The sequence below is a fragment of the Sphingobium sp. BS19 genome (assembly GCF_027925545.1).
Classification (GTDB): Bacteria; Pseudomonadota; Alphaproteobacteria; order Sphingomonadales; family Sphingomonadaceae; genus Sphingobium.
Window position 1 is genome coordinate 1 of sequence record NZ_BSEF01000009.1, and the last position, 188,211, is coordinate 188,211.

At 59.0% G+C, this 188,211-nt stretch carries 171 protein-coding genes, 2 tRNA genes and 1 pseudogene; 105 read left to right on the plus strand and 69 right to left on the minus strand.

The genetic code is table 11. From position 1 onward, the window contains the following. Window positions 1-82 precede the first annotated feature (82 nt). Window positions 83-1,291: a TonB-dependent receptor gene (locus QMG56_RS11650; RefSeq protein ID WP_281822684.1), complete on the minus strand. Its 1,209-nt coding sequence runs from the start codon at window positions 1,289-1,291 to the stop codon at window positions 83-85. Window positions 1,292-1,491: 200 nt separating this feature from the next. Here QMG56_RS11650 and QMG56_RS11655 point away from each other — a divergent pair, with 200 nt between their 5' ends. Further along, window positions 1,492-2,118, plus strand: a complete 627-nt coding sequence (locus QMG56_RS11655; RefSeq protein ID WP_281822685.1) for a TetR/AcrR family transcriptional regulator — start codon at window positions 1,492-1,494, stop codon at window positions 2,116-2,118. Between the two features lie 168 nt (window positions 2,119-2,286). On the opposite strand, the gene QMG56_RS11660 is transcribed toward QMG56_RS11655, so the two are convergent. Both QMG56_RS11660 and QMG56_RS11665 read right to left on the minus strand, forming a co-directional pair. Then, window positions 2,287-3,795 carry an aldehyde dehydrogenase gene (locus QMG56_RS11660; protein ID WP_281822686.1) on the minus strand — a complete coding sequence of 503 codons (1,509 nt, stop codon included), beginning with the start codon at window positions 3,793-3,795 and terminating at the stop codon, window positions 2,287-2,289. 26 nt (window positions 3,796-3,821) lie between these two features. Continuing rightward, window positions 3,822-5,333 carry an APC family permease gene (locus QMG56_RS11665; RefSeq protein ID WP_281822687.1) on the minus strand — a complete coding sequence of 504 codons (1,512 nt, stop codon included), beginning with the start codon at window positions 5,331-5,333 and terminating at the stop codon, window positions 3,822-3,824. Window positions 5,334-5,482: 149 nt separating this feature from the next. On the opposite strand from QMG56_RS11665, the gene QMG56_RS11670 reads away from it, so the two are divergent. From QMG56_RS11670 to QMG56_RS11695, 6 genes are all read left to right on the plus strand, one after another. After that, entirely contained in the window at window positions 5,483-5,890 is a 408-nt protein-coding gene (locus QMG56_RS11670; protein ID WP_281822688.1) for a nuclear transport factor 2 family protein, read from the plus strand. A gap of 34 nt (window positions 5,891-5,924) precedes the next feature. Next, a complete protein-coding gene (locus QMG56_RS11675) occupies window positions 5,925-6,392 on the plus strand; it encodes a hypothetical protein (RefSeq protein ID WP_281822689.1) in 468 nt (155 codons plus the stop codon). After that, window positions 6,392-7,351 carry a LysR family transcriptional regulator gene (locus QMG56_RS11680; protein WP_281822690.1) on the plus strand — a complete coding sequence of 320 codons (960 nt, stop codon included), beginning with the start codon at window positions 6,392-6,394 and terminating at the stop codon, window positions 7,349-7,351. Before QMG56_RS11675 ends, QMG56_RS11680 begins: the two co-directional genes overlap by 1 nt. Window positions 7,352-7,530: 179 nt before the next feature. Then, window positions 7,531-9,858, plus strand: coding sequence for a TonB-dependent receptor (locus QMG56_RS11685; protein ID WP_281822691.1), 2,328 nt, complete (start codon window positions 7,531-7,533; stop codon window positions 9,856-9,858). Window positions 9,859-9,882: 24 nt separating this feature from the next. After that, entirely contained in the window at window positions 9,883-11,472 is a 1,590-nt protein-coding gene (locus QMG56_RS11690) for an amidohydrolase (protein ID WP_281822692.1), read from the plus strand. Continuing rightward, window positions 11,462-12,463: a GTP-binding protein gene (locus tag QMG56_RS11695; RefSeq protein ID WP_281822693.1), complete on the plus strand. Its 1,002-nt coding sequence runs from the start codon at window positions 11,462-11,464 to the stop codon at window positions 12,461-12,463. The genes QMG56_RS11690 and QMG56_RS11695 overlap by 11 nt, the downstream gene beginning before the upstream one ends. A gap of 6 nt (window positions 12,464-12,469) precedes the next feature. Here QMG56_RS11695 and QMG56_RS11700 read toward each other — a convergent pair whose 3' ends face one another. The 7 genes from QMG56_RS11700 to QMG56_RS11730 all read right to left on the minus strand — a co-directional run bounded on the left by QMG56_RS11700 (window position 12,470) and on the right by QMG56_RS11730 (window position 21,416). Beyond that, window positions 12,470-13,765, minus strand: coding sequence for an FAD-binding oxidoreductase (locus QMG56_RS11700; protein ID WP_281822694.1), 1,296 nt, complete (start codon window positions 13,763-13,765; stop codon window positions 12,470-12,472). 30 nt (window positions 13,766-13,795) lie between these two features. Beyond that, window positions 13,796-14,218, minus strand: coding sequence for a Rid family hydrolase (locus QMG56_RS11705; protein ID WP_281822695.1), 423 nt, complete (start codon window positions 14,216-14,218; stop codon window positions 13,796-13,798). A gap of 40 nt (window positions 14,219-14,258) precedes the next feature. Next, window positions 14,259-15,410 carry a tyramine oxidase subunit B gene (locus QMG56_RS11710; protein ID WP_281822696.1) on the minus strand — a complete coding sequence of 384 codons (1,152 nt, stop codon included), beginning with the start codon at window positions 15,408-15,410 and terminating at the stop codon, window positions 14,259-14,261. Between the two features lie 93 nt (window positions 15,411-15,503). Beyond that, a complete protein-coding gene (locus QMG56_RS11715) occupies window positions 15,504-16,616 on the minus strand; it encodes a nuclear transport factor 2 family protein (protein ID WP_281822697.1) in 1,113 nt (370 codons plus the stop codon). 46 nt (window positions 16,617-16,662) lie between these two features. Beyond that, window positions 16,663-18,150: an FAD-binding oxidoreductase gene (locus QMG56_RS11720; RefSeq protein WP_281822698.1), complete on the minus strand. Its 1,488-nt coding sequence runs from the start codon at window positions 18,148-18,150 to the stop codon at window positions 16,663-16,665. Window positions 18,151-18,623: 473 nt separating this feature from the next. Next, window positions 18,624-20,036, minus strand: coding sequence for an aldehyde dehydrogenase family protein (locus QMG56_RS11725; RefSeq protein WP_281822699.1), 1,413 nt, complete (start codon window positions 20,034-20,036; stop codon window positions 18,624-18,626). A 54-nt stretch (window positions 20,037-20,090) separates the two neighbouring features. After that, the gene (locus QMG56_RS11730; protein WP_281822700.1) at window positions 20,091-21,416 is read right to left on the minus strand and encodes an amino acid permease; all 1,326 of its coding nucleotides are present in this window, start codon (window positions 21,414-21,416) and stop codon (window positions 20,091-20,093) included. A 486-nt stretch (window positions 21,417-21,902) separates the two neighbouring features. Between QMG56_RS11730 and QMG56_RS11735 the strand changes: the two genes are divergently transcribed. Next, the gene (locus tag QMG56_RS11735) at window positions 21,903-22,874 is read left to right on the plus strand and encodes an AraC family transcriptional regulator (protein WP_230188384.1); all 972 of its coding nucleotides are present in this window, start codon (window positions 21,903-21,905) and stop codon (window positions 22,872-22,874) included. Between the two features lie 13 nt (window positions 22,875-22,887). Here QMG56_RS11735 and QMG56_RS11740 read toward each other — a convergent pair whose 3' ends face one another. The 3 genes from QMG56_RS11740 to QMG56_RS11750 all read right to left on the minus strand — a co-directional run bounded on the left by QMG56_RS11740 (window position 22,888) and on the right by QMG56_RS11750 (window position 25,860). Continuing rightward, window positions 22,888-24,186, minus strand: a complete 1,299-nt coding sequence (locus QMG56_RS11740) for an FAD-binding oxidoreductase (RefSeq protein WP_281822701.1) — start codon at window positions 24,184-24,186, stop codon at window positions 22,888-22,890. Window positions 24,187-24,232: 46 nt separating this feature from the next. Beyond that, window positions 24,233-24,655 carry a RidA family protein gene (locus QMG56_RS11745; RefSeq protein ID WP_230188382.1) on the minus strand — a complete coding sequence of 141 codons (423 nt, stop codon included), beginning with the start codon at window positions 24,653-24,655 and terminating at the stop codon, window positions 24,233-24,235. Window positions 24,656-24,720: 65 nt separating this feature from the next. Continuing rightward, window positions 24,721-25,860 (minus strand): tyramine oxidase subunit B, encoded by a 1,140-nt coding sequence (locus QMG56_RS11750; RefSeq protein WP_281822702.1) that lies wholly within the window; start codon window positions 25,858-25,860, stop codon window positions 24,721-24,723. 456 nt (window positions 25,861-26,316) lie between these two features. Between QMG56_RS11750 and QMG56_RS11755 the strand changes: the two genes are divergently transcribed. From QMG56_RS11755 to QMG56_RS11775, 5 genes are all read left to right on the plus strand, one after another. After that, entirely contained in the window at window positions 26,317-27,426 is a 1,110-nt protein-coding gene (locus QMG56_RS11755; protein WP_230188381.1) for a class II histone deacetylase, read from the plus strand. Window positions 27,427-27,837: 411 nt separating this feature from the next. Beyond that, a complete protein-coding gene (locus QMG56_RS11760) occupies window positions 27,838-29,025 on the plus strand; it encodes an acyl-CoA dehydrogenase family protein (protein ID WP_281822703.1) in 1,188 nt (395 codons plus the stop codon). A gap of 23 nt (window positions 29,026-29,048) precedes the next feature. Further along, window positions 29,049-29,405, plus strand: a complete 357-nt coding sequence (locus tag QMG56_RS11765; protein ID WP_281822704.1) for a hypothetical protein — start codon at window positions 29,049-29,051, stop codon at window positions 29,403-29,405. Next, window positions 29,402-30,145 (plus strand): SDR family NAD(P)-dependent oxidoreductase, encoded by a 744-nt coding sequence (locus QMG56_RS11770; RefSeq protein ID WP_230188378.1) that lies wholly within the window; start codon window positions 29,402-29,404, stop codon window positions 30,143-30,145. Before QMG56_RS11765 ends, QMG56_RS11770 begins: the two co-directional genes overlap by 4 nt. A 61-nt stretch (window positions 30,146-30,206) precedes the next feature. Continuing rightward, window positions 30,207-32,429: a TonB-dependent receptor gene (locus QMG56_RS11775; protein WP_281822705.1), complete on the plus strand. Its 2,223-nt coding sequence runs from the start codon at window positions 30,207-30,209 to the stop codon at window positions 32,427-32,429. Window positions 32,430-32,494: 65 nt separating this feature from the next. Here the strand turns inward: QMG56_RS11775 and QMG56_RS11780 are convergent, their stop codons facing one another. Next, entirely contained in the window at window positions 32,495-33,301 is an 807-nt protein-coding gene (locus tag QMG56_RS11780) for an SDR family NAD(P)-dependent oxidoreductase (protein WP_281822706.1), read from the minus strand. A gap of 368 nt (window positions 33,302-33,669) precedes the next feature. Between QMG56_RS11780 and QMG56_RS11785 the strand changes: the two genes are divergently transcribed. The 3 genes from QMG56_RS11785 to QMG56_RS11795 are packed head-to-tail and all read left to right on the plus strand — an operon-like array spanning window position 33,670 to window position 36,640. Next, complete coding sequence (locus tag QMG56_RS11785; RefSeq protein ID WP_281822707.1) at window positions 33,670-34,953, plus strand: aspartate aminotransferase family protein; 1,284 nt, start codon at window positions 33,670-33,672, stop codon at window positions 34,951-34,953. A gap of 11 nt (window positions 34,954-34,964) precedes the next feature. Further along, the gene (locus tag QMG56_RS11790; protein WP_281822708.1) at window positions 34,965-36,008 is read left to right on the plus strand and encodes a phosphotransferase enzyme family protein; all 1,044 of its coding nucleotides are present in this window, start codon (window positions 34,965-34,967) and stop codon (window positions 36,006-36,008) included. Next, complete coding sequence (locus tag QMG56_RS11795) at window positions 36,008-36,640, plus strand: TetR/AcrR family transcriptional regulator (RefSeq protein WP_281822709.1); 633 nt, start codon at window positions 36,008-36,010, stop codon at window positions 36,638-36,640. The genes QMG56_RS11790 and QMG56_RS11795 overlap by 1 nt, the downstream gene beginning before the upstream one ends. Before the next feature lie 32 nt (window positions 36,641-36,672). On the opposite strand, the gene QMG56_RS11800 is transcribed toward QMG56_RS11795, so the two are convergent. Continuing rightward, window positions 36,673-37,593: a helix-turn-helix domain-containing protein gene (locus QMG56_RS11800; RefSeq protein ID WP_281822710.1), complete on the minus strand. Its 921-nt coding sequence runs from the start codon at window positions 37,591-37,593 to the stop codon at window positions 36,673-36,675. Window positions 37,594-37,897: 304 nt separating this feature from the next. Here QMG56_RS11800 and QMG56_RS11805 point away from each other — a divergent pair, with 304 nt between their 5' ends. Both QMG56_RS11805 and QMG56_RS11810 read left to right on the plus strand, forming a co-directional pair. Then, the gene (locus QMG56_RS11805; RefSeq protein WP_281822711.1) at window positions 37,898-40,159 is read left to right on the plus strand and encodes a TonB-dependent receptor; all 2,262 of its coding nucleotides are present in this window, start codon (window positions 37,898-37,900) and stop codon (window positions 40,157-40,159) included. A gap of 132 nt (window positions 40,160-40,291) precedes the next feature. After that, window positions 40,292-40,729 carry a MarR family winged helix-turn-helix transcriptional regulator gene (locus QMG56_RS11810; RefSeq protein ID WP_281822712.1) on the plus strand — a complete coding sequence of 146 codons (438 nt, stop codon included), beginning with the start codon at window positions 40,292-40,294 and terminating at the stop codon, window positions 40,727-40,729. Window positions 40,730-40,834: 105 nt separating this feature from the next. On the opposite strand, the gene QMG56_RS11815 is transcribed toward QMG56_RS11810, so the two are convergent. Continuing rightward, window positions 40,835-41,737 (minus strand): LysR family transcriptional regulator, encoded by a 903-nt coding sequence (locus tag QMG56_RS11815; RefSeq protein WP_281822713.1) that lies wholly within the window; start codon window positions 41,735-41,737, stop codon window positions 40,835-40,837. A gap of 111 nt (window positions 41,738-41,848) precedes the next feature. On the opposite strand from QMG56_RS11815, the gene QMG56_RS11820 reads away from it, so the two are divergent. Genes QMG56_RS11820 through QMG56_RS11855 form a run of 8 tightly spaced genes read left to right on the plus strand, consistent with a single transcriptional unit; the run spans window position 41,849 to window position 48,875 of the window. After that, window positions 41,849-43,009, plus strand: a complete 1,161-nt coding sequence (locus tag QMG56_RS11820; protein ID WP_281822714.1) for a muconate/chloromuconate family cycloisomerase — start codon at window positions 41,849-41,851, stop codon at window positions 43,007-43,009. 4 nt (window positions 43,010-43,013) lie between these two features. Next, window positions 43,014-43,304 (plus strand): muconolactone Delta-isomerase, encoded by a 291-nt coding sequence (gene catC, locus QMG56_RS11825; RefSeq protein ID WP_230188368.1) that lies wholly within the window; start codon window positions 43,014-43,016, stop codon window positions 43,302-43,304. A gap of 29 nt (window positions 43,305-43,333) precedes the next feature. Continuing rightward, complete coding sequence (locus tag QMG56_RS11830; RefSeq protein WP_230188422.1) at window positions 43,334-44,224, plus strand: dioxygenase; 891 nt, start codon at window positions 43,334-43,336, stop codon at window positions 44,222-44,224. 13 nt (window positions 44,225-44,237) lie between these two features. Next, entirely contained in the window at window positions 44,238-44,942 is a 705-nt protein-coding gene (locus QMG56_RS11835; RefSeq protein WP_281822715.1) for a CoA transferase subunit A, read from the plus strand. A gap of 1 nt (window position 44,943) precedes the next feature. After that, window positions 44,944-45,597: a 3-oxoacid CoA-transferase subunit B gene (locus QMG56_RS11840; RefSeq protein WP_281822716.1), complete on the plus strand. Its 654-nt coding sequence runs from the start codon at window positions 44,944-44,946 to the stop codon at window positions 45,595-45,597. After that, entirely contained in the window at window positions 45,590-46,792 is a 1,203-nt protein-coding gene (gene pcaF / locus QMG56_RS11845) for a 3-oxoadipyl-CoA thiolase (protein ID WP_281822717.1), read from the plus strand. Before QMG56_RS11840 ends, pcaF begins: the two co-directional genes overlap by 8 nt. Next, window positions 46,789-47,589, plus strand: a complete 801-nt coding sequence (gene pcaD, locus QMG56_RS11850; protein WP_281822718.1) for a 3-oxoadipate enol-lactonase — start codon at window positions 46,789-46,791, stop codon at window positions 47,587-47,589. Before pcaF ends, pcaD begins: the two co-directional genes overlap by 4 nt. 50 nt (window positions 47,590-47,639) lie before the next feature. Then, entirely contained in the window at window positions 47,640-48,875 is a 1,236-nt protein-coding gene (locus tag QMG56_RS11855) for an MFS transporter (RefSeq protein WP_281822719.1), read from the plus strand. On the opposite strand, the gene QMG56_RS11860 is transcribed toward QMG56_RS11855, so the two are convergent. Next, window positions 48,814-49,224, minus strand: a complete 411-nt coding sequence (locus tag QMG56_RS11860) for a MarR family winged helix-turn-helix transcriptional regulator (protein ID WP_281822720.1) — start codon at window positions 49,222-49,224, stop codon at window positions 48,814-48,816. The genes QMG56_RS11855 and QMG56_RS11860 overlap by 62 nt on opposite strands. A 185-nt stretch (window positions 49,225-49,409) precedes the next feature. Between QMG56_RS11860 and QMG56_RS11865 the strand changes: the two genes are divergently transcribed. The 6 genes from QMG56_RS11865 to QMG56_RS11890 all read left to right on the plus strand — a co-directional run bounded on the left by QMG56_RS11865 (window position 49,410) and on the right by QMG56_RS11890 (window position 53,881). Beyond that, complete coding sequence (locus QMG56_RS11865; RefSeq protein WP_281822721.1) at window positions 49,410-50,528, plus strand: amidase; 1,119 nt, start codon at window positions 49,410-49,412, stop codon at window positions 50,526-50,528. Then, the gene (locus QMG56_RS11870; protein WP_281822722.1) at window positions 50,525-51,043 is read left to right on the plus strand and encodes a nuclear transport factor 2 family protein; all 519 of its coding nucleotides are present in this window, start codon (window positions 50,525-50,527) and stop codon (window positions 51,041-51,043) included. Before QMG56_RS11865 ends, QMG56_RS11870 begins: the two co-directional genes overlap by 4 nt. 14 nt (window positions 51,044-51,057) lie before the next feature. Next, complete coding sequence (locus QMG56_RS11875) at window positions 51,058-52,314, plus strand: Rieske 2Fe-2S domain-containing protein (protein ID WP_281822723.1); 1,257 nt, start codon at window positions 51,058-51,060, stop codon at window positions 52,312-52,314. Beyond that, window positions 52,311-52,817, plus strand: a complete 507-nt coding sequence (locus QMG56_RS11880; protein WP_281822724.1) for an aromatic-ring-hydroxylating dioxygenase subunit beta — start codon at window positions 52,311-52,313, stop codon at window positions 52,815-52,817. The genes QMG56_RS11875 and QMG56_RS11880 overlap by 4 nt, the downstream gene beginning before the upstream one ends. Before the next feature lie 9 nt (window positions 52,818-52,826). Beyond that, a complete protein-coding gene (locus QMG56_RS11885) occupies window positions 52,827-53,645 on the plus strand; it encodes a 2-keto-4-pentenoate hydratase (protein ID WP_281822725.1) in 819 nt (272 codons plus the stop codon). Window positions 53,646-53,746: 101 nt separating this feature from the next. After that, window positions 53,747-53,881 carry a DUF3363 domain-containing protein gene (locus QMG56_RS11890; protein ID WP_281822803.1) on the plus strand — a complete coding sequence of 45 codons (135 nt, stop codon included), beginning with the start codon at window positions 53,747-53,749 and terminating at the stop codon, window positions 53,879-53,881. Between the two features lie 316 nt (window positions 53,882-54,197). Here QMG56_RS11890 and QMG56_RS11895 read toward each other — a convergent pair whose 3' ends face one another. Both QMG56_RS11895 and QMG56_RS11900 read right to left on the minus strand, forming a co-directional pair. Beyond that, window positions 54,198-54,572: a cytochrome c family protein gene (locus QMG56_RS11895; protein ID WP_281822726.1), complete on the minus strand. Its 375-nt coding sequence runs from the start codon at window positions 54,570-54,572 to the stop codon at window positions 54,198-54,200. A gap of 43 nt (window positions 54,573-54,615) precedes the next feature. Continuing rightward, entirely contained in the window at window positions 54,616-55,110 is a 495-nt protein-coding gene (locus tag QMG56_RS11900) for a nuclear transport factor 2 family protein (protein WP_281822727.1), read from the minus strand. Window positions 55,111-55,355: 245 nt separating this feature from the next. On the opposite strand from QMG56_RS11900, the gene QMG56_RS11905 reads away from it, so the two are divergent. Then, window positions 55,356-57,332, plus strand: coding sequence for an NAD(P)-binding protein (locus QMG56_RS11905; protein ID WP_281822728.1), 1,977 nt, complete (start codon window positions 55,356-55,358; stop codon window positions 57,330-57,332). 124 nt (window positions 57,333-57,456) lie between these two features. Here QMG56_RS11905 and QMG56_RS11910 read toward each other — a convergent pair whose 3' ends face one another. Beyond that, complete coding sequence (locus QMG56_RS11910) at window positions 57,457-58,065, minus strand: TetR/AcrR family transcriptional regulator (protein ID WP_281822729.1); 609 nt, start codon at window positions 58,063-58,065, stop codon at window positions 57,457-57,459. Window positions 58,066-58,448: 383 nt separating this feature from the next. Continuing rightward, window positions 58,449-58,988 (minus strand): DUF4102 domain-containing protein, encoded by a 540-nt coding sequence (locus QMG56_RS11915; RefSeq protein WP_281822730.1) that lies wholly within the window; start codon window positions 58,986-58,988, stop codon window positions 58,449-58,451. Between the two features lie 218 nt (window positions 58,989-59,206). On the opposite strand from QMG56_RS11915, the gene QMG56_RS11920 reads away from it, so the two are divergent. After that, complete coding sequence (locus tag QMG56_RS11920) at window positions 59,207-60,100, plus strand: hypothetical protein (protein WP_281822731.1); 894 nt, start codon at window positions 59,207-59,209, stop codon at window positions 60,098-60,100. On the opposite strand, the gene QMG56_RS11925 is transcribed toward QMG56_RS11920, so the two are convergent. Beyond that, on the minus strand, window positions 60,058-61,764 hold the full coding sequence (locus tag QMG56_RS11925) for a hypothetical protein (RefSeq protein ID WP_281822732.1): 1,707 nt from the start codon (window positions 61,762-61,764) through the stop codon (window positions 60,058-60,060). The two genes, QMG56_RS11920 and QMG56_RS11925, sit on opposite strands and share 43 nt — an antisense overlap. A 106-nt stretch (window positions 61,765-61,870) precedes the next feature. Next, complete coding sequence (locus tag QMG56_RS11930; protein ID WP_281822733.1) at window positions 61,871-64,618, minus strand: Eco57I restriction-modification methylase domain-containing protein; 2,748 nt, start codon at window positions 64,616-64,618, stop codon at window positions 61,871-61,873. Between the two features lie 468 nt (window positions 64,619-65,086). On the opposite strand from QMG56_RS11930, the gene QMG56_RS11935 reads away from it, so the two are divergent. Together QMG56_RS11935 and QMG56_RS11940 are read left to right on the plus strand one after the other, a co-directional pair. Next, window positions 65,087-65,395: a hypothetical protein gene (locus tag QMG56_RS11935; RefSeq protein WP_281822734.1), complete on the plus strand. Its 309-nt coding sequence runs from the start codon at window positions 65,087-65,089 to the stop codon at window positions 65,393-65,395. Beyond that, a complete protein-coding gene (locus QMG56_RS11940) occupies window positions 65,392-65,655 on the plus strand; it encodes a helix-turn-helix domain-containing protein (protein ID WP_309298557.1) in 264 nt (87 codons plus the stop codon). Before QMG56_RS11935 ends, QMG56_RS11940 begins: the two co-directional genes overlap by 4 nt. Here QMG56_RS11940 and QMG56_RS11945 read toward each other — a convergent pair. Together QMG56_RS11945 and QMG56_RS11950 are read right to left on the minus strand one after the other, a co-directional pair. Then, window positions 65,650-66,900, minus strand: a complete 1,251-nt coding sequence (locus tag QMG56_RS11945) for an integrase arm-type DNA-binding domain-containing protein (RefSeq protein WP_281822735.1) — start codon at window positions 66,898-66,900, stop codon at window positions 65,650-65,652. The genes QMG56_RS11940 and QMG56_RS11945 overlap by 6 nt on opposite strands. Before the next feature lie 164 nt (window positions 66,901-67,064). After that, window positions 67,065-67,138 (minus strand) — tRNA-Cys (locus tag QMG56_RS11950). Between the two features lie 226 nt (window positions 67,139-67,364). Here QMG56_RS11950 and QMG56_RS11955 point away from each other — a divergent pair. From QMG56_RS11955 to QMG56_RS11975, 5 genes are all read left to right on the plus strand, one after another. Next, window positions 67,365-68,003, plus strand: a complete 639-nt coding sequence (locus QMG56_RS11955; protein WP_281822736.1) for a protein-L-isoaspartate O-methyltransferase — start codon at window positions 67,365-67,367, stop codon at window positions 68,001-68,003. 49 nt (window positions 68,004-68,052) lie between these two features. Further along, window positions 68,053-69,483 carry a TolC family outer membrane protein gene (locus QMG56_RS11960; RefSeq protein ID WP_230188420.1) on the plus strand — a complete coding sequence of 477 codons (1,431 nt, stop codon included), beginning with the start codon at window positions 68,053-68,055 and terminating at the stop codon, window positions 69,481-69,483. 57 nt (window positions 69,484-69,540) lie between these two features. Next, window positions 69,541-70,101 (plus strand): DUF2497 domain-containing protein, encoded by a 561-nt coding sequence (locus tag QMG56_RS11965; RefSeq protein WP_281822737.1) that lies wholly within the window; start codon window positions 69,541-69,543, stop codon window positions 70,099-70,101. A 75-nt stretch (window positions 70,102-70,176) separates the two neighbouring features. Then, the gene (locus QMG56_RS11970; RefSeq protein ID WP_281822738.1) at window positions 70,177-72,801 is read left to right on the plus strand and encodes a valine--tRNA ligase; all 2,625 of its coding nucleotides are present in this window, start codon (window positions 70,177-70,179) and stop codon (window positions 72,799-72,801) included. A gap of 78 nt (window positions 72,802-72,879) precedes the next feature. Continuing rightward, the gene (locus tag QMG56_RS11975) at window positions 72,880-74,274 is read left to right on the plus strand and encodes an MATE family efflux transporter (RefSeq protein ID WP_281822739.1); all 1,395 of its coding nucleotides are present in this window, start codon (window positions 72,880-72,882) and stop codon (window positions 74,272-74,274) included. 5 nt (window positions 74,275-74,279) lie between these two features. Here QMG56_RS11975 and QMG56_RS11980 read toward each other — a convergent pair whose 3' ends face one another. From QMG56_RS11980 to QMG56_RS12000, 5 genes are all read right to left on the minus strand, one after another. Continuing rightward, on the minus strand, window positions 74,280-75,866 hold the full coding sequence (locus tag QMG56_RS11980) for a helicase HerA domain-containing protein (protein ID WP_309298558.1): 1,587 nt from the start codon (window positions 75,864-75,866) through the stop codon (window positions 74,280-74,282). Between the two features lie 162 nt (window positions 75,867-76,028). Next, window positions 76,029-76,793 carry a TIGR02186 family protein gene (locus QMG56_RS11985; protein WP_281822740.1) on the minus strand — a complete coding sequence of 255 codons (765 nt, stop codon included), beginning with the start codon at window positions 76,791-76,793 and terminating at the stop codon, window positions 76,029-76,031. After that, window positions 76,790-77,704 carry a sulfite exporter TauE/SafE family protein gene (locus QMG56_RS11990; RefSeq protein ID WP_230188346.1) on the minus strand — a complete coding sequence of 305 codons (915 nt, stop codon included), beginning with the start codon at window positions 77,702-77,704 and terminating at the stop codon, window positions 76,790-76,792. The genes QMG56_RS11985 and QMG56_RS11990 overlap by 4 nt, the downstream gene beginning before the upstream one ends. Window positions 77,705-77,763: 59 nt before the next feature. Beyond that, window positions 77,764-78,504, minus strand: a complete 741-nt coding sequence (locus QMG56_RS11995) for a hypothetical protein (protein WP_281822741.1) — start codon at window positions 78,502-78,504, stop codon at window positions 77,764-77,766. A gap of 278 nt (window positions 78,505-78,782) precedes the next feature. Beyond that, the gene (locus QMG56_RS12000) at window positions 78,783-80,447 is read right to left on the minus strand and encodes a glycosyl transferase family protein (protein WP_281822742.1); all 1,665 of its coding nucleotides are present in this window, start codon (window positions 80,445-80,447) and stop codon (window positions 78,783-78,785) included. Here QMG56_RS12000 and nhaA point away from each other — a divergent pair. Further along, window positions 80,413-81,603, plus strand: a complete 1,191-nt coding sequence (nhaA, locus tag QMG56_RS12005; protein WP_375713687.1) for a Na+/H+ antiporter NhaA — start codon at window positions 80,413-80,415, stop codon at window positions 81,601-81,603. The two genes, QMG56_RS12000 and nhaA, sit on opposite strands and share 35 nt — an antisense overlap. A gap of 80 nt (window positions 81,604-81,683) precedes the next feature. On the opposite strand, the gene QMG56_RS12010 is transcribed toward nhaA, so the two are convergent. From QMG56_RS12010 to QMG56_RS12025, 4 genes are all read right to left on the minus strand, one after another. Then, on the minus strand, window positions 81,684-82,613 hold the full coding sequence (locus QMG56_RS12010) for an electron transfer flavoprotein subunit alpha/FixB family protein (protein WP_230188342.1): 930 nt from the start codon (window positions 82,611-82,613) through the stop codon (window positions 81,684-81,686). Then, on the minus strand, window positions 82,610-83,359 hold the full coding sequence (locus QMG56_RS12015) for an electron transfer flavoprotein subunit beta/FixA family protein (protein WP_230188341.1): 750 nt from the start codon (window positions 83,357-83,359) through the stop codon (window positions 82,610-82,612). Before QMG56_RS12015 ends, QMG56_RS12010 begins: the two co-directional genes overlap by 4 nt. Window positions 83,360-83,488: 129 nt before the next feature. Continuing rightward, the gene (gene sucC, locus QMG56_RS12020; protein WP_230188340.1) at window positions 83,489-84,688 is read right to left on the minus strand and encodes an ADP-forming succinate--CoA ligase subunit beta; all 1,200 of its coding nucleotides are present in this window, start codon (window positions 84,686-84,688) and stop codon (window positions 83,489-83,491) included. 144 nt (window positions 84,689-84,832) lie between these two features. Next, entirely contained in the window at window positions 84,833-85,147 is a 315-nt protein-coding gene (locus QMG56_RS12025; protein WP_281822743.1) for a hypothetical protein, read from the minus strand. A gap of 96 nt (window positions 85,148-85,243) precedes the next feature. Between QMG56_RS12025 and QMG56_RS12030 the strand changes: the two genes are divergently transcribed. Beyond that, a complete protein-coding gene (locus QMG56_RS12030) occupies window positions 85,244-85,642 on the plus strand; it encodes a low affinity iron permease family protein (protein ID WP_230188338.1) in 399 nt (132 codons plus the stop codon). Between the two features lie 14 nt (window positions 85,643-85,656). On the opposite strand, the gene QMG56_RS12035 is transcribed toward QMG56_RS12030, so the two are convergent. The 4 genes from QMG56_RS12035 to QMG56_RS12050 form a co-directional block, all read right to left on the minus strand. Then, a complete protein-coding gene (locus tag QMG56_RS12035) occupies window positions 85,657-85,824 on the minus strand; it encodes a hypothetical protein (protein WP_230188425.1) in 168 nt (55 codons plus the stop codon). Between the two features lie 149 nt (window positions 85,825-85,973). After that, on the minus strand, window positions 85,974-86,168 hold the full coding sequence (locus QMG56_RS12040) for a hypothetical protein (RefSeq protein WP_230188337.1): 195 nt from the start codon (window positions 86,166-86,168) through the stop codon (window positions 85,974-85,976). 132 nt (window positions 86,169-86,300) lie between these two features. Further along, a complete protein-coding gene (locus QMG56_RS12045) occupies window positions 86,301-86,507 on the minus strand; it encodes a cold-shock protein (protein ID WP_104953994.1) in 207 nt (68 codons plus the stop codon). A gap of 512 nt (window positions 86,508-87,019) precedes the next feature. Beyond that, window positions 87,020-87,259: a hypothetical protein gene (locus tag QMG56_RS12050; protein WP_230188336.1), complete on the minus strand. Its 240-nt coding sequence runs from the start codon at window positions 87,257-87,259 to the stop codon at window positions 87,020-87,022. A 243-nt stretch (window positions 87,260-87,502) separates the two neighbouring features. Here QMG56_RS12050 and QMG56_RS12055 point away from each other — a divergent pair, with 243 nt between their 5' ends. After that, window positions 87,503-90,754, plus strand: coding sequence for an amidohydrolase family protein (locus QMG56_RS12055; protein WP_281822744.1), 3,252 nt, complete (start codon window positions 87,503-87,505; stop codon window positions 90,752-90,754). A 67-nt stretch (window positions 90,755-90,821) separates the two neighbouring features. Here QMG56_RS12055 and QMG56_RS12060 read toward each other — a convergent pair whose 3' ends face one another. Then, window positions 90,822-93,479, minus strand: a complete 2,658-nt coding sequence (locus QMG56_RS12060) for a M1 family metallopeptidase (RefSeq protein WP_281822745.1) — start codon at window positions 93,477-93,479, stop codon at window positions 90,822-90,824. Between the two features lie 154 nt (window positions 93,480-93,633). Next, window positions 93,634-93,870, minus strand: a complete 237-nt coding sequence (locus QMG56_RS12065; protein WP_230188333.1) for a hypothetical protein — start codon at window positions 93,868-93,870, stop codon at window positions 93,634-93,636. A gap of 156 nt (window positions 93,871-94,026) precedes the next feature. Here QMG56_RS12065 and QMG56_RS12070 point away from each other — a divergent pair, with 156 nt between their 5' ends. The 5 genes from QMG56_RS12070 (at window position 94,027) to QMG56_RS12090 (ending at window position 98,785) form a co-directional block, all read left to right on the plus strand. Next, complete coding sequence (locus QMG56_RS12070; protein WP_281822746.1) at window positions 94,027-95,247, plus strand: 2OG-Fe(II) oxygenase; 1,221 nt, start codon at window positions 94,027-94,029, stop codon at window positions 95,245-95,247. A 114-nt stretch (window positions 95,248-95,361) separates the two neighbouring features. Next, window positions 95,362-96,924, plus strand: a complete 1,563-nt coding sequence (locus tag QMG56_RS12075) for an alkaline phosphatase (protein ID WP_281822747.1) — start codon at window positions 95,362-95,364, stop codon at window positions 96,922-96,924. 56 nt (window positions 96,925-96,980) lie between these two features. Further along, window positions 96,981-97,181: a hypothetical protein gene (locus tag QMG56_RS12080; protein WP_230188330.1), complete on the plus strand. Its 201-nt coding sequence runs from the start codon at window positions 96,981-96,983 to the stop codon at window positions 97,179-97,181. Beyond that, on the plus strand, window positions 97,181-97,960 hold the full coding sequence (locus QMG56_RS12085) for an SDR family oxidoreductase (protein ID WP_281822748.1): 780 nt from the start codon (window positions 97,181-97,183) through the stop codon (window positions 97,958-97,960). Before QMG56_RS12080 ends, QMG56_RS12085 begins: the two co-directional genes overlap by 1 nt. Window positions 97,961-97,999: 39 nt before the next feature. Then, window positions 98,000-98,785 (plus strand): polyphosphate kinase 2 family protein, encoded by a 786-nt coding sequence (locus tag QMG56_RS12090; RefSeq protein ID WP_281822749.1) that lies wholly within the window; start codon window positions 98,000-98,002, stop codon window positions 98,783-98,785. A gap of 20 nt (window positions 98,786-98,805) precedes the next feature. On the opposite strand, the gene greB is transcribed toward QMG56_RS12090, so the two are convergent. Both greB and QMG56_RS12100 read right to left on the minus strand, forming a co-directional pair. Then, complete coding sequence (greB, locus tag QMG56_RS12095) at window positions 98,806-99,294, minus strand: transcription elongation factor GreB (RefSeq protein WP_230188327.1); 489 nt, start codon at window positions 99,292-99,294, stop codon at window positions 98,806-98,808. Between the two features lie 47 nt (window positions 99,295-99,341). Then, window positions 99,342-101,444, minus strand: a complete 2,103-nt coding sequence (locus tag QMG56_RS12100; protein WP_281822750.1) for a lytic transglycosylase domain-containing protein — start codon at window positions 101,442-101,444, stop codon at window positions 99,342-99,344. 98 nt (window positions 101,445-101,542) lie between these two features. Here QMG56_RS12100 and dapA point away from each other — a divergent pair, with 98 nt between their 5' ends. The 10 genes from dapA to QMG56_RS12150 all read left to right on the plus strand — a co-directional run bounded on the left by dapA (window position 101,543) and on the right by QMG56_RS12150 (window position 113,041). Beyond that, window positions 101,543-102,421 carry a 4-hydroxy-tetrahydrodipicolinate synthase gene (dapA, locus tag QMG56_RS12105; RefSeq protein WP_281822751.1) on the plus strand — a complete coding sequence of 293 codons (879 nt, stop codon included), beginning with the start codon at window positions 101,543-101,545 and terminating at the stop codon, window positions 102,419-102,421. Between the two features lie 56 nt (window positions 102,422-102,477). Further along, window positions 102,478-102,960, plus strand: a complete 483-nt coding sequence (gene smpB, locus QMG56_RS12110; RefSeq protein WP_230188324.1) for an SsrA-binding protein SmpB — start codon at window positions 102,478-102,480, stop codon at window positions 102,958-102,960. 1 nt (window position 102,961) lies between these two features. Beyond that, entirely contained in the window at window positions 102,962-103,552 is a 591-nt protein-coding gene (locus QMG56_RS12115; protein WP_230188323.1) for a DUF2062 domain-containing protein, read from the plus strand. A 91-nt stretch (window positions 103,553-103,643) separates the two neighbouring features. Further along, window positions 103,644-106,052: an ATP-binding protein gene (locus QMG56_RS12120; protein WP_281822805.1), complete on the plus strand. Its 2,409-nt coding sequence runs from the start codon at window positions 103,644-103,646 to the stop codon at window positions 106,050-106,052. 113 nt (window positions 106,053-106,165) lie between these two features. Next, complete coding sequence (locus tag QMG56_RS12125; RefSeq protein WP_281822752.1) at window positions 106,166-106,549, plus strand: response regulator; 384 nt, start codon at window positions 106,166-106,168, stop codon at window positions 106,547-106,549. A gap of 133 nt (window positions 106,550-106,682) precedes the next feature. After that, complete coding sequence (gene recA, locus QMG56_RS12130; RefSeq protein ID WP_281822753.1) at window positions 106,683-107,783, plus strand: recombinase RecA; 1,101 nt, start codon at window positions 106,683-106,685, stop codon at window positions 107,781-107,783. A 209-nt stretch (window positions 107,784-107,992) separates the two neighbouring features. Next, entirely contained in the window at window positions 107,993-108,619 is a 627-nt protein-coding gene (locus QMG56_RS12135) for a glutathione S-transferase family protein (protein WP_281822754.1), read from the plus strand. Next, the gene (locus QMG56_RS12140) at window positions 108,606-109,874 is read left to right on the plus strand and encodes a Xaa-Pro peptidase family protein (RefSeq protein ID WP_281822755.1); all 1,269 of its coding nucleotides are present in this window, start codon (window positions 108,606-108,608) and stop codon (window positions 109,872-109,874) included. The genes QMG56_RS12135 and QMG56_RS12140 overlap by 14 nt, the downstream gene beginning before the upstream one ends. A gap of 87 nt (window positions 109,875-109,961) precedes the next feature. Then, window positions 109,962-112,619 carry an alanine--tRNA ligase gene (gene alaS, locus QMG56_RS12145; RefSeq protein ID WP_281822756.1) on the plus strand — a complete coding sequence of 886 codons (2,658 nt, stop codon included), beginning with the start codon at window positions 109,962-109,964 and terminating at the stop codon, window positions 112,617-112,619. Window positions 112,620-112,630: 11 nt separating this feature from the next. After that, window positions 112,631-113,041: a VOC family protein gene (locus QMG56_RS12150; protein ID WP_230188318.1), complete on the plus strand. Its 411-nt coding sequence runs from the start codon at window positions 112,631-112,633 to the stop codon at window positions 113,039-113,041. A gap of 12 nt (window positions 113,042-113,053) precedes the next feature. Here QMG56_RS12150 and QMG56_RS12155 read toward each other — a convergent pair whose 3' ends face one another. The 3 genes from QMG56_RS12155 to QMG56_RS12165 form a co-directional block, all read right to left on the minus strand. Further along, the gene (locus tag QMG56_RS12155) at window positions 113,054-114,826 is read right to left on the minus strand and encodes a cation:proton antiporter (RefSeq protein WP_230188317.1); all 1,773 of its coding nucleotides are present in this window, start codon (window positions 114,824-114,826) and stop codon (window positions 113,054-113,056) included. A gap of 64 nt (window positions 114,827-114,890) precedes the next feature. Beyond that, window positions 114,891-116,504 carry a carbon-nitrogen hydrolase family protein gene (locus QMG56_RS12160; protein WP_230188316.1) on the minus strand — a complete coding sequence of 538 codons (1,614 nt, stop codon included), beginning with the start codon at window positions 116,502-116,504 and terminating at the stop codon, window positions 114,891-114,893. A gap of 86 nt (window positions 116,505-116,590) precedes the next feature. Beyond that, the gene (locus QMG56_RS12165; protein ID WP_281822757.1) at window positions 116,591-117,811 is read right to left on the minus strand and encodes an NADP-dependent isocitrate dehydrogenase; all 1,221 of its coding nucleotides are present in this window, start codon (window positions 117,809-117,811) and stop codon (window positions 116,591-116,593) included. Window positions 117,812-117,982: 171 nt separating this feature from the next. Between QMG56_RS12165 and QMG56_RS12170 the strand changes: the two genes are divergently transcribed. Both QMG56_RS12170 and QMG56_RS12175 read left to right on the plus strand, forming a co-directional pair. Beyond that, window positions 117,983-118,717 (plus strand): phosphatidylserine decarboxylase, encoded by a 735-nt coding sequence (locus QMG56_RS12170; protein ID WP_281822758.1) that lies wholly within the window; start codon window positions 117,983-117,985, stop codon window positions 118,715-118,717. 53 nt (window positions 118,718-118,770) lie between these two features. After that, window positions 118,771-119,499, plus strand: a complete 729-nt coding sequence (locus QMG56_RS12175; protein WP_230188313.1) for a phosphatidylcholine/phosphatidylserine synthase — start codon at window positions 118,771-118,773, stop codon at window positions 119,497-119,499. A gap of 67 nt (window positions 119,500-119,566) precedes the next feature. On the opposite strand, the gene QMG56_RS12180 is transcribed toward QMG56_RS12175, so the two are convergent. After that, on the minus strand, window positions 119,567-119,791 hold the full coding sequence (locus tag QMG56_RS12180) for a hypothetical protein (RefSeq protein ID WP_230188312.1): 225 nt from the start codon (window positions 119,789-119,791) through the stop codon (window positions 119,567-119,569). Window positions 119,792-120,051: 260 nt separating this feature from the next. Between QMG56_RS12180 and rpsB the strand changes: the two genes are divergently transcribed. The 12 genes from rpsB (at window position 120,052) to rpmE (ending at window position 131,794) form a co-directional block, all read left to right on the plus strand. After that, a complete protein-coding gene (gene rpsB / locus QMG56_RS12185) occupies window positions 120,052-120,840 on the plus strand; it encodes a 30S ribosomal protein S2 (RefSeq protein ID WP_281822759.1) in 789 nt (262 codons plus the stop codon). Window positions 120,841-121,044: 204 nt separating this feature from the next. Further along, the gene (gene tsf / locus QMG56_RS12190; RefSeq protein ID WP_281822760.1) at window positions 121,045-121,971 is read left to right on the plus strand and encodes a translation elongation factor Ts; all 927 of its coding nucleotides are present in this window, start codon (window positions 121,045-121,047) and stop codon (window positions 121,969-121,971) included. A 215-nt stretch (window positions 121,972-122,186) separates the two neighbouring features. Next, window positions 122,187-122,912 carry a UMP kinase gene (gene pyrH / locus QMG56_RS12195; RefSeq protein WP_230188309.1) on the plus strand — a complete coding sequence of 242 codons (726 nt, stop codon included), beginning with the start codon at window positions 122,187-122,189 and terminating at the stop codon, window positions 122,910-122,912. A 99-nt stretch (window positions 122,913-123,011) separates the two neighbouring features. After that, complete coding sequence (gene frr, locus QMG56_RS12200; RefSeq protein ID WP_230188308.1) at window positions 123,012-123,569, plus strand: ribosome recycling factor; 558 nt, start codon at window positions 123,012-123,014, stop codon at window positions 123,567-123,569. 26 nt (window positions 123,570-123,595) lie between these two features. Beyond that, a complete protein-coding gene (gene uppS / locus QMG56_RS12205) occupies window positions 123,596-124,351 on the plus strand; it encodes a polyprenyl diphosphate synthase (protein ID WP_281822761.1) in 756 nt (251 codons plus the stop codon). Window positions 124,352-124,375: 24 nt separating this feature from the next. Beyond that, the gene (locus tag QMG56_RS12210) at window positions 124,376-125,158 is read left to right on the plus strand and encodes a phosphatidate cytidylyltransferase (protein WP_281822762.1); all 783 of its coding nucleotides are present in this window, start codon (window positions 124,376-124,378) and stop codon (window positions 125,156-125,158) included. Beyond that, on the plus strand, window positions 125,155-126,315 hold the full coding sequence (locus QMG56_RS12215) for a 1-deoxy-D-xylulose-5-phosphate reductoisomerase (protein WP_281822763.1): 1,161 nt from the start codon (window positions 125,155-125,157) through the stop codon (window positions 126,313-126,315). Before QMG56_RS12210 ends, QMG56_RS12215 begins: the two co-directional genes overlap by 4 nt. After that, on the plus strand, window positions 126,312-127,445 hold the full coding sequence (gene rseP, locus QMG56_RS12220; RefSeq protein ID WP_281822764.1) for an RIP metalloprotease RseP: 1,134 nt from the start codon (window positions 126,312-126,314) through the stop codon (window positions 127,443-127,445). The genes QMG56_RS12215 and rseP overlap by 4 nt, the downstream gene beginning before the upstream one ends. 106 nt (window positions 127,446-127,551) lie before the next feature. Next, the gene (bamA, locus tag QMG56_RS12225) at window positions 127,552-130,251 is read left to right on the plus strand and encodes an outer membrane protein assembly factor BamA (protein ID WP_230188304.1); all 2,700 of its coding nucleotides are present in this window, start codon (window positions 127,552-127,554) and stop codon (window positions 130,249-130,251) included. Beyond that, the gene (locus QMG56_RS12230) at window positions 130,251-130,913 is read left to right on the plus strand and encodes an OmpH family outer membrane protein (protein ID WP_281822765.1); all 663 of its coding nucleotides are present in this window, start codon (window positions 130,251-130,253) and stop codon (window positions 130,911-130,913) included. The genes bamA and QMG56_RS12230 overlap by 1 nt, the downstream gene beginning before the upstream one ends. Window positions 130,914-130,926: 13 nt before the next feature. After that, window positions 130,927-131,412, plus strand: a complete 486-nt coding sequence (gene fabZ, locus QMG56_RS12235) for a 3-hydroxyacyl-ACP dehydratase FabZ (RefSeq protein WP_230188302.1) — start codon at window positions 130,927-130,929, stop codon at window positions 131,410-131,412. Between the two features lie 157 nt (window positions 131,413-131,569). After that, complete coding sequence (gene rpmE, locus QMG56_RS12240) at window positions 131,570-131,794, plus strand: 50S ribosomal protein L31 (protein WP_104953960.1); 225 nt, start codon at window positions 131,570-131,572, stop codon at window positions 131,792-131,794. Between the two features lie 220 nt (window positions 131,795-132,014). On the opposite strand, the gene QMG56_RS12245 is transcribed toward rpmE, so the two are convergent. Further along, on the minus strand, window positions 132,015-134,045 hold the full coding sequence (locus tag QMG56_RS12245; RefSeq protein WP_281822766.1) for a transglycosylase domain-containing protein: 2,031 nt from the start codon (window positions 134,043-134,045) through the stop codon (window positions 132,015-132,017). Window positions 134,046-134,230: 185 nt separating this feature from the next. On the opposite strand from QMG56_RS12245, the gene QMG56_RS12250 reads away from it, so the two are divergent. The 3 genes from QMG56_RS12250 to QMG56_RS12260 are packed head-to-tail and all read left to right on the plus strand — an operon-like array spanning window position 134,231 to window position 136,775. After that, window positions 134,231-134,953: a phosphatase PAP2 family protein gene (locus tag QMG56_RS12250; RefSeq protein ID WP_281822767.1), complete on the plus strand. Its 723-nt coding sequence runs from the start codon at window positions 134,231-134,233 to the stop codon at window positions 134,951-134,953. Further along, on the plus strand, window positions 134,950-135,411 hold the full coding sequence (locus QMG56_RS12255) for a vgr related protein (RefSeq protein ID WP_281822768.1): 462 nt from the start codon (window positions 134,950-134,952) through the stop codon (window positions 135,409-135,411). The genes QMG56_RS12250 and QMG56_RS12255 overlap by 4 nt, the downstream gene beginning before the upstream one ends. A gap of 56 nt (window positions 135,412-135,467) precedes the next feature. Beyond that, window positions 135,468-136,775, plus strand: a complete 1,308-nt coding sequence (locus QMG56_RS12260; RefSeq protein ID WP_281822806.1) for an MFS transporter — start codon at window positions 135,468-135,470, stop codon at window positions 136,773-136,775. On the opposite strand, the gene QMG56_RS12265 is transcribed toward QMG56_RS12260, so the two are convergent. Beyond that, window positions 136,772-137,473 (minus strand): NAD-dependent deacylase, encoded by a 702-nt coding sequence (locus QMG56_RS12265; RefSeq protein ID WP_281822807.1) that lies wholly within the window; start codon window positions 137,471-137,473, stop codon window positions 136,772-136,774. The genes QMG56_RS12260 and QMG56_RS12265 overlap by 4 nt on opposite strands. Before the next feature lie 40 nt (window positions 137,474-137,513). On the opposite strand from QMG56_RS12265, the gene dapB reads away from it, so the two are divergent. The 3 genes from dapB to QMG56_RS12280 all read left to right on the plus strand — a co-directional run bounded on the left by dapB (window position 137,514) and on the right by QMG56_RS12280 (window position 139,091). Then, window positions 137,514-138,281: a 4-hydroxy-tetrahydrodipicolinate reductase gene (dapB, locus tag QMG56_RS12270; RefSeq protein WP_230188297.1), complete on the plus strand. Its 768-nt coding sequence runs from the start codon at window positions 137,514-137,516 to the stop codon at window positions 138,279-138,281. A gap of 7 nt (window positions 138,282-138,288) precedes the next feature. Beyond that, the gene (gene nth / locus QMG56_RS12275) at window positions 138,289-138,948 is read left to right on the plus strand and encodes an endonuclease III (protein ID WP_281822769.1); all 660 of its coding nucleotides are present in this window, start codon (window positions 138,289-138,291) and stop codon (window positions 138,946-138,948) included. Window positions 138,949-139,014: 66 nt separating this feature from the next. Further along, window positions 139,015-139,091, plus strand: a tRNA-Arg gene (locus tag QMG56_RS12280). 51 nt (window positions 139,092-139,142) lie between these two features. On the opposite strand, the gene QMG56_RS12285 is transcribed toward QMG56_RS12280, so the two are convergent. Next, entirely contained in the window at window positions 139,143-140,294 is a 1,152-nt protein-coding gene (locus QMG56_RS12285; protein ID WP_281822770.1) for a hypothetical protein, read from the minus strand. 203 nt (window positions 140,295-140,497) lie between these two features. On the opposite strand from QMG56_RS12285, the gene QMG56_RS12290 reads away from it, so the two are divergent. After that, window positions 140,498-141,163 (plus strand): MBL fold metallo-hydrolase, encoded by a 666-nt coding sequence (locus QMG56_RS12290; RefSeq protein WP_281822771.1) that lies wholly within the window; start codon window positions 140,498-140,500, stop codon window positions 141,161-141,163. Between the two features lie 38 nt (window positions 141,164-141,201). Here QMG56_RS12290 and QMG56_RS12295 read toward each other — a convergent pair whose 3' ends face one another. After that, on the minus strand, window positions 141,202-141,633 hold the full coding sequence (locus QMG56_RS12295; protein WP_281822772.1) for an MAPEG family protein: 432 nt from the start codon (window positions 141,631-141,633) through the stop codon (window positions 141,202-141,204). Between the two features lie 233 nt (window positions 141,634-141,866). Here QMG56_RS12295 and rpmF point away from each other — a divergent pair, with 233 nt between their 5' ends. The 5 genes from rpmF (at window position 141,867) to QMG56_RS12320 (ending at window position 145,041) form a co-directional block, all read left to right on the plus strand. Beyond that, entirely contained in the window at window positions 141,867-142,046 is a 180-nt protein-coding gene (gene rpmF / locus QMG56_RS12300) for a 50S ribosomal protein L32 (protein ID WP_230188292.1), read from the plus strand. A gap of 33 nt (window positions 142,047-142,079) precedes the next feature. Beyond that, window positions 142,080-143,168, plus strand: coding sequence for a phosphate acyltransferase (gene plsX, locus QMG56_RS12305; RefSeq protein ID WP_375713688.1), 1,089 nt, complete (start codon window positions 142,080-142,082; stop codon window positions 143,166-143,168). Next, a complete protein-coding gene (locus tag QMG56_RS12310) occupies window positions 143,165-144,133 on the plus strand; it encodes a beta-ketoacyl-ACP synthase III (RefSeq protein WP_230188291.1) in 969 nt (322 codons plus the stop codon). The genes plsX and QMG56_RS12310 overlap by 4 nt, the downstream gene beginning before the upstream one ends. Window positions 144,134-144,302: 169 nt before the next feature. Then, window positions 144,303-144,599: an integration host factor subunit alpha gene (locus QMG56_RS12315; RefSeq protein ID WP_281822773.1), complete on the plus strand. Its 297-nt coding sequence runs from the start codon at window positions 144,303-144,305 to the stop codon at window positions 144,597-144,599. A gap of 46 nt (window positions 144,600-144,645) precedes the next feature. After that, on the plus strand, window positions 144,646-145,041 hold the full coding sequence (locus QMG56_RS12320; protein WP_230188289.1) for a MerR family transcriptional regulator: 396 nt from the start codon (window positions 144,646-144,648) through the stop codon (window positions 145,039-145,041). A 5-nt stretch (window positions 145,042-145,046) separates the two neighbouring features. Here the strand turns inward: QMG56_RS12320 and QMG56_RS12325 are convergent, their stop codons facing one another. Together QMG56_RS12325 and QMG56_RS12330 are read right to left on the minus strand one after the other, a co-directional pair. Then, window positions 145,047-145,589: a histidine phosphatase family protein gene (locus tag QMG56_RS12325; RefSeq protein ID WP_281822774.1), complete on the minus strand. Its 543-nt coding sequence runs from the start codon at window positions 145,587-145,589 to the stop codon at window positions 145,047-145,049. A gap of 17 nt (window positions 145,590-145,606) precedes the next feature. Further along, a complete protein-coding gene (locus tag QMG56_RS12330) occupies window positions 145,607-148,357 on the minus strand; it encodes an ATP-dependent DNA helicase (RefSeq protein WP_375713689.1) in 2,751 nt (916 codons plus the stop codon). A gap of 122 nt (window positions 148,358-148,479) precedes the next feature. On the opposite strand from QMG56_RS12330, the gene QMG56_RS12335 reads away from it, so the two are divergent. Next, window positions 148,480-149,907, plus strand: coding sequence for a polysaccharide lyase 6 family protein (locus QMG56_RS12335; RefSeq protein WP_281822775.1), 1,428 nt, complete (start codon window positions 148,480-148,482; stop codon window positions 149,905-149,907). On the opposite strand, the gene QMG56_RS12340 is transcribed toward QMG56_RS12335, so the two are convergent. Next, on the minus strand, window positions 149,904-150,269 hold the full coding sequence (locus QMG56_RS12340) for a PilZ domain-containing protein (RefSeq protein ID WP_230188286.1): 366 nt from the start codon (window positions 150,267-150,269) through the stop codon (window positions 149,904-149,906). The two genes, QMG56_RS12335 and QMG56_RS12340, sit on opposite strands and share 4 nt — an antisense overlap. A gap of 73 nt (window positions 150,270-150,342) precedes the next feature. Further along, on the minus strand, window positions 150,343-150,936 hold the full coding sequence (locus QMG56_RS12345) for a hypothetical protein (RefSeq protein ID WP_281822776.1): 594 nt from the start codon (window positions 150,934-150,936) through the stop codon (window positions 150,343-150,345). 96 nt (window positions 150,937-151,032) lie between these two features. Here QMG56_RS12345 and QMG56_RS12350 point away from each other — a divergent pair, with 96 nt between their 5' ends. Beyond that, window positions 151,033-152,613 carry a lysine--tRNA ligase gene (locus QMG56_RS12350; protein ID WP_281822777.1) on the plus strand — a complete coding sequence of 527 codons (1,581 nt, stop codon included), beginning with the start codon at window positions 151,033-151,035 and terminating at the stop codon, window positions 152,611-152,613. A 210-nt stretch (window positions 152,614-152,823) separates the two neighbouring features. Here the strand turns inward: QMG56_RS12350 and QMG56_RS12355 are convergent, their stop codons facing one another. The 5 genes from QMG56_RS12355 to QMG56_RS12375 all read right to left on the minus strand — a co-directional run bounded on the left by QMG56_RS12355 (window position 152,824) and on the right by QMG56_RS12375 (window position 156,716). Next, window positions 152,824-153,294 carry an RcnB family protein gene (locus QMG56_RS12355; protein ID WP_230188283.1) on the minus strand — a complete coding sequence of 157 codons (471 nt, stop codon included), beginning with the start codon at window positions 153,292-153,294 and terminating at the stop codon, window positions 152,824-152,826. A gap of 173 nt (window positions 153,295-153,467) precedes the next feature. Continuing rightward, window positions 153,468-154,160 (minus strand): 2OG-Fe(II) oxygenase, encoded by a 693-nt coding sequence (locus tag QMG56_RS12360; RefSeq protein WP_281822778.1) that lies wholly within the window; start codon window positions 154,158-154,160, stop codon window positions 153,468-153,470. Between the two features lie 119 nt (window positions 154,161-154,279). Next, window positions 154,280-155,230, minus strand: coding sequence for an RcnB family protein (locus QMG56_RS12365; RefSeq protein WP_281822779.1), 951 nt, complete (start codon window positions 155,228-155,230; stop codon window positions 154,280-154,282). 134 nt (window positions 155,231-155,364) lie between these two features. After that, on the minus strand, window positions 155,365-155,901 hold the full coding sequence (locus QMG56_RS12370; RefSeq protein ID WP_281822780.1) for a (2Fe-2S)-binding protein: 537 nt from the start codon (window positions 155,899-155,901) through the stop codon (window positions 155,365-155,367). Between the two features lie 50 nt (window positions 155,902-155,951). After that, window positions 155,952-156,716 (minus strand): class II aldolase/adducin family protein, encoded by a 765-nt coding sequence (locus tag QMG56_RS12375; RefSeq protein ID WP_281822781.1) that lies wholly within the window; start codon window positions 156,714-156,716, stop codon window positions 155,952-155,954. Window positions 156,717-156,988: 272 nt separating this feature from the next. Here QMG56_RS12375 and rpsU point away from each other — a divergent pair, with 272 nt between their 5' ends. Then, window positions 156,989-157,195: a 30S ribosomal protein S21 gene (gene rpsU, locus QMG56_RS12380; protein WP_104954164.1), complete on the plus strand. Its 207-nt coding sequence runs from the start codon at window positions 156,989-156,991 to the stop codon at window positions 157,193-157,195. An 87-nt stretch (window positions 157,196-157,282) separates the two neighbouring features. Next, window positions 157,283-157,828 (plus strand): FKBP-type peptidyl-prolyl cis-trans isomerase, encoded by a 546-nt coding sequence (locus tag QMG56_RS12385; protein WP_281822782.1) that lies wholly within the window; start codon window positions 157,283-157,285, stop codon window positions 157,826-157,828. 399 nt (window positions 157,829-158,227) lie between these two features. Here QMG56_RS12385 and QMG56_RS12395 read toward each other — a convergent pair whose 3' ends face one another. Further along, a complete protein-coding gene (locus QMG56_RS12395) occupies window positions 158,228-158,692 on the minus strand; it encodes a GNAT family N-acetyltransferase (RefSeq protein WP_281822784.1) in 465 nt (154 codons plus the stop codon). Between the two features lie 219 nt (window positions 158,693-158,911). Beyond that, entirely contained in the window at window positions 158,912-159,139 is a 228-nt protein-coding gene (locus QMG56_RS12400) for an AbrB/MazE/SpoVT family DNA-binding domain-containing protein (RefSeq protein ID WP_281822785.1), read from the minus strand. A gap of 226 nt (window positions 159,140-159,365) precedes the next feature. Between QMG56_RS12400 and rpsM the strand changes: the two genes are divergently transcribed. The 8 genes from rpsM to guaA all read left to right on the plus strand — a co-directional run bounded on the left by rpsM (window position 159,366) and on the right by guaA (window position 167,931). Next, window positions 159,366-159,734 (plus strand): 30S ribosomal protein S13, encoded by a 369-nt coding sequence (rpsM, locus tag QMG56_RS12405; protein ID WP_230188274.1) that lies wholly within the window; start codon window positions 159,366-159,368, stop codon window positions 159,732-159,734. A gap of 63 nt (window positions 159,735-159,797) precedes the next feature. After that, on the plus strand, window positions 159,798-160,187 hold the full coding sequence (gene rpsK / locus QMG56_RS12410; RefSeq protein ID WP_104953188.1) for a 30S ribosomal protein S11: 390 nt from the start codon (window positions 159,798-159,800) through the stop codon (window positions 160,185-160,187). A 113-nt stretch (window positions 160,188-160,300) separates the two neighbouring features. After that, window positions 160,301-161,365 (plus strand): DNA-directed RNA polymerase subunit alpha, encoded by a 1,065-nt coding sequence (locus QMG56_RS12415; protein WP_281822786.1) that lies wholly within the window; start codon window positions 160,301-160,303, stop codon window positions 161,363-161,365. Between the two features lie 178 nt (window positions 161,366-161,543). Then, a complete protein-coding gene (gene rplQ, locus QMG56_RS12420; protein ID WP_281822787.1) occupies window positions 161,544-161,969 on the plus strand; it encodes a 50S ribosomal protein L17 in 426 nt (141 codons plus the stop codon). A gap of 100 nt (window positions 161,970-162,069) precedes the next feature. After that, window positions 162,070-164,286: a prolyl oligopeptidase family protein gene (locus QMG56_RS12425; RefSeq protein ID WP_281822788.1), complete on the plus strand. Its 2,217-nt coding sequence runs from the start codon at window positions 162,070-162,072 to the stop codon at window positions 164,284-164,286. Window positions 164,287-164,341: 55 nt separating this feature from the next. Then, window positions 164,342-164,992 carry a hypothetical protein gene (locus QMG56_RS12430; protein WP_281822789.1) on the plus strand — a complete coding sequence of 217 codons (651 nt, stop codon included), beginning with the start codon at window positions 164,342-164,344 and terminating at the stop codon, window positions 164,990-164,992. A 68-nt stretch (window positions 164,993-165,060) separates the two neighbouring features. Further along, window positions 165,061-166,323 (plus strand): TCR/Tet family MFS transporter, encoded by a 1,263-nt coding sequence (locus QMG56_RS12435; RefSeq protein WP_281822790.1) that lies wholly within the window; start codon window positions 165,061-165,063, stop codon window positions 166,321-166,323. Between the two features lie 48 nt (window positions 166,324-166,371). Further along, the gene (gene guaA, locus QMG56_RS12440; RefSeq protein ID WP_281822791.1) at window positions 166,372-167,931 is read left to right on the plus strand and encodes a glutamine-hydrolyzing GMP synthase; all 1,560 of its coding nucleotides are present in this window, start codon (window positions 166,372-166,374) and stop codon (window positions 167,929-167,931) included. A 130-nt stretch (window positions 167,932-168,061) separates the two neighbouring features. Here guaA and QMG56_RS12445 read toward each other — a convergent pair whose 3' ends face one another. The 5 genes and pseudogenes from QMG56_RS12445 to QMG56_RS12465 form a co-directional block, all read right to left on the minus strand. Next, on the minus strand, window positions 168,062-168,382 hold the full coding sequence (locus tag QMG56_RS12445) for a hypothetical protein (protein ID WP_281822792.1): 321 nt from the start codon (window positions 168,380-168,382) through the stop codon (window positions 168,062-168,064). A gap of 229 nt (window positions 168,383-168,611) precedes the next feature. After that, window positions 168,612-169,442, minus strand: coding sequence for a 23S rRNA (adenine(2030)-N(6))-methyltransferase RlmJ (locus tag QMG56_RS12450; RefSeq protein WP_230188266.1), 831 nt, complete (start codon window positions 169,440-169,442; stop codon window positions 168,612-168,614). Between the two features lie 33 nt (window positions 169,443-169,475). Beyond that, a pseudogene (locus tag QMG56_RS12455) lies at window positions 169,476-169,708 on the minus strand (IS110 family transposase); the annotation flags it as partial. Between the two features lie 539 nt (window positions 169,709-170,247). Next, window positions 170,248-171,339 carry an ATP-binding protein gene (locus tag QMG56_RS12460; protein WP_281822793.1) on the minus strand — a complete coding sequence of 364 codons (1,092 nt, stop codon included), beginning with the start codon at window positions 171,337-171,339 and terminating at the stop codon, window positions 170,248-170,250. After that, entirely contained in the window at window positions 171,336-172,034 is a 699-nt protein-coding gene (locus QMG56_RS12465; protein ID WP_281822794.1) for a response regulator, read from the minus strand. Before QMG56_RS12465 ends, QMG56_RS12460 begins: the two co-directional genes overlap by 4 nt. A gap of 220 nt (window positions 172,035-172,254) precedes the next feature. Between QMG56_RS12465 and QMG56_RS12470 the strand changes: the two genes are divergently transcribed. From QMG56_RS12470 to QMG56_RS12505, 8 genes are all read left to right on the plus strand, one after another. Next, complete coding sequence (locus QMG56_RS12470; protein ID WP_281822795.1) at window positions 172,255-173,361, plus strand: efflux RND transporter periplasmic adaptor subunit; 1,107 nt, start codon at window positions 172,255-172,257, stop codon at window positions 173,359-173,361. An 18-nt stretch (window positions 173,362-173,379) separates the two neighbouring features. Next, a complete protein-coding gene (locus tag QMG56_RS12475) occupies window positions 173,380-176,520 on the plus strand; it encodes a multidrug efflux RND transporter permease subunit (protein ID WP_281822796.1) in 3,141 nt (1,046 codons plus the stop codon). Further along, a complete protein-coding gene (locus tag QMG56_RS12480) occupies window positions 176,517-177,938 on the plus strand; it encodes an efflux transporter outer membrane subunit (protein WP_281822797.1) in 1,422 nt (473 codons plus the stop codon). The genes QMG56_RS12475 and QMG56_RS12480 overlap by 4 nt, the downstream gene beginning before the upstream one ends. Before the next feature lie 557 nt (window positions 177,939-178,495). Next, window positions 178,496-180,778 (plus strand): hypothetical protein, encoded by a 2,283-nt coding sequence (locus QMG56_RS12485; RefSeq protein WP_281822798.1) that lies wholly within the window; start codon window positions 178,496-178,498, stop codon window positions 180,776-180,778. 84 nt (window positions 180,779-180,862) lie between these two features. Further along, entirely contained in the window at window positions 180,863-181,564 is a 702-nt protein-coding gene (locus QMG56_RS12490) for a hypothetical protein (protein ID WP_281822799.1), read from the plus strand. A gap of 24 nt (window positions 181,565-181,588) precedes the next feature. Then, window positions 181,589-182,392, plus strand: coding sequence for a hypothetical protein (locus QMG56_RS12495; RefSeq protein WP_281822800.1), 804 nt, complete (start codon window positions 181,589-181,591; stop codon window positions 182,390-182,392). 18 nt (window positions 182,393-182,410) lie between these two features. After that, a complete protein-coding gene (locus QMG56_RS12500; RefSeq protein WP_230188257.1) occupies window positions 182,411-183,061 on the plus strand; it encodes a hypothetical protein in 651 nt (216 codons plus the stop codon). A 206-nt stretch (window positions 183,062-183,267) separates the two neighbouring features. After that, a complete protein-coding gene (locus tag QMG56_RS12505) occupies window positions 183,268-183,966 on the plus strand; it encodes a Crp/Fnr family transcriptional regulator (RefSeq protein ID WP_230188256.1) in 699 nt (232 codons plus the stop codon). On the opposite strand, the gene QMG56_RS12510 is transcribed toward QMG56_RS12505, so the two are convergent. From QMG56_RS12510 to QMG56_RS12520, 3 genes are all read right to left on the minus strand, one after another. After that, window positions 183,961-185,565 (minus strand): TRAFs-binding domain-containing protein, encoded by a 1,605-nt coding sequence (locus QMG56_RS12510; protein ID WP_230188255.1) that lies wholly within the window; start codon window positions 185,563-185,565, stop codon window positions 183,961-183,963. The two genes, QMG56_RS12505 and QMG56_RS12510, sit on opposite strands and share 6 nt — an antisense overlap. A 52-nt stretch (window positions 185,566-185,617) precedes the next feature. Then, the gene (locus QMG56_RS12515; RefSeq protein ID WP_281822801.1) at window positions 185,618-186,034 is read right to left on the minus strand and encodes a hypothetical protein; all 417 of its coding nucleotides are present in this window, start codon (window positions 186,032-186,034) and stop codon (window positions 185,618-185,620) included. A gap of 106 nt (window positions 186,035-186,140) precedes the next feature. Continuing rightward, complete coding sequence (locus QMG56_RS12520; protein WP_281822802.1) at window positions 186,141-187,964, minus strand: toll/interleukin-1 receptor domain-containing protein; 1,824 nt, start codon at window positions 187,962-187,964, stop codon at window positions 186,141-186,143. Window positions 187,965-188,211 lie beyond the last annotated feature (247 nt).

Below are 188,211 nucleotides of genomic sequence, written 5' to 3' on the forward strand. Positions count from 1 at the left end.
TACGGCTCGATCCGGCGCATCTGCGCCTCACTCAGCAGAAACGGAACATCCATCGGCAGCGCCTCCTAACGCTGCTATTGAATCAACCCATCACCCAATGCGCAAGCAATTTAACAGGTCCTGACCCTAGGTCGCGATAACCGCGGAAAAAGTCGTAGCGGTTGTGGATCTTGGTGTCTTCGTGCGAGTAAAAGAGACCCAGCATCCAGCGCAAGCTATCGTCGCCTGTCGACGACAGGCGCAGCTCTTGCGAGAATTGCCGGTTATCGTCGAAGAACTGCGTGTTGAGCATGTTCTGCGGTGCGCCATCGGCATCTTCGCGATGGTGGCGGATCGTTTTTTCGTAGGCGGTGATGGATGTCAGCGCGACGGCGCCGAAATCCGCATCGACATGCATGGACCCACCGATATTCCACAGCTTTGTACGTCCCTCATTGTCCAGATCATGGCTATAAGGATCGTTGTCGCCATCACGGTAGCCGAACAGATTGACGCATGAGCTGGTGCGATAGTCGCAGCCACCCGCCCCCGAAACAGGATCGAGCGTCCCTGCCACTTCAAACGGCGTGCTGCTATTTTTGACGCGACCGCCGTGGACGTTGAAGAGAATGCTCAGGGTTGAGGAGGGGTCGATCTTCAGCAGGCCGCGCAGAGCGAAGCGGCCGACGTTGCCCAGATGATTGCCAGTGACGCGATTGTAGTGGAATCCGTTTGCGTCCTCACCCACGCCGGACAGGCGCATGGAAACTCCGTCGGCCAGGGGAGCGGTCACCGCCGCTTCTATCTGTTTCTCATTGAACCGTCCGTAATGGACTGTGGCATAGCCTTCGGCTTTGTCACCGGGCTTGCGGGAAATGAAGTTGATCGCGCCGCCAGTGGTGTTGCGACCATAGAGCGTGCCCTGAGGCCCGCGTAATACCTCTACGCGGTCCGTGTCGAACAGCGAGAAGGTTAGCGCCGAAGGTGAGACGAGATTGACATCGTCCACATAGATGCCGACTGCACCGTTCGCATTTGCATTGGGGTCGTTTACGCCGACGCCGCGCAGGAATATCTGCGGCACGCTGTTGGCAAAGGATTGCTTGATGGTCAGGTTAGGTACTTGTGCGGCAATTTCGGCGCTTGTCTTATAGCCCAGTTTCTGGACTGCATCGCCGGACAGTGCGGTGATGGCGATCGGAACATCCTGAAGAGCTTCGTTGCGTCTCTGAGCGGTGACGACAATGTCCTTATCAATGCCGGCCGCCTGCTCATTTTGTGCGAGGGCGGGTTGAACAAGACAGGGTGACATCAGGATTATTGCTGCGAATTTAGCGTGCATAGGTGCTCTCCCCCTAGGAGCCAGAGGTCAATAATATTCACTGTTCGACCTGCGTATTGACCGGGCTGCAATCTGTGATCGTCAGCACCGACCAACAAAGACTAGGTCGGTTGACCGACCTAGTCAATATCAATAGCGAAGATCATATTATCTCTTATGGATGAAGTATTGTGGACGAGAAGATGCGGAAACCGACGGTAGCGCAGAAGGCGGATAACAGGGCTTTGGCTCTGGAGGCGGCACGGCGTTTATTCATTGAAGATGGCTATGCGGCCTTCAGTATGCGTAAGGTCGCGCGGGCAATTGGGATCAGCCAAGGCCATCTCCAGCATTTCTTCCCCACGCGCGAAGATCTGGTAAGCGCCATGCTCGAACAGACTGCCTACCATTATAGTGAGATCTACGAGACCTTGCTGGTCGGGATGGAAGGTCAGGGGCTTGCACGTTTTGAAGGTGTCGTGCATTTCCTCGTTCAAGACATAACCAACCGCGAAATGACGAACTTCTTCATCGAGCTTTGGCCAATGATTGCGCATAATGAGACGGCCAGTACGATGTTACGCGACATTTATCAGCGCAATTGCGAAGGCTTTGCACAGGTTGTCCGGGAGGTCTGGCCCGATGCGCCAGAAGAGGACGTGCAAGACATGTCTCTCCAGATACTCGCACTCATCGACGGCTTGATCGTATATTATCATAGCGCACGACCGGACGACGCCATGCTCGCGCGCGTGCAGCGTCGGACGATGGGAACCATCAGGCAAATTGCTGGCCTCCCCCCACAGCAGAGCCGATAGGCATCTCCTGTATTGCTGTGCGGGGGCGCCATGCGCCCGCTCGCTTCAGCCCCTCGCGTGTAACGAAGGGACGCCCCGTATATGGGAGCCGCGTAAATTCGGTTCTGGTTCTGTCGGCGGTTCAGAAGTCGTTTCAGTTCTTAGTTTCCGATAGTCCGCTATTCCAAATTAGTCGTCCGACCGCATCACGCCAGCGCGCAGCACCGTGTGTGAGAGGATGCCCTCGCGCCCCAGTTCGAAGCCCACGCCCGACTGCTTGACCCCGCCAAATGGTAGAGAAAGGTCCAGAATATTGTGGGTGTTGATCCAGACTGTCCCAGCCTTCAGTCGCTCGAAATAACGATTGGCAGTCGTAAGGCCTTCTGTCCAAATGCTCGCGCCAAGACCAAAGACCGTGCCATTGGCCAAGCGCAATGCCTCCTCGTCATCCTTGAATGGGAAGGCGCATAGGACGGGACCGAAGATTTCCTGCTGTACCGTCGGATGTCCGTGATCAAGGCCGGTAATGATTGCGGGGGTGAAATAGCTGCCATCGCCCTCGACAATCTCGCCGCCGATGACCTGCGCCCCTGCGCTCCTCGCACGGTCGACATGATCGGCGACCCGCGTCCGGTGCGTCATGCTTACTAGCGGTCCCATCATGGATGCCTTGTCCAGACCGGGGCCGAGGCGGATCGACGCAGCAATCTCTGCCACGCCTGCCACGACCTTTTCGAAATGCTTTTCGTGGATCAATGCACGTGAACCGGCGCAGCAGTTTTGTCCTGAATTGCCGTAGATCGCCCAAGCCGCGCCGGGAATCGCCTTCTCCAGATCGGCATCCTCGGCGATGATCAGCGGGGATTTTCCACCCAATTCGAGATTATAATGCTTGAAGTTGCGAGCTGCGTGCTCCGCTATAGTCTGCCCAACGCGGGTGGACCCGGTGAAATTGATCTTGTCGATACCAGGATGCTCGACCAGCGCCTTGCCTGTCACTTCGCCGGTACCAGTAATAACGTTGACGACGCCCGGTGGAACGCCCGCTTCGTCGCACAACTCAGCAAGCCGCAATGCGGTGAGCGAGGTCAGTTCGGAGGGCTTGAGGACAATGGTGCAGCCGGTCGCGAGCACCGGTGCCAGCTTCCACACAGCCTGGCACAGCGGTACGTTCCACGGCATGATCGCGGCGACCACACCAACCGGAAACCGCCGGGTGAAGCCGTTAAAGCGCATGTCCGGCAGATAGGGAACGGCAAGATCCATTGTCTCGCCATGGAGCTTGGTCGCCCAGCCCGCCATGTAGCGCAAGGTATGGACGGACAGATCGACATCGAACAGGCGCGTGTTGGCGATCAGCTTGCCGCTGTTCACCGTCTCGATCTGCGCCAGCGATGGCCCCTCGGCGCGGATCAACTCGGCCAGGCGAAGCATGATCTCCTCGCGCTGATGCGCTCGCATCCGCGCCCAGGCCGGATTTTCCAGTGCGCGACGCGCCGCTACAACGGCCGCATCGACATCAGCCGCGCTTGCCTGCGCGATGCGGCCAACCTCGCGTCCACTGCTGGGATCGATGACCGGCAGCGTCTCATCCCCCTCCGCGGCCCGCCACTCTCCGCCGATGAACAGGCCCTTCTTGCCAGCGATGAAGGCGGCAGCCTTGGTTGTCAGCTGCGAAAGATCGTTGCCGGTCGTCATGGGAACATCTCCTGAAAAATCTGAAATTAGCCTGCGACCTGGCTCAATCCGATGCGCGCGAAGATCGCGGGATGGCGGCGACGCAGGATAAGCGCTTGCACCATTCCCGCAGCCGCGATCGCAACGAGCAGGGCGGGTAGTTGATTGATGACGGGGGAATCTGTGCCGGTCAGCAGGGGGTAGTTGGCTACCGACAGGATTGTCCCTGCCAGCAGCATTGCTCCACCCGCGAACGGAAAGATCGACACCAGTCCAAAGCTGCCTGTGCGCTTTTTCAAAAACACCGGGATCGCAAAGGCAGTGATTGTCAGCAACGCCATGAGGCCGACCGAGCCGAAGCCGGTGAGCGCGGTGGTCAGCGACAATAGCGGATCGAGACCCATCAGCGCGAAGAGCGAGATCACCACGGCGAGCACGACAATGACCGGAAAGCCGGCATTGAAAGGCGCGCCGTTCACGCTGCGTGTGCGGGCAAGCCCGGCTGGCAGCGCGCCATCCCGGGCAAGCGCGAAGACATAGCGGGCGCTATTGTTGAACAGCCCCAGCACTGCGGCGAAAGCGCTGCTGATAACCAGTATCGACAAAATTGCCTCGCCCTGAGGCCCTATATAGCGGCGTGCCAGCCCGAAGACGAAGTGTCCCGGATCCTGGGCGGCAGCGGCCCGCACATCGGGAGCGCTTGCGACGATGAAGGCATAAGCGGTGAAGACGTAGAACACGCAAATCACGGCGATCGCTGCATAAGTCGCACGCGGTATGCTGACTTTGGGGTTGCGCGCCTCTTCCTGATATATCGCCGTCGCCTCAAATCCGATCACCGAATTGAAGGCATAGATCGCGCTAATGCCGAGGCCCGGCCCCAGCACGACCGATGGCGCGAAAATCTTTCCCGGCGCGCCGAAACCATCGGCCATGAGGATAGCGACATCGAGCACCAGAATGGCGATGACCTCCGCGCCCAGCGCGATTGCTAGTAGCTTGGCCGTAAAGTCGATGCGGAAATAGGATAGCAGCCCCAGGATCGCGATCACTGCTAGCGCACTCACACCCCAATGCACGAAGTCCAACCCCAGCGATTGAAGCAGGTTAGTGATGAAATAGGACAAGGCGCCAAGCGTCGCGCAACACAGCGCCACATAGGAAACCAACGCGACGTAGGATCCGGCGAGGCCCGCCACTCTGCCGAACGTTTGCGAAATGATCGCGTAAAAGGCTCCGGCATTGCGGATGAACGGCAGCAGGCGGACATAACCGATAGCGAAAAAAGTGATCGCCAACCCGGAAAGCACATATGTGCCAGCAACGCCTGTCGCATTGCCTAACGCAAAGGCGATCGGCATTGTGGCAACGACGATCGCCATGGGCGCCGCGACGGCCAGAACCATGAATGTGATGTCTACGCTGCCCAAAACACCCTGCGAAAGCTTATCAGCGGCGGGATTGGGCGAAGCGTTGATTTGGTCGTTCAAATTGCGATGCTCCAGCACGCGGATCAAGATGAGAAAGCCCGTCAGGCGAACCGGGCGGGGTCCCTGCATCGCGGTTTGTCACAACAAGCTCAATCCCGATCTGCTGTGAATATGTTGCTGGCGACGCAACATCAGTCCAACGCCTCGGCATTGACGCCGTGACAGGTCGGGCATCATATCAAGCGATGATGCGCCCACCGCGAGGAGTGAATGCCCAAATGAGCAATGGCCAGGACAGCGCCGACGTCGTCAGATGCTTCTTCGACGCCTTCAACGCCGGAGACATTGATGCAGCCTTCGCGACACTGTCGCCTGACATCGAATGGACCTATTATGGCCCCGAGGAGAAGATCCCCTTTGCCGGCACATTTATTGGCCATGCTGGCGTGAAGGACTTTTTTGACCGGGCCGAAAGAAGTATTCAGATTAAGGAAATGGCGCCGTTGTCACTAATCGGTATTGGCGATCAGGTGTATGGGCGAGGCATTGAGCACAGTATGTCGCTTGCCACTGGTCGGGAGTATCGGTTGCAGTGGACCCATGTCTATCAGGTACAGGGTGGATTGATGACGCGCTTCGAAGAATTCATCGATACCGCCACCGTAGCAGACTGCCTGAACGGATGAATAAAATGTATCCTTTTGCGCAAAGCCGCGGCTCATGACGGAAGCGGAAAATGTGGAACAGCGGCTTATCGAAAAATGCCAGCAGTTTGAAACCCGCTTCCGCGCGCGCCAGATCGCAACGATGGTTCGCGAGTTCTACCTTCCCGACGCGGTCATGGAAGGCCGCGACATGCCTGCCCAGGTCGGCCATGAAGCGATAACTCAGATCTTCTTAGACGCGCGTGAGGCATGCAGCTCGATCTCAATCGAAGCAGAGCCCGTCACTATTATTGGCAAGGTGGCCTTTGGCAACATAACCAACCACAATGTCCTGCTAGCAGGCTCTATCGAAATCCACCGGGTGCTGATGATCTGGGAAGAACGGGATGGCGACTGGTTCGTATCCCGCGATTTCTTCTTCGCCGAGCCAGACCTGATGCTGAGCGAACTTGACGTGCTCCCCAGAGCCGACCGGCGGCGGCTGGCCAAAGGCCGCAAGCCCCAAGGAGTGGTGGGACAGTAATGCCAGGTATCAGCCGCCGCAGCTACGAAATCAGCGTTCAGGATCACCGGCTCCAATATCTGTCTCTTTCTGCGCGCCACGGATCTATGCGTGCAGCGGCCGACTATCTGGGCGTGGCGGCCTCGTCCATCAGCCGACAGATTAAGCTGCTCGAGCGTGCACTCAGCATAGATTTGGTCGAGAAGGCTTCATACAAGGTTCAACTGACCGAGGCGGGTCAAATGCTGATCGAGTATTACGAACGCCGCGTCATCGAGCATCAGGAACTGCTGGCCCGGCTTGCCGAACTGCGGAGCACGCGGACCTCGACAATTCGCATCGTCATCGGGCACGGCCTGCTGGCGGTACGTTTCTTAAAGGCCTTCGCAGCGATTTCCTCCAAATATCCCGATATTAGCATCGAGATGAAGGCTGCTGACGGAGAGGATGCCGAGCGGCTATTGCTAAACGATGGAGCGCAACTAGGGTTGTTGTTCGACACGGGGGAGGACGTTCGGCTCAAACTGCTCGGGACCAGTCGACAGCCCTTCTCACTGTTCATGTCTGAAAAGCACCCGCTAGCCCGCGAGAAGGCGATCTGGCCCGTGCAAATTTCTGGCGAGCGGCTGGTGCTCCCCGATGCTGGCTCCCGCCTCCTGGAAATTATCCACTCGGTGTTCACCAACGGCGGGCTGCCGCTAAATATCGTTCTCCAATCTCCATCGATCCAAGTTATCCTCGACAGCGTTGCCCAGGGAATGGGTGTTACCATGCTGCCGCGCATCCTGGGGCAATCTATGGCCGCCATTCCAGGGATCGTCGAAAGGCCGATCCTTAGCGATGAGCTGTCAGATGTTCGCCTTCATCTCGTGAGCCGGATAGGAAGACGCATGACGCCCGCGGGCCTTGCGCTGCAAAATGCCCTTGTGCGTGAAATGAATCGGCTGGATGAGGAACTGCTCGCCTCGACCGCCGACTGATATAATCCACATCTTCGCTCGCTCCCGGCTGCCTGCGTAAGTCTGCATTTTATCAACGTTGCGGATCGCGCAACATGAGCGAGCGGCGGGGCCATTGTGATCCCGGGCTGCTTAAGCAAAATTTCAAGAAAATAAGACGCAGCGTCGAACTATCCGACATTAAAAAAGGGGAAATACCTATGCCACACGCCCAACGTTTGAAGAGCAGCCTTCTAACCGGCGCCTCGATCCTGCTGGCCTCCCTGGCGAGCCAGGCTTACGCGCAGGCCACGCCGGAGAGTTCTTCCGATGTCGCCGTAGCCAATGAGAGCGCTGGCGGCCTGCAAGAGATCGTAGTTACTGCGCAAAAGCGTAATCAAAGCATCCAGCGGGTTGGCATTGCGATCACAGCCGTGACGCCTGAGCAGATCGCCAACCGCAATATTGCGAGCAGCGCGGATCTTGCTGGTAAGGTCGTTGGCTTGGAAAGCTATTCCCCCTACGGTCCGGGCACCTCGTCCAACGTCGTCATCCGCGGTATCGGCCTGAATGATTTCGGTGAAGGCCATGAAGCGCCCGTCACTTCCTATGTCGACGAGTTCTACATCGTTGCCGTCCCCGCAGTCGACTTCGCGTTGTTCGATCTTGATCGCGTGGAAGTTTTGCGCGGGCCTCAGGGCACGCTCTTTGGCCGCAACTCGACCGGCGGCCTGATCAATTACATCACCAAAAAGCCCAGCCAGACGCCCGAAGGCTATTTGTCGGCAAGCTTTGGCCGCTTCAATGATCTGAAGCTGGAGGCCGCGGCGACTGCCCCGCTTACCGATACCCTGTCGATGCGGGTGTCGGGTACGTCGCGTCACAGTGATGGCTTCCAGAGAAGCCTGAACCCCGCTCTCGATCGCGGCGGCCAGGCTGGATCGGACGCCGCCCGTCTGCAGCTTCGCTACGAAGGCAACGATGGCTGGGATATCCTACTCAAGGGCGAGTATGGCCGGACCAAGACCACGCACGCTTATTACGAAAGCAAGACCGGCTTCGTCGATAACAACGGATTGGTCGTCGCCGACGCCTCGATCGTTGACGCTGTTGGCTATGCGGAGCGTAACACCGGCGCCGCAAAGAAGAATGTTGTCGACGTCAACGATGCCGCATTCCTGCGTTCCACCGGTTATTCAGGCCTGCTGCGGGCAGAGAAAAAATTCGGCAACACCACCTTCACCAGCATCACCGGCTATCAGTCCTACAAGCGCACCATGCAAGAGGACAGCGATGGCACGCCAAATCCGCTCGTCGTCGCCAACTTCCCCTATCAGGGCGAGCAGGTGACGCAGGAACTGCGGCTCTATCATGACGGTGGCGCGACCCGCTGGACTGCCGGTCTTTATGGCCTGCATGCCGTCGGCAAGGATCAACCGACCGCCACCTTCAACTTCCCGCTCGATGGACCGACAGCCGTTGACCCGGCGACCGGTCTCTACAACGGCACATATTTCCCGATCAGCCTTAATGCCGACTGGCGCCTGCGCACGAATTCCGGCGCCGTGTTCGGCCAGCTTGAGCAGGACTTTGGCCAGTTCACTGCCATCGGCGGCATCCGCGTGACGCGTGACAACAAAACCTTCGCCGATGCCGACAACGCGGCTTTGCGCGACTGCGGCGGTGGCGCGGTTGGCGATTGTTTCCTCATCGAAGATGGCGGCACGGGCACGCCAGTGCCATTTCGCTTGAAGTATAAGGCCACGCTATGGTCGGGAAAGATCGAGCTCGACTATAAACCGGACAATAACAACCTGTTCTACGCCAGCATTTCGCGCGGCACAAAAGCAGGTGGCTTTAACAACGGCTTCTATCCGACCGGCCTTTCGCTTACCCAGATCCCTTATGGGGACGAAACGTTGATCTCCTATGAGATCGGTCAGAAGTCGACCTTGTTCGACCGCAAGCTGCGCATCAATACATCCGCCTTCTACTATGACTACAAGGACTTTCAGGCCTTCAACTATGTCGGCCTGGCCGGGCTGATTAACAATCAGGACGCCAATGCCTATGGCGTGGAAACCGACATCGAAGCCGCTGTGACGCCGGAGCTGCGCCTCTATGTCGCGGCTGCCTATCTACACACTAACATCAAGGATGTAGCGAAGATCACGCCAACCGGCACCAACGTCGTTGCGGATCGTCCGATGGCATTCGCTCCCAAGTGGAGCGGCAGCGGCGGAGCGACCTACACGATCGAGCTGCCGAACGATCGAAGCTTGGCATTTGACTGGAATTTCGAGGCCCGCTCGTCACGTTTCTCCGGTAACTTCGGAGATACGGGCACGCAGTTGGAGGGCTTTTTCAAGCACAACGCATCTGTGACCTTCGAAGCCTCCGACCATTGGCAGTTGCGCGGCTTTGTCGATAATATCGGCAACCGACTGAACACCACTTATGGAGGCCCATCCTTCGCGTCGCTCGGCATCATCCAGGTCCGTTATGCAATGCCGCGCACCTATGGCGCCGCCTTGCGCTATCGCTGGTAATATCCGTCGACGAGGACAGCAGTCATGAACCAGCCCGCTCGCCCCACCGCCTATGTCAACGGCCGCATCTACACTGTTGATGCGAGCCGCCCGTGGGTGGACGCGATCTTCGTACAGGATGGGAAGATCGCGGATATCGGTACCTCGGTCGATATCCTGGCGGCGGCGGGCAGTGACTGCGCTGTCGTGGATTTGGCAGGTCGAATGATCATGCCCGGCATCCATGACGCGCACGGCCACATTCTGCTGGCCGGGTTGAAGCATCGTTATGAATGCCGCCTGCCTGCCGATGCGCTCGGGCGGGATTATGGCGAAAGGCTTTGTGATTGCATCGCGTGCTCGCGTGGCAAGCTCAGCGGGTGGGTGATCGGGGGCGACTTCAACCCCACCCTATCGGCCCCGGGCGAGGTCGATCGAAAATATCTCGACGAGAAATTCCCTGATACCCCCGTCTATTTGCACGATTATTCCCTGCACCATGGCCTCGCCAATTCCAAGGCACTCGAACTCGCCGGGATCACGGCCGACACGCCCGATCCGTTCGGCGGTCGCATCGTGCGCCGCGCTGGTTCGAATGAACCGACCGGCGAGTTGGTCGAACGCGCAACATGGCAATTGTTCAATGCAATGCCCAGCCCCGAGCCGGACGTTCATCAGGCCGCTCTGCGCTGGGCGCTGGAAACTGCCAGCCGTTTCGGCGTCACTGGCATTCAGGAAGCGTCCGCGAGCCGCCCTGAGCTGGAAATGCTCCAGAAGATCGATCAGGAGCAAGGCCTAACCCTGCGCGTCTACGCGCATATCCCCTGGCGCGAGGAGCATTTCGGCCACGCCACGTCCGAAGCGCTGGAGCGGCTGATAGAGGAACGTCGGCGCTTCGCCAGCGAGCGGTTGAGCACTGACTTCGTGAAAGTCTTCATGGATGGCTCACCGCTTGGGCCGCACTTCACCGATGCCCAGCTCGATCCGCTGACCGGGCAGCCACAGCCCGGCAAGCTGCTCCATTCGCGCGAAGACCTCGCAGCCGCGCTTATCGCTTGGGACAAGGCGGGGATCACCGCGAAGATTCATTGCACCGGCGATGCCGCCGTCCAGCTCGTCCTTCAGGCGATGGGCGACATGCGCGCCGCAAGCCATGAAGGAACGATCCAGGAAATCAGCCATTGCTGTTTCGTCCAGCCAGATGACCTCGCTTCGTTTGCCGAGCTGAACGTAACCGCAGAAATGTCGCCGCCGATCTGGTTCGGCGACATGCCCGAACTCGCCCCCTTCCGGGAGCGCGGTTATCCGTTCGGCACACTCGCCAGAATGGGCGCACGCGTCACAGTAGGCACAGACTGGACCTTCCTGCCCGAGCCGAATCTGTTCCCGGCATTGCAGGGATTGCTCCAGCATGGTGCGGAGTCCGTTGACCTGGCCACAGGCATTGAGATGCTCACTCTGTCCGGCGCGCGCGCGGTTGGCGCTGAGGACAAGGCTGGATCGATCTCCCCCGGCAAGTCTGCAGACTTCATCATTCTCGACCGCGACCTTTTCGCTATTCCGGTAGACGAGATTAGTGAAACCCGCGTGTTGACCACTATCTTCGAAGGACGCATCCTGCACGATGTCCGCTGATGGTGCGCCCATCCCGATCATGCTGGTTACAGGCTTCCTGGGAGCCGGAAAGACCACGTTGATCGGCCAAATGCTCGACAACCCGTCCTATGCAGGCAGCGCGCTTTTGGTCAATGAGGTGGGCGAGATCGGTATCGATCAGGATCTGCTCATGCGCGCAGGATCGCCACCACCGCAATTGCTGGCCAATGGTTGCGTCTGCTGCGTGATGAATGACGATCTTGGCCTTGCGCTGCGTGACCTCGATCTCCGCCGGCGGGAGGGCTCTATTCCGCCTTTCACGCGCGTGATCGTCGAGACCACCGGCGTCGCCGATCCGGCCCCGATCCTCACCCGCCTGATCGCGGATGGCTGGATCCAGCAGAACTTCGTGCTGAGCGCTGTCATTACGCTGGTCGATGGCGTGCTGGGCGCGAAAACGCTGGAGACCTACTCCGAAGCCGTCAGCCAAGTGGCGCATGCCGATGTCCTGCTCGTCAGCAAGGCCGATCTGGCGACGCCCGATGGTCTGGACCAGCTATGCGCGCTGCTGTCTGCCAGCGCACCGCACGCAAAACTCTTGGTTGCAAATAGCGAGGCCGCAACAGTCGAGACCTTGCTCACGCCCTTCCGCCTGCACGGGCTGCCGCCGATGTCAGGCAGCGCGTCGCTCGGGCATGACCATCATCATCACCAAGGTCTTGTCCAAACGGCGTCCTGGCGGTTCGACGAGCGACTTGCATGGCCGGTGATCGCCCAGGCCTTCGACGAACTCGTTCCCCGGTATCGCGGCCGCCTGATGCGGATCAAGGGACTGTTGGCGGTCAGCGATACCAATCGTCCCGTGGTCGTCGATGCCGTTCAGGATATCTTCCACCCGCCCCGCCTTCTTGACGGCTGGTCAAGCGAGGACCAGTCGAGCCGCATCGTGATGATAAGCCGCGATGCCGCCAGCGCAGAGGCCATGGCGGATATACAGCGCCTGTTGGACATGGTCCCCGCCGCGCACTGAGCTCGATCAGTCGAAGCGATCCAGACGATAGGGCGTGGGGTCGACGAGTGGCACCTCTCCCGTCGCGATATCTGCCGCCAATTGCCCTGCGCCGGGCGCGGTGCCAAATCCATGCCCCGAGAAGCCTGTGGCAAGTGTCAGGCCAGCCAGTTTGGCGACCGGCGAAATGATCGGCAGCGAATCCGGCGTGACGTCGATCATCCCCGCCCAACTCTCCGCTACCACTGCGTCGCGGAATACCGGCCACGCCGCAGCGAGATTGCGCATCGCCTCGGCATTGAGCCCTTCGTTGACTGGCGGGTCGATCGTGCGGACATGCTCGAACGGCGATGGACCGTCAGCCGCCCAGCGGCGCGGCATCGCAAGATCGTCAACAAGGTCACGGCCCAACGACAGCCGCACATTCTTCCATTGCGCGCGCAACATAGGGAGATAGCGTCGTCCGAGCAGCAGGCTGTCGAGCACCAGGGGCGCCACAAAAGCGCCTCGCTGCGTGATCGTGTAGCCGCCATCAATCCGCTTGCGGAAGGAGAAGTCGGGCGCGCCCACTGCGATATCGGTCGGCCCCTCCATCGGTGCGGTGCGCACGACTGAAGCCACCAGCGGCAGCGTCGGCAACGAGACACCGAGATTGGCAAGGAAGCGCCGTGACCACATGCCGCCCGCCAGGACGACATGCTCGCAGCGGATTGCGCCACGCTCAGTGACCACGCCGGTCACCCGACCCGCCGTGATCGAGAGGCTGCGCACCGCACATTGCCCGACGATGACTGCACCCTTCGCCATCGCGGAAGTTGCAATCGCACTGGACGCCAGCAATGGCTCAGCGCGTCCATCGGAAGGCGTGTAGATGCCTCCCGCCCAACCGCCTGTTCCGCCGGGCACCAGCCGGTCGATGTCCGCTGGCCCCAGCAGCCGGGAATCAAGACTGGCGCCACTGATCGCATCCAGCCAGGCGCGATGGCCCGCCATCTCGGCATCGGATCGGCACAGATACATGATGCCCGCCTGCCGATAGCCCACATCCGCTCCGACCCGTTCCGGCATCGCAGCCCATAAGCGCTCTGATGCCATGGCGAGCGGCAGATCATGCTCCTCGCGTCCCATTTTGCGGATCCAGCCAAGATTGCGCGACGACTGCTCGCCCGCGATCCCGCCCTTCTCCAGGACCACCACCGGAATGCCACGCTCCGCAAGAGTCAGCGCAGTCATCAGGCCGACGATGCCACCGCCGATTACCACCACCGTCGTCGCCTCGGGATGGCGGCCTGAAGTCTTTACCGGAGTGATCGCTGGAGCCACCGCAACTACCTTTGTTCGTTATGTTTACCGTCAGAGGGTGATCGTGATCTCTTTGACATTGGCTTGGGTGGCGCCCCGATAGGCCGTCACTTCAATCTCCACTTTGAATTCGGCCATGCCAAGTGGAGGGCTCGTCAGCGTCAGGGTGGGATTGATCCCCCGCATCTTGCCGGCATAGGCCTCCATCACCGCGTCGATATCCTGCGGAAACTGGACGAACACGCGGGCCGCGATGACATCTTCAATCGACGATCCGACCGCAGCCAAGGCCGCATCGATATTGGAGAGAACCTGCAACGTCTGTTCGGCAGGATCCTCGGGGATGAGCTTGGTGCGCGGATTGCGACCCGCCGTGTTCGACACGAAGATGAGATTATCGACGGCGATCAGCCGCGAATAGGCGCCGCGCTCCTCTGCGGGAGAACCGGTTTTGACTTTGACGATATCGGTCATGGTTGATTTCCTAAAAAAAGGGCAGGGGGGGGGCGACGAACTACCGCAGAACGGGCTGATCCCAGAGATTGAGGCTGACGCCGATCCCATTCTCTATGGCATTGCGATACACCACCGTGCCCCACGCCACGTCCTCGACCGGCATGCCACCGACCGACATGATGATGATTTCATCGTCATTCCGGCGTCCGGGCGCTTCGCCAGCGACGATCTTGCCCAGATCCTCGATCTGGTCGCGCGTCATACGACCTTCATCGATCAGATCCAGGAAACGGATGCCGACGACAGGCACATTGCGATGCACCGGCTTGGGGTTCTCTTCATGCCACGCCTCGTAGAGACCGGGATTATCGAGCACCTTGCGGATTTCGGGTGCTTCCATCCCCTCGTCGATATTGGTGAGCGATGGCATTGACAGGAAGGTGCCAGGGCTTACCCATTCGCGCTTCACGACCGGATAGATCGAGGGATCTCCGATCGCTCCCGATTGGCAGAAGGTGACGATATCGGCGTTGCGGACAACTTCCTCCAGCGTATCGACGACCTGAATCGTGGTGATCTGCGGATAGGTTTCGGCGATCCAAGTTTGGAACGCTGCGAGGCTCTCAACGCCGCGCCCCTTCACCTTCACCGTGTCGATCAGCGGGCACACCGCCATGAACGCCGCCAGCGAAGTGCGCGCCATAACGCCCGGTCCCAGAATACCGACCACCTTGGAATCTTTGCGGGCAAGGTGGCGCGCACCCACGCCTGGCACCGCGCCGGTCCGATAGGCCGAGAGAAGATTAGCCGACATGAAAGCCAGCGGCGCGCCCGTATCGGCATCGTTGAGCACGAAGGTCAGGATCGAGCGGGGCAGGCCCTTCTCCCGATTGGCGATGTTTGAGCCGTACCACTTCATGCCTGCGGTCTTGAAACGGCCGCCAAGATAGGCGGGCATCGCCATGAACCGGCGGTCTGGGGTCGGCTTTGGCATGTCGGGAAAAGGCGAATCCTCGGGAAAAACGACGACTGAGCCATGCGAATTATTGCTCGGTCCGGCCATCCGATAATCGCCGTGATAGAGGAGCGCGAACATTTCCTCCATCGTGTCCACGCAGGCGGCCATGTCAGTCACGCCGGCTCGGATCATGTCTTCCTCGGACAAATAGAGAAAATCGATCCGCGTTGAAGTTGTCTTGGTGCCCGTCATTGTTTCATTCCAGAATCAGTGCCGCGATAACGCGGCTGGTTTGTCGTTATTCGCGGTGTTCTAGGAGCGCAGTCAGCACCCGCCCCAATTTGCTCAGTCGCGGCCATAGTGTTTTGCGAGAGCAGCGATGGCGTCCGATCCCAAACTTTCCGGCACGGAAGCAGCCATCAGCGCGCCTTGGGGGTCATCAGCATGGTAGCCGCGCTTACCGGTCCGGAAGTTGACCAGTTGTTGCGCGATATAAGTGCGGTCCAGCCGATTGAGTGCTGGCGCCTGCATCTCGAAATTTCCCTCACCAGCCGCGCCATGGCATGTGGCGCAAGTCGGTACGATATCAACAATCGAAGCGGGTACCGCGCGGCTTGCAACAGGGGCTGCAGCAAGCTTGGGTAGGCCAGCAACATAGGCGACCACCGCTTTTACGCCATCGGCACCGGGAATGGCGGTCGCTCGGCCAACCATCGGGAACCCATGCGCATCGTCCATCTTGCCACGCTTGCCATCGCGGAAGTTGGTCAGCTGGCGTGCGAGATAGTCGGAATGCTGTCCCGTAAGGTTTGGGGCATACATGTAATTGAGCCCCTTGGCGTCATTGCCATGGCACCCTGCACATGTGGTGAATATCGCCTTGCCCACGCTTTTGTCGACCAGACGTCGTGAGCCCGGAGTAGCGGTCGCCATCGCATCGCCACCTGCCGAGACATCGACGCTCTTGTCGCCTTGAAAGGCCAGCAGCACCTTGCCGCTATCGATAAACTCCTCAAAGCTGACAATCTTGCCATTACGAACCTTGAAGACATGGACCAAGTCCGCCTTGTAGCGAATGCCGGTCGCACGGACGGTGCTTTCTTCGGTGCCTGGCACCGCCACGGTATCGCCTGTCACGACATACTCGAGTTGGGTCGCCACCGGGTTATCGAGAGTTTCGGCTACCTTCGCAAAGAAATCGGCGACGCCCGCAGGCCCGTGCCGCGTGCCGCCGAAAGGTAGCTGGCTGGCGGGGCCGTAATAGGTCCAGCTCGCATCCTTTGCGATCAGCCGCTCCAGCGCCGCCATGTCGCCATGTTCGAACGCTTCGTACAACTGATGCACTACGCTTGCCGGATCGTCGGCGGGCTTCTCTGGGGTCAGCGCTTTTGCGCCGGCGACACCAGAAAAAAGCAACAGAGCTGCGAGCAGGCCGACTTTGGGCGAGGGCATTTTCATATGGTTTCCAAATGCAAGATAGGTGTGCCGGCGATGACGGCTTTAGTCATGACTGGCCGTAAAAGCCGTGGAACTGACCTTGGGGATCCCATTGCCTGCGCAGTTTCTCAAGTCGCGCCCAAGCCTTGGGAGAATAGCAGTCCCGGATATCCTCAGGCCGCCCTTCCTGATCCATCTCATTTATGTAGCTGCCCTTGGCAACAGCCTTGAGCTCCTTGAAAACCTTCAGGCAATAGGCACGGCTGGGCGCTTCCTGCGCAGGCTCGTCCCATTCCAGATAATAAGCCACATAGAAGCGGCCGATCCGCGAACAGGCCGCGTCGGGCATGCTGTTAGTGCCCATATAGAGCACCACCGGCGTGCCACGGGGGGCGGGGCAATCAGGAATATGCCGCTTGAGGACCGCGATCGCTTCCATCGGCCGATCAGTCCAGATGTTATCGCCCATCCAATAGGCCTGCGGGAATGCGGCTTCGTTATCGCTATAATAGCGATCGAAGCTACCGGCGCGGTCCTCGACCTTGTCGAGAGCACGAGCGATGAGCGGATCGCGCTGGAGCAGTGCCAGCTTGCGCCGTCCTTCCGCCTCGCTTGCGGCAAATGCGTTGACATCCAGATAGATGCGCTGTCGCTGATCGACTGGCGCATCTTCAGCGACGCCCGGCAAGGCCGCGACCGAATACAGCACCTCGACATCCTTATCGAGTTGCGGGACGAGCTTATCCATTAATCGCGTGACTGCATCGAGTTCCGCGAAGGCGAACGTGTAAGTTGCGCCCCAGATGACCTTGGGCGCATCAAAGCACTGCAGGTGGAAGCGAACGACAACACCGAACAGGCCGGGACCGCCCCCGCGGACTGCCCAGAAAAGATCGGCATTCTCGCTCTCGCTGGCGCGTAGAAGGCGGCCGTCCGCCATCACGATGTCGACCGCCTTGACGGCAAACACGCTCATACCCTGCGACCAGGCATTAGTGTTCATGCCAACACCGCCACCTAGCAGGAAGCCGCTGATTGGAACCGTACCGCAATGCGCGCCGGGAAAAGCGAGATCATCCTGGGCAAGCCGCTCGGCCAGGCCCCGGCAAAAAACGCCCGGGCCGACGACAGCGAGCTTCGCCGCCTTGTCCACCGCGATCCCGTCCAGGCGACTGATGTCGATGAGCATTCCCCGATCGCGCAGGAAGCACGCCGCCATGCTATGGCCACCGCAGCGTGTCGTGACTTTCATCCCCGCCGTCGCAGCGAACCGCACAGCCTCCTGCACATCCTCGATACGCTCAGCCTGCACGATCATGTCGGGGCGGCGATCTGCCTTGGCGCGCTGCCAAATCATCGACTGGCGCCAAACCTCGTAATTTTCGTCATCCTTGACGACGACAGTTCCGGCGATCCGATTCTGCAGATCGGCCGCTGCGCTTCCTGCCAAGGGCGCTGCAAATCCGGCCGCACCGGCGAGACCCGCTATCACCGGAACCGCCAATGTACTGGCTTTCACGAAACGACGCCGCGACCAAAGCTCTAATTGGGACATGGAAGCTCCAGATGTTCTGTCCGAAGCTTATAAGATTAGTGCATTCCGCAAAACAACGGCGACTCCACGGTCACTTGTTGCGTAAGCGGCAACATCCGCGATCAGCCCGCCTGTCTGCCAATTCACCGACCGTGATGGTCGGCCCCCGCGGTATGGTGACTTTTGCCCCGCTTCACCCCATCTAACCACCTGTAATCCTTGAAGGGGGTGGTCCGTCACTAGGTGAAGATACGGATCAGGCTTGTTTTCAACTTTTCCAGAATTTCATCATGTGGATTTTTAAGTTTCAGCTATGACTTCATTCCGCGCTTGCGGGGCTGGCATCGTCGCAACGATTACATTGAAGCCAGACGATCTTTATCAATATGGCCTGCTTTGTCGCGCAGCCTATTCAATATGAATTCAGGCCGAAAGATGTTGGACACCTCATTCTAAGGTGCCCAACAGAAGGATGTGACGGGTTGGTGCTTACTTTATTGGTGGATTACTTGCACCGTCGTAAACTCGGCTAGACCCAGAGTGCCGAACTCAACGCCGATGCCTGATTGCTTTACGCCACCAAATGGTGCGTCAGGACGGACCATTGCGTGGCTATTAATCCAGACGGTGCCGCATTCAAGCTGGCTCGCGATGGCAACCGCCTTGTCGGGACTGCTTGACCAGACGGAACCGCCAAGACCATTGGGGTTGTCATTGGCCCGGCCTATCGCCTCATCGATATCGGTGTAACGGATTATCGGCAGGGCAGGGCCAAATTGCTCTTCGTCGACAATCGCCATACCTTCCTGAACATCCGCCAGCAAAGTGATGGGATAGAAGAGGCCATCACCTTCAATTGGCGCACCGCCACACAGGATGCGCGCTCCGCTGTTCCGGGCGGTCTCCACCAAGCTTTTTACGCGTTCGAACTGCATTTTGTTCTGGATGGTGCCAAGCTGACTATCGGCCGACATGCCATCTCCAATCTTTACGCCTGCAGCATAAGCAACGAGTTTGTCGCATAGCTCGTCATAAATGGAATCATGGACATAGAGGCGTTTGATGGCAGCGCACACCTGTCCGTTGTTGAGGAAGGCACCCCAAAAGATTTTCTCGATCGTAGCCTCATCCAATGTGACATCGGGTAGAAGGATGGCTGCATCGTTGCCGCCCAGCTCAAGAGTCAGCCGCTTAAGCGAGTTGGCGGCGCTTGCCATGACATGCTTCCCGGTCCGCGTCGAACCGGTGAACACGATCTTGTCGATGCCGGGGTGCGCCGATATCGCCTGACCAATTTCATCAGGACCTGCCACTGCATTGAGCACGCCAGGGGGAAGTGCTTCCTGCATTAGCTCAACCATGCGCAGCGTTGCGATGGGCGTGTAGGGGGAAGGCTTGAGCACAACGGTGTTTCCAGCGCGCAGTGCAGGCATTATGTGCCAAATGGCGATCATCACCGGGAAATTCCACGGTGTAATGGACGCAACGACTCCAATCGGCTTGCGATGCATTGCGACCCGACCCTTATCGTCGTCCTGAATATACTCGACCGGTAGATCAAGCCCAGCGGTAAAGCGGGTCCAGGCAGCGGCTCCGCCGACTTCCCATTGTGACCCTAACCCGCCCATCGGCTTGCCTTGCTCGCGCGTGATGAGCTCGGCAAGCTCGCTTATGTTGGCTTCGAGGATGTCGGCAAGCGTATTGACCGCTGCTTTACGCTCAGCATCGGGCTTGCCCGCCCAAAGGGGGAAAGCCAGCCGCGCGGCATCGACAGCGCGATCAAGATCGGCCGACGTCGCGGCCGGGCACAGCGCGAACACTTGTCCGTTGGCTGGGTTGATAACATCGATATGAGCGGCGGTGGTTTCGGACTTACCGTCGATGATGATGGGATAGGCTTGGGTCATAGTTTTAAACTCCTTGCTTTCCATGCCGCGCAGTTTCGGCGGCATTCGGCGCATTCATGTGTTTTGCGTGGCGTCGAGCGCTTTGCCCTCAGGCTCGTTCACCGGCATTATTCTTCTCCGCGCAATGTACCAGCCTGTCGCGATCAGCAGCACCGCTCCCATCGGGATTAAAGCGTCTGGATTGGCTGAAAGGCAGGCGACAAATACAAGTGCAGACAACAGAAGTGCTATCAAAGCGGTAACCACACCGCCAGGTGCCCTGAAGGGGCGATGTAGTTCCGGCCTATTGAGACGCAGCCGAATGAATCCAGCGAGCACGACGCAATAGGATGCAGTCAGAAGCGTCACCATCGTCACGATGATCTTGTCCGGCGAAATGAACGACAGCGGGAAACCGATAAGTCCGATGGTGCCAAGCGAGACTATCGGTGTGCCCGACTTGTTTTGGTATGATAGCAACGCCGGGAGAAAGCCGTCGCGAGCTAGCGCAAATAACTGCCGGGATGCACTGAAAACTAAAGAAAAAAGCGTGGCGATCAGCCCAAAGAGCGCGCCAGCTCCGACAATTTGGGCGAGCCATATTGCTACGCCGCCTGCCGGTGCCCTCATTGCTTCGAGCAATGGGTCTGCCGCTGCCCCGATCCTGCTCGCGCCACCGGCGCCAGGCGCAAGTACCAAAACACACATAGCTGTCAAAAGTAGAACGCCAATTGCACTGAACATGCCGAGGGGTATGTCCCGTTCGACATTGGTTGCTTCCTCGGCCGATGTTGCGGTTTGCTCGACTGCGATGAACATCATTATCGCAAACGGAATACACGCAAATATGCCTCCGGCATCGATCTGCCATTTGCCATCGGGCAGGACATTTTGAAGCTCGAAATGAGGCAGCATCACAAGTCCGAAGGTCAGCAGCGATAAGACCGCGATGAGTCCGGCGACAAGCAGCACCAAGAGTGCTTCACCCACACCTTTCATGTGGATGGCGATTATGATCGCGAACAATATAAGCTTGAAAACAGGCCCGCCGAAGCCCGTGACGAATTGGCTGTAGGCTGAGATAAACTCAGCAGCAGCGCCGGTGCTCACGGCAAGTGCAACAAATATTGCCACGCCGACACCGTAACCGGCTGCCGGTCCGAAACTTTCCTCACAATATGTATACAGCCCACCGGCATTCGGAATCGCGGTAGCTAGTTCAGCGACACACAAAGACAGGGCAAAACATAGGGTCGCCATCAAAAAAGTAGCGACTATCATATCGGGCCAACTGGCCCGCGATAAGCCATAGTTCCAGCCGGCAAACTGTCCTGCCACTACCAAACCGACCCCGAGGCCCGCGATTTTTTTCCAGCCGATAGTCTTGCGTCTCAGGTCCATGCAATTGTCCTAGCAGGCTGTGAAGCGCATATTTGTCCATCGTTTCCGGGGATCTTACGAGGAGTTTTTGCGCCGCCTTGTTATCAAAAAAGAGCAAGTTTACAGTTAGAGGACGTTAGGGTTTCGCCAGAGGTGGAACCCAGACATCCGAAGAATATCTCTATCCAAGGCGGTGAAGCTTGTAGAGTCGGTGCCATGCACGCTGCCCCGCAGAGGCGCATTTCTAGCAAGGCCGCGCTGATGACATGCGCAGAAAATGCTCGCACCTCAGCGATACCCGCCCCCCATTTAATGCGCTCTAAAATTGAGCACTTGAAACCTTCCGTCACTATCATCGAGTCAAAACAGAAAAACCATTGCAAAAGGTGTCATAGATTCGATAGTTTACGCCATTGATGCAACGGCATTACTTATGCGCCGATCGCACGGGCAGGGGGGCTTATCGTTATTGTGGGTGCAGGACTTCGAGGTTCAGTGGTTGTCGCTGTGGCAAGCGAGTTTTCGCTTCGCGGCGGTGATTCCGCGGCTGTTCTGCGACAACATGGTCTCGAGCCGGACGCTCTTTCCAATCCTGGGGTCAAGGTACCGCTCGCGCGATATGTCGCGATGTTCGAGGAAATGGCCAATGAACTTGCTGATCCATCGTTAGGCGCTCGACTTGGCTTGGCCATGCGTCCCGTTGCACTCGGGCCCGCTGGAATGGTGATGTCCAAATCTCGCTCGATTATAACTGCGCTGGAGCGCCTGACGCGCTTTTTCACTACCTTTCAGCCTGATACTCAGTCTGCCCTTCTGGTGGGGGACGGTGAGGTGACCTGGACCTACCGATTGAGCGATCCGGCGATCTGGCCGCGGCGCCAGGATTCGGAATTCACCATGTCCTCCCTGATCCAGTTCATAAGGTCGGCATTTCTGCGTCACTGGCGGCCGCAGATGGTTCAGTTCGAGCATGGGCCAATATCCGAGGACGATACTCTAATACTTGAAGGACTTCTTGGCTGCCCGATACGATTTGACGCAGCGAGCAATGGGATCACGTTCGCCCTTAGCGACGCGCGTACTGACCTTCGCGAAGAAGACGCTGATCTCATGGCGACGCTGGAAGGCTATTTGGCCGACATCATGCCTTCCGAAATAGGGGTGAGCTGGACAAGCCGGGTGTTGGCATTGATCGCGACCCGGCTCGGTCATCGGTCTGTTACTTTAGAAGAAATTGCATTTGATCTTGCGATAGCCCCCCGCAGCCTGCAGCGTCGGCTTGCCGAGGAAGGGACATCCTTGCGTCAACTGTTATGCGATCACCGCAAACAGGTGGCAGACCTGCACCTACGTGCTGGTGTGCCGCATCTTGGGAATCTTGCCGCTGCTTTGGGCTATGCTGATGGCACTACATTTTGGCGGGCGCATCGCGGATGGCAAGGCGTTCCACCCAGTGCCGTTCGCGCAAAACGCCGCTGAGGGTCTGCCGCAATCAGCCCTCAAAGCGTTCCAGCCGATAGGGATACGGATCTATTATGGGGCTGTCGCCCGTCAACAGATCGGCTGCGAGTTGCCCTGCTGCAGGAGCGGTGCCAAAGCCGTGTCCAGAAAAGCCCGTAGCGAGCATGAGGCCGGGAACTTGCGACACCGGTCCGACGACGGGCAAGGAATCGGGGGTAACATCCATCATGCCTGCCCAAGTCTCGATTATCTCTGCCTGCTCGAATATTGGCCAGGCTGCGCTGATGTTTCGCATTGCTTCTGCGTTTATTCCTGCATCCACCGGCGGGTCCATCGTCCGCACACGCTCAAAGGGGGATGTCTGGCTGCCCGACCATCCCCGGCGCAACAGCAGGTCGGAGAAGAATTCCCGACCAAGCGATATGCGGAGCAAATGGCGCTGATGCTTAAGGGCTGGCAAAAACCGGGTGCCGAGTAAAAGGTGGTCGAGAGTGAGGGGCGCTTTGACTGCGCCACGCTGAGAAATCGTAAAGCCGCCGTCCAGGCGCTTGCGGAAAGAGAAATCGGGACCGCCGGTCGCGATCTCTGTTGGGCCGTCCATCGGCGCCGTGCGCATCACAGATAATACGAGCGGCAATGTCGGCAGGTTCACCTTGTGCTTGCTCAAGAAACGGCGCGACCACATCCCTCCTGCCAGCAGGACTTGATCGCACCGGATCTCTCCAAACTCTGTGACGACGCCGCTTACTTTTCCGCCAGACAGCGAAAGTGTGCGAACCGCGCAGTTCTCGACGATAATTGCGCCATTGCGTATCGCGCCTGCCGCTATGGCACTGGCGGCAAGAGACGGTTCTGCTCGCCCGTCAGACGGAGTGTAAATAGCGCCCGCCCAATTGCCTCGACCGCCTGGCGCAAGACTGTCAATTTCGCGATTGCTCAACAGCTGCGTATCGAGCGCGAGATGGTCGACCGATTTCTTCCATGCCGCATGGGCGGCCATTTCGTTCTCGGACGCCGCCAGAAACATTATCCCGGTCTGGCTATAGCCAAGGTCAGCGCCGAGGCGCTGGGAAAGGTTCGCCCAAAGCCGATCTGAAGCCGTCGCCATCGGAACATCGGCTGCCGCACGACTTGTCTTGCGCACCCACCCCAGATTTCGAGAGGATTGCTCGCCCGCAAGCTTTCCTTTTTCGAGCAGTACAACAGGGATGCCCCGCTCGCTTAGGCTGAGAGCGGCCATCAGCCCGACGATCCCACCGCCAATGATCACCACGGTCGTACTTTTGGGATGCTGCTGGCTTGTCTGGACGGGTGCGATGTTTGGAGCCACGACGGTGTTCCTAAATTGGCGGGAAAGGGCGATCCGATTGAGTTAATTAGAGAGCCTGGGTACGCCGCTCCGTTTCTGCCTGTCCGGCTCCGCGGAAGGCCGTCATCTCGATTTCCACTTTGTAGATGGTAGAGCCGAGCGGAGGGCAGGTCACCGTACTTGCCGGATCGATGCCGCGAAACTTCTCACCCACGACTGTCATAACGGCCACGGTGTCGGACGGCTCCTGTATAAATACACGTGAGACCACGACATCCGCCAGAGTAGCGCCAACGGCCGCAAGGGCGCGTTCGACATTAGCAAACACCTGGTGGGTTTGCTCAGTCACATCCTCAGCGATTTCCTGAGTTTCCGGATTGCGGCCCGCTGTATTCGATACGAAAATCCAATCGCCGACCGCAACAAGCCGTGAATAGCTTCCCATTTCCTCGAACTTGTTGCCGGTTTTGATCTTGATGAGCTTAGTCATACGTTCTCCGCAAAGGCGTGATGGATCAAACCGGTCTCGAAGAGTGAGGCCGATTTGTCATGAGGTCAGCGCAGGACCGGGACGTCCCACAGGTTCAGGGGCACACCGATCCCCCGCTCGATCGCATTTCGGTAGATGACCGTACCCCATGCAACATCTTCGACCGGCATGCCGCCGACCGACATGATGATGATTTCATCATCGTTCTTTCGACCAGGCGCTTCGCCAGCGACAATTTTTCCGAGATCCTCAAGCTGCTCCTTGGTCATTTTACCTTCGGCGATCATATCTAGGAAGCGTACGCCAATTAGCGGGACGTGGACGTGCGCAGGCTTGGGCAGTTCCTCGAACCAGCATTCGTATAGACCGGTGTTGTCCACGACCTTTCTAATGTCGCCATGTTCCATAGCTTCGTCCATCTGGCAGCTCGCGGGCATGACCAGGAAGGCGCCGGGCTTCACCCACTCGCGCTTTACTATTGGATATTTGGATGGATCACCGGTCTCGCCCGAGTTGCAATAGGTGACAATGTCTGCGCCGCGAACGACGGCCTCCACCGTATCCACTACTTCGACATTTACGATCTGAGGAAAGGTTTCGCCTAGCCAGGACAGAAAACTATCGAGGCTTGCTTTGCCGCGAGCCTTGATTTTGATCGTATCTATTTGGGGGCAGACGGCCATGAGTGCCATCAGCGTTGTCTTTCCCATGACGCCGGGTCCCACAAGTCCGACGACTTTTGAATCCTTGCGAGCAAGATGGCGTGCCCCGACCCCAGGTATGGCACCCGTACGGTATGCCGACAGCAGGTTCGCGGACATGAAGGCCAAAGGTGCCGAGGTGTCTGCGTCGTTGAGGATGAATGTAAGAATCGACCGCGGCAGCCCCTTTTCACGGTTCGCGATATTGGAACCATACCATTTCATTCCCGCGGTGCGGAAGCGGCCGCCAAGATAGGCGGGCATCGCCATGAACCGGCGATCGGCTGTGGGTTTCGGCATGTCTGGAAAGGGCGAACTTTCCGGGAAGGTCACCATCGCGCCATGGGAGTCGCTGTTCGCTCCGGCCATGCGATAGTCGCCGTGGTAAAGGAGGCCAAACATCTCTTCCATGGTATCAACGCAAGCAGGCATGTCCGTGACGCCAGCCTTGATCATGTCGGGCTCGGACAAATAAATGAAATCGATTTTGGTCGAAGCGCTCATGGATTTTCCTTCTGCTATTGCCGACGCGTCGCAGTGGACCGCGCCCCCTTCACACTGCGGCCCGAACAGGCAGAGCGTCGATTTCCGACATCAACTACCGTGACAGAACCGTTGCCAGTCGGTGCATTACCATTATCGGGGGTGACTCTTACAATTGCGTCTCGCGTCAAAGATTCGATAATTTGCGCCACCAGCCTGAGCCCCGGTCAAGGATCTCACCGAACCCGCTGCTGATTACAGATATATGTAGTGGATTGCCTTCTTGGCACATGACAACCAACAGCGACCTGAATTTCGCATTTCGCATTTCGCCTATTCGGCAGGAAAGGAAATAGTCCCGGCGCTGCTTGCACAGTATCATGGCACGGGGAGCGGCAAATTAGGCACTCTGTGTCGCGACACGGCATGCCGGGATCGAAAGAATGCTGAAAAACGCATGACTTAGGAATTATCGTGATGACGAAAACCGGCTTCTATACCGATGAGTGGACCTTCTGGCACTCAGTGGGTCTGCAAGCCTTGTTTTTGCCCGTTGGGGGCTATGTGCAGCCACCAAGCGGTGTCGCTGGCGCTGACACGCCTGACGCCAAGCGGCGGCTACTATCTCTCTTGAAAACTTCAGGGGTTCTGGATCGTCTCTCAGTCGATAAGGGGAGCCCCGTCGATAACTCCGATCTCGTCCGCGTTCATACCCAGCGCTATATTGATGAGTTCAAGAAGGTCAGCGCTGAGGGCGGGGGCGATATAGGCGATTTCGCGCCGTTCAGCGCTGGGGGATTTGATATTGCTTGCATTTCCGCAGGTCTTGCTAAGGCGGCCGTGGCAGATGTGATGAGTGGGAAGGTCTCCCGCGCCTATGCGCTTTGTCGTCCCGCCGGTCATCATTGCCTCGCGGACCGCTCCATGGGATTTTGCGTGCTGGCTAATATTCCGATCGCGGTTGAAGCGGCTCGGGCCGATTTTGATTTGGGGCGTGTCGCCATAGTTGATTGGGACGTTCATCATGGCAATGGCACCCAGTCGATTTACTATGATCGCGATGATACGCTTACCATTTCTATCCATCAGGAGAACTGCTTCCCACCGGGCTACAGCGGCATTGCTGATCGTGGTGAAGGTGCGGGCGAGGGCGCGAACATCAATATTTCGCTTCCCCCTGGCGCGGGTGATGCCGCTTATATCGCTTCAATCGATCGCATCGTGCTACCCGCCTTGGAGCGCTTTCAACCTGACCTGATCGTCATTGCAAGCGGGCTAGATGCGGGTGCTGCAGATCCTATGGCGAGGATGTTGGTTCACAGCGAAACATTCCGCGTAATGACACAGCGAATGGTGGACGCCGCGGATCAGCTATGCGGCGGGCGGCTCGTTGTTGTGCATGAAGGCGGTTATTCAGAAGCAAGCGTGCCATTTCTTGGTTTGGCCATTGTTGAAGCTCTCAGCGGAGAAACGAGTGACGTCGTCGACCCTACCTTGGCAATCTTCCAGGCGCAGCAGCCTGGGCCGCAAACGACCGCTTTTCAGATCGAATGGGTTGAAGGTCTGGCGCGAACGTTCGCTGCATAGGACGTTAGCCTTCCTGGACCGGCGAAGACATGGCGGGCCATCAGTTTTAGGGAATTCTCGTCGACGTACTTCCGCTTGGGGGAGCGGCTCTGGCGGTCGGGCGGCATGTCGGCCTCAGGCAAATGGCGCTTGCGTCTAAAGCAGCGGCATTGCGAACAGAGCTGCCTGGAAATGGCGCCCGGGAGAATGTCAGCCGAAGGCCAAGTCTGATGGTCGATGGATCGATGGCTGCCATTTAGCGCAGGCTACGGCCGCGATTGCAGGCGAGGTTTGTATATCGCGCTTGGTGCGCAGTGACCCAATAGTGTCGTTAAAGCAGCCGTGTACATATGCTCGTGTCGAAAATAATAGTTGACTATTCAAGTTATGGGGATGAATGTGGGCGGGGAAGAGCGGCATTAGAGCCGAGGCATGCAAATGCGCTTTCGGGAGACTAAAATGATAATTACATCTCAGGCAGAGATGTCGGCAGAGGCAGTAAAAGCCCAGTCGTTCGAACGGCTCTTGGATGCCGTTCGCAAGAACCGCACTCAATTTTCGCGTGACCAACAAATTAGCGCTGAAGTCGTCCAGTTGATGCGTGAGGCAGGTTTTTACCGCGCCTTGGTGACCAAGCGATTGGGCGGTGACGAATTGTCGCCCATGGCCTTCCTGCGCATGGTGGAACGTTTGTCTGAAGTCGATGGCTCGGCTGGCTGGGTCGCCAGCTTCGGCTTTTCCGCCGTCTATCTGTCGGCGCTTCCAGTTGCGACACTCCAGCAAATCTATGCTGACGGACCTGATGTCGTCTTTGCAGGCGGCATTTTTCCGCCGCAAAAGGCGGCCGTCGTTGAAGGTGGTTTAGAGGTTTCCGGTCGCTGGTCTTGGGGCAGCGGTTCCACCGGTGCCGACATTATAGGCGTCGGCATTAAGGTTGAAGGCGATGCCAGTGGCGGCCTGCCTCTGATTGCGGTCATGCCTGCTTCGAAAGTGCAGATCGAACCAAATTGGGATGTGATCGGGATGAAAGGAACCGGCAGCCACGACATGGTGGTCGATCGCGTGGTCGTGTCCAGGGATTGGACCTTCATTCGCGGTGGTAAATCCAGCCTCGACGAACCCCTTTGTCAATATCCGACGATGGCTCTTGCGGCGCAAGTGCTGGCCGTGGTGGCGCTCGGCACCGCTCGCGGTGCGATCGACGTGCTAAGCGATATGGCGGGCGCGCGGGGATCTATAACGGGTGCTGCGAACTTTGCTGAGCGCCCCTATTTTCAGACCGATATTGCCAAGGCAGAGGCGCTTCTTCGTTCAGCCCGTGCTTTCTTTTACGAAATCACAGAAGAAGCTTATACCACTTTACTGGCGGGGGACGAACTCACTGCGCGGCAGCGTGCGTTGCTGCGCCTGGCGTCGACTAACGCCGCGCGCACCGGAGCTGATGTCGCACTTGCGGTATACCGCCTGAGCGGCACCACTGGTATTGTCCATGACCATATGATTGCACGCCACATGCAGGATGCGATGGTCGTGCCGCAGCATGCTTTCCTGGCGGACGGTACCTGGCAGAACGCTGGGCGCGTCCTGCTCGGTATGGAATCGCCTCCAGGTTTCCCCTGATTACATAAGAGGATTTTCAAGCTATGTCGCAAAAGCCAAAGCTACGCGTATTGTTCTGCGGTGCGGTCCTTCAGAATTTCTTTGATTTGCCGAGTGGCGAGATCGGAAAAGTCTGGGCCGCCACAGGAGAGATGCTCAAAGGTATTCGCGATCTGCCTGGTGTCGAGATTCTCGGCACCATTGATGACGATCAGACGATGGTCGGTACCTCGCCTAATGGCTGGCCCTGGACTTTCTACATTCTCGCCGACGTACCTGATCGTGATACCGTCGTTGCCGCCTGCAATCTGTTCCGCACGATAGAGATCGGCGAGCACCGCTTGTGGCGCTACATTCGCGTGGAGGCCCGCATTGGGCGTGAGTTGGTGATTCCCGAATGAGTGCCGACGTCGCACTGGTAACGGGCGGCGCGAGCGGGGTGGGGCTTGCCATCGCGCATGCGCTTCACGCGGCCGGCTTTCGTGTGGCGATCGGCGATATCGACGAGGCTGGTGCGAGAAGAGCGGCCGAGGCAATTGACCCAAGTGGCGATTCGGCCATTGGTTTGCCTCTCGATGTAAGGCAGGAATCGGCCTTCGCCGCTGCGCGCGACGCCTTGCTTGCGCGTTGGGGTTCGGTCGAAGCCCTCGTCAATAATGCGGCAGCCACGGCGGCAAAACCGGTGTTGGACATTACCCCCGAAGAGTTCGACGCAGTAATCGCAGTCAATCTTCGGGGAACGTTCATTGGCAGCCAAGTCTTTGGCCGCCTCTTCAAAGCGCGGGGCTATGGCCGCATGGTCAATCTCGCTTCTCTGGCCGGGCAAAATGGTGGAACGGCAACGGGCGCACACTATGCCGCTTCGAAAGGCGGTATCATTACGCTAACCAAAGTGTTCGCTCGCGATCTGGCGCCATTTGGCGTCACGGCCAACGCCATCGCGCCGGGGCCGCTCGACACACCAATGGTCCATGAGACCATCTCGCCTGACAGAATGGAGCAGTTCAAGGCGAACGTACCTGTTGGCACCCTCGGCGACCCTGCTTTCGTAGGATCGATGGTGACGCGGCTCTGTGCAAGAGATGCAGGCTTCATCACAGGTGCGACCATCGACATCAATGGCGGTCTCTACATGCGTTGACAATTGCCCCATCGAAGAAACTGCTTCGAGGGATCACGTTAAAAATAAGGGGGAAATGGATATGGTTCAGGTTAAGGGAATTATCCGCAGCGTGCTTTTCGGGGCGACAATGCTTGCCGGAATGCCGACGATTGCAGCCGCGCAGGACGCCGTTTCGCAGGGGGGCGCCGCAACAAATGCCTCGTCAGATGGCTTGGGCGATCTGGTCGTGACCGCGCAGAAACGCGAGCAGAACATCCAAAAAGTCAGCCTTGCGATCAGTGCATTGGGTCGCGATGGCTTGGCCGACCTCGGTCGTCAGGACATATCTGCGATTGCTGCAAAGCTGCCGAGCCTGCAGATCCTCGCCTACAGCCCAACGCTCACAGTGTTCAACATCCGTGGCGTCTCGCAAAATGATTTTGCCGATACTCAGGAGGCACCGATCGCCTTCTATAACGACGAAGTCTATGTCAGTGCGCTTGGCGCTATTGCCGGGCAGACATTCGATCTTGAGCGTGTTGAAATGTTGCGCGGTCCACAAGGTACATTGTTCGGTCGCAACGCTACGGGCGGACTTGTTCAGATCGTCTCGGCAAAGCCAACCCGTGCGCTTTCAGGCTTCCTGACGGTCACCGGCGGCAGCTATGGGCAGATCGCAACGGAGGGCGCGATCAGTGGTCCTATCAGCGATGGCTTGCGCGCTCGCTTGTCTTTCACGACGGAGCATCGCGACGGCTATATCAAGAATAGCACAGGCAAGGACATCGGAAATTCCCGCTTCTACGCCGGTCGTTTCCAGCTTGCCGGTGATGTCGGAGAGACAGGGTCGTTCAACCTGAAGATTCAGGGCATGCGTAACGACAAGGAACGAAATGGCGGTCTGTACAGCCACCGTAGCGCCGTCGCGAATGCCGACGGTCTTGGCGAATATGTCGGCCCGAACGATAATCCGTTTGGTACTTGCAACGGTTGCGACATGTTCGGATACGCTCAGGCAGGATCGGACCCCTATCGGGTCGCGTTCGACGGCCCCAACAGCTTCAGTCGTACGTTTTGGAGCGGGACGCTTCGCTATGAGCAGGATTTGGGAGGCGTCACGCTCACGTCGATCAGCGACTATCAATATTTGAAAAAGCTCTACGGAGAAGATGGGGACATGTCGCCGCAGTCCATTTTCCGTTACTTTACCGCACAGAACCTTGATCAATATTCGCAGGAGCTTCGGCTCTCCGGGAATAGCGACAGATTGAACTGGGTGGTCGGTGGCTATGCGATCAAAATCATCAGTGACAACGACTACAATACTGACCTTTCCGCGATCGGGTTGGACGAGGTCTATGGTGGCCGACTCAAGACGACTTCACTTGCGGCATTCGGTCAGCTTGAATATTCGGTCAGTGACCAGTTCACCCTCGTCGGCGGGCTGCGCTATTCAGCCGACCGCAAGACACTCGATTTTACCCACATGGAAAATGGCGTCGTCGATTTCACCTTCAATCGCGCAAGCGTTGGCAAGATGGCACGGCAGAGCTTCAATGACTATTCGGGCAAGGTCGGTATCAACTTTACCCCGAATGACGACACGCTGATCTACGCAAGCGTTAATCGCGGTATCAAGGGCGGTGGCTTTGGTACCCCGGCCTTCAACCCGGTCGATCTTAGCACTATTCCTTTCAAGGAAGAGGTGCTGACCGATTATGAAGGCGGTGTGAAGCTGACCTTGGGGCGCACAACGCACCTTAATCTTGCAGCGTTCTATTATGACTATCAGGATTACCAGGCTTTTGAATTGATTGGGATTGCCTTGGCCGTTCGGAACAAGGATGCCACGATCAAGGGGCTGGAGCTTGAGTTCAACACGCGTCCAGTTGACGGTCTGTACCTGTCCGCCTTCGCTACTTATCTCGACAGCAAGGTGAAGGGCGTGTCGCTACCGTCGGGCCGCGTCGCCGACACTCGCATGCCGCAGGCACCCAAGCTTAGCGTCGGCGGACTGATCCGTTACGAGGCATCCGTAGGCGATGGCACCTTAGCGCTTCAGACGGACTGGAAATATGATAGCGCGCAATATTTCTCGACCTTCAACGCGCCCGTCGATCGCCAACCAGGCCGCGTCGTCGGCAATGCGCGGGTGAGCTATGCCTTTGACGATCGCAAGTGGGAACTGGCAGGCTTTGTGTCGAACCTGACCAACAAAGAGTATAGGCTGTATAATCTCGACCTGTCGGGTCCGTTCGGTTTCACGCAGCAGACCTACGCTCGACCACGCTGGTTCGGCGCAAGCATCACGCGGCGTCTTTAAAAGGCGGACTAGGAAAAAAAGGGGCGGCCATTGGCCGCCCCTTTTTCGTTTGCAAGATCCGGCTCTCAGCCGTCGTTCTCCACGAGCTTGTCAAAATAGGTCATGCCAACGTTCGCAATGAGCGATCCGCCATCTACGGCCAGCACCGCACCATTAACGAAAGACGAGGCGGGGGAGAGTAGCCAGGCAATGGCCTCGGCAGCCTCGGCGGAACTGCCGGCACGTCGCGCCGGTACATGCTCGCTGACCTTTGCATAGGCGCCTTCAAGATCGTCGGCGATATGCATCGTCTCCATCTCCTCATCACCCATTTCGGTGCGGATCCAGCCCGGTGCAACAATGTTTGCTCGAAGGCCGTCGCGGGCATGCTCATATGCGAGTGCCTGCGTCATCAGCTGAAGCCCAGCCTTAGAGGCCGAATAGGCCGCAAGACCAGGCCCGGTCTGGACGCTACCAACCGAAGTAATCGCAACGACTGCACCCTTGCTTGCGAGAAGATGAGGCAACGCCGCTTGCGTCATGACGAAGGGGCCGGTGAGGTTAATCCCTATTTGCTGGTTCCAGGAGTCCAGGCTCATTTCGCTGAAGGTCGCATTGATGAGGATGCCCGCGTTAAGCACAAGGCCATCCAGTCGACCGAACCGCTCAATGACTTGTTTGACCAATAGAATCGACGCTGTGGGATCGCCAACATCGGTCGTAAAGACGGCTGCGCCCGTTTCGGCTGCCACGATATCCAGCGGCTCTCGGCGACGTCCGCAAATCACGACCTGCCAATCGCGAGACAGCCTGCGCGCCGCTGCTGCTCCGATACCGCTACCGCCACCGGTCACTATGACTACTGGCTTTTCAGATACAACGGCCTCGCTCATTTGCGTCTCCTTGCAGTGGAATTGGGTTTGCTAAAAAATATCCATCGACGGCAAAATATTGCAATTTAGTTGAATATGCCAGTTTTAATTGGACTGGAGTACAAATTGTTATATGGTTGTGCGTGACGATAGCTCGGGAGGCCGGTGTGCATTGGAGCGATAATATCCCGCTTACGGGCGGCACGTCTTCGACGCTGCTGCTAAGGCGTATTTGCGGTTGCCCTGAGCGGGGCCGCTATACTTTTTTGGAGCGCTGCTGGTCACACGCTAGGGCGGTTTCGCCATTGCGTCGCAATACAGTGGCCTTGCTGGATTTGCATTACCCGCCCGCCGCCATCGTGTTTCGGCGTCCAGTGAAAGGATCGTAAATGTCTTCCGATGAAGCGCTGCTCGAGCGCCGCTACCATGTGCTAGGCCGCAATGCCCCGTTGTTCTACGAACGACCTGTCCATCTTGTGAGCGGAAAAGGCGTGTGGGTTACCGATGCCGATGGTCGCGAATATCTCGATGTCTATAACAATGTTCCCCATGTGGGACATTGCCACCCACACGTGGTCGAGGCCATCGCGAAACAGGCAGCGACGCTTAATGTCCATAGCCGATATTTGCATGAAACGGTGGTCGCTTACGCCGAGCGCCTGACGGCGACCTTTGATTCCAGCCTGTCGAGTGCCGTCTTCACGTGTTCCGGCACCGAAGCAAACGAACTCGCGTTGCGCATGGCGCGCTACCGCACCGGCGGGGAGGGCATCATCGTCAGCGATTTCAGCTATCATGGCAATTCACAGACTTTGGCAGCTGTGACGACTTGCTTTCCCGTGCCTGAAGCCTTTCCCCGGTTTGCGCGCAAGGTTGCCATTCCAGATCCTTATCGCGACCGGCACGACCGCAGCGACGAGGAACTGTCCAATCATTTTGCCGCTCAGGTGGATGCAGCGGTTAAATCGCTCCAGGCCGACGGTATCAAAATTGCCGCGCTGCTGATCGATACGGTATTTGCCAATGAAGGCCTGCACGATCCGGTTCCTGGTTATGTCGCCAAGGCTGTTGAGATTGTCCGGGCAGCCGGGGGGCTGTTCATATCCGACGAAGTGCAGGCGGGATTTGGCCGGACGGGTGACGCGATGTGGGGCCATCAACTGAGTGGCGTGGTGCCCGACATCGCTACGTTGGGAAAGCCGATGGGCAATGGCCATCCGATTGCTGGTCTGGTCGGTCCGACCGACCTCATTGATAGCTTCGGACTCGCTGCGACCTATTTCAACACGTTCGGCGGTAATCCGGTCTCGGCTGCGGCCGCGTCCGCCATGTTGGACGTGCTGGAGCGCGAGCATCTGCTGGAAAATGCCCGTAACGTCGGGGCATATGTCAAGACAGGGCTTAGAGCGCTCGCCGACAAACATTCGATCGTGGGAAATGTGCGTGGCCGCGGACTATTTTTCGGGCTTGATCTGGTTAAGGGGGATGCTGATCGGTCTCCGGCGACAGCGGAGACGAAGCGGGTCATGAACTTGATGCGGGAGAATGGTGTGCTGATCAGTCGTATTGGCCGCCATGACAATATCCTGAAGATGCGCCCACCTATGGTGTTCGCCAAGGAGCATGCCGACCGGCTACTCGCCACGCTCGACGACGCTCTCGCTTCGATTTGACGGGGACGATAATGACCGACTTCTATTCCCTTGGCGAGGACGACCAAGCTGTTCGTCTGGCAGAACTTGCCCGCATCGCGCTAGCCCGATGGCCGGGCGAATATGATAACCTTAGCCTAATCAAATATCGCGAGAATGCAGTGTTTTCGGCCCATCGCAACGATGGCGAGCGGGTCGCGGTACGTGTTCACAGGCACGCTTATCATAGTGACAGGGCGCTACGGTCCGAACTTCTATGGATGCAGTCGCTTGCCGAGGGTGGGATCGCGGTGCCGCCCATCCTACCCAGCCTGGACGGGCATGTCTTTGAAACGGTGTCTGCCCCCGGCGTACCTGAACCGCGGCAGATCGATGTGCTTGGCTGGTTGCCGGGCACACCGGCTGGCACGTCTGAGGAAGGGCTAAACCTCGACGAAGGTGGCGCTGAGCGGCTGTTCTTCGATGCGGGTGTCCTCGCGGCAATGATGCACGATCATGTCGGGATGGTAGAATTCGGTGAGGATTTCGAGCGCCATGCCTGGGATGCCGAAGGATTGATCGGCCCCGATCCCTTCTGGGGTCGTTTCATGGAGTTGGAGCTACTGAGCAGTGAGGAGCGCGCCCTGCTCGCCGAGGCGCGTGCGCAAGCCGCGCTGGACCTCGCGGCTTTCGGTCAGGGTTCGCATAATTATGGATTGATTCATGCCGATTTCGTCCCCGAAAATCTCTTGATTGAGGATGGCAGGCTGAAATTGATCGACTTCGACGATGGCGGTTTTGGCTGGCATATGTTCGATCTTGCTACGGCCCTCTATTTTAACCTAGACCATCCGGCCTACACCGTCATGGAGCGTGCACTGTTCGAGGGCTATCGCACTGTGCGAGAACTGCCTGAGGATCATGAGGCAACGCTGCCATTATTTATGTTCCTTCGTAGCACAACCTACTTGGGTTGGGTGCAGACGCGCCCCGAAACACAAACAGCGCGCGAGCTTGGGCCGTTTCTCGTTGAGCGCTGTTGCCTGGTTGCGGAGCGTTATCTTAGTCAAAAAGCAACTGCTGGCCGAACTGGATAATGAGCGCTCTCGTGATGGAAGGGGCTACTCGTGCTACGCAAGCGCGCGGTCGCGTGCGGAGGGAATCCTTGCTCGCTGCCGCCCGTGAGCTGCTGGCCGTGCATGACAGTAGCCAGATCACGCTGGCAGACATTGCTGCGCATGCTGCTGTACCAAAAAGCTCCGCGTATCATTTCTATAAGGACGCCCTGGGCCTTTATGTAGAGTTGGTTGCGTTGCTCGACGCCGAATTACAGGAGTTGATTAAGCACCCGCTGCCACATCTAGACAACTGGGAGATGGCAATGGCTGTGATTATCGATCGTGCAGCGGCGTTCTTTGATAATAATCCTGCAGCCCAACAACTGATGCTATCGTCGCAGACGCCACCGCTTATCAAACGATCTAGTCGCCAAGCCGACATGGATACCAGCAGATTGATCGAAGCGCTGATCGATACGCAGTTCATCCTCCCCGTAATTCCTGATCGCAGCCGCATATTTTTTCACGCGGTGGAGGCGGCAGACCTGATGTTCGGTCTCTCACTTTTGGAATGCGGTCGCTTGGAGGACAATATGGTTGAGGAAGCAAAGCGGATGAGTTGCGCTTATTTGGCGCTATACCTCCCCAAGTATATGCCGCACCGGACATAGCCGATGTCAGTTAGGCGACTGTCCTTGGGTTTCTAGCTGCTCCAATTCTGTGTCCGCAACTGTGCAGGTGGTGTCCCAAAGCGGCGCTTGAACAGTCGGGCAAAATGACTGCTGTCGTTGAAACCGGCAGCATAGGCGATCTGGCAGACTGATCGATGCGGGGATGTCGGGTCCATGAGCCATCGCTGGGCCAGTTCGAGACGCAGGTTGGCTAGCCAGCGGTGCGGCGTTGTGCGGCTTTCGGCGAACAGGCGATACAGGCTGCGGCGTGACAAACCGAATTTCTGGCCTAGCATTTCTACATCGAAGTCAGGGTCGCTGACCTGCGGCATGGCCCATTCGCGCATGCGCGCTATCTGTTCGCTTGCGCGTGTACGACGGCCTTCCTCGGGACCGTACCTATTGAGGGCGTTCTCTAAAAGCGACATCGTTACGGACATTGCAACGGCATCGTCGCCATAATCCTCGTCCCCATCCGAGTGTAGCGTCTGCAGGATGGCAGAGAGCATACGGGTCGAGCCGCGTTTCCCGGCGACATGATGGCCATAGAGCGTGTCTGCGTTCGGCCGCATACTCGAAAGCATCTCACGGGGCAGCGCGAGCACCATCGACTGTGTACCCGTATCACCCACCTCAATGGTACAGGCCTCCCGCGAGTCCATAAGGACTAGATCTCCAGCGCAGAGTGACACACAGCGGCCATAATGGTGGACAGAGACATCACCAGACATAGACATAAGAATGAATGCTTGGTGCGTCCATGCGCCTGACAAGGCAGGGCGGATGCTCCGTACCCCTTGGGCACGAACACGAAAGCCCCGAAAAGGCCCCGCAGCAATAGGACTCATCCCGCCCCGCGCGCGAGGCGATGTGCCTATCGGCTCTATGTCGAAGACGCCATAGGCTTCACGCAACGACTGCTCGAACCGGTTTAAAGCTCCTGATCCCGACATGCCGGTCTATTCCCGTGCAACGTGGGCGGCCGCGATTCGCATCCACCCCTCCATGTCGATGTTCCCCTCGATTGCATTCCTTTTCAAGTATATTTGAATGATGTGCGCTGACTGTCTTAGAGAGTGGCGCGCTTTGGCATCCCAAGACGCTTTTTTGGCACGCGCAAGCGGGAACCTCATGACAAAGTGGTTTAGCTTAGCGCTTGCAGGGCGTGCAGCCGCCATAGTTTCATCGGGTCCAATCCCCGTGAACGAAAAAAAGGAGGGCCAACCTGCGTCCGATATCCAAAGGGGATCCATCGCCATGAAGAAATTTTCTGCCGTCCTATTATGCAGCGTAGCATTCGGAGTTGGAGCGCCGGCCTTCGCGCAGCAAGCTAGTGAAGCTGATGCCAATACCACTACCGAAATCGTGGTCACTGCGCAGAAGCGCGCCCAGTCAGTCCGTGATGTCGGCATTGCTATTACCGTTTTCGGCGCGGACGACCTTCGCCGCTCCCAGGCAACCGATGTGGGAGCGCTTGCGAGCCAGTTGACGGGCGTTGTCGCCACCACCAGCGTCAATTTGCCCGCTTTCACTGTACGCGGCATCGGCCTTAACGAATTTGCGTCGAACTTTGACTCGCCGGTCGCGATCCACGTGGATGAGGTCTACAAAAGCAAACCGTTCATGGCGACCGTGCCCTTCTTCGACATCCAACGGGTCGAGGCGTTGAAAGGACCACAAGGTACGCTGTTCGGTCGCAACACGACCGGCGGCTCTGTCAACTACTACACGCAAGAGCCCGAGTTCGAAACGAGCGGCGGGATGAACTTCAATGCCGACAATCATGGTCGTGCTCGTGTCGACGGGTTCGTCAACGCTGCACTAAGCGATGAAGTCGCGGTTCGAGCATCTTATCTGGTCGCGCAAGGCAGCGGCGGTCCTTACCGTAATTTGCTGACGGGAGCGGATTATGGCGCGCCTAACCAGATGGTTGGCCGCCTGCAGCTCAAGTGGCAGGGCGCAAACACGTCTGTGCGGCTGATGGGCTATGCGTTTCGCGATAAAAGTGAACTTACCCCATACAAAAGTCCTGGCATCTTCAATCCGGACGGCTCGCTTTGCCCCCAAGTATTCACCGGAGAAAACCGCAAGAACCGCGGCGCATGCTTGAAATACGGACCATTCGTGCCAGGACCGAACCCGCTTGGCCTGCGCGAAACGCAAAGCATTCGCGAGCTTTCCGCCGATAACCCGCAGGGCGCCAACAATAACGCCTATGGTGGCTATGCCCGCGTCGAGCATCAGGCGGGCCCTGTCACACTCACGTCTATCACGGCATTCGATTATTTCCAGCGGGACCAGACTGACGATCCTGACAATTCGCCTTACGCCACCGCTAACCAGAATTATTACGCCCGTATCAATCAGTTCTCGCAGGAGTTGCGCCTTTTCGCCAAGCTCGGTCGCCTGAACCTTTTGGTGGGCGGCTTTTACGAGCATGACTCCATCACGGACGTGACCAGCGCCGATCTTTCCCAGAACGCATTGCTTGGCCTGCCGCCGTTTGCGCCTCGCCTGGCCGCGACGTTCAAGCAAAAGGTCCGGTCTTTGGCGGCGTTCAGCAACGCGGAATATGCGCTAACCGACACGCTCAGCCTTATTGCCGGATTGCGCTACACCAGCGATAGGACTTCCATCGACGCGCAGACCTATCTGGGTGCAAACGATCCTACAGGACGCACGCACGTCGTCACGCCGGTGATCCCGGCGGATGCACTGGTCGATCGTCGAACCGACAACACCACGTCGTTTCGTGCGGGCATCAACTGGAAGCCCACACCGGACCAACTGGTTTACGCATCGATCTCGCGTGGGTTTCGCAGCGGGGGCTATAGCATTCCCTTCGGCGGTATAATTACCAGCTTCGATCCGGAAAGGCTGACGGCGTATGAGATCGGCTCCAAATCCCGTCTGCTAAATCGGATGCTCGATCTCAACGTTTCGGCGTTCTTTTATGATTATAAGGATCTGCAGACCAACGTCGACGATCCCTCATCGCCGCTTGTTCCGATCACCCGCAATATCGGTGGATCGCGCACCTATGGCGTTGAGGCTGATGTGACGCTTCGGCCTACGCCTACCTTCCTGATCAGGCTTGGCGGCAGCTATCTGGACTCCCGCTTTCGGAACACCGACGCTGTGATCACCACCTATGCCGGACCGATTTCGCTCGACGGCAAGCGTCCTGTCAACAATCCCAAGTGGTCAGGCCAGGGCATGGTGCAAAAGAGCTTTGAGATTGGCGCCGGTCGCGAACTGATCGCTAACACCGACTTCCGTTACGTGGGGAATCGCTTTCTCGAAGCGACAGGCCAAGTTTTTGATCGCGCACCGTCCTATTGGGTTCAGAACGCGCGGTTAACGCTTGCTAGCAAGGAGGGCGGCTGGGAAGTCTCCGCTTGGGGCAAGAATATCTGGAACAAGGAATATCTTACATATCTGAACAATGTGAGCTTTTTCCGCTTGGAGATTTACGGCGAGCCGTCGTCTTATGGTATCTCGGCTGCCTTCAAGTTCTGACTTTGGGCGAGCCTCCGGCGGAGGCTCGCTTTTTTGATCTTCCAAAATAATCTGTCTGACGCCGCAGTTGAGTGATCGCCGTAAAGAGCTATGAGCCTTTCCAGAATTAGGCAAAGGCTGCAGGAGAAGTTTGTGGAAGGCGGTGATTTCAATGCGCGGGAGTGGCCGTTCTTCTGGATCACCCAGACTGCTGGACAATATGTCCGCAAGGTTGAGCCTGCTTTGCGGGATATCGGTCTGGATATCCCGCGGTGGCGTGTGCTTATGTGTGTGGTGCCAGGCCAAGCCATCGGCGTGACCGAGATTGCCGAACTCGCGATCGCCAAGTTGCCAACGATGCTTAAGATTATCCAGCGCATGGAGGCTGATGGCCTTGTTGCCTGTGCGCCTCGCGCCAGTGATGGCCGTGTAACTGACGTGTCCCTAACGGAACGCGGTCTTGAGGCACGCTCCCGCGCCTGGGCTGTTGCTAAGGCGATCTACGAACGAGCTTTTGAGGAGGTTTCCGGCAGCGAAGAAGCGCGCCTGAACAAGCTGCTGGAGCGAATATACAGCAGCTTGCGCAGCTGACGCCGATCGCACCATGTGCGAACAATCCTTGGCTGGTGCATGCCTTGGAATAACGTCAGAGCATTGCCAGCCGAGGCTTCTTTCAGAACATCTCAACGTAATTATTTACCCCGTCATCAGGGGTGCGGCCATCATACCCTGCTCCAGTTCGACACAGAGACGTTCCAATAATCGGGTCAGCTCGGATTGATCGGCAAGCCGCCAGCTTACGATGATGGGCGAGATCGCATCGCGTTCTGCTATTGGTCGATAGACGACGTCGTCGCGGCGCAGGCGCTGCACTGCGGCTGGGACGATGGCGATCCCGGCGCCCGCTGCGACAAGTCCGAGCGCGGTCTGTAGTTCGCGAACTTCACGGGTTGAGCCAGGCTGAACCCCATGGTCCTCAAGCACTGCAAGCAGTTGGTCGGCATAGCTCGGTCGAGGCTCGTTAGGATAAAGGATTAGCATCTCGCCAGACACATGCGTGAGGCTAATCGGCTGACCGCCTTCGAGGCCTCGCGGGTGATTGGCGGGCAGGGCCATCAATAGCCGCTCGCGTGCAATCAGATGTCGCTGAATTGCGGGATCTTCGAACCGCAGCCGCCCGAATCCCGCATCGATGCGACCGGCTTTGAGAGCAGCGATCTGCACCACGGTGTTCATTTCCACTAGATCAACCTCGACCTGCGGCGCAGCCTCGCGAAAGCGACGAATGAGATCGGGCACCGGGCCATAGATTGTTGACCCGACAAATCCGATCACGAAGCGCTTTCCGCCACCTAACCGGTGCTGCTCGACAGCCACTTTGAGCAGCCGTGTTGCGTTCATTACCCGCTGAGCATGCTCTAGCAATAATCGTCCTGCGTCGCTCAACACGATCGGACGGCTTTGCCGGTCGAACAACTCGACGCCCAATTCTCTCTCCAACTCGCGGATTTGCCGGCTAAGCGGCGGCTGGGCGATGCCGAGTATCTCCGCAGCCCGTGTAAAATTACCTTCCTGCGCGACAGCAAGAAAGTACCGCAAGTGTCGTAGCTCCATGACTATACCTATAGAGTATGGTGTAGGACCCATCAAGTCTTGGCTTTGGCGCATATCGCGCGGTACTGTCGAGATAACACAAGTATGGAGAGCCCGATGATAGCCATCGAACGGGTAGAAACGATTCTCGTCGATGTGCCGACGATCCGCCCTCACGTCCTTGCAATGACGACGATGTACCGGCAAACCTTATGCTTGGTACGGGTGCATTGCGCCGATGGCGTGATCGGCATCGGGGAGGCGACCACCATTGGCGGACTTGCCTATGGCGAGGAAAGCCCGGAGGGCATCAAGCTTGCCATCGACACCTATTTCGCACCAGTCCTGTGTGCAAGCGATGCAGCTCGTCCGGGAAGCGTAATGGCGGCCTTGGCAAAGGCGATTGTTGGCAATCATTTTGCGAAATGTGCAATCGAGACGGCGCTTTTCGACGCACAGGGAAAGCGTACGGGTCTTGCTATCAGTGAATTGCTGGGCGGCCGTGTGCGTGACAGTTTGCCAGTGCTCTGGACGTTGGCCAGCGGGGACACCGCTCTCGACATAGCTGAAGCTGAGGCGATGATCGACAGCCGCCGGCACAATGCTTTTAAACTCAAGATCGGCAAGAAAGCGCTTGCTGACGACGTGGCCCATGTTGGCGCCATAAAGCGGGCGCTTGGCGATCGTGCCTCCATCCGCGTCGATGTGAACATGGCCTGGGATGAGACCACGGCGCTACGGGGCATGAAGATGTTGGCCGCTGTCGGTTGCGATCTCGTAGAGCAGCCCATTTCCCGCAATAATCGAGCCGGGATGGCGCGGCTGCGGGCTGCGGGGATCATACCGATCATGGCGGACGAAGCGTTGCACGGTCCGGTGGATGCCTACGATTTCTCTATCCGGGGTGCGGCAGATGTGTTCGCAGTGAAAATCGAGCAGTCCGGTGGCCTCGTCGCTGCCAAGGCAGTACAAACGATCGCAGATGCAGCCGGTGTTGCCCTTTACGGCGGCACAATGTTGGAAGCAGGCGTCGGAACGATTGCGTCGGCCCATGTCTTTGCCACTTTCGATACGCTGGCATTCGGCACCGAGCTATTCGGACCGCTGCTGCTTACTGAAGAAATCCTCGAGACGCCTCTCGTTTACGGAGATTTTGAACTCAAGGTGCCCGACGGCCCGGGCCTTGGCATTGCGCTAGATGAGCAGCGGATTGCTTTCCTCAGGCGAGATGCCGAGCCTCGGCCAACCATTAGCATCGCCAGCGCACAGAAAGGCTGAACATATGCTCTTCAAGGTGGAAATGGACGTGAACGTCCCACACGACTACGATGCTGACCGCTTTGCGCAGCTCAAGCAGGCAGAGAAAGATCGCTTCCAGGAACTCCAGCGCGCAGGCATTTGGCGCCATATCTGGCGCGTTGTGGGCCTCTATAGCAATGTCAGCATTTTCGACGTGGAGAGCAGTTCTGCGCTGCATGATATTCTGACCGGTTTGCCGCTCTATCCCTTCATGGATATCAAAGTGACAGCGCTTTGCCGGCATCCCTCGTCCGTCCATGACGACGACCGCTGAACCGACCACATACATTTAGGAGACGGATGATGCATGTAGATTTTATTCAAACCCAGCCTGTACAAGACCTTCTCGATCGCGCGAGCGGCACGTTGGTAGCGGGCGGCAGTCCCCGGCTGAAGGCGATCCTGCGCGACTGGCTTGCGTCCACCATGGAATTGATCGTCAAGCATGACATCGATGAAAGCGAGTTTTGGCAGGCAATCGCCTTTCTGCAGAATGGTGCTGGCGAACTGGGCCTTATCGTGCCTGGTGTCGGGCTTGAGCATTTTCTGGATCTGTACATGGATGCCAAGGATCGGGAGGCCGGTCGCGACGGCGGTACGCCGCGCACAATTGAAGGGCCACTTTACGTCGAAAATGCGCCTCTAGTCGAAAACGATGCCAACCTTACAAGCGATCCGGATGATACAGGAACCCTCTACATGACGGGCCGTGTCATGGGTCCGGACGGTGAGGCCGTTACGAACGCAGTCTTGCATGTCTGGCATGCCAATTCGAAAGGCTTTTACTCGCATTTCGATCCCACCGGGGAGCAGACGCCGTTCAACAACCGTCGGCGCATCAAGCTCGGCTCAGACGGTCATTACTCGTTCAACTCGAAGATGCCGAACGGCTACAGCGTGCCTCCCGCCGGCGCGACCGATCAGCTTATGTCGGCGCTTGGCCGCCATGGTAACCGACCGGCGCACGTTCACTTCTTCGTTGAGGCGCCCGGCTATCGGACGCTGACCACGCAGATCAACTTTGGGGACGATCCGTTCGCCGCCGACGACTTCGCCTTCGGTACGCGGGAAGGTTTGCTACCTGTTCCGAACCGTCAAGGGGATAGCGCCCATATAGCCTTCGACTTCACGCTTCAGCGGTCGGAAGTGGCCGATGAGGAAGGTTTCTCGCAACGCGTGCGAACGAGCGCCTGAGGAACCTGATCCGATGAGCAAAATCTATCCGAGCCCCGCCGCCGCCCTAGAGGGTCTGTTATTTGACGGGATGACAATCATGTCCGGAGGTTTCGGGCTCTCAGGCAATCCTGAGAGCCTCATCCCGGAGATCCGCCATGCGGGCGTTAAATCTCTGACGGTGATTTCGAACAATTGCGGCGCGGATAATTTTGGTCTGTGGATGCTGTTGGAGAGCCGCCAGATCCGAAAGATGATTTCATCCTATGTCGGTGAGAACAAGCTGTTCGAGCAGCTTTACCTCAGCGGAGAGTTGGAACTGGAGTTAAATCCACAAGGTACGCTCGCGGAGCGTATCCGCGCGGGCGGGGCTGGCATTCCCGCTTTTTACACGCGCACTGGCGTCGGCACGATAGTGGCCGACGGAAAGCCGGTCGAAGAGTTTGAGGGCGAAGCTTATGTCCGGGAAACTTGGCTCCGCGCGGATCTTTCCATTGTGAAGGCATGGCGCGCCGACAGCGCAGGGAATTTGATGTTCAGAAAGACTGCCCGAAACTTCAATCCGAACATGGCGACGGCGGGTCGCATTACCGTTGCCGAGGTTGAGGAGATCGTGCCTGATGGCAGCTTCGATCCCGATCATGTCCACACGCCTGGCATTTACGTCGATCGTATCGTGAAGAGCACGATCAACGAAAAGCGCATTGAAAAACTGACCACGCGCCAGAGGGAGGCGTAAGATGCCTTGGTCGCGTGAACAAATGGCGGCGCGGGCAGCGCTGGAATTGCGGGACGGCTATTATGTCAATCTGGGTATCGGCATTCCCACGCTGGTCGCGAACTATATCCCTGACGGTGTCAGCGTAACGCTTCAATCGGAAAACGGCATGCTCGGCATGGGGCCGTTCCCTTATGAGGGGGAGGCCGATCCCGACCTGATCAACGCGGGCAAGCAGACGATTACAGCGCTTCCCACCTCCAGCTTCTTCTCTTCGGCTGACAGCTTCGCGATGATCCGCGGCGGCCATATCGATTTGACGGTATTAGGGGCTATGGAGGTCGCGGCGAACGGCGACCTTGCCAACTGGACTATCCCGGGGGAGATGGTGAAGGGCATGGGCGGTGCCATGGATCTGGTGGCGGGTGTGAAGCGCGTCGTTGTCGTAATGACGCATGTTTCCAAGAACGGTACGCCGAAAATCTTGGAACGCTGCACGCTGCCGTTGACCGGGGCAGGCGTGGTCGATCTCATCATTACGGATCTGGGTGTGTTGGAAGTCGATCGGTCGTCGTCCATGCTCAGGCTGATCGACTTGGCTCCAGGCGTTGACGAGGAGGAGCTTCGTGCGAAAACTGGCGCGCCGATCATTGGAAGGACCTCTGTTGATGCCTGACGCCTTTATCTGCGATGCCATTCGTACGCCTATCGGGCGTTTTGGCGGCGGGCTTGCGAGCGTAAGGCCCGATGATCTTGCGGCTATGACGATCGCCGCATTAATGTCGCGGAACACGTCGCTGGACGCAGCGGCTATCGATGACGTCATCCTTGGATGTGCCAACCAGGCCGGCGAAGATAATCGCAATGTCGCCCGTATGGCTGCCTTGCTCGCCGGCCTGCCGGAAAGCGTCGGCGGATCGACGATCAATCGGCTTTGCGCGTCCGGCCTCGATGCGGTCGGCAGCGCCGCGCGTGCGATACGCGCTGGTGATGCGGAGATAATTGTCGCGGGCGGCGTTGAAAGCATGTCCCGCGCCCCGTTCGTAATTCCCAAGGCAGAGAGTGCCTTTTCACGCTCTGTTTCCATCGAGGACACAACAATCGGCTGGCGGTTTATCAATCCGCTGATGAAGGCAAAATATGGTGTCGATTCGATGCCCGAAACGGCCGAGAATGTAGCATCCGACTTCAACGTTTCACGAGACGATCAGGACGCATTTGCGTTACGCAGCCAACAGCGGGCGGCGGAATCTCTAAAGTCTGGTTTTTTTGCGGATGAAATCATGCCGGTCACGATCCATGGGCGCAAAGGCGATCTGATAGTCGAGCGAGACGAGCATCCCCGGTCCGAGACTTCGCTCGATGATCTTCGTCGCCTTAAACCGATTGTACGCCCCAACGGCACAGTCACGGCTGGCAACGCTTCGGGCGTAAACGACGGTGCGGCCGCTATGATAGTCGCAACCGAGGACGCGGCGCAACGATTTGGGTTTACGCCGAGAGCGCGGATAGTGGGGATGGCCAGCGCAGGAGTTGCCCCACGGGTGATGGGCATCGGCCCCATCCCTGCGGTCAATAAGCTGCTCGCACGCCTGGGTCTTACCATCGGCGCCTTTGACGCAATTGAGCTTAACGAAGCTTTCTCCAGCCAATCGCTAGCGGTCCTGCGTGGTTTGGGACTTCCCGACGACGCTGCTCATGTCAACGCAAAGGGAGGCGCAATTGCGCTTGGCCATCCCTTGGGTATGTCGGGCGCGCGTCTGGTGCAGACCGTTGTTCATCGCCTGGAAGTAGAAGGCGGTCGTTTAGGACTGGTGACCCTTTGCGTTGGGGTAGGGCAGGGGCTTGCCCTGGCGGTAGAGCGGATATGAGCGAGGGTATTGTCTCTACCGGCGATAATTGCCGGATTGCCTATCATATAGACGGCCCTGACGGGGCTCCCTTCCTTATTTTGTCAAACTCGCTTGGTACGGCGATGGCGATGTGGGAAGCGCAGATGTCCCATTTCGCTGCGCACTTTCGCGTTGTTCGGTACGATAGCCGAGGGCATGGTCGTTCCGATGCGCCTGCGGGAAGCTATTCGATCGATCGACTTGGCCGGGACGTGATCGAGCTGGCCGACGCGCTGGGGATTGACCGTTTTCATTTCTGCGGTCTCTCGAAGGGCGGCATGGTGGGGCAATGGCTCGGCTGGCGGGCGCCAGAACGGCTAGAGCGTCTGGTGCTTGCCAATACATCCGCTTACATGGGTCCGCCTGCAGGTTGGGACGAGCGCATCCGCTTGGTGCTTGCCGCGGGCATGGGCGCGATGACCGACGCAGTGCTGGAGCGGTGGTTCACGCCTGCCTTCAATGCCGAAGCTAGCGCGGCACTGGACGCTGTACGCATGATGCTGCTGGCTACGGAGCCGCAGGGTTATGCAGGCTGCTGCGCCGCTATCCGCGATATGGACCAGCGTCCCTTGCTACCATTGATCGACGTTCCTACGCTCGTCATCGCCGGGGATGCGGATCCCGCTACGCCAATCGAGCACGCCCAACTGCTTGCCACCGGCATACGGGGCGCGACGCTCCATATATTGACGGCAGCTCATCTGTCGAATGTTGAGCAGCCCGAGGCGTTCTCCAAGGCCGTCCTGGATTTCTGCGGCGTTGGCATAGTCCTTTGACGGGGGCGGCAGCCATTCCGCAAACAGATCTCCGTCGTGTGCGCCGAGCGGTGATCGGATCGGTTGTTGGCAATGCTCTTGAGTGGTATGATTTTTTCCTTTTTAGCGCTGCGGCTGCGTTAGTTTTCAACAAACTCTTTTTTCCAACGGGCGACAGGACGGCCGCATCGCTGGCGGCCTTGTCGATATATGCCGTCGGTTTTGTTGCGCGACCGGTGGGCGGACTTGTGTTCGGTCACGTCGGTGATCGCTATGGACGCAAAGCGGCTCTTATCTGGACGCTTTCCATAATGGGGGTGGCGACTTTTGCGATGGGTCTGCTTCCGACCTACAAACAGATCGGCTGGTGGGCGCCCGCTTTACTCGTCGTCTTGCGGCTAGTTCAAGGCTTGGCAGCGGGCGGCGAGTGGGGAGGGGGTGTGCTGCTAATTACGGAGAACGCACCTGCGCATCGGCGCGGCTTCTTCGGCGCTTGGAGCCAAGCAGGCGTAAGCCTGGGCTTTGTCATCTCATCACTTGCCTTCTTTCTCGTCCGACAACTGCCCGACGCGGACTTCTATGCTTGGGGTTGGCGACTTCCTTTCCTTGCAAGCATCGTGATCTTCGCTGCTGGCATATTCATTCGTAAACGAGTCATGGAAACCGCGCCGCTGAAAGAGGGGAAGGACCCTGCGGCTCTGCCTGTGGTGGCGCTGCTGCGTCGGTATCCCCGTGCCTTGATGCTCGGCATCGGCGCGCGATTGGGCGAGAATGGCGGATCGCAACTGCTGATTACGTTTTCGCTGGTCTATGGCACTTCGGTTGGCGCTTCCACGGACGTGCTTCTAATAGGCGTCATGCTCGGTATGATATGCGACAGCGCTATGATGCCTGTGTTCGGTGCCCTTTCGGATCGGCTCGGGCGTCGCCCGGTCTATATGGCGGGCCTCCTGGCAATGGCGGCTTTCGCTTATCCCTTCCTGCATATGCTCGGGTCTGGCTCGACGCCTCTCATCATCCTTGCCTTCGTTATCGGCAACGGCTTATGTCACGCTGCGATGATTGGCGTGCAGCCCGCAATGTATAGCGAATTGTTCGAACCAGAGGTGCGTTATTCCGGTCTGGCCTTCGTTCATGAGGTGGCCGCGGTGATAGTGGGCGTGGTGCCCCTGATCTCAGCGGCGCTGCTTGCCCGGTACGGTTCGCCGGTGCCTGTGGCGATCTATATCGGAATACTTTGCTTACTCAGTCTCCTGTCGGTGTGGGCGATGAGAGAGACTCGACCGACGCGGGCACAGGCCCACTGAGATTCTCGGCCACGCGCTTAAGGAGAGCGTTCAGATGATCGATCTCTTCGGCGTTCATTCCAGCAAAGGCCTGCTCGTAAAGTTTTGCGGCAGACCGCCATGCCTCGTCGCCCGCGATTTGGCCCTGGTCGGTTAGCACCACTTCCATCACCCGTTCTTTGCCCGGGCGGGGCTGCCGAAGGACAAGGCCGTCGACTTCCATACGTTGAATGATTTTTGTCATGGTAGGAAGTTTTTCGATTGTATGCGCCGCAATTTCGCTGACGCTAGCCACGCGATCCTGATGTAGTGCCATGAGCACGCGCCAACGCGGCATGTCGAGCCCGGTCGGTCGCAGTATCTCTTCCATGCGCGCCCGGTAGCGGCCGCCTGCGCGAGCAAGCCAATAAAAGGGCCAGCTGCGATAGGTGATGCTGGGTTCCCTCGTTCTGCTCATTTCATCTCGGTCCTTTCGACAACAATAGCAAAATCCAGGTTGAATATTCAACCTAGATCATTATACCCATGTTGAATATTCAACGTAGGTATAGTTCGATGGCGAAGGACGCAATTTTCATTGAGCAATTCCGCCTCGGCGGGGACGGGCCGAGAGTGGCCATCAAGGATTGCATCGACATCGCGGGCTGGCCGACCCGAGCGGGGAGCGAAGCACTGGTCGACGCTCCTCCTGCGAGTCGTCATGCTGACGTTGTGGAGGCAATACTTGCGGCGGGCGGGTGCATTGTCGGCAAGGCCAATATGCACGAACTTGCCTATGGCGTGACAGGTGTAAACCGATGGTTGGGAACCCCACGCAACACACGTTACCCTGACCTGATACCCGGTGGATCGTCCAGTGGGTCAGCGGCGGCAATCGCTGCTGGGCTTGCGGATGTGGCGATTGGTACTGACACTGGTGGCTCGATTCGGATGCCGGCTGCCTGTTGCGGTGTGGCTGGCCTGAAGCCCAGCTTCGGAAGGGTCAGCCGCAGAGGCTGCACGCCGGCTTCCTCCAGCCTTGATTGTGTGGGCCCATTCGCGCGGAATGTTGCAGGTCTGGAGATGGGGATGTCGCTCATCGATCCGACATTTCAGGCGGCAGCGATCCCTGCCGCCGTTAGGCTCGGCTGGGTCGCAACGGAAGCGGACGAGGAGATCGTCGCCTCGGTCAGAACGGCCCTACAGCGTGCCAACGTTGAGCTGATCGAGACACCGCTCGACGGTCTGCAGGAGGCATTTCAGGCTGGCGTCACGATTATGGCTGCCGAAATGTGGGAACTGTTCGGCGCACTGGCGGAAGATCCTCGCATGGGCGCCGACGTGCAGGCACGACTTCGCGCGGCTGCCAGCGTCACCCCCGCCCAGGTCGCGGCGGCGGAGGCGGTGCGGAAACGCTTTCGCGCCATTGTCGATAATGCGCTGGCTAACGTCGACGCGCTGGTCCTGCCGGTCCTGCCATCGGTCCCACCCAGGCTGGACGATCTGGGCGATGCCGCGCGGATGCTCCGACTTACGTCGCTTATTCGTCCTTTCAACCTGACGGGACATCCGGCGCTCTGTATCCCCATTGACGGCCCCGGAGGATTTCCTGCCGCAATCCAATTGGTCGGTGCCCACATGAATGACGCGCATCTGTGTGCTGTGGCACGTCGGGTGTCGGGGGAAGCGGTATGAGCGAGCAGAACGAAATTGCGGCGCTGCGTGCCGAATTGTCGCATCTTTACGCCAAGGACGCAGTCCGCGCTGTGGTCATGCAATATTTCCGCCTTTGTGACACGCTCGGTCCTGACACATCGATGGACGATCTGCGCAATTGCTTCACCTGCGATGCGCTGTGGGAAGGAAGAGGGCGATATCGCGAGGCGTTTGGTCGTCACGAAGGAAGCGACGCCATCGTTGCGATGCTCGGCAGCTATGCCGTTCCCCAACCGCACTTTGCGATGAACGCGCATTTCCTTTCAAGCGAGACGATCACGGTGTCAGGCGATACGGCCGTCGGCCTGTGGACCATGTTGCAGACGTCCACGTATCGCGACGGACGATCGGATCTGCGCAGTGCTGCGCTTACGATCCATTGCCGCGTCGAGGATAGCCGCTGGCGGATGTCCCATTTCATTACCGAGAACATCTTTTCGCGTGATGTGGACCACTGGTCCGACACTGCACCAATTTCCGTGCCAGACAATTGAACCGAGGAGAGATCATGAGCAACGCTGACCTTGCCGAGATGGTGCGCCCTGATCGGGCGCTAACTCCGCTTTATACCGATGCCGATATTTTCACCGAGGAAATGGAGCGGATTTTCAAGAACACCTGGGTCTGGGTCGCGCACAGCAGTGACATAGCATCGCCCAATAGTTTCAAGACATCGCATGTCGGCCTCGAACAAGTCATCGTCACGCGTGACAAGGAGGGCAAGATTCATACCCTTCTTAACCGCTGTCGGCACCGCGCGGCGAGCGTCTGCGAAAAGCGGCAGGGCAAGGCGAGCGTGTTCGTCTGCCCCTATCATGGCTGGAGTTATGAACCGAACGGTCGCCTCCGCAAGGTGCCGCATAAGGCGGGCTATCCGGCTGAATTCGACAGTGTCGAATATGGCCTCGTCTCACTGCGGACCGAGGAGTATAACGGGCTTATCTTCGCTACGTTCAAGCAGGATATCCAGCCGCTGGTGGACTACCTGGGGCCAGCACGCAAATGGATCGACCTGTTCATGAAGCAGGGCGGCGGTTATCCCGTCAAGGCACTAGGCGAACATCGTTTCCGCTTTCCAGGTAACTGGAAAATTCAGCTCGAAAACACCACTGACGCTTATCATTTCCCAATCGTTCACAAGACCTTTCTCGATTCGCTCGACGCTGAATCGGAAAATGTGTTCGACGTGCTCGGCCAGGGGGGGTGGGTAGAGGATCTCGGCAATGGTCACAGCGTCATGGTTATGATTCCCGATCTGATCGACCTTGAGGAAAATCTCGATGCTCCGATCCCGCAGCGTTTCATGGATCTCGCCAAAGAGCTGGCAGAAGAAGGGTATCCGGACGATCAGGTGCGCAAAATCGTTCGCGCAGTCGGGGGCGCGGGGTTCAACCTCAACCTTTTCCCCAACGTGGCCTGTTCAATGGCTTTCTTCCGCGTATTGCGCCCGATCAAGGTCGACGAAACCGAGATCACCCATGTCGCGATCGGTATGGATGGTGGACCTGCGGCAGCCAACCGCATGCGGCTTCGCTTGCACGAACATTTTCAGGGGCCGATGGGCTTTGGCACGCCGGACGATGCCGAGGGCTGGGAGCGGGTTCAACGCGGCGCGCGTTCGGGCCAGGACCTTTGGATAATGCTCAACCGCGGCGTAGATGCCCCTGAGGGCTGCGCCGAACCTGGCCATAATGCCGGTGACGTTAGCGCCGAGACTGGCATGCGCGCTGCTTATCAGATGTGGAAAAGGATGATGACGGCATGACTATCATGATGGACCCAGGTATCGCGTCGATCGATGTGCCGACTCTGGCCGAGGCGACCGCCTTCATCTGGGCGGAAGCAGACATGCTCGACCGGCTTGATTATAAGCAATGGCTTCCGCTCTGGACCGAAAATGGCCGGTACATCATTCCGACTGAGCGTGGCATCGATGATTATGACGACAGGCTCAACATAGTAAATGACAATGCGGAGATGCGCGCTGCACGGGTGAAGCGCCTGCTGTCGGGCTTTTCCATGTCGTCTGCCCCGCCGGCGCGGACCGTACGCACCGTTTCGCGCTTCGTTCAGTTGGCCGACGATGGCGGCTTGACACTGCGCGCCGCTCAGATCGTTGCCGAATATAAGTATGAGCGAATGCGGATACTTGCGGCAGACGTGGCATATCGCATTGTGCGCGAAGACGACGGGTTGAAGATCGACCGCAAGGTTGTCACGCTCGTAAATTGCGACGATTATCAACACGGCATCGGTTATCTGCTCTAGGCGACACTCATGGACGATATAGATTATGCTGCTGCTCGCTTCGTGGAGGCGCGCAGCACTGCGCAAGGCCTTGCGGATTATCCGGGGCGGCTTCCAGAAAGCCTTGATGCGGCTTATCGCGTGCAGCAAAAGGCAATTGCTGGCTGGGGCGACCGAGTTGTCGGCTGGAAAGTTGGACGTATTCAGCCTCATCTCGTCGGATCGTTAGGCGCAGAACGCTTCATCGGCCCGGTGTTCGCGCAGACCGTGACCAAGGCGAGTGCAACGAATTATTTTCCCGCCTTCCTTGGCGGGGTCGCGGTATTCGAAGCAGAGGTTATGATCTCGGCCGCTGCCGATGCGCCTACCGACAAGCAGGATTGGACTGCTCAGGAAGCGTCCGCCTTGGTGGCCGCCATGAACGTCGGTATTGAAATCGCTGGCAGCCCGCTGGCGTCGATCAACGAACTTGGCTCGTTGGTGACGATCGCTGGCTTCGGCAACAATAATGGACTCTTCGTTGGTCCGGAAATACTGGATTGGCGGGAGCGAGACTGGCAAAACCTTATCTGCATGGTGCGCATCGGAGGAGAAGTTATCGCGGAGGCAAGTGCCGCTGCAGTACCTGGCGGACCATTGGAAGCCTTTGCTTTCGCTCTCGGCGAGGCAGCGCGCCAAGGCCGGGCCATCCGTCGTGGCGACATCGTGTCGACAGGCGCGATCACCGGTATGCATGTGGTGACGATTGGACAGCGGTGTGTAGCGACATTCGGCGGTGTAGGTGACATTGATTGTGAGGTCATACCTGCGGTCGCACAACCTCACGCGGAGCGGGGTTGTGCGCGCTGAATAGAGAAGTCACTATTTGTGCCATATAAAAATTTCACAGGGTGGGAAACAACAGGGGCTGCATGGAGCCATCGGGTTAGCGCAGCGCAGACCCTGCCCGGATCGACGGCGTGTATCGCGGTCCAGTAGGGCTTGTCAGCGGACGGTTTGCCCTGATCGAACGCGCCGGGGATTTCACGCTGTTGCCGTGGCGTCCGAAAACGCGAGCGGATTGTCGGTCGACGGCTGCCATCTAATTTGTGAGTCAGCGGGGGGGGGTAACTATCTCCGAGCGGCTCTCGACAAGAGATGTCCGCATGTTCATCAGGGTGCCTTAGGTCGGAATCTTTCATCATGCGCCCGCCAACGCAATAGACGATCGGCAACTTGCTAATCGCCTCGTCCAAGTTTTCTATACGGCTGCATAATATGATCACTATGAAATAAATGCAGCGTCGGCACGGAAGCTAATTTTAGCCTCTGCGGCCCGCCAGACATCAAACGATCGAAGCGGAGTGACGCAAGGGCTTAGCAGCCTCCGCTAAGCTGCTGGGAATAACAGTTTTGCCGGTTTTATTTCTTTAGCGTGGCCAAATAGGCTATAACGTCTTGCCGGTCTTTGGCCTTGTTCAAACCGACGAAAGCCATTTTTGTGCCCCGCACCATTGCCTGCGGAGCGCTCAGGAACTTGTCCAGACTGGCTTTGTCCCATGTAATAGTTTGCGCCATCATCGCGCGGGAATAGGCAAACTTCGGAACGCTCGCAGCCTTACGGCCGATGACGCCATTTAACGGCGGGCCGACCGAGATTTTGCCACTATTTGAGTGGCAGATTGCACATCGGGCGTAGATGGCTGCACCGGATTTTGCATCTTGCGCTGAGGCCGGCGAAGCTGCCGTGAAGGCAATCAGGCAGGAAAATGCCAGCGTTGTTATGTGATTTGGCACTCGATCAACCCTTTGCCTTGCTATTCGAAAAGGTGAGCCGAATTTACTGAACTATCGGAAACTCGCCCAACGTGTATGCATCGCCTCCGGAAATCCACTTGCCATCCTTCTTGGCAAAAACGAACAGCATGATGAAGGTGAATGGTTTTTGTGCCGTATCGCGCGGGAATGCGCGAAAATTGACCCACTCCCAAGCGGCGTCCGTTCCGATGTGATTGGAAATCGGCTCGACTTTCACATCAGCGACTTTCACTACATTCTTGTAGTCAGCGCGGAATCCTTCCCGTCCGATCACCGGCTTGCCCTCCGGGCCGAAGGTAATGGCGTCTGCTGAATAGAATTGTTCGACGATCTTGTCGGCATCCTGCGCCGCGAACGCTTTTTCCTTCATGCGATACAGAGCGTCCACCTGCTGACGGAAATCGGCCGCAATCCTCTCGCTCGGCTCCGGCAAATTACCGACCGGCGCTTCACCCGCCATTGCTGGAGTTGCGGTCGCGGCGAGGATTAATGCCAAAGAGGCCATTAGAGTTTTCATCAAAATTCCTGTTTAGAACCGATCAGCGAAAGCGAATTGTCCGTCTCGAATACGTTCGAGTATCTGTTCGAATCGGTTTATATTGTCAAGCCAGTTCGTGTTTTTCTGAAAAGCCTAACCCTTAAGCGGGAAACGCTACTTCACAGAAAATGTAGCAATACGAGTATGTTGTAGCCTATTAAGAATTCTCAGCGAGATATTCCAATTGCAGTGGAGACTGCCTATAAGTCGATTGAATACGACATATGAACGTCTTTTGGGAGTTTTTGGGTCCGATGGAAGAGAAGCGTAATAAAACGGTGACGCGTCGAGACTTCATTGGAGGCACGCTCGTGGGCTCAGGTGCCGCGCTTTTGACGGCCGCCGCCCCTAATAGCCTTACTGCATCGGCCAATGCCCAGACCATCGATCACCCTATGACCGGCCTTGGTACGGATTGGACGGGCCCCGGCGGCGTAGGCGACTATGCGGGCAAAAATGGCAATACTGCAGCCGTCGTCAACGCTGCGCATGGGCAGATCCGGAATGGTGAACTCGACAAACGGATCGCCACCGCGCCCGTTGTTGACGAACTGTATGACTTGGTCATCATCGGCGCTGGCATATCGGGCCTGACTTCAGCCTATCGATTCCGACAGACAAATCCCACGGCGAAAATCCTGATCCTCGATCAGCATGCGATCTTCGGCGGTGAAGCAAAGCAAAATGAATTCGATGTCGATGGATACCGACTTACCGCCCCCCAAGGGTCGACCGGCATCGTTGTGCCGTTCGCCAAGGCATCTGCTCTTGGTTTTGCGGCGCCGATCTTAAAGGAGCTTGGCTTTCCAGAAGAATTTACCTTTCAGACCGGCAAGAATCTCAGCAAGCCCATGGAAATCCCTCAGGATGCGTGGGGCCCTATGCACATTTCCTGGGAGCGGGGAGACACTGCGTTCTACTATGAGGGTAAGGGGATGGTTTCCAATCCCTGGCGCAATGGCTTCAAGGATGCGCCCATTTCTGAGAAGTTAAAAAAAGCGTTGGTCGATCTTGAGCTTTTTCGCACGCCGCCAAAACGGGACGACTGGGCGGAATGGCTGGATTCGATGACCTACAAGGAATTCCTGCTCAATGTGGCCGGCGTTCCGGATGACTGCATAGATGGTGTGCTCGAAATACTCAGCCCCGTGATGGCGAGTATGGGTTGCGGGCAAGGCGGTGAGATTATCTCGGCCTATTCCGCCTATAATTACCTCCAGCCTGGCGTGAATGCTTATTATCGCTACCAGTTCGATGGTCAGGACCCCACTGACGTCCTGTATCTGGCCACCTTCCCCGGCGGCAATACGATGATCGCACGGAAGCTCCTCAAGCAAGCAAAGCCCGAAGCGATCGGTGGCGCTGACACTGTATATGACGTCATGACCGGTCCTGTGCAGTGGGACCAGCTGGATCGCGTAGGGCAAAATTTGCGGGTGCGCTTGTCCAGCACGGTCTTTTCGGTAGTGCACGAGGGCAAACCCTCCAGGGCGAAGGCTGTTCGCATAACCTATGACCAGAACGGCAAGCTTATGAGCGTTCGCGCCAAGGCTGCCATTTGCGCGGGTCAGCAGCACGCCAACCGGCGTATCTGCCATGATATCAGTACGGATTATCGGGAGGCTATGAGCGCTTTTCACCATGCACCGATGTTGGTTATCAATGTTGCGCTGAGGAACTGGCGATTTCTGGACAAACTGGGCGCGTCGGGCATCCGTTGGTTTGAGGGGCTGGGCTGGTGGACCAGCTTGCGGCGTAACCTTGTGGTCGATGGACACGAGACACAGCCGCTTGACCCGAACAAGCCTGTGGTTTTGACACAATACATCCCATTTTTGCTGCCAAGCATGCCCTTTCCTGACCAGTGCACCGCAGCCCGGATGCAGCTCTTCTCGATGTCCTATGCCGATATCGAGGCGCAGGTCCGCGAGCAGTTCACCAAGATGTTCGCCCCCTATGGCTTTGACGACCAGCGCGACATTGCCGGGATTATCACCAACCGTCAGGGCCATGCTTATTTTGTCGGGCCGCCTGGATTCTTCTTTGGCAAGGATGGCAAGAAAGCGCCGAAGGACGTGCTACAGACGCCATTTCACCGCATCGCCTTTTCGCATTCGGAACTGGCTGGCGCGCAGATGTGGGAAACGGCCGTTAGTGAGGGTGAGCGGGCCGCCAAACAGATACATGACATGAATCTGTAAAGCAGCGTCATCAGCGCACTGATCAGGATGAAGGCACCATGATCGTTGCAGGGCGGCGGCGCCCGTGACGGTCATGGTTTGATCTGGCTTGCCGAAACCTGCGCGCCAATGTGATCCATCTAATTCAAGCGACCGAGACGGTCTTCCGCGTCTTGAATATGCCAGCATCGCCTGCGCCGCTCGTCCTGCGTCCAGGATGCTTGACGGGCATGCTGTTGCGCATCTCAAGGATGGGCGGCAGATAGTTGGCGAGATAAGATGTTGAACCGAGAATTGCCTGATCGAGCATCTGATCAGTGATGATGCCATCTTCAAGCACAGACAGGCTAAAGAAAGTGTCGGCTATTTGGATCGCGTAGAAGCAGGCGAGGACAGGATCTCTCATCTGAGGAACATGATAGATGGATTCAAGGAGGTTGCTTAGCACCGCACCAAATCTCAGATCATCGTGACAGGCTGCGCGCTTGATGTCATGTGCGGTCTGGGGGCCAAGCAGCAGTTGCCGGGCTGCGGTATCGGAATTGAAATAGGCGGCCGAGGTCTGGATGAAGGTGCCAACGCAATCCTGCCAGCGTTGATAGGCTATGATTTCGGGCGCGATCAGGCTCATTTCATCGGTGATCATCCGGGCGAGATCCTTGTAGAGAACGCGGACGTCGGAGAAAAAATGATAAGTGGAGCTTGCGGGTATCTCCGCACGTTCGGAGATCATGGGCAAGGTAATCTCGTCCATTGTCCGCTCGTGAAGCAATGCGCGGGCGGCCAACAACAACGCTTCCCTTCGCGCCCTGCCGCGAGCTTGCGTATATCTCTTGATATTTCCGGTTTCTGACATGCGGTTCGCTATATCGGTGCCGTTTGAATTCAACAACCGGAATAGGTTTGAGTGTATGGGGTGCTTTCACGAACGCGCTGAATGATCACCCGCGTCCTTTGCGCAGCAACCGTTCAGAAAGATGACCGGCCCCCCACTAAGTGGTCCGTGTTGATTGTTAGTGTATTCGCGCCTCCATCGCCGGACACGCCGTTCATGCTTTTGCGGTTCATGAAAAATTCCTGAGGCGTGATATCGGTGACAGGTCGCTTTCCGAACTCTGCCCCAATCAGTTTCACGAACTAGCGCATCTTCTCCAGCGTTGGTTCAGCCCACCCCTCACGCGCTTTCTTCTCTAATAATTCCTCGGCCACGCTCGCGAAGCTGTTGCTGGCCTGAATACTCGGCTCGATGCGGGCTTGTCGTTTGGCTGCATTGGGATCGACTGCATGAGTCAATTGCCTACGAGCCGCATCCCGGGCAGCGCGCGCCTCGGCCAAGCTAATATCGGGATACGTCCCTAGCGACAGTTTCCGCTCCACGCCGTCGATGCGGTATTTGATTCGCCAAAGCTTGCTGCCTCTTGGATTGACAAGCAGATACAAGCCCGGGGAGTCAGCGACCTTGTACGGCTTGGCATTTCGAATAGCGGTAACGATCAGCACCATTGGGGGCCGCCAGGACCCTTGGTTAAGCCCCCACCATGCGCAATCGCAGGCAAACAGAGGCATCCGCCGACAATCAGCGAATACCACAAAACTAACGGAAATCAGGGATTTTTTCAACTGTTGGCGGACGTTGCCAGACAGAATTTTGGAGGCCCGAGCCGGAATCCAATTCATCGAACATAGCATTGATATAATTATCAATTTATAGGTCTTAACGCTAGCAATCCATCAATCGGTCCATCACCTTCAGATTCAAAATGGGTTCAATTCTCAAAGCGGGAATCGTCTGCTGAGTGTTGACCGCGAATCGGCACGGAAGCGATGCGGCGGCACATCATAATCTCGCTTTTGTCGCACTTGCCCGTCGGCCCGAGGTGTGGTCAAGGCGGATCATGAACGAGCTGCTTCTGTCTTTGGAACTAACAGACACCGCACATGGAACGGTGTTCGATCAATTTTTCGAGGGATATGAACAGGCATTCACTCTTCCGGACGAAACTGAAAATCGTGAAGGGTTCGGCGACTGTCTTGTACTGAATTATGGTAATGAACATAATCGGTTAGTAGCACAATTTGGAGAGTTCCGAGAACTGTGTGTGGTCGCAAACGACCAGCACTCGGGCGAGATGATTGGCGGAGCCAATTTCATTGCGCTCGCTCCTCCATCGGCCGAAGCCCCCGTCACTGCCAACTTGAACTATCTGTATATCTGCCCTTCTGCGCGCGGGCGAGGTGCGCTACGAATTTTCATGCAGTCGCTGTCGGATATGATCGGTTCGCTGTTCAACGCCCTATCTTCCAACAGAGTGGCGATTTTCATCGAACAGAACGATCCCTTCCGCATGACACGTGAAGCCTATGAGAAAGATTCTGCGCATAGCGGCATGGATCAGTTCGCACGGCTAGGAATATGGGCGCGGGTAGGCGCCCTCGTCGTCGATTTCCCCTATATTCAACCACCGCTTTCCCCAGATCAAAAAGCTGACGAGACGCTTGTCTATTCAGTTCTGGGGCTTCCCGGCCCTATCCTCGATCCTGCATTGTTACGCCATCATCTTGCTGGTTTTTTCGGAATATCGGTTCTGAAAGGAAAGGCGCCCGATGGCGCACCGCAAGTCGCCGCCCAGCTTGAGACACTTGATGGCATGGCGGCACGGAGCGAAAATGTAAGGCTTCTCGACCCTCGGGCATTTTTGGCCGGCTTGACCGATCCGAATAAATTGCTTGCAGATATCGAGCGGCCTCAAGACCTGAGGTCGGCATTGGCTGCATCAATCACCTTGTAGTGGGACGAAACGATCTCAGGAAAAGTACAGGATGAAAATGGGTGCTGCTGCGGGGCACCGCTGAAGTAATCCATGCGAAGCAGATTTTCGTCGCGTAAGCGTTTCACGTCGCGATCCGTCCGAGCAAGGTCTTCGAGAGCCTGGCCGATCAGGTGCCGCATTGTCACATGTCCATCCCATTCCGGGTGAGCCAGGGCGTGACCACATCCCGGCTCGTCAATCGAACTGGCAAAGGCGAAATGGAGCGGGTCTCGGTCCGTACCCCAACTTTTAAGCGCCGCCGCAAGCCCGGTGACGACCTTTACAGCGAGCTGGCGCTTGCCGAAAAGGCAGCTTTCCGGGTCGGCAAGATTACCGTGCTCGAAGAAGGGAATGAAGTCCTTCCAAGGTTCCGGTGTCAGCGTCTGCGTGTGGCTGAGCGGGGTGAGTCCATTTGGCGTCGGTAAAAGGACCACAATCGCGACCCAAAGATAGGCAGAATAATATCGGGACGGCAGCGCGTTGCCATCAACTGCAATGTGCCCACGATCCCGGTTCAGACTTTCGACGTCGCCGTCCACGGCGTTGGTGTAGTCGATTTCGGAAATAAACAAGACAGGTCGTTCATTCTGCAATCCGCCCCAGCTCTTGAGCGCTGCAATCGGCAGCGCATTGACCTGCTCGGACGAACGCCCTCCAAGGCTCCCGGATAATCGCAGCCGCCCTTTGACGTTTGCGGGTATCGCCATGCCCAGAAAAGGCATGATTTCAGGACGCTGGGCACCGACAGTGCGGGTGGCGCGTTCCTGCTCCTTTTGCGCATGCAGCAGTTCGGCCAATGCCTCCTTGATCAGCTTGGTCCTGCCGACAAGCTCGATGGAGTTGTTTTCGTCCCCGAAGCCGTATTGTATCACACTATAGCGCGCGTTCCAGTTCCTGCACTCGCAAATCGGAATGCTTGGCCCCCACAGTAACCAGCAGTTGTAGATAAACAACTGGATTTGCCTGAGGTCCCGGTCCACCGCAGCATCCGGTGTATATCCACCTGCATCCACATCCTGATCGAATGACCGGATGATTGGCCCCCAGTTCTCGTCGAATTTCGCATATAGGCCCGTCAGCAGGTGCAACGGCGCAATGAAGCCTGTTTTCACTTCGATAGGGCAAATGAATCTATCGCCTTCGCTTCCCTCATAACCCAACGAGCGAAGACACTCGAAATAGCTCTGGATTTCGTCGATTTTGGCGTTCACCAGCGATGGATTATCGACGTAGATGGTCCAGTCGCCGTGTAGTTTCAACGCCGGGCCGATGTCCCGCCACCATACTCGGCTCCTGTGCAGATAGGCGCGCCAAGTCCGGACGTAGTTGCGCATGGCCACCCACAGGCGAACCGGCAGAAATGCCTCTGACCATGCTTCGCCGCCATCGCGCCAATCCCGCAGCGGTTTCGGGGTCTCGCCAAGCAGTTCGTGCTCAATCAGAATGCGTGTCCGCCGAGACAGCGTGCGCCGGTCCAATGAAAATAGCGCGCCATCGGTTGCAGCAAGGCGCACCATTGTCCTCAGGATCTGCCAAAAGCCCCCGCGCCGCGACATGTGGTGAACCCTGCGAAGCAGCAGAAAACAGCGCACAAACTCCTGCCAGACCAGCCAGAGTGCCAGCACGAAGGCAGCAAGGCCCAACGCGGTCTTCGCCCACTCCTCCCAGTTCTTGTTCCCGGACAGGGCCGCCAGGATTTCGAGCCCATCCTTCAGCCAATCAGGCATGGTCATCGAACAGTTCCCCCCATCATCCCGCCCGGATATCCGAAGGCGCTGGAACCGACTTTCCAGTTTCGGGGTCTTTCGTTGGTTTGCCGCTGCTGAAACGCGCCATCCGGGCCGTATCCGCCGCCCGACTCTCGGCATGGGTGAAATCATCCCACAGAGGATCACCGTCGGCTTTGAGCTTTGCGATCAGCTTGGCGCGATCAGAAGCGCGCTGGGCCATCGCGATTTCCGGCTTGCGCGCCGCGAACCATTCGACCTGTTGCAGCTTGATCCGGTCCCATGGCGGATTCCCGACAACGGCGTCAAAGCCGCCGACACGTTCCGCGCTGCTCCACTTTTCCCAGACTCCGGGAAAGGCGATCTGCCAGTTAAGAAAGCGTTCCTCGGAGATCAGCGCGCGGGCCGATGCCAGGATGCGTTCGGCAGCCGCCAGCAGTTCGTTCGCATCAAAACGCTGTTTCTTCATCCGGTCAGTCATGCCTGCCTTAGCGGCTGCGGATTTCCTTGCGACAGGCTCCTGCCGCCCCAGCATGATCTCCACCGGGTTGCCAAATTGGCCATCCAGCAGCGCGCGCACAGCAGCCTTGTCGACCGGCAGCCTGAGGTTCTGCCAGTCCAGCGCGTGGAGGAACGACACGAAGCTGTCGAGCGGGCCGATCTGCGATTGCACGCCATACCAGGTCGCGGCGGACTGGTGCGCCTCGGCAATTTCGGCGTCGGTCAGCCGCTCGATGATCCCCATCGCCGCCGCCGATGCCTCTGCCTCGCGCAGCGGGCCAATGTGCAGAAGCTCGCCGCCCTGCGCGCCCGCCTTGTCGATAGCATCGCGCACCCAGAGGCCGAACAGGCTGTCGCCCGCACGCAAATGGTGGTCGATGAACGAAAGCGGCGCACCTACCGTGAAAGTGTGCAGCCACAGCGCCACCTTGGCCAGCTCCACCGCCATCGGGTTCTTGTCCACGCCATAGACGCAGCGCTTAAGCACCATGCGGCGCACGATGTGGCGGTCATCAAGCTGGGCCTGGTCGATGGTCCAGCCTGCCGCCTTGGCATTGCGCAAGATGGTGGCGCGAATGTCCTCGATCTTGCGGGCCAGTGGGGACATGTATTCCAGATGCGGCGCGGCCTCCGCCGCCAGTGCCTGCGCTTCGGCCATGGCATCCAGCACATGGTCGGCCAGCGTATCGACCAGCGAGACGAGGAAATGCCCCGATCCCATCGCCGGGTCGCACACGCGCAGTTTGAGGATTTCTTCCGCCGGGTCAGCCGCGTTCAGATCACCGATCTGGTAATCGCGCGAATCCTTCGGGTCGAGCCTGTCCAGCGCGGTACGGAAGCCATCGAGCCGTTCAGCGATCAGTGGTTCCAGCGTCTGATCGAGGATCAGGCCGACCAGTTCATCAGGCGTGTAGTAGCTGCCGCTGTTCTTGCGGGCGAACAGGTTTGGCCGGACGGAGAGTGCGCCGGTATCGGCACGGACAATTTCGAACTCCAGCAACCGTTCGTAGATCGAACCAAGCTGCTGCACCGAAAGGTCGCGGTAATTGATGTAACGCCGTTCCCCGGATGACCGTTCATAGGACAGGGCATCGAGCGCCGGAGCCATGACACTATCAGGAATGCGGATGGAATCGAGCAACGGCGTCCCGTCGCCTGCGAACAGGCCACCGTTGTAGGGCGGGATTCCGACCGAGGCGTCGCCCTTGTCGATGATCCGGGCCAGATCGGCCACGTGCGCCCAAACCTTGCCAGCGGAGGCGGAGAACACGTCGCCTTCGGAAATGCGCTTGCCGACCTCAATACGCTGATGGCGCAGCGCGTAATCGTCATACCGTTTCTCGCCTACCGGCAACAGGTCGCGATCTTCAGCGTAGAGAAGGAACAGCAGGCGATAGAGCAGGACGAGCGAGGCCTGCCGCACATCCTCCAGCGAGGCCTGCGGCGCGGCCCCGGCGATGGCGCTGGCCAGATCGGGGAAGACCTGTTCGAACACCAGCCTGGAAAGGCTGGCCGCAACCCGTTCTTCGTAGAACGCCGCCACCGCCCGCGCGCGTTCATGGAACGAGCGATTGTCCGTGCCGGTCTTGATGAAGGCATCGCGGCAGAACATGACTGCGAAGACGCGCAGCCAATGTTCGCGCGTGGCCTCGTCAGCGAACAGATCATCGCCGCTTTCCAGCGCAAGCACTCGGCTCAGATTGATTTCCAAAAACTCTTCGGAAACCGATCGCGCGCCTGCCCAATAGAGACGCCACTTGGTGCCGTTGGTCAGGATGCCCCAGCGGAGCCGGCCGCTCGTCAGGTCATCAATTCGGCGCAGATAGCGCAACATCTGGGTTGACGGCGCAGTGGCCTCGTCGCGGCCAGAAGCGCGGTCAAGCGGGCGTGCCCAGCGCTTGCTCTCAACTACAGCCAGACCGTGCGCATAGCGCTTCCACTGCTCTTGCTGCGCATTGGCAGCCGCCTTGGCGCCTGCGTCCAGAAACAGGAGGCCGTCGGGCACATCGTCACGCCCGCTGACAGTCAAATTCTGTTGTCGCAAGGACTCCGCCCAGCCCAGCGCACCAAGAACCGGCCAGATGAAGTCGTCCTCCGTCTGGCTCTCGTTGGTCTTGTGACTTTGCGGGAATGCAGCGGCGATCTTCTCCAGCGCAATACGAAGGCCGTCCACCTCTATCGCGAGATATGCTGGATCAGCCTTGATGGCTTCAGCCAGATAATCAGTCGTGAACAGAGAACCGGAAATGAAAAGCGCTGAATCAGACAAGCAGGAACCCCTTTGGAGGCACCTTACTGAGCGGGACGCGTGCCGGGAAGAGCGCCACAGCGTCTTTATCGTGGACCGTCGCCACGGAGTCCTGCCTTCAACACTCGACCTGCTCAAGCACCGCAGGCGCTGCGCATCCTTGGGGAAGTGCGACGCAGGCCGACGAGGTGGAAAGAGCGAATGATGCTGGGCCGAGACTCGCAGTTGGGTACAGTTCAATACACACCGTACGCGACAAATCGCAGGAGTTAAGCATCTGAATATGCTTAATATAATGCCATTTTTTCGACATGGCAGCTTCTCAGTCAAATTTGACTTGCCCTGATTCCAGCGACAGGTTCAAATCGAATTACGTCAAAAATAGCGAATTCCTGCGATTTCCAAACCGGTTGACGTTCATTCAGAACAAACATAGAACAGACTTGCCTTTCGCAGTGCGTGCCAGGCTCCAGATCACTGGAGTTTCCAATGACACGTAATGTTTCGATCCAGACCTACCTGCCCAAGCATGTCGCTGCCTGGGTGCAGGAAGAAGCAACCCGCGCCAAGCAGAGCCGCAGTCAGTGGATAGGCGCTATCGTCACGGACCTGTTTCAAGGGCAGGAGTTCCGGGAGGAAGGCCGGAAGAACGTCGAGCACATCAAGCGGCAGCTGACCTTCATTGCAGTTGCGCTCGATGGCCTGCTTCTCGAACACCCCGACAAGTCCCTTCGCAGCAGGGTGCACGACGCCCACCGGCGAAAGTTGACCCAGGCCGATCCGGAGCAGGGCCAATGATCCGGCGCATTGAATCACCGGCGCGCGATGGCAAGCAGCTTGCACTGCCCTTTGTCATGCCCGCCGCGACGGCAACCGCGCTTCAGCCGATTTCCGTCAGGATCGCGGATGCCATCCGGTTGACCGGCATCCGGCGATCCAAGCTTTATGAATTGATCGCTTCGGGCGACCTGGAGACGATCAAGATCGGGCGTTGCACCTTGGTCCCGGTAGCCAGCCTGCACGCCCTGATCGAGCGTGCGCGGGAAAAGCGATTATGATGCGCTGTGGCCGAATTTGGGGCGCAGGATAGTCGCGCCGTCGCGCAGTTGATCGATGTAGTCGGACCAGTGCTGCATCATGCGCACCCGTTCGTCCCAGTACTGGCCACGGGCGTAAGCGCGGCGGATTGAGTTGCCATCTGTGTGGGCCAGTTGGCGTTCGATGGCATCGGGGTTCCAGATACCCATCTCATTGAGCAAGGTGGCTGCCATGGCGCGAAAGCCATGGCCCGTCATCCGGTCCTTGCTGAAACCGAGCCGACGTAGCGCAGCATTGATCGTGTTGTCCGACATCGGGCGGTCCAGAGCGCGCAATGACGGAAACAGGAAGGCGCTGTAGCTGGCATCGTGTTCGATTTCGCCGATGATCGTCAAGGCCTGCCGTGACAGCGGCACAGCATGAGGGCGGCGCATTTTCATCTTGTGGTCGGGGATCGTCCAAACCGCCTTGTCGCAATCGAACTCGCCCCATTCCGCCCAGCGCAGTTCGCCGGGGCGGACGAACAAGTGAGGCAGCAGCCGGAGCGCAATCCGCGTCAGGTCGTTGCCCTCGTAATCCTCGATAGCGCGAAGCAGTCCGCCCGCTTCCGTTGGGGTCGTGATCGCAGCGCGGTGACTGGTGCGAGGGGTGACCAGCGCGCCGCGTAGGTCAGAGCAGATGTCCCGTTCAGCGCGGGTCGTTGCAATGGCATAGCGGAACACCTGACTGCACGTGCTGCGGATGCGGTTAGCGGTGTCGTACCGCTTCGAGGCTTCGATCTTCTTGAGGACAAGCAGTAGTTCGTGGGCCGTGATTTCGGAGATCGGTCTCCTGCCCAAGGCCGGGTAGGTTTGCGCCAGCAGCCAGCGCGCCTTCTTGAGGGTAATAGCGGCTAGCCCTTCCTTCTCGATCTTTTCCAGCCATTCTTCCGCTACGGCTTGAAACGTATTGGTGGCAGCGATGGATTTGGCGATCTTTTCCAGCTTTGCCTGTTCCAGCGGATCAAGGCCTTTGGCGAGTTGGCGACGTGCTTCGATCAGCATCTCGCGCGCATCCCCCAGCAGAATCTCAGGCCAGCGCCCGAACGACAATGTCCGTTGCTGTCCGCCGAAGCGGTAGTTCATCCGCCAGTATCGAATGCCGGTGGTTTTCACGAGCAAGTACAGGCCGTCGCGATCCGACAGCTTGTAATCCTTATCTCTGGGTCTCGCGTGCTTCACCGCGTTTGCGGTCAGGCCCGTCTTGCGTTTCGCACTGTCCGACATTGATGGACCTCCGAATCCATGTTCGGGGTCCGATCCATCATCCGTACCATCATTGTACCCGGATGCAGGTGGAACCGTCCGAACCGATGCGGGCAATAATACCAGAAAAAGTGCTGGAAAACAGCCGTTTAATGGACGTTGCCGGACGTCTTCAAACGGAGAAATGGAGGCCCGAGCCGGAATCGAACCGGCGTGCAAGGATTTGCAGTCCTCTGCGTAACCACTCCGCCATCGGGCCAAACCGTTGTCGTGGGGAGGACGCCAATGCGCAGCCTATGAAGCAAAGTCAAGTATAACGCATCAGTCGCTGCCGCTGGCGGCGGCTAAAGCGCCAAACTGGGCGGAAAAATCTCTGTTGCAATCGCGTAATGGTGCTTGGCCTCAAGCGGCATGTGAATTAGAGGTTTGCTAAGTCATTTACTGTATTGCGTTACCAATACAGTTGTGCCAATTGGAGACCTGTGGTGACTAAACCGAATTTCGCCTCGATGCGCGCCGCGATGGTGGAAAGCCAACTTCGCACCAGCGATGTCAGCGATGCGCGCGTAATCGCGGCTATGGCGCTTGTCCCGCGTGAGACTTTCGTCCCGGCGGATCGGCAGGCAATGGCTTATATCGACCGCCCTATTCCTTTGGCAAACGGGCGGAGCTTGAACCCTCCGCTGGCCACGGGGCGATTGCTGACGGAAGCGGCGATCAAGGCAGGCGACAAGGTGCTGCTGATCGGGGCGGCGACCGGCTATACGGCGGCGGTGCTTGCATCGATGGGCGCTAATGTGATGGCAGTGGATGGCGCGGATCTGTTGCCGGACGATCAAACCCTTTCTGGCGTAACCTTGGCCCCCGGATCGCTGGTGGCGGGATCGCCTGCGGGCGCGCCTTACGATGTGATCATCGTAGATGGCGCAGTTGAGGACATTCCCGACGCACTCGTTGAACAACTGGCGGATGGGGGTCGTATGACCGCAGGGCTTGCCGACCGCGGCGTTACGCGGCTTGCGACAGGGCGCAAGAGCGGCAATGCCTTTGGCCTTACGAATATTGCGGACATAGAAATGGTATCGTTGCCGGGCTTTGCCCGACCGAAAACATTCGTTTTTTAAGAGGGCACTGCATTTGAAAAGTCTGTCCATCGCCGTCCGGCGCTTTGCGTTGCTTGGAACAACGGCCGTTTTGGCTTCGGCGGCTTCGGTCTATCCAGCGGCTGCGGAAACGCTGCAGACGGCGCTGCTCAAGGCGTATCAAAGCAACCCGACGCTGACGGGCGCGCGGGCAGGTCAGCGCGCCACGGATGAAAATGTGCCGATCCAGAAGGCAGCGGGACGCCCTAATCTGCAGGCTAGCGGATCGTATACCGAGAGCATCCTGAAGCCTACGATCAGCTTCACCTCGCCCCAGCGCACGGCAAACGCCCAAGCGCAGTTGAGTGTTCCGATCTATTCGGGCGGAGCAGTCAAGAACGGTGTGCGTGGCGCCAAAACGCGTGTGGAGGCCGGTCGGGCTAACCTTCGTGCGACGGAAGCGTCGGTTTTCTCGCAAGTCGTAGCGGCTTACATGGATGTCATTCGCGACCAGGCCATTGTTTCGCTCAATCGCGCCAATGTTGGCGTTCTGGATGTCAATTTGCAGGCGACGAACGATCGCTTTGAAGTCGGCGATTTGACGCGCACTGACATTGCTCAATCGCAATCTCGCCTTGCCCTGGCGCGCAGCGATTTACAGACGGCGGAAGCCAATCTCATTCGTTCGCGGGAAAATTATATCGCGCTGGTTGGCGACGTTCCGGACAATCTGGAAACGCCACCGCCTTTGCCCAACTTGCCGCAAAGCCCCGATCTGGCAGTGCAGGTGGCCGTTGCCGACAATCCCGACATTCTGGCTGCAAAGAAAACACGAGAAGCAGCGGTGTATGACGTGAAAGTCGCTCGCGCCGCCGCGAAGCCGACCGTCTCGGTATTTACTCAGGGCGGCTATACCAATTATCTCGATACGCTTGGCGACCGGGCGTCATCGCAGATCAACGAAACGGCGTCTGCAGGCGTGCAATTAAACCTGCCTCTATATCAGGGCGGTCGTCCAGCGGCACAGGTTCGCCAAAGCCAAGCATTCGAATCGCAATCTATCGAGCGCGAGATCGAAACGGAGCGCAGTGTAATTGCCCAGGCGCGTGCTGCTTACGCAAGTTGGCAGGCGTCGCTACAGACGATCGTGTCCAGCCAATCTGCGGTCGATGCGACCTCGCTATCGCTGGAAGGCGTAAGGGCGGAAAATTCGGTCGGCAGTCGTACTATTCTCGACATTCTGAATGCGGAACAGGAAGCTTTGAATGCTCGTGTCCAGTTGGTGTCTGCGCGGCGCAATGCCTACGTTGCCGGCTTCACTTTGCTGGCGGCTATGGGCCATGCCGAAGCGGACGATTTGGGTCTTGAGGCAGGCGTTTTGTATGATCCTGTGCAAAATTATGATCGCGTGAAGAACAAGCTGCTCGACTGGGGCGGCGATCCCCGTCCGCAGCCCGTGGCGACACGCACCGTTGACACGCCTGCACAAAACGCCATGGTAGCGCCTGACGCAGCAAAATGATGGTTAACGCCTCGCGCTGCTGCCAGGTACGAACAGGGTAATTGAGGGGCGACGACAATGGGGGACATGACCAAAGAACCCTCGATGGAAGAGATACTGTCTTCCATCAAGCGCATCATTGCCGAAGAAGGCGATGAAGCCGCCCGTGCATCTGCGCCGCGCACATTGCGTCGTGGTCGCAATTCGCCCGCAGTTGAAGAAGATGCAGAGCCGACAACCGTGCTTCACAACGCACAAGTTGACGAGGTTCTGGAACTGACCGAAGCGTTCGATTCGCCTGAAAGCATTGCCCCCGTCGAGGACGCGCATGAGGGTGCCTCGAACATTCCGGAGCCACAAGAGATGGCTAAGCCTGAAGTGAAAGCGTCACCTGCGACTGAACCGTCCGATCCCGCGGCGATGCTCTCGGTCGAAAGCGAAATAGCGGCGCGTCATTCGCTGTCTACCCTGTCTGCAATGCTGGTGAAGCCGCAGGCCGGCGGAGACAACACGCTGGAAGCGCTTGTTCGGGAGCTGCTGCGCCCCATGATGAAGCAGTGGCTCGACACGAATCTTCCCGGACTTGTCGAGGCGATGGTCGCGAAAGAAATCGCGCGGATCACCGGCCGCGAAATTTAACCGGCGGCGCGCCAAGGCGGGTTGAGCGTCTACTTCGGCTTTGACGGTTGCGTTCCAAACGTTAAAGGCAGTCGCATGACCGACCTGCCGAAAAACTTCGATCCCGCCGCCATAGAATCCCGCTGGTACAGCCATTGGGAAGACAAAGGCCTGTTCCGTCCTGAGCGTCCCGACGCGCAGCCTTTCACCATCGTGAACCCTCCGCCCAATGTGACGGGCAGCCTGCATATCGGGCACGCGCTGGACAATACGTTGCAGGATATCGTGGTCCGCTATGAACGGCTCCGCGGCAAGGATGCCTTGTGGGTAGTCGGTACCGACCATGCGGGTATTGCTACGCAAATGGTCGTCGAGCGGCAGATGAACCAGCGCCAGCAGAAGCGCACCGACTTTACGCGCGAAGAGTTCATCGCGAAGGTTTGGGAGTGGAAGGAAGAAAGCGGCGGTGAAATCACGCGCCAGCTCCGCCGTCTTGGCTGTTCGATGGACTGGGCGAACGAGCGTTTCACCATGGACGAAGGCTTTTCAAAGGCCGTCATCAAGGTGTTCGTGGAGTTGTATAATCGCGGTCTGCTATATCGCGACAAGCGGCTGGTGAACTGGGATCCGGGCCTCAAGACGGCCATCTCCGACCTTGAAGTTGAGACTCGCGAGATCAACGGTAAATTCTGGCATTTCCGCTACCCCCTGGCGGATGGGTCGGGGCACATCTCCGTCGCGACTACGCGCCCGGAAACGATGCTGGCGGACATGGCCGTTGCGGTAAATCCCACGGATGAACGCTATGCTGCGCTCGTGGGTACGATGGTCAAGTTGCCGATCACGGGGCGCCTTATCCCCATTGTCGCGGATGAACATGCCGATCCCGAACTGGGCAGCGGCGCCGTGAAGATAACCCCCGGACATGATTTCAACGACTTCGAAGTCGGCAAGCGGGCCGGGTTCAAGGCGGCTGAGATGCTGAACATGCTGGATGCCGATGCCAAGGTGGTCCAAGTCGCCGATGGCCTCATCCCTGCTGAATATCTGGGTCTGGACCGGTTCGACGCGCGCAAAGCGGTGGTCGATGCCATCGATGCGCTGGGCCTTCTGGACAAGATCGAAGATCGCGTCATCCAGACGCCTTATGGCGACCGCTCCGGCGTCGTCATAGAGCCTTGGCTAACCGATCAATGGTATGTCGATGCGGAAACGCTGGCCAAGCCTGCTATCGAAGCGGTGAAGTCGGGCGCTATCGAGATCGTGCCGAAAACATGGGAAAAGACCTATTTCAACTGGATGGATAACATCCAGCCCTGGTGTGTGTCCCGCCAGTTGTGGTGGGGGCATCAGATACCTGCGTGGTTCGATGACGAAGGCAAGGCCTATGTCGCGGAAGATGAGGCCGCTGCGCAGGCATTGGCAGGAAACAAGCCGCTGACTCGCGATCCCGATGTGCTCGACACATGGTTTTCTTCCGCGCTTTGGCCATTCGGGACGCTTGGCTGGCCGGAGGAAACACAGCAGGTATCGCGTCACTATCCAAACGATCTGCTCATTTCCGGGTTCGACATTTTGTTCTTCTGGGATGCACGCATGGCGATGCAGGGCATCGAGTTCATGGGCGATGTGCCTTGGAAGAAGCTCTATTTGCACGGCCTCGTCCGCGCTGCCGATGGCAGCAAGATGTCGAAGTCGAAAGGCAACACGGTCGATCCGCTTGGCCTGATCGACCAATATGGTGCGGACGCCTTGCGCTTTTTCATGGCAGCGATGGAAAGTCAGGGCCGCGACATCAAAATGGATGAGAAGCGCGTCGAGGGCTATCGCAATTTCGCGACGAAGCTTTGGAATGCAGCGCGTTTCCTGCAATCGAACGGTATTGGAGCATCAGAGGCGCTGGGCGCGCCGGATGCGACGCTGCCGGTCAATCGCTGGATCGTTGCGGAAACCATCGCAACCGTACAGGCGCTTGACTTGGCCATGGCTGACCTACGCTTCGATGCGGCGGCCAACACGATCTATCACTTCGTATGGGATCGCTTCTGCGACTGGTATCTCGAACTGATCAAAGGCCAGATCAACGACGAGACCAAGGCCGTCGCGGGTTGGGTGTTCGACCAGATACTTGTGATGCTGCACCCCTTCATGCCGTTCATCACCGAAGAACTTTGGCACGCAATGGGGCAGCGCGATGCTGACCTGATCGTCGCGCAATGGCCGCAGGTCGATGCGCAAGCCATCGATCCAGAAGCAAGTGCAGAGATCGACTGGCTGATCCGGCTGGTTCAGGCGATCCGGACAGGGCGCACCGAACTCAACGTGCCGCCGGGCGCGAAGATGCAAGCCATCGTCCGGGATGCGTCCGAAGCAACCAAGGCACGCCTGGCGCGCCAGCACGCTTCGTTGTCGCGTATGGCGCGGATCGAGAGCATCACGCATGGCGACCCCAGCGAAGCTGGCGCTGCACAGATTGTGGTGGACGAGGCGACGTATATTCTGCCCCTGGATGGCGTCATCGATATTGCAGCAGAAAAAGCGCGCTTGACCAAAGCCATGGAAGCTGCCGCCAAGGAACGCGATGCGCTTGCCGGTCGCCTTGGCAATGCCAGCTTCGTAGATCGTGCGAAGCCGGAGGCAGTGGAAAAAGCCCGTGCAGACCATGCGGAAAAATCCGCCGAAGCTGAGAGATTGGCTGCAGCTCTGGCGCGACTGGGCTGAGCGGTGGACAGTGAGCCTGCCGCGTCGGTCCCCCCGCGGGGTGCGGCAGATCTTACCTCTGGTCCTATCAGCCGCACATTGTTGGTCTTTGCACTGCCGACTTTGGCTTCCAACGTCCTCCAGTCGCTAAACGGATCGATCAATTCGATCTGGGTCGGGCGGTTTTTGGGGGAAGGCGCGCTGGCGGCCACGGCAAACGCCAATATCATCATGTTCCTGCTTTTCTCCGCCGTTTTCGGCTTCGGGATGGCAGCGACCGTCATGGTGGGACAGGCTTTCGGCCGTCGGGATATTGCCGCTGCACGACGCGCTTTTGGGTCGGCACTGGGCTTTTGTTTTCTCCTTGCAATCGTAGTCTCGGCGGCCGGATGGATAGGCGCGCCTGCGATTTTGCGCGCGCTTGCCACGCCCGGCGCGGCGTTCGATCTGGCGCTCACCTATTTGCGCGTCATTTTCCTTGCCATGCCTGCGTCGCTCATCAGCGTAATGGTCATGATGGGCTTGCGTGGGTCGGGCGACTCCATAACGCCCCTATGGTTCATGATTCTCAGCGTCATTCTGGACAGCGGCCTGAATCCGCTGTTCATTCGCGGGGCAGGGCCGATTCCGGCTATGGGTATAGCAGGATCTGCGACGGCCACTGCCGTTGCAGGCTATGTCAGCCTGATCGCAATGCTGGTCTATGTGTACCGAAAGGACTTGCCGCTTCGCCTGAGAGGCCATGAACTCGCTTATCTTATACCTGGCCGGGCACAACTGGCGATCATCATCCGAAAGGGCTTCCCTATGGGCCTTCAGATGATCGTCATTTCGACGGCGGGTCTCGTCATGGTCGGCCTGGTCAATCGCGAGGGGCTTTTGACCTCGGCCGCATATGGCGCTGCGCAGCAACTTTGGACCTATCTGCAAATGCCCGCGATGGCGATCGGTGCTGCGGTGAGTGCAATGGCTGCGCAGAACATTGGGGCAGGGCGCTGGGATCGGGTAAACGGCATCACAGGGCGCGGCATGATATCCAACATAGTCATGACCGGCGCCATGATCGGCCTCATGTTGGCCTTCGACCGACCGGTACTGGCGCTGTTCCTGGGCTCAGGCAGTGCGGCAATCGACGTCGCACGACATATGCAGTTCCTTGCGAGCTGGAGCTTCCTGCTGTTCGGCCTCACCATGGTCCTCTTTGGGACGATGCGATCCAATGGGGCAGTGATCGCTCCGTTGCTTATTCTGATCGTTGCTTTCTATCCCGTACGCATCGGCTTTTACTGGCTTGCTTACCCGGCGTTGGGTGCCGACGCGATTTGGCTCAGCTATCCTTTGGGATCGGCCGTGGCACTATTGCTGGCCGGTGCTGTGTATATGCAGGGTGGCTGGCGCAGGACGAAAATGCTTGTTGTGCCGAATGTCGAGGAATGCCGCGAAGGCACTAATGCGGCAACTGAACCTGCGGGGCGCATGGCGCCCACAGGCTAAGCCTACTACCGGCCCTGATTGCGCCACCGGGTAACCGTGCGTTCCAGTATTTCATGTTCGCCGCCGCTTTCGCACCACTGTTCGGTAAAGCTCGGATCACTGGATGCAGGGCGCTTGTTCGCTTCGAGATCGTCCAGCGCGACGCGGATCGGGACGGCGACGCCCTCACCGCAGATGATGCATTCCCGGTTGCGCAACGCCGGAATAGAATCCAGAAAGCCCCGTGCACCTTCGGGCATTGCGGCCTTGACGAAGGCCTGATCCCGGTCGTTGTTGAGGCGCATGGCAATGATCGTACCGCATTGCGACAGGACGCCTTCGGCAAGATCGGATGGACGCTGCGTAATAAGGCCAAGAGAAACCCCGTATTTACGGCCTTCCTTCGCGATGCGCTCCAAAATCTTGCGGACAGCCTGACCGCCCCCGGTCTTGCTGCTGGGAATGTAACGATGCGCTTCTTCGCAAACGAGCAGGATGGGCCGTTGTGGCTCATTACGGGCCCAGATAGCATAATCGAACACCAGCCGCGCCAGCACGGATACCACCACCGAGGTGATGTCGGACGGCATGGCCGACACATCGATGATCGAAATCGGCTTCCCATCGGCCGGTAGGCGGAAGATCTTTGCAAGGAAGTCCTGCATCGTATCGGCGACCAACATTCCGGAAAACATGAAGCTGTACCGTGGGTCGCTTTTGATCTCGTCTATCTTCGTCTTCAAACGCAGATAGGGAAGGGAGTTGGTGCCCTTGTCGAGCTTACCCATCTCATTCTGCAGAATGTTGGTAAGGTCAGACAGCAGATAGGGGATCGGCGAATCGACAGTCAATCGCCCGGTAGCTTCGGCCAGACGGTTCTTGCTGCGCGCAGCAAGCAAGCATTTGGCAAGGATATCGCTGTCGAGGGTTCGGTCGGAACCTTCCGACGTAACGAACACTTCGCAATGTTCTTCGAAATTCATCAGCCAGTAGGGCAGGGCAAGGTTGTTGACGTCGAAGATGGCACCGTTGGTCTTGAATGCTGCCGAATATTCGCCATGCGGATCGACCATGACGATATGCCCCTGCGGCGCAAGATCGCAGATGCGATGCAGGATCAGCGCAGCGCTAGTGGATTTGCCCGTGCCGGTCGATCCCAGCAGCGCGAAATGCTTGCCCAGCATGGAATCGACGTACAGCGCTGCACGGGTGGTCTTCGTGGGATACACCATGCCAATTTGCACATTGGCGCGCTCGTCAGCCGCGTAGATCTGGTTCATTTCCGAACTCGACACAGGGTAAACATCCGTGCCGGGGGTCGGGTAGCGAGTCACACCGCGCCGAAACCCATAGATCTTCCCGGTCAATCGCTCTTCGTCACCTTCACCCAGAAAATCAATGTCCGCGACGATCTTGGTTGGGTCATGGCGATCCAGCGTCATCGTGCGGACGTTAGCAACCAGCCAGTTGCTCCCGACGCGCATCTTCACCTGACTGCCGACTTGACCAGCCATTGCAATCGATGGGTCTTCGCTATGGCTATACCCGGCAAGGCAGGCGGTTTCGAGCAGGAGTTGCGAACTCGACCCAGCAATCTGGAAAACAAAGCCCATGGATTCGCCAGATTCAGCAATGCTGGCATCTCGCATCGCTTGTTCGAAATGGGCTGAGCCCGTTATGCTGTTCATACAGTTCCCGCGCTACGCAAACCGTCAAAAAAATGTTCGACGACAGCGTAGCGTACCCAAAACCGGTAAATATTGGATTACAGACGCCTATAACCGCTTGGCGATGGCTCCCGCAGCCCATCCCATGCCGACCGCCATCGCAATGGCCACTAGTCCATAGAAGAACGACCAGTTTTGGGCAGCCTGTGCAATCGACCGCTCAAATCCCGATTTGCGAATGGTGATGTCGCGCACGGCTGCAGCGACTACGCGACCATCCTGCACGAGAAAAGTTTCGGCGGTATAGTCGCCAACGATCACCCGCGCGGATAGCGGGAGACGCGCGCGGTAAAGAACACCGTCGGTGATCTCGACATTGCCTTGCCGCTCGACGAACAGGCCATTGCGGCGACGCAGATCGACCAGCCCCTTTTGAAATCGTTCGATGTCAGCGCTTGCATTGAGGGAGGCAGGCGAAAGCTGGAGCTTGTCCACGCCAAGTTCGAAAATGGCCGCGGTGCGATCATCGACGATCTTGTCTATGGGGCGGGACGAAGCCATGGCATAGAAACTGGGTGCGGAACGGAAGCGCGCGCTGTCGGCATTGACCCAGATGCCCGCCACCTTTTGTTTTTCCCGCATGACGATCGATTGATCGGGGCCTTTCAAAACCACGACGATGTCCGCGCGTTCATCGGGTGGACGCCCGTCTGGATAGACGATTGCCCCGAACAGCAGTAATTCCGCGCCAGTGAAACTATACTGGATAACGATTTCACGCTGTGAAACGTCTGGAACCAGCATGGGTGCCTTTGCTGCGCCGAGCAGCAACGCGACGGGCAAAAGCAATGCGATGCGCTGACGCGACTTCATTGCAATTGCACCGTAAAGATCTCATCTGGGCGCCAGCCCAGGCCCAACGCCATTCGGATGGCGATAACAAGCACGATGAACGCAAGGATGATGCGTAGATATTCCGGACGGGCCGCCATGGAAATCCGGGTGCCTATCTGAGCGCCGACGACGCTTCCGATCAGCAGCAAAAGTGCAAGGACCAGATCGACGGCCTTGGTGGTCAAGCTGTGCACCATGGTTGTCACCATCGTGACGAACAGGATCTGGAACAGCGACGTTCCTACGACCACCTGTGTCGTCATGCCGAGCAGATACAGCATGGCGGGAACCATGATAAAGCCCCCGCCTACGCCCAGCAACATCGTCAATATGCCGGTGGCGATTCCCAGGATGAGCGGAGCAAGCGGCGAGATATACAAACCCGAGCGATAAAAGCGCCACCGCATCGGCAATGCGGCCACCAGCGGGTGGTGTCGCCTCTTGCGCGCGGGAACCTGCGCGCCCGTTTTCATGGCAATCAACGATTTGATCGATTCATGAGCCATCAGGCTGCCGATGGAACCCAGCATCAGAACATAGAGTATGGCGATGACCGTATCGATCTGGCCCAGTTGTTGAAGCAACCGGAAAAGGAGGGCGCCTAAAATTGCGCCGATGATCCCGCCAACCACCATGACGATGCCCATCTGTATATCGACGGTCTTCCGGGAGAGATGGGTGAAAACACCCGAAACGCTGGCGCCTGTAACCTGCGTCGCCGCCGAGGCAGCGGCAACAGTCGGCGGAATGCCGTAAAAGATGAGCAGGGGCGTTGTCAGAAACCCGCCGCCGACACCGAACATGCCGGACAATATGCCCACCAGCCCGCCTAAGCCGATAATCACCAGCGCGTTCACGGACAGATTGGCTATGGGCAGATAAATGTCCATGGAGCCTTTGGCCTAGTCCCAAAGCGCGGCGATATAAAGGCGTTCCAGCCGAAAAGGGGTTAAAAATCTGTAGCGAGCGTCACAGCCAGCCCTGATCCCGGTCGTGCGTTGCCAGCGGCGCGGTGGCGCCACTCTGCAGATATCCGCGCCGAGTGCTCGCCAAGTTTCAGCCGCGATTCGATCTGTGGTCCGATGTCGAACCGAGCGACGCTTGGCTGAGCGCCCCCAGAGAGGCTTATTCCCACTGAGATAGGGAGCGTAGAATGAATGGGGTGCATCAGCGTAACTTTGCCGTCGACAAATGCATCCCGGCTATGGACACCTACGATCCCCGCTTGACCATAGCCTTCCAGTATCAAGCCCCGTGCAATTGAGAGCGGCCTAATTCCGCCGACCGCCATCACCGCCATCGCGTTGCGGGCATCGTGATCCAATGCGATGCGCCGTTCGACCGCGACGCGAACTGGAAGATCTGCGATTGGCTGAGTCGATATTCCGACGGCAGCTTCGGGTGCATAGGGACCCCGCAGCGCGCCTGTAATACGGCTGTAAAGCGCTAGCTTTTCCGGCGCATTCGGCAGCAACTGATAGGCCAGCCGAAACCCGGCCTGTGATCCGCCGAGTTGTCCCACGCTGGCGAGGCTGTTCTGCCCGCTGGCATCCCGCCAGAATATCCAGCTACTCGCGGACCAACGCCCGCCTCCTGCTTGGCCGGAAATGAGCGGCGCACCGGCAAAAGAGGTCGGCGCGGTTTCCCTCTCCTTTATAACCGGCGGCGTGACGTAAGGGATGTTGTGCATCGGCACCTCGCTCGCTTGGGCCCACCGTGCATCGCGTCTCCTTACGGGCTGCGGCTTCCTTAGGATTGTGGAAGCCGCAATGTGGTGCAGATCGATACTCGCGCGGCTCGCGTGTAACGTGCTGGGCTGGTTCGCCTGTAAATTTGGCGATGCTCGTTTAATTCCTGCTTGTAGCTGTGTGGGCGACCATTCATGGGACACGGCAAGCCGCCCCCCAATCCAGCAGAGTACCACAACCAGCAGGAACCTTAGCGGCTGCCCCTGTCTATTGCTGCGGCTCACTGTGCTTCCCGCACAGGATTCGCTGGAAACCGATGCTGCGTTTTATCCCAGAGCAACGGCGTTCCGCGTAACAGGCCTACATAAACAGCGAGCGCGCGCCGTGCTGCCAGGATTGCGATGATGTTGGCGATGGCGGTGCGTGGGACAGATCGCAAAGCCTGTCGCCAGCCATAGGCATGGCCGACGAATAGGGATCGAACCATCACACGCCAGAGCATCAGTAGTGCGGTCGCTGAGAGAAGGCGGGTGAGTAATGGCGTGGTGGCGATTAAACTCCGATTGCTCACCTGCTCGATGGTCCACAGCGCTATCCACAATAGCCCGCTGACATAAGCCGCGAACAGGATCAGAGCAGATAAAGCCGCTGCGCGGTCTCGTAACCGCATCCAGCGTTCAACAAAGCCCCCATTCCAGCCCAGCCGATCCCATCCTGCCAGCGATATGCCCACTGTCCAGCGTGCCTTTTGGCGAACCGCGTCAATCAAAGTTTCCGGAAAATGGCCGCGACTGCATACCGACTTGCCGGCAGCATCATTCATGCGGACGAAAATTCCGCGATATCCGCGTTCCGTCAAGCGCAAACCAATTTCGTAATCTTCAGTAAGCGATCGTGGGTCGAAGGGGCGTCCGCCCTGATCCGTGGCAAGCCTCATCAATGCGTCTCGGCTTAGAGCGCATCCTACGCCAGCGGACGGAACCGCCGCGCCCAGAGCTTCACGCACTACCAAATTTTTGCCATGGGCTTCGGCGAATTCATCGCAGTAGTGGCCCGCCACCCATTGTGACTGCTGGCTGACGAGAGGCAGAACGGGCAGTTGAATCATGTCGAAGCGATCCATCAATCGATCGAATACGCGCAACTCGTCAGGATGAACGACATCTTCCGCATCGTGTAAGACAACTGCCTTGAACGCTGTACCGGTACGCTGCTCTTCATACAGCATGGCGTCCCAAATTGCGTTGAGACAGTCTGCCTTTGTCGTGGGGCCGTCGATAGCATTGACGACCAGCACTACTCTGGGATCACGATCCGCTAGGATGGAGACTTGTTCGATCGTGTTGCTATCATTGGGATATGTGCCGACAAATATGCGGTAATTTTGTTGGCCCCATTTCTGCAACGTCGTCGATAGCATGGCCCCGATGACATCCGCCTCATGCCAGGCCGGCACGAAAACGGCGATACGGCCTAAATGATCGGATGCAGGCAACGTCATGGTCGTCATCGCGTCAAACCGCGTATAGATCGTCAGGCGTCGCCAGAGATTGCGGCTGACGTAAACGATATCGATCAACAGTTCATCTATGCCACCGATGACCAGTCCACAGGCAGCAAAGAGCATAAGCTCCCGCTGTACACCGACCAGAAGGCTGAGTAGGGCGTTGACTGTAAATATGGAAATGGTCCCCCGACATTCCGCAATTTTGGGGCTACAATCTCCATTATGAACGTATTTGCAAGCGCTAGTTAGCGCATGCAGCATTTGACCCGAGCATTCGCTTTCCGATAGGTGTGGGCGGGGCGCCTCCATTGAGCAAAGGACTTTATTCGCTATGGCGCAGAACGGAACACGGTCAGCACTACGCGATTTTCTGGCCAGCGAAGCCGGTGGGGGGGTGTTGCTGATGGTGGCTGCAGCGCTTGCAATGCTGGCTGCCAATATTCCTGGTGGTGTAGCCGAGCTTTATCAGCATTTCATTCATGCAGACATCGGTCCGGTGCTGACGCCCAAGCTGGGATCGATGACCGTGCATCTTTGGATCAATGACGGTCTGATGGCGCTGTTCTTTCTGTTGGTTGGGCTAGAGATCAAACGCGAATTTCTGGACGGTCGCTTGTCTAACTGGACGGCGCGCCGTCTGCCCATGATTGCCGCTGCGGCGGGAATGATGGTGCCTGCAGCTATTTATCTTTTGGCGGTAAATGGCGATCCCGCGCTGTTCAATGGCTGGGCGATTCCTGCGGCGACCGACATCGCTTTTGCAATTGGGGTACTGGCGCTGCTGGGTAAACGCGCGCCGACTTCCCTCAAGCTGTTCTTGATGACAGTGGCCATCGTCGACGACATGGGTGCGGTCGCGGTTATCGCTATTGCCTACACACAAGGCATTGACACGATGGCGCTCCTTGCAGCGGGATTGATCCTCGCGCTGATGTTTGGCCTCAACAAAGCAGGTGTGAAGTCGCTGCCGGTGTTTCTCATTTGCTTTGCGGCACTTTGGTATGCGGTTTTGCTGTCTGGCGTTCATGCAACGATTGCCGGGGTGCTGGCGGCGTTCACCATCCCAATACGCGCTACGCCTGGCGCTCCCGACGCGGACGATAGCCCATTGCACCGCCTCGAACATGCTCTTCATCCACTGAGCGCCTATTTCGTTGTCCCTTTGTTCGGATTTGCAAATGCTGGGGTGTCCATGGCCGGGATCGGACTGGAACATGTCTTCGCACCGCTTCCGATAGGTATTGCCGGAGGATTGTTCTTGGGCAAACAGGTGGGCATATTCTTAAGTGTCATGCTTGCGGTTCGCATTGGTTTGGGTACTAAACCGCGTGGAGCGACTTGGCTTCAAATATACGCTGTCTCTTTGCTGTGTGGCATTGGCTTTACGATGAGCCTGTTTATCGGCGGATTGGCTTTTCCAAACGACCCGCTGTTTGTCGAGGAAGCTAAGATCGGTATCCTGATGGGATCCATTTTATCGGCCATCGTCGGGTTCGTAATTTTGCGGTTCGCACCATTGCACCCACAGCACAACGTAGAAGAAAGGCAACAGGCGCGCGAGATCGATGCGGATGGAGACGTGGCACATTGCTGACACGGCGCGACAGCACGAAGCGTTAATAAAAAGGCCCCGATATCGCTATCGGGGCCTTTTTATTAATAAAGAGAAGTGTCTTACAGCTTTTCGGTCAATTCCGGCACGATCTTGAACAGATCGCCGACCAGGCCGATGTCGGCAACCTGAAAGATCGGCGCGTCCTCATCCTTGTTGATGGCGATGATCGTCTTAGAATCTTTCATACCTGCCAGATGCTGGATTGCGCCGGAAATGCCGATTGCGACATAGACTTCCGGGGCAACGATCTTGCCGGTCTGACCGACCTGATAGTCGTTGGGAACGTAGCCAGCATCCACCGCGGCACGCGAGGCGCCGACTGCGGCACCCAGCTTGTCAGCAAGCGGAAAAATGGTGGACTCGAACGTGGGTCCATCCTTCAATGCGCGTCCGCCCGACACGATGATCTTAGCAGATGTCAGTTCCGGACGTTCCAGCTTAACGATTTCCGCGCCGACAAAGGTCGATGTGCCTGCATCGCCTGCACCGCTTACGGCTTCAATCGAACCGCTGCCACCTTCTGTGGCCGCCTTTTCGAAGGCCGTGCCACGTACGGTGATAACCTTTTTTGCGTCCTTCGACTTGACGGTCGCAATGGCATTGCCAGCATAGGTCGGGCGGGTAAACGTATCTTCGCTTTCGACCGAGAGGATATCACTTATCTGCATCACGTCGAGCAAAGCGGCAACGCGCGGCGCGATATTCTTGCCGTGGCTGGTCGCCGGAGCAAGAAACGCATCGTGATGCCCCATAAGATCAACGATCAATGGCGCAACATTTTCAGCCAGGCCATGCGCGTACGCTGCATCGTCAGCAACGTGGACCTTTTGTACGCCAGCTATCTTAGCCGCTTCGCCGGCAACGCCGGCGACGTCCTGCCCCGCGACGATCAGGTGCACTTCGCCCAATTTGCTGGCAGCGGTGACTACAGCCAGTGTTGCATCTTTCAGATGGCCGCCTTCATGTTCGACCCAAACGAGCGTCTTCATGCCGCCACTCCCATTGCCTTGAGCTTCGTTACCAGTTCATCGACATCGGCAACCTTGATACCTGCCGAACGCTTCGGCGGTTCGACCACATTGAGCGTTTCCAGGCGCGGCGTAATGTCCACCCCAAAATCGGCCGGAGTCTTTTGTGCGAGTGGCTTGGATTTGGCTTTCATGATGTTGGGCAGCGAAGCATAGCGCGGCTCGTTCAAGCGCAAATCGGTCGTAACAATCGCAGGAAGCGAGAGCTTTACCGTTTCCAGGCCGCCATCGACTTCGCGCGTAACGCTGACGCTGTCGCCGTCGACCTCGACCTTCGATGCGAATGTACCCTGTGGACGCCCAAGCAAAGCGGCGAGCATCTGCCCGGTCTGGTTGCTGTCATCATCGATGGCCTGCTTGCCCAGAATGATAAGGCCGGGTTGCTCTTCCTCGACGACCTTGGCGAGTAGCTTGGCTACGCCCAGAGGTTCCACTTCGTCATCGGTCTGAATCAGGATAGCGCGATCGCAGCCCATGGCCAGCGCCGTACGCAATGTTTCCTGTGCCTTCGCAACGCCAATCGAAATCGCAATAATCTCGGTCGCCGCGCCCTTTTCACGCAAGCGGATAGCTTCCTCGACAGCAATCTCGTCGAAGGGGTTCATAGACATTTTGACGTTCGCTAAGTCGACGCCTGTGCCGTCCGCTTTCACCCGCGGCTTCACATTATAGTCAATCACCCGCTTCACGGGCACCAAGATTTTCATAGAGTCGGCCTCCAGTTTATGCCTCTTCCCGGGGAGTTATCAGCTTCAAATGGGCGTTGCACCCATGCAAAGCAAGAGGGTCATGAGAGTGCAGCGATGCCGTAGCGTCGCTGCACTCTCGTCACCGAATTATGCGACCTGCTTGACCTGCGCGACGATTTTACGCGCTGCGTCGCCAAGATCGTCTGCCGAAACAATGGGTAGACCCGATGCTGCCAAAATGTCCTTGCCTTGTTGCACGTTGGTGCCTTCAAGACGGACAACCAGCGGAACCGAAAGGTTCACTTCCTTGGCTGCCGCAACGATGCCATCGGCGATAATGTCGCAGCGCATGATGCCGCCAAAGATGTTGACGAGAATACCCTTCACAGCGGGATCGGACAGGATGATCTTGAACGCCGCCGTCACCTTCTCCTTCGTTGCACCACCGCCGACGTCGAGGAAGTTGGCCGGGAACATGCCATTGAGCTTGATGATATCCATCGTCGCCATCGCCAGACCGGCGCCGTTCACCATGCAGCCGATGTCACCATCCAGCTTGATATAGGCAAGGTCATACTTGCTGGCTTCCAGCTCTGCCGGATCTTCTTCCGTTTCGTCGCGCAGTTCCATCAAATCCTTGTGGCGGAACAGGGCGTTACCGTCGAAGCCGACCTTTGCGTCCAGGACCAGCAACGTGTTGTCGGTGGTTTGCGCCAGCGGGTTGATTTCGATCTGCTCTGCATCGGTGCCGAGGAATGCGTTGTAAAGTGCTTCCGCTACCTTTGCGGCTTGCTTGGCAAGGTCGCCGGTCAGTTCAAGTGCCTTAGCGACGCTGCGGCCATGATGCGGTTGGAATCCGGTTGCGGGATCGACAGCGAAGCTGTGGATCTTTTCGGGCGTGTCGTGCGCAACGGTTTCAATGTCCATGCCGCCTTCGGTCGATACAACGAAAGCCACGCGGCCCGTGCCACGATCAACCAGCAGGGCGAGGTAATATTCCTTCGCGATGTCCGCGCCATCAGTAATGTAGAGGCGATTGACTTGCTTGCCTGCGTCACCCGTCTGAATCGTAACGAGTGTGTTACCCAGCATGTCGGTCGCCGCTGCCTTTACTTCGTCCAGCGTCTTGGCAAGGCGCACGCCGCCCTTCGCATCGGGGCCGAGCTCCTTGAACTTGCCTTTGCCACGACCGCCTGCATGAATTTGTGCCTTCACGACGTAAAGCGGTCCGGGCAGCTTGCCTGCAGCAGCAACAGCTTCTTCCACCGACATGGCGGCGTAACCGGCAGGCACAGGCGCGCCATATTTCGCCAGGAGTTCTTTGGCCTGATATTCATGGATATTCATGCGTGCCGCCTCACTTTTAAGGGGAGAAAAATAGGGTTCACGCCCCTAAAGCACAGCGTTTGCTGGAAAACCAGCACGACTTCACAAAATCACTTTGCAAAATTGCAAAATGCGCTCCGCTAGGCGCCCATGGCTGGTGCTGTGCTAGCTATCCAGCGCACAGACCAATGCTGCTTTACTGGTAACGGCAAAAATCTCTGGATCTTCCAAAGCCCGGACTTTGTATAGAAATCCGTCGACCGTTACCCGTTCGAAGTCCGTCCGGCCAACACGCGCCAGCGACTGTAAGCGTTTCAACTGTACAAGGCTTAGGCGGTCCACCATTCGATCCGCCATGCATGCAGCCATGCGGGGGGAAAGGCCTGCGTCCATAAGACCTGTTTCGACACGGGTCTGGGGCGTTGCACAACTGGCGAGCATGATGCTGGCCATAAGAACGGAAAATGGAACGATTTTCATATCGCGATGATCCCTGTTTTCACCTGAATGCGGGATTTACGTCGTGCACGGAGCAGCGCATAGGCTTTTTGCATACGCTCCAACTGGATAGAAGATATGGACAGGTTCTTCGCGGCATTTTCACATCGGACGGCCAGTTTCGCAGGGCAGCCGGCTGCTTTCATGCTCGCTTTTGGCGTGGTAGTGATTTGGATTATAACCGGGCCGCTCTTCCAGTGGTCGGACACGTGGCAACTCGTGATCAATACGGGCACGACCATCGTAACTTTCCTGATGGTGTTCCTGATCCAAAACGCTCAAAATCGGGATGCATCCGCGATGCAGGCAAAACTGGATGAGCTGCTGCGGGCGGTGGAGGGCGCGCGCAATCAGTTCATTGGCATTGAGCATCTAACCCAAGCACAACTCGAAGATATCAAAGCGGAACTTGAGCAACTGGGTAGTGACGAAAAGGGTAATCATCTACCGATCGAACGACTCATCGAGCGGCGGTAGCAGGGGCGCCGCTGCTAATGGGGCGGTGTAGAGATGCAGTTGCTCTCGCGGTACGCATTGATCTGTTCGCGATAGGCGCGTGCCAATGTCTCATGGGAAGCGCGCGCCGAAGCGGACTTGGCCAAGGTCGCGCGTATCAGAGACACCTGCTGTCGGTGCAGAAGATAGTTGACGTCCATCATGACACATTGCTCCCTCTCCACTGGGATAATACTGACATTCTTCTGAGTGACGTGAGCGGTTAGATTGTAGCAGCTTCGGTCAACGGAGTCCCGGCGGCTTGCCGACAACCCATACCGTATAATCGTATTTTAAAATGGAGGAGAGCGCTTTAAAGCGCTCGCGCCGCAGCAGAGGCTGCTTCGCGTACTTCGCGTTCAGCGGCTACGCGCTCAGCCCGGTCGGCCATGTCGGTCCATGCTGTCATGGAGCGCAGGCAACGATCGCGAACATTGTCGAGCTTTGTGGCATCGGCGTCGGCCTGCGCCTTGGCGGCTTGCTGGCGACAGAAATCGGAATGGGTCATAATGTGCTGTCCTCATCCGGAGAAGAAAGTCGAGGTGCTGCGGGGGCACCAGGAATTTTAGGCAGATATATAGAAAGCGGCGACGGAACGGGCATTGCTGCCGCACATTCCGCCGCCTGCTCTTGTCAGCGGTTAGGCTGCCTGGAGATTGACCGCTGCGGTCTTACCGCGCTTGTCGGGTTCCAGTTCGTAGGACACGCGCTGGTTTTGCGTCAGCGTGTGCATGCCGGCTGCTTCAACCGCAGTGATGTGAACGAAGGCGTCGTTGCCGCCGTCTTCGGGAGCAATGAAGCCATAGCCCTTGTCTGCGTTGAAAAATTTAACGGTGCCGATAGGCATAGGTAGTTCCTTTGGGTAGTCATGCACGCGCTTCGCCCTATGCGATGGCAACGTGCCAAATATGGTGCCGGATAGTCGAATATGACAGCGCATCGTCCGGCTCCGGCCGATGCGTCGAAAGGGTTGTGCTCTATCCGCGAACGCGGACAGGCGCATAAGCAGTGCTGCCATCGGCGCGACGCGAGCGATAAGGCAAGCGGTGGTTCACGATTCGAGCACCATAATCTCGTGCAGAACGGACATTTAAGGCGCGTTCTGCGGAACATTCGCTCGCCTGTACGCGCAACAAAGCGGTCTGCTCACGATGCAAAAGCTGATTGAGGTCTTCCAGGAAGACACTCCTCTTGACGGGCAAGCGGGAGCGCATTCTTGTCTCTCGGCCGTGCGATGCTTGCGGGCAATCTTCGCACGATAACTGCATTGTAGCACCACAATACTGATTTGTCACGTTTAATCGGTCAGCGGTCCAAAACCAAAGTACTGGCCAGACGTTTCCGTCTGGCCAAGGTCAATCAATGACGGCTGGATTCGATTGGCCGACGCGCCATGTACAGTCCCGAACGCACGACCGGGCCGTCGACAATTTGAGCTTTCATACGGCGGCGGACGGTATCGGCGCCATCAGCGGTAAGCAGGACGACTCGCGTACCGCCCGATTCCAAAGGCTCGATGCTGGAAATGCGAATGGCGTGCTTTTCGCAAAGCGTCGTGACGGCGGCAGGCGCAGCGGAAAGGTTGATGGCACGGCTCATAGAATGTCCTTCGTGGCAAGACCAGGCGGAGGCGTTATGCGCTCTCCCGCCGCGGCATTCCCGTTGAACTTTGGCGCGCGACATTCGCTGCATAGCAGCATAATTCAAAAAAGTCGCCCTCGCATTTCTTGGCGATTGGTCCATCGCGCTAAGCCTTTGACGAGGCAACCACAACTGTCTTAGCGTGTTGACATTCCGGTGCGCGGATCCGCAGCACCCACTCAACAGGGGCACGATCTTTTCATGACCAGGCTTTTCATCGCCTTGCTCGCCACCACGGCAACGGCGGCTTTTGCGCAAACTCCCTCTACAACGCCCGCAAAGGCTGACGAGAAGCCCAAATGGGATGTGTCGGCGGACCATGGTCCGGCGCGGGACGTGCCCATCGATGTGCGCAATGGCACATGGCTGTCGCTCGACGTATCGCCGGACGGTAAGACGATAGCGTTCGATCTGCTGGGCGATCTGTACGTCATGCCTATCGACGGTGGCGAAGCGAAGCCCATTACCAGCGGTAAAGCATGGGACATGCAGCCGCGCTTTTCGCCGGATGGTCGCTCCATCGCTTTCACGTCGGATCGTGGCGGCGGCGATAACATCTGGATTGTCGATGCCAATGGCGCGAACCCGCGTCAGGTCACGAAGGAGGATTTCCGCCTTCTCAATCAGGCGGACTGGTCGCCAGACGGCGACTATATCGTCGCGCGCAAGCATTTTACTTCGGGGCGGTCGCTCGGTGCGGGGGAAATGTGGCTTTACCACAAGGCTGGCGGGGCAGGGCTGCAACTCACCAAAAAGCGGACCGATCAGAAGGACACCAACGAGCCTGCATTCTCTCCCGGCGGTCGCTACCTTTATTATTCCGATGACGTGACGCCCGGAGAAGTGTTCGAATATTCCAAGGATGTGAACGGCGAGATTTACGCCATTCAACGGCTGGATCGCGATACGGGCAAGATCGAGAAATATATCGGCGGACCGGGCGGGTCGATCCGTCCCACACCTTCGCCCGATGGCAAAAGCCTCGCCTTCATCCGTCGCGATCGGTACAAAACCGTCCTTTACGTACTCGACATCGCCACCGGCCGCGAGACGCCGATTACTGACATACTTGATCGCGATATGCAGGAAACCTGGGCAATCCAGGGCGTGTATCCCGGCATGGAATGGACGCCGGACAATAAGTCCGTGGTCTTCTGGGCGCAGGGCGGGATCAAAAGGGTCGATATCGGCAGCAAGGCCGTTAGCGATATTCCTTTCCATGTTACCGGCACCCGGCGCGTGACCGAAGCTGTGCGCCATCAGGTCGATGTGGCGCCTTCGCAATTCGACGTGAAGATGATCCGCTTTGCCCACACCTCACCCAAAGGCGACAAAGTCGTCTTCGAGGCGCTGGGTCATTTGTGGGTGCGCGACGTGGCGGGCGGCACCGCCAAGCGCCTGACCAGCCAGAACGATCATTTCGAACTGTACCCAAGCTGGTCGCGCGACGGCAAACAGATCGCCTATGTCAGCTGGTCAGACACTGAGCAGGGGGCCGTGCGGACTATGCCTGTAACGGGCGGCGTGGGGCGAAAGGTGACGCAGATCGCCGGAAACTATCTGGAGCCGACATTCTCGCCCGACGGAAAGACCATCGCCTTTACGAAGGTCGAGGATGGCTATCTGACATCTCCCGTCAACGCGCGCGAGCCCGGCATTTACGTCGTTCCTGCTGCTGGTGGCGCAATGAAGAAGATTACGGATGCAGGCGGACAGCCGCAATTCGGGGCATCGAACGATCGCGTCTTTTTCGTAGCGAAGGATGGCAAGAACCGCGCGCTCAAATCCGTTGCGCTCGACAAGACCGAGGAGCGCACGCACCTGACTGGCGAGAATGCGTCTGAATATGCAATATCTCCTGACGAGAAGTGGGTCGCGTGGACCGAGCGTTTCCAGGGCCGCGTGATGCCCTTCACCCGCACAGGGAAGCCTATCGATATCGCCGCCGACATGAAGTCGCTGCCCGTGTTTCAGGTAACAAAGGATGCCGGCGACTGGCTGCATTGGTCAGGGGACAGCGCGAAATTGTGGTGGTCTCTCGGGCCGCAACTGTTCGGTCGTGCAACGAAAGACGATTTCACATTCGTCCCCGGGGCGCCCGAGAAGTTGCCGCCGGTTTCCGATCAGGGCATCAACCTGTCCTTCCGGCAGAATTACGATACGCCGTCAGGCCGCGTGGCCTTCACCGGCGCGCGGATCATCACGATGCGCGGCAGCGGCGAAGTTATCGAAAACGGCACGATCCTGCTCAATGGCAACCGCATCGAAGCGGTCGGTGCCAATGTCTCGGTTCCGGCGGGCACCAAAATCATCGATGCCGCCGGTAAGACCATCATACCGGGCATCATCGACGGACATTGGCACGGAACGATGGGATCGGAAGAAATCATCCCGCAGCAAAGCTGGGTGAATTATGCCGGGCTGGGCTTTGGCGTCACGACCATCCATGACCCATCGAACGACACGAGCGAAATCTTCGCAGCATCGGAAATGGCGAAAGCCGGTTTGATCGTGGCGCCGCGCATATTCTCGACGGGCACCATCCTTTATGGTGCGACGACCCCGTTCACGGCCAAGATCGACAGCCTTGAAGACGCGCTCGGTCATCTGCGCCGGATGAAAGCGGCGGGTGCTTGGTCGGTGAAAAGCTATAACCAGCCGCGCCGGGAACAGCGTCAGCAGATCATCGAGGCAGCGCGGCAACTCGACATGAGCGTCGTCCCGGAAGGCGGATCGCTTTTCGAAATGGACATGAGCTTCATCGCTGATGGTCACACCACTATCGAACATTCGCTGCCCGTTGCGCAGGTTTACGATGACGTTCTGCAGTTCTGGAAGGGGTCGGGAACCGCGTATAACCCGACACTGATCGTCGCCTATGGCGGTCCGTTCGGGGAGAATTACTGGTATCAGCATACGCAGGTTTGGAAAGATCCGATCCTCACCAAATGGGTGCCGCGCCGTATTCTGGACTCCCGCGCACGTCGTCCGGTCATGGTGCCCGACGAGGAAAACAACGTCCTCGAAATCGCCAAGACCGCAAAACGTATCAGCGATATCGGTATCCCCGTCACGATAGGCGCGCATGGCCAGCGTGAAGGGCTGGGCGCACATTGGGACATCTGGATGTTCGCTCTGGGCGGTATGACGCCGATTCAGGCGCTGGCGACCGCCACGATCAATCCTGCCAAGGCCTATGGCATGGAAAAGGATTTGGGGACGCTGGAACCTGGGAAGCTGGCTGATCTCGTCGTGCTGGATGCCAACCCGCTGGACAACATCCGGAACACGACCTCGATACGATACACGGTCGCCAATGGTCGGGTCTATGACGGCAATATGGATGAAGTCGGCACGCGGCAAAAACCACGCAAGCCCTTTTGGTTCGAACAGCCTGGTAACGGCGGCTGGACGGAAAAGACGGCCACCCAAGCCATCGGGCATGTGGATTAGAAGGACAGTAAATGCTCCCCGGTCTTCAGCCTAGGCTGAAGACCGGGGAGCATCGCATCGAGGTGTCTTACTTCTTCGCCAACCAGGCAGCGATGTCGGGCGTCAACCTTGCGCGCGTTTCGACGCGCGCCTTGATCGCCGCAATGGCACGATCCACGACCTTGCGCGATTCAGGCGTCAGATACTGGGTTGCGTAGGCATCGAGTTTCGTCGCCATCGCCAAGTCCGCCGAACTCCCGCCCAGTCGCGCCAATGCCTGAGAGCGAGCCGATACATCGATCATCGCTTCATATTGTGCGCGATGCGCCAGCACAAAATCGACCGCTAGCATGCTATGCTGATAGCCCACCGCTGCGATGATGGCGGCGCTGGTCGTCTTGCCGGGTTCTTCGGTCAGAGCCAGATCGAGCGCCTGCTGCGCCAGCTTCTTGTCCTTCGCTTCGCCGAGCAATCCGAACAACTGGCTCTTTTCCAGATCCGTGGGTGCAGCGTTCGCCATCTTGCGAAGCTGATCCCAGACCGCCTGATCGGCATTTGCAGCGACGATGCCGAGCCAGATGTTCTTGAGTGGGCCATCCAGCGCGGCAGGATTGGTCGCCAGCGCAGCAAAGCGCTTGTCTGCTTCGGCTACGACTGCCTTGTCGCCAATTGTGCCAAGCGTATCGACCAATTGCTGACGCAAGAGCGGGATCTGCGGCCCTTCGCCCGGTTTGGCGTCATAGCCAATGGCGGTCAGTACAGGCGTCAGCTTGGCGGAAGCATAAGCTGCCGCTTTGGCTTGCATCTCGGGCTTGCCTTCGAACATCATATAGGCGCTTTGCAGATAGCCCGGAATGGCCGCCAGGACCGCAGGGCTGGCATCGTTGGGCACCGCTGCAATCATGTCGAGGGGCAGGGTTATAGGTTGATATCCCCCCAGGCCCAATTGCCAGTTGTCCGCCAGCAACCCAAGCTGGTCGATGGCAGGCAAAGTGGTGAACCCCTTCGTCAGCGCCTGCACATTCGCGGCAGGATATAGCGAACGATAATACCCCGCCTGGCCTGCGTTGATGACGTAGGCACCACAGCCCGGCAGCGTCACCGTGCCCTTGCCATTCAGCACCAGTCGCTGCTTTTCGCCGCCTATGGTCTGCGCGATGACGGGCACATTCCAGCGCAACGGCGTCTTGCCCTTAGTGTCGCGGCTGAATTCCCCTTGGCTGAGCGACAACGTGGTCATACCACCCTTGCATTGAGCGCTCTCGACAGTGACGAGCGGAATGCCCGGCTTGGTCGTGAAATCATGGGCGATATTGACCAGACCCTTGGCCCCCGCGCCTTCCACAGCACTCCAGAGGTCGTCGGTCAGCGTATTACCGTAAGCGTGCGTCTTCATATAGTTACGGATACCCGTGCGCCATACGTCCTCGCCAGCAAACGCCTCCAGCATACTGATGACCGCTTCACCCTTTTCGTAGGTGATGGTGTCGAACGCCTGATTGACCTGATCCACCGTGGTGATCTTCTGCACGACGGGATGGGTAGTGACGAATGCATCCAGTCCCATCGCCGATTCCTTGTTGCCTACGCGGCTGAGCAACATTTCCCATTGCGGCTTCAGCTTGTCGGTAACCTTGGTCGCCATCCAGCTTGCGAAGCCTTCGTTGAGCCAGAGATCATCCCACCACGCCATCGTCACCAGATCGCCGAACCATTGATGCGCCATTTCATGCGCTACGGTTTCGTAGATACGGCGCGTGGTGGCTTCTGACGTGAATTTGGGATCGACGATCAACGCCCGCTCGAAGGTGAAGATGGCACCCCAGTTTTCCATGGCCGAAAAGAACTGACTCTGCCCCGGCCCGGCGACGTTATCCAGCTTTGGCAGCGGGAAAGGTACGCCGAAATAATCGTTATAATAGGGCAGGATTTCCGCTGCACCGTCCAGTGCCAGTTGCGCTTTGCCCGTGTTGCCCTTGCCGGTAATCACGCCGATCTCGGTCCCTGCGGACATCTTGGTTGCACGGTCCAGTTCGCCAAGGCCGAAGAACAGCAAGTAAGACGACATCTTGGGCGAGGTGCCAAACGTCACTTGCGCCAGACCCTTGCCCAAATCCTTCCGCGTTTTGACCGGCATGTTGCCGACCGCGAGCTGATCGGCGGGCACAATGGCAGTCAGGTCGAATGTCGCCTTATAACTTGGCTCGTCCCAGCTCGGCACGAAGCGGCGTGCGTCGGGCGCTTCGAATTGCGTGAACAGCGCGCGCTTCGCTTTTCCGGCATTGTCCGTGTAGTCGAGCGCGAACAGCCCGTTTGCTTGGGTATTGATGATCCCGGCATAGTCCATCGTCAGCACATATTTGCCGGCCGCGAGCGACTTTGCGAACTTGAGTGTTGCCGTCTGCGCATCGGCATCGATGGTTGCGGTTCCGGTTAAGGCTTTGCCGCCAGCCGGGGCGATCGAAACCTTGTCGATCGTAAGGTCAGCGGCATTCAGGGTTATGCTGTCGCTTGGCGTTGTGACCGTTACATCGATAGCGACCTTGCCGGTAAAGCGCAGCTTGGCGGCATCAGGGGCGACGGTTATCGCGTAATGCGTCGGTACAACGCCACGAGGAAGCTGGGTCGTCACATTTGCGGCCGGACCCGATGAAGGGGACGCAGGCGTTTGCGCAGATACAGGGGCATTCAGTGCAATGGGGGCAGCCGTAAGCGACAGCGCAAGCACGATTTTTTTAAGAGACATGGGGTGAAACTCCGAGAACGGCAGGCAGCGCTATGGCGCCGGATGCCTCAACGGTTCGTAGGTTTCAGACCACTCGTCAAGTTACAATCACGTTAAATAAGGAGGTGGTCGGGCCGGGAAATGCTGGGGGGTGCGTATCCCGGCCCTACGCCGATCATCGGCGATCGGTAAGTTGTGCGGCCTCACGACGCTGTTTGGCCATGTGGTTGTAGCCGATGCAGGTCGTGGCTTTGGACGCTTCGTGATGGCATTTGATGTCGCGCAAGTGGCGCTCCGTCGATGGTGCCGTCGCATTGGGGCGCAGGCGGGTATCCGCTGGGCCTTTGGCGAAAGCGGCTGCGGGAACGAGCGCTACAGCGGCTGCGCAGATGAGGGGTAACCGAATGGACATGAGTGTCTCCTGACTTTTCCGCCGCGGCGGACGGGACAGGTCAGGAGATACGGCCCCAGTGTTTCGAGCAATCGACCCGATTGTAAGAAATCGTGTCTAGCGCGTATCGAGGCACGGTAACGGAATATTTACCATGTTCCGGAGATAATCCGGATCATGTTTGGACCCGGCGACCCCATCCCATCGCTTCTGGCACGCAGTGCCAGCAATCCACGCTATGCCTTGGACAGCGTTGCGGGGCGCTACATCGTGATGACGTTCATCGCCAGCACGCGCATCCCGGGGATCATGGCATTTCTCCAGCAACTTTATGGAAATGCCGGACCATTTGACGATGTCTTCGCCAGCGCGTTCATCATCTCCAATGACCCGCAGGACGAATCCGAACGTCGCTTGGGGGATCGCTATCCGGGGCTGCGCGTCTTTTGGGACGACCAGCACATCCTGGCGCACACCTTCGGATGCCTGACGAAGAAGGATGAAGAGAACGCGCGTTTGTCTCTTACCACGTGGATTCTCGATCCTGCGCTACGTGTGCTTAGGGTTATTCCCATCGGAAATCCTACGACTCACTACGCGGAGATTTGTGCCTGTCTTTCAGAGTTGCCGTCTCCTGCGGAAGATGTGTCCAGCTGGGCGCCGGTTCTTCAGGTGCCGAACCTGATCGAACCGGCACTGTGCCAGGAATATATCGCCTATTGCGAGATGCACGGCGCACATGACAGCGGCTATATGAAGACCGATCCAGCGACCGGAGCGACGGTGATGGTCGTCGATCATCATCACAAACGCCGCAGCGACTGTAATATTGAAGAAGGCGCGTTGCGCGATGCGCTGCAGGCACGCCTCTATCGTCGCTTGGTGCCGCAGATACAGCGTGCATTCCAATTCTCCGTATCGCGCATGGAACGCTATTTGATCGCGCGATATGATGCCGGCACGGGCGGCTATTTTCGGCCGCACAAGGACAATACAACGCTCGGTACAGCGCATCGCCGTTTTGCCGTGTCGATCAATCTCAATGCCGAAGATTATGATGGCGGAGATTTGCGCTTCCCTGAATTCGGTATGCGGACTTATCGTCCCCCTACGGGCGGCGCGATCGTCTTTTCCTGCTCGCTACTGCACGAAGCTACGCCCATCACGCGCGGATCGCGCTATTGCATATTGCCGTTCCTGTACGATGAAGCCGCGGCGGCTTTGCGTCTGGAAAATGCGCAGTATCTGGCAGACGAAGAACTGCGAAAAAATGTCATAGAGTCGGTGACGGCAAAGTCGGCTTCGGGCACATGCCGACCCCCGACAAAAACCTCTATTGCAGAAGCAAGGCCGAAAGCAGCCTCGAAACCCCGCGCCAAAAAGCGGGCAGCGGCTTGATCTTGGCCTATTCTGTCGCCCCTGCCTAATAGGTTCCCGTAGCGGTTTCATCACAGTGTCTTTAAGGCGCTTTAGGTGCGGTTTGATGTCGCACTCTCATGCTATGGGATCTTGATGCCCAACATATTATCTCGCCGCGCCTTGTTAGGTGGTCTTGCCGCTGGTTCTGGCTGGCTTGCCGCGCCATCGATATTGCGCGCCCAGCAACTATTTGCGGCCTATCCCTTCCGTCTGGGCGTCGCGGCTGGCGATCCGGCGGCGGACGGCTTCGTCATCTGGACGCGACTTTGCCCAGACCCGCAAGACAGCCATGGCGGCATGCCTATGGCCCCGGTCGAAGTGGATTGGGAAGTGGCATCCGACATTGCGATGAAAACCATCGTGGCAAAGGGGACTGCGACTGCGCGCCCGGAGTTGGCGCATAGCGTTCATGTCGAAGTGGTGGGACTGCAACCGGCACGACCCTATTGGTATCGCTTCCGGATCGGTCGGGAGCGCTCGATGCGCGGTAAGGCGATGACTTTGCCCGCCGCCGGTGCATCGGTCGATCAATTGCGTTTCGCCGTAGCTGGATGCCAGAATTTCGAGGATGGCTGGTACACCGCCTATCGCCATCTCGCGAACGATGACCCGGCCTTTGTCTTCCATTATGGTGACTATATCTATGAAGGGCGCAGTTCGCCGGTGCCGTTCGGCTATGATGGCCTCCCGCGCCCCTTCGTCCGCGCGCACGAAGGGCAGATGCTCTACAGCCTGGACGATTATCGCCGCCGTTATACGCAAATTAAGCTCGACCCCGATTTGCAGGCGGCGCACGCAGCCGCTGCGTGGTTCGTCACGCCGGACGATCATGAGATCGAGAATAATTGGGTCACCCTCATCGATCAGGGTGGCGATCCGCAGGAGATATTCGCCTTGCGTCGGGCGGCTGCGTTTCAAGCCTATTATGAACATATGCCGCTGCGCAAATCGTCGTTCCCCGGCGCCAACGGAATGCAGATCTATCGGCGCGCGCTATACGGCAATTTGGTGGACTTGCATTTTCTCGATACGCGCCAGTTCCGTAGCGATCAGCCTTGCGACGATGGGTTCAAGACGATCTGCCCCGGCGTTTCCGATCCGAAGGCACAAGTGCTTGGGGAGGTTCAAGAAGCATGGCTCGACCGGAACCTCAGGCAAAAGGCGGGGCGGTGGAATGCCATCGCGCAGCAGATCATGGTGATGCCGCTCGACCGACGTACCGGCGATGAGCCGGACGCTATCCGCAACATGGATAGCTGGGGCGCCTATGACGCACCCCGCGAGCGGTTGCTTTCGCGTTTCAAAGGCTTGAACAACGTCGTTGTCCTGACCGGCGACGAGCATCAGAACTTCGCTGGAGAATTGCGCCAGAAGCAGGGGGCCGGCGACGCAGTTGCGGTGGAATTTGTCAGTACGTCCATCTCTTCTGGAGGCGACGGCGCAGACAAGCGGGAAAACACCGACCGTATAATCGCGCGCAATCCCTTCCTTAAATATACGGGCGATCGGCGTGGCTATCTGTTGTGCGACGTATCGCCCGCAACATGGCAGAGCCAATGCCGGGTCGTCCCAATGGTTAGCGAGAAGGGCGCGCCAGTTTCCACTGCTGCCACGATTACGGTGGAGCACGGCAAGCCTGCGCTGAACATCGCCTGACCGGGTTGCGCTTCGCAGCGGGGACCAATAGGACGCATCGGAAAGGAGTTTAACCCATGAAGAACGTCACCCTGACCTTTACCGAGGACGAAGCGGAAATTCTGTGCGATGCTCTGGAAACCGACATGGAAGGCTACAAGGATTCGGTTAAGGACGCGCGCGCGAACGGCAATCGCGCCGATGTCATCACCTTTTCCGAAGCGGCCGATCGCATCAAGGCCGTACACGACAGGATTCGCAAAGCCATCGACAACTGATGTCAGCGCTGTTTTCGCTGGCCGGTAAGACTGCGGTCATTACCGGCTCGTCGCGCGGCATCGGGCGCGCGATTGCGGAGGCTTATGCGGCCCACGGCGCCAATGTCGTCATTTCTTCGCGCAAGCAGGATGCATGCGATACCGTCGCCGCGGCCATTAACGCGCAGAACGATGGACGGGCGATTGCGGTGGCGGCAAGCATCGCGTCGAAAGACGATCTGCGCCGGTTAGTCGATGAAGCCCGTGCGGCTTTCGGGAGCATCGACATTCTCGTCTGCAATGCGGCGGCCAATCCCTATTATGGACCGATGGCAGGGATCAGCGACGATCAGTTCGAGAAGATTTTCCGCAACAACGTACTGTCCAATCACTGGCTGGCGCAGATGATTGCGCCGGAAATGGTGGAGCGACGGGACGGGGCAATCATCATCGTGTCTTCGATCGGGGGCTATCGCGCGTCGCCGGTCATTGGCGCATATAACGTATCGAAGGCAGCCGATTTTCAACTCGCGCGCAATCTCGCTGCGGAGCTGGGCTATGCCAATGTGCGTGTGAACTGCATCGCGCCCGGGCTGGTACGGACCGACTTCGCTCGCGCCCTATGGGAAGACGAAGCAAACTTGAAGGTAGCATTGCGGGGCACGCCTTTGGGACGGATCGGCGAACCAGATGAAATCGCCGGTGCTGCTGTGTTTCTGGCCTCGCCAGCAGGGCGCTATGTCACCGGTCAGTCGATCATTGTAGACGGAGGCGCGACCGTCACGATTGGCGGTATCTGAGGGACTACTCGACGCGCCGTCTATAGGCTATCGTGGGGCATGGCGATAAAACTCGAAGACTATGAATCTACCCCGAAGTTCGCGGGTGATTATGAAGCGGAGATGGAGGCCCTGCAGGAGCGGCTGGCCAAGGTGCAAGTCGCCCATATTGTGCACGAAAAACGCAGCATGATCCTGTTCGAAGGATGGGATGCGGCGGGTAAGGGCGGCATCATCCAGCGAATGACGGCGGAATGGGACCCACGCTATTTCCATGTGTGGCCCATTGCGGCACCCACCGAAGAGGAGCGCAATCGCCATTATCTCTGGCGGTTTTGGAACCGGCTTCCGGCCAACGGCAATATCGCAGTTTTCGACCGTACCTGGTACGGACGGGTGCTGGTGGAGCGCGTGGAAGGTTTCTGCAGCAAGGCCGACTGGAAACGCGCCTATCGCGAAATCAATGATTTCGAAGCACAGCAAATTGACGCCGGTACCAATGTCGTCAAACTGTTCATCCATATCACCCAGGAAACCCAGGACAAGCAACTGGCCGAGCGGATCGACACGCCGTGGAAGCGCTGGAAGACGGGCACGGACGATTACCGCAATCGTGCCAGGCGCGCGGAATATCTGGATGCGATGCACGACATGTTCCGACGGACGGATAAGCCGGGCGCAATTTGGAAGGTGATCGACAATAACCACCGCAAGGCAGGGCGGATAGCGGCCTTGCGCTATATCGCGGAAACACTGGAAGCGCTTGTTCCGATGGACATGCCCGAAGCCGATCCCGAAGTGGTGGCGCTGGCAAAAGCGGCATTTGGGTACAAGCCGAAGAAGTAGCCTATCGACGACACAGTGGATTACGCGGCAGGATAAGCAATCGCCATTACTTCATATTCCTTCTCTCCGGCTGGCAGCATAGCCTTGCGGAGATCGCCCACAGCCGCTCCACGTAAAGCGCGCGAAAGGGGCGCACCCCAACCGATGCGCCCCTTGTCCGTCTCGGTTTCGTCATTGCCGACAATCGTGATGGTGCGCTGGTTGTCGTCCTCGTCTGCGATAGTGACGGTCGCGCCGAAATAGACGCGGCTCTTGTCCGGCTGCTGCCTCGGATCGACAACCTTCGCGTCCTTCATTTTCTTCGCGAGGCGACGAAGTTGCCCGTCGATCTCCCGCATCCGCTTGCGGCCATATAGATAGTCGCCATTTTCCGAGCGATCGCCATTGCTGGCGGCCCAGCTAACGACTTCGACGATGCGGGGACGTTCTACACCCAGCAAATGGTCATATTCTGCGCGCAAGGCCGCAAAGCCTTGGGGTGTTATGTAATTGGGGTAGGGCAGTGTCATCGCATATCTCTACGTCACTCCCGCTTGCGCGGGAATGACGGAACGGATTATCCGGGTGTATTCTTGCCCAAGTAGCGGCTCAGCGGTGCAGTGCTGGTACGAAAGCGCGCTTGACCCGGATTGATCGCGTCGTACACGACGGCGTTTTCCAGCACCCGCTGCACATAGCTACGCGTTTCGTAGATCGGGATCATCTCGATCCAGCGGAGCATGTCAGCGCCGGGCAAGCGCGGGTCTCCATTCGCCCGAATCCATTTGTTCACATTGCCCGGCCCCGCGTTGTAAGCCGCCACCGCCAGCGGGTAGCTGCCTCCGTAATAGTTCAGCATCTGCTGGATGTAGGTGCTGCCTAATTGGATATTATATCCCGGATCGGTGGTAAGCGCGGACATATTGTAGCTCAGGCCGATCTTTCCAGCCGTCTCGCGTGCCGTGCCTGGCATCAACTGCATAAGTCCCCGCGCGCCCGCATGACTGACGGCAGCACGGTCGAACTGGCTTTCCTGCCGCGCGATCGCGTGGATCATCGTCCAGTTCGCTTGATGACCCGACGGCACTGGAACGCTGGGGAAACTCGCTTTGCCGTAGCCCGAAAGGCCATCCGACACGGCGCGCCGCCCAACCATCACGCCCAGATCGGGGCGCCCGAGCGACTGCGCGAGCTCTGCGGACAGCACATGGCTTTCTTCATCATCGGCACTCGCGGCAATCGCGCGGACGAATTTGCTCTGATCCTCCCAATAGCCCATCTGGCCCAGTGCCTTGGCTGCGCGCACGACACTTCTGCTGGCAAAGGCGGCGCGTTCCGCGCTCGTCAATGCTGCAGGCTGAGGCATCGCAGCAGGGGTGGGAACCGGGCGGCCCAGCCGTTCGAGCGACAACTGGCCGTAGAATTGATCGGGATAAGCAGCGGCCTGCGTAAAAAAGCTATTTGCCCCTCCAGTGTTACCGCTGGCCAATGCCGCGCGGCCAGCCCAGTAATAGCCCTTGGAGATTGTCTGCGGGGAGCGGGCAGCCGTGGCGTACCGCTGAAACATGCCAATCGCGTCGGCAGGTCGTCCCAGATTATAGAACGCAGTCGTCCCCGCCAGCCACGTGAGGCTGGTATAATCGTCGCGCTCGCCGATGCTCTTGTCGCGTACGGAGATGCCCGCCGGATAAGCATCATCGACTTTGCTGGCGATAGCGTAGGCGAAACTCCACTGACTGTCGTTAGCAGCCGCACGCGCGTTGGTGAGCAGCGTTTCGAACCATTCCTCCGGGTCGCCGGGCAATGTGCGCAGCGTTTGCCGGTTTGCGAGCAATGTTCGCGCCGCAATGCTGTTGCCGCTGTCGCGCAGCCACATTGCCTTATCAGTCAGGAAGCCGGGATCGCTCGCGCCATAGGCTTCGGCGGTTTGCACCTGCATCGCTGCATTAGGCGACTTTCGCTGCAGGGCGATCCGCGCCGCGAACACCGAACGACGATTCGGAGAAGTATAGGCTAGGATCCGCTCGGCTCCGGCGTTCGCGCGTGCGAATAGCAGCACGTCGGCGCGCATATCATAATCGGCAGGCGTGAAGCTGCTCCCAAATAGCGACATTAAACGCGCTTCACCCTCTGGAGACAATGCGCCGGTGGTCCATGCCGATCGCGCAGCCACGCGCGCTTCGGCCATACGCCCGATTGCGGACAAGGCGACTGCGTTTCGCGCATGGCCGACCGCCGTGCGCGCCGGAAAGCGGGCAAAAAAGGCCACGACCTGATTTGGCTCATAGGCATTGGGATTGATCGACGTTTCGGCGAGGCGCCGCATCCGGTCCTCGCCGGGCCAGTCGGGGTAGGTGGTAATGAAGCTGGCGTAGGACGAAAATCCTAGTCCGTCGCTTTGTTGCAGGCGACGCCATTCGTTGATTGCGCCAACGATCTGCGTATCCTGCGAGACGCCGACACGAGCCTGTGCGGCATTCCATCCGCTCGATCCGGGTATCGGTTGTACCATTACCGGATTCGATGCCTGACTTGCGGACATATTGGCAGGCAGTATCGACGTAGGCGCAGGCGCTTCGGTCTGCGCGCTGGCAACGGCCGTCGACGACAAAAGGGCCACCAGAATGGAGCGTATAAGGGGTTTACGGACCTGAGACGTTGACGTGACCATGCTGGACATTATGGGGACAGGTTCCTTATCAGGCGCTGAACGATGTGCCTGCGCTGGCAATATACCTATCATGCCCCTAATCGGTGGCGTTTTGAAGGAGATAATGCATGTTCTCCGGGTCGATACCGGCTCTTGTGACGCCTTTCCGGGACGGATCGATCGATGAAGCGGCGTTTCGCGCGTTCGTCGATTGGCAGATTGCCGAAGGCAGCAGTGCGCTGGTCCCCTGCGGTACCACCGGCGAGAGCGCGACGATGACGGTCGAAGAGCATAACCGCGTCATCGCGATTTGCGTCGATCAGGCCGCCGGGCGCGTGCCGGTTATCGCCGGATGCGGATCGAACGATACGCGCATTGCGCTGGATCATATGTATGCGGCGCAGGGCGCTGGCGCGGACGCGGCGTTGGTCGTCGCGCCATATTACAACAAGCCTAATCAGGATGGCGTCTATCAGCATTTCGCCTATCTGGCAGAACGCTGCAGCTTGCCGATCATCCTTTACAATGTACCGGGCCGCACGATCACGGATATCGGCGTCCCCGTGATGTTCCGCCTTGCCGAAGAGTTCCAGTCCGTCGTCGGCGTTAAGGATGCTACCGGAAATCTGGGGCGAGTGAGCGCGCAGCGTCTCGCCTGCGGTTCCGATTTCTGTCAGCTTTCCGGCAACGACGAAACAGCCTTGGGATTCAATGCGATGGGTGGCGTAGGCTGCATATCGGTGACAGCGAATGTTGCGCCGCGCCAGTGCGCTGATTTTCAGGACGCTTGCGCGTCAGGCGACTGGAAAGCGGCCCTTGCCGTGCAGGACCGGCTGTACCCGCTTCATGATGCGTTGTTCAGCGATGCTTCACCCGGCCCGATCAAATATGCATTGTCGCGCGTTCGACCCGATATGCCGACCGATGTGCGCCTGCCGATTACATGGCCATCGGAATCCAGCCGCGCGGCGGTCGATCGCGCTCTTGAAATTGCCGGGCTGGTTTGACCTGCTCTTACACACCATATCGCTATGACATGTCGTCACGCATATAATAGGAAATCATGGCCCGTCCCCGTCCCGAAACATTCGACAAGAAGAAGATCGTCGCCGAGAACCGGCGCGCGCGCTTTGAATTCTTTATCGAGGACGTGTTCGAGGCAGGCATCGCCTTGCAAGGAACCGAAGTGAAGGCATTGCGCGGGGGTGAGGGCTCCATCGCCGAAAGCTATGCAGAGGTTAAAGGCAATCAGGTCTTTCTGGTGAACAGCAACATCCCGGAATATAGCCACGGTAACCGCGAAAACCATGAGCCGAAGCGCCCGCGCAAGTTGCTGCTGCACGAGCGTGAGATCACGAAGATGCACACCGCCGTGGAGCGGCAGGGCATGACGATCGTGCCATTGATGGTCTATTTCAACAGCAAGGGCCGTGCGAAGGTCGAACTGGCGATCGCCAAGGGCAAGAAGCTCCATGACAAGCGCGAAGTCATCAAGGATCGCGACTGGAAGCGAGATGCGGCGCGCATCATGAAAGAGCGCGGCTGATATGAGCAGGTTGACCCGATGGTGGCATGCGAACGCGCCGACCCGCGAGTCCCTGGAGCATAATCGCTTCGTCGCGCCGGTTGCGCATCGGGTGCTTGAACCTTCCTTGTGGCGATTTACCCGGCGCTCCGTACCGCGGGGCGTCGCTTTGGGGTTGTTCGTCGGCATTTTCCTGCTGATCCCCGGCATTCAGATCGCCGGCGCGGCGTTGCTGGCTTTGCCGGTAAGGGCCAATATCCCGGTAGCGGCGGCAATGACGTTCCTCAGCAATCCGGCGACGACGCCCTTCCTCCTGTGGGCTTCAGTATATATCGGCAATTTCATGCTGGGGCGCAGCGCCGACGCATCGGGTTTTATGGCGTTGATCCACCATCATGCCGGTATGCGTGAGTGGATGGGCTGGCTGTTTTCAGAAGCCGCTCCCGCTATGCTGTTCGGCCTGTTCCTGATTTCCATGGGGGCGGCGCTTGTCGGCTATTTGATCGCTATAGGTTTCTGGCGCGTTCGTATGGGCCGCAAATGGCAGGCGCGCAAATTGAGGATTGGCAACTGCCACGAAAGCGGTTCAATGGAAGAAACGGCAGCCGTCTAACCCGCGCTGCCTGACGTGGATTTCAGGTTGCAGGGGAGAACGCCCCGTCATGGCGGCGCAAGGCACATCGCAGAAAAACGAGATCATCGCCATGGCCGCGCCACCCCCCATGCGCGCGCTCTTGCCGATGCTCATCGTCGCGGCGCTTGCTTGTGCCGGATTGATCTACTTCGCAGTCGGGCAGATCGCGCTGGCGGCGGGCTTTGCCGCAGCGTTGATTGCGGTTGCAGCGCTTGGATACTGGTTCACACAGCTTTTTCCAAAAGAAGTGCTCGACCTCGACGCGATCCCCGACTGGACAGTGGCGCGCGCGGCGGCGGATGCGTCCAGCATGGCGATTGCCGTTACCGATCGATCGGGTCGGCTGGTGTGCGCCAGTGACCTGTTCGGCGAGTGGTTTCCTGGCTTTCCCACACCCCCTGGTCTGCCGCTCGATCCCACGGATGCCGAACGGTTGACGGCGGCGGGTCGTGCCGCTTGGTCCGACGGCGAGGGGAAGGCATCGGGCATCGGGCGCGGCGCGTTGCGCCTCGACGCCGACGTTGCGCGAACGGGCCGGTCTGAAGATTATTTGCTGTGGCGCTTTACCCCCGTGCGACAGGTCAGCGTCCTCGACGATTTCAACCGTATGCTGACCGGTGAAGCGGGGCGACAGTTGACCGAAGCTGGCGTCATGGCGGTCATGATCGGCGGCGAAGGCCGCGTCCGCGCCGCGAATGGCGCGTTTCTCTTGCGCGCAGCCGGGAGGATCGACGCCAACATAACCGGGCGCGACTTCGCCAGCTACCTGCGTATCGATGAAAAGGGACGTGTATTCTTCGCACGGGAAGAACGTAGCGCACTCCCCATCCGTTTGTTGCAGGTTCCGTTGCGTCGTGGCGATGTCGAAGGGCCGATGCTCATCCTCATGCTCGACGAGCAGGGCGGCAGCATGGATGGTACATCCGCGCTTTCCTACATCGAAACATTGCTGTCGCTTTTACCCTTCGGTCTGGCAATGGCGGATCGCGACGGGCGCGTGCTGTTTCTCAACAACGCTTTTTCTCGCGCCGTGGGCTTGGAACCGGGGGAAAAGCCGACCTACCCCGGCGACCTGGTGGTGCGAGAAGATCAGGCAGCGGTGGCCGACTCGGTGCGCCGCTTTGCCGTGGGGCCGCAGATGTCCGGAGACATTGCGGTGCGGATGCGCGTGCAGCCAGACGAGCCGGTGGCGCTCAGCCTTGCTGGCGTGCGCGGTCTGGGCGAAGCGGCGGTGCTGCTCAGCCTCAAGGACAATAGCGAAGAGAGTAAGCTGAAGCGTCAGGTTGCGCAGGCCACCAAGATGCAGGCGATCGGGCAGTTAGCGGGCGGCGTTGCGCATGATTTCAACAACATATTGACCGCTATTATCGGCCATTGCGATCTCATGTTGATGCGGCACACGCCCGGCGACAGCGATTATGACGATATTCAGCAGATCAAATCGAACAGCAATCGTGCTGCCGGATTGACGCGGCAGTTGCTCGCCTTCTCCCGCCAGCAGACGTTGCGTCCCCAGGTGCTGCAATTGCCCGATATTGTCGCGGACGTTTCCAATCTCCTTAACCGTCTGCTTGGCGAGAAGGTGAAACTGTCGGTCAGCCATGGTCGCAATCTGGGTGCCGTGCGCGCCGATCCGGGGCAGTTGGAGCAAGTGATCGTCAACCTCGCGGTCAATGCGCGCGATGCCATGCCGCAGGGCGGGGTCGTCAATATCCAGACCTATGCCGTGCCCGCCGCCAAGGTCCGCGACATGCGGCATGAAGTGCTGCCGGTCAGCGATTATACAGCGTTGCGCGTGTCCGACACCGGCGTCGGCATTGCGCCCGACCTTTTATCCAAAATCTTCGAACCCTTCTTCACGACCAAGGATGTCGGTAAAGGCACGGGCCTTGGCCTTTCCACCGTTTACGGTATCGTCAAACAATCGGGCGGTTTCATCTTCGCGGAGTCCGAGCAGGGGCAGGGGGCGAGCTTTGTCATCTACCTCCCCGTTTACGCTTCCGTCGGCAAGACGCCTGCGCCCGAAAAAACCCGCTCTGCCGACAAGCGCAGCGAAGTGTGGGGCACCGGCACGATCCTTCTGGTCGAAGATGAAGATATGGTTCGCACGGTCGCTGAGCGCGCGTTGACCCGGCAGGGTTACACCGTCCTCACGGCGTCGGATGGCGAGTTGGGTCTGGAGATGCTGGCAACCACCACGGCATCGGGCGGGCATATCGACCTGCTGATTTCCGATGTGGTGATGCCCAATATGGATGGACCTACCATGGTCACGCAGGCACGTCAGACGCATCCTACATTGCCGGTATTGTTCATGTCGGGTTATGCCGAGGAACAACTGCGCAAGTCGATCGATATCGCTAATGTCAATTTCCTGCCGAAACCATTTTCCGTCAGCCAGTTGGCGGAAGCAGCGCGCGATACTTTGGTCGCTTATGCGCCCGCCAAAAAGACAGAGGAAGTTGCTCCGTCCGTCTGAGCCTTGCTTCAGATTAAGAGGATTAAACTAGGCAAGTGCGGTTCGATACGGTAGCGAACTCATGTCCTTTCGCAATCGAAACGCCGATTGCGCTTCAATAATCGTGGAAGCTCATGACTGTAAGCAAATCTATCTTAGTTGTCGAAGATGAAGCTATGATCAGCATGATGCTTGAGGATTTCTTGGAGACGCTGGGCTATGCGGTGCATGGCGTAGCTTCCACCGTATCGGAAGCATCGGCGTTGGTGGCCAACGGTGGATTTGACGCCGCCATTTTGGATTGCAATTTACAGGGTGAGAAATCCTGGCCGGTTGCCGAAGAGCTGGCAGGTCGGAACATCCCGTTTCTTTTCGCGACGGGCGGCAGTTCGGACGATGTGCCGTCTAGCTTCATTAATCGCCCCACTCTCGCCAAGCCGTTCACCATCGGTGCTGTAGAACGCGCACTGGAAAAGATTTTGAATACGCCTGCGACCGAAGGCTCTGCTTCCGCGTAACGAAAATGATGTTCCCCTCTTGTTCTATGAGAACAAATGCGATACATAATGGTCAGGCGCCGGATGTAGGCGCATCTTTCCGCCAATAGGCTCGTCTCGTTTTCGATCGGGCTGCTTGACAGGGGACCATGTGATGACGGCAATGCTCAAATTGATCGATTCCGACAAAAAGACGGGGACCATGGATAAAACTGGACTGGACCGGCAGAAGGCACTGGATGCCGCACTTGCGCAGATTGACCGCGCTTTTGGCAAGGGGTCGGCCATGCGGCTTGGCTCGAAGGAAACCATGCAAGTCGAATCTATTTCGACGGGCAGCCTTGGCCTCGATATCGCCTTGGGCGTGGGCGGACTGCCGCGCGGTCGCGTCATCGAAATTTACGGGCCGGAAAGCTCGGGCAAGACCACATTGGCGTTGCATGTCATCGCCGAAGCACAGAAGGGCGGTGGTACGGCTGCCTTTGTGGACGCCGAACATGCGCTCGATCCGGTTTATGCTAGGAAGCTGGGCGTAAACATCGATGAGTTGATTGTGTCGCAGCCCGATACGGGTGAGCAGGCGCTGGAAATCGTCGATACACTGGTGCGCTCGAATGCCATCGATGTGCTGGTCGTCGATTCGGTGGCGGCATTGGTGCCGCGCGCGGAAATCGAAGGTGAAATGGGCGACAGCCATGTCGGCCTGCAAGCGCGTCTGATGTCGCAATCGCTGCGCAAACTGACGGGCTCGATCAGCCGTTCGCGCTGCATGGTGATCTTCATCAATCAGCTTCGCATGAAAATTGGCGTGATGTACGGTAATCCGGAAACCACGACCGGCGGTAATGCGCTCAAATTCTATGCCTCGGTGCGTCTCGACATTCGTCGCACCGGCCAGATCAAGGATCGCGACGATATCGTCGGCAACGCTACCCGCGTGAAGGTGGTGAAGAACAAAGTCGCTCCGCCGTTCAAGCAAGTCGAATTCGACATCATGTATGGCGAAGGCATTTCAAAGATCGGTGAAATTCTCGACCTGGGCGTCAAGGCGGGCATCGTCGAGAAATCGGGTGCATGGTTCTCCTATGACTCTGTCCGCATCGGGCAGGGGCGCGAAAATTCGAAGAATTTTCTCAAAGAAAACCCCGAACTTGCCGACAAGCTGGAAAAGGCGATCCGCGCCAAGACCGAAAAGGTCGCCGAAGGCATGATGACCGGACCTGAACCCGACGAAGCGGAGGACGACGACGCATAAGCGATCCGGACTGCCGGGCCCGTACACCCGACATCCTTCGCTGACGCGGGTTCGCCTGCCGCTTCACGATCCGAAAAGGCCCGCTGCGTGAGAACGCTGGCGGGCCTTTTATCGTTATGCCCTGATTATGATTTGTGGGGGGAACATGTGGTTTGTTTCATGGCTTTCTCGACAGGCAAACTCTGCTAGCCTCGAGGCAAGGAGATCCCATGAGCATCATCGTCCACCATCTTGAGAACAGCCGTTCGCAGCGTATCCTCTGGCTACTGGAGGAACTCTCGCTCCCGTACAGCGTCAAGCGTTATGCCCGTAATCCAAAGACCATGCTGGCACCGCCGGAGCTCAAGGCGGTGCACCCGCTCGGCAAATCCCCGGTCATCGAAGACGATGCTATGGTTGTCGCGGAGACCGGTGCGATCGTCGAATATATCGTCTCAAAGGCACGTAATCGGCTTGGTGCGCCCGCCGCTCCGGATGACGCGATGCGCTATCGCCATTTCCTTCATTATGCCGAAGGGTCGATGATGCCCCCGCTTATGGCCCTGCTGGTTATCCAACGCCTCGGTTTGCTCGGTCGACCCGCCCGCAAGACGGTGCAGGGCATGATGGATACGCATCTTGACTGGCTGGAGAGCGAACTGACGACCCGTCCCTATTTCGCCGGTGCAGAGTTCACTGCCGCCGACATCATGATGAGCTTCTCGCTCGAAGCATCCCGCTCTCGGGCCGGCCTCGATGCCTCGCGCCCCCATCTGATTGCCTGGTTGGACAAAATGCATGCCCGCCCGGCCTATCAGGCCGCGCTAACGGCTGGCGGTCCCTATGCCTACGCCTGACCGTCGGGCTCTGCTGAAGGGCGTCGCCTTCGCCACTGGCTCGCTTGCGCTGGGCTTTCCGCGCGGCCTGTTCGCCCAGAATGAAGCAATAGCTGACCTCAAATCACTCACCACAGGCATCGCGCCAATATCCAAACAGGAGCGGGCGGCACGAATCGCCCGCGCGCAAAGCCTGATGCGGGCCAACGATATCGGCGCTGTCCTCATCGAACCGGGCGCCAGCCTCGTCTATTTCACCGGCGTGCAGTGGCATCGCAGCGAAAGGCTGACTGCTGCGGTAATCCCGGCGGAAGGCTCGCCCATTATCGTCACGCCTTTCTTCGAAAAGCCTTCGGTCGCTGAATCGCTGGCCATCCCGGCGGAAATACGCGTGTGGCAGGAACATGAAAATCCGCTTTTGCAGGTGTCGGCTTTTCTGACCGAGCGTGGCCTGACTAAAGCGAGGATCGGCGTAGAGGAAACCGCCCGCTTCTTCGCCTTCGATGGGTTGCGCACCGCGCTTCCGGGCGCGACGCTTGTTTCCGCCAATCCTGTGGTGCGCGGTTGCCGGATGCGCAAGACGCCAGCCGAAATCGCGCTGATGCAGGCGGCGTCGGATGTCACCGTCGCCGCCTATAGCTGGACTGTTCCGCGCATTCGTGCCGGCATGACCCCCTTGGATATCGGCGCGCTAATGACTAGCGCGACCCGCGTGCTGGGCGGTGACCCGGAGTTCGCGCTGGTATTGATCGGTGAAGCGGCCGCCTATCCGCATGGCAGCGGTAAACCTCAGGTCGTCACCCCCGGCGCGATTGTCCTGATGGACTGCGGCTGCACGGTGCAGGGCTATCAATCCGACATTTCCCGCACTTTCGTACACGGTGCAGACCCGACGCCCGAACAGCGCCGGGTGTGGAATCAGGTCGCAAAAGGCCAGCAAGTCGCTTTCTCCGCGGCGCGTTTAGGTGCACCCGCCGGCGCTGTCGACGACGCTGTTCGGGCTTATTATACCTCGCTTGGCTATGGCCCGGATTATGCGCTTCCCGGCCTGTCGCACCGAACCGGCCATGGCATCGGCATGGAGGGCCATGAGCCCGTCAATCTCGTTCGCGGCGAAACCACGAGACTGGAGGAAGGCATGTGCTTTTCGAATGAGCCGGGCCTCTATCTCCCCGGCCATTTCGGTGTCCGCATGGAGGATTGCTTTCACATGACCGCTACCGGACCAAAGTGGTTTTCACAGCCGCCCACGTCGATTGACGCCCCGTTGGGATAGAGCTTGAACCGACCCCTCACGAGCAGTTGCACATTCCACGCTTTATCGCCCCTTGAGAACGCTGCGCCGACCCTCTAAGTCGATCGCATGACATCGACCAACGACATCCGCCGCTCCTTCCTCGATTATTTCGCGCAGGCTGGACATACACCCGTCGCATCGGCACCGCTGGTGCCGCATAACGATCCGACGCTGATGTTCGTCAATGCGGGCATGGTGCCGTTCAAGAATGTCTTTACCGGCCTTGAGAAGCGGCCCTATTCCACCGCGACGTCCAGCCAGAAATGCGTGCGCGCGGGTGGCAAGCATAACGATCTCGACAATGTCGGCTACACCGCGCGGCACCATACCTTCTTTGAAATGCTGGGTAATTTCAGCTTCGGGGATTATTTCAAGGAACAGGCGATCACCCACGCCTGGACGCTGCTGACCAAGGAATGGGGCTTGGACCCCAATCGTTTGACCGCGACAGTCTATCACACCGACGATCAGGCATTCGACCTGTGGCGTAAGATCGCGGGCCTGCCCGAAGAGCGGATCATCCGTATCGCGACCAAGGACAACTTCTGGGCGATGGGCTCGGATGGCCCTTGCGGACCATGTTCGGAAATCTTCTATGATCATGGCGATCATATCTGGGGCGGCCCGCCGGGATCGCCGGAGGAAGATGGCGACCGTTTCGTGGAAATCTGGAACCTGGTCTTCATGCAGCATTTGCAAGAGGCGGACGAGATCGTCAGCGACCTGCCCAAGCCCAGCATCGACACCGGCATGGGACTGGAGCGGATCGCGGCTGTGATGCAGGGTGTGCATGACAACTACGATACCGACACCTTCAAGGCCCTGATTGCTGAAAGCGGCGCGATCAGCCGCACCGCGACGGACGGCGACCATAAATCCAGCCATCGCGTCATTGCCGACCATTTGCGCTCATCGGGTTTTCTGATCGCTGACGGTGTTCTGCCCGCCAATGAAGGGCGCGGCTATGTGCTGCGACGGATCATGCGGCGCGCAATGCGTCACGCGCATATCATCGGTTCGAAAGACCCGCTTATGCATCGGCTGGTCGGTGGTCTGGTCAGTGAAATGGGCAGCGCTTACCCTGAACTGGTGCGCGCCCAGTCACTAATCGAGGAAACGCTGCTTCGTGAGGAAACGCGCTTCCGAAAGACGCTGGAAAACGGTCTGCGCCTACTGGATGACGCGACATCCGCGATGGCCGAAGGCGATACCTTACCGGGTGAAACAGCGTTCAAGCTCTATGATACTTATGGTTTCCCTTATGATCTGACTGAGGACGCGCTGCGTTCGCAGGGGCTTGGCGTCGATCGTGCCGGGTTCGATGCCGCGATGGCGGAACAGAAGGCCGCTGCCCGTGCCGCGTGGAAGGGGTCGGGGGACAAGGCGTCTGACGACATCTGGTACGACATCGCCGACACTGAAGGCGGCACCGAATTTACCGGCTACATTTCGACGCAAGGCGAAGCGCAAGTCGTTGCGCTGATCAAGGACGGCGCGAAAGTCGATAGCGCGACATCCGGCGATAGCGTGGTCATCCTCACCAACCAGACGCCGTTCTATGGCGAAAGCGGCGGACAGAACGGCGATACCGGAAGCATCACCGGCAGCGAGGGCTTCGCCGCAACGGTGAGCGATACGGCAAAGCCGCTGGGACGGCTGCATGCCCACCATGCGCACATCGACGCTGGTCGTGTGAAGGTCGGCGACACCGTCGCGCTGTCGGTCGATGCCGTACACCGGGACAAGGTCCGCGCGAACCATAGTGCCACGCATCTGCTGCACGCCGCATTGCGTCATCGCCTGGGGACGCACGTTACCCAGAAGGGCAGCATGGTCGCGCCGGATCGCCTCCGGTTCGACTTCTCGCATCCCGAAGCGCTGACCTCGGCGCAGATCGCCCAGATCGAAGCAGATGTGAATGCGCAGATCCGGCATAACGAAGAAGTGACCACCCGCCTCATGACCCCTGACGACGCTGTCGCGGCGGGCGCTATGGCACTCTTCGGTGAGAAATATGGCGATGAAGTCCGCGTTCTTTCCATGGGGAAGGGCGACGACCTGCATTATTCGGTCGAGTTATGTGGCGGCACGCATGTCCGCGCAACGGGCGACATCGCCCTGTTCAAGATCGTATCGGAAAGCGCCGTTTCCAGCGGTATTCGCCGTATCGAAGCACTGACGGGCGAAGCGGCGCGCCTCTGGCTGATCGATCGTGACGACCGCCTTAAGCAAGCGGCGGCAACGCTCCGGACTGCACCAGACGACGTGCCTGCGCGCATCGCGGCTCTCGTAGAGCAAAGCCGTAAGCTGGAACGCGAACTGGCTGACGCGAAAAAAGCCCTGGCGCTTGGCGGCGGGGGAGGGACTTCCGCGCCTGCCGGGCCGGAGCAGGTCGGCAATATCGCCTTCATGGGGCAGGTTATTCAGGGGCTGGATCCCAAGGAACTGCGCGGACTGGTCGACCAAAACAAAGCAACGCTGGGCAGCGGCGTGTCGACCATCGTGGCCGTAGTCGATGGTCGCGCAACGATAGCCGTGGGTGTAACTGACGATTTATCGGGCAGCATCAGCGCGGTCGATCTTGTCCGTGCGGGTGTCGAAGCATTGGGTGGAAAGGGCGGCGGTGGTCGTCCGGACATGGCACAGGGCGGCGGTCCGCAAGGGGACAAGGCGGAAGCAGCGCTTGACGCGGTCAAGGCGACTTTGGCGGCGGTGCCTGAGTAATTTGACGCACTATGACCCAACAACTTTTTCTCACCGCGTTGCTAGTCCATGATTACGATGAAGCGATTCAGTTTTACGTAGAGAAACTGGGCTTTGAAGTGCGGTTGGATAACGTCCTCTCGCCGCAAAAGCGCTGGGTTGTGGTCGCTCCGGCGGGAAGTAGGGCTGGGTGTATTTTGCTGGCAAAAGCTGAAACGGAAAGACAGGCGGCCTACGTTGGAAATCAGACGGGCGGTCGGGTTTTTCTCTTTTTGAATACCGATGATTTCAAGAAGGATTACGCAGCTTATCTGGAGCGTGGGGTCCGTTGTGTTGAAGAGCCCCGGTACGAGAATTATGGCACGGTGGCCGTTTTTGAAGATCTTTATGGTAACCGACTGGATCTTATTCAGCACATTGAGCCGTATGGGATGCTAGAATAGACACGTCGATAGTTACGCATCTTCGGCGCGCAATTTCCTGAGCTTGGGCGCCTTATCCATGTCCGCCGCTTCCTTGATCCCCTCGCGCAGATCTTCGCGCATCTGATGGATCGAGGCGATGACCGGTCCCATCGCAACGCCCAGGTCGACCAGCGCCGTCTCGGCAAGTTGCAATGAGCTTTCGAGTGTCTCCGGCACGGCGTCGCTCGCGCCGGCCTTGTATAACTCTGCTGCATGATCGGTATCGCGTGCACGGGCGATGATCGGCAAATCGGGCACCCAACCGCGCACTCGTCGCGTAACGCGCACCGATAACACCGGATCGTCCATCGTCAGGATCAACGCGCGCGCATGGCCGAGGCGTAGTTTATCGAGCATCTCGGCGCGGGACACATCGCCAAACAGGATCGGATAGCCATTTCGGCGTGCCGTCGCGACGACGTCCGCGTCCGATTCCACGGCGATGAAAGGCTGATTATGCAACTTTAACAGATCGCATACCATGTGCCCCACACGGCCGAAGCCGATGACCACCGCTGCCGGTTGTGCGCCTTCCTCACCCAGCGGAGTGGGCTCTTCCGATCCAGCGAGTTCCAGTCGCCGTGCAATGTCGTGGCCTATCCGGGCCAGCAAGGGCGTGATGGTTAGGCCGATTGCCGTCACGATCTGCCAGAAAGCTGCCGTTGAAGGCAGAATGAGTTGCGCCGCCGATGCCGCGGTCAGCACGATCAGGGTGGTTTCCGAAGGGCTGGACATGAGCACGCCGACTTCCAGCGACACGCCTCTGCTGACGCCTGAAAAGCGCAGCAGTAGTGTTGTGACGATCGTTTTCGCGATCACCACGCCGACTACGGCAAGCAACAGGATCGACCAGTTTGCGGCGATAACGCGCAGGTCCAGGCTCATCCCCACAGTGATGAGGAAGACGCCGAGCGCCAATCCCTTGAACGGGGCGGTCATCACTTCGACTTCGCCATGGTAATCGGTTTCGGCGATCAATATGCCCGCAAGCAATGCCCCAACGATCGGCGATAGACCCACGAGCGCAGTCGCGAGGCTGGAAATGATCACGACCAGCAGGCTGGCAGCCAGAAACACTTCGGGGCTCTTGGTGCGCGCTGCCTGGCTGAAGATGTGTGGCAGGGTGAAACGCCCAAGCACCAGCATCACCACGATGGTAACGCCGCCTTTAACGAGTGTATCGACCAGGCCGACCCATCCCGCTTCGCTGGCCGTGGGGGCGAGCGCGCCAAGCAGGAAGATGATCGGCACCAGTGCCAAATCTTCGAACAGGAGCATGGCAAATGCGGATCGTCCGACGGCAGTCTGCGTACCCACCATTGGTAACACCAGCGCTGTCGAGGAAAGTGCAAGCGCAAGGCCGAGACCTACGGCGCCTCCGATTCCCTGCCCGATCAGATAGAGCGCGACGCCGATTATGGCGGCGCTTATGAGTAGTTCGGCAGCGCCGACCCCGAACACTTGGGTGCGCATCGTCCACAATCGCTTGAAACTCAGTTCAAGCCCGATGGAGAACAGGAGCAGGATGATCCCAAGTTCCGCAAAGGGGGCAATCGCCTTCGGATCGGAAATGGTGATGTAGTACAGCCAGGGATATTGATCGATCAACGATCCGAGGCCGGCCGGGCCTACGGCCAAACCGACGAGAATGAAGCCGATGACTGGGCTTATGCGAAAACGGGCGAAGCCGGGGATTACGAGACCCGCTGCGCCCAGGATGACCAGAGCGTCGCTAAGGCCGGTATGATTGAATTCCGCTGCCATTTTCCCCTTATGCACCGGAATGCGTGTTTGTCAGCGCCCTATTGGCCCAAATGCACGCTTTTTATCAACCGCCGCCGGGGGAGTTGTGGCCGCCTGCAGGAACAGGGCCGCCGCTCGGCGCATGGCCCTGTCCGACATTATTATCCCATTCGATATGATACAGATCGAAGCGGCGGTCGCGCAGGTTGCGGACGGTCCCTTCCGCGCGCGCCCAGCTTAAGTCGGCAAGATTGACGTCGGCAATGGTCAGCGTCTCGACATTCTCGCTCGCTTCCGCTGCAATTCCATCGCGCGCAAAGGGCAAGTCGCAGGGCGTCAATATGCAGCTTTGGGCGTACTGAATGTCCATGTTGTCGACATTCGGCAAATTGCCGACGTTGCCGGACATGATGACGTAACACTGGTTCTCGATTGCGCGCGCCTGCGCGCAGTACCGCACCCGCATATAGCCGGAACGGCTGTCCGTGCAGAAGGGGACAAAGATCATCCGCGCACCCTGATCGACCAGGCGGCGGGCAAGCTCTGGAAATTCGCTATCGTAGCAGATCAGCACGCCGATTGGTCCGCAGTCGGTCTGGATGACGTCCAGCGAATCTCCGCCCTTGATATTCCACCAGAAGGCTTCGTTGGGAGTAGGGTGGATCTTTTCCTGCGAATGCACGGACCCGTCGCGTAACGCGACATAGGCGACATTCTGTACGTCATCATCGTCGGTGCGGGTGGGGTGCGATCCGCCGATGATGTTGACATTATACTCCAGCGCCATGCGCGCCAGTTCCTTGGTCAGTCGCGGCGTATAATTGGTCAGCCGGTCGATCGCCTCCATGGGAGATAGCTTCTTCGTTTCGAACGAGAGCAGCGGCAGTGTGAATAACTCGGGGAAGATGATGAAGTCAGACCGATAATCCGCTGCAACATCCACGAAATATTCGATATTGCGGATGAACTCGTCAAAATCGGCAACGGCACGCGCTTGTAACTGGCATGTCGCCAGACGCACGCTTTCGACGCCGCGCGGGACGCGCATTTCGGGTGCTTCGTCCGGATCTACATAGGGATTGCGCCAGACCATATGCGCGGCGTTGCCATCCGACGCCTTATCTTCGGGCAGATAGTTTTCCAGAACGCCAATCGGCTCGAACTGGTTCTTGAGCTGAAAGCTAAGGACCGGATCGCGCAGCTTGCCGGCAATCACACCCTCCAGATAATCCTGCGGTGTTCCGATGCGGCGCTTGGCGCGGGCGTAACCCGGCAGGCGCCCGGCAATCACGATGCCATGCAGATCGAGCTGCTCGGCCAGTTCCTTGCGCTCATCATATAGTCGCTGACCGATGCGTAGGCCGCGCTGGCGCGGATCGACGGCCATCTCATAACCGTATAGCCACTCTCCTGCCGCGCTGTGCCGGGTGCCGAAACCGTTGGCGGTGATTTCTTCCCAGTCGTGCGGGGAAAACGCCATCGCCTTGCTGACGCGCATCGTCGCGCAATAGCCCACGACCTTGTTGTCATACAGTGCGACGAAGCAGCCTTCGGTGAAGTTGTTGATCTGGCCCCTGATAGTGGCAGGGGAATAGCCTGGCATGCCAGGGTAAGCGCGCTCGATCAGCCGCTGGATCGCCCGCACATCGGTCGGCGCGGCATTACGGATTTCCAGGCGTTTGCGTGCCGCGGTTGTCATCTACTATCCTTGAAAGAAATTCGGCCCCATCGACAGGGATACCCGTCAATGGAGCCGAACATTCAACCGGTCATTTCGGTTCCGACTTATTTCCAGCTAGCCATTTCCGTTTCCAGATTGGCACGGATCGCTTCGAAGAACTGCTCCGTCGTCATCCACGCCTGATTGGGGCCGATCAGCAGGGCAAGATCCTTGGTCATCTTGCCGCTTTCGACGGTTTCGATGCACACCCGCTCCAGGGTTTCAGCAAAGCGCGTGACGTCCGGTGTGTCGTCGAACTTGCCGCGGAACGAGAGGCCCTGCGTCCATGCGAAGATCGACGCGATAGGGTTGGTCGACGTGGCCTTGCCCTGTTCATGCATGCGATAGTGGCGCGTGACGGTGCCATGCGCAGCTTCTGCTTCGATGGTCTTGCCGTCGGGCGACATCAGCACCGAAGTCATGAGGCCGAGCGATCCGAAGCCCTGCGCCACTGTGTCCGACTGCACGTCGCCGTCGTAATTCTTGCACGCCCACACGAACTTGCCGCTCCACTTGAGCGCGGAAGCAACCATGTCGTCGATCAGACGATGTTCGTAAACGATGCCTGCTTCCTTGAACTTGGCAGCGAAATCGGCGTCGAACACTTCCTGGAACAGATCCTTGAAGCGGCCGTCATAGGCCTTCAGGATGGTGTTCTTGGTCGAAAGATACAGCGGCCATTTGCGGTCGAGCGCATAGTTCATGCTCGCCCTGGCGAAATCGCGGATCGAATCGTCCAGATTGTACATACCCATGGCGACACCCGCGCTTGGGAACTGGAACACTTCCTCGTCAATCTTCTCGCCATTGTCGCCATCCCAGACGAGGCGCAGCTTGCCGGGACCTGGGACACGGAAGTCGGTGGCCTTATACTGGTCGCCAAAAGCATGACGTCCGACGACAATCGGATCGGTCCAGCCGGGGACGAGGCGCGGCACGTTCTTGATGACGATGGGTTCGCGGAACACCACACCGCCCAGAATGTTGCGGATCGTGCCGTTGGGCGACTTCCACATTTTCTTGAGGCCGAATTCCTCGACGCGTTGTTCGTCGGGGGTGATCGTTGCGCACTTCACGCCGACGCCGTACTGCTGGATCGCCTTGGCGCTGTCGACCGTGATCTGGTCGTTGGTTTCGTCGCGCTTCTGAACGGACAGGTCGTAATATTTGAGGTCAATGTCGAGATAAGGCTTGATCAGGCGTTCGCGAATCCATTCCCAGATGATGCGCGTCATCTCGTCGCCGTCGAGTTCGACTATCGGATTTTTGACTTTGATCTTCGCCATGCGTCTGCTTCGCTTTCTGTGCACTGGGGATAGGAAGTTGCGATTGCGTCTAGGGAAAGCGGCCAAAATGTTCAACTGTCGGGTTGGGGATTTTGCCGCTTTGCAACCTGAACGGAAACGGTCCGGGTTTCGAGCGTTGTCAGTAGCAATCTCACTCCCTAAGACGAGCCAATGGAAAACAACGAATTCACTGTCGCTACGGGCGGCGGCATCAAATGGCGGTTCCCCGCCGTGCATCCCGAAGGTCGCAAGTTCGGCGCAATTGCGGCTGCGATAACGGGGCTGTTCTTCGTCGTGGGATGGGAAACCATCGGGTGGCTGATGGTGATCGTAACCATCTGGGTATTGACGTTTTTCCGCGATCCCATTCGCGCGACGCCGCAGGACGAGAGTTTGCTGGTCGCGCCAGCCGATGGGCTGGTGACACTGATCCAGAACGTCACGCCGCCGCGCGAAATGGCCGGGCCGGACGGTTTGGGCGATGCGCCGATGATCCGTGTGTCGATGTTCATGAGCGTGTTCGATGTCCACATCAACCGCACGCCCATTCGCGGGACGATCAAGAACGTCGTGTATATCTCCGGCAAGTTCCTGAACGCCGATCTCGACAAAGCCAGTGAAGATAATGAGCGGCAGCACATATTGGTCGAGCGATCGGACGGCGTGCGAATCGGGTTTACGCAAATTGCCGGTCTGGTAGCGCGCCGCATCGTGCCGTTCGTGAAGCCGGGCGATATCGTAGCCGCGGGCCAGCGCATCGGCCTGATCCGCTTTGGCAGCCGCGTCGATCTGTATCTTCCCGCCGGAACCGTACCACGCGTGGTACTGGGGCAGCGGACGGTGGCGGGTGAAACCGTGATCGCCAAGATCGGCGAGAAGCAGATACTGACGGGCGTGCTGCAGTGAGGCAAAGGCGGCGCGCCATTCCCCGCGGATTGCGACGTGGCATCACCTTGCGGATGCTGGCACCCAACGCGGTTACAGCGATGGCATTGTGCTTCGGCCTGACTGGTGTGCGCTATGGCATTGCCGGGGATTGGGAGCGTTCGGTGGCGTGCATCGTGCTGGCCGGTGTTCTGGACGGACTGGATGGACGCATAGCGCGGCTGTTGCGCGGGGAAAGCCGGTTCGGCGCGGAGCTGGACTCGCTGTCCGACGTGATCGCCTTTGGCGTCGCGCCTACGCTCATCCTTTATCTCTGGTCGTTGCAGACCATGCCGAAGATCGGCTGGATATTCGCTCTGGCCCATGCCTTGTCCTGTGCGCTTCGGCTGGCGCGGTTCAATGCCAATATCGACGCGGATGTTCAGCCGCATAAGTCCGCCGGGTTCCTGACCGGCGTTCCAGCGCCAGCGGGAGCGGGGCTGACGTTCGTGCCGTTGTATCTCTGGTTCGTGACCGGGCTCGACATATTCCGCGCCTGGTATGTTGTCGCTCCGTGGACGGCATTCATTGCGTTTCTGATGATATCCAATGTCGCCACGTTCAGTTGGTCGTCCTTGCGTCTGCGTAAGACGATCCGGATGGAAGCAATACTCGTTGCGGGACTGCTCGCTGCACTGTTGATGACGGTGCCGTGGCATACGCTGCTGGCGATCAGCCTATTGTATGTGGCGCTTATCCCGTTCGGCATTGCCAGCTATGGCAAGGTGCTGCGGTCGAAGGATGTGCCGCCTTCCGTAACCTGACGCGGGCGCTATAACTTCTCTAAGGTCGCCCATACGCGATAGGCAGGGCCGCCTCGCTGTTGGATTTTCAGGCGGCCAAAGCAGTGCGGGTCGGGTTGGCCCGCGCCGTCTGAACAGGGCGGACGCGGGGACGGCTGATCCGAACATTATAGACGCGGACCGTTTGCGGCATCGGCTCTACCAGAAGGGCAGCCACGATCTTTTCCTGATAATGGGCGAACATCCAAGCGATCACGCCGATGGCAAAGGCAAAACCCGTAACGAACACGAAAGCAGCAATCATACCAAACATCGTACTGACCCTTCCATCTGACCGCAGGCACGGCTCACCGGACTTATCTTCGCAAACCGCCCGAAACCGCCGTTTGTTCCCGATGTTCACTATTTGTTCTATACCGCAGCACTTGTCAAGCCTTGCATTGCGACGACAAGGCCGATAAAGGCCGCGCTCCAATCCACATGGGAATCGCACATCCCGGTGCCGGACGGCCTCTTTGAGAGGATCCAGAAGGTCACTGATTCCCAGAGGTCCAACCGGTAAGGAGAACTATTATGGCGGCACCTGTCGTCTCGATGCAGCAATTGATCGAAGCTGGCGCGCACTTTGGCCACCAGACTCACCGCTGGAACCCGCGCATGAAGCCGTACATCTTCGGCGACCGCAACGGTATCCACATCCTCGACCTTTCGCAGACCGTTCCGCTGTTCGCCCGTGCGCTCGACTTCGTGTCGGCCAGCGTCGCCAGCGGCGGCAAGGTGCTGTTCGTCGGCACCAAGCGTCAGGCCCAAGATCCTATCGCAGAAGCCGCACGCCGTTCGGGCCAGCACTTCGTCAACCATCGCTGGCTGGGCGGTATGCTCACCAACTGGAAGACGATTTCGGGTTCGATCAAGCGTCTCAAGACTCTTGAGGAAAAGCTGTCGGGTGATACCCACGGCCTGACCAAGAAGGAAGTGCTCCAGATGACGCGCGAGCGCGAAAAACTGGAAATGTCGCTGGGCGGCATCCGCGACATGGGCGGCATCCCTGACGTGATGTTCGTGATCGACGCAGGCAAGGAAGAGCTGGCGATCAAGGAAGCCAACACGCTGGGTATTCCGGTTGTTGCGATCCTCGATTCGAACGTATCGCCTGACGGCATCGCGTTCCCTGTTCCTGCAAACGATGACGCAAGCCGCGCCATCCGCTTGTACTGCGATGCGATCGCTGCTGCAGCGACCAAGGGCAACCGTGGCGCCGTGCAGGCTTCGGGCGTTGACCTGGGCGCGATGGACGAACCGCTTCCTGAAGAAGCGGCTATCGAAGTCGCTCCGGCAGAGGCAACCGCCACCGACGCCTGACAGGCTGGGTACATCGACCAAAACCGTTCGGGCTGAGCTTGTCGAAGCCTTGTTCTTTTTAGGAAGGACGGCCCTTCGACAAGCTCAGGGCGAACGGGGAGGGATCGGGTACTCCAAACTGAAAACTTTGCAGGGTAAAGGGCGCGTTCTTCCGCAAGGGATCGCGCCCTCCCGCACATTTGAAATAGAATAAAGGAAATCACGATGGCCGAGATTACCGCCGCCACTGTCAAGGAACTGCGCGACCGTTCGGGCGCGGGCATGATGGACTGCAAGAAGGCGCTGACCGAATCCAATGGCGATATCGAAGCAGCATCCGATTGGCTGCGTGCCAAGGGTCTGGCCGCTGCGCAGAAGAAGTCCAGCCGCACCGCTGCTGAAGGTCTGGTCGGCGTTGTCGTCGCCGGGACCAAGGGCGTTGCCGTTGAAGTGAACAGCGAAACCGATTTCGTCGCGAAGAACGACCAGTTCCAGGAGTTCGTGCGTAACGTAGCGCAGATCGCGCTCGACACGCAGGCCGCCGACGCGGAAACGCTTGCGAACGCTGCTTATCCTACCGGCGGCACCGTTTCGGAAAAGCTGGTTGCGAACATCGCCACCATCGGCGAAAACCAGACGCTGCGTCGTTTGGCCCATCTGTCGGTCGATCAGGGCGTTGTCGTTCCTTATGTGCACAATGCTGCTGCGCCGGGTCTCGGCAAGATCGGCGTTCTGGTCGCTCTGGAAGGCGATGCGCCGACCGACGTTCTGGAACCGCTGGGCAAGCAGATCGCGATGCACATCGCCGCTGCCTTCCCGCTGGCGCTCTCTGCGTCCGATATCGATCCGGCATTGCTGGAGCGTGAGCGTTCGATCGCTGCGGAAAAGGCATCCGAATCGGGCAAGCCTGCCGAAATCGTCGCCAAGATGGTCGACGGTGCGGTGGCCAAGTACGCCAAGGAAAACGCACTGCTCAGCCAGTTGTTCGTCATGGACAACAAGACGCCGGTTGCCGACGTCGTTGCCAAGGCCGCAAAGGATGCAGGCAAGTCGATCACGCTGAAGGGCTATGTCCGCTTCCAGCTTGGCGAAGGCATCGAAAAGGAAGTCAGCGACTTCGCAGCAGAAGTTGCGGCGGCCGCTGGGGTCTAAACGACCGCCATACCCATATCCGTTCGTTTCGAGCAGCCCTTCGACTGCCTGCCACGGCAGGCGCTCAGGACAGGCGCGAACCGAACGGGTTTGGTGGGTGACTTAAGCGAGCGGTCTTCAGCACCGCTCTAAACACCAAAACCCCGCTTCACATCATGGCGCGCACTCCCTAAGGTGCGCGCCATTTCCATGATCAGACAGGATAACCGCCCCGCATGACTCGGCCAGCCTTCAAGCGCATCCTGCTCAAGCTTTCGGGCGAAGTATTGATGGGGTCGGGCCAGTTCGGCATCGACCCGGAAACCGTGGACCGCGTTGCGGGCGAAATCGCCGCGGCGAGTGCCACCGGATATGAACTGTGCGTCGTCGTGGGTGGCGGTAACATCTTCCGCGGCCTTGCGGCGGCGGCCAAGGGGTTTGACCGGACCAGCGCCGATTATATGGGTATGCTTGCCACGGTGATGAACGCGCTCGCCGTGCAGAACGCGCTGGAGCGCATGGGGCATGACACCCGTGTCCAGTCGGCGATCCCGATGGCCAGCGTGTGCGAACCCTATATCCGGCGCAAGGCGGAACGGCATCTGGAAAAGGGGCGGATCGTGATCTTCGCCGCTGGCACCGGCAACCCGTTCTTCACCACCGACACTGCCGCTGCGCTGCGCGCTGCCGAAATGGGCTGCGATGCGCTGTTCAAGGGGACCAGCGTCGATGGCGTGTACGATGCCGATCCCAAGAAGGTGGCGACCGCTACCCGTTATGAAACAGTGACTTTCGACAAGGTGTTGAACGATCATCTGAAAGTCATGGACGCCAGCGCGATTGCGCTGTGCCGCGAAAACAATATTCCGATCGTCGTGTTCAACATTCGCGAAACCGGCAACCTTGCAAAGGTGCTGGCAGGCGAAGGCGTAGCGACTGTCGTCCAAGCTCAGAGTGATTGATCCGATGATATCGGACCAATCACTCTGATTTGTGTGTTTAACGCGATTTCCGAGCCATCAGATTTCATCTGATTAGAAATCGCTTCAGGAGAACTAATCATGGCGCAATATAGCAAAGCCGATCTGGAACGCCGCATGGCGGGGGCCGTCGAATCGCTCAAGGGCGATCTGTCGGGCCTGCGCACGGGCCGTGCGAACACAGCACTGCTCGATCCGGTGACGGTGGAAGTCTATGGGTCGCACATGCCGCTCAATCAGGTCGCGACTGTTTCCGCACCCGAGCCGCGTATGCTTTCGGTGCAGGTGTGGGACCGCAGCAATGTGACCCCGGTGGAAAAGGCGATCCGATCTGCGGGTCTGGGCCTCAACCCGATTACCGATGGCACCACGCTTCGCCTGCCGATCCCCGACCTGACCGAGGAACGCCGTAAGGAACTGGCCAAGCTCGCCAGCAAATATGCCGAAGGCGCGCGTATTGCCGTTCGCAACGTGCGACGCGATGGCATGGACAGCCTGAAAGTCGATGAAAAGAAGGGCGAAATCAGCGAGGACGATCGCAAGCGCCTGGAAACCGAAGTGCAGAAGATGACCGACGCGACCATCGCCGATATCGATGCCGCCGCCGGTGCCAAGGAAAAAGAAATACTTGGCCAATAGACTGTAAATCGGCACATAGTTCGATTGTGGCAACGCAGGCATCCACTCACACGCATCCGGGCGTTTCTCCTCATGGTTTTGCCGATCATGGGGCGCGGCATGTCGCGATCATCATGGATGGCAATGGGCGCTGGGCGAAAAAGCGCCTTCTGCCGCGCTTTGCCGGACATAAGGCAGGCGTGGACGCAGTGCGACGCACGGCCCGCGCGGCGCGGGAACTGGGCATCGAATGCCTAACGCTTTATGCCTTTTCTTCCGAAAACTGGAAGCGGCCTGCGGCGGAGATCGCCGATCTGATGGGCCTGCTGCGGCGGTTCATCGAAGCGGATATCGACGAACTGGTGGCGGATGATGTGCGGTTGCGGGTCATCGGCAATTATCGCGCGCTGGAGCCTTCGCTGGTCACGTTGATCGATGATGCCATCGCCCGGACGGCGGGCAATAGTGGTCCCATCCTCGCGATTGCGCTGAATTACGGTTCGCAGGATGAAATGATCCGCGCGGTGCAGTCGCTGGCGACGCGCGCCGCGGCAGGCGAGATCGCGCCGAAGGATATCGGCACCGATCATCTCGATGCGGCGCTGGACACCGCGAACCTGCCGCCGCTCGATCTGCTGATCCGTACATCGGGCGAACAACGGCTGAGCAACTTCCTGCTATGGCAGGCGGCCTATGCCGAACTCTATTTTACCGACACTTTATGGCCCGATTTCGGCAGCGATGCGCTGGTGCAGGCGCTGGACACGTTCAAGGGTCGCGACCGCCGCTATGGTGGCCTTTGACGCATATTCGGGCCGGATGACGTCATGACGGTGCGCCCTAGCGACCTGAAAACGCGCGCCATCGTTGGCCTCGCACTGATCTGTGTAGCCGTCGCTTGCCTGTTGATGGGGCATATATTGTTCTGGATGCTGGCTTCGCTAGCCGGTGTGTTGATGCAGGGCGAATGGGCGAGCTTGATTGGCGCGGATGCGCGGGCGCGGCGATTGTCGATGTTCGCGATTTGCGTGCCGCTGGCGATCATGGCGCCCGATCCGTTAGCGGCGGGGCCATCCTTTCTTGCCATCGGCTTATTGTTTGGTGCGGTGATATTCGTGGCCGCGATCACGCGGTCTATCCGATTGGCGCTGGGCATCCTCTATGTCGGTGTGCCGGTGCTGGCGCTGCTATTCCTGCGCGCGCAGTCGGGTGGATTGCTGCTGGCATTCTGGGCGCTGGGGCTGGTGTGGGCGACGGACATCGGTGCATATTTTGCGGGGCGCTCCATCGGTGGGCCGAAGCTCGCGCCGTCTATCAGTCCGTCAAAGACATGGGCTGGGCTGGGCGGCGGCGTTCTCGCGGCGCTGGCCTTTGGCTTTACGCTGCACTTCATGGCGGGATTGCCGCTGCGTCTGGCGGCGGCGTGCGGGATATTGGCGGTGGCGGCGCAAGGCGGCGATCTGTTCGAAAGCGCGCTCAAGCGGAGGGCAGGGGTGAAGGATAGCGGCAATCTGCTCCCCGGTCATGGCGGTGTGCTGGATCGGCTGGACGGCGTCGTGACTGCCGCACCGCTCGCGGCCTTGCTGGTCGTGCTGCCGGGGTTGCTATGACGCGGCGTATATCGATTTTCGGAGCGACCGGGTCGGTCGGCACCTCCACCCTCGATCTTGTGGGGCGGGACGAAGGCGCATGGCAAGTCGTCGCGCTTACCGCGCATAGCGATGTAGCGGCACTGGCGGCGGCGGCGCGGAAATATCGCGCGGACGTGGCGGTGATCGGGCAGGAAGCGCTCTACGCCGATCTGCGCGATGCACTGGCGGGCAGCGGCATCCGTGCCGAGGCAGGCGCGCAGGCGTTGATCGATGTCGCACGGCTCGATGTAGACTGGACGATGGCCTCCATCGTCGGCACCGCAGGACTGGAGCCGACACTGGCCGCGCTGGAACGTGGGCATACGGTGGCGCTTGCCAACAAGGAATCGCTGGTGTCGGCCGGTGCGCTGATGATGCAGGCGGTGCGCGAATCCGGCGCGACGCTGTTGCCCGTGGACAGCGAACATAACGCGATTTTCCAATGCCTTGCGGGCGGAAGCATGGAAGACGTGCGACGTATCACGCTGACCGCCAGCGGCGGACCGTTCCGTGAGTTTACGCGCGAGCAGATGGCAGCCGTCACGCCCGCGCAGGCGGTCAAGCATCCCAACTGGTCGATGGGCGCGAAGATCAGCATCGACAGTGCCACGATGATGAACAAGGGGCTGGAACTGATCGAAGCCGATCACCTGTTCCCCGTAGGTCTCGACAACATCGAAATCCTCGTCCACCCGCAATCGGTCATTCATTCGATGGTCGAATATCGCGATTGTTCGACACTCGCGCAGTTGGGCAGCCCCGACATGCGCATCCCCATCGCTCATGCCCTTGCATGGCCCAGACGGATCACGACGCCTTGCTTGCCCCTAGATCTGGTGACGATCGGTCGGCTGGATTTCGAGGCCCCTGATCCCGTCCGCTTCCCCGGTCTGCGGCTGGCGCGCGATGCGGCAAGGGCAGGGGGCGGGCATCCCGCCACGCTCAACGCGGCCAATGAAGTGGCGGTTGCTGCCTTTCTGTCGGGGCGTATCGGCTTCCTCGATATCGCCGCGATTGTGGAAGAGGTGCTGTCAGGCTATAGCGCGCCAACGCCCCGCTCGATTGCGGAGATACTGGAGGCGGATGGCGCGGCCCGCCACGCCGCGTCCCGCATCGTGGAAAGAGTCCAAGTTTGATTGAAAATCCAAGCCTCCTGCTGACCGTCTTTGCCTTTCTCGCCATCATCGGCCCGCTGGTTTTCGTCCATGAATTTGGGCATTACATCGTCGGGCGCTGGTGCGGCGTGAAGGCGGAAGCGTTCTCGATCGGATTCGGCAAGGAGCTGTTCGCCTGGGTCGATAAGCGCGGCACGCGCTGGCGTCTCGCGATGCTCCCGCTGGGCGGCTATGTGAAGTTCAAGGGCGACATGAACGCCGCCAGCCAGACCGATCCGGAATGGTTGACGATGTCTGCGCAGGACCGCGCCGAAAGTTTCCCGGCCAAGCCGGTGTGGCAACGCGCCGCCATCGTATTTGCCGGTCCCGCGATCAATTTCCTCGCTGCGATCCTGCTGCTCGGTGCGCTGGCCTATATACAGGGCGATCCGGAAGCGCCGCCTGTCGTCGGTGCCGTGTCGAACGGATCGGCGGCGCAATCGGCTGGCCTGAAGGCAGGCGACCGGATCGTCAGCATCATGGGCCGCGACATTGGCAGCTTCACGGACATCTCATCCATCGTCACTCTGCGCCCCAATGAAGTGCTGCCCTATGTGGTGGAGCGCAACGGTCAGCGATTCGATGTATCGATTGCGGCGGGCACGCGGATCGAAAAGGACCGCTTCGGCAATGTCTTCCGTCTTGGGCAGCTTGGCGTGGCGTCTGCGCCGCTGGTGTTCCGCCCCGTCAGCCTGATCGAAGCGCCGGTCGTCGGTGCGCGCAAGGTGGTGCAGCTTTTCAGCTCGTCGATGGATGGCCTGTGGCAGATCATTACGGGTCGTCGGTCGATGAAGGAACTGGGTGGCCCGCTGAAGATCGCCGATGTGTCCGGACAGGCCGCTAATATGGGGTGGCAGAGCTTCATCTTCCTGATGGCCTTCATCTCGATTAACTTGGGGTTCATCAACTTGTTGCCAATCCCGATGCTGGATGGCGGGCATCTGCTGTTTTACGCATTCGAGGGGATAAAGGGGCGTCCGGTCAGCCCACAGGTGCAGGAAATGGCCTATCGATCCGGCCTGATGGTGCTCCTGAGCCTGATGGTGTTCGTGACTTTCAACGATTTGTCGTCTTTCGGACTGTGGAGAAGCCTGTCTGGCTTGATCGGCTGAGCCGGTTGAGGCAGTGAGGCTCGCCAAGGATCGAGCAACAATTTGCAACAGCCGCGTGCTGTGTTTTTTACATGTGGCCGATGGCCGTGACTTTATTTCAAGGGTGATGCGGGTGACAGCGACCAAAAGCAGCAATTTCGACAGGCCGGCGGCGAAGCGCATGGCGCTGGTCGCTCTGTTGACGGGAACGATGCTGGCCGGATTGCCTGCCTCCGCGCAGACCCGTGCCCCCACTGCGCCTGCTGCCGCGCCAGCGACGCCCCCGGCGGCGCAGATCGCTGCGCCGGTCAAGGCAATCAACATCACCGGGCAGCAGCGTCTGGAATCGGACACGATCCTTTCCTACACAAAGCTGCGCGTCGGCCAGCCCTATACGCGCGAAACTCTGGATCAGGCGCTGCGTGACCTGTTCGAAACGGAATTGTTCGCCGATGTGCAGATCCGCGACGACAACGGCACGTTGACCATCGAGGTCAAGGAAAACCCGGTCATCAACCGCATCGTGCTGGAAGGCAACAAGCGGCTGAAGGAAGACAAGATTCGGCCGGAAATCAAGCTGGCGCCGCGCCAGATCTATACCCGGTCGAAGGTCCGCGCCGACGTTGCCCGCATCATCGAACTGTATCGCCGTCAGGGCCGCTTTGCAGCAACGATCGAACCGAAGATGGTGCAGCTCGATCAGAACCGCGTCGATATCGTCTTCGAAATTACCGAGGGGCCAAAGTCCAAGGTTCGCCAGATCAACATCATCGGCAATGAGAAGTTCAAGGACGGCCGCCTGCAAGGCGAAATGGCGACCAAGGCTGCACGCTGGTTCCGCTTGTTCTCTTCAGGCACCAGCTACGATCCCGATCGGCTTGCCTATGACCAGCAGAAGCTGCGCCAATTCTACCTGACCAACGGCTATGCCGATTTCCGCGTTATTTCCGCCGTGGCCGAACTGACGCCCGACAAGCAGGACTTCATCATCACCTATGTGGTGGAAGAAGGTGAGCGCTACAAGTTCGGCGACGTGAAGGTGGAAAGCGACATTCGCGATCTGTCCGGCGATTCGCTGACCAAGCTGCTGCCGATGAAGAAGGGCGACTGGTACGACGCGAAGAAGGTCGAGGATACCGTCGACAATCTGAACGAAACTGCCGGTCTGTTCGGCTATGCCTTTGCCGACGTGTCTCCGGATTTCAACCGGAGCAAGGAAGACCTGACGATGGGGATCACGTTCCGCATCGGCAATGCGCCGCGCGTCTATGTCGAGCGGATCGACATCAACGGCAACACGCTGACGCAGGACAAGGTCGTGCGCCGCGAATTCCGCGTGGCGGAAGGCGACGCGTTCAACAGCTTCGCGGTCAAGCGGTCGAAGGACCGCATCAATTCGCTCGGTTTCTTCCAGGAAAAGCTGGATATCGAACAGAAGCCGGGTTCCACGCCCGACCGCATCATTCTGGAAACCAATGTCGAAGAAAAATCGACCGGCGAACTGTCGCTGTCGGCGGGCTATTCCAGCCTTGAACGCTTCATCATTTCCGGCTCGATCACGCAGCGCAACTTCCGCGGCAAGGGCCAGGAACTGCGCACCAGCGTCAATTATTCGGCCTATTCCAAGTCGGTGGAAGTCGGCTTTACCGAGCCGTATCTGCTCGACAAGAACATCGCCGTGGGTGGCGACATCTTCCGCCGCGATCTGAACAGCTTCCAATATGGTCTCAACAACGACCGTAATACGACTTATCAGCAGACCAGCACCGGCTTCCAGCTTCGAGCAGGTGTGCCGCTGACCGAATATATGTCACTGGCGCTGCGTTATGGGGTGAGCCTCGACAATGTGACGCTGGCCCGCGGCACATTTTTCTCCGATAACAACGGCGACGGCATCCGCGGCAACAGCGATACCGATTTCTGCGACTCCCGGCAGGCCGGCCGGTATCTGTGCGATGCCATCGGAAAGCGAACGACTTCGTCCATCGGCTATTCGCTTATATTCGACAATCGCGACAATCGCATCCGCCCGACGCGCGGGCAGAGCCTCACGCTCAGTCAGGACATTGCTGGGCTGGGCGGCAGCGTGAAATATGTGAAGACGCGCCTTGCGGGCAGCAAGCATTTCAACATCGGCAGCGGCTTCATCGCCAGCCTGACTGCCGAAGGCGGCTATATTCATTCTCTGGAAGGCGCGCGCTTCGATAACACAGGTGCTACGCCTGTCGAAATCGAGCGCGTTCGTCTGACCGATCGTTTCTTCTTGGGCGAACCGCAGATGCGCGGATTTGCCATTCGCGGCATCGGTCCGCGCGTCTTGCGCTATTATCTGGCATCGGACGGCAGCGGCAAATACGTTCGCGACACGAGCCGCAACGGCTTCACCGACGATGCATTGGGTGGCAAGATATATTATATGGCGCGCGGTGAAGTGGAAATTCCGCTTGGGTCGGGCGCCAGAGAACTGGGACTGCGCCCATCGGTATATGTCGATGTTGGCGCCGTGGCCGGCATCAAGAACCCCATCCTCACCAATTTTGCCGGTACGTGCGCCGTACAGGCCACCGCAACTGTCCCGGGAAAATCGGCAAACGCAGTTTCGCCAGGGGTGTGCCCTGCGGGTTACGCGAATACGGATTATCTCGACCGGTCCGGTTTCGAGGAAATCTACACCGGCGACACGCTCAAGCCACGCCTCTCGGTCGGCTTCGGTGTAAACTGGAACTCGCCGTTCGGCCCCTTCCGCATCGATATTGCGAAGGCGCTGCTGAAGGAAACAGGGGACAACGACAAACTCATTACTTTCAACGTAGGGACTCAATTCTGATGAAGAATATTTTTAAAGCTGCCGCATTCGCGTTCGCGCCGATGACAGCGATTGCACTGGCGACCACGCCTGCCGCCGCTCAGTCGAAGGCTGGCGTTGCCGTCGCCAATCTGGAGCAGGCCGTTGCCACCAGCACTGCCTACACCACTGCACGTACCCAGATGAACACCACGTACAAGGCGCAGATCGATGCCTTCAATGCGCGCAAGACTGCGATCGACGCCGATCTGAAGACCAAGGGCGAAGCCTTGCAGACCGCCATCAACGCGGCTGGCGGCAAGCCGACCCCCGCTTTGCAGACGCAATATGAGCAGTATCAGCAGCAGACCCAGACCTATCAGGCGGAACTGCAGCGTTTGGGCCAGCCCATCGGTCTGGCGAACGCCTATGTCGAACAGCAGATCACAGCCAAGCTGTCCGACGCGCTGAAGGCCGCGATGACTAAGGCTAAGGTCGATCTCGTTCTCTCGCCGGAAGCGACCGTATCCTATCAGCCAACCGTGGACATCACCGCGGCTGTCGTGACCGAACTGAATGCGCTCGTCCCCAGCGTCGGCATCACGCCGCCCGCCGGTTGGCAGCCTGCGCAGCGCGGTCAGGGCGCACCTGCTCCTGCAGCCGCTGCACCGCAGAACCCGGCGCAGAAGCCGACGTCGCGCTGATCGGTCGATCTGAATGACGGACACTACGCCTGGCGTTGAAACGCCGGTAACGCTTGGCCCCCTGGATATCCGGGGGGTCATGGCGGCCCTGCCGCATCGGTTCCCGATGCTGCTGATCGACCGCGTCGTCGCCATGGTGCCGCACAAGAGCATCCACGCGATCAAGGCGGTGACGATCAACGAGCCGTTCTTTGCGGGGCATTTCCCCGAACGGCCGATTATGCCGGGCGTATTGATCGTCGAAGCGATTGCGCAGGCGGCGGGCGTGCTGGCTGTGGAATCGATGGGCCTCGCCGGAACCGGCAAGCTCGTTTATTTCATGGCCATCGACGGCGCGAAATTCCGTGCGCCGGTGGAGCCGGGCTGCCTGCTCGACATCCATGTCGAATTCACGACGCTGCGCGGGTCAATCTGCAAGTTCACGGGCAAAGCCATGTCGGACGGCAAGTTGATGGCCGAAGCGCATTGCACTGCAATGATCGCCGACCCGCCTAAGTAGTACGGCTTGGTTCCCCGGCCTTCGCCGGGGAACAATTCGGTAGCCCGCAACCACACAGATATTGCCTTTTCGCCGAAGAACCGCTAACCGCGCGCCTTCGCAAGAGTTTCACGCATCCAAAGGCCGGTCGGAACCGGCCATCACCGGAGCATTACCCATGAAGACCGATACGCATCCCGATTACCACTTCATCACCGTCCAGATGACCGATGGCACCACCTATCGCACCCGCTCCACCTGGGGCAAGGAAGGCGATACGCTGGCGCTGGATATCGATCCCAAGTCGCATCCGGCCTGGACCGGCGGTACGCGTCAGCTCGATCAGGGCGGCCAGGTTGCACGCTTCAACAAGCGTTTCGGCGGCCTTACGCTCAAGAAGTAAGCACCGGATCATCGGTATGGAAAAGGGCGCCTGCGAGGCGCCCTTTTTTGTTGCTGTTTCTCCTCGCCCATCGGGAGAGGATAGTGGAAGTTGCCAGCTTGCTGGATACCGGAACTTGGAGAGCGGTTCTACCCTGTCGATAGCTCCGATCCCTCTCCAACTACGACTAGGCCTGCGGCCAAGTCTTCGTATCCTCCCCCAAAAGGGGAGGAACATATCGCTACTGCGCGGGCGGCGGGCGATTCTCTACCGGCTGTGTCGGTGCGATGCGCGGGGCCGGAGTAGGCTCCGGCGCATCCGGCTCCTGCGGCGCGGCAGGATCGATGCCCAGATTGACCCCGTCCGGTCCGATGCCGATGTTCACATTGCCGATCTCGGTCGCGACGCTCACATTAGCGATGGCGTTCACGAGGTCCGCCGCATTCTCAGGCTCGGCGACTTCTGCGGCCGGCTCGTCGATGGCCTGTGCCATGAAATCGCGCCACACGCGCGCGGGCACGCCACCGCCCGCAAAGCCGGGCAGGGGGCTGTTGTCGTCATTCCCGACCCACACTGCCGTCACCAGCCCGCCCGCATAGCCCACGAAGATCGCATCGCGATTGTCCTGCGTCGTGCCGGTCTTGCCAAAGGTGCTGGTGCGCAAGGCCGCCGCGCTGCCCGTGCCACGATTGGCGGCGGATGAGAGCAGGTCGCGGATCATGTCCAACTGATCGCTGCTGAACGATTTCTGCCGGTCGATGATCGACGCGACCCAGCTACGCTCTTCGGGCGGCAGGCCATGCGCCTCGACCGGATACGCCCCCGCCGCGACGGCGGCATAGGCCTGCGTCAGTTCCAATATCGTCACTTCGGACGTGCCGAGCGCGGAAGAGAGATTCTCCTGAATGGGGCTGGTGATGCCCAGATCGCGCGCCACCTTGATGACGTTGCGGATGCCGACCTGCTGCGCCAGCCGGACGGCGGCGACATTGCTCGACACGGCAAAGGCCTGCCGCAAGGTTATCCGCCCGCGATAGCGCCCGTCGTGGTTGGCGGGGCGATATTCGCCTTCGGTAATCGGCGTGTCGTCGATCATGTCTTCGGGTGTCATGCCTGCGCGGAAAGCAGCGAGATAGACGAACAGCTTGAAGGTCGATCCGGGCTGACGCTTTGCCTGCACGGCGCGGTTGAAGGCGCTGTCCTTGTAACTTTTGCCGCCCACCATTGCGACGACGGTGCCGTCGGTCTTCATCGTGACCAAGGCGATCTGCGCCTTGCCCAGCGGCGCACGGCGCACGGCGGCTTCGGCCTGCTTCTGCACCTTGGCGTCCAGCGTAGTCGTGATTTCCTGCGCGCCATAGACGGCCCCGGCGCGGTCGCGCGCTTCGGGCAGCACCCAGTCCGCGAAATAGGTGCCTGTCGTTGCCGAAGCACTGGACTGCACGTCGAGGCGGGCAGGGCGCAGCGCGTCCTTTTCCGACTGGCTGATATAGCCAGCCTCGACCATAGCCTGCATCACCAGCGCCGCGCGATCCCGCGCGCCGGACAGGTTGGAGGTGGGCGCGAGACGGGAGGGCGCCTTGAGCAGCCCCGCCAGCATCGCGGCCTGTGGAATGGTCAGCCGGTCGGGACGGCGGTTGAAATAATGGAGGGCCGCGGCGCGCAGACCATAGACATTGTCGCCGAAATACACGTTCGACAGATAGCGTTCGAGGATCTGATCCTTCGTCAGCCACGCCTCCAGCCACAGCGAAATCAGCGCCTCACGCAATTTGCGGCTGGCGGTGCGGTCGCTGTTGAGGAACACGCCCTTGGCAAGCTGCTGAGTGATCGTGCTGCCGCCCTGCGATGCGCCATCCGACCAGATATTGTGCCACATGGCGCGCGCAATGCCGCGCGGATCGATGCCCCAGTGACTGTAAAAACGCCGATCCTCGATCGCCATGAACGCCTGCGGCACGTGCGCGGGCAGTTCCGCGATCGTCACCGGCTTGTCGATGATCGCGCCCTTGCGCGCGATCACCTGACCATCGGCGGACAGCAGCGTGATGCTGGGCGGGGCAATGGGTTTGAGCGAGCGGGACAGCGGCGCGGTGATCGCCAGCCACGCCACCAATATCATGAACACCGCCAGCATCCCGGCCATTATCCAGCCGAGAATCTTCATCTTCTTACGTAAGGGCGTAGGCGTGAAGCTGCTGGGCGGTCCGCGACCAAAGTTGGAAGCGGGCGGCGGCGTGCCGGTGGGCAGGGGTTCGGGGAAGGGCGTCATAGGGTCGGAACAAACTGTATTATATGAATCATACAGTCAAGCCTTCCGATCTGCCTGATTGGGCGATAGCGTCTGCCAGAGGGATAATCCACGCCTAACCGCATCATGATCCAATCTATCCGACGTGCGTTGGGCGTATCGCTATGGGTGCGGCTATGCGAAAGCGGGATCAGAGAATGCGGGAGATGACGACAGTGGACCAGGCAAAGGCGACAGGACGCGGAAAACTGCGCATCGACGCGCGGCTGCTCATCGTTTTTCTGTTTTCATGTGTCGGCTTATTCATCTTCGGCAAGATCGCTTCGGAAGTGATGGAAGGCGACACCATGGCGCTCGACCGGCACATTATTGAAGCGCTACGCAATCCCGCCAACCTCGCGATACCCATCGGCCCGCCATGGCTACTCACCGTGATGCGCGACATCACGGCGTTGGGCGGATGGACGGTGCGGACGCTCATAACGCTTCTGGTCGTCGGCTTTTTGGCCGTCGCGCGCTATCGGGCGATGGCACTGTTCGTGGTGCTGGCGATAGGTGGGGGCGAGATCCTCAACAATGTCCTGAAAGGGCTGTTCGACCGACCGCGCCCCGACATCGTGCCCCATCTGGTCGATGTGCATTCCACCAGCTTCCCGAGCGGTCACGCCATGAACGCGGCTATCGTCTATCTGACGCTGGGCGCGATGTTGGCCCGGACCCAGCCGCGCCGCGCCGTCCGTATCTATATCCTGTCCGTGGCCATCGCGCTGGCGCTCGTCATCGGCGCGTCGCGCGTCTATCTCGGCGTCCACTGGCCGAGCGACGTGCTGGCGGGATGGGCTGCCGGTGCGAGCTGGGCGTTGCTCATGTCGCTCGTGGCGCAACGGTTGCAGCGGCGACACACGCTGGAGGGAGCGACACAGGCATGAGCGAAGGCCGCACCTTGACCGCGCCGGAACGCGCAATGGCCGCCAGCATCTTCGGCGGCGCGATCGATCTCGACCCGGTCCGAATCTATAACCGCGCATGGTGGCCGTTCCAGCCGCGCGGCGTCACCATGGCCCCGCGTGGCTCCATCCATTTTCATCACAAGGGCGACAGCTATTGCGACTGCTTCGGTAGCAATAACCTGGGGATGCAGGGGCATCTGATCCACGAACTGGTGCATGTGTGGCAGCATCAGCGCGGCGTGAACCTGATCCTCAAGCGCCACCCCTTCTGCCGCTACAGTTACACGATCAAACCGGGCTGGACGCTGGACCGCTATGGGCTGGAACAGCAGGCAGAGATCGTGCGCCATGTGTTCCTGATGCGTCATGGCGTGAGAGTGCCCGGCGCGCCACCGCGCGAAACGCTGGAAAGCATATTGCCGTTCGGAACAGGTTGACCCGCCGCCGCGATCCGGTCGAAGAGGGGGCACGCACCATCGGCCAAAGGACAGTCATGACCCACCCCGCTTCCGTGCAACCGATATCCCAACGCAATCGCCTGTTCGCGATATTCGGGGGTTCGGCGGGCAATCTGGTCGAATGGTACGACTGGTACGTCTATTCCGCCTTCGCGCTCTATTTCGCGCCGATCTTCTTTCCCAAGGGAGATCAGACTGCGCAGTTGCTTAATACCGCTGCCGTCTTTGCCGTCGGATTCCTGATGCGCCCCATCGGTGCGTGGATCATGGGCGTCTATGCCGACCGGCATGGGCGCAAGTCCGGGTTGACGCTTTCCATCGGTCTGATGTGCGGCGGTTCGCTGCTGATCGCGGTCGCACCCAGCTACGCGCAGATTGGTTACTGGTCGCCCGCGTTGCTGATCCTTGCACGGCTGATGCAGGGGTTGAGCGTCGGTGGCGAATATGGGGCCAGTGCGACCTATCTTTCCGAAATGGCGAGCCAGAAGAATCGCGGGTTCTTCTCCAGCTTCCAATATGTCACGCTCATCATGGGGCAATTGCTGGCGCTCGGCGTGCTCATCCTGTTGCAAGCGACGATGAGCGAAGCGACGCTTGAATCGTGGGGCTGGCGCATCCCGTTCTTCATTGGCGGGGCGCTGGCGATCAGCGTCCTGTACCTGCGCCGTCGCCTGATGGAAACGCAATCCTTTCAGGCGACCAAGGATAATGACGGCCCCAAATCGGGCATGTTCACGCTCTTCCGGCTCTATCCGGGGCAGGCGCTGCTGGTGATCGCGCTGACGGCCGGCGGCACGCTCGCCTTCTATGCGTACTCGACTTACATGCAGAAATTCCTGGTCAACACATCGGGTTTCAGCCGCGAAGCCGCCACCGGCATCATGGCCTGCGCGCTGTTCGTCTATATGTGTCTGCAACCGCTGGTCGGCGCGTTGTCCGACAGGATCGGGCGGCGACCCATCATGATCGGTTTTGGCGTGTCGGGTTTGCTGGCGACGGTGTGGATATTCCGGTCGCTCGAAACCGTCCGCAGCCCGGTCGAAGCGTTCTTCCTCGTCCTCTTCGCGCTGACCATAGTCAGCGGTTACACCGCGATCAACGCAGTCGTGAAGGCGGAGCTGTTCCCCGCCAGCATCCGCGCGCTGGGCGTTGCGCTACCCTATGCCATCGCCAATGCGCTGTTCGGCGGCACGGCGGAATATGTCGCTTTCTATCTCAAGGATATCGGGATGGAATCGACCTTCTACTGGTATGTCACCGGCATGATCGGCCTGTCGCTGGTGTCGTACCTCTGGATGCGCGACACCCGCCGCCACAGCCTGATCGACCGCGATCTGGATTAAAGCGCCAGTATCTCGTCCACCCATTGCGGCACCAGCGCGCTTGCCGCACCGATCCGCGTTTCGTGGAAATAGATGCTACCGGCCGACGGATCGAGGTTCAGTTCCAGCGTATGCGCTCCCACATGGCGCGCCGTCTGCACGAACCCGGCGGCAGGATAGACCGCGCCCGACGTGCCGATGGACACGAACAGGTCAGCCTCCCGCAACGCCGCGTCTATCCGCTCCATCTCATACGGCATCTCGCCGAAGAACACGATGTCGGGGCGCAGGCTGGGCGCTTCGCAGAAGGGGCAGTGTGTTTCCGGCGGCATCGGATCATGCCACGGCTTCGACGCGCCACAGGCCGCGCACAGCGCCGACATCAATTCCCCGTGCATGTGCAGCAACCGACTCGCGCCCGCCCGCTCATGCAGATCGTCCACATTCTGCGTCACGATCAGCAATTCCCCCGGCCACGCATGGTCCAGCGCCGCCAGCGCATCATGCGCGGGATTGGGCACTACCTCCGCCAGCTTCGCCCGCCGCTCGTCATAGAAACGATGGACTAGTGCCGGATTGTGGGCCAGCGCCTCGGGCGTGCAGACATCTTCCACCCGATGCCCTTCCCACAGCCCATCCGGCCCGCGAAAGGTCGCAAGCCCGCTCTCGGCGGAAATTCCCGCGCCGGTAAGGATGACAATGTTGCGAATGTCTGGCATCCGCGCATCGAAGCAGGATAGCAGCAGGGGCGCAACAGCAATGACCGCGATTGGCATTTACGGCGCGACGGGCCGCATGGGGCAGGCGATTGCGCTGGCGGCGGGCGAAGCCGGCGTCGGCATTGCGGGCGGCGTGGATCGCGTGGGCGTTAGCGGAGAGATCGCGCCCGGCATCGCCATCGGCAGCGACTCTCTTGCGCTGGCCGAAGTCAGCAGCGTGCTGATCGACTTCTCCTCCCCCTCTGCGCTGGGCGAGCATCTCGACGCGTGCATCGCGGCGCGGCGTCCTATCGTGATCGGCACCACGGGGCTGGAAGACGTGCATCACGCGCTGATCGATCAGGCCGCGACGCAGATCGCGGTGCTGCAAACCGGCAATACCTCGCTGGGCGTCAACTTGCTCGCAGCGCTGGTCGAGGATGCGGCGCGGCGCCTGGGCGACGATTGGGACATAGAGATCGTCGAGATGCACCATCGCCACAAAGTCGATGCGCCCTCCGGCACCGCGCTCCTCCTTGGCGAAGCAGCCGCGCAGGGCAGGGGCGTTGCCCTTGCCGACAGCAAGGTCAGCGGTCGCGACGGCATTACCGGCGCGCGCGCGGCGGGCAGCATCGGCTTTGCGGCGCTGCGTGGTGGATCGGTGGCGGGCGACCATCAGGTGATCTTCGCGACCGAAGGCGAACGCATCGAAATCGGCCACCGCGCCGAAAACCGCAGCATCTTTGCCCGCGGCGCGATCAAGGCTGCGCTCTGGCTCGAAGGACAACCGGCAGGGCGCTACGATATGAAGAGCGTGCTGGGCCTGTAACGCGCGCATGAAAAAGGCTGACATCTTCGAATTTTACCGGCGGCTGGCGGAGGCCAATCCCGCGCCGCAGACTGAACTCGCCTATGGCAACGACTATCAGTTGCTGGTCGCCGTCACCTTGTCCGCGCAGTCCACCGACGTCGGCGTGAACAAGGCGACCAAGCTGCTGTTCCAACAGGTCGAAACGCCCGCGCAGATGGTTGCGCTGGGCGAGGACGGCCTCAAGCAGCACATCAAGACCATCGGCCTGTTCAATGCCAAGGCGAAGAACGTTATCGCCCTGTCCGAAATACTGGTGCGCGATTTTGGGGGCCAAGTGCCGCAGGACCGCGACCTGCTGACGACGCTCCCGGGTGTCGGGCGCAAGACCGCCAATGTCGTGATGAACACCGCGTTCGGCGCAGAGACTTTCGCGGTAGACACCCACATCTTCCGCGTCGGCAATCGCACCGGACTCGCGCCGGGAAAGACGGTCGTCGCGGTGGAGGACAAGCTCGACCGGCAGACGCCCGCACCCTTCCGCCGCGACGCGCATCACTGGCTGATCCTGCACGGCCGCTATATCTGCAAGGCGCGCAAGCCTGAATGTTGGCGCTGCCCGGTGGTCGACCTGTGCCGTTTCAAGTCCAAGACCCCCGAACCCGCACAAAAGCCCGCCCGACCATAATCCACGCATTTTGCCGCTGGCGCTGTCGCATAGCCTTTGCTAAGCGACCCCACGGCATACGCCGAAGCACCCGTAGCTCAGCTGGATAGAGCGCTGCCCTCCGAAGGCAGAGGCCACAGGTTCGAATCCTGTCGGGTGCACCATTAGATAGCTGTTATGCTTTGTAGGCGGGTAGGGCTGGGCCTACACGATGGTTAAATTGGCTTCGCTGAAGCTGGAGCTAATTTACCTCCGCGTCGAAATGCTGCCAAATATGGTAGTAATCTTGCCCAGCGACTATGTAGCGGCGCTAATTGTTCTAGCCCAATCGCTATCCCAAGGGCGTCATAAAGCGCCACTTGATGATCCTCCCCATTAGAAACTAGAACATTTGAAGCCATTGGATAGCCAAGGCTTTCGAGGCTACCACTAAGCTGCACGAATACTTCGATTACAGCTTTCCGCATTTCTTCCGGAATATTTACCGCTTCCGGATCGTGCTGTCTAAAAATACGTTGGAACACACCCGAGGTTGTAAGAAATCGCGCATAGCTGATAGGATGAGTGGTAGGGCTATAATTTAGGGTCAAAGTGTCTAGGTAGATTAAGGCGATATAGGCTCCGAGAACGTAATGCTTTCTAAGAAGGAGCGTTTTTTCAATGCCACCGCGCGTTGCGCTTGAATATTCGAGTGCTTTGGCAAACCGTTCAAATACATCGACGACGCTTGACGTTGCTGAACTGTCGGCATCCATTTCTAAAGTTCTAAGAGTTAGCGCTCTGTCTGTGTCGTCTACGCAGAACTGCGGAAATTCATTCGACTGCAGGAACTCTAAGTGCCGATGAGCGACATGCGCTATCTCGTGCCCTAAAATATAGGTTATAGCTGCCTGATATACCGACCTATGCGCTTTCCCGCTGATTAAATCAGATGCATCTTCATAGTGAAAAACAATGTCCTTAGTTATGTCCAAGAGAAATTTATTCTGGTAATCTAGCGGTTGACTTTTCTCTTCATTCTTAATAAGATTAGCTAAGGGTGGGAGCGATTGTATTCTAAGAGATAATTTCATGAGCCCATAAAAGGCTCTTTCGTCAATCATTATGACAAATGTATCATCGCCAATGGAGGATACTTGAAATGGCGAAGTTGAGCCGCCGACGACGGCAAATTTAAGAGTTCCGCGAATTTCTAGTATGGTTGGAATTGCATCCATGATCCAACTCGCTTCACGAACGACGGCATAAAACGGATCGAATGCTTCTTCATAATAGTAAACGTACTGAGCGGCCGAGAGAGTCCGTCCAGATGCATTGATCCGCTTTACCATTTCATCCGTAGCATAGTGTCGTTGTGTATCGCTCATATATAAGCAGACCCGTCAAAGCGAAAAGAACAACCAGCAATTCGTACGCTTATACTGCGAAATGGCATTACAATGCGATGCTCGAACACTGTGCGCTTGTAGCGGTCTCCAACTCCCGTGTGAATGGCGATAAATTGCAGGGGTTCTATCAGCAACCCCCACCCACCCTTGCGCATCCCACCGCGCTGCGCCACATCTCCCGCATGACCACGCCTCCGCTAAAAGCCGTTCTCGTTCCTGTCACGCCGCTCCAGCAGAATTGTACGCTGCTTTGGTGCACGGCGACCAACAAGGGGGCGTTTGTTGATCCGGGGGGCGATCTGGACCGGTTGAAGGCTGCCGCGGCGCAGCACAATGTCACGATCGAGAAGATCCTCGTCACCCACGGCCATATCGACCATTGCGGCGAAGCAGGCACGCTGGCGAAGGAACTGGGCGTGCCGATCGAGGGGCCGCATGAAGCGGATCGCTTCTGGATTTCGCGGCTGGAGGATGATGGCCGCAATTACGGCATCAACGGCAAGGTGTTTGAGCCGGACCGCTGGCTGGTCAATGGCGATCAGGTGACGGTCGGCGAATTGACGTTCGATGTCTATCACTGCCCCGGGCACACGCCCGGCCATGTCGTGTTCCACCACGCCCCGTCGAAGCTCGCCATCGTTGGCGACGTGCTGTTTCAGGGCTCCATCGGGCGCACCGACTTCCCGATGGGCAATCATCAGGATCTGATCGACGCGATTACCGGGCGGCTATGGCCGCTGGGCGGGGAGACGGCGTTCGTCCCCGGCCACGGTCAGATGAGCACCTTTGCCCATGAACGCCGGACCAATCCCTATGTCGCCGATCAGGTGACGGGTGTTGCGGGCTGATTCTGTTCTCCTGCGAAAGCAGGAGAACGGCGCGGACCTTAAGCCGTCGCGCTGAGCGGTTCGGTCGCCATGCCTTCGCCCATGCCGATGTACACGGCGTAGAGCGCCGCAATCGACAGCGCGATAATCACTACGAACGTGACCAAGATGCCGATCATCCGCGTCTTGGCCGGGGTATCCGAATCCATGCCGAACGCATGAAGAATCCGCGCGACCAAATAGGCGGCAACCGTCGCCCACAGCCATGTCGCGCTACCCAGCGCCATTTCGACCAGGCCGGTCAGAATCAGCACGAACGGCGTATATTCGACATAGTTGGACTGCGCGCGCATCCGCTTGCTCAGCGGGCTGTTGCCGCCATCGCCATGCAGCACCTTTTCCGCCATGCGGATGCGGCCGATACGCATCGCCAGCCACAGGTTGATAAGAGCCGCCGCCGCTGCGAACGTCAGCGTAATTGGTAAGAACATCGTGGAATCCCCCGGTAGTGAGCGGCAACCTTGCCCCGCCGGGTTCTTCACGGCAAGGCACATATCGCGTATATGCCAAGCAAGGAATCTCTTGCACCCGATCCAAAAAGCGGTATAGGCGCAGGGCTTCGCGATATTCCGGGCCGCATGGGTCTGCGGCTCGATTGGCCGTCAGCATCTTCCAAGCGTTCCGGCCGTTCGCACTGACATTAATATACGGAAACAGGTGCCGCATGGCTGTCCCAAAGAGGAAAACGTCCCCTTCAAAGCGTGGTATGCGTCGCAGCCACGATACGCTGAAGGTTGAAGCTTACCAGGAATGCTCCAATTGTGGTGAGCTGAAGCGTCCGCACAATCTGTGCAACGCCTGCGGCCACTATAACGGTCGCGAAGTCATCGCGGTCGGCGCGTAAGCACCCACACCTCTCCGTTTCAGGGGGATTTCAGTGAGCCAGTATCCGCGAATCGCCATTGACGCGATGGGCGGAGACGAGGGCGTTCGCGTGATGATCGCGGGCGCCGCTTTGGCCCGCCGACGTCATGACGGCTTGCGTTTCACGCTGTTTGGCGATGAAGCGCAGATTGTCGCAGCCCTCGAAAACCATCCGAATCTGCGCGCGGCATCCGAAGTGGTGCACGCGCCAAACGTCGTCGATGGATCGGACAAGCCCAGTCAGGCGATCCGCAAGAAAGACAGCTCCATGGCGCTGGCTATTCAGGCGGTGAAGGAAGGCAAGGCAGGGGCTGCCGTGTCCGCCGGCAACACCGGCGCGCTGATGGCAATGGCGAAACTGGCGCTGCGCACCATGCCGGGGATCGACCGGCCCGCGCTGGCGGCGTTGCTCCCCACATTGGGCGACAATGATGTCGTCATGCTCGACCTTGGCGCGAACACCGAATGCGATGCCCGCAATCTGGTGCAGTTCGCAGTGATGGGCGCCGCCTATGCACGCACCGTACTCGATCTTGAGCGGCCGCGTGTCCGCTTGCTCAATATCGGCACCGAGGAGCTGAAAGGTACCGACGAGATTCGCGATGCCGCTGCGCAATTGCGCGCTGCGACGGCGCTGCCCATGTCGTTCGACGGCTTTATCGAAGGCGACAAGATCAATCGCGGCGATACCGACGTCGTGGTGACTGAGGGATTTGCGGGGAACATCGCGCTCAAGACGATCGAAGGCACGGCGCGCTTCGTCACCGATGTTTTGCGCAATGCTTTTACCAGTTCGATTCGCTCAAAAATCGGTTTCCTGATTTCGAAGCCTGCAATGCATCTTCTCAAGCATCATCTCGATCCGAACAATCACAACGGCGCGGTGTTTCTTGGCCTCAACGGCGTGGTCGTGAAAAGCCACGGCAGCGCCAATGAAAAGGGCGTAGCCAACGCCGTCCACGTGGCCGCGCGGCTGCTGGAAGAAGACATTACACGTCGCATCGCCGACGATCTGGCCAATATCGGTACGCTTGCGGCTGACGCCAAAAGTGCCGGTGGCCGTAAAGGGGCGACGCCGCCCATGGAGCAGTCTGCAAAATGATTCGCCGTTCCGTTCTGCTTGGCACGGGCTCCGCCCTGCCGCCTCGCGCCGTCAGCAATGCAGAACTTGCGCAGACGGTGGATACGACTGACGAATGGATCGTGGAACGTACGGGCATCCGCAACCGTCACCTTGCTGCGGACGGTGAGACGACCGGTACTCTGGCGACCGAGGCCGCACGCAATGCACTGGCGGCGGCGGGCATCGATGCCCGCGAGATCGACCTGATCGTGCTGGCGACGGCGACTCCCGACCAGACATTTCCGGCAACCGCGACCATCGTTCAGGCGGCATTGGGTATCAATGACTGCATCGCCTTCGATCTGGCGGCGGTCTGTTCGGGCTTTCTGTACGCCATGTCGGTTGCCGACAGCATGATCCGCGGCGGCACCGCGCACAAAGCGCTGGTGATCGGATCGGAAACGTTCAGCCGCATTCTCGACTGGGAAGATCGCGGCACCTGCGTTCTGTTTGGCGACGGGGCAGGCGCCATCGTACTGGGCGCCGAAGAAACCGCCGAGGGCCATCGCGGCATCCTCGCCACCAAGCTGCATGCCGATGGCCGCTATAACGACATGCTGTATGTCGACGGTGGCGTGTCGACCACCGGCACGGTCGGCAAGCTGCGCATGAAGGGCAAGGAAGTGTTCCGCCATGCCGTCGTCAACCTGGCGTCGGTGATGGGCGAAACATTGGATCAGGTCGGCCTGACCTCCGCAGACGTGGATTGGGTCGTGCCGCATCAGGCCAACGCCCGCATTCTGGATGCCACTGCGCGGAAGCTGGGCCTGCCGGCGGAAAAGGTCGTGATGACCGTGGATCGTCACGCGAATACATCGGCGGCATCGGTGCCGCTCGCGCTGGACGTGGCCGTGCGGGACGGGCGCATAAAGCAAGGCGATCTCATCGTGTTGGAGGCGATGGGTGGCGGTTTTACATGGGGAGCCTGCGTGCTGCGCGTGTGATCTGACTCGGTCAGGACCGGGATCGTATCGTAACGGTACATTCGGTCCGAAATCGTTGTTGTTGTTCGCTCGTACAGCTTGCAAAATCCCGTGTAATCAGGCAGATCGACCTTGAGTTGTTTCGGCACGGGATCGAAATGACCTTGGGTTTGCATCGGGTGGGGATTTGATGACGAACAATGCAACGTTGACGCGCGCCGATTTGGCAGAATCGCTGAATCGACAGATTGGACTATCGCGCGCGGAATCGGCCTCTATGGTTGAAACGATCCTGCGCCTAATGTGTGAAGCGCTTGCCAATGGCGAGAATGTCAAGATTTCAAGCTTTGGCACGTTTGTCCTGCGGGACAAGAATGAGCGGGTGGGCCGTAACCCCAAGACCGGGGTTGAAGTGCCGATCGCACCGCGCCGGGTGCTGACGTTCCGGGCGAGCCAGACCATGCGGGAACGCATCGCACGCGGCTAAGCATCTGCGGCTAAATGGTTGACGTTGGGCCCTTGCTGGGTGCAACATGATTGTCATGAAAGCGGATGGGGCATTTCTGACGATCGGTGAATTGTCGACCGAGCTAGGCTTGCCGCAGCATATCCTGCGCTATTGGGAAACGCGCTTTCCCCAATTGCGCCCGCTCCAGCGATCCGGCAACCGCCGCTATTATCGGCCTTCCGATGTAGCTTTGGCGCGGGAGATTCATCGACTGTTGAATGTCGAAGGGTTTACCGTGCGCGGCGCGCAAAAGGCTTTGGTGGATGTGGACCCTAACAGGGTCGCGGCTGTCGCCGAACCGACACCGGTACGGCCCAGTTCAGCAGATGAAGCGCCAATGCCTGTTGCCGCATTGGCCGACGCGACGTTAATCGCGCGTCTCGAAGCAATAAGAGAGAAACTCGCCGCCTCGCTTGCCTGATCGGTTTAGTGCACTTCAGGCCCGAGTGCCGCATCGAGATCGCGGGGGCGGACGAACGCTACCAGTGTCGCGTTTTTCGCGTCGGCATCCTTCCAATGGTCTACTGCGAATTCCAGGGTTGCAAGGCTGGCGGTCGGAAATTTCTCTTCCACCTCGTCGCGCAATGGATTGCTGCCATCGTCCGGCACCAGGTCAAGGATGAGGTCTTCCAGACCCGGGTTATGCCCTGCCATTAATACGCTGCCGGCACTATCCGGCATCGCATGGAGCACATCGATAAGCGCCGCGGAGGATGCGAGATAAATCCGTCGGTCCCACAATGTCTCGATCGCCTGGCCATAGCTGTCGAGGAAATGGTCGAGTGTTTCCACCACTCGCACGGCAGGCGATGCGACCAGAACGTCGAATGCCATCCCTTCCTTCTTCGCAAAACGGCCCATCAGCGTCGCGGCACGCTCACCGCGCTCGTTAAGCGGTCGGTCGAAGTCGCGCTTCACCGGATCGTCCCAGCCCGATTTGGCATGGCGCAACAGGGTCAGACGCTTCATTCTATCTCCACCGCTGCTCAGGCTGAACCTGCGCCATCGTGATGCACCAAAGTTGCCGCCGCGCCAAGTGCGTCAGGCACAGAAAGTCGACTGACCGCGATGATCGCTTCGTCCAGAGTGACCCTACGGATCGCGACGCCTTCGGGAAACGCCGACAGCAAACGGCTGGGCATGGCGGCAGACAGGATCACGAAACACCCCCGGTCGCTCGCGCGGCGGATCAGCCGTCCGAAGGCCTGCGCCAGTCGCGCGCGGATCAGCGCATCGTCGTAACGGCTTCCGCCGCCTGCCAGCTTGCGCGCGCTGTGCAGCACTGTTGGTTTTGGCCAGGGGACGCCCTCCATCACCACCAGCCGCAGCGAATCGCCCGGCACATCGACACCGTCGCGCAGGGCATCGGTGCCGAGCAGCGAAGCGCGCGGATCGTCGCGGAAAATATCGACCAAAGTGCCCGTGTCCATCGGATCTACATGCTGCGCGAACAACGGCAATCCCGCGCGTGCCAGCCGGTCGGCGATCCGCGCATGGACCGCGCGCAACCGACGGATCGCCGTAAACAGCCCAAGCGTCCCGCCCTGCGCCGCTTCGATCAGCCGCGCATAAGCGCCTGACATCGCGGCGATATCGCCTCGCTTGATATCGGTGACGACAAGGACTTCGGCTTGCGTAGGGTAATCGAACGGACTGACAGCCTCGAACCGCGCGGCGGGGCGGGAGAGGTGTAACGTGCCACTACGCGCTTCCGCCAGATTCCAGTCGCCGCCGCCTTTCAGCGTAGCCGATGTCACGATCACGCCATGGGCGGGTTTCAGCACTGCGGACGCCAGCGGCTTGGTAGGGTCGAGCCAGTGGCGATGGATGCCGATGTCGAACTCGCGTCCTTCATAGCGATCGACCGCCAGCCAATCGACGAAATCGGGGTCCGCCGGCCCCCCAATGCGCGATAGTAGCGCCAGCCACGCCGCCACCAGATCGCATCGCCAGCCCAGCGACGCGATGGCCCCTTCGATCCGAGCGCGCGCCTGTCCGTCGAGCCAATCGGGCGGATCCTGCACTACCGCTTCCAGCCTTTTGCCCAGATGCGTCAGCGGACGGAGCAAAGCGTCCAGAGCCTCCGCTGCGGCCTGCGCCGCTTCGACCAGCGCGCCATCTGGCTCGGCCAGTTCGGTTTCCAGCCCATATCCCGCGTCGGCGTCCTTGCCGCTCTCTGCCGCCCGCGCATATACCGTGCCCCGCACCGCCGCGAGCAAAGCCTCGACCGGCCCGAACGGATCGCCCGCCACCACCCGCTTGAGCCATTCGTCGCCCGGAAGCGCCTGCGCCGCATGGCGAGCCGCTTCAATCGCCAGCGCACCTTCGGCATCATAGCTCGCCACATCGGACAGCCGCGCGGCCAGACCGCGCCGCCTTCCGCGCGAGGAACCTTCCGGCCCGATCACCCAGCGTCGCAGCTCGATGGCTTCCTGCCCAGACAGCAAGGCAGCGAAGGTCGAATCGGCGGCATCGAACAGGTGATGGCCTTCATCAAAAATGATCCGCTGCGGCTGGTTGCCCGTTTCCCGCCCGCGCGCCGCGTTGATCATCACCAGCGCATGATTGGCGATAACGATGTCCGCTTCCGCCGATGCCCGCGATGCTCGCTCGATGAAGCATTTGCGGTAATGTGGGCATCCTGCGTAGATGCACTCGCCGCGCCGGTCGGTCAGCGCGGTCGATCCATTGCGCCGGAACAATGTCGGCAGCCATCCGGGCAGGTCGCCGCCCACCATGTCGCCATCCTTGGTGAACGCCGCCCAGCGCGCCACCAGTTGCGCCAGCACCGCCGCACGTCCCGCAAAGCCGCCCTGCAATGCGTCTTCAAGATTGAGGAGGCAGAGATAATTTTCCCGCCCCTTGCGCACGACCACGCGCCGCTTGCGCGTCTCCGCGTCAGGAAACAGCCGGATCGTCTCGCGGTCCAGTTGCCGTTGCAGCGCCTTGGTATAGGTCGATATCCACACCGCGCCGCCTGCCTCTGCGGACCAGAGCGATGCGGGCGCGAGATAGCCCAAGGTTTTGCCGATCCCGGTCCCTGCTTCGGCGAGCAGCATATTGGGCTGATCCCGCATCGCGCGTGGTGCGAAGCTGGCGGCGGCATTTTCGGCATAGGCGCGCTGGCCGGGGCGGGTTTCGGCGCCATGCCCCGTCAACATGTCGAGCCGCTCCAGCACCTTGTCGCCGTTCAGGCTGATGGTGCGCGGGGCAGGGCGGGGGGCAGTTTCCTCCCATTCGGGCAGCTTGGAAAACAGCCAGCGCTCCGCTTCCTGGGGTGTCGCCAAATGGGGCGTGACCAATTGCGCCCATGGCCAGCGCAGCCGGTACAGCGATTGCGCCGATGTCCACGCCCCTTCGCGCTCAGCCCAGTCGCTTGCCGAAAGTTGCGCGATCAGGCGCTCGGCAATCGCATGGATCAGCGCGGGTATGTCCGCTTCGGTGGCAGGCGCAGGCAGGCGCAACGCTTCGGCCAGTCCTTTGGCGGTCGGCACCACAAAGCGTGCCGGATGCACGAACGCCCATAATTCCAGCAGGTCGAGACCATTGAGATCGGCATAGCCCAGCCGCTGTCCCGCCAATGGACCGTTCAGCAGCAACACCGGCGTCTCCGCCGTGCGTCCCACGGCTTCGCCCTTCGATATGCCGCGTGTTTCTCCCCCCTCGCGCAACCATATGCCGCCGTGGCTGGCATGGAGCGCGGGATAGGCAAGCGGGGAGGGCAGCGAAGGATTCACTTCGTCTGTCTAGGGGAGAGAGAACAAAGGGGAAACTGCTTTTACCGACATTGCCTAACAAAAGAACAGTCAACTGCGCCTTGCCGCTGGCCGATCGCTGACCGAACTGTTAGACGGCACATGTGAGAAAACGCAAATATCCGCAAATGTCGCGCGTGCAGCGATTCGGGACAGAAGGGTTCTTCGCCGTCCCCAAAGCCGTCGCTACCTTCCTGATGCTTGCCAGTTGCGTCAGCCCCACCGCGTCGCGCGAATATCTCGTGCACAATATGCCGGAATACGAAAAGCTGGCAGCTACGCTCGCGCCTGGCGACATCGTCACTCTAGCCAATGGCGACTGGAAGAATGCTGAACTGATCTTCGAAGCGCATGGCACCGCCGCCAAGCCCGTCACCCTGCGCGCGCAGACGAAGGGGGCGGTGATTCTGTCCGGACGGTCGAATTTGCGTCTGGCGGGCGAGTATCTCGTCGTGTCGGGCCTTGTGTTCCGCAATGGCTATAGCGCCGATTCCGATCTTATATCGTTCCGCCGCAAGCAAGGCGTCGTCGCCTCCAATTCCCGCGTCACGGAAATCGTGATCGACAATTTCAGCCAGCCCGATCCGGAGGAAGGCGAAAACTGGATCGCGCTGTACGGTCACGACAATCGCGTCGATCATTCGCACATCGTCGGTAAGGCAAGCCGGGGCGTCACGCTGGCGGTGATCCGTGACGACCCGCAACCTATGCCGGATCGCCACCGCATCGATCACAATTATTTCGGCCACCGCCCGCCGCTGGGCAGCAATGGCGGCGAAACGATCCGCGTCGGCACCAGCGATTTGTCGCGGTCGGATTCGAAGACGGTGATCGAAGAGAATTACTTTGAGGAGTGCGACGGTGAGGCGGAGATCATCTCGATCAAATCCGGCGGCAATATTATCCGGCGTAACGTCATCGTCGCGTCGCAGGGTTCCATCGTCTTGCGCCATGGCGACGGCAATGTCGTGGAACGCAATGTCATCCTGGGTAAGGGCAAGCCCGAGACGGGGGGCATCCGTATTATCAATGCGCGGCACATCGTGCGGGACAATTATATCGAAGGTGTGACCGGCACCGATTTCTATGCCGCGATCGCCATCATGAACGGCGCAAAGAACCCGCCGCTCAACGGCTATTCCCCCGTGACGGACACGCTGATCGAACGCAACAGCATCATCGACTCAGCGCAGGTTGCCATTGGCGCGGGGGCAGGGGACAAGCGCGGCGTCTCACCGACGCGCACGACGTTCACGCACAATCTGGTGGTGGGCAAGGATGGGGTCAGCCCCTTTACCGTCGGAACGGAAACGGCCGGAATAGCCTTTATCGACAACCGCTTGAGCGAGGCACCCGCTGATCTGGCAGCGACTATGGCGGCGAAACCTGTGACGCTAGCGCGCGCTGCAAACGGGCTGCTCTACCTTGCGGACGCTGCCGATAAATCGTTCGGCGCACCGCGCGATCTGGCACCCGTTGCGCGGAGTGAGGTTGGTGTGAGCTGGTATAAAAGCGCGGCGGCAAAAAACTAACGCCGCCGCCCGAACCCCGCATAAACGGGCACCGATTCGGACAAGCTGGCGGGCGGCATACCACGCCGATGTCTGCGGTTTGACTGTGCATATTCCAGGGCTTGGTATAGCGGCCCGCTTTGTAGGTCGAAGGGAAAGCGCACGCCCATGCAGTCGCCTTCGCTAATCCACATCACCTTGGCAAAGGTCGTGTGGCCCTCGCAATCGAGCTGAAAATCCGTGCCTTTGGGCAAAGTGCTTCCGCGCACCTGCGCGCCGGATTCGCTCAGGTTGGTTACTGTCGCGTCCTGAGAGTCCAGAACCGTGGTAATCGTCACCGGAATGTCCACCGACACTCGCACCCGACCGCGTTTCGCCTGCATGGCACAGCCTCCTTTATGCCATGATTATCTCCAAATGTAGTTAACGTTTCGCAAACAGAACGAGTAAACGCGTTCATTCCCTATGATTTTTTTCCAGGCATTCGATTAACAGGCGCCGGAGCTTTTCGACCTGTGGCACCCCCGCAATGACGAAGCTGTCCGTCACGCGATCGCCGTCGCTATCCACATGGCTCCCGGTCTGCACCGTAAGCGTTCCCCAACCTTCCTCCGCAGCGAGGCAGCTCACTGGCCCCATATGATCGAGCTGGACGAAATCCGTCTGGCGCGTCTTGCCCAATATGATCCGGATCAGCCGCCGATTGGTCAGCCCGTAGATGGTCGATGCAGCCTCTTTGCGAATATGCAACGGCTTGTTCAGCATCCATAGCCCTACGAGGATGAAGGGTATACCGAACAACGGGAATGCGATGCCGAACCCCCATCCCATCGCGTCATTGGGAGGCCCGGAAAGCCACGGCGCAGCCGCAAGCCCCGTCCAGACGAGCGAAAAGACTGTCCAGGGCACCGCGAAGAGCCACATGCTGAATGCTGCTTTCAATCGGCGCGGATCGGGCGATGCGCTCCACAACAAACGCTCGCCTGCCGCAAGTTCGCCATTGAGCGCGGCGGTCAAGCCATAGGCCGTGGAAGAAGCGGATGTTTCCATACCGAGTCATTCTATCGAAACAATGCTGGAAAAAGGCTTAAAGACTGGCCCAGTTGCCGCTAAGGGGAGCGTCCAACGCTGATCCACGGAACCTCCATGACCGAACCGCTTTCCCTGCGCGATGCCGCTCTTGCCTCCAAGGCCTGGCCCTATGAAGAAGCGCGCAAGCTGCTGAAGCGCTATCCCAATGGCGCGCCGGAAAAGGGCTATGTGCTGTTCGAAACGGGATACGGTCCGTCGGGCCTGCCGCATATCGGCACGTTCAACGAAGTGTTGCGCACGACGATGGTGCGTAATGCGTTTCATGCACTGTCGGACATTCCCACGCGCCTGATCGCCTTCAGCGACGATATGGACGGTCTGCGCAAGGTGCCGGACAATGTCCCCAATGGCGACATGCTCCGCGAACATCTGGGCAAGCCGCTGACGCAGATTCCCGACCCATTCGGTTGTCATGAGAGCTTCGCGCATCACAACAACGCCACGTTGCGCGCCTTCCTCGACAGCTTCGGTTTCGAATATGAGTTCGCCTCCTCGACCGACTATTATCGCGGCGGCAAGTTCGACGACGCGCTGCGCAATGTCCTGCGTCATTATCAGGCGATCATGGACATCATGCTGCCCACGCTCCGCAAGGAACGGCAGCTGACCTACTCGCCGATCTTGCCGATCAGTCGGAAGAGCGGCATTGTCCTGCAGGTTCCCGTCGAAGTCGTCGACGCGGAAACCGGCATGGTCCGGTTCGAGGATGAAGGCGAAACCATCGAACAGTCCGTCCTGTCGGGCGGCGCAAAGCTGCAGTGGAAGGTCGATTGGGCGATGCGCTGGGTCGCTCTTGGCGTCGACTATGAAATGGCGGGGAAGGATCTGATCGACTCCGTCACACAGTCGTCCAAGATCGCCCGCGCGCTGGGCGCCCGCCCGCCCGAAGGCTTCAACTATGAAATGTTCCTCGATGAAAATGGCGAGAAGATTTCCAAGTCGAAGGGCAACGGCTTGAGCCTCGAACAGTGGTTGACCTATGGCCCGCAGGAAAGTCTGGCGTTCTACGCCTATCGTGAGCCGAAAAAGGCCAAGTCGTTGCACATGGGCGTCATCCCCCGCGCGGTGGACGAATATTGGCAGTTCCGCGGCAACTATGCGGGGCAGGCGATCGAACAGCGGCTGGGCAATCCGGTGCACCACATTCACAATGGCCAACCGCCGGAAGGCACGCTGCCGGTCACGTTCGGATTGCTGCTCAATCTCGTTGGGGTGATGGGTGAAGCCCAGCCCGAACAGGTATGGGCTTATCTACAGAATTACGTACCCGACGCTTCACCTGAAACGCACCCGGACCTGGACGCGCTGATCGGGCATGCCCTTGCCTATCACCGCGATTTCGTAGCGCCCACGCTAAAGCGTCGCGCGCCTACGGAGAACGAAGCCGCTGCGCTGCGGCAACTGGACGCCGAACTGGCCGATCTGCCTGCCGATGCAACGGCGGAGGACATCCAGAACATCGTCTATGCCATCGGTAAGGAGGAGCATTATGGCTTCGCCGAGCTGCGCGACTGGTTCAAGGCGCTGTATCAGACGTTGTTGGGTGCGGATCAGGGTCCGCGCATGGGAAGTTTTATCGCGCTCTATGGCATTGAAAACAGCCGTAAGTTAATCGGAGAAGCACTTTACGCGTGAATCAACGCATCTTCGTACGGAACATACCGGTTCGTTTCGTGTTCGCCCCTATAGTCCACCCCCTTTCGGACTGATGGTCGGCATCCCCCCTCCCGTCGACCATCGGCCGCGCGCGGCTTTCGAGTAGCGCGCGGCCACCGGGCGGGGTTTCGTAATAGGAAAGCCCCCGCGCTCTCGCACGGGGGCTTTCCTCTAACTACGCTGCCCTGTTTACCAGAAGAAGCGATTGTATACCTGAACAACGCGCCCGGTGCGCATGTTCACCAGCAAGACATCGTCATAGTGCCGGACATAACGCAGGTCGCGACCGGCAGGCGGCAGGCGATAGCGGCGCGGGTCGTTGATGAAATAGCGCGACCCGTAATAGTTCGGCGCAATCCGTGCGCCTGCACGCCAGTTCTGATAACGGAACGGCGCACGCCATTCGCCGCGTGCATACACATTGCGATGGCTCTGACGATAATCGCGCCAATCTTCGCGCACTTCGCGACGTGCATCGCGCACATCCCGGCGTTCCTCACGGACATCGCGACGATCGCCATAGCGCTGTGCCTGGCGCAGATCGCGCCGTTCTTCGCGCAGATCGCGCTCGCTACGGCGCACTTCGCCATAGGATTGGGCGGATACGGTGGCTGGTACGGCTGTGGCAGCCAACAAGGCAATAAGGACAATCTTACGCATATCGTCTCTCCCTTCGGATTGGGACGGTGGTTACTTGCGGATGCGGGGCGACCCAAAATGGGGGCGTCCTGCATCGACAACGCCTTTATGGGCCAGCGGTCCTGAACCGGATGGAAATGACAGCGTCAGGAATCTGAAAGCTAAGGTAATAAAGTGTAACAGTGCGAGCGGCGTCATTTCGCTTTAGAAGGGGTCCACAGGCTTTCGCGATACCATTTGGTCACGACATATTTGGTGCCGGTGATAACGGGTTTGGCGGCGTGCAGACTGGCTTGCAAGGGTGCGCCATCGCGATCCATGTTGTTCCACGCCAGGATCATGCCTTCCTTGGGTGGGATCATGAATTCGCACATCGGGAAATGGGTTTCCCCACCCTCGGCCACATCGCTCAGATAAATCATCGCCGTCCATGTGCGCTGCCCGCCGGATCGCCGCATGGCCTGCCAATAAGCGGCGGTGGCGGGGAAGAAATCGCAATGCACCTTATATTCCTGCGACGCGGTGTAACGCTGCCCCTGCAACGTCTCCCCATATTCGGGATCGATGCCCAGCAATCCGCCGATCCGGTCGCTGATGCTGCGCACCAGTGTGTCCTGCGGATCGAGATGACAGCTATGGCTGGTGCGGTAATCGGGATTGGCACTGCCGGAAAACAGCGTCGAAGGCTGCGCATTGGCGTCGATCATCGTCCGCATCAGTGCGCATTCCGTCGGTGTCAGAAACGCATGGCGACCATAGATATCCAGCGTATCGGTAGCAATCCGGCTCACCAGGGGATTGCGATCCAGCCGCTTGCGCACCAGCTCGCCGATTGAAGCGCGCCGGGGCGAGGCGATGCCTCCATCGTCTATCGTGTCGTCCTGCATGTTAACGTCCTGCCACTGCGAGCAGCGCCAGACAATAGTGCCCCAAACGAAAGGAACCCGGAACGTCTCCGTTCCGGGTCCAGTGGTTCCTGAAGGCCAGTCCAGGAAGCTGCCATAGCTTAATAAAAGAAGCCGTTGATCACATCGACGACGTAACCGTCACGGGTATCGACCAACAACGCATCGTCATAATATCGGATCCATCGCAGCGACCCGTAGGCGGGCGGCAGGCGATATTGATAGGGATCGTTCAGCCAGTAATTGTTCGAGTAGAGCAGGCTGTTCAACTGGATACCGATGGAAAACTGCCGATAGCCATAATTCCATCCGCGCGGCGCATAATAGCGACCGGGGCGGTAGATCTGGCCATAGTTGCGGCGATAGCTCTGCCAGTCGTAACGCCGGTCGTTGCGCCAGCCATTGTCCCACCGCCGCTGATTGGACCAGCGGTCCCGTTCGTTGATGCGCCCACGATTGCCGTAGGCGTAATTGGCGCCATTGCGATTGTCCCAACCACGGGTGCCCCAGTCGCGGCTGCCGTCATTTCTGCGGTCATTGCGCCAGGTGTCATTGCGGACATCACGGCGATCCTCGCGCACGTCGCGGCGGTCTTCGCGCCAGTCGCGACGATCTTCGGCCCGGTCGCGCCAGCCATTATTGCCGTTGCGAACGTCCCGCACATCTTCGCGCCGGTCACGGCGATCTTCGCGTATGTCGCGACGGTCTTCGCGAATATCCCGACGGACCTGCGGCGTCACCGGTTGCTGCTGAATGACCTGCGGTTGACGCCCTTCGCCGCGACCGCGCCATTCGCGCCCCTGCACCTGCACGCCGCTATCGGTACGCACCTGAGCGCCCCGATCCGGGCGTTCCTGCCATGTGCGCTGCTGGTGCTGCTGCTGCTGCGCACCTGGGTTGACCTGCTGGCGCTGTTCCATGCGCTGCTGACGCATTTCGCCGCCGCGCCCACGCCCACCATTATCATCGCCACGCTGGGCATAGGCCGGAGCAACCGCGCCTAGCGCCGTTGCAGCCATCAGTCCGGCAAGCATCATGGTCCTCATCGTCATCTGCTTCGTCCTCACCTGGAGCCGAATTGGCGCCTTGTGTATCCCGATTAGGCGTACGGCCATGTCGGGATGCTGAATTAATGTGTCAGCATTCGGAAAGGATTCAATGACACTATGCCGTGGCGATGTCCCGATCAGGGAACGCGCAGGGCAGGGACCACACGTGCGGCATCCTGCGGTGTGATGCCCGGCGGCGGGGCAGCGGTAACCTGCTCCTCACCGCGCTGGATACGCGCCGCGCGCTTCATGGCTTCGCGGATGCGGGGGTAGGTGCCACATCGACACAGGTTGGTGATTGCCGCATCGATGTCCGCATCGGTCGGATCGCTGTTCCGCTTCAGCAGGACCGCCGCCGCCATGATCATCCCCGGCATACAGAAACCGCATTGCGGCAGGTTTTCGGCAACCCATGCCTGCTGCACCGGATTGCTGCGATCGGGCGATAGGGCTTCGACGGTCGTGACGAACCGCCCCTCGGTCTGCGCAATGGTGACCTGGCACGACCGGATCGCTTCGCCATCGATGTCGACCGTACACGCGCCGCAATCCCCCGTGCCGCACCCATATTTCGTGCCGGTCAGGTTGGACGCATCGCGCAAGGCCCACAGCAGGGGCGTGTCGGGGTCCATGCGATACTGCACAGGCCGGTCGTTGACGGTGAACTTGGTCATCGCCGCTGTCTGTATCGCATGGTCCGCATTTCAGGAACCCTGTCGCCGCGTCATTCTTTCCAGTCGGTTTCGTCGCGTTCCAGCATCCGCACCATCGCTGCAAAGTCCGCAGCGCCTTGCCCGCCGGGAAGCTGCACACCCGCCATGTCGCGCTGATGCACGGCGATCACCGCGTCGGGAATAAGCGCAGGCGTTCCTGCCGCACCCGTCGCCACCTGAATTTCGCACGCGCGCTGCAACGCCCAATGCCGGAAGAACGCCGCCGGCAGCGTCTCCGCCATCACCAGCGTCCCGTGATTGCGCAGCATCATCGTCCGCTTGTTGCCCAGGCTCTCAATCAGCCGTACGCCTTCTTCGGGGCGGATCGTGATGCCTTCGAACGCATGATAAGCAATCTGCCCATGGAACGCAGCGGCATAGAAATTGGTGGGCATCAACCCTTCCTGCGTCGCCGACACCGCCATCCCCGCCGTCGTATGCGTATGTATAATGCAATGCGCGTCAGGCAGATGCCGGTGGAAAACGCTATGCTGCGTAAACCCGGCCTTGTTGACGGGGTAGGGGCTGCCATCCAGCACAGTCCCGTCGATATCGATCTTCACCAGATTGGACGCGCATATCTCGCGATAATGCAGCCCGTACGGATTGATCAGAAACGCATTGTCCTCCCCCGGCACGCGCAGGGTGATGTGGTTGTAGATCAGCTCGTCCCAACCCTGCCGCGCGAATATCCGATAGCAGGCGGCAAGCTGCTGCCGCGCGGCCCATTCTGCGTCCGACATGCTGCGGCGCGAAGCCTCTATTGCAGTAGCCATGGCACCTCTCCTTATTGACATTGATGTTTGTAGACCACAAAGCATCGGCACATGTCGAGGGGCCGTTGTGCCCCTCGCGCATCGCTTCACCCCTTTTCCGGCCATGCCAATGCCGCTGGGGGTTGAAATATCGCGACTCTGCTGGTAACGCGCCCGACACACGGCGCAGACCCGCTCTGCGGCGACCCCTTATTATTGCTTACGGCCGGCCCGGTGGGGCATGAATATGTCCCGGCGGTTCGGTTGTTATTCGATTGGAGATTGAAGGCCTCATGCAAATCATCGTTCGCGATAACAATGTCGATCAAGCGTTGCGCGCCCTTAAGAAGAAGCTGCAGCGCGAAGGTGTATATCGCGAAATGAAGCTGCGCCGTCATTACGAAAAGCCGTCGGAAAAGCGTGCCCGTGAAAAGGCTGCTGCTGTCCGTCGCGCTCGTAAGATGGATCGCAAGCGTGCGGAGCGTGACGGCGTCCGGTAAGGACGTACCGCACACTCTGTTACGGCGTGCCACATCGGGGCGCCGCATGATGCGATTATCCACACTGCAAGATTAAGGCGTCTGCCCATGTCGACCACCGCTGTTCCGCTCCGTCCCATTGCCAAGGGTTCCTTGACGAAATTATGGGTCGGCATCGCGGCGGTCGTGCTGGCGGCAGGCGGCCTTGCCTATGCCGGTTCCGCAACCGTGGACACGTTGGGCTTCGAAATCCTGAAAGAAGGGGAGGGCGTCAGCCCCACCGTCAGCGATGTCGTGCTCGTGTCCTATGTCGGTAAGCTGAAGGACGGCACCGTCTTCGATCAGAACGAACAGGCTGCGTTGCCCGTGGACGGCCTCGTCCCCGGCTTCACGCAGGCGCTTCTGAAGATGAAGAAGGGCGGCAAGTACCACATCAGCATCCCGCCGCAGCTTGGCTATGGCGCGGAAGCCAAGGGTCCGATCCCGGCCAATTCGACGCTGGAATTCGACGTAACCCTGCTGGACTTCAAATCGCGCGCTGAGATCGAAGCGATGCAGCGCCAGATGCAGATGATGCAGGGCGGCGCAGGCGGTATGCCCGGTGCACCCGGCGGCGCCCCGATGCCCGGCGCACCCACGGCTCCCGGCCAGTAAGACTTTCCCATCGCCGGTGTCTGAACGCCCCTTCTCTTAGGGAGGGGGCTTCATTGAGACGGATGCTACACACCCATAGGCGAGGTCCAAATTGCGTACCCGCCTAAGCATCTGCGCCCGAAAAAGACGCTACGCCTCCGAAGAGGACGCGCTAGCCGCCGCGCACCGCGCCAATCTCCCCCTGCGCCCCTATCGCTGCGACCGCTGCCACCACATCCACCTTACCAGCCGCACAAAGGGCAAGCGGGTGCCACGTGCGGTCGTTTCTTTGGATGGGGAGGGGTGATGACGAGGTAGGCCACATCCCGTCATATATTCGACCATACTCGATGCTCAGAAGCGGACACTGACGGCAACACCTGTTTGTCGGCGCGAAACAGAGATCAGTTACCGCATCAGCTAAAGGTGAAGACCGAGAAATGAGGCGCCGGGAACCGGATTGAACGAGATCGGGTCCGCCGCAACAAAACCGAGTGTTTCGTAAAGTCTGCGCGCGGGGACGAACTTCGCCTGCACATCGAGCCTCATTTCGTTGTAACCGACAGCACGGGCCTCTTCGATCAGGCGCTCAGCGAGAGCACGACCAAGGTGACGTCCCTGAGCTTGAGGACGAACATATAGCCGTTTCATCTCGCATATTTCGGGAGAGACTTGGCGCATCGCGACGCAACCCTCAATTTCGCCTTCCCGATCCGCGAGCAGAACGCATCCCTTCGGCGACGCATACTTACCCGGTAAGTTGGCGAACTCGGCATCGTTGTTCTGGTAATCGAGATTCACTGGGGAATTGGTGATAAACTCACGCCAGATGCACAGCACCGCCGCTGTGTCATCAGGGAAGATCGCGTACCGTATCATCGTCATGACATGAATATCTTGCCGAATATCATGGCGGCAATGAGACGTGTTTTTGAGAGCATTGTGGTGACGCGTGCGCAGCAGATTCTGACTATGGACCTAAATCCTTCGACAATCAGATCATAGGCGTCAGGAAGTCGCGCGGACTGTTGGAATTCGCGTCCCTTAAGGCGACGGGTAGCCATCGTGCTTGCCCGCCTGTCCGTTCGCGCCTTGGGGTGTCGGTCATTTTGCCAGAATGTGCAGAATATCACGGTCTTCGCGCATTATCTCCTCGGCCAACGCCATGCTCTGCGCGAAATCGGGGTCGGATGCGGTCAGGCGCAGGCCATCCGGCGCATCGCTTAGGAACAATTCATCCCCCAAAGCCACATGCAACCGCGCCAATATCTCTTTGGGCAGGATTACGCCGGTGGAGTTTCCGATCTTGATGAGTTTCAGCACCTTGTTCATACATATGTTATAATAGGATGTGGGCCGTGCCGCACGGATAACAGGGCCTATCTCCGCCGCCGATCCCTTGACAGTCCAACAGCGACTCAGTAAGGGCAACTCATCCCGACACGCTTGGTTGCGGCAGTGCAAATGCGCTGGCCGTCTTTTTTGCGTCTTGGGGTTCACATCGACGCTTTGAGATGGGGCGCTGCCACACGCCCCGTGGAGCAGGAGAAAATTTTACATGGCACGTATAGCGGGCGTCAACATCCCGACCAACAAGCGCGTAATTATTGCGCTTACCTACATTCATGGCATTGGCCGCAAGACCGCCGTCGATATCGCTGAAAAGCTGGGCATCGATCAGTCGCGTCGCGTTCAGGATCTTTCCGACGCCGAAGTGCTGCAGATTCGCGAAGCGATTGATGCAAGCTATCAGGTGGAAGGCGATCTGCGTCGCACGACCTCAATGAACATCAAGCGTCTTATGGACCTGGCCTGCTATCGCGGCCTGCGTCATCGTAAGGGCCTGCCGGTTCGCGGTCAGCGCACGCACACCAATGCCCGTACCCGCAAGGGCAAGGCAAAGCCGATCGCCGGCAAGAAGAAGTAAGCGCTCGCCTGTTCGTTCAGGCTTTAAGAGCACTTATTTTCCAGTTTTGAGTAGGATAGTAAAATGGCACGGGAACCCCAGCGCATAAAGAAGCGGGAGCGCAAGAATATCTCCTCCGGCGTCGCGCATGTGAACGCCAGCTTCAACAACACCATGATCACGATCACCGACGCACAGGGCAACGCGATCTCTTGGTCTTCGGCAGGCACCATGGGCTTTAAGGGATCGCGCAAGTCGACCCCTTATGCGGCTCAGGTTTGCGCTGAAGATGCAGGCCGCAAGGCTGCCGAACATGGCGTGCGCACCCTCGAAGTCGAAGTGAAGGGCCCCGGTTCGGGTCGTGAATCGGCGCTTCGTGCATTGCAGGCGGTCGGTTTCACGATCACCTCCATCCGGGACGTTACACCTATCCCGCATAACGGCGTACGCCCTTCCAAGCGTCGTCGCGTTTAAGGCTTTTGCCGTTCTGGTGTGCGGCGGACGCGCCGCACATCCAATTCTGACTCGGCCGGGGCTTTTCCACTGACGCAGCGGAGCAGCCCCCGCCCCATTCCCAGGGGAATTACATGACTGTCAACATGAAGAACTGGCAGGAATTGAAGAAGCCCAACGCCCTTGAAATCAAGGTCGGCGGCGATTCAAAGCGCAAGGCGACGTTCGTTGCTGAACCTTTGGAGCGCGGCTTCGGCTTGACGCTCGGCAATGCGTTGCGTCGCGTTCTTCTTTCCTCGCTTCAGGGCGCGGCGGTCACTTCGATCAAGATCGAAAACGTCCTGCATGAATTTTCCTCGCTCGCCGGCGTTCGTGAAGATGTCACCGACATCGTCCTGAATGTGAAGCAGATCGCTCTGCGCATGGAAGGCGAAGGCCCCAAGCGCCTGCAGCTTTCCGCGACCGGTCCTGCCGAAGTGAAGGCTGGCGATATTGCGGTTTCGGGCGACATCGAAGTGATGAACCCGGATCTCATCATCTGCCATCTGGATGAAGGCGCGACGCTGAACATGGAACTGACGGCCGACATCGGCAAGGGCTATGTCCCTGCCGTTGCCAACCGTCCGGCCGATGCCCCCATCGGTCTGATCCCCATCGACGCGCTCTATTCGCCCGTTCGTCAGGTCGCGTACAAGGTGGACAACACCCGCGTCGGCCAGGAACTGGACTATGACAAGCTCTCGCTGACGCTCGAAACCGACGGCACCGTGACCCCCGAAGACGCCGTGGCCTATGCTGCGCGTATTCTTCAGGATCAGTTGCAGCTGTTCGTTCACTTCGAAGACGCGCTGCCCACGGCGGCTCCCTCGTCGGGCGGTCATGCTGTTGCAGCATCGTCGGAAGGCGAAAGCGACACGAACCAGATCAACCGTTATCTTCTCAAGAAGGTGGATGAGCTGGAACTGTCGGTGCGTTCGGCCAACTGCCTCAAGAACGACAACATCATCTACATCGGCGATCTGGTCCAGAAGACCGAAGCCGAAATGCTGCGGACGCCCAATTTTGGCCGTAAGTCCTTGAATGAAATCAAGGAAGTGCTGTCGTCCATGGGTCTGCGCCTCGGCATGGATATCCCAGGCTGGCCGCCTGAGAATATCGAAGAAATGGCCAAGAAGCTGGAGCAGGAACTGCTCGGCTAAATACTACTCCCGGCATTCCCGCAAAAACGGGAATCCATCTCCCGGCCGTGCGGCTGGGGATGGGTCGGGAGATGGATCCCCGCCTCCGCGGGGATGACGTTAATAAGAGGCAGTCCATCGTCGCTGCCTGGTCTGGGATACCTGAAACGGTCCCTGAACGAACGAAAAGGAAGTTATCATGCGTCATCGCGTAGGCGGCCGTAAGCTGCAACGTACCTCCAGCCATCGTACGGCCCTGTTCCGTAACATGGCCGCTGCTCTTATCAAGCATGAGCAGATCACGACCACCGTGCCGAAGGCCAAGGAACTGCGTCCCTATGTTGAAAAGCTGGTGACGCTGGCAAAGAAGGGTGGCCTGTCCAACCGTCGTCTGGCGCACGCGCGTCTTCTGGACGATGCGCAACTGGTCAAGCTGTTCGACGTGCTGGCCGAACGCTACAAGGATCGCGCCGGCGGTTACACCCGCGTGATCAAGGCTGGCTTCCGCGCTTCGGACGCTGCCCCGATCGCCATCATCGAATTCGTCGACCGCGACGTCGATGCCAAGGGTCAGGACTCCGGTCCGGTCCAGACCGCTGACGAAGACGAATACGAAGCTGCATAAGTCTTTGTTGCCGGGCAGTTAGTCCGGCAATACAGCGCTTCACAAACAGGCCGCGGCTTTCTAAGCTGGCGGCCTGTTTTCGTTTTGGGAGAGCCTCACCATGTCGTTCCGAAGCGCGCGCCGCGCGCTGGTCCTTTGCCCTGTGCTGATGCCTGTGCTGATCGCACTTTCTCCCGCCATTGCCGAAACCCCCGCTGACAAGCCCGATACTGCCACGATCATGAAGGAAGCCACGCTGTCCTATCCGCAGACCCGTCGCCTCGATCTGGTCGAGGATCATTTCGGCGTAAAGGTACTCGATCCCTATCGCTGGCTGGAAAATGACGTGCGGCAGGATGCGGCCGTGCGCGAATGGGTGACCGCTGAGAACGCCGTAACGCAGGACTACCTCAAGACGCTGCCGGGGCGCGATATCCTGAAAAAGCGGATGGCGACGCTGTACGATTATGGGCGCTACTCCACGCCCACCAAAGCGGGCGGTCGTTACTTTTACACGTTCAACACAGGCCTTCAGAACCAGTCGCCGCTTTTCGTGCGCGATGGTCTGAAAGGCGCGCAGCGGATGTTGCTGGACCCCAACGCTCTGTCAAAGGACAATGCGACTGCGCTGGCGGAATGGAAGCCGTCGCCCGATGGCCGCTATTTGCTATATTCCGTGCAGGATGGTGGCACCGACTGGCGCACGCTTGCCCTGATCGATGTGGCGTCTGGCAAGGCGCTGGATGACCGCGTGGAATGGGTAAAATTCTCCGATCTTAGCTGGGACGAAGAAGGGCAGGGGTTCTTCTATTCCCGCTTCGCAGCACCTGCACAGGGCGCTGCCTTCCAGTCGCTGAACGAAAATCAGCAAATCTATTATCACCGCGTCGGCACGCCACAGGCGCAGGATCGGTTGATATATCAGACACCCGACCGCCCAAAGCTGGGCCACAGCGGCGAAGTTACCGACGACGGCAAATGGCTCGTCATCACGTCGGCATCCGGGACGGACGACAAGCAGGAAGTCACCCTCGTGGCACTGAGCGATGGTTGGCGCGAAGCGCCGGTCGCGCCGCGCACCCTGATCAAAGGGTTGAACAATGGCTGGCACCTCATCGGCAGCCGCGGCGATACTCTGTGGTTCATGACCGACAAGGGCGCCCCGCGTTTGCGCCTCGTTACGCTGGATGCCGCCGATCCCCGGAAGGCGCCGGTCGAGATCGTACCCGAACGCACCGATACGCTGGCGGGCGGATCGCTGGTGGGTAATCGCATCATCCTAGCGTATCTGGAAAATGCGAAGACGATTGCCGAACTGGTCGAACTGGACGGCAAGCCCGTTGGCGACGTGCCGTTACCGGGCGTCGGCACGGCAGCGGGCTTCGGGGGCAAAAGCGGAGATTCCGAGACGTTCTTCAGCTTCTCCAGCTTCACTATGCCATCGACCATTTATCGCTACGATACTGCCACCGGCACCACAGAAGTCTTTGCTCAGCCCGATCTGGCCTTCGATCCCGAAAACTTCGTGACCGAGCAAATCTTCTACCCGTCGAAAGATGGTACGAAGATCCCGATGTTCATCATCCGGCGCAAGGATATCGCCACCGCGGAAAAGCCTGCACCGACATTGCTGTACGGCTATGGCGGCTTCAACATTTCCATGACGCCCGGCTTTGCACCCACCCGCTTGGCATGGCTTGAGCAGGGCGGGGTGCTCGCCATTGCCAATCTGCGCGGCGGCGGCGAATATGGAAAGGCATGGCACGATGCCGGACGCGGCGCGAACAAACAGAATGTGTTCGACGATTTCATCGCGGCGGGTGAATATCTCAAGGCCAATGGCTACACTGGCGAGGATCAGTTGGCGATTGAGGGCCGTTCGAACGGTGGCTTGCTGGTCGGTGCAGTCGTAAATCAGAGGCCCGATCTGTTTGCCGCGGCACTACCGGGCGTAGGCGTGATGGACATGCTGCGCTTCGACCGGTTTACGGCGGGCCGCTATTGGGTGGATGACTATGGCTATCCGTCCAAGAAGAACGACTTCCGCTTGCTCTACAGCTATTCGCCCTATCATAATGTAGCGGCGGGCAAAGACTATCCGGCGATCATGGTGACGACGGCGGATACTGACGACCGCGTCGTGCCGGGCCACAGCTTCAAATATGCTGCTGCTCTGCAAGCGACCGACATCGGCACCAAACCGCATCTTATCCGCATCGAAACCCGCGCTGGCCATGGCTCAGGCAAGCCGACCGACAAGGTGATCGAGGAGTTTTCGGATATGTACGCCTTTATCGCGCAGTTCACGGGTCTGGAAATCACTGACCTATCCAAGTGATTGGGGTGTCGTTCAGCCTCCCGAAAGCCGGATACGCGCTATGATCGCGCGATACATGCTCCCGCTGCGGAAGGGTAAGAAGATGAAGACCGGTTACAGGCTGACGGCTGCGGTTCTGGCCATGTCCCTTATGGCGGGTAGCGTAACGGCGGCAGAGGCGCGACCTCGTGGCTGGGGAAATGGCGGCGGATGGCATGACAACGGTTGGCGCCGCCATCGTGGCGATTGCTTTGGCCTGGGCGATGCGATTGGCGTGGCCGCGCTGATCGGCGCGGTGGCTGTGGTTGCCAGTTCGATGTCTAAGGATCGCGCGGCGCGTGACGCAAATTCCGATTATCGCAGACCGCCTGTACCTCCACCACCTGTGCGAGACAATGGGTATGCCGGAGAGCGTTACCGCAATGCTCCCGATGACGACTTTAGCGACATAGCCAGCAATGATGCAGTCCCGATCGCAGGGCAGGATAGCGCCGTCGATGCTTGTGCTATTGCTGCGCGGGATGAAGCGTCGCGGAGTGGCGGCTATGCCGAAATCCGCTCCATCGGCACACCGCAGCCTACCAATGGCGGCTACGACATCGACGGCGAAGTCGAGCGGCGCGGTTCCTATCGCGATCAGGCAGGCGAGACCCGTCGCTTCACCTGTACGGTGCAGGGTGACAGCGTGACGAACGTCTATCTAAGCCGCGATCTGGTCAGCAATTAACCGCAAGACACGCTGCCACATTAAGGGACCGCTTGGCTTCATCTCGCATCCCCCTTAGTAGGACGCCCATGTCCGGTCGCCTTCTCCCCCGTCGTAATGCGGCCATCGCGTTCATTCTGGTTACGGCCCTCCTTGACGTCATGTCGATGGGCATCGTCATTCCGGTCCTGCCGCAATTGATCGAGACCCTGTCAGGCTCCAGCAGCGGGTCCGGGCTGTGGAATGGCTTGTTCGTCGCGCTTTGGGCAGGGATGCAGTTCGTCTGTTCGCCTATCATCGGATCCTTGTCCGACCGTTTCGGTCGGCGGCCCGTCATTCTGATCTCGATCTGCGGGCTGATGCTTGATTATGTCCTGATGGCGCTTGCACCGAACTTGTGGTGGTTGGCGGTAGGACGGCTGTTGGCTGGCGTAACGTCGTCCAGCTTCACCTCTGTGTTCGCCTATATGGCGGACATCACCGCACCTGAAGATCGCGCTCGCGGTTACGGCCTGATCGGGGCAGCGTTCAGCGCGGGTTTTGTCGCCGGACCATTGCTGGGCGGCATATTGGGCGAAGTCTCCTTACGCGCGCCCTTTTGGGTGGCCGCCGGAATGTCCGCTCTGGCGTTCATCTATGGTGTGTTCGTGTTGCCGGAATCGCTCCCCCCCGAAAAGCGCATGGCGTTCAGTTGGCGACGCGCCAATCCCTTCGGTGCTCTCACGTTGCTACGCTCCCATCGCGAGCTGTCCGGCCTCGCGGTCGTCAACTTCCTCCTGTATTTTGCCCACCACCTCTTCTCTGCCGTGTTCGTTCTCTATGCCGGGGATCGATATGGCTGGGGTGCGTGGCAGGTCGGCAGCCTGCTTGCACTTGTCGGCTTATTGGACATGGGCGTGCAGGGATTGCTCGTCGGCCCCGTCGTGAAACGGATCGGAGATCGCAGAACGATGGTGATCGGCCTGGCCTTCGGTGCCATCGGCATAGCATGCATGGGGCTTGCCCCGACCGGTTGGATGTTTGTCGCCGCGATGTTGCCCAACGCATTGTGGGGACTGGCCATGCCGACGATCCAGTCACTCATGACCCGGCGCGTGTCCGAAAGCGAACAAGGCCAGCTTCAAGGTGCCAACAACAGCGTGGCGAGCATTGCAGGTATTGTCTCGCCTTTGTTTTTCGGCGGCGTCTATGCGCTGTCGGTCGGTGCCGATCCGACTTTGCCCTTCATCGGCAGTGCATTTTTGATTGCGGCGGCGGTACTGGGCGGGGCGGCGCTGCTGGGATGGCTTGCGGGGCGGCGGGATTCATCCGATGGGCGCCTGTTGCTGGACAACGACGCGGTGGGGCACTAACCGGTCGCGAACCCCACCGTTTCTCCGGTTCCAAGCAAAGGCGATTCTATGACGCTGCCCCTTCAGGACTCCATTCTCATCGTGGACTTCGGTAGTCAGGTGACCCAGCTCATCGCGCGACGCGTTCGCGAAGCGGGTGTTTACAGCGAGATCGCTCCCTTCAATAGCGCCGCCGAAGCTTTCGCCCGGATGCAGCCCAAGGGGGTGATCCTGTCGGGCGGTCCATCTTCCGTAATGTGGGACGATTCACCGCGCGCACCGCAGGAAATCTTCGACGCTGGCGTGCCGGTCCTCGGCATCTGCTACGGTCAGCAGACGATGATGGAGCAGCTTGGCGGTAAGGTAGAAGGGGGCGGCAGCGGCGAATTCGGTCGCGCGTTCATCAACGTGCAAAAGCCCTGCGCGCTGTTCGATGGCCTTTGGCAACCCGGCGACAAGCATCAGGTGTGGATGAGCCACGGCGACAAGGTCACGCGCCTTGCCGAAGGGTTCGAAGTCGTCGCAACCAGCGAAGGCGCGCCCCTGGCCGTAACCGCGAACGAAGCCAAACGCTTCTACGCCACGCAATTCCATCCCGAGGTTGTCCACACGCCCGACGGCGGCAAGCTGCTCGCGAATTTCGTTCGCCATGTCTGCGGGCTTGCTGGCGACTGGACCATGGCGGAGTTTCGCGCAACCAAGATCGCGGAAATTCGCGCGCAAGTCGGCACTGGTCGCGTTATCTGCGGACTTTCGGGCGGCGTGGACTCTGCCGTTGCTGCCGTGCTCATTCATGAAGCGATCGGCGACCAACTGACTTGCGTCTTCGTCGACCATGGGCTGATGCGACTGGGCGAAGCGGAACAGGTCGTCACCTTGTTCCGCGAACATTATGGCATCAAGCTGGTCCATGTGAACGCAGAAGAACGATTTCTCGGCGGTCTCGCTGGTCTCACCGATCCGGAAAAGAAGCGCAAATTTATCGGCGGCGCTTTCATCGAACTGTTCGAGGAAGAAGCACGCAAGGTTGGTGGCGCAGATTTCCTCGCGCAAGGCACGCTCTATCCGGACGTCATCGAGAGCGTATCCTTCACCGGCGGCCCCAGCGTCACGATCAAGAGCCATCACAATGTCGGCGGTCTGCCCGAACGCATGAACATGAAGCTGGTCGAGCCCTTGCGCGAACTCTTCAAAGACGAAGTGCGCGTGCTGGGTAAGGAACTGGGCCTGCCGGACGTCTTCGTCGGTCGCCACCCGTTCCCCGGACCCGGCCTCGCGATCCGCATCCCCGGCGAAGTGACCAAGGAACGCTGCGACATATTACGCAAGGCAGATGCCATCTATCTTGAGGAAATCCGCAACGCGAACCTCTACGATGCCATCTGGCAAGCTTTTGCCGTCTTGCTTCCCGTCCGCACCGTCGGCGTGATGGGCGATTTGCGCACCTATGACAGCGTGTGCGCCCTGCGCGCCGTCACCAGCACCGATGGCATGACCGCGGACATCTATCCCTTTGACGCGGTGTTTCTAAGCCGCGTTGCGACCCGGATCATTAATGAAGTGAAGGGTATCAACCGCGTGGTTTACGATTACACGTCGAAACCCCCTGGCACCATTGAGTGGGAATGAATTAGGCTCCTCCAGAGGGGGGGCTCAGCGTATGACCGACCGCTTCCCGGGTGCGTCAGCGGACGAATGGTACGATGCCGTCCGTCTCCATGTATATCTGCGATGGCGCGGATGCACGATTTAGGCCCCCTTAGTCACCATTGGAGTCAACCATGAAAACCGTGGGTTTGCCTCGCGATGCAGGATCCCATCCTGCCGATAATGCTGCCCGCACCCCTCGCGAAGCAATCGCATCGTTGATGTGCAAACGCCCTTTTGGCAGTCCTTTCAACAGGCGCTTGGGGGTCGGAAATTCCAGTACGGCCTCGCGCGGCATGTCTCTCTGACGTAGGGAGACAGTCATTCCCTTCCAGCCATCGGAAGAGGATAATTGAGGCTCGCTCACGAGTTGCCAATCAAATTTGAAACCGTCGATCTCGACAGTGCCGCTGCGGCCGTGTGCTTGAAACATGGTATACCCTTAGCATGTCAGCAGCGGTACTCTATCCATGGTATCGCAGGGTTTTCTCGAGGCCCACGGTTGCCATTCTGAGCGAACAGGATCACGCGACCGGGTCCGTCGCCAACGGCGCAGAAACACAATCGTCTGGAGCACAGCCACCCGGCGTGAAACCATGTTTCAAAAGTCCGCGTGACCCAATTTGTTTGTAACCTGAAGCGCGGTTAGCATGAGGTTTATTTCAGTCGCTCAACCAATCGGATATAATTTCGCCCTTATGCCCTTCGGGCGCTAACGCCGCGCGCAAGGCTTCCAGCAGAGGTGGCAGTGCCTGCGTAAAAGCGTAGGGCGGATTGACGATATAGAGGCCTGCGCCGTTATAGATGCCGGGTTGCTCGCTATCGTATAGCCAATGTTCCACCCGCAGCAATTTCGGGATGCCCAGCTTGCGTAACTGCTGTTTCCACCGGGAATGCGTGGCGTGGTCTTTCAGCGGATACCAGATCACCGTCACGCCATGCGCCCATTTGCGGTGCGCCGCAGCGAGGGTGGCTGTGATACGGGCGCGTTCGTCCGTCTGTTCATATGGCGGGTCGACCACCACTACGCCGCGAGGCGTGCGGGGCGGCAGCATCGCCAGCCAAAGCTCGTAGGCGTCGCGTTGATGCACGGCAGCGGATGTGCCGCGCATCACGCCGCGCAGGGCATAGGCATCTTCGGGATGTTTTTCGTTAAGGATCAGAAAATCCTGCGGGCGCAAAAGCTGGGCGAGAATCCGCGGCGAGCCGGGGTAAAGGTGCTGTTCGCCACCCACATTCACCGCCCGTACGGCGGCGCGATAGTCGTCCAACAAGGGGTTCGGGTCGTCAAAGGCCCGCAGCACGCCCTGCGTGGACTCGCCAGTGCGCTGAGCCTCATCGCCGTAAAGGTCGTACAGCCCGCAGCCAGCATGGGTGTCAATCAGAGTCAGCGCGCCCTGCTTGTGCTGCAAGGCCCGCACTAGGGATATAAGCAGGCTGTGCTTCACGACATCGGCGCTATTGCCAGCATGGAAGGAATGGCGATAATTCATTGTGACTCAAAATCCTGATAATCTGCCTTCGCGATCCTGACCGGAATGCAGCGCCAGCGCCGCCTGCTGCTCGCGCGACTTGATGAGCACGAACTGCATGGTTTGACGTGTGACCGCTTCGCAGATCGCCTCGCACAGCTTCTCGAAAAATGGCAGCATCTGCGATTGCCCAGCGCCTTGCGAATGACGACCTCACCGGTCGCGCGGATACCGTGAACTTGAAAAACCTTCTGGGCCAAATCCAGCTTGATCGAGCTAATCTCCATGGTGGGTGGCTCCTTTCCTAGGGTCGCATGACAACAAACCCATCTTGGAACTTAGATGCCGTGAGCGGGAGCCATTCACCTTATCCGCTTTCCCATCACATCTGCCTACGGCCGGTCGTTCGCTACCCAACATTATCCTAACTAAAAGATCCATATGGCTCCCGCGTCATGACTTCGTCGCTGATCGCTTCTTGCACGGCTAGGGTTGCTTTCGATGACCTTCCCTAAATAGGCCATTGGACATTGAATAGCGGTAATTCAGACCGAAAGTAGCTTTCACCATCCTTGCCTCTCCCAACCATTTTTGATTTTCTTGAATGCGGGCACAGCTTGCGGCGCGCCGCTGGGTCACCTGACGTCCGAAAGGTCGGACAGTCCCGACAGCCAGCTTCGAGAGCCAACGGCGCAATGAACTGTCATCCGTTCAGTCTGGCCGCGATATGCCCTTTGGAGATAGTGCCGGTATGCGATTTTCCGTCAGGGACGTGAAACCCTATAGCAACTTGCGCTTCGCTGGGGATTGGGACCGCCGTCATCCGCTAGTCTGAGCGTACCGATTGAGGTAACCATCTTGGAATTGTCATCGTAAAATAGCAGGCCTTTCCCTCTGAGCCATAGCCAACTGAGCCCCCATGCGCTTTGGAGATTGCCTGGACCACGGAGAGACCGAGTCCCGAACCGGGAGTGTTTTCTTCGTCGGATTGGATTCCCCGTGCGAACAGTTTGAACGCGTCCTTCTCAAACGCTTCGGTCAAACCCGGTCCTTGATCGACGACCCGCAAGGCAACGTCGTCGCTGTTCATGATGACATCGATACGAAGCTCGCAAGGGTTCGCATGGCGTTGCGCATTATCAACCAGCGCAAGCAAGGCCTGGCGAATGCGCGTCATATCCAAACACGCTTTCCCCGGGGACAAACTGATGCTGAGGGTAAAGCCAGCCTGCACAAGAGCTGGCTCAACCAGCCCGGCAAAATCTGCAATCTCACGCGCGACATCCACCTCCTTCCCTTCCAGACGCAGTTGCCCGCTCTCGACCAAACTTACGACGCGCAAATCCTCCACCAGTCGGGACAAGCCGTCGACCTGTTCCAGAAGCCTGCGAAACAACGTTTCGTCAGGAACAAACACGCCGTCGATGACGCCAAGCATTCGACCACGCAGGATAGTAAGAGGCGTGCGCAGCTCATGGGCAATCTGGGCATTCCAGTTCACGATGTCGCGGGCGCTTTGTTCAAGGCGAACGGCCCTACTGTTAAAGTCTGCCACCAGCGCCGCGGCTTCACCCGGCAGATCATCGCCACCTGTTGCCCGGGCACTCAGATCACCACCAGCTATGCGTCTCGCTGCCTCCGCAACTGAGCTTAGCGGCGCTATGATCCGGCTGGCCAGGCGCAGAGCCATCGTGACTGTGATCAAGAGTACCAACGCGGCAATGATTGCCAGAACTATGAGTTCTGTAGCTGATGGACCGGACACCCCTTCTTCGCTTTGGGGCACAAGGGATGGAAAGAAATTGTAGGCCGTCAAATACAACAGATAGATGCCAACATAGGACGCCAGGATGCCCATGACCGCGCCCAAGCCCATCGAAATGGCGACTTGCCGTCCAAGGCCGGTGATTGGCTTCATCTAATAGCCACCAGACGATAACCCACGCCGCGTACGCCGGACGGCATGTCATCGAGCCCGGCATCGGCCAGCTTTCTGCGAAGCTTGCTGACATGGCTGTCCACCGTACGATCGAGTGCGTCGCCACCGGGTAGACAGGCGTCGACCAGTTCTCCGCGACTGAACACCCGCATCGGCGCAGCAGCCATGTGGACCAGTAGGCGATATTCTGTGAGCGTGAGATTGAGATGAACCAGCTCGCCATCGGTGACGACGCTTGCCAAGTGACTTTCCGGATCGAGCTGAAGTGCGCCGACGCGCAGTATCCCTCGACTGGAATGGCCTGCCGAGCGCCGCAGCACTGCCCTGACCCGAGCAACGACTTCGACCGGATTGAACGGCTTGACCACATAGTCGTCAGCACCGATCCGCAGTGCCTGAAGCTTGTCGATATCCTTGTCGAGGGCCGTGACCATGATCACGGGCGTGCTGCCGCGTCTGCGCAATTCACTGAGAACTTCCCAACCGTCGCTGCGCGGCAGCCCTACATCCAGCAGGACGATGTCTGGCTTGAGCGCCCTGTGCAATTCAATGGCAGTCGCCCCATCATTGGCATGGACCCAGCGAAAGCCCTCGCGCTCAAGATAAGCGGTTATTATCTCTGCGATATCGGCTTCATCTTCGACGACGAGCACGAGCGCGTTGTCCGGTTCCATGCTGTGATTCCTCCTTCGGAGCTTTTGCTCCTTAGAAGATTTTAGCCGGGACAGGCTACGTGTCTCCACACAACCGCAACACTGTGCCCACATAAGATCGACGCTCCGCTGCCATAGAGCTTCCAGATCAGTGTTCCGATGAAGATCGGTTTTGGAAAGCCTTCCACAGGCGGAGACGAATAACTTTATGATTGGAAAGGTTCGCAAAGGAGCCGTCCTTGTGGCAGCCAGCGCGCTTGCGATCGTGCTTGCCGGCTGCTCGCAGCAGGAGCAGCCGCTGCCTCCTGCGGTCGAAGTGACGGTGATGAAGGTCCAGGAGGGACCTGTCGCATCGTTCGACGAGTTGCCCGGCCGCGTAGTGGCCTACCAGATCGCGGAAATTCGCCCGCAAGTCGGTGGTATTGTTCAGCGCCAAATGTTTGAGCAAGGCGGAGAGGTGCGGGCGGGGCAGCCCCTGTTCCAGATCAATTCCGCGCCTTATCAGGCCGACGCGAACAGCTCTGCGGCGGCGCTACGGCGTGCAGAGGCAATGTTCGCACGCGCAAAGCTACAGGCGGATCGCCTGCGTCCGCTGGTCGATGCAGATGCGATCAGCCGTCAGAGCTATGACGATGCTGCCGTAGCGCGCGATCAGGCGGCGGCCGATGTTGCAGAAGCTCGCGCGGTTCTTGCGCGCCGTCGGCTGGATCTGGGATTTGCACGTATCACGTCTCCGATCAGCGGTCGGATCGGAGAGGCGCTGGTAACCGAGGGTGCGCTTGTATCGACAAATGACCCCAATCCGCTGGCACGGGTCCAGCAGATCGACCAGGTCTATGTGGACGTCCGACAACCGGTGGCCCGCATTGATGCCATTCGCGAAGCGATCAAGGCGGGGACGGCTGATCAGGATGCCATGGTCGAGATCCTTTCCACTGACGGCAAGCCCTATGCTGTAAAGGGAAAAATGCTGTTTTCGGGTATCGCTGTCGATCCCAGTACCGGAAATGCCGTCGTTCGCATTCTCGTGCCGAACCGCGATCAGCGTCTGCTGCCAGGCATGTTTGTACGTGCGCGCCTGCTTCGCTCATTGGTGCGGCAGGCGATCACCGTTCCACAGCAGGCAGTGCAGCGGGATATGCAAGGCAAGGCCCAAGTCTATATCGTCGACAGTCAGGGGCGCGTTCGTGCGCGCGATGTGGTTGCCAGCGACGTGATCGATGGTCGCTACGTCATTTCGAGCGGACTACGGGCAGGCGACACGGTCGTTGTCGAGGGGCAGAGCAAGATTCAACCCAATGTACCGGTAAATTCCATCGCCTGGCGGCCTGCCGCCACGTCTCGCTAAGCGCGAAGAGTCGGACCCATGCCTCAGTTCTTCATCAACCGCCCGATTTTTGCCTGGGTGATAGCCATCGCGATCGTGCTGGTCGGGCTCATTGCCATCCCACAGCTTCCGATTGCCCGCTATCCAACCGTGGCGCCGCCGTCGGTCACTATCAATGCGAGCTATCCCGGCGCTACTCCGCAGTCGATGAACGACAATGTCGTCAGCCTGATCGAGCGGGAGCTGTCGAGTGTAAAGAACCTGCTCTATTTCGAATCTTCGGTCGATACCTCTGGTGAGGCGTCTATCACGGCGACCTTCAAGCCAGGCACCGACCCCGAACTAGCGCAGGTGGACGTTCAGAACAGGCTGAAAACTGTCGAACCGCGCCTACCCCAAATGGTGCGGCAAACCGGCGTAACAGTGGAAGCGGCCTCGTCGAGCTTCCTGATGATCGTGGATCTCTTTTCCCCGGACGGAAGCCATGACCCGGTCCAATTGGGCGACTATGCCGCGCGCAACGTCATTCCGGAAATCAAGCGGATTCCGGGAGTCGGTCGTACGCAGTTGTTCGGATCCGAGCAGGCGATGCGGATCTGGTTCGATCCGATGAAACTGCTTTCCTACAATCTGTCGATCGGCGATGTCACCGCCGCTATAGCAGCCCAGAACATCCAGATCGCACCAGGCAAGCTTGGCGATTCCCCTGCAGTGTCGGGGCAACGGGTTACAGTACCGCTAACGGCCACCGGTCAGCTCAGCACGCCCGAACAGTTTGCTGCAGTGATTTTGAAAGCGAAAGCTGACGGATCGAGTGTCACGCTGGGTGACGTAGCCAGAGTGGAACTTGGCGCCCAGACCAGCAGTTTTTCGGTACGCAATAACGCCAAACCTAGCGCCGGCATTGCCATCCTGTTGTCTCCCGGTGCGAACGCCGTGCAGACACAGCAGGCCGTGGTCGCGCGACTGGAAGAGCTCAAGAGAGCCATGCCCCGCGGTGTCCAGGCAGCCGTCACATTCGATACCGCGCCTTTCGTCAAGATATCGATCGAGAAGGTTGCCACGACGCTCGTCGAAGCAATGGTGCTGGTCTTTCTGGTGATGTTCCTGTTTCTTCATAATATTCGCTACACCTTCATTCCAGCGATCGTCGCGCCGATTGCATTGCTCGGCACCTTTACCGTGATGCTACTCGCCGGCTTCTCGATCAATGTTCTGACGATGTTCGGCATGGCACTGGCGATTGGCATCATCGTTGATGACGCGATCGTCGTGGTAGAAAATGTCGAGCGGCTGATGGTCGAGCATGGACTGTCACCGAAAGAGGCCACGATCAGGGCGATGAAGGAGATCACGGGTGCCGTGATCGGCATTACGCTGGTCCTGTCGGCCGTGTTCATCCCGATGGCCTTTGCGACTGGTTCTGTCGGCGCAATCTATCGACAGTTCTCGCTGTCCATGGCGGTCTCGATCCTGTGCTCTGCCTTTCTGGCGCTGTCGCTCACGCCCGCGCTGTGCGCAACGATCCTCAGGCCCGTTCATGGCCATCAGCAGAAGAACCGGTTCTTCACAGGGTTCGATAACCTGTTTTCGCGGCTGGTTGATCGTTACTGCAGCTGGCTTGGAAAGCTGCTGCGCCATACACGCAGGGCCATGGCCGGGTTCGCGCTTGTCGTAGGCTTGATGGTTATCGGCTTTACAAGCCTGCCCACCGCATTTCTGCCCGAAGAGGATCAGGGTTATTTCCTGACAATTTTCCAGCTTCCGGCCGATGCCACCACAGAGCGGACGCTCGACATCGTCAAGCGGTACGAGGACCATGCCATGGCACGTCCGGGCACCAAGGACGTGGAAACCATTCTCGGTTTCGGCTTTGCCGGTTCCGGCTCCAATGTCGGCATGGCCTTCACCATGCTAAAGGATTGGGGCGACCGTAATGGAGAAACGGCAACAGCAGAAATCGCAGCCGCGACCAAGACGATGGCCCATGTGCCGGAGGGCCAGGTCATGAGCCTGATGCCGCCGGCAATCGAGGAACTGGGCAATTCGTCCGGCTTCTCGTTGCGATTGCAGGACCGCGCCAATCAGGGAGATGCAGCGCTGCTCGCCGCGCAGCAGCAACTGATCGCAGCCGCCGCACAGAGCAAGTCGGTAACAGGCGTCTATTCCGAGAACCTGCCCGATAGCATGAGTGTAGAACTCGATATTGACCGCCAAAAAGCACAAGCGCTTGGTGTCTCGTTCGCGACCATCAGCGATACCATCTCGGCTGCAATGGGATCGTTCTATATCAATGATTTTCCTGAGCGTGGACGGATGCAGCAGGTTATTATCCAGGCTGACGCACCGTTTCGCATGCAATTGTCCGATGTGCTGAAACTTCAGGTCCGCAACGACACGGGCGGGATGGTGCCGCTTTCTGAAGTGGTGACCCCGAAATGGGGTCAGACGCCGCTCCAGCTCACACGCTACAATGGATATCCTTCTATGAAGATCGCTGGCACGGCGGCGCCGGGTGTCTCAAGCGGCAATGCGATGGCCGAAATGGAGCGGCTTGCAGCCCAACTCCCCAAGGGCTTTGCGATTGAATGGACCGGTCAGTCCTTGCAGGAAAAACAGGCCGGTGCAGAAGCGCCGATGCTGCTCGTGCTTTCGATGCTGGTCGTCTTTCTGGTGCTGGCTGCACTTTATGAAAGCTGGTCGATACCGCTGTCCGTGATGCTTGTTGTTCCGCTGGGACTGATAGGCGCGATTGCGGCCGTCATGCTGCGCGGAATGCCCAACGACATTTTCTTCAAGGTTGGCATGATCACGATCATCGGCCTTTCTGCCAAGAATGCGATCCTGATTGTCGAGTTTGCCAAACAGTATCGCGAGCAGGGAATGAGTCTGACAGAGGCAGCGTCGACAGCGGCAAAAGTCCGGCTCCGTCCCATCGTGATGACTAGTCTGGCGTTCACCCTGGGCGTCGTCCCGCTGATGGTTGCTGGCGGTGCCAGCGCAGAGACACAGCACGCAATCGGTACGGGCGTGTTTGGCGGGATGATCACGGGGACTGTCCTTGCGGTGTTTTTCGTGCCCGTATTCTTCGTCGTGATTCTCAGCCTTGCAGACAAACTTGGGAAGCAAAGGGCGGGGCAAAAGGGACGGCCTGCCCCCGAAGGGGAGTTCCTGGCATGAGATGGCGCACCACATCTCTTTTGTCGGCCGTGTTTCTTGCAGGATGTTCGATGAACCCCCGGCTGGATATCCCGGTAGCGCCGGTTTCCGCAACCTTTCCGGGCGCACACGCAACCGATCCAGGCAACGCGGCGGAATTGCACTGGCGCGAAATGTTCCCCGACCCTCGCCTTCAGCGGCTGATCGCGCTGGCTTTGAATGAAAGTCGCGATCTGCGCATAGCGGCGCTCAATGTCGAGGCTGTGCGCGCGCAGTATCGTGTGCAGCGCGGCGTGGGGCTGCCTGCGATCGAGGCTACTGGAGGTTACAGCAGGCAACGAACACCTGCCGCAACCGCAGGTGCAGCGATAGGCGGTGGCAACACCAGCACAGGCCAAACCGGTTTCGAGTTCGAACAGTTTACGGCTCAGGCAGCGCTTACCAGCTTTGAGATCGACCTTTTCGGCCGGTTGCGATCTCAGTCTCAGGCCGCTTTTGAGCGTTATCTGGCCACCGATGAAGGGCGGCGTGCGGCACGGATTTCACTCATCGGCGCGGTCGCGGATGCCTATGTCGACGAACGTCTGGCAGAGGAACAGCTAAAGCTGACGGAAGCAACGCTTCTGGACTGGCGCAGTTCGCTCGAAATTGCTCGCCGCATGCATGCGGCTGCGCAGAACAGCGGCCTGGATATCGCGCAGGCTGAGGGGCAAGTAAGCCAGGCAGAAGCCGATCTTGAAGGGCGCAGGCGTGCGCTCGCCCAAGCGACCAATGCGCTGACGCTGCTGGTCGGAAGTCCGCTTCCGCAAGATCTGCCCGCACCGCGCGCACTCGGGATGCAGGGCATTCGCACGCATTTGCCGGCTGGCCTGCCATCTGACCTGCTCATTCATCGGCCCGATATACGGCAGGCCGAGCATGAACTTGTTGCCGCCAACGCCGATGTCGGTGCCGCGCGGGCCGCCTTTTTTCCGCGCCTGTCGCTCACGGCAGCGCTTGGCTTTTCGAGCCTCGCCCTGGAAAATCTGTTCAGCGGCGGCAATCGTGCGTGGTCGTTCGTCCCGCAGATAACCGCTCCCGTTTTCCAAGGCGGCCAGCTTCGCGGTAACCTCGATCTTGCAAAGGTTCGTAGTTCGATCGCGATCGCCAGCTATGAGCGCGCGATCCAGGCCGCGTTTCGCGAAGTCGCCGATGGCCTTGCAGGGCGCGCTACCTTCGACCGACAGATGGAGGCGCAGCGGCGGGCGGCCGCAAGCGCCGGCGCGCGCCTTCGTTTTTCCGCTTTACGCTATCGTGCAGGTGTTGATGGTCGGCTTGAGCTTCTCGACGCGCAGCGCGGAGATTTCGCTGCACGCGGGGCGCTGCTCGATCTCCAGCATGATAGTCTGTCCAATGCGATCGGTCTGTATCGTGCGCTTGGTGGGGGTTTAATTGAATAAGGGCTAGAACGTTGCGTGGCCCTGATTAAACCGGGCGCAAACCGGGGTCAGCGAAGACATTCAAATCCGCCGTCAAAACTGCATCCAAATGCGGGAAATAGCTCGACTGGATAAACGGACTTCAGAATATTGATTTCAGCGCGGACTATCGCTGATATGTTGGCGTTTATCGACCAAATCGGGCGGCCTATCGTATTTCAATACGGAATTTCGTCCATAATAAGCCGTTGATTCTGTTCATGACATCGGGCGTGACATCCATCACGCTCAACCCCTTCACATAGGTTTACTATCTGCATCGTGGACAGGTGATCTGTCCATAGGCCGGCGTTTTCCTTGGGTTCGCTGCTCCGGCTTTAATCAGCCACCGCGCAAGCGTGATGGTGGCGATAAAAACACAACGAGAAAGTCAGAGACTGTGTCCGTCCACACCATGATTGTGGCGAGGGAAAGCTGCGTGCTTCGTCCACGCTGCCTCTGACGATGATGGACCAATCGCGCAAACGCAAAGCGCTTCGCGAAACGGGGGCGCATGCCCTCAAACAGGAGATCCAGCCATGGAAAGCAAAAGCGTAAAACCCACAAGTTTCACCATAGCGGTCGATTTCGAGGGACGACCTGACAAACCGATCCCCATAACGGCCTATCTGTTCGAGCGGGCGGGCGCACTGCTCGGCTCCGCGCCCGTGGAAAACGGCAAGGCTCAATTGTCCGTCGAACGCGTGGCAAAGGGCGCCCGGCTATTAATCGGCCCGTCGTTTGACGGCAAGCGTGAGGCGTCGCCCTCGCTCCATGCGCTGGAGCAGATGGATGCCTTTGAGCCGCAATGGCGCTTTGACCCGCAACGCCCGGTCTATGAGCTGCCGCCCATTCCGGACATTCTCTGGCCGCACTGGCCGCTGTGCATCTGCCGAGTGCGCGGACGTATCGCAAAACGCACCGTTTCGGCGGGCGGAGTGGTGGTCGAAGCGCCGGTCTGCAATGCGCGCGTTCATATTTGCGAGGTCGACCGGCTGCCGTTCATCATCTGGCGCCTGCCCGATCTCGACATCATTCGTATTCGCGACGACTTGCTGGATATTCTGCGCCAGCCGATCCCGAAGCCGAAAATCCCGATTCCCGATCCCGGACCGCTCAACGATATTCGGATCGCCTCTATGGATGTTGCAAGCCTGCGCCAAAAGACTCAGGTCAGGCAGATTGTCAGCGGATCGCGGGGCGATAAGATTGCATTCAATCCGCAGCCGGACCCGCCAGTAGACGCGCCTCTTCTCGCGGGCCGCTTCGGTCAGTCCTCTGCCTTCACTCAGCTTTCGCAGCCCATGCTTTCCAGCCTGCTGTCGGAATCGGTGACGGTGGTGCGCCGCGCGCTCGTCGACAATCTCACCATCATCCGCCCGTGGATTTGCCGCTGGCCTTGGTTACACCATTGGTTCTATCGCTGCGATGAACTGCGCGTGGTCATGACCGACGATGACGGCCATTTCGAAACGACCATCTGGTATCCCTGCTCAGGCGACAAGCCGGACCTGTATTTCTGGGTGGAATATTCGATCGGCGGCACATGGACGACGGTCCATCGCCCGCCCATTCCCTGCCATATATGGTGGAACTATCCCTGCAATACCGAGGTAAAGATCACGGTCACCGATCCGCGCGTTCCAGGTTGCGGCACCGGTACGGAGGTGCTTGGCAAGCAGATCGTCGTCAAGACGATCGGCCGTCAGGTCAGCATGGGCGAGATCAACCGCGAACCTTCGCTGGCTGACCCGTCGGCGGACCCCGCCAAGGCAGGAACTGTCAAGTCTGGCTGGATCGATGCGACGAAGGAGTCTCCTTTCGGCGCAACGCTCGAACCGCGCATCGACTTTGGTGACGGATTGGTCCCTGCGAACATCACCCATTATCGCTGGTCCTACCGCACGCTCGGAAGCGCGTCCGAAGCTGATTGGACAGTGATCGATGCCCCTGTATCGCGGCATTACCGTGAAGCGACACCTCCGGGCGCGCCGGTCGTTTACAAATCGCTTCAAATCGGCCCCGCGCCGGGCGTGACGGGCTATTTCGTCGAGATCGACCCGGTGCTGCCCGCTGGTGGCGAAGATTGGGAAATCCTCGACGAAGGGTTCGACCTCGCCAGCGCCTATCTGAATACCGAAGGGCTGGCTCCGGGAAAATATGAACTGAAGCTGGAGCTGTTCCGCAAGGTTGCCGGGGTAATGACCAGAGTCGATCTCACCGCGGAAGGCGTCGGCATCAACCAGATCGTCGATCCGGCACCGCTCACCGAAGGCACCTACGTCACACAGCCCGCCGTGCACGATCGACTGTTGCTCGACGGCGCCGGCCATGCAGTCGCTTATCGTCTGGTGCTGCATGTCGACAATCGCCAATGCTTCGGAACCATATTGCCGGTGACGGTGGCACCGGGCGCAAATGACACGCCCTGCGGTTTCCTGGAATATGAGCCCGGTGCGGCGGTCACAATCGCCTTCCGCGCCAGCCAGCCCGGAAACTATGCCAGCTTCGACTTCGACGTCGGCCGCGTCGCCACGCTTCTGCCTTCGGCAAGCGCGGTGGGGCATGTCGATGCGGCATCCGCAAACGGCTTCGTGCGAGCGGACGATCAGTTCAGCAAGACTCTGCCCGTCGCGACATTGTTCACCGAGGCCCTGCCGGCCGGGCAAGCCCCTTGCATCCGCGCTGCTTTCGGCGAGGCCCTGCACGTCTATGCGCTGGCGACCGACGGCTATGGCCGCCTTAGCCAGTTTGATGCGCCGCGCGCAGCCGACCCGGCACAGGTCTCCCTGCGAGCCTTCGCCCTCACTCCGGCTGACTAGGACGACGGCAAGCCAGGCGGGGTGAGCGGGGACTCTCCGACCATCCCGTCTGGCGCATTTCTCACCCATGAAAGGAGAATCATCATGAGTCTCACAGAAGCAGAAGCCGTTTTCGCCAGCGTTCACGAAACGGCGCTGAACGACCTCATCACCGCTTTTTGCACGGATCGTCCGCGCTATCTGGTTTATGGATCGCCCAGCTTCGTACCGGTCACCACCGTTGCGGAAACGGCGATGCCCGGAATCCCCTTTCCGGGCATTCCGGGCGGCATCAACTGGCGGATACGCCTTGGCGTTCCCCGTATCGACTTATTCAAGCAGACCGATCCGTTGCCGCCGGAACTGGTCTTGGGGCCGGGCCAGTTCAGCGGCAGACTGGATGCGGAACTCTGCATTGATTGCCGCAAGATCCGGATCGATCCCAAGCCGCCGCGGCCGAACAGCCCGACGCATGGCGACAATCCGGACAAGCCGCGTGATACCCATCCGATCGCGGAGCTGACCTGTTTCAAGCTGCAAGTTTTCCTGGTCGGCCATCTGGAGCATGTGATGGCGTCGAACGGAGAGGATGCGATCGCATTCGCGGTCGATCAGGTCGAGATTGTCGATATCAAGCCCACCGACCTCGAATCCTTCCTTGAATGCCTGCTCTTCATGATCCTGCAGGCGGTACTGGCGGAAATCCGTCTGCCGCTGCGGGCCTTGCGCGCAGGCGCGTTCCAGCTCGTTCCCACGGTCGGCCCGCTAATCGAGGACGATCAGATCAAGATGCGCGGCACTCTTTGAGCGCTGCGGGCAAGGAGATATATCATGGCAGAGATTATTGCGGCGCTCGATGAAGCGGGTGCCAACACATTGCTGGACACGGCGATCAGCCTCATTCCCGTACAATCGGACAGCGGTTCGGGCAGCCTGGGGCCGTTCGTCGCCAGCTATGCGGTCAGCGCAAGCCTGACCAACGGCGATGTCGACCTCATTCCACCAGACATCATCCGGATCGACGATTTGCGGGTCGATTGGGATATTAATTTCAGCTTTGGCATCGACCTGAGCACGATATTGCCGGACTTTTGCCTGCCGCAGGTGTGTATCAACATACCCTGTGTCGGCAGGGTCTGCACGCCGAAGATCTGCATCGACTGGCCGACGATCAGCATTCCGGTGCATTTTGCCGATTTCATCAAGGCCGATGCCGATTTCCGGCTCGACATCAGTCTCGTTGGCGGCGTCTGGAAGGTGCAAGCGGTAATCGTCGGCATCCCCAACCTGCAATTCGGCGCAACCACAGCAGCGCTGCTGGCGGCAATCGGGTTGGCGGTCACGCCGATCCTGCTGGCCATCCCGTTCATCGGGCCGTTTCTGGCGCTGGCGGTCAACGCGATATTGCTGGCAATCGGCATAGCAGGTCTGACCGGTTTTCTGGGGCCGATACTGACGCCCTTCGTAAGCGGGATCAAAATCCCGATCTACGATCAACCCCAGCTCTTCCCAGTGCTGCCTGCGCAAAGCGCCGTCGATCCCCAAGTCGATATCGTCATCGACGCCATCGCCGCCTCGGTCGCGCACAATGGCGCCGAGGATGAACTGGTCCTCACCGCCGATATTTCGGCCTGACAGGAAAGGAATTTCATCATGAACATGAACCAGAATATCTTCGACAGCCGCGCCATCCGCCGCACGGATTGCTATGCCCAGCGGTTCATGCGGCCGGGGAAATATCCCTATCACATCCTGCCTGCGGGCACAGCCGCGCTCAATGACGACCGGCCCTATATGATTGTCGTCAAGGACGGCGATAAGGCTGGCGAGATGAAGCAGCATAATGTCTTCATCAAGGGACGCAGCGCGCAATATGCGCCCGACAACAAGGAACTGACGATCGATGTCGGCGATTTGGTTCTGTGGAACTGCGTCAGCGCCGATGTCCCGCCCTTCGTCATCGCCGGCGATCACGAGTTTTTCGACAGTGGCCGCCTGACCAATGAATGCGGCTATAGCCACGCCTTTGGACATCCCGGCGAATATAGCTGGAAAGACGCCTATGGCAGCGGCATTGGCGGTGTCGTCAAGGTCGTCGATCCGGCATGCAAATGCGAGGCTGACGTCCGGAAATGGCGGGCAAAGCTGGGCGACGGGACGATCGTCATGATCGCCGACGGCAAGGCTCAGCCGGACAAGGTCGAAATCGTGACGGGGCAGACCGTATTTTTCGCGGTTGTAACCTCGCCAGGCATCTCGATCACGGATGAGCGCTTTCTGGAGAAAGCCTCTTCGCACTGTTGAAGCATGCGGTAATGTATAGCTCCTCCGTTGCGCGCGGGGGAGCTGTTTACTGCGTCAACCACGTCCGGGAATGAACGATTAGTGCATTCCGGACTATGACCGGACAGGATAGAGCACTGAAAGCGATATCTGTACAGGATGGCTTCATCCATGAATTTCGGGATGATCAGGACCGCTGCTCCGTTGCACTTGACGGTAGGACGGCTATGCCTGTCCCCCGCATGAAGACGCTTTCCTCCAGAACCGACGAAACGGCAATCGCCGCGGTAGCGAGCGCCTTTGCCTGTTCGGACGAAATCGCGGCAATGGTCGCGCGCGCGGGGAGGCTGAACAACTTCCGTTCGCGCAGCGTGATCCTGCGGCAGGGGGACGTTGTCGGTCTCGCCTATCTTATCGTGTCGGGCTTTGCCAAGGCGCTCTTTTATTCTGTCGACGGCCAGGTGATCTTACTGCACGAATATCATCAGGGCGAGCTTTTTGGAGCCCTCGAAGAAGCGGACCGAACACCGCAGGACGCCGATGTCATTGCCGCCGGCGATGTCACTGCGCTGGTCATAGATGCCGGTGAACTCGCCATGCTGGCCGAGCAGTTCGGATGTATCGGTCTCGCGCTTTCCCGTATGCTGCTTCATCGTCTTCGCAAGACGACCCGCCGGATGTACGAGCGTACGGCGCTCAGCGCGGTTGGGCGCATTCATGCAGAACTCCTCCAGCGCGCGCGGGAAAATGGCGATATGACAATCCGCCCTACGCCCGTGCTTTCCGAACTGGCGTTGCAGGTCGCAACCACAAGGGAAACCGTGTCGCGCACCGTCAATGCTCTCTACCGCCGCGGATTGATCCGCCGCGACGGCGACGGTCTGGTCATCGTCGCGCCCGACCGGCTGGAAGAAATGATCCTATAGGTGGGGACGCAAGGAGAATAGCGGGATCGGGAATTCGCCATTGGCGGGTGCGAATTCGCCGACCAGCTCAGCGATGCAGTTGCCGGGCGACTGGAGGATGAGCGTCGCGGCGAGATCTTCCGTGGCCTGAAAACCACCGTCCATCGAGGACGCGCACGCGCCGCAGCAGGCGGCAATCGAGTGCGCAGGCAAGCGCTGCTTCCCGGTAAAAGGGTCGAAGATTGGCAGGCCGACGCAAAAATCTCCTCCGACGGCCCAGCCTTCCCGGCTCAGCTTCGCTCCAGCATCCATAGCATCCTGCGGGTGCTGAAACGTCAGTATGAGATATTTGCCCGACCAGAATGGCGGCATTGCCGGATGCAGACCGGCGACCGCTTCGTGAAGGCTCGCCAGTTCGCTTTCGGACGGTAGGGCATCGCCGGTGGCTTCGCGCGATCCAATGGCCAGCATAGCGAAAGCGCGTTGCGCTTTTTCCTCCGGCTCTGCGTGATGATGGTCCACAAGGATGTTTTGCCGTGAGGCCGTGATCAATCGCTGGCGCATCCCCGCCCGGTTCCAGGCATCGGCAGCCCGTGTCGTCGATGCGCCTAACGCCGTGTGCGGCTGGTCGGGATCGACCACCAGACACTGAATCGCTTCGCTCTCCAGCCCTTGTGCGTGTCTGATAGCCAGACCCATCGCTATGATGGCAGCGGTGTCGATCACCGCCTCGTCCGGCAGACTATCCAGCGGACGCACTGGGCGGATCATTTCGGCCCGTTCCAGCACAACGTCAAAGCGCTTGCGCCATGCCGAACCGAACGGATCGACCGAACGCGCCGCGAACGCCTCGACCCCTCCGGGCAATATCGCATGAACTTCGGCACCCGCTTCCAGCAAAGCCTCCGCGATGATGATATCTGCTCCGGCAGCAAGCGCCCCAAATCCGAAGCCAATATTCTCTTCCGCGATCATCCCGGCGATTTGCGCCAGAAGCGCGTCATCCGTCGCTTCCGCGCTGAATGACATATGACCGCTGAAATGCAGCGAACGCGGCGGCCGCAGCGCATCGAGCCATTCGCTCGACGCCTGTTGCGTTCCCAGAATCAGGGCGAACTGGCGGAGGGTCGATGCGTGATCTTCCCACGCTCTGGGTGCAAGCGCGATTGCATCCCTCAGCGTCGCGCGGGCTTCCGGCTCCCTCCGCAGCAACAGGAGTGCTTCGGCGATGGTGGCGGCATGATAGTAGGGCGTCTCCGGCTCATCGGGATTGGCCTTGATCCTGTCGATTGCCAGGGTCGCCAGCATGCCGGCCTTGCTTTCATTTCCGGCCAGCATCGAAAGGGTTGCCGCATTGATGAGCGGGTAGCTCGCCTGCCCGATTTCAGCGGCGTGTTGATAGGCCGCCGCTGCTTCACGATAGAAGCGCAACCTCTCTTCACCGGCGGAACGCAGCGCAAAATCCTTAAGCAACCGCCCCTTGAGGCTGAGCGCGCGCGGATCGTCGTCTTGGCGATCGAGCCCAGCCTGCTGAAAAAGGCGCCAGGCATGATCCAGCGCGCCTGCCCGTGCATATGCGATTATCGGCAGCAGCAAGGATCGCCGTTGTCCGATGCTCACAGACCACTCGCTGACGAAGCGATACCCGGATCAAGCGAATGCATTCCCACAATTAACTCATATTGCGAATTTTGGGGTCGAGGATGAAAGGCAGGCGCCAGCGGATAGGCTTCCCGTCGCTATCGGTTTTTTCTCCGAAAGCGATCAGTCCCAGATTGAACTGCAGCTCCCGATCGTTGGAACCAAGGGGGGCGATAAGGAATTCGAGATCCCGTGCCGGTTCGGAAGAGGGATGAGAAACGCGCCGCAAATATTTCTGCGAAGTCGCGCATCCCGCAGTCACATCCTCTTCGCCGGTCATGAAGACCAGATTATCCTGCAGGATCACGACACGGACGCTGACTTCTTCCGCCTGTCCGGCGGTAACCGTAGCGGTATTGATATCGAACGGTCCCCATCCGTCCCTGTCGCAGCGTTCCGGGACGAATCGGGCGACGGGGTTAAGCGGGTCGATATTTTGCAGGATCATGATGATCTGCTTTCTAGATGACGACTCGTCTTTGTCGGATGGAGCAATAGGAAGAATCTGGCTCGACATTATAACCTCCGTTCGGTGTGAGTGGTTGCCTGTGCGTTCATTTTTTTCCCCCACTAATATTGTCATCGCTGAATTCGGCCGAAAAATCGATGCCCCACCGTGGAGAAAACTGTCCTTTTACCGCGATATCGGCCAACTGGATGCTCGGCTTGCGCCGCTCCAACCGAGCGGTGAGAAGTTCGCAAAACTGTCCGATCTCCGCGTCGCCACGCGCTGTGGCAGAAGTGCAGTCCGCTAGCAGGCGGCTGCATTCCCGGCGCGCGGGAGGCGGCAGGGACGGAGCGTTGCGCAGGATCGCCTTTGCCAGAAACAGGCCGGTCGCTATCTGCTGCTTTTTCAGATTGTCATTGGCCCGGTCCATCGCCGCCAGCTCGTTTGCCCGGCGATAGGTTTCCCGCAAGCGCTTCTCCGCTTCGATGGTGGCGCCCGAGTCCAGTTCGACCAAGGCCGTGCCCATGTCATTGCTGAGCCACCCGCGCCTATATTGAACATTGCGGGGATATTTTACGATCAGGTCTTGGAGAATATCGGCCTGCCGCTGTCGCTCGACCAGAGCATCGGCATAGCGCCGCTGGGCGCGATAGGCGTCGGCGATCCATCCATGGGAATCGGCGATGTCCCATTTTACGCTGTCGTCCTCCGGCTTCATGGCCAGCGCTTTCTCGAACCGGATCAGCGAGGCGCGGAACCGTTTCTCGGCGGCGTGCGCGTCTCCACGATCGCGGAGCAATAAAGTGTCAAGATTGCTCGCCGCATAGCCCGCCTCCATCAGCCAGTCAGGCTTTGCGGGTTCCTGTTCGACGAGCTGGTTCGCCAGTTGCTCATAACGCTCGAACGCCTTTTGAGCCGCCGTGACCCGCTGGGTGCGCCAGGCGATGAGGCCAAACCAGAATTCACTCTGGGCGTGGGCGTAAATGCGCTCAGGATCATCACGATCCTGTTCCAGCAATCGTCCGGTGGTGCGCGCCGCTTCCTCGAACTGGGCAAGCGCGCGGACGAAATCGCCGCGTTGTTCGTCATCCTCGCCCATAGCCAGCAGGATGCGCGCACGCCGTTCCAGCGAGGATACTGGCAGCCGGTCGAGATCCTGTCGCCGGTAATGGTCAAGCGCGCGGCTGTTGACTGCCGACAATATGTCCAGCCTGCCGACACCTTCCAGCCGTTCACGCAAATCGGTAAGCATGAATTCTATCAAACCTTCCGCCGAGGCCCGTTGACGCTCCGCCTCATAGCGGGCCTGAACTGCCATGATCGTTAACGTCGATAATATTGCCACAGCCAGCAGCGCAACTATCGTGACAGTCGTCACGCGGCGCATTTTGCGTTGCGCGTCGCGCTGCACCAGATCGCCCAGTGGAATGTCCACCAGTCCCGCCAATAATTTGAGCAGGCCGAGGCGCCGGCCGTCTCCCTCCGGCCTCAGATCCGATGCGAGCGGTTCATAGGGGGCAAATGCCTCGCCCGGCGCAATCGCAGGGGGAAAGGCCGTTTCGGGCGATCCGTCGACCAGCGCGAGCAGGATCGGCCGTTCGGGGTGCAGCGCTCTGAATTCCTTGATCTCCCGGTTGACCCAGGCGGAGGCGGCTGCATCCGGCGAACAGATGACAAGCAGCGCATGCGAAGCAGCTAGCGCCCGTTGCACCTTTTCAGGCAGGGATGATCCGGCGGACAGCTCTTCCCTGTCGCGAAAAATCGGAACCAAATTGCGGGGCAACTGGCCGAAGCCGGTCACCTTGCCAACTAGCCTTGATGGGAAGCGATATGTTTCCAGCTTCCTGTGAAGCCATTTGGCGATCGCCTCATCGCTGTGGCTGTAGCTTATGAAGGCGTAATAGTCGTGCCCCATCGATACCCTGTTCATAAGGACAACACCGCAAACTTGCACATATGTTTCCCAAGCGCGATTATGACGCCCGCGAAGGCTGTTTATGAAATATAATAATTCGCGTTATTCGTTTATGCCAATGCCAGACCTTTGTGTTCCTGCCATTTAGAGAAGTCACAATTTCTGCCATATAGAAATGTCACACGTTGAGGAAAGCAGGGGCTGCGTGGAGCCCTCGGGATAGCGCAGCGCAGACCCTGCTGATGCGCTGATCTTGGGGTAG

What these genes read in the sequence shown, in the direction of transcription:
- QMG56_RS11650 (WP_281822684.1), bottom strand. Translation starts at nt 1,291, where the DNA reads ATGTCACCCTGTCTTGTTCAACCCGCCCTCGCACAAAATGAGCAGGCG.
- QMG56_RS11660 (WP_281822686.1), bottom strand. Translation starts at nt 3,795, where the DNA reads ATGACGACCGGCAACGATCTTTCGCAGCTGACAACCAAGGCTGCCGCC.
- QMG56_RS11665 (WP_281822687.1), bottom strand. Translation starts at nt 5,333, where the DNA reads ATGCAGGGACCCCGCCCGGTTCGCCTGACGGGCTTTCTCATCTTGATC.
- QMG56_RS11670 (WP_281822688.1), top strand. Translation starts at nt 5,483, where the DNA reads ATGAGCAATGGCCAGGACAGCGCCGACGTCGTCAGATGCTTCTTCGAC.
- QMG56_RS11675 (WP_281822689.1), top strand. Translation starts at nt 5,925, where the DNA reads ATGACGGAAGCGGAAAATGTGGAACAGCGGCTTATCGAAAAATGCCAG.
- QMG56_RS11680 (WP_281822690.1), top strand. Translation starts at nt 6,392, where the DNA reads ATGCCAGGTATCAGCCGCCGCAGCTACGAAATCAGCGTTCAGGATCAC.
- QMG56_RS11685 (WP_281822691.1), top strand. Translation starts at nt 7,531, where the DNA reads ATGCCACACGCCCAACGTTTGAAGAGCAGCCTTCTAACCGGCGCCTCG.
- QMG56_RS11690 (WP_281822692.1), top strand. Translation starts at nt 9,883, where the DNA reads ATGAACCAGCCCGCTCGCCCCACCGCCTATGTCAACGGCCGCATCTAC.
- QMG56_RS11695 (WP_281822693.1), top strand. Translation starts at nt 11,462, where the DNA reads ATGTCCGCTGATGGTGCGCCCATCCCGATCATGCTGGTTACAGGCTTC.
- QMG56_RS11705 (WP_281822695.1), bottom strand. Translation starts at nt 14,218, where the DNA reads ATGACCGATATCGTCAAAGTCAAAACCGGTTCTCCCGCAGAGGAGCGC.
- QMG56_RS11710 (WP_281822696.1), bottom strand. Translation starts at nt 15,410, where the DNA reads ATGACGGGCACCAAGACAACTTCAACGCGGATCGATTTTCTCTATTTG.
- QMG56_RS11715 (WP_281822697.1), bottom strand. Translation starts at nt 16,616, where the DNA reads ATGAAAATGCCCTCGCCCAAAGTCGGCCTGCTCGCAGCTCTGTTGCTT.
- QMG56_RS11720 (WP_281822698.1), bottom strand. Translation starts at nt 18,150, where the DNA reads ATGTCCCAATTAGAGCTTTGGTCGCGGCGTCGTTTCGTGAAAGCCAGT.
- QMG56_RS11725 (WP_281822699.1), bottom strand. Translation starts at nt 20,036, where the DNA reads ATGACCCAAGCCTATCCCATCATCATCGACGGTAAGTCCGAAACCACC.
- QMG56_RS11730 (WP_281822700.1), bottom strand. Translation starts at nt 21,416, where the DNA reads ATGGACCTGAGACGCAAGACTATCGGCTGGAAAAAAATCGCGGGCCTC.
- QMG56_RS11745 (WP_230188382.1), bottom strand. Translation starts at nt 24,655, where the DNA reads ATGACTAAGCTCATCAAGATCAAAACCGGCAACAAGTTCGAGGAAATG.
- QMG56_RS11750 (WP_281822702.1), bottom strand. Translation starts at nt 25,860, where the DNA reads ATGAGCGCTTCGACCAAAATCGATTTCATTTATTTGTCCGAGCCCGAC.
- QMG56_RS11755 (WP_230188381.1), top strand. Translation starts at nt 26,317, where the DNA reads ATGACGAAAACCGGCTTCTATACCGATGAGTGGACCTTCTGGCACTCA.
- QMG56_RS11760 (WP_281822703.1), top strand. Translation starts at nt 27,838, where the DNA reads ATGCAAATGCGCTTTCGGGAGACTAAAATGATAATTACATCTCAGGCA.
- QMG56_RS11765 (WP_281822704.1), top strand. Translation starts at nt 29,049, where the DNA reads ATGTCGCAAAAGCCAAAGCTACGCGTATTGTTCTGCGGTGCGGTCCTT.
- QMG56_RS11770 (WP_230188378.1), top strand. Translation starts at nt 29,402, where the DNA reads ATGAGTGCCGACGTCGCACTGGTAACGGGCGGCGCGAGCGGGGTGGGG.
- QMG56_RS11775 (WP_281822705.1), top strand. Translation starts at nt 30,207, where the DNA reads ATGGTTCAGGTTAAGGGAATTATCCGCAGCGTGCTTTTCGGGGCGACA.
- QMG56_RS11780 (WP_281822706.1), bottom strand. Translation starts at nt 33,301, where the DNA reads ATGAGCGAGGCCGTTGTATCTGAAAAGCCAGTAGTCATAGTGACCGGT.
- QMG56_RS11785 (WP_281822707.1), top strand. Translation starts at nt 33,670, where the DNA reads ATGTCTTCCGATGAAGCGCTGCTCGAGCGCCGCTACCATGTGCTAGGC.
- QMG56_RS11790 (WP_281822708.1), top strand. Translation starts at nt 34,965, where the DNA reads ATGACCGACTTCTATTCCCTTGGCGAGGACGACCAAGCTGTTCGTCTG.
- QMG56_RS11795 (WP_281822709.1), top strand. Translation starts at nt 36,008, where the DNA reads ATGAGCGCTCTCGTGATGGAAGGGGCTACTCGTGCTACGCAAGCGCGC.
- QMG56_RS11800 (WP_281822710.1), bottom strand. Translation starts at nt 37,593, where the DNA reads ATGTCGGGATCAGGAGCTTTAAACCGGTTCGAGCAGTCGTTGCGTGAA.
- QMG56_RS11805 (WP_281822711.1), top strand. Translation starts at nt 37,898, where the DNA reads ATGAAGAAATTTTCTGCCGTCCTATTATGCAGCGTAGCATTCGGAGTT.
- QMG56_RS11820 (WP_281822714.1), top strand. Translation starts at nt 41,849, where the DNA reads ATGATAGCCATCGAACGGGTAGAAACGATTCTCGTCGATGTGCCGACG.
- catC (WP_230188368.1), top strand. Translation starts at nt 43,014, where the DNA reads ATGCTCTTCAAGGTGGAAATGGACGTGAACGTCCCACACGACTACGAT.
- QMG56_RS11830 (WP_230188422.1), top strand. Translation starts at nt 43,334, where the DNA reads ATGCATGTAGATTTTATTCAAACCCAGCCTGTACAAGACCTTCTCGAT.
- QMG56_RS11835 (WP_281822715.1), top strand. Translation starts at nt 44,238, where the DNA reads ATGAGCAAAATCTATCCGAGCCCCGCCGCCGCCCTAGAGGGTCTGTTA.
- QMG56_RS11840 (WP_281822716.1), top strand. Translation starts at nt 44,944, where the DNA reads ATGCCTTGGTCGCGTGAACAAATGGCGGCGCGGGCAGCGCTGGAATTG.
- pcaF (WP_281822717.1), top strand. Translation starts at nt 45,590, where the DNA reads ATGCCTGACGCCTTTATCTGCGATGCCATTCGTACGCCTATCGGGCGT.
- pcaD (WP_281822718.1), top strand. Translation starts at nt 46,789, where the DNA reads ATGAGCGAGGGTATTGTCTCTACCGGCGATAATTGCCGGATTGCCTAT.
- QMG56_RS11860 (WP_281822720.1), bottom strand. Translation starts at nt 49,224, where the DNA reads ATGGAAGAGATACTGCGACCGACCGGGCTCGACATGCCGCGTTGGCGC.
- QMG56_RS11865 (WP_281822721.1), top strand. Translation starts at nt 49,410, where the DNA reads ATGGCGAAGGACGCAATTTTCATTGAGCAATTCCGCCTCGGCGGGGAC.
- QMG56_RS11870 (WP_281822722.1), top strand. Translation starts at nt 50,525, where the DNA reads ATGAGCGAGCAGAACGAAATTGCGGCGCTGCGTGCCGAATTGTCGCAT.
- QMG56_RS11875 (WP_281822723.1), top strand. Translation starts at nt 51,058, where the DNA reads ATGAGCAACGCTGACCTTGCCGAGATGGTGCGCCCTGATCGGGCGCTA.
- QMG56_RS11880 (WP_281822724.1), top strand. Translation starts at nt 52,311, where the DNA reads ATGACTATCATGATGGACCCAGGTATCGCGTCGATCGATGTGCCGACT.
- QMG56_RS11885 (WP_281822725.1), top strand. Translation starts at nt 52,827, where the DNA reads ATGGACGATATAGATTATGCTGCTGCTCGCTTCGTGGAGGCGCGCAGC.
- QMG56_RS11900 (WP_281822727.1), bottom strand. Translation starts at nt 55,110, where the DNA reads ATGAAAACTCTAATGGCCTCTTTGGCATTAATCCTCGCCGCGACCGCA.
- QMG56_RS11905 (WP_281822728.1), top strand. Translation starts at nt 55,356, where the DNA reads ATGAACGTCTTTTGGGAGTTTTTGGGTCCGATGGAAGAGAAGCGTAAT.
- QMG56_RS11910 (WP_281822729.1), bottom strand. Translation starts at nt 58,065, where the DNA reads ATGGACGAGATTACCTTGCCCATGATCTCCGAACGTGCGGAGATACCC.
- QMG56_RS11915 (WP_281822730.1), bottom strand. Translation starts at nt 58,988, where the DNA reads ATGAATTGGATTCCGGCTCGGGCCTCCAAAATTCTGTCTGGCAACGTC.
- QMG56_RS11920 (WP_281822731.1), top strand. Translation starts at nt 59,207, where the DNA reads ATGAACGAGCTGCTTCTGTCTTTGGAACTAACAGACACCGCACATGGA.
- QMG56_RS11935 (WP_281822734.1), top strand. Translation starts at nt 65,087, where the DNA reads ATGACACGTAATGTTTCGATCCAGACCTACCTGCCCAAGCATGTCGCT.
- QMG56_RS11940 (WP_309298557.1), top strand. Translation starts at nt 65,392, where the DNA reads ATGATCCGGCGCATTGAATCACCGGCGCGCGATGGCAAGCAGCTTGCA.
- QMG56_RS11945 (WP_281822735.1), bottom strand. Translation starts at nt 66,900, where the DNA reads ATGTCGGACAGTGCGAAACGCAAGACGGGCCTGACCGCAAACGCGGTG.
- QMG56_RS11965 (WP_281822737.1), top strand. Translation starts at nt 69,541, where the DNA reads ATGGGGGACATGACCAAAGAACCCTCGATGGAAGAGATACTGTCTTCC.
- QMG56_RS11970 (WP_281822738.1), top strand. Translation starts at nt 70,177, where the DNA reads ATGACCGACCTGCCGAAAAACTTCGATCCCGCCGCCATAGAATCCCGC.
- QMG56_RS11980 (WP_309298558.1), bottom strand. Translation starts at nt 75,866, where the DNA reads ATGGGCTTTGTTTTCCAGATTGCTGGGTCGAGTTCGCAACTCCTGCTC.
- QMG56_RS11985 (WP_281822740.1), bottom strand. Translation starts at nt 76,793, where the DNA reads ATGAAGTCGCGTCAGCGCATCGCATTGCTTTTGCCCGTCGCGTTGCTG.
- QMG56_RS11990 (WP_230188346.1), bottom strand. Translation starts at nt 77,704, where the DNA reads ATGGACATTTATCTGCCCATAGCCAATCTGTCCGTGAACGCGCTGGTG.
- QMG56_RS11995 (WP_281822741.1), bottom strand. Translation starts at nt 78,504, where the DNA reads ATGCACAACATCCCTTACGTCACGCCGCCGGTTATAAAGGAGAGGGAA.
- nhaA (WP_375713687.1), top strand. Translation starts at nt 80,413, where the DNA reads ATGGTGGCTGCAGCGCTTGCAATGCTGGCTGCCAATATTCCTGGTGGT.
- QMG56_RS12010 (WP_230188342.1), bottom strand. Translation starts at nt 82,613, where the DNA reads ATGAAGACGCTCGTTTGGGTCGAACATGAAGGCGGCCATCTGAAAGAT.
- QMG56_RS12015 (WP_230188341.1), bottom strand. Translation starts at nt 83,359, where the DNA reads ATGAAAATCTTGGTGCCCGTGAAGCGGGTGATTGACTATAATGTGAAG.
- sucC (WP_230188340.1), bottom strand. Translation starts at nt 84,688, where the DNA reads ATGAATATCCATGAATATCAGGCCAAAGAACTCCTGGCGAAATATGGC.
- QMG56_RS12025 (WP_281822743.1), bottom strand. Translation starts at nt 85,147, where the DNA reads ATGAAAATCGTTCCATTTTCCGTTCTTATGGCCAGCATCATGCTCGCC.
- QMG56_RS12030 (WP_230188338.1), top strand. Translation starts at nt 85,244, where the DNA reads ATGGACAGGTTCTTCGCGGCATTTTCACATCGGACGGCCAGTTTCGCA.
- QMG56_RS12035 (WP_230188425.1), bottom strand. Translation starts at nt 85,824, where the DNA reads ATGATGGACGTCAACTATCTTCTGCACCGACAGCAGGTGTCTCTGATA.
- QMG56_RS12040 (WP_230188337.1), bottom strand. Translation starts at nt 86,168, where the DNA reads ATGACCCATTCCGATTTCTGTCGCCAGCAAGCCGCCAAGGCGCAGGCC.
- QMG56_RS12045 (WP_104953994.1), bottom strand. Translation starts at nt 86,507, where the DNA reads ATGCCTATCGGCACCGTTAAATTTTTCAACGCAGACAAGGGCTATGGC.
- QMG56_RS12050 (WP_230188336.1), bottom strand. Translation starts at nt 87,259, where the DNA reads ATGAGCCGTGCCATCAACCTTTCCGCTGCGCCTGCCGCCGTCACGACG.
- QMG56_RS12055 (WP_281822744.1), top strand. Translation starts at nt 87,503, where the DNA reads ATGACCAGGCTTTTCATCGCCTTGCTCGCCACCACGGCAACGGCGGCT.
- QMG56_RS12060 (WP_281822745.1), bottom strand. Translation starts at nt 93,479, where the DNA reads ATGTCTCTTAAAAAAATCGTGCTTGCGCTGTCGCTTACGGCTGCCCCC.
- QMG56_RS12065 (WP_230188333.1), bottom strand. Translation starts at nt 93,870, where the DNA reads ATGTCCATTCGGTTACCCCTCATCTGCGCAGCCGCTGTAGCGCTCGTT.
- QMG56_RS12070 (WP_281822746.1), top strand. Translation starts at nt 94,027, where the DNA reads ATGTTTGGACCCGGCGACCCCATCCCATCGCTTCTGGCACGCAGTGCC.
- QMG56_RS12075 (WP_281822747.1), top strand. Translation starts at nt 95,362, where the DNA reads ATGCCCAACATATTATCTCGCCGCGCCTTGTTAGGTGGTCTTGCCGCT.
- QMG56_RS12080 (WP_230188330.1), top strand. Translation starts at nt 96,981, where the DNA reads ATGAAGAACGTCACCCTGACCTTTACCGAGGACGAAGCGGAAATTCTG.
- QMG56_RS12085 (WP_281822748.1), top strand. Translation starts at nt 97,181, where the DNA reads ATGTCAGCGCTGTTTTCGCTGGCCGGTAAGACTGCGGTCATTACCGGC.
- QMG56_RS12090 (WP_281822749.1), top strand. Translation starts at nt 98,000, where the DNA reads ATGGCGATAAAACTCGAAGACTATGAATCTACCCCGAAGTTCGCGGGT.
- greB (WP_230188327.1), bottom strand. Translation starts at nt 99,294, where the DNA reads ATGACACTGCCCTACCCCAATTACATAACACCCCAAGGCTTTGCGGCC.
- QMG56_RS12100 (WP_281822750.1), bottom strand. Translation starts at nt 101,444, where the DNA reads ATGTCCAGCATGGTCACGTCAACGTCTCAGGTCCGTAAACCCCTTATA.
- dapA (WP_281822751.1), top strand. Translation starts at nt 101,543, where the DNA reads ATGTTCTCCGGGTCGATACCGGCTCTTGTGACGCCTTTCCGGGACGGA.
- smpB (WP_230188324.1), top strand. Translation starts at nt 102,478, where the DNA reads ATGGCCCGTCCCCGTCCCGAAACATTCGACAAGAAGAAGATCGTCGCC.
- QMG56_RS12115 (WP_230188323.1), top strand. Translation starts at nt 102,962, where the DNA reads ATGAGCAGGTTGACCCGATGGTGGCATGCGAACGCGCCGACCCGCGAG.
- QMG56_RS12120 (WP_281822805.1), top strand. Translation starts at nt 103,644, where the DNA reads ATGGCCGCGCCACCCCCCATGCGCGCGCTCTTGCCGATGCTCATCGTC.
- QMG56_RS12125 (WP_281822752.1), top strand. Translation starts at nt 106,166, where the DNA reads ATGACTGTAAGCAAATCTATCTTAGTTGTCGAAGATGAAGCTATGATC.
- recA (WP_281822753.1), top strand. Translation starts at nt 106,683, where the DNA reads ATGACGGCAATGCTCAAATTGATCGATTCCGACAAAAAGACGGGGACC.
- QMG56_RS12135 (WP_281822754.1), top strand. Translation starts at nt 107,993, where the DNA reads ATGAGCATCATCGTCCACCATCTTGAGAACAGCCGTTCGCAGCGTATC.
- QMG56_RS12140 (WP_281822755.1), top strand. Translation starts at nt 108,606, where the DNA reads ATGCCTACGCCTGACCGTCGGGCTCTGCTGAAGGGCGTCGCCTTCGCC.
- alaS (WP_281822756.1), top strand. Translation starts at nt 109,962, where the DNA reads ATGACATCGACCAACGACATCCGCCGCTCCTTCCTCGATTATTTCGCG.
- QMG56_RS12150 (WP_230188318.1), top strand. Translation starts at nt 112,631, where the DNA reads ATGACCCAACAACTTTTTCTCACCGCGTTGCTAGTCCATGATTACGAT.
- QMG56_RS12155 (WP_230188317.1), bottom strand. Translation starts at nt 114,826, where the DNA reads ATGGCAGCGGAATTCAATCATACCGGCCTTAGCGACGCTCTGGTCATC.
- QMG56_RS12160 (WP_230188316.1), bottom strand. Translation starts at nt 116,504, where the DNA reads ATGACAACCGCGGCACGCAAACGCCTGGAAATCCGTAATGCCGCGCCG.
- QMG56_RS12165 (WP_281822757.1), bottom strand. Translation starts at nt 117,811, where the DNA reads ATGGCGAAGATCAAAGTCAAAAATCCGATAGTCGAACTCGACGGCGAC.
- QMG56_RS12170 (WP_281822758.1), top strand. Translation starts at nt 117,983, where the DNA reads ATGGAAAACAACGAATTCACTGTCGCTACGGGCGGCGGCATCAAATGG.
- QMG56_RS12175 (WP_230188313.1), top strand. Translation starts at nt 118,771, where the DNA reads ATGCTGGCACCCAACGCGGTTACAGCGATGGCATTGTGCTTCGGCCTG.
- QMG56_RS12180 (WP_230188312.1), bottom strand. Translation starts at nt 119,791, where the DNA reads ATGTTTGGTATGATTGCTGCTTTCGTGTTCGTTACGGGTTTTGCCTTT.
- rpsB (WP_281822759.1), top strand. Translation starts at nt 120,052, where the DNA reads ATGGCGGCACCTGTCGTCTCGATGCAGCAATTGATCGAAGCTGGCGCG.
- tsf (WP_281822760.1), top strand. Translation starts at nt 121,045, where the DNA reads ATGGCCGAGATTACCGCCGCCACTGTCAAGGAACTGCGCGACCGTTCG.
- pyrH (WP_230188309.1), top strand. Translation starts at nt 122,187, where the DNA reads ATGACTCGGCCAGCCTTCAAGCGCATCCTGCTCAAGCTTTCGGGCGAA.
- frr (WP_230188308.1), top strand. Translation starts at nt 123,012, where the DNA reads ATGGCGCAATATAGCAAAGCCGATCTGGAACGCCGCATGGCGGGGGCC.
- QMG56_RS12210 (WP_281822762.1), top strand. Translation starts at nt 124,376, where the DNA reads ATGACGGTGCGCCCTAGCGACCTGAAAACGCGCGCCATCGTTGGCCTC.
- QMG56_RS12215 (WP_281822763.1), top strand. Translation starts at nt 125,155, where the DNA reads ATGACGCGGCGTATATCGATTTTCGGAGCGACCGGGTCGGTCGGCACC.
- bamA (WP_230188304.1), top strand. Translation starts at nt 127,552, where the DNA reads ATGCGGGTGACAGCGACCAAAAGCAGCAATTTCGACAGGCCGGCGGCG.
- QMG56_RS12230 (WP_281822765.1), top strand. Translation starts at nt 130,251, where the DNA reads ATGAAGAATATTTTTAAAGCTGCCGCATTCGCGTTCGCGCCGATGACA.
- fabZ (WP_230188302.1), top strand. Translation starts at nt 130,927, where the DNA reads ATGACGGACACTACGCCTGGCGTTGAAACGCCGGTAACGCTTGGCCCC.
- rpmE (WP_104953960.1), top strand. Translation starts at nt 131,570, where the DNA reads ATGAAGACCGATACGCATCCCGATTACCACTTCATCACCGTCCAGATG.
- QMG56_RS12245 (WP_281822766.1), bottom strand. Translation starts at nt 134,045, where the DNA reads ATGACGCCCTTCCCCGAACCCCTGCCCACCGGCACGCCGCCGCCCGCT.
- QMG56_RS12250 (WP_281822767.1), top strand. Translation starts at nt 134,231, where the DNA reads ATGACGACAGTGGACCAGGCAAAGGCGACAGGACGCGGAAAACTGCGC.
- QMG56_RS12255 (WP_281822768.1), top strand. Translation starts at nt 134,950, where the DNA reads ATGAGCGAAGGCCGCACCTTGACCGCGCCGGAACGCGCAATGGCCGCC.
- QMG56_RS12260 (WP_281822806.1), top strand. Translation starts at nt 135,468, where the DNA reads ATGACCCACCCCGCTTCCGTGCAACCGATATCCCAACGCAATCGCCTG.
- QMG56_RS12265 (WP_281822807.1), bottom strand. Translation starts at nt 137,473, where the DNA reads ATGCCAGACATTCGCAACATTGTCATCCTTACCGGCGCGGGAATTTCC.
- dapB (WP_230188297.1), top strand. Translation starts at nt 137,514, where the DNA reads ATGACCGCGATTGGCATTTACGGCGCGACGGGCCGCATGGGGCAGGCG.
- nth (WP_281822769.1), top strand. Translation starts at nt 138,289, where the DNA reads ATGAAAAAGGCTGACATCTTCGAATTTTACCGGCGGCTGGCGGAGGCC.
- QMG56_RS12285 (WP_281822770.1), bottom strand. Translation starts at nt 140,294, where the DNA reads ATGAGCGATACACAACGACACTATGCTACGGATGAAATGGTAAAGCGG.
- QMG56_RS12290 (WP_281822771.1), top strand. Translation starts at nt 140,498, where the DNA reads ATGACCACGCCTCCGCTAAAAGCCGTTCTCGTTCCTGTCACGCCGCTC.
- QMG56_RS12295 (WP_281822772.1), bottom strand. Translation starts at nt 141,633, where the DNA reads ATGTTCTTACCAATTACGCTGACGTTCGCAGCGGCGGCGGCTCTTATC.
- rpmF (WP_230188292.1), top strand. Translation starts at nt 141,867, where the DNA reads ATGGCTGTCCCAAAGAGGAAAACGTCCCCTTCAAAGCGTGGTATGCGT.
- QMG56_RS12310 (WP_230188291.1), top strand. Translation starts at nt 143,165, where the DNA reads ATGATTCGCCGTTCCGTTCTGCTTGGCACGGGCTCCGCCCTGCCGCCT.
- QMG56_RS12315 (WP_281822773.1), top strand. Translation starts at nt 144,303, where the DNA reads ATGACGAACAATGCAACGTTGACGCGCGCCGATTTGGCAGAATCGCTG.
- QMG56_RS12320 (WP_230188289.1), top strand. Translation starts at nt 144,646, where the DNA reads ATGATTGTCATGAAAGCGGATGGGGCATTTCTGACGATCGGTGAATTG.
- QMG56_RS12325 (WP_281822774.1), bottom strand. Translation starts at nt 145,589, where the DNA reads ATGAAGCGTCTGACCCTGTTGCGCCATGCCAAATCGGGCTGGGACGAT.
- QMG56_RS12340 (WP_230188286.1), bottom strand. Translation starts at nt 150,269, where the DNA reads ATGCAGGCGAAACGCGGTCGGGTGCGAGTGTCGGTGGACATTCCGGTG.
- QMG56_RS12345 (WP_281822776.1), bottom strand. Translation starts at nt 150,936, where the DNA reads ATGGAAACATCCGCTTCTTCCACGGCCTATGGCTTGACCGCCGCGCTC.
- QMG56_RS12350 (WP_281822777.1), top strand. Translation starts at nt 151,033, where the DNA reads ATGACCGAACCGCTTTCCCTGCGCGATGCCGCTCTTGCCTCCAAGGCC.
- QMG56_RS12355 (WP_230188283.1), bottom strand. Translation starts at nt 153,294, where the DNA reads ATGCGTAAGATTGTCCTTATTGCCTTGTTGGCTGCCACAGCCGTACCA.
- QMG56_RS12360 (WP_281822778.1), bottom strand. Translation starts at nt 154,160, where the DNA reads ATGCAGGACGACACGATAGACGATGGAGGCATCGCCTCGCCCCGGCGC.
- QMG56_RS12365 (WP_281822779.1), bottom strand. Translation starts at nt 155,230, where the DNA reads ATGACGATGAGGACCATGATGCTTGCCGGACTGATGGCTGCAACGGCG.
- QMG56_RS12370 (WP_281822780.1), bottom strand. Translation starts at nt 155,901, where the DNA reads ATGACCAAGTTCACCGTCAACGACCGGCCTGTGCAGTATCGCATGGAC.
- QMG56_RS12375 (WP_281822781.1), bottom strand. Translation starts at nt 156,716, where the DNA reads ATGGCTACTGCAATAGAGGCTTCGCGCCGCAGCATGTCGGACGCAGAA.
- rpsU (WP_104954164.1), top strand. Translation starts at nt 156,989, where the DNA reads ATGCAAATCATCGTTCGCGATAACAATGTCGATCAAGCGTTGCGCGCC.
- QMG56_RS12385 (WP_281822782.1), top strand. Translation starts at nt 157,283, where the DNA reads ATGTCGACCACCGCTGTTCCGCTCCGTCCCATTGCCAAGGGTTCCTTG.
- QMG56_RS12395 (WP_281822784.1), bottom strand. Translation starts at nt 158,692, where the DNA reads ATGACGATGATACGGTACGCGATCTTCCCTGATGACACAGCGGCGGTG.
- QMG56_RS12400 (WP_281822785.1), bottom strand. Translation starts at nt 159,139, where the DNA reads ATGAACAAGGTGCTGAAACTCATCAAGATCGGAAACTCCACCGGCGTA.
- rpsM (WP_230188274.1), top strand. Translation starts at nt 159,366, where the DNA reads ATGGCACGTATAGCGGGCGTCAACATCCCGACCAACAAGCGCGTAATT.
- rpsK (WP_104953188.1), top strand. Translation starts at nt 159,798, where the DNA reads ATGGCACGGGAACCCCAGCGCATAAAGAAGCGGGAGCGCAAGAATATC.
- QMG56_RS12415 (WP_281822786.1), top strand. Translation starts at nt 160,301, where the DNA reads ATGACTGTCAACATGAAGAACTGGCAGGAATTGAAGAAGCCCAACGCC.
- rplQ (WP_281822787.1), top strand. Translation starts at nt 161,544, where the DNA reads ATGCGTCATCGCGTAGGCGGCCGTAAGCTGCAACGTACCTCCAGCCAT.
- QMG56_RS12425 (WP_281822788.1), top strand. Translation starts at nt 162,070, where the DNA reads ATGTCGTTCCGAAGCGCGCGCCGCGCGCTGGTCCTTTGCCCTGTGCTG.
- QMG56_RS12430 (WP_281822789.1), top strand. Translation starts at nt 164,342, where the DNA reads ATGCTCCCGCTGCGGAAGGGTAAGAAGATGAAGACCGGTTACAGGCTG.
- QMG56_RS12435 (WP_281822790.1), top strand. Translation starts at nt 165,061, where the DNA reads ATGTCCGGTCGCCTTCTCCCCCGTCGTAATGCGGCCATCGCGTTCATT.
- guaA (WP_281822791.1), top strand. Translation starts at nt 166,372, where the DNA reads ATGACGCTGCCCCTTCAGGACTCCATTCTCATCGTGGACTTCGGTAGT.
- QMG56_RS12445 (WP_281822792.1), bottom strand. Translation starts at nt 168,382, where the DNA reads ATGTTTCAAGCACACGGCCGCAGCGGCACTGTCGAGATCGACGGTTTC.
- QMG56_RS12450 (WP_230188266.1), bottom strand. Translation starts at nt 169,442, where the DNA reads ATGAATTATCGCCATTCCTTCCATGCTGGCAATAGCGCCGATGTCGTG.
- QMG56_RS12460 (WP_281822793.1), bottom strand. Translation starts at nt 171,339, where the DNA reads ATGAAGCCAATCACCGGCCTTGGACGGCAAGTCGCCATTTCGATGGGC.
- QMG56_RS12465 (WP_281822794.1), bottom strand. Translation starts at nt 172,034, where the DNA reads ATGGAACCGGACAACGCGCTCGTGCTCGTCGTCGAAGATGAAGCCGAT.
- QMG56_RS12475 (WP_281822796.1), top strand. Translation starts at nt 173,380, where the DNA reads ATGCCTCAGTTCTTCATCAACCGCCCGATTTTTGCCTGGGTGATAGCC.
- QMG56_RS12480 (WP_281822797.1), top strand. Translation starts at nt 176,517, where the DNA reads ATGAGATGGCGCACCACATCTCTTTTGTCGGCCGTGTTTCTTGCAGGA.
- QMG56_RS12485 (WP_281822798.1), top strand. Translation starts at nt 178,496, where the DNA reads ATGGAAAGCAAAAGCGTAAAACCCACAAGTTTCACCATAGCGGTCGAT.
- QMG56_RS12490 (WP_281822799.1), top strand. Translation starts at nt 180,863, where the DNA reads ATGAGTCTCACAGAAGCAGAAGCCGTTTTCGCCAGCGTTCACGAAACG.
- QMG56_RS12495 (WP_281822800.1), top strand. Translation starts at nt 181,589, where the DNA reads ATGGCAGAGATTATTGCGGCGCTCGATGAAGCGGGTGCCAACACATTG.
- QMG56_RS12500 (WP_230188257.1), top strand. Translation starts at nt 182,411, where the DNA reads ATGAACATGAACCAGAATATCTTCGACAGCCGCGCCATCCGCCGCACG.
- QMG56_RS12505 (WP_230188256.1), top strand. Translation starts at nt 183,268, where the DNA reads ATGCCTGTCCCCCGCATGAAGACGCTTTCCTCCAGAACCGACGAAACG.
- QMG56_RS12515 (WP_281822801.1), bottom strand. Translation starts at nt 186,034, where the DNA reads ATGATCCTGCAAAATATCGACCCGCTTAACCCCGTCGCCCGATTCGTC.
- QMG56_RS12520 (WP_281822802.1), bottom strand. Translation starts at nt 187,964, where the DNA reads ATGAACAGGGTATCGATGGGGCACGACTATTACGCCTTCATAAGCTAC.